200 protein-coding genes, 6 pseudogenes and 3 riboswitches (1 of these 209 cut by a window edge) are annotated in these 230,686 nt (G+C 44.5%); of the genes and pseudogenes, 35 read left to right on the top strand and 171 right to left on the bottom strand.

Annotation, left to right across the window (positions count from 1 at the left end; translation table 11 throughout):
- The 4 genes from DXC01_RS01025 to DXC01_RS01010 form a co-directional block, all read right to left on the bottom strand.
- Window positions 1-802, bottom strand: the 5' portion of a protein-coding gene (locus tag DXC01_RS01025; RefSeq protein WP_118698029.1) for a carbohydrate ABC transporter permease. 86 nt of this gene lie to the left of the window's left edge; the window shows 802 of its 888 coding nt (coding positions 1-802); its start codon is at window positions 800-802; the stop codon falls past the left edge of the window.
- Window positions 803-818: 16 nt separating this feature from the next.
- Window positions 819-2,099, bottom strand: coding sequence for an ABC transporter substrate-binding protein (locus DXC01_RS01020; protein WP_022213843.1), 1,281 nt, complete (start codon window positions 2,097-2,099; stop codon window positions 819-821).
- 221 nt (window positions 2,100-2,320) lie between these two features.
- The gene (locus DXC01_RS01015; RefSeq protein ID WP_118698028.1) at window positions 2,321-3,328 is read right to left on the bottom strand and encodes a LacI family DNA-binding transcriptional regulator; all 1,008 of its coding nucleotides are present in this window, start codon (window positions 3,326-3,328) and stop codon (window positions 2,321-2,323) included.
- Window positions 3,329-3,415: 87 nt separating this feature from the next.
- Window positions 3,416-4,648, bottom strand: a complete 1,233-nt coding sequence (locus tag DXC01_RS01010; RefSeq protein ID WP_118698027.1) for an MYG1 family protein — start codon at window positions 4,646-4,648, stop codon at window positions 3,416-3,418.
- A 770-nt stretch (window positions 4,649-5,418) separates the two neighbouring features.
- On the opposite strand from DXC01_RS01010, the gene DXC01_RS01005 reads away from it, so the two are divergent.
- Window positions 5,419-6,312, top strand: coding sequence for a hypothetical protein (locus tag DXC01_RS01005; RefSeq protein ID WP_243111523.1), 894 nt, complete (start codon window positions 5,419-5,421; stop codon window positions 6,310-6,312).
- Here DXC01_RS01005 and DXC01_RS01000 read toward each other — a convergent pair.
- The 5 genes and pseudogenes from DXC01_RS01000 to DXC01_RS00980 all read right to left on the bottom strand — a co-directional run bounded on the left by DXC01_RS01000 (window position 6,258) and on the right by DXC01_RS00980 (window position 11,098).
- Entirely contained in the window at window positions 6,258-6,806 is a 549-nt protein-coding gene (locus tag DXC01_RS01000; protein ID WP_118698026.1) for a DUF2318 domain-containing protein, read from the bottom strand. The genes DXC01_RS01005 and DXC01_RS01000 overlap by 55 nt on opposite strands.
- Window positions 6,807-6,816: 10 nt before the next feature.
- Entirely contained in the window at window positions 6,817-8,157 is a 1,341-nt protein-coding gene (locus DXC01_RS00995; RefSeq protein WP_118698025.1) for an urease accessory protein UreH domain-containing protein, read from the bottom strand.
- A gap of 72 nt (window positions 8,158-8,229) precedes the next feature.
- A pseudogene (locus tag DXC01_RS00990) lies at window positions 8,230-8,301 on the bottom strand (IS200/IS605 family transposase); the annotation flags it as partial.
- 644 nt (window positions 8,302-8,945) lie between these two features.
- Complete coding sequence (gene rsmH / locus DXC01_RS00985; protein WP_022213346.1) at window positions 8,946-10,001, bottom strand: 16S rRNA (cytosine(1402)-N(4))-methyltransferase RsmH; 1,056 nt, start codon at window positions 9,999-10,001, stop codon at window positions 8,946-8,948.
- 182 nt (window positions 10,002-10,183) lie between these two features.
- On the bottom strand, window positions 10,184-11,098 hold the full coding sequence (locus tag DXC01_RS00980; RefSeq protein ID WP_022213345.1) for an alpha/beta hydrolase: 915 nt from the start codon (window positions 11,096-11,098) through the stop codon (window positions 10,184-10,186).
- A gap of 386 nt (window positions 11,099-11,484) precedes the next feature.
- On the opposite strand from DXC01_RS00980, the gene DXC01_RS00975 reads away from it, so the two are divergent.
- The 3 genes from DXC01_RS00975 (at window position 11,485) to DXC01_RS00965 (ending at window position 13,827) form a co-directional block, all read left to right on the top strand.
- Window positions 11,485-12,045, top strand: coding sequence for an ECF transporter S component (locus DXC01_RS00975; protein WP_022213344.1), 561 nt, complete (start codon window positions 11,485-11,487; stop codon window positions 12,043-12,045).
- Between the two features lie 24 nt (window positions 12,046-12,069).
- The gene (locus DXC01_RS00970) at window positions 12,070-13,200 is read left to right on the top strand and encodes a pyridoxal-phosphate-dependent aminotransferase family protein (RefSeq protein WP_118698024.1); all 1,131 of its coding nucleotides are present in this window, start codon (window positions 12,070-12,072) and stop codon (window positions 13,198-13,200) included.
- A 102-nt stretch (window positions 13,201-13,302) separates the two neighbouring features.
- The gene (locus DXC01_RS00965; protein ID WP_118698023.1) at window positions 13,303-13,827 is read left to right on the top strand and encodes an ECF transporter S component; all 525 of its coding nucleotides are present in this window, start codon (window positions 13,303-13,305) and stop codon (window positions 13,825-13,827) included.
- A 279-nt stretch (window positions 13,828-14,106) separates the two neighbouring features.
- On the opposite strand, the gene DXC01_RS00960 is transcribed toward DXC01_RS00965, so the two are convergent.
- From DXC01_RS00960 to DXC01_RS00945, 5 genes are all read right to left on the bottom strand, one after another.
- Window positions 14,107-14,727: a peptidase C39 gene (locus tag DXC01_RS00960; RefSeq protein ID WP_118698022.1), complete on the bottom strand. Its 621-nt coding sequence runs from the start codon at window positions 14,725-14,727 to the stop codon at window positions 14,107-14,109.
- Window positions 14,728-14,970: 243 nt separating this feature from the next.
- The gene (locus DXC01_RS00955) at window positions 14,971-15,306 is read right to left on the bottom strand and encodes an FGGY-family carbohydrate kinase (protein WP_118698021.1); all 336 of its coding nucleotides are present in this window, start codon (window positions 15,304-15,306) and stop codon (window positions 14,971-14,973) included.
- Window positions 15,307-15,351: 45 nt separating this feature from the next.
- Window positions 15,352-15,492: a hypothetical protein gene (locus tag DXC01_RS20070; RefSeq protein ID WP_158583602.1), complete on the bottom strand. Its 141-nt coding sequence runs from the start codon at window positions 15,490-15,492 to the stop codon at window positions 15,352-15,354.
- Between the two features lie 222 nt (window positions 15,493-15,714).
- Entirely contained in the window at window positions 15,715-16,254 is a 540-nt protein-coding gene (locus DXC01_RS00950; RefSeq protein ID WP_022213338.1) for a TIGR00730 family Rossman fold protein, read from the bottom strand.
- A gap of 3 nt (window positions 16,255-16,257) precedes the next feature.
- Entirely contained in the window at window positions 16,258-16,539 is a 282-nt protein-coding gene (locus DXC01_RS00945; RefSeq protein ID WP_022213337.1) for a hypothetical protein, read from the bottom strand.
- A gap of 329 nt (window positions 16,540-16,868) precedes the next feature.
- On the opposite strand from DXC01_RS00945, the pseudogene DXC01_RS00935 reads away from it, so the two are divergent.
- Window positions 16,869-17,102: pseudogene (locus DXC01_RS00935) on the top strand ([citrate (pro-3S)-lyase] ligase); the annotation flags it as partial.
- Between the two features lie 660 nt (window positions 17,103-17,762).
- Here DXC01_RS00935 and DXC01_RS00920 read toward each other — a convergent pair.
- The gene (locus DXC01_RS00920; protein WP_118698018.1) at window positions 17,763-18,356 is read right to left on the bottom strand and encodes a 50S ribosomal protein L25; all 594 of its coding nucleotides are present in this window, start codon (window positions 18,354-18,356) and stop codon (window positions 17,763-17,765) included.
- 292 nt (window positions 18,357-18,648) lie between these two features.
- On the opposite strand from DXC01_RS00920, the gene DXC01_RS00915 reads away from it, so the two are divergent.
- Window positions 18,649-19,965: an MATE family efflux transporter gene (locus DXC01_RS00915; RefSeq protein ID WP_118698017.1), complete on the top strand. Its 1,317-nt coding sequence runs from the start codon at window positions 18,649-18,651 to the stop codon at window positions 19,963-19,965.
- Between the two features lie 245 nt (window positions 19,966-20,210).
- Here the strand turns inward: DXC01_RS00915 and DXC01_RS00910 are convergent, their stop codons facing one another.
- Both DXC01_RS00910 and DXC01_RS00905 read right to left on the bottom strand, forming a co-directional pair.
- On the bottom strand, window positions 20,211-21,665 hold the full coding sequence (locus tag DXC01_RS00910; protein ID WP_022214206.1) for a uracil-xanthine permease family protein: 1,455 nt from the start codon (window positions 21,663-21,665) through the stop codon (window positions 20,211-20,213).
- A gap of 214 nt (window positions 21,666-21,879) precedes the next feature.
- On the bottom strand, window positions 21,880-23,049 hold the full coding sequence (locus DXC01_RS00905; RefSeq protein ID WP_118698016.1) for a cation diffusion facilitator family transporter: 1,170 nt from the start codon (window positions 23,047-23,049) through the stop codon (window positions 21,880-21,882).
- Between the two features lie 162 nt (window positions 23,050-23,211).
- On the opposite strand from DXC01_RS00905, the gene DXC01_RS00900 reads away from it, so the two are divergent.
- Window positions 23,212-23,988 (top strand): NYN domain-containing protein, encoded by a 777-nt coding sequence (locus DXC01_RS00900; protein ID WP_022214208.1) that lies wholly within the window; start codon window positions 23,212-23,214, stop codon window positions 23,986-23,988.
- Here the strand turns inward: DXC01_RS00900 and DXC01_RS00895 are convergent, their stop codons facing one another.
- The 13 genes from DXC01_RS00895 to DXC01_RS00835 all read right to left on the bottom strand — a co-directional run bounded on the left by DXC01_RS00895 (window position 23,989) and on the right by DXC01_RS00835 (window position 37,384).
- Window positions 23,989-24,447: a threonine/serine exporter family protein gene (locus tag DXC01_RS00895; protein ID WP_118698015.1), complete on the bottom strand. Its 459-nt coding sequence runs from the start codon at window positions 24,445-24,447 to the stop codon at window positions 23,989-23,991.
- Window positions 24,444-25,208: a threonine/serine exporter family protein gene (locus DXC01_RS00890; protein ID WP_118698167.1), complete on the bottom strand. Its 765-nt coding sequence runs from the start codon at window positions 25,206-25,208 to the stop codon at window positions 24,444-24,446. Before DXC01_RS00890 ends, DXC01_RS00895 begins: the two co-directional genes overlap by 4 nt.
- Window positions 25,209-25,316: 108 nt before the next feature.
- On the bottom strand, window positions 25,317-26,951 hold the full coding sequence (hcp, locus tag DXC01_RS00885; protein ID WP_118698014.1) for a hydroxylamine reductase: 1,635 nt from the start codon (window positions 26,949-26,951) through the stop codon (window positions 25,317-25,319).
- A gap of 162 nt (window positions 26,952-27,113) precedes the next feature.
- On the bottom strand, window positions 27,114-27,854 hold the full coding sequence (gene truA, locus DXC01_RS00880) for a tRNA pseudouridine(38-40) synthase TruA (protein WP_118698013.1): 741 nt from the start codon (window positions 27,852-27,854) through the stop codon (window positions 27,114-27,116).
- Window positions 27,855-27,858: 4 nt separating this feature from the next.
- Window positions 27,859-28,662, bottom strand: a complete 804-nt coding sequence (locus tag DXC01_RS00875; RefSeq protein WP_022214220.1) for an energy-coupling factor transporter transmembrane component T family protein — start codon at window positions 28,660-28,662, stop codon at window positions 27,859-27,861.
- On the bottom strand, window positions 28,655-29,542 hold the full coding sequence (locus tag DXC01_RS00870) for an energy-coupling factor transporter ATPase (protein ID WP_022214221.1): 888 nt from the start codon (window positions 29,540-29,542) through the stop codon (window positions 28,655-28,657). Before DXC01_RS00870 ends, DXC01_RS00875 begins: the two co-directional genes overlap by 8 nt.
- Complete coding sequence (locus DXC01_RS00865) at window positions 29,533-30,378, bottom strand: energy-coupling factor transporter ATPase (protein WP_022214222.1); 846 nt, start codon at window positions 30,376-30,378, stop codon at window positions 29,533-29,535. The genes DXC01_RS00870 and DXC01_RS00865 overlap by 10 nt, the downstream gene beginning before the upstream one ends.
- Window positions 30,379-30,392: 14 nt before the next feature.
- Window positions 30,393-30,998, bottom strand: a complete 606-nt coding sequence (yihA, locus tag DXC01_RS00860) for a ribosome biogenesis GTP-binding protein YihA/YsxC (RefSeq protein ID WP_022214223.1) — start codon at window positions 30,996-30,998, stop codon at window positions 30,393-30,395.
- A 10-nt stretch (window positions 30,999-31,008) separates the two neighbouring features.
- Window positions 31,009-33,324, bottom strand: coding sequence for an endopeptidase La (lon, locus tag DXC01_RS00855; protein ID WP_022214224.1), 2,316 nt, complete (start codon window positions 33,322-33,324; stop codon window positions 31,009-31,011).
- Window positions 33,325-33,342: 18 nt separating this feature from the next.
- Window positions 33,343-34,647 carry an ATP-dependent Clp protease ATP-binding subunit ClpX gene (gene clpX / locus DXC01_RS00850; protein ID WP_022214225.1) on the bottom strand — a complete coding sequence of 435 codons (1,305 nt, stop codon included), beginning with the start codon at window positions 34,645-34,647 and terminating at the stop codon, window positions 33,343-33,345.
- Window positions 34,648-34,721: 74 nt separating this feature from the next.
- Window positions 34,722-35,303, bottom strand: a complete 582-nt coding sequence (gene clpP / locus DXC01_RS00845) for an ATP-dependent Clp endopeptidase proteolytic subunit ClpP (RefSeq protein ID WP_022214226.1) — start codon at window positions 35,301-35,303, stop codon at window positions 34,722-34,724.
- A gap of 46 nt (window positions 35,304-35,349) precedes the next feature.
- Window positions 35,350-36,636, bottom strand: a complete 1,287-nt coding sequence (tig, locus tag DXC01_RS00840) for a trigger factor (protein WP_118698012.1) — start codon at window positions 36,634-36,636, stop codon at window positions 35,350-35,352.
- A gap of 190 nt (window positions 36,637-36,826) precedes the next feature.
- A complete protein-coding gene (locus DXC01_RS00835) occupies window positions 36,827-37,384 on the bottom strand; it encodes a DJ-1 family glyoxalase III (protein WP_022214228.1) in 558 nt (185 codons plus the stop codon).
- A gap of 138 nt (window positions 37,385-37,522) precedes the next feature.
- Here DXC01_RS00835 and DXC01_RS00830 point away from each other — a divergent pair, with 138 nt between their 5' ends.
- Window positions 37,523-37,978: a CYTH domain-containing protein gene (locus tag DXC01_RS00830; protein ID WP_022214229.1), complete on the top strand. Its 456-nt coding sequence runs from the start codon at window positions 37,523-37,525 to the stop codon at window positions 37,976-37,978.
- On the opposite strand, the gene DXC01_RS00825 is transcribed toward DXC01_RS00830, so the two are convergent.
- The 4 genes from DXC01_RS00825 to rfbD all read right to left on the bottom strand — a co-directional run bounded on the left by DXC01_RS00825 (window position 37,975) and on the right by rfbD (window position 42,510).
- Complete coding sequence (locus tag DXC01_RS00825) at window positions 37,975-38,424, bottom strand: phosphate-starvation-inducible PsiE family protein (RefSeq protein WP_022214230.1); 450 nt, start codon at window positions 38,422-38,424, stop codon at window positions 37,975-37,977. The two genes, DXC01_RS00830 and DXC01_RS00825, sit on opposite strands and share 4 nt — an antisense overlap.
- A 238-nt stretch (window positions 38,425-38,662) precedes the next feature.
- Window positions 38,663-40,219 carry an ABC-F family ATP-binding cassette domain-containing protein gene (locus DXC01_RS00820; RefSeq protein WP_118698011.1) on the bottom strand — a complete coding sequence of 519 codons (1,557 nt, stop codon included), beginning with the start codon at window positions 40,217-40,219 and terminating at the stop codon, window positions 38,663-38,665.
- 139 nt (window positions 40,220-40,358) lie between these two features.
- Window positions 40,359-41,657 (bottom strand): dicarboxylate/amino acid:cation symporter, encoded by a 1,299-nt coding sequence (locus DXC01_RS00815; RefSeq protein ID WP_118698010.1) that lies wholly within the window; start codon window positions 41,655-41,657, stop codon window positions 40,359-40,361.
- 1 nt (window position 41,658) lies between these two features.
- Window positions 41,659-42,510, bottom strand: coding sequence for a dTDP-4-dehydrorhamnose reductase (rfbD, locus tag DXC01_RS00810; RefSeq protein ID WP_022214233.1), 852 nt, complete (start codon window positions 42,508-42,510; stop codon window positions 41,659-41,661).
- Between the two features lie 275 nt (window positions 42,511-42,785).
- Here rfbD and DXC01_RS00805 point away from each other — a divergent pair, with 275 nt between their 5' ends.
- A complete protein-coding gene (locus DXC01_RS00805; protein ID WP_118698009.1) occupies window positions 42,786-43,127 on the top strand; it encodes a VOC family protein in 342 nt (113 codons plus the stop codon).
- 2 nt (window positions 43,128-43,129) lie between these two features.
- On the opposite strand, the gene DXC01_RS00800 is transcribed toward DXC01_RS00805, so the two are convergent.
- The 8 genes and pseudogenes from DXC01_RS00800 to rplM form a co-directional block, all read right to left on the bottom strand.
- Window positions 43,130-44,074, bottom strand: a complete 945-nt coding sequence (locus DXC01_RS00800; RefSeq protein WP_118698008.1) for an aldo/keto reductase — start codon at window positions 44,072-44,074, stop codon at window positions 43,130-43,132.
- 58 nt (window positions 44,075-44,132) lie between these two features.
- Window positions 44,133-45,113, bottom strand: a complete 981-nt coding sequence (locus DXC01_RS00795) for an N-acetylmuramoyl-L-alanine amidase (RefSeq protein ID WP_243111522.1) — start codon at window positions 45,111-45,113, stop codon at window positions 44,133-44,135.
- Window positions 45,114-45,202: 89 nt separating this feature from the next.
- The gene (locus DXC01_RS00790) at window positions 45,203-46,258 is read right to left on the bottom strand and encodes an FUSC family protein (protein WP_118698007.1); all 1,056 of its coding nucleotides are present in this window, start codon (window positions 46,256-46,258) and stop codon (window positions 45,203-45,205) included.
- 751 nt (window positions 46,259-47,009) lie between these two features.
- A complete protein-coding gene (locus tag DXC01_RS00785) occupies window positions 47,010-47,810 on the bottom strand; it encodes a hypothetical protein (RefSeq protein WP_022214239.1) in 801 nt (266 codons plus the stop codon).
- A gap of 140 nt (window positions 47,811-47,950) precedes the next feature.
- A pseudogene (locus DXC01_RS00780) lies at window positions 47,951-48,337 on the bottom strand (transposase); the annotation flags it as partial.
- Window positions 48,338-48,371: 34 nt separating this feature from the next.
- Window positions 48,372-48,878 (bottom strand): helix-turn-helix domain-containing protein, encoded by a 507-nt coding sequence (locus DXC01_RS00775; RefSeq protein ID WP_243111521.1) that lies wholly within the window; start codon window positions 48,876-48,878, stop codon window positions 48,372-48,374.
- Window positions 48,879-49,847: 969 nt separating this feature from the next.
- Window positions 49,848-50,240, bottom strand: coding sequence for a 30S ribosomal protein S9 (rpsI, locus tag DXC01_RS00770; RefSeq protein ID WP_005427589.1), 393 nt, complete (start codon window positions 50,238-50,240; stop codon window positions 49,848-49,850).
- Window positions 50,241-50,256: 16 nt separating this feature from the next.
- Window positions 50,257-50,685 carry a 50S ribosomal protein L13 gene (rplM, locus tag DXC01_RS00765; RefSeq protein WP_005427591.1) on the bottom strand — a complete coding sequence of 143 codons (429 nt, stop codon included), beginning with the start codon at window positions 50,683-50,685 and terminating at the stop codon, window positions 50,257-50,259.
- Window positions 50,686-51,015: 330 nt separating this feature from the next.
- Between rplM and DXC01_RS00760 the strand changes: the two genes are divergently transcribed.
- Together DXC01_RS00760 and DXC01_RS00755 are read left to right on the top strand one after the other, a co-directional pair.
- On the top strand, window positions 51,016-51,579 hold the full coding sequence (locus tag DXC01_RS00760) for a TetR/AcrR family transcriptional regulator (RefSeq protein ID WP_022214455.1): 564 nt from the start codon (window positions 51,016-51,018) through the stop codon (window positions 51,577-51,579).
- 119 nt (window positions 51,580-51,698) lie between these two features.
- The gene (locus DXC01_RS00755) at window positions 51,699-53,666 is read left to right on the top strand and encodes an oleate hydratase (RefSeq protein WP_022214456.1); all 1,968 of its coding nucleotides are present in this window, start codon (window positions 51,699-51,701) and stop codon (window positions 53,664-53,666) included.
- A 191-nt stretch (window positions 53,667-53,857) separates the two neighbouring features.
- On the opposite strand, the gene DXC01_RS00750 is transcribed toward DXC01_RS00755, so the two are convergent.
- The 17 genes and pseudogenes from DXC01_RS00750 to DXC01_RS00670 form a co-directional block, all read right to left on the bottom strand.
- On the bottom strand, window positions 53,858-54,580 hold the full coding sequence (locus DXC01_RS00750; RefSeq protein WP_118698005.1) for an FUSC family protein: 723 nt from the start codon (window positions 54,578-54,580) through the stop codon (window positions 53,858-53,860).
- Between the two features lie 18 nt (window positions 54,581-54,598).
- Window positions 54,599-54,748: pseudogene (locus DXC01_RS00745) on the bottom strand (glycine radical domain-containing protein); the annotation flags it as partial.
- 46 nt (window positions 54,749-54,794) lie between these two features.
- Window positions 54,795-55,325 (bottom strand): EutP/PduV family microcompartment system protein, encoded by a 531-nt coding sequence (locus DXC01_RS00740; protein WP_118253181.1) that lies wholly within the window; start codon window positions 55,323-55,325, stop codon window positions 54,795-54,797.
- An 18-nt stretch (window positions 55,326-55,343) separates the two neighbouring features.
- Window positions 55,344-55,775 (bottom strand): BMC domain-containing protein, encoded by a 432-nt coding sequence (locus DXC01_RS00735; protein WP_022214460.1) that lies wholly within the window; start codon window positions 55,773-55,775, stop codon window positions 55,344-55,346.
- Between the two features lie 10 nt (window positions 55,776-55,785).
- The gene (locus tag DXC01_RS00730) at window positions 55,786-56,151 is read right to left on the bottom strand and encodes a BMC domain-containing protein (protein WP_022214461.1); all 366 of its coding nucleotides are present in this window, start codon (window positions 56,149-56,151) and stop codon (window positions 55,786-55,788) included.
- 248 nt (window positions 56,152-56,399) lie between these two features.
- Window positions 56,400-57,191, bottom strand: coding sequence for an urease accessory protein UreD (locus DXC01_RS00725; protein WP_022214462.1), 792 nt, complete (start codon window positions 57,189-57,191; stop codon window positions 56,400-56,402).
- A gap of 3 nt (window positions 57,192-57,194) precedes the next feature.
- Window positions 57,195-57,803 (bottom strand): urease accessory protein UreG, encoded by a 609-nt coding sequence (ureG, locus tag DXC01_RS00720; protein ID WP_022214463.1) that lies wholly within the window; start codon window positions 57,801-57,803, stop codon window positions 57,195-57,197.
- Window positions 57,804-57,892: 89 nt separating this feature from the next.
- Window positions 57,893-58,588, bottom strand: coding sequence for an urease accessory protein UreF (locus DXC01_RS00715; protein ID WP_118253178.1), 696 nt, complete (start codon window positions 58,586-58,588; stop codon window positions 57,893-57,895).
- Between the two features lie 11 nt (window positions 58,589-58,599).
- Window positions 58,600-59,079 (bottom strand): urease accessory protein UreE, encoded by a 480-nt coding sequence (locus DXC01_RS00710; protein ID WP_118698004.1) that lies wholly within the window; start codon window positions 59,077-59,079, stop codon window positions 58,600-58,602.
- A 29-nt stretch (window positions 59,080-59,108) separates the two neighbouring features.
- Complete coding sequence (locus DXC01_RS00705) at window positions 59,109-59,615, bottom strand: AmiS/UreI family transporter (RefSeq protein ID WP_022214466.1); 507 nt, start codon at window positions 59,613-59,615, stop codon at window positions 59,109-59,111.
- 22 nt (window positions 59,616-59,637) lie between these two features.
- Entirely contained in the window at window positions 59,638-61,359 is a 1,722-nt protein-coding gene (gene ureB / locus DXC01_RS00700) for an urease subunit beta (protein ID WP_118698003.1), read from the bottom strand.
- Between the two features lie 35 nt (window positions 61,360-61,394).
- Complete coding sequence (gene ureB / locus DXC01_RS00695; RefSeq protein WP_022214468.1) at window positions 61,395-61,763, bottom strand: urease subunit beta; 369 nt, start codon at window positions 61,761-61,763, stop codon at window positions 61,395-61,397.
- A gap of 12 nt (window positions 61,764-61,775) precedes the next feature.
- Window positions 61,776-62,078 carry an urease subunit gamma gene (gene ureA / locus DXC01_RS00690; RefSeq protein ID WP_022214469.1) on the bottom strand — a complete coding sequence of 101 codons (303 nt, stop codon included), beginning with the start codon at window positions 62,076-62,078 and terminating at the stop codon, window positions 61,776-61,778.
- 195 nt (window positions 62,079-62,273) lie between these two features.
- The gene (gene trpS, locus DXC01_RS00685) at window positions 62,274-63,344 is read right to left on the bottom strand and encodes a tryptophan--tRNA ligase (protein ID WP_022214470.1); all 1,071 of its coding nucleotides are present in this window, start codon (window positions 63,342-63,344) and stop codon (window positions 62,274-62,276) included.
- The gene (locus tag DXC01_RS00680) at window positions 63,341-64,858 is read right to left on the bottom strand and encodes a citrate/2-methylcitrate synthase (RefSeq protein WP_022214471.1); all 1,518 of its coding nucleotides are present in this window, start codon (window positions 64,856-64,858) and stop codon (window positions 63,341-63,343) included. The genes trpS and DXC01_RS00680 overlap by 4 nt, the downstream gene beginning before the upstream one ends.
- Before the next feature lie 193 nt (window positions 64,859-65,051).
- Window positions 65,052-65,309 carry an AlbA family DNA-binding domain-containing protein gene (locus DXC01_RS21170; protein ID WP_118698165.1) on the bottom strand — a complete coding sequence of 86 codons (258 nt, stop codon included), beginning with the start codon at window positions 65,307-65,309 and terminating at the stop codon, window positions 65,052-65,054.
- 3 nt (window positions 65,310-65,312) lie between these two features.
- Entirely contained in the window at window positions 65,313-65,666 is a 354-nt protein-coding gene (locus DXC01_RS00670; protein ID WP_022214472.1) for an arsenate reductase family protein, read from the bottom strand.
- 221 nt (window positions 65,667-65,887) lie between these two features.
- On the opposite strand from DXC01_RS00670, the gene DXC01_RS00665 reads away from it, so the two are divergent.
- Genes DXC01_RS00665 through DXC01_RS00655 form a run of 3 tightly spaced genes read left to right on the top strand, consistent with a single transcriptional unit; the run spans window position 65,888 to window position 67,653 of the window.
- Window positions 65,888-66,421, top strand: coding sequence for a DUF3877 family protein (locus DXC01_RS00665; protein ID WP_118698002.1), 534 nt, complete (start codon window positions 65,888-65,890; stop codon window positions 66,419-66,421).
- Between the two features lie 14 nt (window positions 66,422-66,435).
- On the top strand, window positions 66,436-67,410 hold the full coding sequence (gene bsh / locus DXC01_RS00660; RefSeq protein ID WP_118253168.1) for a choloylglycine hydrolase: 975 nt from the start codon (window positions 66,436-66,438) through the stop codon (window positions 67,408-67,410).
- Between the two features lie 18 nt (window positions 67,411-67,428).
- Entirely contained in the window at window positions 67,429-67,653 is a 225-nt protein-coding gene (locus DXC01_RS00655; RefSeq protein WP_118253164.1) for a hypothetical protein, read from the top strand.
- 20 nt (window positions 67,654-67,673) lie between these two features.
- Here DXC01_RS00655 and DXC01_RS00650 read toward each other — a convergent pair whose 3' ends face one another.
- Window positions 67,674-68,657: an AraC family transcriptional regulator gene (locus tag DXC01_RS00650; protein ID WP_022214476.1), complete on the bottom strand. Its 984-nt coding sequence runs from the start codon at window positions 68,655-68,657 to the stop codon at window positions 67,674-67,676.
- Window positions 68,658-68,849: 192 nt separating this feature from the next.
- Window positions 68,850-69,398, bottom strand: coding sequence for a substrate-binding domain-containing protein (locus tag DXC01_RS00645; protein ID WP_022214477.1), 549 nt, complete (start codon window positions 69,396-69,398; stop codon window positions 68,850-68,852).
- A 241-nt stretch (window positions 69,399-69,639) separates the two neighbouring features.
- On the opposite strand from DXC01_RS00645, the gene DXC01_RS20470 reads away from it, so the two are divergent.
- Genes DXC01_RS20470 through DXC01_RS00635 form a run of 4 tightly spaced genes read left to right on the top strand, consistent with a single transcriptional unit; the run spans window position 69,640 to window position 71,514 of the window.
- Complete coding sequence (locus tag DXC01_RS20470; RefSeq protein WP_022214478.1) at window positions 69,640-69,852, top strand: response regulator; 213 nt, start codon at window positions 69,640-69,642, stop codon at window positions 69,850-69,852.
- On the top strand, window positions 69,800-70,420 hold the full coding sequence (locus DXC01_RS20465; RefSeq protein WP_243002472.1) for a hypothetical protein: 621 nt from the start codon (window positions 69,800-69,802) through the stop codon (window positions 70,418-70,420). The genes DXC01_RS20470 and DXC01_RS20465 overlap by 53 nt, the downstream gene beginning before the upstream one ends.
- Entirely contained in the window at window positions 70,368-71,105 is a 738-nt protein-coding gene (locus tag DXC01_RS20460) for a sensor histidine kinase (RefSeq protein WP_243002471.1), read from the top strand. The genes DXC01_RS20465 and DXC01_RS20460 overlap by 53 nt, the downstream gene beginning before the upstream one ends.
- Window positions 71,106-71,130: 25 nt before the next feature.
- The gene (locus tag DXC01_RS00635; RefSeq protein WP_022214481.1) at window positions 71,131-71,514 is read left to right on the top strand and encodes a DUF3783 domain-containing protein; all 384 of its coding nucleotides are present in this window, start codon (window positions 71,131-71,133) and stop codon (window positions 71,512-71,514) included.
- A gap of 84 nt (window positions 71,515-71,598) precedes the next feature.
- Here the strand turns inward: DXC01_RS00635 and DXC01_RS00630 are convergent, their stop codons facing one another.
- The 13 genes from DXC01_RS00630 to DXC01_RS00570 all read right to left on the bottom strand — a co-directional run bounded on the left by DXC01_RS00630 (window position 71,599) and on the right by DXC01_RS00570 (window position 87,570).
- Window positions 71,599-73,017 (bottom strand): arabinose isomerase, encoded by a 1,419-nt coding sequence (locus tag DXC01_RS00630; protein ID WP_118698001.1) that lies wholly within the window; start codon window positions 73,015-73,017, stop codon window positions 71,599-71,601.
- Window positions 73,018-73,122: 105 nt separating this feature from the next.
- A complete protein-coding gene (rhaB, locus tag DXC01_RS00625; RefSeq protein WP_022214483.1) occupies window positions 73,123-74,526 on the bottom strand; it encodes a rhamnulokinase in 1,404 nt (467 codons plus the stop codon).
- Window positions 74,527-74,687: 161 nt separating this feature from the next.
- Window positions 74,688-75,383, bottom strand: a complete 696-nt coding sequence (locus DXC01_RS00620) for an L-ribulose-5-phosphate 4-epimerase (RefSeq protein WP_022214484.1) — start codon at window positions 75,381-75,383, stop codon at window positions 74,688-74,690.
- Between the two features lie 19 nt (window positions 75,384-75,402).
- Window positions 75,403-76,248 (bottom strand): L-ribulose-5-phosphate 3-epimerase, encoded by an 846-nt coding sequence (locus tag DXC01_RS00615; protein ID WP_022214485.1) that lies wholly within the window; start codon window positions 76,246-76,248, stop codon window positions 75,403-75,405.
- Between the two features lie 19 nt (window positions 76,249-76,267).
- Window positions 76,268-77,782, bottom strand: a complete 1,515-nt coding sequence (locus DXC01_RS00610) for an FGGY-family carbohydrate kinase (protein ID WP_022214486.1) — start codon at window positions 77,780-77,782, stop codon at window positions 76,268-76,270.
- 30 nt (window positions 77,783-77,812) lie between these two features.
- Window positions 77,813-79,207: a DUF4340 domain-containing protein gene (locus tag DXC01_RS00605; protein WP_158583601.1), complete on the bottom strand. Its 1,395-nt coding sequence runs from the start codon at window positions 79,205-79,207 to the stop codon at window positions 77,813-77,815.
- Window positions 79,207-80,643 (bottom strand): GldG family protein, encoded by a 1,437-nt coding sequence (locus DXC01_RS00600; protein WP_022214488.1) that lies wholly within the window; start codon window positions 80,641-80,643, stop codon window positions 79,207-79,209. The genes DXC01_RS00605 and DXC01_RS00600 overlap by 1 nt, the downstream gene beginning before the upstream one ends.
- Window positions 80,644-80,654: 11 nt before the next feature.
- Window positions 80,655-81,518: an ABC transporter permease gene (locus tag DXC01_RS00595; RefSeq protein ID WP_118254209.1), complete on the bottom strand. Its 864-nt coding sequence runs from the start codon at window positions 81,516-81,518 to the stop codon at window positions 80,655-80,657.
- A complete protein-coding gene (locus DXC01_RS00590; RefSeq protein WP_022214489.1) occupies window positions 81,515-82,456 on the bottom strand; it encodes an ABC transporter ATP-binding protein in 942 nt (313 codons plus the stop codon). Before DXC01_RS00590 ends, DXC01_RS00595 begins: the two co-directional genes overlap by 4 nt.
- Window positions 82,457-82,617: 161 nt before the next feature.
- Window positions 82,618-83,760 carry a substrate-binding domain-containing protein gene (locus tag DXC01_RS00585; protein WP_022214490.1) on the bottom strand — a complete coding sequence of 381 codons (1,143 nt, stop codon included), beginning with the start codon at window positions 83,758-83,760 and terminating at the stop codon, window positions 82,618-82,620.
- A 71-nt stretch (window positions 83,761-83,831) separates the two neighbouring features.
- A complete protein-coding gene (locus DXC01_RS00580) occupies window positions 83,832-85,079 on the bottom strand; it encodes an ABC transporter permease subunit (protein WP_022214491.1) in 1,248 nt (415 codons plus the stop codon).
- Window positions 85,079-86,065: an ABC transporter permease gene (locus DXC01_RS00575; RefSeq protein ID WP_022214492.1), complete on the bottom strand. Its 987-nt coding sequence runs from the start codon at window positions 86,063-86,065 to the stop codon at window positions 85,079-85,081. The genes DXC01_RS00580 and DXC01_RS00575 overlap by 1 nt, the downstream gene beginning before the upstream one ends.
- Window positions 86,065-87,570, bottom strand: a complete 1,506-nt coding sequence (locus DXC01_RS00570) for a sugar ABC transporter ATP-binding protein (RefSeq protein ID WP_022214493.1) — start codon at window positions 87,568-87,570, stop codon at window positions 86,065-86,067. Before DXC01_RS00570 ends, DXC01_RS00575 begins: the two co-directional genes overlap by 1 nt.
- 376 nt (window positions 87,571-87,946) lie before the next feature.
- Between DXC01_RS00570 and DXC01_RS00565 the strand changes: the two genes are divergently transcribed.
- Complete coding sequence (locus tag DXC01_RS00565) at window positions 87,947-88,813, top strand: helix-turn-helix transcriptional regulator (protein WP_118254207.1); 867 nt, start codon at window positions 87,947-87,949, stop codon at window positions 88,811-88,813.
- 130 nt (window positions 88,814-88,943) lie between these two features.
- Here the strand turns inward: DXC01_RS00565 and DXC01_RS00560 are convergent, their stop codons facing one another.
- The 13 genes from DXC01_RS00560 to DXC01_RS00495 all read right to left on the bottom strand — a co-directional run bounded on the left by DXC01_RS00560 (window position 88,944) and on the right by DXC01_RS00495 (window position 105,366).
- Entirely contained in the window at window positions 88,944-90,059 is a 1,116-nt protein-coding gene (locus tag DXC01_RS00560) for a substrate-binding domain-containing protein (protein WP_022214495.1), read from the bottom strand.
- Window positions 90,060-90,179: 120 nt separating this feature from the next.
- Window positions 90,180-91,160 carry an ABC transporter permease gene (locus tag DXC01_RS00555; RefSeq protein ID WP_118251980.1) on the bottom strand — a complete coding sequence of 327 codons (981 nt, stop codon included), beginning with the start codon at window positions 91,158-91,160 and terminating at the stop codon, window positions 90,180-90,182.
- Between the two features lie 11 nt (window positions 91,161-91,171).
- The gene (locus DXC01_RS00550; RefSeq protein ID WP_118251981.1) at window positions 91,172-92,686 is read right to left on the bottom strand and encodes a sugar ABC transporter ATP-binding protein; all 1,515 of its coding nucleotides are present in this window, start codon (window positions 92,684-92,686) and stop codon (window positions 91,172-91,174) included.
- Window positions 92,687-92,706: 20 nt separating this feature from the next.
- Window positions 92,707-93,684, bottom strand: coding sequence for an ABC transporter permease (locus tag DXC01_RS00545; protein WP_118251982.1), 978 nt, complete (start codon window positions 93,682-93,684; stop codon window positions 92,707-92,709).
- A gap of 158 nt (window positions 93,685-93,842) precedes the next feature.
- The gene (locus DXC01_RS00540) at window positions 93,843-94,835 is read right to left on the bottom strand and encodes a substrate-binding domain-containing protein (protein ID WP_022214540.1); all 993 of its coding nucleotides are present in this window, start codon (window positions 94,833-94,835) and stop codon (window positions 93,843-93,845) included.
- A complete protein-coding gene (locus DXC01_RS00535; RefSeq protein WP_022214541.1) occupies window positions 94,832-96,619 on the bottom strand; it encodes a cache domain-containing sensor histidine kinase in 1,788 nt (595 codons plus the stop codon). The genes DXC01_RS00540 and DXC01_RS00535 overlap by 4 nt, the downstream gene beginning before the upstream one ends.
- Entirely contained in the window at window positions 96,616-98,235 is a 1,620-nt protein-coding gene (locus DXC01_RS00530) for a response regulator (protein ID WP_118698163.1), read from the bottom strand. The genes DXC01_RS00535 and DXC01_RS00530 overlap by 4 nt, the downstream gene beginning before the upstream one ends.
- A gap of 283 nt (window positions 98,236-98,518) precedes the next feature.
- Complete coding sequence (locus DXC01_RS00520) at window positions 98,519-99,520, bottom strand: aldo/keto reductase (RefSeq protein WP_022214543.1); 1,002 nt, start codon at window positions 99,518-99,520, stop codon at window positions 98,519-98,521.
- A 34-nt stretch (window positions 99,521-99,554) separates the two neighbouring features.
- Window positions 99,555-100,484 carry a 1-phosphofructokinase gene (gene pfkB, locus DXC01_RS00515; RefSeq protein ID WP_118697999.1) on the bottom strand — a complete coding sequence of 310 codons (930 nt, stop codon included), beginning with the start codon at window positions 100,482-100,484 and terminating at the stop codon, window positions 99,555-99,557.
- Window positions 100,485-101,537: a galactitol-1-phosphate 5-dehydrogenase gene (locus DXC01_RS00510; protein WP_118697998.1), complete on the bottom strand. Its 1,053-nt coding sequence runs from the start codon at window positions 101,535-101,537 to the stop codon at window positions 100,485-100,487.
- A gap of 314 nt (window positions 101,538-101,851) precedes the next feature.
- Window positions 101,852-103,366, bottom strand: a complete 1,515-nt coding sequence (gene xylB / locus DXC01_RS00505) for a xylulokinase (RefSeq protein WP_118698162.1) — start codon at window positions 103,364-103,366, stop codon at window positions 101,852-101,854.
- Window positions 103,367-103,479: 113 nt separating this feature from the next.
- Window positions 103,480-104,490, bottom strand: a complete 1,011-nt coding sequence (locus DXC01_RS00500) for a LacI family DNA-binding transcriptional regulator (protein WP_118697997.1) — start codon at window positions 104,488-104,490, stop codon at window positions 103,480-103,482.
- Window positions 104,491-104,514: 24 nt separating this feature from the next.
- The gene (locus DXC01_RS00495; protein WP_118251987.1) at window positions 104,515-105,366 is read right to left on the bottom strand and encodes a class II fructose-bisphosphate aldolase; all 852 of its coding nucleotides are present in this window, start codon (window positions 105,364-105,366) and stop codon (window positions 104,515-104,517) included.
- Window positions 105,367-105,671: 305 nt separating this feature from the next.
- On the opposite strand from DXC01_RS00495, the gene DXC01_RS00490 reads away from it, so the two are divergent.
- From DXC01_RS00490 to DXC01_RS00475, 4 genes are all read left to right on the top strand, one after another.
- Window positions 105,672-106,115, top strand: coding sequence for an RbsD/FucU family protein (locus DXC01_RS00490; protein ID WP_022214549.1), 444 nt, complete (start codon window positions 105,672-105,674; stop codon window positions 106,113-106,115).
- Between the two features lie 183 nt (window positions 106,116-106,298).
- Complete coding sequence (locus tag DXC01_RS00485; protein ID WP_022214550.1) at window positions 106,299-106,940, top strand: C1 family peptidase; 642 nt, start codon at window positions 106,299-106,301, stop codon at window positions 106,938-106,940.
- The gene (locus DXC01_RS00480) at window positions 106,937-107,290 is read left to right on the top strand and encodes a hypothetical protein (protein ID WP_118251988.1); all 354 of its coding nucleotides are present in this window, start codon (window positions 106,937-106,939) and stop codon (window positions 107,288-107,290) included. Before DXC01_RS00485 ends, DXC01_RS00480 begins: the two co-directional genes overlap by 4 nt.
- The gene (locus DXC01_RS00475) at window positions 107,256-108,590 is read left to right on the top strand and encodes a lectin like domain-containing protein (protein ID WP_118697996.1); all 1,335 of its coding nucleotides are present in this window, start codon (window positions 107,256-107,258) and stop codon (window positions 108,588-108,590) included. Before DXC01_RS00480 ends, DXC01_RS00475 begins: the two co-directional genes overlap by 35 nt.
- A gap of 142 nt (window positions 108,591-108,732) precedes the next feature.
- Here the strand turns inward: DXC01_RS00475 and DXC01_RS20955 are convergent, their stop codons facing one another.
- From DXC01_RS20955 to DXC01_RS00430, 10 genes are all read right to left on the bottom strand, one after another.
- On the bottom strand, window positions 108,733-109,179 hold the full coding sequence (locus tag DXC01_RS20955; RefSeq protein WP_319638492.1) for a hypothetical protein: 447 nt from the start codon (window positions 109,177-109,179) through the stop codon (window positions 108,733-108,735).
- 125 nt (window positions 109,180-109,304) lie between these two features.
- Entirely contained in the window at window positions 109,305-109,460 is a 156-nt protein-coding gene (locus tag DXC01_RS20950; protein WP_330427615.1) for a hypothetical protein, read from the bottom strand.
- Entirely contained in the window at window positions 109,457-109,600 is a 144-nt protein-coding gene (locus DXC01_RS20945) for a hypothetical protein (protein WP_330427614.1), read from the bottom strand. The genes DXC01_RS20950 and DXC01_RS20945 overlap by 4 nt, the downstream gene beginning before the upstream one ends.
- A gap of 291 nt (window positions 109,601-109,891) precedes the next feature.
- Window positions 109,892-121,447, bottom strand: a complete 11,556-nt coding sequence (locus DXC01_RS00465) for a hypothetical protein (protein WP_118697995.1) — start codon at window positions 121,445-121,447, stop codon at window positions 109,892-109,894.
- Between the two features lie 75 nt (window positions 121,448-121,522).
- Window positions 121,523-122,485, bottom strand: a complete 963-nt coding sequence (locus DXC01_RS00460) for a hypothetical protein (RefSeq protein WP_118697994.1) — start codon at window positions 122,483-122,485, stop codon at window positions 121,523-121,525.
- Window positions 122,486-122,510: 25 nt separating this feature from the next.
- Window positions 122,511-123,227: a hypothetical protein gene (locus tag DXC01_RS00455; protein ID WP_118697993.1), complete on the bottom strand. Its 717-nt coding sequence runs from the start codon at window positions 123,225-123,227 to the stop codon at window positions 122,511-122,513.
- Between the two features lie 34 nt (window positions 123,228-123,261).
- A complete protein-coding gene (locus DXC01_RS00450) occupies window positions 123,262-124,341 on the bottom strand; it encodes a hypothetical protein (RefSeq protein WP_147399621.1) in 1,080 nt (359 codons plus the stop codon).
- Between the two features lie 465 nt (window positions 124,342-124,806).
- Window positions 124,807-126,258, bottom strand: coding sequence for a transposase (locus DXC01_RS00440; protein ID WP_118251995.1), 1,452 nt, complete (start codon window positions 126,256-126,258; stop codon window positions 124,807-124,809).
- A 101-nt stretch (window positions 126,259-126,359) separates the two neighbouring features.
- On the bottom strand, window positions 126,360-127,184 hold the full coding sequence (locus DXC01_RS00435; protein ID WP_330427613.1) for a hypothetical protein: 825 nt from the start codon (window positions 127,182-127,184) through the stop codon (window positions 126,360-126,362).
- Between the two features lie 49 nt (window positions 127,185-127,233).
- The gene (locus DXC01_RS00430; RefSeq protein WP_118251997.1) at window positions 127,234-128,127 is read right to left on the bottom strand and encodes a hypothetical protein; all 894 of its coding nucleotides are present in this window, start codon (window positions 128,125-128,127) and stop codon (window positions 127,234-127,236) included.
- A 188-nt stretch (window positions 128,128-128,315) separates the two neighbouring features.
- Here DXC01_RS00430 and DXC01_RS00425 point away from each other — a divergent pair, with 188 nt between their 5' ends.
- Window positions 128,316-129,251 carry a leucine-rich repeat protein gene (locus tag DXC01_RS00425; protein ID WP_118697991.1) on the top strand — a complete coding sequence of 312 codons (936 nt, stop codon included), beginning with the start codon at window positions 128,316-128,318 and terminating at the stop codon, window positions 129,249-129,251.
- Here DXC01_RS00425 and DXC01_RS20455 read toward each other — a convergent pair whose 3' ends face one another.
- The 14 genes from DXC01_RS20455 to DXC01_RS00355 all read right to left on the bottom strand — a co-directional run bounded on the left by DXC01_RS20455 (window position 129,252) and on the right by DXC01_RS00355 (window position 147,966).
- The gene (locus DXC01_RS20455) at window positions 129,252-131,978 is read right to left on the bottom strand and encodes a hybrid sensor histidine kinase/response regulator (RefSeq protein ID WP_243111519.1); all 2,727 of its coding nucleotides are present in this window, start codon (window positions 131,976-131,978) and stop codon (window positions 129,252-129,254) included. It lies immediately after the preceding gene.
- Window positions 131,979-132,260: 282 nt separating this feature from the next.
- Window positions 132,261-132,632, bottom strand: coding sequence for a glycine betaine ABC transporter substrate-binding protein (locus tag DXC01_RS00415; RefSeq protein ID WP_118697990.1), 372 nt, complete (start codon window positions 132,630-132,632; stop codon window positions 132,261-132,263).
- Between the two features lie 106 nt (window positions 132,633-132,738).
- Window positions 132,739-135,945: a hybrid sensor histidine kinase/response regulator gene (locus tag DXC01_RS00410; RefSeq protein WP_118697989.1), complete on the bottom strand. Its 3,207-nt coding sequence runs from the start codon at window positions 135,943-135,945 to the stop codon at window positions 132,739-132,741.
- 228 nt (window positions 135,946-136,173) lie between these two features.
- A riboswitch (cyclic di-GMP riboswitch) is annotated at window positions 136,174-136,264 on the bottom strand.
- Window positions 136,256-136,516: a hypothetical protein gene (locus DXC01_RS00405; protein WP_147399620.1), complete on the bottom strand. Its 261-nt coding sequence runs from the start codon at window positions 136,514-136,516 to the stop codon at window positions 136,256-136,258. Its footprint overlaps the riboswitch before it by 9 nt.
- 56 nt (window positions 136,517-136,572) lie before the next feature.
- Window positions 136,573-137,244 (bottom strand): DUF4956 domain-containing protein, encoded by a 672-nt coding sequence (locus DXC01_RS00400; protein ID WP_118252001.1) that lies wholly within the window; start codon window positions 137,242-137,244, stop codon window positions 136,573-136,575.
- Window positions 137,241-137,990 carry a polyphosphate polymerase domain-containing protein gene (locus DXC01_RS00395; protein ID WP_118697987.1) on the bottom strand — a complete coding sequence of 250 codons (750 nt, stop codon included), beginning with the start codon at window positions 137,988-137,990 and terminating at the stop codon, window positions 137,241-137,243. The genes DXC01_RS00400 and DXC01_RS00395 overlap by 4 nt, the downstream gene beginning before the upstream one ends.
- Window positions 137,980-139,758, bottom strand: coding sequence for a CotH kinase family protein (locus DXC01_RS00390; protein WP_243111518.1), 1,779 nt, complete (start codon window positions 139,756-139,758; stop codon window positions 137,980-137,982). Before DXC01_RS00390 ends, DXC01_RS00395 begins: the two co-directional genes overlap by 11 nt.
- Complete coding sequence (pelG, locus tag DXC01_RS00385; protein WP_118697986.1) at window positions 139,745-141,214, bottom strand: exopolysaccharide Pel transporter PelG; 1,470 nt, start codon at window positions 141,212-141,214, stop codon at window positions 139,745-139,747. The genes DXC01_RS00390 and pelG overlap by 14 nt, the downstream gene beginning before the upstream one ends.
- Entirely contained in the window at window positions 141,195-142,619 is a 1,425-nt protein-coding gene (pelF, locus tag DXC01_RS00380) for a GT4 family glycosyltransferase PelF (RefSeq protein ID WP_118697985.1), read from the bottom strand. Before pelF ends, pelG begins: the two co-directional genes overlap by 20 nt.
- A gap of 39 nt (window positions 142,620-142,658) precedes the next feature.
- The gene (locus DXC01_RS00375; RefSeq protein WP_243002338.1) at window positions 142,659-144,503 is read right to left on the bottom strand and encodes a DUF2194 domain-containing protein; all 1,845 of its coding nucleotides are present in this window, start codon (window positions 144,501-144,503) and stop codon (window positions 142,659-142,661) included.
- Entirely contained in the window at window positions 144,491-145,384 is an 894-nt protein-coding gene (locus DXC01_RS00370) for a hypothetical protein (protein WP_118697984.1), read from the bottom strand. Before DXC01_RS00370 ends, DXC01_RS00375 begins: the two co-directional genes overlap by 13 nt.
- Window positions 145,381-147,492, bottom strand: coding sequence for an NAD(P)-dependent oxidoreductase (locus DXC01_RS00365; protein WP_118697983.1), 2,112 nt, complete (start codon window positions 147,490-147,492; stop codon window positions 145,381-145,383). The genes DXC01_RS00370 and DXC01_RS00365 overlap by 4 nt, the downstream gene beginning before the upstream one ends.
- Window positions 147,493-147,544: 52 nt before the next feature.
- A complete protein-coding gene (locus tag DXC01_RS00360) occupies window positions 147,545-147,772 on the bottom strand; it encodes a GGDEF domain-containing protein (protein WP_158583600.1) in 228 nt (75 codons plus the stop codon).
- Window positions 147,769-147,966, bottom strand: coding sequence for a hypothetical protein (locus DXC01_RS00355; RefSeq protein ID WP_147399619.1), 198 nt, complete (start codon window positions 147,964-147,966; stop codon window positions 147,769-147,771). Before DXC01_RS00355 ends, DXC01_RS00360 begins: the two co-directional genes overlap by 4 nt.
- A 148-nt stretch (window positions 147,967-148,114) precedes the next feature.
- On the opposite strand from DXC01_RS00355, the pseudogene DXC01_RS00350 reads away from it, so the two are divergent.
- Window positions 148,115-148,487: pseudogene (locus DXC01_RS00350) on the top strand (IS1634 family transposase); the annotation flags it as partial.
- 390 nt (window positions 148,488-148,877) lie between these two features.
- Here the strand turns inward: DXC01_RS00350 and DXC01_RS00345 are convergent.
- The 15 genes from DXC01_RS00345 to DXC01_RS00275 form a co-directional block, all read right to left on the bottom strand.
- Entirely contained in the window at window positions 148,878-149,852 is a 975-nt protein-coding gene (locus DXC01_RS00345; protein ID WP_118697980.1) for a hypothetical protein, read from the bottom strand.
- 119 nt (window positions 149,853-149,971) lie between these two features.
- Entirely contained in the window at window positions 149,972-150,850 is an 879-nt protein-coding gene (locus DXC01_RS00340; RefSeq protein ID WP_118697979.1) for a hypothetical protein, read from the bottom strand.
- Window positions 150,851-151,059: 209 nt separating this feature from the next.
- Window positions 151,060-152,067: a hypothetical protein gene (locus tag DXC01_RS00335; protein ID WP_118697978.1), complete on the bottom strand. Its 1,008-nt coding sequence runs from the start codon at window positions 152,065-152,067 to the stop codon at window positions 151,060-151,062.
- Window positions 152,064-152,747 (bottom strand): PilZ domain-containing protein, encoded by a 684-nt coding sequence (locus DXC01_RS00330; protein ID WP_118697977.1) that lies wholly within the window; start codon window positions 152,745-152,747, stop codon window positions 152,064-152,066. Before DXC01_RS00330 ends, DXC01_RS00335 begins: the two co-directional genes overlap by 4 nt.
- A gap of 27 nt (window positions 152,748-152,774) precedes the next feature.
- Window positions 152,775-153,407 carry a signal peptidase I gene (locus DXC01_RS00325; RefSeq protein ID WP_118697976.1) on the bottom strand — a complete coding sequence of 211 codons (633 nt, stop codon included), beginning with the start codon at window positions 153,405-153,407 and terminating at the stop codon, window positions 152,775-152,777.
- Window positions 153,404-155,146: a DUF2357 domain-containing protein gene (locus DXC01_RS00320; RefSeq protein ID WP_118697975.1), complete on the bottom strand. Its 1,743-nt coding sequence runs from the start codon at window positions 155,144-155,146 to the stop codon at window positions 153,404-153,406. Before DXC01_RS00320 ends, DXC01_RS00325 begins: the two co-directional genes overlap by 4 nt.
- 21 nt (window positions 155,147-155,167) lie before the next feature.
- Window positions 155,168-156,823: a hypothetical protein gene (locus DXC01_RS00315; RefSeq protein WP_118252014.1), complete on the bottom strand. Its 1,656-nt coding sequence runs from the start codon at window positions 156,821-156,823 to the stop codon at window positions 155,168-155,170.
- Window positions 156,820-157,632 carry a signal peptidase I gene (locus DXC01_RS00310; RefSeq protein ID WP_118697974.1) on the bottom strand — a complete coding sequence of 271 codons (813 nt, stop codon included), beginning with the start codon at window positions 157,630-157,632 and terminating at the stop codon, window positions 156,820-156,822. The genes DXC01_RS00315 and DXC01_RS00310 overlap by 4 nt, the downstream gene beginning before the upstream one ends.
- A 21-nt stretch (window positions 157,633-157,653) precedes the next feature.
- Window positions 157,654-158,436 carry a hypothetical protein gene (locus DXC01_RS00305; RefSeq protein ID WP_118697973.1) on the bottom strand — a complete coding sequence of 261 codons (783 nt, stop codon included), beginning with the start codon at window positions 158,434-158,436 and terminating at the stop codon, window positions 157,654-157,656.
- 2 nt (window positions 158,437-158,438) lie between these two features.
- The gene (locus DXC01_RS00300; RefSeq protein ID WP_118697972.1) at window positions 158,439-159,299 is read right to left on the bottom strand and encodes a hypothetical protein; all 861 of its coding nucleotides are present in this window, start codon (window positions 159,297-159,299) and stop codon (window positions 158,439-158,441) included.
- Window positions 159,296-160,165 carry a hypothetical protein gene (locus DXC01_RS00295; protein ID WP_118697971.1) on the bottom strand — a complete coding sequence of 290 codons (870 nt, stop codon included), beginning with the start codon at window positions 160,163-160,165 and terminating at the stop codon, window positions 159,296-159,298. The genes DXC01_RS00300 and DXC01_RS00295 overlap by 4 nt, the downstream gene beginning before the upstream one ends.
- Window positions 160,166-160,183: 18 nt before the next feature.
- Window positions 160,184-161,089 (bottom strand): hypothetical protein, encoded by a 906-nt coding sequence (locus DXC01_RS00290; protein ID WP_147399618.1) that lies wholly within the window; start codon window positions 161,087-161,089, stop codon window positions 160,184-160,186.
- A gap of 200 nt (window positions 161,090-161,289) precedes the next feature.
- On the bottom strand, window positions 161,290-164,178 hold the full coding sequence (locus DXC01_RS00285) for an Ig-like domain-containing protein (RefSeq protein ID WP_158583599.1): 2,889 nt from the start codon (window positions 164,176-164,178) through the stop codon (window positions 161,290-161,292).
- Between the two features lie 201 nt (window positions 164,179-164,379).
- Entirely contained in the window at window positions 164,380-165,489 is a 1,110-nt protein-coding gene (locus DXC01_RS00280; protein WP_118697968.1) for a hypothetical protein, read from the bottom strand.
- A gap of 213 nt (window positions 165,490-165,702) precedes the next feature.
- Window positions 165,703-167,499: an L-fucose isomerase gene (locus tag DXC01_RS00275; protein ID WP_118252022.1), complete on the bottom strand. Its 1,797-nt coding sequence runs from the start codon at window positions 167,497-167,499 to the stop codon at window positions 165,703-165,705.
- Window positions 167,500-167,713: 214 nt separating this feature from the next.
- On the opposite strand from DXC01_RS00275, the gene DXC01_RS00270 reads away from it, so the two are divergent.
- Window positions 167,714-168,562, top strand: a complete 849-nt coding sequence (locus tag DXC01_RS00270) for an AraC family transcriptional regulator (protein ID WP_118697967.1) — start codon at window positions 167,714-167,716, stop codon at window positions 168,560-168,562.
- 56 nt (window positions 168,563-168,618) lie between these two features.
- Here the strand turns inward: DXC01_RS00270 and recQ are convergent, their stop codons facing one another.
- The 18 genes from recQ to DXC01_RS00180 all read right to left on the bottom strand — a co-directional run bounded on the left by recQ (window position 168,619) and on the right by DXC01_RS00180 (window position 185,832).
- Window positions 168,619-170,457, bottom strand: a complete 1,839-nt coding sequence (gene recQ, locus DXC01_RS00265; protein WP_118697966.1) for a DNA helicase RecQ — start codon at window positions 170,455-170,457, stop codon at window positions 168,619-168,621.
- A 28-nt stretch (window positions 170,458-170,485) separates the two neighbouring features.
- The gene (locus tag DXC01_RS00260; protein ID WP_118697965.1) at window positions 170,486-171,181 is read right to left on the bottom strand and encodes a hypothetical protein; all 696 of its coding nucleotides are present in this window, start codon (window positions 171,179-171,181) and stop codon (window positions 170,486-170,488) included.
- Between the two features lie 98 nt (window positions 171,182-171,279).
- Complete coding sequence (locus tag DXC01_RS00255; RefSeq protein ID WP_118697964.1) at window positions 171,280-172,323, bottom strand: cob(I)yrinic acid a,c-diamide adenosyltransferase; 1,044 nt, start codon at window positions 172,321-172,323, stop codon at window positions 171,280-171,282.
- 27 nt (window positions 172,324-172,350) lie between these two features.
- Window positions 172,351-173,502 carry a 1-propanol dehydrogenase PduQ gene (locus tag DXC01_RS00250; RefSeq protein ID WP_022215775.1) on the bottom strand — a complete coding sequence of 384 codons (1,152 nt, stop codon included), beginning with the start codon at window positions 173,500-173,502 and terminating at the stop codon, window positions 172,351-172,353.
- A 16-nt stretch (window positions 173,503-173,518) separates the two neighbouring features.
- Window positions 173,519-174,292, bottom strand: a complete 774-nt coding sequence (locus DXC01_RS00245) for a DeoR/GlpR family DNA-binding transcription regulator (RefSeq protein ID WP_022215774.1) — start codon at window positions 174,290-174,292, stop codon at window positions 173,519-173,521.
- A 32-nt stretch (window positions 174,293-174,324) separates the two neighbouring features.
- Entirely contained in the window at window positions 174,325-174,873 is a 549-nt protein-coding gene (locus DXC01_RS00240) for a BMC domain-containing protein (RefSeq protein ID WP_022215773.1), read from the bottom strand.
- A 16-nt stretch (window positions 174,874-174,889) separates the two neighbouring features.
- Window positions 174,890-176,218 carry a 4Fe-4S dicluster domain-containing protein gene (locus DXC01_RS00235; RefSeq protein ID WP_022215772.1) on the bottom strand — a complete coding sequence of 443 codons (1,329 nt, stop codon included), beginning with the start codon at window positions 176,216-176,218 and terminating at the stop codon, window positions 174,890-174,892.
- Window positions 176,219-176,222: 4 nt separating this feature from the next.
- Window positions 176,223-176,489, bottom strand: a complete 267-nt coding sequence (locus DXC01_RS00230) for a EutN/CcmL family microcompartment protein (protein ID WP_118252025.1) — start codon at window positions 176,487-176,489, stop codon at window positions 176,223-176,225.
- Between the two features lie 76 nt (window positions 176,490-176,565).
- Window positions 176,566-177,177, bottom strand: coding sequence for a phosphate propanoyltransferase (pduL, locus tag DXC01_RS00225; RefSeq protein WP_420314324.1), 612 nt, complete (start codon window positions 177,175-177,177; stop codon window positions 176,566-176,568).
- 70 nt (window positions 177,178-177,247) lie between these two features.
- Window positions 177,248-177,526 (bottom strand): BMC domain-containing protein, encoded by a 279-nt coding sequence (locus DXC01_RS00220; RefSeq protein ID WP_118252026.1) that lies wholly within the window; start codon window positions 177,524-177,526, stop codon window positions 177,248-177,250.
- A gap of 180 nt (window positions 177,527-177,706) precedes the next feature.
- Entirely contained in the window at window positions 177,707-178,018 is a 312-nt protein-coding gene (locus DXC01_RS00215) for a BMC domain-containing protein (RefSeq protein ID WP_022215768.1), read from the bottom strand.
- Window positions 178,019-178,060: 42 nt separating this feature from the next.
- Window positions 178,061-178,336 carry a propanediol utilization microcompartment protein PduA gene (pduA, locus tag DXC01_RS00210; RefSeq protein WP_022215767.1) on the bottom strand — a complete coding sequence of 92 codons (276 nt, stop codon included), beginning with the start codon at window positions 178,334-178,336 and terminating at the stop codon, window positions 178,061-178,063.
- A 58-nt stretch (window positions 178,337-178,394) separates the two neighbouring features.
- Entirely contained in the window at window positions 178,395-178,709 is a 315-nt protein-coding gene (locus DXC01_RS00205; RefSeq protein ID WP_005427726.1) for a BMC domain-containing protein, read from the bottom strand.
- A gap of 23 nt (window positions 178,710-178,732) precedes the next feature.
- Window positions 178,733-179,974, bottom strand: a complete 1,242-nt coding sequence (locus DXC01_RS00200; RefSeq protein ID WP_022215766.1) for a zinc-dependent alcohol dehydrogenase — start codon at window positions 179,972-179,974, stop codon at window positions 178,733-178,735.
- A gap of 18 nt (window positions 179,975-179,992) precedes the next feature.
- A complete protein-coding gene (locus tag DXC01_RS00195; protein ID WP_118252027.1) occupies window positions 179,993-181,381 on the bottom strand; it encodes an aldehyde dehydrogenase family protein in 1,389 nt (462 codons plus the stop codon).
- A 43-nt stretch (window positions 181,382-181,424) separates the two neighbouring features.
- Entirely contained in the window at window positions 181,425-182,300 is an 876-nt protein-coding gene (locus DXC01_RS00190; protein WP_118697962.1) for a class II aldolase/adducin family protein, read from the bottom strand.
- A gap of 208 nt (window positions 182,301-182,508) precedes the next feature.
- On the bottom strand, window positions 182,509-183,300 hold the full coding sequence (locus tag DXC01_RS00185) for a glycyl-radical enzyme activating protein (protein ID WP_022215763.1): 792 nt from the start codon (window positions 183,298-183,300) through the stop codon (window positions 182,509-182,511).
- Between the two features lie 12 nt (window positions 183,301-183,312).
- Entirely contained in the window at window positions 183,313-185,832 is a 2,520-nt protein-coding gene (locus DXC01_RS00180; protein WP_118698158.1) for a glycyl radical protein, read from the bottom strand.
- A gap of 335 nt (window positions 185,833-186,167) precedes the next feature.
- Here DXC01_RS00180 and DXC01_RS00175 point away from each other — a divergent pair, with 335 nt between their 5' ends.
- On the top strand, window positions 186,168-186,881 hold the full coding sequence (locus DXC01_RS00175) for a phosphatase (RefSeq protein ID WP_118697960.1): 714 nt from the start codon (window positions 186,168-186,170) through the stop codon (window positions 186,879-186,881).
- A 122-nt stretch (window positions 186,882-187,003) separates the two neighbouring features.
- On the opposite strand, the gene DXC01_RS00170 is transcribed toward DXC01_RS00175, so the two are convergent.
- Window positions 187,004-187,285: a cysteine-rich small domain-containing protein gene (locus DXC01_RS00170; RefSeq protein WP_022215760.1), complete on the bottom strand. Its 282-nt coding sequence runs from the start codon at window positions 187,283-187,285 to the stop codon at window positions 187,004-187,006.
- A gap of 366 nt (window positions 187,286-187,651) precedes the next feature.
- Window positions 187,652-187,843, bottom strand: a riboswitch (cobalamin riboswitch).
- A 208-nt stretch (window positions 187,844-188,051) separates the two neighbouring features.
- Here DXC01_RS00170 and nudC point away from each other — a divergent pair.
- From nudC to DXC01_RS00150, 4 genes are all read left to right on the top strand, one after another.
- Window positions 188,052-188,900 carry an NAD(+) diphosphatase gene (gene nudC, locus DXC01_RS00165; protein WP_022215759.1) on the top strand — a complete coding sequence of 283 codons (849 nt, stop codon included), beginning with the start codon at window positions 188,052-188,054 and terminating at the stop codon, window positions 188,898-188,900.
- A gap of 311 nt (window positions 188,901-189,211) precedes the next feature.
- Window positions 189,212-190,333 carry a glycerate kinase family protein gene (locus DXC01_RS00160; RefSeq protein ID WP_118697959.1) on the top strand — a complete coding sequence of 374 codons (1,122 nt, stop codon included), beginning with the start codon at window positions 189,212-189,214 and terminating at the stop codon, window positions 190,331-190,333.
- 146 nt (window positions 190,334-190,479) lie between these two features.
- Window positions 190,480-190,860, top strand: coding sequence for a diguanylate cyclase domain-containing protein (locus DXC01_RS00155; RefSeq protein ID WP_158583598.1), 381 nt, complete (start codon window positions 190,480-190,482; stop codon window positions 190,858-190,860).
- Window positions 190,857-191,933, top strand: a complete 1,077-nt coding sequence (locus DXC01_RS00150) for a CdaR family transcriptional regulator (protein WP_118697957.1) — start codon at window positions 190,857-190,859, stop codon at window positions 191,931-191,933. The genes DXC01_RS00155 and DXC01_RS00150 overlap by 4 nt, the downstream gene beginning before the upstream one ends.
- A 5-nt stretch (window positions 191,934-191,938) precedes the next feature.
- Here the strand turns inward: DXC01_RS00150 and DXC01_RS00145 are convergent, their stop codons facing one another.
- The 4 genes from DXC01_RS00145 to DXC01_RS00130 all read right to left on the bottom strand — a co-directional run bounded on the left by DXC01_RS00145 (window position 191,939) and on the right by DXC01_RS00130 (window position 197,706).
- Window positions 191,939-194,362 carry a glycoside hydrolase family 3 protein gene (locus DXC01_RS00145; RefSeq protein ID WP_118697956.1) on the bottom strand — a complete coding sequence of 808 codons (2,424 nt, stop codon included), beginning with the start codon at window positions 194,360-194,362 and terminating at the stop codon, window positions 191,939-191,941.
- A gap of 119 nt (window positions 194,363-194,481) precedes the next feature.
- On the bottom strand, window positions 194,482-195,327 hold the full coding sequence (locus DXC01_RS00140; RefSeq protein ID WP_118697955.1) for a carbohydrate ABC transporter permease: 846 nt from the start codon (window positions 195,325-195,327) through the stop codon (window positions 194,482-194,484).
- Window positions 195,324-196,286 carry a carbohydrate ABC transporter permease gene (locus DXC01_RS00135; protein ID WP_022215751.1) on the bottom strand — a complete coding sequence of 321 codons (963 nt, stop codon included), beginning with the start codon at window positions 196,284-196,286 and terminating at the stop codon, window positions 195,324-195,326. Before DXC01_RS00135 ends, DXC01_RS00140 begins: the two co-directional genes overlap by 4 nt.
- Before the next feature lie 58 nt (window positions 196,287-196,344).
- Window positions 196,345-197,706 carry an ABC transporter substrate-binding protein gene (locus DXC01_RS00130; RefSeq protein WP_118697954.1) on the bottom strand — a complete coding sequence of 454 codons (1,362 nt, stop codon included), beginning with the start codon at window positions 197,704-197,706 and terminating at the stop codon, window positions 196,345-196,347.
- Between the two features lie 153 nt (window positions 197,707-197,859).
- Between DXC01_RS00130 and DXC01_RS00125 the strand changes: the two genes are divergently transcribed.
- A complete protein-coding gene (locus DXC01_RS00125; RefSeq protein ID WP_022215749.1) occupies window positions 197,860-198,600 on the top strand; it encodes a helix-turn-helix domain-containing protein in 741 nt (246 codons plus the stop codon).
- 93 nt (window positions 198,601-198,693) lie between these two features.
- Here the strand turns inward: DXC01_RS00125 and DXC01_RS00120 are convergent, their stop codons facing one another.
- The 8 genes from DXC01_RS00120 to DXC01_RS00085 all read right to left on the bottom strand — a co-directional run bounded on the left by DXC01_RS00120 (window position 198,694) and on the right by DXC01_RS00085 (window position 209,838).
- Window positions 198,694-201,393: a GH36-type glycosyl hydrolase domain-containing protein gene (locus DXC01_RS00120; protein WP_118697953.1), complete on the bottom strand. Its 2,700-nt coding sequence runs from the start codon at window positions 201,391-201,393 to the stop codon at window positions 198,694-198,696.
- 12 nt (window positions 201,394-201,405) lie between these two features.
- Entirely contained in the window at window positions 201,406-203,820 is a 2,415-nt protein-coding gene (locus tag DXC01_RS00115) for a GH36-type glycosyl hydrolase domain-containing protein (RefSeq protein WP_118252038.1), read from the bottom strand.
- A gap of 299 nt (window positions 203,821-204,119) precedes the next feature.
- On the bottom strand, window positions 204,120-205,427 hold the full coding sequence (locus DXC01_RS00110; protein WP_118252039.1) for a glycoside hydrolase family 32 protein: 1,308 nt from the start codon (window positions 205,425-205,427) through the stop codon (window positions 204,120-204,122).
- Window positions 205,428-205,444: 17 nt separating this feature from the next.
- On the bottom strand, window positions 205,445-205,681 hold the full coding sequence (locus DXC01_RS00105) for an HPr family phosphocarrier protein (RefSeq protein ID WP_022215745.1): 237 nt from the start codon (window positions 205,679-205,681) through the stop codon (window positions 205,445-205,447).
- Window positions 205,682-205,692: 11 nt separating this feature from the next.
- A complete protein-coding gene (locus tag DXC01_RS00100; RefSeq protein WP_022215744.1) occupies window positions 205,693-206,787 on the bottom strand; it encodes an ABC transporter ATP-binding protein in 1,095 nt (364 codons plus the stop codon).
- Window positions 206,788-206,793: 6 nt separating this feature from the next.
- The gene (locus DXC01_RS00095; protein WP_022215743.1) at window positions 206,794-207,645 is read right to left on the bottom strand and encodes a carbohydrate ABC transporter permease; all 852 of its coding nucleotides are present in this window, start codon (window positions 207,643-207,645) and stop codon (window positions 206,794-206,796) included.
- Window positions 207,617-208,516: a carbohydrate ABC transporter permease gene (locus DXC01_RS00090; RefSeq protein ID WP_118697952.1), complete on the bottom strand. Its 900-nt coding sequence runs from the start codon at window positions 208,514-208,516 to the stop codon at window positions 207,617-207,619. The genes DXC01_RS00095 and DXC01_RS00090 overlap by 29 nt, the downstream gene beginning before the upstream one ends.
- The gene (locus DXC01_RS00085; protein ID WP_118697951.1) at window positions 208,516-209,838 is read right to left on the bottom strand and encodes an ABC transporter substrate-binding protein; all 1,323 of its coding nucleotides are present in this window, start codon (window positions 209,836-209,838) and stop codon (window positions 208,516-208,518) included. The genes DXC01_RS00090 and DXC01_RS00085 overlap by 1 nt, the downstream gene beginning before the upstream one ends.
- Window positions 209,839-210,115: 277 nt before the next feature.
- On the opposite strand from DXC01_RS00085, the gene DXC01_RS00080 reads away from it, so the two are divergent.
- Window positions 210,116-211,156, top strand: a complete 1,041-nt coding sequence (locus DXC01_RS00080; RefSeq protein ID WP_118697950.1) for a LacI family DNA-binding transcriptional regulator — start codon at window positions 210,116-210,118, stop codon at window positions 211,154-211,156.
- Window positions 211,157-211,211: 55 nt separating this feature from the next.
- Here the strand turns inward: DXC01_RS00080 and yiaK are convergent, their stop codons facing one another.
- From yiaK to garD, 5 genes are all read right to left on the bottom strand, one after another.
- Window positions 211,212-212,219 carry a 3-dehydro-L-gulonate 2-dehydrogenase gene (gene yiaK, locus DXC01_RS00075; RefSeq protein WP_118697949.1) on the bottom strand — a complete coding sequence of 336 codons (1,008 nt, stop codon included), beginning with the start codon at window positions 212,217-212,219 and terminating at the stop codon, window positions 211,212-211,214.
- Window positions 212,220-212,261: 42 nt separating this feature from the next.
- Window positions 212,262-213,152, bottom strand: a complete 891-nt coding sequence (locus tag DXC01_RS00070) for a dihydrodipicolinate synthase family protein (RefSeq protein ID WP_022215738.1) — start codon at window positions 213,150-213,152, stop codon at window positions 212,262-212,264.
- Window positions 213,153-213,230: 78 nt separating this feature from the next.
- On the bottom strand, window positions 213,231-214,628 hold the full coding sequence (locus DXC01_RS00065; RefSeq protein WP_022215737.1) for a GntP family permease: 1,398 nt from the start codon (window positions 214,626-214,628) through the stop codon (window positions 213,231-213,233).
- 73 nt (window positions 214,629-214,701) lie between these two features.
- Window positions 214,702-216,030: an enolase C-terminal domain-like protein gene (locus tag DXC01_RS00060; protein WP_118697948.1), complete on the bottom strand. Its 1,329-nt coding sequence runs from the start codon at window positions 216,028-216,030 to the stop codon at window positions 214,702-214,704.
- Between the two features lie 325 nt (window positions 216,031-216,355).
- Window positions 216,356-217,864, bottom strand: a complete 1,509-nt coding sequence (gene garD, locus DXC01_RS00055; protein ID WP_118252047.1) for a galactarate dehydratase — start codon at window positions 217,862-217,864, stop codon at window positions 216,356-216,358.
- 152 nt (window positions 217,865-218,016) lie between these two features.
- On the opposite strand from garD, the gene DXC01_RS00050 reads away from it, so the two are divergent.
- Window positions 218,017-218,946: a LysR family transcriptional regulator gene (locus DXC01_RS00050; protein ID WP_022215734.1), complete on the top strand. Its 930-nt coding sequence runs from the start codon at window positions 218,017-218,019 to the stop codon at window positions 218,944-218,946.
- Between the two features lie 316 nt (window positions 218,947-219,262).
- Here DXC01_RS00050 and DXC01_RS00045 read toward each other — a convergent pair whose 3' ends face one another.
- The 7 genes from DXC01_RS00045 to DXC01_RS00015 all read right to left on the bottom strand — a co-directional run bounded on the left by DXC01_RS00045 (window position 219,263) and on the right by DXC01_RS00015 (window position 228,210).
- Window positions 219,263-220,372 carry an FAD-dependent oxidoreductase gene (locus DXC01_RS00045; protein WP_118697947.1) on the bottom strand — a complete coding sequence of 370 codons (1,110 nt, stop codon included), beginning with the start codon at window positions 220,370-220,372 and terminating at the stop codon, window positions 219,263-219,265.
- Between the two features lie 12 nt (window positions 220,373-220,384).
- On the bottom strand, window positions 220,385-222,301 hold the full coding sequence (locus DXC01_RS00040; RefSeq protein WP_118697946.1) for a sigma 54-interacting transcriptional regulator: 1,917 nt from the start codon (window positions 222,299-222,301) through the stop codon (window positions 220,385-220,387).
- Between the two features lie 104 nt (window positions 222,302-222,405).
- Window positions 222,406-223,293, bottom strand: a complete 888-nt coding sequence (garR, locus tag DXC01_RS00035) for a 2-hydroxy-3-oxopropionate reductase (RefSeq protein ID WP_022215731.1) — start codon at window positions 223,291-223,293, stop codon at window positions 222,406-222,408.
- 342 nt (window positions 223,294-223,635) lie between these two features.
- The gene (locus DXC01_RS00030; RefSeq protein ID WP_118697945.1) at window positions 223,636-224,877 is read right to left on the bottom strand and encodes a hypothetical protein; all 1,242 of its coding nucleotides are present in this window, start codon (window positions 224,875-224,877) and stop codon (window positions 223,636-223,638) included.
- An 18-nt stretch (window positions 224,878-224,895) separates the two neighbouring features.
- Window positions 224,896-225,867: an ABC transporter ATP-binding protein gene (locus DXC01_RS00025; RefSeq protein ID WP_022215729.1), complete on the bottom strand. Its 972-nt coding sequence runs from the start codon at window positions 225,865-225,867 to the stop codon at window positions 224,896-224,898.
- The gene (locus tag DXC01_RS00020; protein ID WP_022215728.1) at window positions 225,860-226,645 is read right to left on the bottom strand and encodes an ABC transporter ATP-binding protein; all 786 of its coding nucleotides are present in this window, start codon (window positions 226,643-226,645) and stop codon (window positions 225,860-225,862) included. The genes DXC01_RS00025 and DXC01_RS00020 overlap by 8 nt, the downstream gene beginning before the upstream one ends.
- Window positions 226,646-226,662: 17 nt before the next feature.
- Window positions 226,663-228,210, bottom strand: coding sequence for an ABC transporter substrate-binding protein (locus tag DXC01_RS00015; RefSeq protein WP_022215727.1), 1,548 nt, complete (start codon window positions 228,208-228,210; stop codon window positions 226,663-226,665).
- A gap of 2 nt (window positions 228,211-228,212) precedes the next feature.
- On the opposite strand from DXC01_RS00015, the pseudogene DXC01_RS21400 reads away from it, so the two are divergent.
- Window positions 228,213-228,418, top strand: a pseudogene (locus DXC01_RS21400) (hypothetical protein).
- On the opposite strand, the gene nikC reads toward DXC01_RS21400, so the two are convergent.
- On the bottom strand, window positions 228,415-229,239 hold the full coding sequence (gene nikC, locus DXC01_RS00010) for a nickel transporter permease (protein WP_118697944.1): 825 nt from the start codon (window positions 229,237-229,239) through the stop codon (window positions 228,415-228,417). The pseudogene DXC01_RS21400 and the gene nikC sit on opposite strands and share 4 nt — an antisense overlap.
- 1 nt (window position 229,240) lies before the next feature.
- Window positions 229,241-230,179: a nickel ABC transporter permease gene (gene nikB, locus DXC01_RS00005; protein WP_022215725.1), complete on the bottom strand. Its 939-nt coding sequence runs from the start codon at window positions 230,177-230,179 to the stop codon at window positions 229,241-229,243.
- Window positions 230,180-230,381: 202 nt separating this feature from the next.
- A riboswitch (cobalamin riboswitch) is annotated at window positions 230,382-230,588 on the bottom strand.
- Between the last annotated feature and the right edge of the window lie 98 nt (window positions 230,589-230,686).

Here is a 230,686-nt window from a genome sequence, read left to right as displayed (position 1 = left end):
TGGCTGACTGGTAAGCAAACTGACCGCCGCCGAAGCCTTTCTTATAAATAAGTACTGCGATAGAAGTTGTACTGGTTCCCGGTCCACCTTCTGTCATCGCCATGATCTGGTCGTAAACCATCAGGTATCCTTTTGCAGAAAGTACCATGTTGATGGTAAAGGATGGTGCCAGAAGCGGGAAGGTGATCTTGGTAAATCTGCGGAAGCCGGTTGCTCCGTCGAGGTCTGCTGCTTCGTACACATCCGTATCAATAGACTGCAGGCCTGCGATATAGATCAGGGTGTTGAATGCACATCCGGTCCATACAGCAACGGCGATGATTCCCCATATCGCATGATTGGTACCAAGGATGTTTACGCTTAATGCCTGGATCCCGAGGCTCTTTCCGAGCTGTGGGATCAGGTTTGCAAAAATATAGTTAAAAATAAATCCAACGATCAGGCTTCCAAGCATATATGGAAGAAAGTAAAAAGCTTTGATCGTGTTTTTGAATTTGATCTTCGCATTCAGTGCACACGCAAGGATCAGACTGATCACATTTACAAGGATCGTTGCGATCACTGCAAACTTGAAAGTGAACAGGTATGCATTTCCTGTATCTGCATCTGAGAACATGTGCAGATAGTTGCGCAGACCAACAAAGTTCCAGTCTCCATATCCTTTCCAGTCCGTAAAGCTGTACAAAACGCCTCTCAGGAACGGGATCGTATGGAAGATAAAGAATAATATTGCAAGGATTCCTACATAAATGTAATAAACTTTATTAACAGCAGGTCTTTTGCGGGCTGTTTTTTTCTTCATGGGATCATCTCCTCACTTAATCTACATTAGCGATGTCGTATTTTTCATCACACTGTTTCAGGAACTGGTCCATATTTTCCTGATTGTCCATTCCATTGGAATAGTTCAGGCACATTTCAGAAATAAGTGCGGAAAGATCAAATCCTGACGGATAGTAGTGATCCGGAAAGTTTGCTACTTTGCCGTTGGCGATATCTTCTTTGACACCAGCAACTGTTTCATTGTTCTGCTCTACACCTTTGATAGCGGAGAATGCGAACTGATCGTCGATATAGGTCTGTGCGTTTTCCGGCTCCATCATGAAGGAAACGAATTCTTTTGCCATATCTTCGTTTGCGCTGTCTTTGCATACGCCAAGAAGTACGTCAACACCTGATGTTACATAGTTTTTGGATTCATCATTGGATGCCGGAAGTGCAAACATGTTGACATTCAGATCTGCATTAGCACTCTTGTACTGATTGATCGCCCAGTTTCCGTTGATGATCATGACTGAATCACCGTTTGCAAAAGCTTTGTTTCCATCGTCATAAGTCAGACCCATGAAGTCATCCTGTGCATAGTCAAGGAGTGTCAGATATTTTTCTACGATCTCTTCGTGAGTTCCCACGAATGTTGTTTTGCCTTCTTTACGGTCGTCTGTGAATCCTTCCGGCTGAAGATCAGGTGCCATGCTGTTCCATGGGCAGAGGCTTGTCCATGCATCTTTGTAAGTCATAAGAAGCGGCTGCTCTCCTGCATCTTTGATCTGGTCAAGTACGTCAATGAACTCATCCCATGTCTTTGGAATTTCAAGCCCGAGTTCTTCAAATTTGTCTACGTTATAGATGACACCAGATGCGTTTGTTGCGTATGGAACGCCGTATGCTTTTTCTTCTTTGTCTTTGTTTACGTCATAAACCATCTGCATATAAGAATCCTGGATGTTGGAGATGTAATCCTGATCACTTAAGTCAACCAGCATTCCTGCACTCTCTACTTCTGTATAGTTGTTGTCTCCACCCATCATTACGATGTCAGGCATATCGTTCTTTGCCATTCTTGTCTTTAATACAGTTCCTGCATCTGCCGGAGCTGTGATCTTGATCGTCACGTCCTCATGTGTTTCATTGAATTTATCTACAAGCTGCTGAAGAACGTCTTTGTTTTCTGCTTTACTGGAAAACAGTTCCAGCTCTGTTTTTCCACCCTTTGCAGAAGAATCCCCGTCGGAAGATCCGCCGCATCCAGTTACAGTGAGCATACCTGCCATTAAGGCACCAACCATTAATACGCTGATAATTTTTTTATTTTTCATCTTTTCTTTCCTCCATGATGTTTGTTTACAAGTATGAAGGCTGCGCAGCACCAGAAGTTTACGAAACATTACCCCGGACACGTCTGTCCTGTTCCCTTTTGGTGAGTTTATCATAACCCCACTGCCTCTATAAAATCAATAGGTTTCTCGCGAAACTTAAATTGTAGACAAAGTTTAGCTTCTGTTTTTATGCACTTTGAACAAAAAAAAGAAGGACTCTGTCATTCTTTGACAGAATCCCTTTTGACCAGATAGACCGGACTTTTTACATTTAGTTCTTTCAGGTTTTCTCCCTGGATCAGTTTCATTAGACGTATCAGTGCCAGATGTGCTTTTTGCTGGATATCCTGATGAACTGTTGTCAGCTTCGGCCGGACCATGCTTGCATATATACTGTCATCGTAACCCGTGATGGAAATCTGATCTGGAACACTGATCCCCTCATCAAAAAAGAAGTTCATCGCCTCGATCGCGTCATAATCTGAGGAAAAAGCCAGTGCTTTTGCTTCAAGGAAACGTGGAAGGAGTTCTCTGTATTTCCGAAGACGTGGATTTTTGTCACCCGGGACGACGATATACCGGGAACGGCTGCAGAATTTCCCTTGCTTCTCCATCGCCTGTTTGAAGCCCATCCAGCGGTAATAATCGCTGTCCTGATCGGTTTCTGCGATGAACAGGGCTTTCTCATAGCCGCGGGAATAGAGGTATTCCCCGATCTGATAACCGCCGGAGTAATCGTCTACACCAACATTCTGGAAGGTGTAGGCTCCCTTGGGGTAGGCATCGATCAGGATCATTTTTTTGTTCAGCTTGCGGGAAAGTCTGCGGTACTGATCTTTGTCATAACCGAGGATGATGAGACCTTCTACGTTCCATTTGGAAGCAATGTCCACTACATTCTGGATGTTTTCTCCGCCGATGAGCATGACGTAGTAGCCTTTTTCTTCGGTTTCCTTCTGGATAGTTCCGATCAGTTCGCCTACGAACGGGTCCTGAAGGGACTGCATGCCGTGCGTGTAGGCAAAACCTAAAACTACTCCGATGATCCTGGAACCGTGACCGGAAAGCATCACGGAGCCCATGTGTGGGACATAGTTCTGTTCTTTGAGGATTGCCGTTATTTTATCAATGGTTGCCTGGGAAACCCTTTTGGTTTTGCCGTTGATGACATTTGATACGGTGGTGCGGCTGACGCCTGCCATTTCCGCGATGTCCTGAAGACGGATCATATATTGTTCAGCCTCCTTTTGTTTCGTATGTTTTAATCTGTTTTGGTATATTTTAGTGTGTGTTGCGGCGTTATAGATGTTATTCGTTTATGAACCTGATGGAATTCTGACAAGAAGCTTCTGTCCGTCTTTTTCTGCTGCTGTGAGAACCGGGATGTGTTTCTTTCGGAGTGCATGTACGATCGGGTATGCTGCGAAGAGATTTTCTCCGACGAAAACAGCTTCCGGCTTGTATTTGAGGATTTTTCTGACCTGATCTTTGATCCGGACTTTCCATTCCTGTTTCTCCATGGACACTTCGGCGTAGATTCCCTGGATTTCCAGTTCCGGAAGGGCTGGGAAATCTATGTGGATGATCTCTGCTGCCTGTAATTTAGGGAGCTGGTGGAGAAGTTCGTCGTATTCTGCTGCTCCACCAAAGCTTACGATTACAGGTTTCTCGTGAAACTGTTCCATACTGAGCTTACATGCCTGTACTGCATCTGCAAGTTCACCGGTAGTCATAAGAAAACCGCCTTTATGGCAGAAATTTGCTGTTTTGAGACCGGTTGCTGCCTTGAGTTCTTCGTTTTCGAGACCGAGCCATTCTGGCGGGAAACTGCATTTGTAATTCATAGAGTATTCTTTTTTCTGAGGCTGAATGCAGTAGCCACCTCTGTTAGATGGAAAGATCACGAAGGCAATCTGTGTCTCGGAGAGGAATTTCTGGCAGGGAACAAATTCCGGGAGGGTGAGGATTCTTGCGTCATCTCTGTGCTTTTCTCTGTCGTGAAACGCCTGCTGATGTCTGGCATAGATTTCTTCTACTCGTTTGTCGGCACGTTCGTTGCCTCTGTATCGTTCGAATTTATTTTCCAGAATCATCCCGGCAACGCTGACTGCCTGAAAAAAAGCTTCGTCGTTACCACCCTCAGCATCCCAGGTCGGGTTGAAGTTTCCGATCAGAATTGCAAGTTCGTTCTTCTCACCGGTATTATCGTTGTTATCAAGCGGCTGCACGAAAGCTTCATCGAATTTCTGCGCCAGTTCTTCGCCAAGGATCTCCGGTCCAAGCTCCTCCCACAGAAGTCCAAATGCTGCATATGGGACGCCATTTTCACGGATCCTGCTGTCTTTCTGGTGGTGATCATATTTTCCTCTGCCGATATCAAAAACAATCCCGTCGAAGTCATCCGGCACGCGGTTGCCGCGTAGGATCGTGATCTCAGGGTTCAAATATAATAACAGCGCAGATGAAAAAACGTCATCTGCGTGGAATTTGCCACTGTGGGTGAATGCGGTGGCGGATTGGGTGCGGATTTTATTTAGTAGATCATTCATGTTGTGTGGTGCTCCTCTTATTTTGTAAATAATGCGTCAAATACCTATTTTATATCCACAGATATACATTTTTCGTATATCTCTGAAGAATAATTGACGCTCACTCTTGTTGCACATTTTGTTCTATGACATAATGGTTATGTTGTCCAACCGATACCCGGCAACGGGAGGAGGTGAACTGCATGGATACTGTAATCTCGTTTCTTGTCTCCTGTACGGCAAGCATATTTGCCTACTATGTTTGCAAATGGCTAGACGGAGACAAATAGGGCAACTCTAACCTAGTGGTTTTCCTGTCCACTATAAAAAGCAAGAAGAAGCCCCCAGTATTGGTGCTACTGAGGGCTTCATTCTTTTTGTCCGCATGGACTTGTAATCTCTTTGCCTACTGGCATTATAGCATATGCACTTCTCATTTGCAATATACTTTTTCACACCATCTCCACATACCTTCCCCCTGGTTACTGTTCAAGGGTATGCATAGCCCATTGTAAAAAGTGACGAAATTTATTTTTTGTTTTGTGGATAACCAGTTCCAGCAGGAAAAATTATGTTTATAGTCTTTCCTGCTGTTTCTTTTTTGAAGAGTTATCCACCGGATTTTATCTTACACAGTACATTTTTTTATAGCCTTACCATATAGTCCTTATTTTTCAAGATACAAAATACCTGCTTATCCGCAGTCATATTGACGAAAGGACAATTCCTGGAAATTCGCTTTTTTCCCATGTTTCTGCTATACTTCTCTATAAGAAAGAGAGGGCTGCCTTATGGACATTGATTTAAAAGAAGAGATCAGAAAACAGGATGAGCTTCTTGCCGAATATCTCAGAGTGATTGAGATCCAGAAAGGACTAATCCAGGAACAGAAAAAAATGGAAAAACGTGCACTGGATGCTGAAAAACAGCGGGATGATGCACTGGATAAAGCAAAAGGGATCCGTCTGCAGTATTATGAAACAGCTGCTGAACTGGAAGAAGAACGGGGGAAAAACCTGAAACTGCGTGCACAGATCAATCGTGACTATGAAAACTCCGCTATTCCTTCCTCTAAGTCGATCAAACGGAAAAAGATCGCAAACAGCAGGGAAAAAACAGGACGGAAACCGGGCGGTCAGCCGGGGCATCCCGGCCACCGCAGAAAAAAACAGGAACCCACACAGCCGGTCATCCTTCTTCCTGCACCTGAAAAAGTCCTGGAAGACAGTGATTTCAAAAAGACCGGAAGAACAATCATAAAACAGATGGCAGGATTCCAGGTGTACCTAAATATAAGGGAATATCATGCAGATGTTTACTATAACACGAAGACAGGCGAACGGGTGCACGCTGCATTTCCAGCCGGAGTTGTAGATGAAGTGAATTATGATGGGAGTATCCGGGCATTCCTGTTCCTTTTGAACAATGACTGCTGTGTTTCCATTGACAAGAGCAGGAGGTTCCTGTCAGACCTGACAGGCGGGAAACTGAATATCTCCAAGGGGATGGTAAGTAAGCCCAGCAGGGAGTTTGCTTTAAAAACTGTGCCTGAACGCAGGACTGCCTGTGCAGATATGCTGCTTTCCCCCGTCATGCCCTTGAACAGTAACCGCCAGTTAGCAAGTAGTATCTATTTTCTTTTCCAGTTTGCAAAAATATCCGAGGATTCTTTCAGGAACTCATAGGAAATCTGTATTTCATCCTCTGTTGCTGTTTTATCATCATCCAGGATCGGATATGGATTGCATCCTCCTGCTGTTTCTCCGACCTGATCCATCGCAAAAGAATTACCGCAGTTCTGGCAGACCAGTTTGTCTCCTTCCTGCTTGTAGTAGCCATTGCCCGAATCATAACAAATCTGGCAGGTATTGAATGCAGTACGAACGATTTCTTCTGCATCTTTTACCGCGATCACTTCCATCTCTGTTCCGTCCACTTCGATTGGATAAAATGCTGCATCTTCAGATAAGTCATCTGTTTTAATGGTCAGACTGTCGCCTTTTTCTATTTTGGTTGTTTCTTTTTTATCTTCTTTATCGTCGGTTGCTTTTGATGCTTTTTTCTCTGTTGTCTTTGTTGTGCTGGAAGCTGCTGCCATTACATTTTCTACCTTTCCATACGCTGTCGCTGTTGTCATTAACATGGCTGCCATTGCTGCTGTTATCATAAATCTTTTCATTGTTTCTTCCTCAACTTTCTACATAAATCTTTCCTGTGATCATCCCCATCCAGCAAGTGTAAGTGTAAGTACCTGCTTTTTCTGGTGTGAATTCGATTACATTTTCGCCCTCATCAAAAGCATATTCTATTCCCAGATCCTGCTGGATGATTTTATAATTGCATCCGTTGACACTTCCATCCGGGGCCTCGACAGTCCACTTTACAGGCTCGCCTGCCTTGACCGTAATGTCCGGATAGCTCCTGCCAGACTGTAAGGTACTGGTGATGTACTGTGTCTCATCTGTATTTTTCTTATCAACGTCTGTATTTTCTGCCATAAGTGTGCCTGTAACTTTACTGTTCAGACCTGATAATGTACCGCCCTGCACCATCATAGAGAGGCCCATGACCACTACCAGAATTGCGCCGGCTTTCAGAACCTGCCTTGTGAATCGTTTTCCAAGCATGGATACTGCGGAACCGAATCCAAGCATCAGTGGAACAGTTCCCAGGCTGAAACAGAGCATGGACAAAGCTCCCGCCAGCGGATTTCCAGATACCAGGGCAACAACCTGCATGGACTGCAGCGGCCCGCACGGCATGAGACCATTACAGAGCCCGATGAAAAATGGAGTTCTGGGTTTTTTGCCTGATTTTTGTTTTGTTTTTTTATTGAAGTTCGGAATGTGTACCGCCAACCTTCTAAGTCCCGGAAAAATCCCAAGCATATTTACACCCATGACTACCATGATAATCCCTGCGAATAATTTAAGTATTCCCTGAAAAAGTGTAGATGTCTGTAAACTACTGCCGATTCCTGCCAAAGCTCCGACTGCTCCAAGCACGCCGCCGATCACTGTATAGGAAACCACACGTCCGATGTTATATTCCAGAGTATTACGGAACATGACCTTTGAGATTTCTGTCGACGTATCTTTCTGTAGTGTCTGCGACAAGTTGATTCCGCCGCACATAGCAATACAATGAACGGAAGTGATCAGTCCGATCACAAACAACATCCCATACCCCATCTCGCTATCCGCCAGAGAATTCGGCACAAGCCGGTTCAGAATCCCGCATCTCTGCAGCAGGAAAAACAGCACCACAATGATCATGATTTCCCGCACAGCCTTCAGGATGACTTTCTTTTTGGAAGTATTCTGTGCCGATGCCTCGTAGCCTAAGTCACCTATCATTGTTATGATCTGATCCAGTGAGACCATCTCCGGGTCATAGGAAAATTCTGCCGTACCGGTTTCATAACTGACAGAAACTTCTGTGATTCCACTTCGACTATTTAATGCTGATGCTATTCTGGTTTGACAGTTAATACAGGTCATGCCATTGATGTATAGTTTCTCGTGTTTCATAATTTGTTTCCTTTCTGCTGCTGCATTACTGTCATCTTTATTTGCAATAACGCCTCAATTTGAATAAACTTCTCTTAATTTTGGTGCAAAAACAATATGATACTTACAATTCCATTTTGTATGTGATAAACTATTACTATTCATATGGATACCTCCTCTGTTAAATAATGCGGTTGGCGAACCTATCATTATTATAATACTGTAAGCTGAAGCAACTTCAACCACCAGCACAGCAAGTGGTTTATTTGTTTTTCAAAGTTTCGTTTTTCGGATCACGAAAAACTCCACAATGCAAAATCGGGCTTTGCCCTAACAAACAAAAGACTGTCACAATAGATCTTAGTTCTACTGTAACAGTCTTATTTAACATACTTTTATGATATGTTTATTGTAATAATTATTCACTTCGCTGTCAATGCTTTTGAAAAGCATTTCACAGAATCTTCATTTTTCCCGTATACATTTCCCATACAAATGGCCTATTCCCACGAAAGTATAAATCAAACCATCCTTTTTTCGTATCTCAGATGACTCTTTTCTCTCTAACTTTCAATTAGACCATCCTTTTCAAGCTAATTTTATGGCTCAAATTTCAATTACTATATATTAAGTCATCTAATTAACTGAATTGCAGATGACCAAATTCAAACTTACTATCTCACAGGTCATTTTGAGTCCTATTTTGAGATGACTTCACCTGTACTTATTTCTTAGAAGGTCATTTTGAAATCATTTTGGGGATAGTCTGATCACAACTTTCTATCTGGCAGACCATTCCTCTGTCTTCTTTATTCTGCTTTTATTGCCCAGCGCATCTTTGTGGAGCGGGCGCGGCCATTCTGGGCGCATTCCTGGGCGGATGGACGGATGACATCTTTGGCGTAGTCGGAATAGATTCCTGCTTTGTATCCGGCTTTGAGGGCTTTCTTGACCAGTTTGTCCTCGCCGGAGTGGAAAGTCAGGATTGCCACGCGTCCGCCTGGTTTGAGGGCATCTGGAAGTTTTTCCATGAATTCGTAGAGAACTTCAAATTCACGATTCACATCGATCCGCAATGCCTGAAAAACTCGCTGGCAGGTCTTCCGGATGGTATCTTTCTTTTCTTTTTCCGGAAGGAAATCCAAAGTCTTCTCTATGATCTCGCGTAATTTCGTCGTAGTATCCACACGTTTTCCCTTGCGGATCTCATCGGTGATGGCTTTTGCGATTTCTTCGCAGTACGGCTCGTCGGAATTCTCATACAGCATTCCAGCAAGCTCGTCACGGCTGATCTTGTCCAGCCGCTCGGCTGCGCTGATTCCTTTTTCCTGATTCAGTCGAAGATCCAACGGTCCGTCTGCACGGAAGGAAAAGCCGCGCTTCGGGTTGTCGATCTGCATGGAAGATACACCAAGGTCAGCAAGAATGAAGTCAAACCCTCCTGCTTCCTTTGCAATCTCATCAATCGTGCAGAAATTCTGAAGCTTCACTGTCAGGATATCCTCACCGAAGCCCTGGTCAGCAAGACGTTTGCGGGTTTTTGCTGATTCTTCCGGATCTACGTCCGTCGCGTACATATGTCCTTCTCCATGCAGGCACTCCATCATTGCTTTTGTATGACCGCCATATCCAAGTGTCGCATCAAATCCGGTCTCACCTGGCTGGATCTTGAGGAAATCAAGGATTTCGTTTACCATGATCGAAATGTGCATTCCCGCAGGTGTGTTTCCTTTGCTGATGACATGCTCGATCGTGTCTTTGTATTTCTCTGGATTCAGTTCTTTATACTTCTCCTCGAATTTGCGTGGATATTTTCCTTTGTATCGTACTCTTCGTTTGTGTGGTGTCTGTGTTTCCTGTCCCATATCGTTCTCCCTGTCTTTGTATTTTTATTGAAGATTACATTTTTTCTTTTATAAATTTTGTTACTGTTCACTCCGTTCACAGCAACTTGGACAAAATGCATTCCAACTCACCTTCGATGGCAGCGTTTTGCCCCGTATGTCCCGGGATTTTGTCATCTTCATGACAAACACCTCAGGGAATATTACCTGTCTACAGTTATAAACTTTTCTACTATATCAAGTGCTGTCTCACTCATAAAGCCGCCCCATCCATGTCCGGCATTCTTAAATTTGACAAATTCCACTTCCTTATCCATTCGTTTCAATGCCTCATATAAAATGCAGGACTGATTAAACGGAACCAGCGGGTCGCTGCCGCCATGCATAATAAGGATTGGCGGTGTCTTACGATTGCGGCGCAGATGTACCACGGGATTTGCCGGGTAAGCATCCTCTGGATGATCGTGAAGTGCTTTTCCACCGATCAATACTCCTGACGGACTGTCTGCGGAATCATGATCGATCGCAGACGGATACTGTGACGCTGCCACAAGATCGGTCGGTCCGAACCAGTCTATGATACAATCTACTTCGGTTGTTGTCTGCGGATATTTTTCCGGAAGATATTCTGCATCTCCGGTAATTCCTGCCATCAGGGCAGTATGCGCTCCGCTGGAATCACCCCAGAGTGCCACCTTACTCGCATCAATCCCATAATGAGCTCCATTCATCCGCAGGAAACGAATGGCTGCTTTGGTGTCTATTACCTGAGCCGGAAACGGTGCAAGCTCACTTTCTCTGTGCTCCACGATCGCCACGGCATATCCTCTTTCACACATCCGCACCAGTGTCGGAAGGCTCTGAAACAATTTCTGCTTATGCCAGGAAGATCCCTGCACATATACGATCAGCGGCCACTTCAGATCCTGTCCGTAGACCAGCGGTGTCATGATCTGAAGGTGAAGTTTCTTTCCGCTGTGCTCTGCATATTCTACATCCGGATAAAGTTCTGTGCAGTATCCGAAGGTGTCCTTTACTTCTATTTCTTTCACTCCCTCCGGAAGTTCCTCACTTTCCGGGAATCGCATTTTTTCCATCGGGGACAGTATTTTTTTCACGTTTTTCCTCCCGTATGTCTATTCTTATTTATACATTATTTCATATTTCTGATTTTAGATTATCATACCATGTCGTCCTGCTCATCACAACTATAAATCTACTGACCAGCAGTGTCCCCCAATGACCTCAAAATAATCAACGTCAAATTATGCCACCAAATTTTCAGGTCAAAAGTGCCCCGTAGAAGAGCAAGTATAGAGCAGGTCCACAAACTGTCCCCTTATTTTTTCTTTAAATTGCCTCTTTATTCATGTACAGTTCTGTTGTAAAGTATACCCAATTAAAAAACATAGGAAAAAGGAAGGTTAAGTAAGTTTCCGTTACTGAGAAAAACTATACAGTAACACTTCAAGTACTCTTACCTTCCGGGAAAGGAACAATTATCATGGCAAACACAAATGTACAGACAGCAGCAAACGACAGGGAGTTTACTTCTTCCGTTCAGTTTCTTACTGTAACAGCAATCTTTGTAGCACTTACTTACATCTTTACAGCATTCATCAACGTTCGTCTTCCGATCGCAGCAAACGGAGGACTCATCCATCTCGGCAACGTTCCGCTGTTCATCGGCGCGATCATCTTTGGCAAGAAGACCGGTGCGATCGCTGGCGGTGTTGGAATGGGACTGTTTGACCTGCTTTCCGGATGGACTTTATGGGCCCCATTTACTTTCGTAATCGTTGCTCTGATGGGATTCACTGTAGGAAAACTTACTGAAGACGAAAAACACCAGAACTTCAAATGGTATGTGATTGCAATCGCAGCAGCCTGTGTGATCAAAGTTGTTGGATACTACATCGCAGAAGTTGTTATTTACGGAAACCCGTTCTCACCTGTTACTTCTATTCCTGGAAACCTGGTACAGATCGGTGTTGCAGCAGTCATCACACTTATCGTGATTGCACCACTGAATGTTGCCGCTAAAAGAACAGGTTTAAAAAAATAATAAAAAGAAAAAGGACTTGATCTTATGTATAAAATTATGACACCGGGTCCGACGCAGGTTGCCGAAAACGTGCGTCTCGCCCGCAGCAGAGAATGTACAAACCCTGATCTCGATGAGAGCTTTGTAGAATTTTACAAAGAAACCTGTGAAGAGATCAGCCGCCTTCTCCACACCGACAACGAAACTCTTATCCTCGGCGGAGAGGGAATCCTCGGTCTGGAGGCTGCCTGTGCTTCCATGACGGAACCTGGTGACCGTGTCCTCGTACTGGATAACGGTATCTATGGCAGGGGATTTGCTGATTTCGTTTCCATGTACGGCGGATGTCCGGAACTCTATTCCAGAGATTACCGCGAAACTCTCGATGTGCAGGAACTTGAAGCTTTCCTCAAAGAACATCACGATTACAAATATGCAACCGTTGTCCACGGCGACACACCAAGTGGTATGCTGAATGATGTTTCCGCAATCTGTCCGCTTCTCAAGAAATATGGCATCATGACTGTTGTCGATTCCGTATCTGCATCCTTCGGTGAGCCGATGCGCATCTCCGACTGGCAGATTGACATCATGTGCGGCGGTTCCCAGAAGGTCGTCTCCGCACCTCCAGGACTTACTTTCGTAGTCATCAGTGACGATGCAAAGAAAGCCATGACAGAGCGCAAGACACCGATTGCGTCTTTCTATGCAAACCTGACCACTTTTGCACATTATTATGAAGAAAAGTGGTTCCCGTACACCATGCCGATCAGTGATATCTACGGACTTCGCGCAGCGATCGACAATATCGCCGCTGACCCGGATATCCTCGCACGACACGAAAAGATCGCTGAGGCTTCCCGCAAGGCGATCACCGAAGCTGGACTTTCCCTTTATCTTAAGAGTGGATTTTCCAGTACAGTGACTGTATTTGAAGTACCGGAAGGAACTACTGCAGCCGCCATTCTCGATGGTATCAAAAAAGATTACAATATCATGCTTGCAGGTTCTTTTGATGTACTTGCAGGCAAAGTCATCCGCATTGGACATATGGGAAATAATGCTGATTTTTACAATGTCCGTGAGGTTTTTGCCGCATTGGACGGAACTCTTGCCAAACTCGGTGTTCCGCTTAAAGCAAGCATGGAGGAAATTTTCTGCGACAGCATGAAATAAAGAGCATCTGAAACACGGATATTGATAGAAACAATATGAAATTAGAGATTCTGTTTTACAAAATGTTCTGTAAAGAACTGAAAGAAAAGAGGCACTTTTACTATGAATAACAACCTGAAAAAATTAATCCTCGCTGCTTTATTTGCAGCACTTTCCTGTGTGGCAACCATGTCCATCCGTATCCCAACTCCGGGAACAGGCGGATACATCCATCCGGGTGATGCCATCGTCATCCTTTCCGGTGTGATCCTTGGACCTGTATGGGGATTTTTTGCAGGCGGCATTGGTTCTACACTTTCTGACCTGATCGGCGGATATTTCGTTTATGTACCGATCACTTTCGTGATCAAAGGACTGGTTGCACTGGTTGCCGGACATCTGTATCAGAAAATCGGCAAAACTCAGAAGAGCCGTTACGTTGCAGTCGTTCTCGGCGGTGTTGCAGACATCATCCTTGTTGCAGGTGGATATTTCGTATGTGAATACTTCATCTACGGTGCAGGTGCTGCTGCCAGCATCCCGGCAAACATCATCCAGGGTATCGGCGGACTTGTTATTTCCTGCATCCTCTATCCGATCCTGATCTCCATCCCGAATGTACGTCAGATGACTGTTGCGACACGGTAAAAATGCAAATTTCGGCATCGAAAAAGCATTATTTGTATGAATCGATGCTGATAATCCAATTAAATGGCTGTATTGTGCATCGGGAAATCGAGGTTAACGTATAATCGATGCCAGTCATTTAATATAGCATATGCAACAGGCATCGAGGAACAGATTTCTCATCTGTCTCGATGCCTGTTAACAATTAACTTAAACTTTATCTACTATTTTGTGGATTTTAGTTCCATGCTTTGATGCTCTTGGCATCTTCATGGAATTGAAATCCTTTTTATATTGCGATCAGATAAAGTACTCGATGACTTCCTCCGGTACGGTTCTGGTCTTTTCGTTATAGATGAGGACTGCTTCCCGCTCTTCCAATGGACCGAGGGAATAGATTTCTTTATTTTCCTGGTTAAAGTATTTGAATGGAACAATACGGTTGTAAGCTCTTGGATGATCTTTGTCAATCAGTATGTCTTTCTGCTCATAGGGTTCATCCCAGTAATACGGATCAAAAAGAAGGATATTTCCATTCTCCACTCCGGTCATCAGGACATAGTGCTCTTCGTCCAGATACAGACGGACAACTGCCACGCCGCCGTGGTTCAGTGCATGATTGATGCGGCTCTCCTCATTTATGTACACGCTTCGTCCAGACAGGTATTCACTGCTCACGGACATGATTCCAAGCTCTCCGTACTCATTTAGCCAGTTGCTCAGGAACATCATCGCGGCTCTGGATGTTCCCCTTTTCCCCGGGATACCTTCCTTGCTGTGGCAGTCCAGGCAGTAGAGCATGGTATTTCGGATCGCCTCCGGCGGGATTTCCTCCCGTTCAAATAAATAGGCGATCGCATTCATCATGGATGTCGGCCCGCAATCGTATTCAGATAACTGGTAATGTAATGGATTTTTCATAATAAAATCCCTCTCTTCGGTAAAGTTTCAATGCAACCAGTTTATACCAAACCGCTGCTTTTGTAAACCGATGAGAGTGATGATTGTGTTGCTGTTCACTTTATTCACAGCAACTTGGTCAAACTGCATTCCAAATCACCTTCGGTGATAGCATTTTGCCCCGTATGTCTCGGGATTTTGCCATATATATGGCAAAACACCTCGCGGGATATTACCCGTAAACAGTATAATAATTTTACACTATCACTTCGCTTTTCCGTTGCTTCCTGCGACCATGATCTTCTGCATGACGTATTTCTTAACTTCTTCATCGATTGCAATAGCAGACCAGCTCTGTCCGTCAATGCCGATTCCTGCGATATCATCCGGTGAAACACCGCTGGAACTGATCACTGTCCAGATAGCCTTGCACACAGCCTCCCACCATTCATCCGGATTCTGTTCTGCCCAGCCCGGGTGTGGGTAGTACACCGGATAACCTTCTGAAACTGTCGCTTCTACTTTGCCGTCTTTTCCAAATAACGCAACTTTACATGCACTTGTTCCTATATCAATCCCCAATAAATACTGTTTCGTCATGAGCTTTTTCTCCTTCTCTGGTCATAGATCCTTTTTTCTGTTTCTTTACGGAATATACGTTAAAAACTGGATCTTGCGGAAAGATGAATCACTCAGGAAACATTCGTGTGCGTGCTCCTGTTCATAGAGGATTTTGCCAAGAAGGGCATTGCGTTCTTCATCGACGGCAATCTGCTTCTGTACCACATCTTCTCTGGCGGCATCAGGGTTATAATTGACCAGACTCAGGAGAAAAACGCGCCGGTCGCTCTCGGTCCGCTAGGAGATCTGGAATTCCTCTGCCAGCTCTGTGAGGCTTATTTCCTGTTCTGTTTTGCTCAATTTCCGGATCATGGAAACAATTCTTTTGTTCATACGATGTTCTTCCTGTGATTTTTTTATTTACATGGTTTTCTTTCTATGGAGCAGTTATTTATAGTTTTCTATGTATGCCAGGATCTGCTCCGGATCGTCCATGAATGCACAAAGTTCCATATTGGAAGCATCCATAAATTTCTCGTCTGCGGTATGCTGAAGAAGTGCCTTCATTCCATCGTAATAGCCATTGATATTGTAAAGGACGATCGGACGGTCCAGCCTGTGCAGACTTTTGAGTGTCAGGATCTCAAAAAACTCTTCATAAGTTCCGATCCCGCCTGGTGTTACGATCGTTGCGTCTGAACGTTCCTCAAGGAGTTTCTTGCGCTCGCGCATGGTTTCTGTAAAAATAAATTCGCTGCAGTTCTCATAGAGAACTCCCGGCTTGTCGAAGAAACGTGGAGCAATGCCGAGAATATAACCGTCTTCGGAATCAACGCCTCTGGCTGCTGCTCCCATCATTCCGGTCGCTCCGCCGCCAAACACAAGGCCATGCCCCCGCTTTGCCATCATTTTGCCAAGTTCTTCTGTTTTTTCATAATAGATCTGCTCCAGTTCTGCGCTGGAGGCTCCATAGATGCATATGTTCATAATTTACTCCAATCCTGCGAAAAATAACTCGTAAAAATCATCCTCACCTTCCAGCATCGGAGAATTTTCCCCGCCGCCATTGGTGCTTCTGCGCATGGTGGCATAAAATTCTTCTCCGGCGGTGATGAGGTCCATGTCATAGATCTCGTAGCCCAGTTCACGGCATTTCTGGCAGAATGCGCTGAGCGGCTGTGCATCCTTACGTGTTTCCAGAAGCTCTGCCCGAAGGTTTTCGTCGCGGCGGGCTTTGCTTTTTAGTTCGTCTAGCATTTCTGTAATTTCCATGATGTTTCCTCCTTTGATCAATGGATGTGCCACAGCACTTCCTTTATATGCAATACAAATGCGAAATGCAGACATACACCAGCGTATATGTCTGCACTACTTTTCTGATTCTGCGGTGTTGTCTGAATATAAGATACCACATCTTCCTTATGTAATTCAATAACTTTCAGAACGACACACATCCCGTATAAGTAATCGGTGTTACTGTTCACAGCAACTATATCCTCATTCCATTTACGAATTGCTTTTTTCTTTACATCTTTCGGCGGCTGTTATAAGATTAATATAGTATTTATGCCGCGGTGGAAGGCGGCGGAATGGAGAGTTTTATGTCCGATTATTTTATAACACAAATCACCGCATCAGATAAGCGCGGCAACCGTCTGGTAGACGAACTACTTACGTCGGAAGGAATCCGAAGGGATGGGAATCTTGATTATACCTGTGGGATGTATGATGATGAAATGAATCTGATCGCAACAGGAAGCTGTTTTGGAAATACGCTTCGGTGTATGGCGGTCAGCCATGAACACCAGGGCGAGGGACTGATGAATTCGATTGTCAGGCGCAGGAGTGTGCGCGGGCGCGGAGGCATACGGTTGCGGAGATGCAGGATAGAATAGAGGAAATTCTGGGGAATTCCCAGAATCCCGTCAATTTATATTGACATTTTTTAGCAGGGCAAATGCCCTGGGGGCTTTTGTTTATATTGGGATATAAGAAAACCGTCAAGGGACTTGGCCAGTCCCCTGACAACCCCTGGGTTGGGTGTTTGACGGAAATTTTGTCTTGTGTAGTGCCCTTTGAAAAATTCTCCTGGTGTTTCAGGTCGGAAGGCTTTCGTATGAATGGAGCTCAGGCTTGCGCTGGTGCTCCTTGAGTCTTAGTTTTCTTAAGCTATAGATTTCGTGACATAAAAATAACAGGATATCTTCTCTTTCGCATGGAGAAGATATCCTGTTATTTTATCATACTACTAGCCCGTCGACGCCACGCCTTCGGCGTGCTCGCGGGAAGTACAGCTATTACCAACTCAAGTTGCCGCGCCTTTCGCGCCAGCGAAACAGCCCTACACAGTTGGCGTCAACACTGTTCTGTCTTGATGAGCCAAGCGTGACCAAAAAGGGGGTGTCTGAGGGGGACATTCGACCTTCGCAACTATGAGATCGCCCCCCCCTCAGGGTTTTCAGCTGCCAAACTGGCGGGCGTTTGGGCAGTCCCCATTACGCTTCTTCTGTTTCTTCCTCAGGTGTTACAGTCTCCGGAACAGCTCCGTTGTGGACAGTTACAACGGTCAATACAACAGCTTCCGGATCATCTTTGATATCGATGTCTTTATCTTTTGCAAGGCTCAGATCCTTGACACGGATGGTATCGCCAACTTTGAGTCCAGCTACATCTACTTCTACTTTGTCAACCAGTGCTGACGGATAAGCTCTGTAGTTCACCTCTTCCATGTTCTCCTGGAGAACACCCTCTGCTACTTTATCGTGGTTTACGATCACGATCTCAGCAACAGAATGTACTTTTTCATTGCTTACCAGTGCCTGGAAATCAATCTCATCTACTCTGCCTGCCAGTGGGTTGAAGTCAACCTCTTTGATCAGTGCGTCGTATGTCTGACCTTCTACATCCAGCATAACCTGGCTTCCTTTGTGGTCAGTCTTTAACAGTTTGTCAACCTCGGTCTTCAGCATTTTTACTGGAATGGAACCTTCGATCTCACGACCAAATACATTACCTGTAACGTATCCTTCTCTTCTCAGTCTTTTTGCCTTAACGTCCATGCTTCTTTTTTCAGCTTTTAAAGTATTCATTTGTCTTTTCCTCCAAAAATCTGATGCTTAGCAGCCTTCAACTTTGTTTTGTGAAAGGAGGTTTTGTTAAGTTCTGTTTACTTTTTACGGTTAGAAGTATAGCACTGAGTGCCAAAACAGATTAACCAAATATTATTTTATTTAGTTCTTATTTTTGTTAATATTTTAAAGTTGTATACACGGGCATGAATTCTCTGACTTTTTTATTACTAATATCGAACTTCCGTCTATGGAAGTCTGTTTTTTAACATGCTATAATATATAAAAATTTATTAGGATGAGGTAACTAAAAATGTATCATGACTTGACCGAGGGGAAAATCTCCCGCTCACTGCTGCTGTTTGCGCTACCTATGATGGCCGGCAATCTTCTGCAGCAGTTCTATAATATTGCGGATACGCTGATCGTCGGGCGTGTGCTTGGAAGCAATGCGCTGGCGGCGGTGGGATCTGCTTATACTCTGATGACTTTTCTGACTTCTATCTTTCTGGGACTCAGTATGGGATCGGGGGCTCTTTTTTCTATTTATAAGGGAAAAAACGATCAGGATTCTCTGCGCAATGCGATCGTACATGCTTTTGCACTGATCATGGCTGTCACAGTGCTTTTGAATGTCCTGGTGTACATAGGAATTGATCCGATCCTGCATTTCCTGCGTGTACCTGACGAGGTATGGGATGGCATGAAAGCTTATCTGCTTGTGATATTTGCGGGTATCATTGCCACTTCACTGTACAATTACTTTTCCTGTCTGCTCCGTGCACTTGGGAATTCCACGATTCCGCTGGTATTTCTTGCGGTCTCTGCTGTCCTGAATATCGGACTGGATCTTTTGTTCGTGGCTGTACTCCCATGGGGTATCCGTGGTGCCGCACTGGCAACGGTGATCGCACAGTATGTTTCAGGCATCGGCATTACGCTCTATGTACTGCTGAAATGCCGTGATCTGCTTCCTTCCAGAGAGGATCTACAATTCAACCGCCAGATCCTTGGTGAGATTGGAAATCTGTCTTCTATGACCTGCGTCCAGCAGTCTGTCATGAACTTTGGTATCCTGATGGTGCAGGGACTGGTAAATAGCTTCGGACCGGTCATTATGGCTGCTTTTGCTGCTGCTGTCAAAATTGATACGTTTGCGTATCTTCCGGTACAGGATTTCGGCAATGCATATTCTACCTTTATCGCACAGAATTACGGTGCAGGCAAAAAAGATCGAATCCGCAAGGGAACAAGGGAATCATTCCTGATCAGTTTTCTTTTCTGTATTGTGATCTCGGCGGTGGTATGTATTTTTGCCGCACCGCTGATGCGGATCTTTGTCAGTGCGAAGGAAACTGCAGTTATTGCTTCCGGTGTGCGTTATCTCCGGATCGAGGGGGCTTTTTACTGCGGAATCGGCTGTCTGTTTTTGCTGTATGGTTACTATCGTGCAGTCAAGAAACCGGGCATGTCCGTCATCCTGACTGTGATATCTCTCGGAACACGTGTAGCTCTGGCGTATATCCTGTCTGCATATATCGGAGAAACCGGCATCTGGATGGCGATCCCGATCGGATGGGTGTTTGCCGATATTACCGGCCTCGCTTATATGAAATTTCAAGAAAAATAGTCACCTCTGGCAACTCCATACAGATACAAAAACAAAAGAGCGCAGTTCCCGTTAAAGACACGTGTAAACCCTGTATTCTGATTTCACGGTACTGTAATTACTGGAAAAATCGCTTCAGACACGAAGCTTCTAAGACTGCCCCTGCAGGCATCAGAACTACTTTTATACTATCATTCCTACATATACAACAGGCAGGAATGAGTTTTTTCCACTCGTCCCTGCCTGTTATCATTCTCTTATTTTACTTACTTTTCTTTCGCTTTTTTATCTGCCAGAATCTCCTCTGCCATTTCCACCTCTGTTTTTTCATCCTTCGGAAGAACGATATTCAGGATGATTGCGAATAACGCTGCCGGAACAATACCGGAGCCGCCGAAGATCAGGTTGATGCTCTCCGGAAGCTGTGCAAGAACTGCGGAGTTGGAACCGAGCCCGTATCCAACGCCAAGCGCAACCGAAACGATCGTTACATTTCTCGGTGATATAGGCCATTTGGTAATAAGCTGGATTCCGCTGACTACGATGGAGGAAAACATCATGACAGCAGCTCCTCCCAGAACGCTCTGCGGCATGATAGAGATCAGTGCTGCAAGTTTCGGAAACAGTCCGCATGCGATCAGGAAGATTCCACCGATTCCAATGCTGTAACGGTTTACGACTTTGTTCATTGCGACCAGGCCTACATTCTGGCTGAAAGATGTGTTCGGAAGGACACCTAACAAAGCTGCGAAAGAAGATCCCAGTCCGTCACACATAACACCACCGGAAAGTTCTTTGTCCGTAGCCTCTCTTCCAAGGCCACCCTCTGTGATACCGGAAATATCACCTACTGTTTCTACTGCTGTAACTACAAACATAATACAGATCGGAACGATTGCCTTCGCGTCAAATACCCATTTGACCGGCATAATCTTCGGAACTGCAAACCAGGATGCGTCTGCCACCTTGCTCCAGTTCACTACCCAGGCCTTTGTTGCCTCTACTGTGGCACCCGTTTCATCCACATAGGTAAATGTTGTCGGAAGGATCATTGCCATGATCGATACCAGGATATATCCGGCAATAATACCGATCAGAATAGAGGAAAAACTGGTAAATCCTTTTGTTCCATGTTTCAGTGCAATGATCACGACCAAAACAAAAGTACCTACAAACAGATTTTCCAGAGAGCCATAATCTGCTGCTGAACTTCCGCCTCCGAAAGATCCGATACCAACAGAGATCAGTGAAAGTCCAATAGACAGTACCACTGTACCGGTAACAACTGCAGGGAAAAATTTGCGGAGTGGTTTCAGAAATCCACCAAGTACTGTTTCAAACAGACCTCCTATAAAACATGCCGCCAGGACTGCTCCATATCCTGCAACCCCACTTCCCATTGTAATCGCAACACTTCTGCAGACACCGATGAAACCGGAACTCGTTCCCATGACGATTGGTAGTTTTCCGCCGATCGGTCCGATCGTGTATACCTGGATCAGTGTTACGATTCCTGCAACCAGCATGGCATTCTGAAGGAGTGCCACCTGAATACTGCTTCCTGATTCAATGCCGCACACTCCTGTAATGATCAGAAGTGGAGTCAGGTTGCCGACAAACATTGCAAGTACATGCTGCAGTCCAAGTGGAATCGCCAGTTTCAGCGGGGGCTTTCCATCAAGATCATATGGCGTTGCCACGTTTTTTTCTTTTGTTTCCATATTCTTTCCTCTCTTTCTCTTTTTACCGAGCCAAATAAAAAAGGAAACAGCAGGTATTTTCGCCTTCGAAGTCATCTGCTATTTCCTTTATACATGCAGCTTGTGCACAAAATTTTCTCTCGATGCGTTTATTATAACAATTTTTTTGTATCTGTCAATTTCTTTTTGCAGGTATTTTCTTTGTACTTGATTTTGTACATTTATCTTTCCGTACTTAATAATACTCATGATCGATCTGTATCACCGCAAAATATTTACTTCCCGGCAGGCCATGTACCTGTTCTTTCAGACGGTTCATGATCTCATTGTCGGTCAGGGAAGTTTTTCTCGGCACTTCCACATCGAAGATCAGGTTGGTTCTGGTCGTCCCCTTGACCATACGGAAGTCGTGCATGCTGAAGGCTTCATCCAGAGACTGTACCATCGCCTCCACCTTCGCCTTCATTTCCAGAACTTCCTTATCGTCTGTCACGATCGGGTCCATGTGGATCGTTGCGGAACAGTTCAGCTTTTCCTGAAGTTCATGTTCGATATGGTCGATCTGCTCGTGGATGTCCTGGATATCCCCATCCACAGCAACCTCCGCGTGGAGCGAGATCATTCTTCGTCCCGGACCATAATCATGGACGATCAGATCGTGCACCCCATAGACCAGTGAATGTCCCAGAACAATCTCCCGGATCTCATCAATAAACTCCTTCTTCGGCGGCTGTCCAATAAGAAGGTCTATGGTTTCTTTCAGTGTAGAACCACCTGTATAAACGATAAAGATCCCGACCAGGATACCAAACCATCCATCCAGGATCAGTCCTGTATATTTACTGATCACGGTTGCGATCAGAACCAGTGTCGTCGCAACAGTATCGCTCAAACTGTCCACTGATGTCGCTTTCATCGCTGCACTGTCAAGCTTTTTGCTCAGGGAACGATTGTAATAAAACATATAGACTTTCACAAGGATTGACGCAAGCAGGATTCCCAAGACCAATGCACTGCTCTCGATCAGTTCCGGATCACGCAGTTTCCCGAACGATGACCTGATCAGCTCAAATCCCATAACCAGGATCGCAACAGAGACCAGCAGCCCCGAAATATACTCCATCCTTCCATGTCCAAACGGATGCTCCGGGTCCGGTGCCTGACCGGAAAGCCGGAATCCGATCAATGTGATGATCGATGAACCCGCATCGGACAGATTGTTAAATGCATCCGCCGTGATCGCGATCGATCCGCTGAGCGTTCCTGCGATCCATTTTCCAAGAAACAGCAGGATATTCAGTCCGATTCCCACTGCCCCGCTCAAAACTCCATATGCCTGACGGACCGCCGGTGAATCATAATTCCGCCTGTCCTTAATAAAAAGTGATGCCAAAAACGTGATCATTCCTATTCCTCCCAAAATTTTACACGTGAATCAACAGCATTCTCTCGATAATAGCACACTCCTATGCAAAAATCCAGAATAATTTGTAATCAATCTGGAAAATTTTTTCTGAAAATGATATAGTTTTATTAATGATGCTTTTTATCAAGGAGAAAAAATCGAATGAAAAATCTTAAAAATATAGCAATGCTCATAGATGCCGACAACACCCAGCTGTCCAAGCTGGAATCTGTCATACAGGAAATCTCTGCCAACGGCCGTATCGTCGTGAAGCGCGCGTACGGCAACTGGCGCAAAGGTTCCCTTAAGAACTGGGAGAATGAACTGAAACGCCTCGCGATCAAGGCAGAACAGCAATTTGACTACGTTGCGGGCAAAAACGCCACCGACATGGCTCTCGTGATCGACACTCTCGATCTTCTGCACAGCGGGATCTATGATGCATTTGTCATCGTTGCCAGTGACAGTGATTACACGCCTCTTGCGATCAAACTCCACGAATCCGGAGTCTATGTCATGGGCGTCGGAGAGAAGAAAACACCGGAGCCGTTCCGAAATGCCTGCGATGAATTTGTTTATCTCGAAAATCTGAGCAAAGACCCAGATACTCCGGAGCATCAGCCTGCCCCGGTTTCTTCCAGAAAGACGAGAAACAGCAGACGCAGCCAGGAAAGTGCAGAAGAACGCCGCAAAGCAAAAGAATTAAAGGAAATCCACAAACTGCTCCACATCGCCTGGGACAAGTACCAGGATGACGACCGTTATGTCAATGTCAGCTCTGCAGGCCAGTATATCAAGCGTGCAAAGCCGGATTTCGATGCCCGCACCTACGGTTTCCTCAAACTGCCGGATCTGATCGAAGCTTATCCAAATAAATATGCAATGAAACGTTACCCCGGCAAAGGAACGGTAACGATCATTGCATACAAATGTATTTGATTATTTAATTCTGTTTGTTCTGAGAACATAATATCTTCGGAAAATTGATAAGATCGTCCACACGATACAGATCCCACCCGCGATGGACAATGCATACTGAAGTGTCAGACTGCCATAGTGTGACACTTCTTCTGTATTTCCCTGCACTGCTGCACTCATCGTGTAGTACAGCGTACTTCCCGGAATCAGCGGCACAACTGACGGAATCAAAAACAGCGGGACCGGAGCTCTCTTTCTGGCTGCAAGAAAATCCGCATAGACTGCTGCCAGTGCAGAAGCCGCCAGACCGGAAATAAAAATCTGACCGTTACTGAAATACATCACCAGCAGATAACCTCCCCAGCAGACAACACCTCCCAGAGATGCCGATACCCACAATGACTGTCTCAGCCGGAACAGCATGGCAAATCCCAGAGAACCGACAAACGCCATAACCAACTGCAATATCACATCTTTCATACTCTCACCATCCAAATCGCTGCCATAAATCCACAGGCAAGGGCTCCCGCCCACAGAATACTCTCGATCAGTCGCATCAGTCCGGAGATCGTATCTCCCATCAGCATGTCTCTGATGGAGTTTGTCGCCGGAATTCCCGGGATCAGAAGCATGATATCCCCGATCATGATCTTGTCCATGTTCAAAACCGGCAGGACTTTGACCGTCAGGCAGATCACCGTTCCCACAACAAAAGAACAGAACAGGTTAAACATGATCGTATTTGCAAAAAGTTTCGTCGCTTTTTGCTGTATAAAGCAGATCAGGACAGCCACCAGTGCCGCCACAACTCCATCTGCAAATGTCCCGCCAAAAAACACAGCAAAACTGCCTGCTGCCAGGATACTTCCCATATAAAGATCCCATCGTCCCCTCGGCTCTGCGATCTCCTGAAGCCGCCGCTGAAACTGGTCCAGCGGAATGGGGTTGATACAGCAGTTCCTGCTGAGTGCATTGAGCTGTTCCAGTGCAGTAAAATCCGTACTGCCCGTATAATTCACTCTTCTGGTGTGTGTAAGCAGTTCCCCGTCTGTTCTTTCCATTGTGATCACAATGCTCGATGTGATCACGAATACGTTCATTTTGGCAGCGCCATATGCACGCCCGATCCTCTGCAATGTATCTTCTACACGGTTGATCTCCGCCCCCGAAGCCAGTAGCATCTCTCCCATATCCAGAAGCAGATGCAAAAGCCGGTTCTCGTCGTATTTTGCCGTTTCCATCTTCATTCCATCCCTGATCTACGATATTATATACCATCAGCAGACAAAAATATCCACTGCACACATTATCTAACATATGCAGTGGATTTGCAATCTGTTTTTATTTTATCAGCCGATCAAATCGTTCATATCCTCCTCCACAGAACGGATTCCGGCGATTCCGAAATTATCCACAAGGATCTTCGCAACATTCGGGGAAAGGAAGGCCGGAAGGGTTGGTCCGAGGTGGATATTTTTGACTCCGAGGGAAAGAAGTGCCAGGAGCACGATCACGGCTTTCTGCTCATACCAGGCGATATTGTATACGATCGGAAGTTCATTGATATCTTCCAGCTCAAAGATTTCCTTGAGTTTCAGGGCAATGACTGCCAGGGAATAGGAATCGTTGCACTGTCCTGCATCAAGGACTCTCGGGATTCCGTTGATATCGCCAAGGTTCAGTTTGTTATACTTGTATTTCGCACAGCCTGCGGTCAGGATCACCGTATCTTTCGGCAGGGCTTTTGCAAAATCTGTGTAGTAATTTCTTGTATTTGCACGTCCGTCACAACCTGCCATCACGACAAATTTGCGGATCGCGCCGGACTTGACTGCTTCCACGATCTGATCTGCCAGTGCAAATACCTGTGCGTGTGCAAAACCTCCGATGATCTCGCCGCTCTCAATCTCCTGCGGCGGTGCACATTTTTTCGCATGTTCGATCACCGCGGAAAAATCTTTTTCTTCGCCTTCTGCACCTGGGATATGTTTACATCCCGGATATCTCACTGCACCGGTTGTATAAACGCGGTCTTTGTAGCTGTCCTTCGGTGGAACGATGCAGTTTGTTGTCATCACGATCGGGCCGTGGAAACTCTCAAACTCTTCTTTCTGTTTCCACCATGCATTTCCGTAATTTCCTACAAAATTCGGATATTTTTTGAATGCAGGATAATAATGCGCAGGGAGCATTTCTGAATGTGTGTAGACATCCACGCCCGTTCCCTGTGTCTGCTCCAGAAGCATTTCCAGATCACGGAGATCATGTCCGGAGATCAGAATTCCCGGATTATTCCTGACACCGATATTTACTTTGGTGATCTCCGGATTTCCGTAAGTTTCTGTATTTGCCTTATCGAGCAGAGCCATCACCTGAACGCCGTACTTGCCAGTTTCCAGCGTAAGGGCTGTAAGGTCTTCGGCTGTAAGTGAATCGTCCAGCGTTGCGGCAAGTGCTCTCTGCAGAAATGCATCCAGTTCCTCGTCATTATGCAGCAGCGCAAACGCATGCTTTTCATAGGCGGCAAGACCTTTTAATCCATAAGTGATAAGTTCCCGCAAACTTCGGATGTCCTCATTTTCTGTGGAAAGGATTCCAACTTCAGCCGCTTTTTTGTCAAACTCTGTCTCTGTACCATTCCAGACGGCCGCCTGTGGAAGCTGCTCTCTATTCGCCGTTTCTGTAAGTAACTTTTCCTTTATATCCAGAGTTTCTCTGATACGTTCTACGATAGTTTCTCTGTCAAAATTTACATTTGTAATTGTTGTAAAAAGATTCATCACGACGAGATGATTAATCATGTCATCGATCTCTTTTCCTTCGTTACGAAGTTCTGTCGTGATCGCGCAAAGCCCCTTTGTCACATAGATCAGAAGATCCTGCATTGCAGCAACTTCCGGTTTCTTTCCACAGACGCCGGATTTCGTACATCCTGTGCAGCCTGCTGTTTCCTGACACTGAAAACAAAACATTTTATTTTCCATGGTATGACCCTCCTTGTAGTCGATATATACATTTTCTTCACAAATCAAGGATAATATACCTGCCGCCACAAATATGTGGTTATAACCACGTAAATATAAAATTATACAAAAGAAAAAGACGGATATTTAAAACCGTCTTTTTTCTATCCATAACTTTTATTTTCAATCAAAAAACTGAATCCCCATCAGCGTCAGTCCATGTGCCGGGGCTGTCGGTCCGGATACAGATCTGTCGCAGGCCTCAAGGATCTTTTTGACTCGTTCCGGTGGATACTGTCCGTTTCCAACCTGAATCAGTGTTCCTGCGATGATACGCACCATATTGTAGAGGAATCCCTCTCCTCTGACCTGGATCGTGACGATATCTCCGTCTCTCCAGATATCAATCCCTGTCAGTGTGCGGACTGTTGATTTGACTTGCGCTCCTGTTCCACAGAAGCTGGCAAAATCATGCCGTCCGATCAGATAGGAAGTTGCCTCTCGCATCTTGTCCACATCCAGTTTGTAGTGGTAGAAATAAGAGTACAGCCTCTCTGTCGGCACCGGGAATTTCCTGTTGAGGATGCGGTATTCGTAAGTTTTCTCACTGTCGCAGTAACGTGGGTGAAAATCCGGATCCACTTCCTCGGACAGCTGAATCCTGATATCGTCCGGAAGACGCTGATTCAGCGCATAGGAGATCTTTTCGCCCGGAATACGTGTGTTGGTGTCAAAAACTGCCACATTTCCAAGTGCATGCACACCGGCATCCGTACGGCTTGCGCCCATGATCTCGATCTTCTCTCCGAGAAGTTCTGTGAGTGTATCGTTCAGAACACCCTGGATCGTGACTCCGTTCGGCTGGATCTGCCAGCCACTGTAATTCGTTCCATCATATGCAACTACAAGTCCAATTCGCTTCATCTTATCACCATCCCATCACGCGGAATCCAATCGCAACGGCAAGGTACACGAACAATACCAGATATGCGACGTGGTCCCTCTTTGCATAGTGAAGTGGCTTCATCTGTGTACGATGATCGCCTCCATGGTAACATCTTGCTTCCATCGCCATTGCCAGATCATTGGCACGGCGGAATGCTGAGATAAACAGCGGGACAAGAAGTGGAACCATGTTTTTGACCTTCTGGATCATGTTTCCATTCTCGAAGTCGGCGCCTCTGGCGATCTGCGCTTTCATGATCTTGTCCGTTTCTTCCAGAAGGATCGGGATAAAACGTAGCGCGATCGACATCATCATTGCGATCTCATGTACCGGAACGTGGATCTTGTTCAACGGACGCAGGCTTTTTTCCAGACCATCAGTGAGCTGATTTGGTGTTGTTGTCAGCGTCATAAGTGAAGATCCGATCACCAGATAGATCAGTCGGATTGCCATGCGGACTGCCATGGAGATTCCTTCTTTGGTGATGGTGAAGATTCCGATCTTCCAGAGCACTTCACCCGGTGTCAGAAGGATATTGAACACCATCGTGATCAGAAGGATCATGAAGATCGCTTTGAGTCCCTTAAAGATAAACTTCACCGGAACCTGAGAGATCGTAATCATCCCTGCCAGGAATAACGTTGCAACGGCATATCCTGCCACGCTGTGGAACAGGAATACGGAAATAATGAAGATCAGCGTTCCAAATAACTTGGTTCTCGGGTCCATTCTGTGGATCACAGATTTCGCCGGATAGTACTGACCGATCGTAATATCTCTAATCATTCTGAGCTCCTCCTTTCAGTAAAGGGGAGTTCATTTTCCGAAGAGCATTCAGGATATCCTGCTTCGCCTCTTCTACCGTTGTATCAGAAGGGTCGACATTGAGTCCTTTTTCCTTAAGGGCATGCATGATATAGGTGATCTGCGGGGCAGCCAGTCCCATCGGTTCCATCTCTTTGTAATGAGCAAAAACCTTCTTTGGTGTGTCATCAAAGGCGATCTGTCCATGATTGACCACGATCAGACGCTCCGCATATTTGGCTACATCTTCCATGCTATGAGAAACCAGCACAATGGTAATCCCACGAACTTTGTGAAGTTCTGCGATTTGATCAAGGATCTCATCTCTTCCCTTCGGATCAAGACCTGCGGTCGGCTCATCCAGAATCAGGATCTTCGGGTTCATTGCAAGTACACCTGCAATGGCCACTCGCTTCTTCTGACCACCAGAAAGTTCAAATGGTGATTTGTCAAAGTTTTCTTCTTTGAAGCCTACATGATGAAGTGCCTTGCGTGCTTCTTCCTCAGCCTGTTCTCTGGTCATTCCCTGGTTCATCGGTCCAAAACACACATCTGAAAGCACATCGCTCTCAAACAACTGATGTTCCGGATACTGAAAGACCAGTCCTACTTCACTGCGAAGTTTCCTGCGGTCGTATTTCTCCGCCCAGACATCCTCTCCATTGTAGGAAACGGTTCCTGATGTCGGCTGGATCAGTGCATTAAAATGCTGGATCAGTGTAGACTTTCCGCTTCCGGTGTGTCCGATCACACCGATAAACTGTCCGTCCGGGATTTCCAGATTGATATCCTTAAGTGCGTGGATCTGATAGGAAGTTCCCGGGCTGTATGTGTATGTTACGTTTTTTAATTCTATTGACATAAGGCATTTACCAGCTCTTCCGTAGTAAGGATTCCATCCGGAATGTCTACTCCGGACTGTTTGAGTTCATGCGCCAGCAGAGTTACCTGCGGTACATCAAGACGGTATTTCTTGAGAGTTTCCACCTGGGAAAAAATTTCCCGCGGAGTTCCCTCCATAACTACATGACCGCCATCCATAACGATGACATGGTCTGCATCGATCACTTCTTCCATGTAATGCGTGATCAGAACTACCGTAACATTTTCCTGCTTATTCAGCTGATGAACAGCTGCGAGTACTTCCTTACGGCCGTTCGGGTCCAGCATGGCTGTCGGCTCATCCAGGACAATGCATTTCGGACGCATCGCCATGACTCCTGCGATAGCAACTCGCTGCTTCTGACCTCCGGAAAGTTTATTCGGAGAGTGATGTCTGTACGCTGTCATGCCGGTCTTCTCAAGACTTTCGTTGACACGCTTCCAGATATCCTCGGTCGGAACTCCCATGTTTTCGGGCCCGAATCCGACATCCTCCTCCACAACAGTTCCGATGATCTGGTTATCCGGATTCTGGAATACCATTCCTGCCTTCTGACGCACCTTCCATAATTCCGGCTCCTCAGAAGTATTGATCCCGTCGATCCAGATTGTTCCATCGGACGGCAGAAGGAGTGCATTGATGTGTTTGGCAAAGGTAGACTTACCGGAACCATTATGTCCCAGGATCGCTACAAACTGTCCTTCCTTGATATCAATATCCACACCATCCACAGCTCTCTGTGTTTCCTGAACGTTGCCGTCCTCATCATATTTCAAGTAATCGAATGCAAGTTTTACTGCTTTGATGATTCCCATCTCTTATAGTCCTTTCAGGCTTCTTCTGCAGGTGTCTGACCGGTCAGAGAATCGATCAGTTCCCATATTTCATCTCTTCCCTGCTTTGTTTCTGCGGAATACGGAATGATCTTCGTTCCCTTGGTAAGCTTAAGTTCTTCACGGATAACTTTGAGACATTTCTGAACCTGGCTTCTCTTGATCTTGTCAAGCTTGGTCGCTATGATGATCGGTTCATATCCATTGTGCAGGATCCATTCATACATCTGGCAGTCATTCGCAGATGGTTTGTGGCGGATATCGATAAGAAGGAACACTGCCTTGAGATCCTTGGAAGTATGCAGATAACGCTCGATCATCTTTCCCCATTTTTCTTTCTCGGCAGGTGTGATCTTGGCATATCCATATCCCGGAAGATCCACCAGAAACATCTCGTCATTGATCTTATAAAAGTTGATCGTCTGTGTCTTACCCGGCTGGGCACTGGTGCGTGCCAGTGCCTTGCGGTTCATAAGACCATTGATCAGAGAAGATTTTCCTACATTTGATTTTCCTGCAAAAGCTACCTCCGGCATCCCTGTATCAGGAAGTGTGCTGGTAACTCCGCAGACAATATCCAAAACTGCATTTTTAATAATCATAAATTCCTCTTTATTTCACCAGTGCTTCGTGAAGCACTTCCTTCATATTATCTACATAGGAAATTTTGAGGCCGTCCAGGATCTCTGCATCGATCTCCTGAATATCCTGCTTATTTTCCCTCGGAACAAGTACCTGTTTGATACGGGCGTATTTCGCTGCAAGAAGTTTCTCCTTGAGACCGCCGATCGGCAGAACCCTGCCGCGGAGAGTGATCTCTCCTGTCATGGCTACATCTGCGCGCACTTCCTTACCAATGATCGCAGAAAGCATCGCTGTCGCCATGGTGATACCCGCAGACGGACCATCCTTCGGGACAGCTCCCTCCGGGATATGTACGTGAATGTCATTTTCCTGGAAAAATTCCGGTTTAATATCGTACTGGTCTGCAACAGAACGGATATAAGAAATACCAGCCATTGCGGATTCCTTCATGACATCTCCAAGCTGACCGGTCAGTACCAGTTCACCCTTGCCAGGCATGACATTTACCTCGATCTGAAGTGTATCGCCGCCAACCTGTGTCCAGGCAAGTCCTCTTGCGATTCCTACTTCGTCCTTCTTATTTGCCATCAGATAACTGTATGTGGATTTGCCGAGGAATTTGTCAAGATTCTTCGTATTGACAACAACTTTGTCCGCACCGTTCTCCATGAGTTCACGGGCTGCTTTACGGCAGATCTGACCGATCTTGCGCTCAAGTCCTCGTACTCCTGCCTCTCTGGTGTAGAGAGTGATCATTTTGCGAAGTGCGGCCGGCTGTATGGTCAACTTACCTTTCGGGATACCATTTACTTCAAGCTGCTTCGGGATCAGATGTTCCTTCGCGATATGTTCCTTCTCATTCTCGGTATAGCCTGAGATCTCGATCACTTCCATACGGTCCAGAAGCGGCCTCGGGATTCCCTGGATATCATTTGCAGTCGCAATAAAAAGTACCTCGGAGAGATCCTGCGGAACCTCTACATAATGGTCATTGAAGTGGCTGTTCTGCTCCGGATCCAGAACTTCAAGCAGTGCAGAGGAAGTATCTCCCTTGTAATCGCTGCTTGTCTTGTCGATCTCGTCAAGGAGCATCAGAGGATTGCTGACGCCCGCCTGCTGCAAGGCAACAGTGATGCGTCCCGGCATTGCCCCTACATAAGTCTTACGATGTCCACGGATCTCAGCTTCGTCACGAACGCCGCCAAGACAGATACGGACATATTTCTTGTGAAGTGCCTCTGCCACAGAATGGGCAATGGAGGTCTTACCAGTTCCAGGAGGTCCCACAAGACAGAGAATCGGACTCTTGCCGCCGGAAGTCAGTTTACGCACGGAAAGAAATTCCATGATACGCTCCTTGACTTCTTTGAGGCCGTAATGTCCCTCCTCCAGGATCTTCCATGCTTCGGCAAGATCCATGGAATCCTCGGATTTCTTATCCCACGGAAGATCCAGCAGTGTTTCGATATAGGTGCTAAGCACGCTGCTCTCAGCTGCACTGCTGTTCATGCTCTTGAAACGGTCGATCTCCTTGCTGATCTTATCCTTGACTTCTTTTGAAGCCTGGAGTTTCTCAAGTTTCTCGCGGTATTCCTGTGCTGTGTCAGCAGTGTTGTCCTCTCCAAGCTCTTCACGGATCAGTTTGAGCTGTTCTCTCAGAATATATTCTCTCTGGTTCTTGTCTACGCGGGCTTTGAGTTTGTGCTGGAGATCATGTCCGATCTGAAGCACTTCGATCTCATTGTTCAGGATCGCTGCAAGAACTTCATACTGTTCTTCCAGTGTCACTGCCTCCAGGATCTTCTGCTGATTCTGGTAGGTGATCTGGATGTTCACAGATACCTGTGAGATCAGTTCTTCCAGATTCTGGATGTTCATGATCTTGGCAGCAAGATCTTTGCTGATCCTGCCGCTCTCGATACAGTATCTCTGAAACAGTTCACGGATGCTTCTGTACATTGCCTCTCTCAGAGACTTCGCATAATGGGCTCCATCTGCCTCAAATCCTGCGGTCTCTGCCATGAGGAATGGTTCCTCCTGTTCCAGTCCGATGAGTTCTGCGCGTTCCACGCCCTCGACCAGAACACGGAGCAGATCATGTGGTAATTTAACTACCTGTTTGATATATGCAACTGTACCAACCTTGTACAGATCTGTGATTCCCGGTGTTTCCATTTCCGGATCTTTCTGTGTGACCAGAAAGATCTTCTCATCCTGAAGCATGGCAGCTTCAATTGCCTTCATAGAGCGTTCTCTGCTTACATCAAAATGAACGATCATATCCGGCAGGATCGTCGTTCCTCGAAGTGCGATCGCAGGAAGAATGCTAATTGGCTGTTTCATGTTTCTTCAGTCCCTTCTTTAGGCCGTTTCCGGCTTGCCTTTCTTTCTTGAACGGGAAGTTTTCTTAAGCTCCGGTGCCGGTGCTTCGCCATGGATGACTTCCGGCTCTGCTGTTCCTTCTACGGCATCCTTTGTGAGAATGCATTTCTGGATCGTCTTGTCAGAAGGTGTGCGGTACATAAGATCCATAAGAGATTTCTCCATGATAGATCTGAGTCCTCTGGCTCCTGTCTTACGTTCCAGAGATTTACGTGCAACTGCTTCCAGTGCTTCATCCTGGAATTCCAGTTCTACGCCGTCCAGCTCAAACAGCTTGTGATACTGTCTGGTCAGTGCGTTCTTTGGCTCCTTGAGGATACGGATCAGTGCTTCCTCATCCAGTCCGTCAAGAGTTACAACGATCGGAACTCGTCCGATGAATTCCGGGATAAGACCAAATTTGACAAAATCTTCCGGCATGACATCCTTGAGGATCTCACCGATGTTTCTCTCTTTCTTGACCTCTACTTCTGCACCAAAACCGATAGACTTCGTGTTCTGTCTTGCCTCGATTGCTTTCTCGATCCCGTCAAAAGCACCGCCGCAGATAAACAGGATATTTGTCGTATCGATCTGAAGGAATTCCTGATGTGGGTGCTTACGACCTCCCTGCGGCGGTACGTTTGCAACGGTTCCCTCGAGGATCTTCAGAAGTGCCTGCTGAACGCCCTCACCGGATACATCACGGGTGATGGATGCGTTTTCGGATTTTCTGGTGATCTTGTCGATCTCATCAATATAGATGATTCCGTACTGTGCACGTTCAATGTCATAGTCTGCTGCCTGGATCAGTTTCAGAAGGATATTCTCCACATCCTCACCGACATAACCGGCCTCTGTCAGTGTTGTAGCGTCTGCAATAGCAAACGGCACATTCAGAAGACGGGCAAGTGTCTGTGCAAGCAGAGTTTTACCGGAACCGGTCGGTCCAAGCATCAGGATGTTGCTCTTCTGTAATTCCACATCCAGGTTTCTGGATGCTGTGATTCTCTTGTAATGGTTATAGACAGCTACGGAAAGTGCTTTCTTTGCCTCATCCTGTCCAATAACGTAGTCATCCAGAATCTTATGAATCTCTTCTGGCTTTAACAGATTGATGTCTGTATCATAGATATCTTCCTGGTCGTAATCTCCCAGTTCCTCTTCCATAATCTCTGAGCAGATACCTATACACTCATCACAAATAAAAACTCCCTCCGGACCTGCGATCAGCTTGCGGACCTGGTCTTCAGATTTGTGACAAAAAGAGCATCTGACTTTTCCATCTCTTATTTTTTCTGCCATAGATAGTTCTCGTTTCCTTTCCGTTTGTTATGTCACAAAAGGAACCCCCTGAAAAGAGGTTCCTTTTGTCTGCTTTATTTATGCTCGACAACACCATCGATCAGTCCGTATGCCTTTGCTTCTTCAGCAGTCATATAATTGTCGCGGTCTGTGTCTTTTTCCACTACTTCATAAGGCTGTCCTGTGTTTTCTGCCAGGATCTCATTCAGTGTACGCTTGGTCTGTGCGATATGGTCTGCAACGATCTGGATCTCGGTTGCCTGACCCTGTGCACCGCCTGACGGCTGATGGATCATAATGGTAGAATGCGGCAGGGCAAATCTCTTACCCTTGGTTCCTCCTGCCAGAAGGAAAGCTCCCATGCTGGCTGCCATTCCAAGACAAATGGTAGATACATCACATTTGATGTACTTCATTGTGTCGTAGATCGCCATACCAGCGGTTACAGATCCTCCCGGACTGTTGATATATAATTGAATGTCTTTACCAGGATCCTCTGCTTCGAGGAACAGAAGCTGTGCCACGATAATGCTGGCACTTACATCATTTACTTCTTCTCCAAGAAAGATGATACGGTCTTTCAGAAGACGGGAGTAAATGTCGTAACTTCTTTCGCCTCTGCTTGTCTGCTCAATGACATAAGGTACTAAACTCATATAATATGCCTCCATTCGTCGCCTGACTGTGGATCATAATGTCTGCTTAGGCTTCTTTTGCCTCGTCAGCTACGAGAGTTACGGCTTTCTGTACAGCCATATCTTTCTTCATCTGCTCTAATTCGCGGTCGCCAAGCAGTTCTTTGATCTTGTCAGCTTCCATCTTGTATGCTTCAGCCATTTTGCTGATCTCTTCGTCAACTTCTTCCTGAGTCGGCTGAATGTTTTCAACTTCTGCGATCTTCTCAAGAACCAGTCTTGTCTGGATTCTCTTGAGAGCCTGTGGTTTCATTTCTTCCTGCATCTTCTCAGCTGTCATTCCTGTGAACTGGAAGTACTGCTCCATGGTAAGTCCCTGAGACTGCATTCTTCTTGCGAAGTCATCCAGCATCTGACGTGTCTGAGTAGCTACCATTGCATCCGGAATCTCCATCTCTGCGTTCTCGATTGCTTTGTCTACTGCTGCGTTTTCTTTTGCTGCACGAGCTTCTTTTTCTTTCTTTTCTGTCAGGTTCTTCTTGATGTCTTCTTTGTACTCTGCAAGAGTATCGAACTCAGAAGCGTCCTGTGCAAAATCATCATCCAGTTCCGGAAGTTCTTTTGCTTCTACTTTCTTAACGTCACACTGGAATACAGCTTCTTTGCCAGCCAGTTCTTTTGCCTGGTATTCTTCCGGGAATGTAACCTTAACTTCTACGTGGTCTCCGGCTTTAGATCCAACGAGCTGATCTTCGAATCCCGGGATGAAAGATCCGGAACCAAGTGTCAGCGGGTAGTCTGTTCCTTTGCCGCCTTCGAATGCTTCACCGTCAACAAATCCTTCGAAGTCGATTGTTGTGATGTCGCCATTCTCTGCTCCACGGTCTTCTACTGTAACTGTTCTGGAGTTTTTCTCCTGCTCTTTCTTCAGTTCAGCTTCAACGTCCTCGTCTGTTACTTCTGTCTCAGACTTCGGAACCTCTACTCCTTTGTACTCACCAAGAGTAACTTCCGGTTTAACAGCTACTTCTGCTGTGAAGATGAAAGTTTTTCCTGGCTCAGCCTGTGTTACAGCGATCTCCGGCTGGGATACGATCTCAAGCTCGCACTCCTCAACTGCTTTGCTGTAGTGCTCCGGGATCAGAGCGTTTGCAGCGTCCTCAAGGAAGATTCCCTTGCCGTACATCTGCTCGATCATTTTTCTTGGTGCTTTTCCTTTACGGAATCCTGGAAGAGAGATTCTTCCTTTTGCTTTCTGGTATGCAGCCTGCATAGCTTTCTCTAAATCTTCAGCGGAAACCTCGATTGTAAGTTTCGCCATGTTCTTTTCCAGTTTTTCAACCTGTAAACTCATGTTTTTTGTTCCTCCTTAATTTTCAGATATAAGCTCTGAATATTCTATCTATTGCTTATCCCTGTCTGCGGATAATGCGTACAGGTAGCTGTATCCCGATATCAAGAGATACAATTACAGTCATTATCGTAGTATAGCACAACAGGTATAAAAACGCCAGTATTTTTTGTAGAAAACTCCTGTTTTTGCCTTATTTCCGGGAATATACTACGGATTCTGCGATCTCATCCGCCTTTTCTTCACCGAGAAGCTGTCCGATCAGGCTTAATGCGAAGTCCACAGCGGTTCCAAGTCCGCGGCTGGTCGTCACATTGCCATCAACTACAACACTCTCATAAGACGGCTCTGCGCCGGTAAGCCCCTCCATGCAGGACGGATATGCAGTTGCCTTTCTTCCTTCAAGGAATCCAAGAGATGCCAGAACAGTCGGTGCCGCACAGATTGCCGCTACTTTACCGCTCTTTCCGTAGAAATCTCTCAGAAGGTCACAGAGCGGCTGATACTCTCCCAGATACTTCGTTCCCGGCATTCCTCCCGGAAGGACGAGCATGTCTGCATCTGAAAAATCAGTTCCCGTAAATACTCTGTCGGTCTTCATCATGATCCCATGGGATGTTGTGATCTCATTGCTCTCTTTGATGGAAACAGTTTCTATGTCGATTCCTGCACGGCGCATCAGGTCTACTACGGTCAGGCCTTCGATATCTTCAAATCCGTCTGCAAGAAAAATATAAACTTTTTTGCTCATAAAAAACCTCCCTGTTTCGTATCTGTTTTATTTTTCCCATTTGTTTAGTATAGCATTTATCAGGAAAAAGGGATATACTAAATCTACGAAATCTAATGAATTTTTTCCCTGTAATTCAGAATGCAAAGGAGTATGCACATGGAAATCGAAAGAAAATTCCTCATAAAAAAAGAACAGCTTCCAAAAGATCTCGCAAACTGTTCTTTCCATAAAATCGAGCAGGGTTATCTCTGCACGGATCCTGTCGTCCGCATCCGCAGGCAGGATGATGAATATTATCTGACTTATAAATCAAAAGGACTCCTGTCCAGAGAGGAATACAATCTCCCTCTGACCCAGGAATCCTATGAGCATCTCAAGCCAAAAGCCGACGGCATCGTCATCTCCAAGACCCGTTATCTGATCCCGGAAAAGGATGGCCTGACGATCGAACTTGATGTCTTCCACGAAGACTATGATGGACTTCTTCTTGCCGAAGTTGAATTCGAATCCGAAGAACAGGCAAATACCTATATTCCTCCGGAATGGTTCGGAGAAGATGTCACTTATTCTTCTGCTTATCACAACAGCACTTTAAGCAAAGGCAGAAATTAAACCTCGTGTTTTTCTTCCTTACATTTCTTAAACGGTGAATGTGACATGTCGCTGTCCTCTGTCATCAGGAACTTCCTGATTGCAAAGAGGACGGCGATGGCAATGACTCCGATCAGTGTCTGTGTTGGTGCCATATGCTCAACAACCATCTGTCTGGCTGTTGCAAACATCAGCACTTCTACAACTGTCTGCGCGGAGTGGCGGCAGAGCATCTTTACAAACTCCACACCTACGACCAGCGACAGGGCGTTTGCCAGAAACTTTGTAAAAAAGTCAATATCCATGTCCATAAGCGAAGTCTCTGTGATCGCATAGATCAGCCGGATGCCAGCCAGCGCGATCACGATCAGAATGACGATAGAAAGCACGATTTCTGTATAGCGGGCAACATTGTAGATTCCCTCGTTGAAGTGCTTACGTATCTTGTGATTTACCTCCTTGTGCATAAACCCTCCCTAAACTGAAGCCCTGTTATTTACTGCTTCTTTAGCTTATCATGGGGAGATATGCGCTGTCATGTCCTTTTATCCGTACATTTATTTTTTCTTTTAGTTTGCCGAATCCAAACATAGTTCCCCTCCCAGTTTTAAATCAAAGAAAATTAATAAAAAATGTGATCGTAAGGCTGTTGATAAAGTCTGCAAACAATTTTGATTTTTTTGCCTTTCACAATATTTTCTCCATTTAGAATACCTTGGTAGTCCACTTGCTCATATCCCAGACTTCATTTACCACATCCTGGTAAAACTCCGGTTCATGGCAGATCAGAAGGATACTTCCTCTGTACTCTTTGAGGGCACTCTTTAATGCCTCTTTGGCATCTACGTCCAGATGGTTGGTCGGCTCATCGAGAAGTAGGACATTGGTATCGCGGTTTACAAGTTTACAGAGACGGACTTTTGCCTGCTCACCACCGCTTAAGACACGGACCTGACTCTCGATATGCTTCGTTGTAAGACCGCATTTTGCAAGAGCTGAACGGATTTCATACTGTGTGTAGGACGGAAATTCCTGCCATAATTCTTCGATACAGGTCGTCTTATTGTCACCCTTTACTTCCTGCTCGAAATATCCAAGCTGGAGGTTTTCTCCTCGCTCGCAGTTTCCCTTGAGGGACGGGATCAGTCCAAGGATGCTCTTGAGCAGGGTTGTTTTGCCGATTCCGTTTGTTCCGACCAGTGCGATCTTCTGTCCTCGTTCCATCGTGAAGTTCAGTGGTTTGGAAAGTGGCTCATCATAACCGATCACGAGGTCATGTGTTTCAAAAAGCATTTTGCCCGGTGTGCGTCCATAACGGAAATGGAACTCCGGCTTTGGTTTCTCTGCTGTCAGCTCGATCACATCCATCTTGTCCAGTTTCTTCTGACGGGACATTGCCATGTTTCTGGTTGACACACGGGCTTTGTTTCTCGCAACGAAGTCCTTGAGTTCGCTGATCTCCTGCTGCTGGCGGCGGTAAGCTGCCTCAAGCTGTGCTTTCTTCACTGCGTAGACTTCCTGGAAATGATCGTAATCACCCACATAGCGGTTCAGCTCCTGATTTTCCATATGGTAGATGATATTGACTACATCATTCAGGAATGGGATATCATGAGAGATCAGTATAAAAGCATTCTCGTAATCAAGAAGATAACGTTTGAGCCATGCGATATGTTCTTCATCGAGATAGTTGGTCGGTTCGTCAAGAAGCAGGATGTCCGGTTTCTCCAGAAGGAGTTTGCCGAGAAGCACCTTCGTTCTCTGACCGCCGCTTAAGTCTGTTACATCGCGGTCAAGTCCCAGATCCAGAAGCCCCAGTGCTCTTGCAACTTCTTCTACCTTGGAATCAATGACATAAAAATCATGCAGAGTCAGCTCGTCCTGGATCGTTCCCAGTTCTTCCATCAGTGTGTTCATCTCTTCTTCGTCTGCGCTCCCCAGAAGATCGCAGATCTCATTCATCCGCTGTTCTTTCTGAAGCAGCGGGTCAAAAGCAGATTTCAGCACTTCCTGGATCGTCATGCCTTTTTCGAGGACGGCGTGCTGGTCAAGGTAGCCTGCGTGGACGTTTTTTGCCCATTCTACCTTGCCTTCATCCGGCATCAGTTTCCCTGTGACAATGCTCATGAAAGTAGACTTGCCTTCTCCGTTCGCTCCAACAAGTCCGATATGTTCTCCTTTAAGAAGTCTAAAAGAAACATCTGAAAAAATAGCTCTGTCGCCAAAGCCATGTGTCAGATGCTCAACGTTTAATATGCTCATAAATTTCTCCTTTTTGTAATGATGGTTTTATTATATCTGACATCTGAAAGGGATTTCAACCTGTTTTGCATATATGGACAAAAAAACGACCGTACACATAATGTGTACAGCCGTTTCTTTTAAGATTGATATTTGGAAATCAGTCTGTTTCGTTGAATACTGATTTGTCGAGAGCGCCGTTCTGGTGTGCGACGATCGTTGTGCAGACAGCGTCACCTGTGATGTTGACTGCTGTTCTTGTCATATCGAGGATACGGTCGATACCCATGATCAGACCGATTGCCTCTACCGGAAGTCCAACAGAGTTGAATACCATGGTCAGGGTTACAAGACCGACACTCGGTACACCTGCGGTACCTACGGAAGCAAGTGTCGCTGTTCCGATAACGGTCACGTAATCCATCGGGCTTAAATGGATGCCAAATGCCTGTGCCGCAAAAACTACTGCAACACCCTGCATGATGGAAGTACCATCCATGTTGATGGTCGCACCAAGCGGAATGGTGAAGGAAGAAATCTTCTTGGATACACCAACCTTCTTGGAAAGGGTATCAATAGACATCGGAATGGTCGCATTGGATGTAGCGGTTGAGAATGCGAATGCCATAACCGGGAAAAATTTCTTGATGAAACGTATCGGGTTCAGACCTGTAAAAATCTTGAGCAGGATCTGATATACACCGAAGCACTGGATCGCCAGGGCAAGCAGTACGCCGATCATATACTTCGCCAGCGGAATGAATGCGCTGAAGCCGATGTTTGCAAAAGTACGGCTGATCAGGCAGAAAACTCCGATCGGCGCAAGGCTCATGATCATCATGGTCATTTCCATCATAATGTCATTGAACTGGCTGAAAAAGTTTGCTACTGTCTCTGCACGCTCTCCCATCTTTGCAAGGATCACACCGACGATCAGGGCAAATACGATAACCTGAAGCATGGTTCCGCTTGCCAGAGAATTGATCGGGTTGTCCGGAATGATGTTGAGGATCGTATCCGTAAGGGAAGTTGCCTCCATGGTTTCCACAGACGCTGCTGAACTCTGGATTGCGCTCATATCAAGTCCGACACCTGGATTAATCAGGTTTCCGATGCCAAGTGCAACGCAAACTGCCAGTGCAGTGGTTGCAAGATAAAAAGCCAGGGTTCTCACACCTACGGTTCCGAGTTTCTTGGTATCCCCGATCGCCATGCTTCCGCAGACCAGAGAGCAGAATACCAGCGGTACAACAAGCATCTTCATCAGACGGATGAATCCCTGTCCGATGACATAAAGGATACCTTCAATAATTACATCTTTCTTAAAGCTGCTGTCCGGAACCAGATAGCAGAGAATGATACCAAGGATCGCACCTGCGATCAGGGCGATGAAAATCTTGGTTGTCAGACCGATTGCTTTTTTGTTCGGAGTTTTTGCTTTTGTGTTTTTTTCTTTCATCTTAGTCCTCCGTTCTTTCATCCATGTATTCTTTCAGAGATTCTTTCCAGTCTGGCATATCATACACCTCAATGATACGAAGGATAAAATTGTCCAGAACTGCATATGGCGGTCTGACAGAAGAAAGATCTGACTGCTCTGTCGGAACAGATTTCAGTTCGATATTCTTGCCGGCAAGCCGTAAGATCTCCTGTGCGAATTCATAACGGTTGCAGACGCCGCTGCAGGTCACATGATAAGTTCCATATTCATTTGTGCTGATCAGATACAGGATCATTCTTGCAAGATCCTTCGCGCTGGTCGGAGAACCGAACTGGTCAGATGCAACGGAAAGAGATTTTCCGGTCTCTGCTGCCTCCAGAACACGGTTTACAAAGTTGCGTCCACCCTGTCCGTATACCCAGTTACTGCGGATGATAAAGTGCTTGTGAGTAAATTCTTTGACGTAATACTCGCCGGCTCTCTTAGATCTGCCGTAAACAGTCAGCGGATTGGTGTCATCAAATTCTGTGTAAGGTTTCTTGCTCTGTCCGTCAAATACATCATCTGTGGAAAGCTGAACGATCTTGGAACCACATTTGCGGGCAACAATGCTTAAGTTTCTTGCGCCAAGGGCATTGACACGGTATGCATGTTCCGGATTTTTTTCGCACTCATCGGTATCTGTAATACCGGTACAGTTAATGATCACATCCGGACGGTTGACGGTACCAAAGTTGATCACTTCATCCGTATCGGTGATGTCCAGTTCATCAAGGTCTGTGTTCAGAGCCTCGATCTCCATCGGGTCAAGTACATCATTCAATGCACGGCCGATCTGTCCACTTGCACCCGCAATCCATACTTTTAACATCTCTACTACCTCCTCAAAATAAAATACGGCACCGATTCAGATCAAATCAGCGCCGTTTCAATCTATGTCGTTAAATATTTTAACAATTTTGTATATTTATGTCAAGGAAAAGTGCATGTTGTCTGTTGTTTTTGCATACTTATGCGGTTTTTATATTGTATTTTTTCAAATAATGCTGAGATAATTTCCAAGAGCAGTTGCATCTGTTCGGAAGTTCTTATATGCTAAAAGAAACAGCCCCGTCGGGGCTCTAACTTAATCAAGGAGGATTTTTTATGGCAAAGATCGACCATGCCGCGATTCGTACAAGTTCCTACGAAGACGCCCAGAAATTTTTTGAAGATGTATTTGATATGCATATATGGAGAGAAATCGGAGAAAAGCCATCTCGCAAATGCTGGTTCCGCGAGGGTATCCAGCTCTGCGAGATGGAAAATATCAATATCACTGCCGAAAACGGCTATGATCATATTTCTATCGCCGTTGATTCTGTAGAAGAAACAATGGAAAAGATCAAAGCTTATCCTGTGACTCCGATCAACGATCACTGGTTCTCTCTTCCTGATGGAACGAAGATCGAACTGAAACTTCTGGAAAACTGGAAAGTGAACGACTGATATTATTTCAGCAGACCTTCGACAACTTTTTCCAGTTCATCACGGATCTTGATGTGCTGTGGACAGACTTCTTCGCATTTGCCGCATTTGACACATTCTGTTGCGGATTTTCTGCCGTGGCCGCCTACGAGCCAGTTTTCCTGGTGGAGTGCCTGCGGTTTGCTTCCGTACAGAGTCAGATAGTTCATTGCCGTGAAAGAACCGGAAATTCCGATCTCCTTCGGACAGACTTTTGCACAGTAGTTGCAGGTTGTACATGGGATCAGCGGGATCTTCTTTAATTCTTCCTGCGCTTTGTCGAGGGTTTCTTTTTCTTTCTCGGAAAGTCCGTCAAATGTCTTCATGTAGGAAAGGTTGTCCTGCATCTGTTCTACGTTGCTCATTCCGGAAAGTACTGTGATCACACCTTCCAGGTTTGCCGCAAAACGAACTGCCCAGGATGCCGGGGAGGCGTCTGGTTCTGTGTCTTTGAGGATCTTTTCTACGCTTTTCGGCGGGGTTGCAAGCATACCGCCCTTGACTGGTTCCATGATGATGACCGGTTTGCCGTGCTTACGTGCAACCTCATAGCATGCTCTTGACTGGACTGCCGGGTTTTCCCAGTCTGCGTAGTTGATCTGGAGCTGGACGAATTCCATCTCAGGGTGTGCAGTCAGGATCGCTTCCAGTTCTTCCGGTGTGGAGTGGAAGGAGAAGCCTACATGTTTGATCAGACCCTGGACCTTTTTCTCCTGGACCCAGCTCCAGAGATCAAAGTTATCAAAATACTGTGTTCTCATCTCGCCGAGATTGTGCAGCAGATAAAAGTCAAAATATCCTGCTCCTGTCTGTTTCAGGGATGTTTCAAACTGTGCTGTCGCATCTTCTCTTGTCTTGCAGTTGATCCATGCTGTGTTCTTGGTCTGTTCTACATCGATGGTGTCGTCATCCAGCTTCGGAAGACGCATCAGACCGAATCCAAGTTTCTTGATTTCTTCGCCTAAATATGCCGTGTATTTTCTCCTCTCAACTTATAAAAAATTTTTTTATGCCATCAGCCATTCCTTTGACCATTTTTTGCTGGTAGGATGGTCGCTGCATCATTCTGTCTTCTGACGGATTCGACATATATCCAAGTTCAATCAGTGTTGTCGGGACTTTGCTCCAGTTATTTCCACTCATGCTGTCTGTTTCCCATATATATTCTTTCCTGCATCCGGTTGCCTTCACATAAGAATTCAGCACTGCTTTTGAAAGTGCATAGCTTTTCCTGTACATGCTTCTGGAAACGTAACGGTTCCTGGAGGTTACGCAAATTGTCATCGCGCCATTTACCGATGAATAATCCACTCCATTTGCATGAATTCTCAGATATGCATCTGCTTTTGCTCTGTTTGCAACTCCTGCTCTCTGTGCACAGCTTATTCTGGTTTTGTTGTCATTTCGGGTCATAATCACACGACATCCCTGTGCTATCAGTGCTGTACGAAGTTTTTTGGCTATATTTAATGTAAGCTGATATTCTCCAATTCCTGTAGCAACTCCTTCTGTGCCGGAACTGCATTTCGCTTTTCTTTCGCTTGAGCCCGGTCCCAATGGTTCATATCCACTCATCTGGACTCCGGAATGTCCCGGATCAAGAACAACTACAGGTACCCATACTCCATTGCTATTGATCTTTCTTCCCTGAATTGTGGTGTTTCTTCTCATTTTTCCGCTTCTTTTATCGAAATAGCGATAATGATTTTTTGTGTACACCCATCCTTTCAGCTGAACCCCCTGGTAATTAAAACAATAATAGTCATTTCCGATTTTTGACATGCCTTTCAGCATTCTGCCATTCTGGTAATAGTATCTCTTCCCGGAAACAGTTTTCCATCCGGTATACCTGCCGGCAGCCTGTACAGTCTGAGGCAAGATACCACCCTGCATCCCTGTTTCGCTCAAAATCCAACCAAGCAAAAGCAGGCACAGCAATATACTTATAGTTTTTTTTACTTTTTTCAAATCTTTCCTCCCTCCATAAAAAAACTGCTTTCTGTTCGTTTCATTAAATATTATATTTCGAACAGAAAGCAGATGCAATCTATATTTAATTATGCGATACTCTTTTCCATATGTTTGCGTTCAAACAGTCTGTCGATTACTTTGTTACATAGGATCGTATATATTGCTCCGAATACATTGGCACCGATACGAAGTGCTACTGCTGCCGGCATGCCGAACAGTCCTGCTGCGATGGATAATGCTCCGAAAGTATTGAATGCAGTCTGCCAGGCATATCCTGCTGAATAGCCTACGCCAATTCCACCGATCATGCCGATATACGGATACATGGATTTCGGAAGGATCAGGTATAATACGATGAATAAAGCACATCCTACAATGTTGAACATTCCTCGTTTTCCTGCGCGTCCCATGCAGTCTTCGGTAAATGGAAGACATACAGACATGCAGGCAATTCCTGCCCACATTGCTCTCGGAAGTCCCAGAAGGTTCATGAAAAGCATTGCGCTGGAAACGATAAGTGTCAGTTTGAGATACCATCTTCCGCGCGCAGAATTCAGGTCGAATTCACGGAAAAGATCCAGGAATGTTCTTCTATATGGACGGTTCTTTTGATTCTTATAGAAGATAAACATGCAGAGCAGCATTCCAACGGCGAGTCCTTCTACTCTCTTTATGTATTCTGCTCCGGTCACATCGTACCCCAGCAGGAGAAGGTATCCCAGGACAAATGTAGAATGATTATACATGATCACGTTGTGGCATCCCAGGATCATCAGAAGCATGATACAAATGATATTCACGGCAAATGCCGGTACTGCGGAGACTGAATTCGCGATCCTTGGTCCGGCCATCAAAATCCCGTAAATCCCTGCAATGCAAAACAGCCCATGTGTCGTCCGTATCCCGAAATCTGCCTGTCTGAGCACCAGCACCGCCAGAAGAACGGTCACGCCAACCACGCTGTTGTTACTGCCGGTAAGCTTACTGTACAAAGACACAACCGCCACACAGAATGCCATCACGAGGTATACCTTGAAATTGTAGATCAGAATGTGTCGTCTTTTTTCCTTTGGATCTGTGGTGTTTTTGATCAACTGCTTCGAGCCCACAGAACTCAGCTGCAGTTCCTGATAAAAAGTCATAAGTTCTCGCTCCTTTTTTACAAAGTGTAAAGAACTATACCGCAAATCTGGCTGGAGGTCAAGTGGTATTTTGGGGAATTTGACGTTTTCCTATGGCATATTTTTCACTTTATCGAGCCACATGCAGACCTGTCTGGATCTGTAAACCCGACACTGACTTACTCAGCTTTAGACCATCTAAGCTACGGGCATTTTAGACTTGTACAGTACCTGCTTCCTATCAGACTATCTACTTTCGGAGCCTCCTTTGACTTGCCTGATACTTGCTCGCCATCGGACCATCTGATTTCGGAGCTGGTTTTGACTTGCCTACTACTTGCTCCCCATCTGACCATCTGATTTCAAAGCTGGTTTTGACTTGCCTGATACTTGCTCTCCATCAGACCATATAATTTCGGAGCTGGTTTTGACTTGTCTACTACTTACTCTCTACCAGACCATATAACTTACCGGGATTTTGTTGACTTTGTATGGACTTGCTATTGCTATAGTCATCCTCAATCACAATTTTTGTGGACTTCCACTGTACTTACTTATCTGCTGGTCATTTCTCGCCTCAGTTTCTGTTGGTCTGCCCTGTATTTACTCTTATACAAGTCATTACAGCTATATTGATTCGTAGATCCTACCATTACTTTTCTACTGGTAATCTTTATCCTGAATTTCAGTTAACCTAAGCCATCAATTTTTTCCAAACTGTTTACAAGGTAATATAAGCCAACACTAAAGGCACACCTTTCTATCTTTCATGCTATAGTAGATACTCTCTTGCAAGCTTCTCTACAATTTTCATGTCCAATCCATCCTGTAGCGTTTCAAATGTCAGGACTAACCTTTGCCCTGGAAAGATTCCATTTTTTTCGTATGTTTCAATCTTCTTGATCGCTTTTCTTGCATACTCAGGATCATCCATTCTTCCATCATGCTCCCAGTATATCTCTTCTCCTGTCTTTGGAGATAAAAATGTAAAGTCGGGATAGACTATTCCAAATCTTTTCAATATTACTGGATGCTCATATTTATACGGAATTCCTGTATGATAAAAATAATCTGCCAGGATTTTTTCTGACTTCGAACGCACACGTTCTCCCTTTGCTGTTGTTATGACTGGAATATTTTCAGCAAATGTCTTGCCTTTATATTCTTCCTTTTCCCACTCGCTTAAACGTTGTTCCCATGTTGGTTGTATCGGTTTGATCAACTTCTGTCTCTCGGGATGTTCTTTCGTGTATAATACGTCAATTTCATTGTCATCATAATCTTTCAATATTCTTCGAAGCTGTTCCAGACGTTTCTTTACCAGGCTGCGCAATTTGTTGTTATATGTATTTTGCGCCAGTTGAACAGGAAGTTCTTTGTTAGTCTTTGGAATATAGGTGTCATATTTCTTACCATTTCCACTTGGAATATGATGAAAGTAACGGACTTTATTTTTGTCCATCGAGATTCGTAAAGTACCTTCCAACACTTCTTCCTCTGAATCACCTATCCCGTTCAGAATGTCTTTTAAAAACCTTTCTTCCTCTAATAATTTTTGTCTTAAACCATTCATATATTACATCTCCTTTTCTTTTATTTGTGATTTAGGAACATTAGAGAATGGTATTGGGAATCATTTAATAGAAATATTCTTCGCAGTATGACTCATTTATTTACTCTTAGAATTTAAATCAACTATAGCAATCCACTAAATTATTGCACATAATCACACGAATGAAACCACCCTATGCAGTCCTTTGGACGAATTGTTAAAAATCCTTTTGAAATAGCTGAGGGTAATTCCGATGCAATCCGTATCTTTTCTTTCCTTAAAAATGCTTTGAGTTTTGACCACATCTTTTCAATCGGATCCAGATCCGGACTATACGGGGGCAAATACAGATAGGTTACTTTTGAGCTGTCCAGTAGCTGTTTCACCGCTTTTGCATGATGGGAACGCATATTATCCATAACGATAATGTCTGCTTCTGAAAGCGTCGGCAGCAACTTTGTTTTCAGGTATTCTGCAAACCGCTCTGCAGTAGTTCCTCCCTGATAGACTGTATAGGCACAGTCTCCATTCAGACGTATGGAAGAAGGAACGGTTGTATTGCAGGGCGTGTTGAGTGGAGTTTTATCTACTGCTCTCCGGTTTTTCTATGCTCTGGCATAATGTCGCGTCATATTGATGTTTACTCCGCTTTCGTCCAGAAAGACCAGATGATTTATGTCTCTCTCCGACATATGTTTTTTCCAGTTTCTGCGTTTTTCCCTGACATCGGGGACGCTCCTGCTCTGAGGCATGAAGAGATTTTTTCTTGTAAGAATACCCGAGTTTAATAACTGCCTTGCGGACTGTTTCATTACAAACATGCAGACCAAGTGTATCAATGATTTCATCAATTGTGATATCTGGTTCCTGCCGAACCACCCAGTCAATGTTTTGGATATCTTCCGGTGTCAGGGCATGTTTACGCCCTCTCTGTGATGTCCTTGTTTTTACAGAACCTGTTTCACACATTTGTTTTTCCAGGCGGTAAACAGTACTGGTATTCACAGAAAAACACTCTGCGATTTCTTTTGCATTGTGCGTTTTATTCCAAGCTTCAATAAGTAGTTTGCGTGTTTCATCATGTAACATAATAATCACCTCTTGACTCTATCACAGACCTGTTGTCAAGAGTGTGCAGTATTTTTTTGGAGTGCTATAATCAAAATTCTTTGTTGACATCTGTTCCGTTTGCTAAATACTTGCTGATATTCCAACCACATGTTTTCAGGAAATACCTTAACTGGCTCAACACTTGTAAATCTTTATACCATCTAATTTGTGTGTATGTGTTAACTTGCTCCCCTTAGGTCATTCAATTTCAGAGCCGGCTTTGACTTGTCTGATACTTGCTCTCCCTCAGGCCACCTAATTTCAGCGCCGGCTTTGACTTGTCTGATACTTGCTCTCCCTCGGGTCACCTAATTTCAGCGCCGGCTTTGACCTGTCTGATACTTGCTCTCCCTCAGGCCACCTAATTTCAGCGCCGGCTTTGACCTGTCTGATACTTGCTCTCCCTCAGATCATCTGATTTCAGAGCAGGCTTTGACTTGTCTAGTACTTGCCCTCCCTCGGACCATACAACTTGCCAGAATTTTGTTGACTTTGTATGGACTTGCTATTGCTATAGTCATTCTCAATCACAATTTTTGTGGACTTTCACTGTACTTTCTTACCTGTTAGTCATTTCTCGACTCAATTTCCGTTGGTCTGTTCTGTATTTACTCTTATCCGAGCCATTGTATCTCCTTTGATTCGTAGACCCGCCCTATATTCTACCCGGTTCAGGTCATTGCACATATGTTGATTCGTAGACCTGCTCTTCCCTTTTCCCTGTCTGGGTCATTCAAATTCCATAGGCTTATAAATCAGGTCTCGGTTGTCTTAAATTCACTGGTTAATAATAGGATTCTTTCAATCATCAGCGGTAATATTTCTCTGATGATCAACTGTTAGATTCTTCTGAAATTAGAAATAATAGATATGTCTTTTAGAAAAACCCCGGAACCAAAGATTCCGGGGTTGGATATGCATCTGTATTCGAAAAAGTTTCGCTCCAGATTATCGTTTAGAGAACTGCGGTGCTCTACGAGCTGCTTTGAGACCGTATTTCTTACGTTCTTTCATACGTGGGTCACGTGTAAGGAATCCAGCAGCTTTGAGAACTGGTCTGTATTCTGCGTCTGCCTCAAGAAGGGCTCTTGCAACACCATGTCTGATGGCACCAGCCTGTCCTGTGTATCCGCCACCTTTAACGTTAACGAGAACGTCAAATTTGCCTTCTGTTTCTGTTGCAGCCAGTGGCTGACGAACGATAACTTTCAGAGTCTCTAATCCGAAGTATTCGTCGATGTCTCTTTTATTGATTGTGATTTTGCCTGTACCAGGTGTAAGGTAAACTCTTGCGATTGATTTCTTTCTTCTTCCTGTTCCGTAGAATTTTGCGCTAGCCAATGTCTCCTACCTCCTATTAAAATGTTAAGGTTTCCGGTTTCTGAGCTTCATGTTTGTGCTCTGGTCCGGCATAAACGAAAAGTTTCTTGTACATGGTTCTTCCCAGAGGTCCTTTTGGAAGCATACCTTTAACTGCCAGCTCGATAACCTTCTCCGGTTTCTTAGCCATCATTTCTTTTAATGTGGTTTCTTTCATTCCACCAACATAGTCGGAGTGATGATAGTAGATCTTCTGGTCCATTTTCTTACCAGTTACTTTAACTTTGTCAGCGTTAACGATGATAACGTAATCACCTGTATCAACGTGTGGTGTGAACTGTGGTTTGTTCTTTCCTCTTAATACGCTAGCAACACCAGATGCCAGACGGCCCAGTGTACAGCCTTCAGCGTCAACTACATACCATTTTCTTTCGATTTTATCTGGATTAGCCATATAAGTCTGCATGGTTTTACCTCCTGTTATTTATCAACGATAGTTTGTTTAATCACGAATTGTCGTGATATCATATATAATTCCTGGTGATCAGTGCAAATAACATATACTGCGGAAATGTCCGAAACCGCTGATAAAAACACCTTCGCCGGGGCTTTGGCTCAGGAGTCATCGCACTACGTCACATTGGGTAATTCTACTATAACCCCTTCCATATGTCAACAGTTTTTTCCCAGTTTTTCGATATTTTTTTCCAATAAAAAAATGTTTCCTCGCATCGTGCTTGTAGTGCCCCTGATTTACGGATATAATAAGAAGAAAAGGAAAACGGAGGAACAGCTTTTGTCCAACATGACCAAACGGGCTCTGGAAGAATCGCTCAAGCGTCTTCTTCTCAAAAAGCCTCTGACAAAGATCACGATCAACGACCTCACCACTGACTGCGGGATCAGCAGAATGACTTTTTATTATCATTTCAAGGATATCTATGACCTGGTGGAATGGGTCTGCCTCGAAGAATCCACACGTGCACTCCAGGGTAAAAAGACATCGGGCGACTGGCAGGAAGGACTTCTGCAGATTTTTGAGGCAGTCTACGAAAACAAAGCTTTCATTATGAATGCCTACAGTTCCCTGCACCGTGAACAGATTGAAAACTTCCTCTTCCGCCTGACCCACGATCTGATCATGGGTGTTGTCGAGGAACAGTCCATCGGGACATCCATCACTCAGGCGCAGAAAAATTTTATCGCTGATTTCTATAAGTACAGTTTTGTCGGCATCATGCTCGACTGGATCTGCCAGGGAATGAAATCCGACTACGCTTCTATCTGCCAGAATATGTGCACCACCCTTCATGGAAATATCTCAAATTCCATCAAAAACTTTACAAAATCGACAAAGTGATAAGATTTTACTCATTTCGCCTCTTTTGTAAATTGAAAAACCTGCAAAATGGCAATACTATAGGAGACAGAAGCAGAGAAATACACATCATCATAAACAAATGAAAGGTGGTTTTTTATATGTCTAAAAAAGGATTAAAACTTGGTATCGCACTTGCAGCAGGAGCCGGAGCAGCCGCAATGCTCGCAAAAAACTCTCAGGAAAATAAAGAGATCAAAGCTACAAAAGCAAAGAAAGCCGAAGCTGCCAGATCTGACTACCGCAATACAGAACGCGGCAAATACGAAAAGAACAGCAAAGGCATCTACTATACAAATGGTAACTACGAAGCATTCGCCCGCCCGGAGAAACCGGAAGGCGTAGATGACAAACACGCTTACATCGTTGGAAGTGGTCTGGCATCTCTCGCTGCTGCCTGCTTCCTTGTTCGTGACGCACAGATGCCTGGTTCCCACATCCATATCCTCGAAGCCATGGACATTGCCGGTGGTGCCTGCGATGGTATCTTTGATCCGACACGCGGCTACATCATGAGAGGCGGTCGTGAAATGGAAAACCACTTCGAATGCCTCTGGGATCTGTTCCGCAGCATTCCTTCCATTGAAACACCTGGTGTTTCTGTTCTGGACGAATATTACTGGCTGAACAAACATGATCCGAACTACTCTCTCTGCCGTGCAACTGTAAACCGTGGCGAAGATGCTCATACAGACGGCAAATTCAACCTCAGCCAGAAGGGCTGCATGGAGATCATGAAACTCTTCATGACAAAGGACGAAGACCTCTACGATAAGACCATCGAGGATGTTTTCGACGATGAAGTATTTAATTCCACCTTCTGGCTGTACTGGAGAACCATGTTCGCATTCGAAAACTGGCACAGTGCCCTGGAGATGAAGCTTTACTTCCAGCGTTTCATCCACCACATTGCAGGACTTCCGGATTTCAGTGCCCTGAAATTCACCAAATACAACCAGTACGAATCCCTGATCCTTCCAATGCAGAAATATCTGGAGGAAGCAGGTGTTGACTTCCAGTTCAACACAGAAGTTACCAACGTGATCTTTGAATTCAAGGATGACAAGAAGATCGCATCTGCGATCGAATGCAAGGTAAATGGCGTAGAAAAAGGCATCGTCCTTACTGAAAACGACCTCGTATTCGTCACAAACGGAAGCTGTACAGAAGGTACGATCTATGGTGATCAGAACCATGCACCGAACGGCGACGCGGAAGTTCGTACAAGCGGCTGCTGGTCCCTCTGGAAAAATATCGCAGCGCAGGATCCATCTTTCGGACATCCAGAAAAATTCTGCTCCGATATCAGCAAGACCAACTGGGAATCTGCAACTGTCACAACTCTGGATGACAAGATCATTCCTTATATCACGGACATCTGCAAACGTGATCCACGTACCGGCAAGGTTGTTACAGGCGGTATCGTAAGCTGCCAGGATTCCAAGTGGCTTTTAAGCTGGACTATCAACCGTCAGGGACAGTTCAAGGATCAGGACAAAGATAAGGTCTGCGTATGGGTTTACGGTCTGTTTACAGACGTACCTGGCGACTATGTCAAGAAACCGATGAAAGACTGTACCGGTAAAGAGATCACCGAAGAATGGCTGTACCATCTTGGTGTTCCGGAAGACCAGATCGAAGACCTCGCAGAAAACAGTGCGGTATGTGTACCGACCATGATGCCATATATCACCGCATTCTTCATGCCGAGAACCAAAGGCGACCGCCCGGACGTTATCCCGGATGGCTGTGTAAACTTCGCATTCCTCGGCCAGTTCGCAGATACTCCGCGTGATACCGTATTCACCACAGAATACTCTGTCAGAACCGCTATGGAAGCTGTTTACGGACTCCTCGGCGTTGACCGTGGCGTACCGGAAGTATGGGGAAGCGTTTACGATATCCGTGAACTCTTAAGCAGCAGCGTGAAGCTGATGGACGGCAAATCCCCGCTGGAGATTGACATCCCGGGTGCAAACCTTATCCTGAAACCAGTACTTCATTTCATCAAGGGAACCGTGATCGAGAAAGTATTGAGAGATTATGATGTGCTGAAAGATGGTATGTGATTTTTATAATGAAATAAAAAATGTGCAATGTTTCTATAATATGTGCTACTGCATGCAAGAATCAACTGTGATATCTTAATGTTGCACACATATTCAGTGAAAGCCTGGAATGGGTCATACCGACCCGTTCCAGGCTTTTCTACGCCAAAAGAGCACCTGCTGTCCGGGACAGTCAAATGCTCTTTTTGGTGTTACTTTCGTCTATCTTTTATTTTAGAGATTATAGTGGAGAAATTTTCATCTTCCGCTCCGAAATTTTCACGCTCTTTTTTTCGGGATGTGCGGTTTTTGTTTATGTAAGATTTAAAGGCATCTTTTGTTTCAGCCCAGAAGGTCAGTAAAGAAACACCTTTTTCTCTGTCGTGCTTTGAGGGAAACAGCACATACAAAAGAAGTGCGATCAGCACACCTCCTCCTGTATCAAGGATGCGGGCGATTGTGTATGGGAGTACCCGCTCCGTACCAACTGTGTAGATCACGACAAAGTAAATAACACTTCCAGGCTGAATCGCTGAGTCTGCACCCAGTGCAAAATTACACCAGATCACAAGACACAGACCGGAAACAAGCCATATCCAATCAGGGATCCCAAAGGGCTGACTGGTATACAATTCATAAAAAGGAATCACCAGAAGACCGCCAACCAGAGTGCCAATCACCCGGTTGATTCCGTTGTGGAAGCCTTCTTCAAACTGGCTTCCAACCGCGTAAACTGCACCGATCAGTGCAAAACACGGATTTCTTTTGCTTAGGAGGTATTCATAAACTACGGCGGTGATCAATACTGCCAGAGCAGTACGCCACATCCTCGCCCGGATCCGGGGAGATTTGAAATTCCTGAGTGGCGTAAGCTGCCATTTGTCAGGCACCTGTGCTCTGTCCAGCATTTCCTGCGATCCAAATCCAAATGCCATAACAATATCAGTCCCTTATTACAGTCTCTTATGGCAGGTACGTGCGATAACGTCAAGCTGCTGTTTCTTTGTCAGGGAAATGAACTTAACAGCGTATCCGGAAACACGGATGGTAAAGTTCTGATATTCTTCTTTTTCCGGATGTTCCATTGCGTCGATCAGTTTCTTCATAAGTAATTTATCTTTTTAATTATATATACGACTCTCGCATTTATCACCGAATGCTCTCCGGATACTCCACGCCCTCCGGAAGTGGCTGCCATTCGTTCAGGCCAAGGCTCTGCTTGAACTTCGCCTGCTCCAAGGTGAGTTTCGGAAGGTCGTCCTTGAGGTAATCCATCAGTTCTGAGATTCCTTCTCTCGTTACGTTGTTGACCTCGAAGATCCGCTCGCAGCCCATATTCTCCATCCACTGGCGGACCATTGGAAGGTTCGCATAGGGGGAGTCTACTTTCGTGATAATGCCGATTAGCGGACGAAGGAGAAAGTTCCTGCTTCCGTCGCTGAACAGGTTAAACGGCTCGTTTGCTGCCTGCACAATCGCGATCACGTCTGCCTCGAAGGAAAAACATGCCAGACCGACACTGAAATGCTTGGATTCTGCATATTCTCCCGGGGAATCGATCGTATCATCATTTGAATTTGTATACTGGGTTTTGTGATAATGGAGTTCCTCACCCTTCAGTGCCTGGGTCAGAGAGGTCTTGCCTGCTTCACTTCGCCCCATCAAAAAAACTTTCTTCATTATTTATCCTGTCCTGTTTCAGCTTTTGTGAATCTCACATACGTTAAAGTTCAGCTCATCGCGGAAAAATCTGACGACTTCCTCGATCGCAGTCAGCACCTGTGATAAACCGCCGAGTATGATCAGCGCACCGCTGAACCTGTCCATAAAACCAACCTCAACATCGGCTGCCTTGACTGCAACATCTGTCGCAACTACGATCGCTTCCCATGGTGTGATACGGATGATGCCGATGGACTCTCCTGTATGATCCTCGCCCTCATGTACGCCAATATGAAGTGCCAGATTCTGATACACCGATGGATCTGAAGGTGTAAAAACATGGGCAAAATCGATGGATTTACCAGGAACCCGTACACGTGTCATACGGAGTTTCTTTCCCTTCAGATGCTCATAATCATCATTAAACAGCTTCTCGAGAAGTTCTTCTCTCGTTATTCGTTCTTCCATGTCCTACGTCCTATCTCTTGGTGATCTTGCAGACTACGTATCCCAGAGTGTCACGGAAATAATCGACAACCTCTGTCATCGCGGACATAACGTCTGAAATCTCTCCTGTAATGATCATGGTTCCTGTAAAACGGTCTGCAAATCCAAGATAGACATTGCCGCTCTTGACTGCGATATCGGATGCGATGACTGCAGATTCTGACGGAGTCATGTTCATGATCCCGATCGCGGATGAACGGTAGTCCACCTGCGGGTTCAGTCCGAGTTTCTGATATATGATCGGAGCCGGGCCGCCCATTACATGTGCAAAGGTAATCTCCTTACCTGCTACAGTCTCCTGCACGATTCTGATCTGATCTCTATGTTCATCTGCCATTAATAGCTCCTCACTTTCACTATGTATATTAGTGCCAAATACTCTCTATCTAATATTACTAATTGTACTATTTTGTATACATAATGTCAAGGCGATTTTCCTTCAAGTCAGCAAAAAACAACTATTTTGCAAAAAGGAATCCACACAAAACAACATTTTGTTTTTTCTATCGGATTTAAAATGCACAAAAAAACAACTGCTCCGGATCTGCTCCAAAACAGTTGCTTTTTTGAATATAAATATAGTTTTCAATCCATGCTCTGGATCTTTTCTGATATCTTAAGAAGGGGCTCTGAGCCTCTTCCAAGGATACGCACAGCCGCATCGCCGCTTGCGATCCTTGTCACACCGCCTTCAATCTCCGGTGTTTCATCGAGGAGTTCTCTCACTTCACTCATCCAGGATTCTGATTTCTCAATGTTAAAAAACACCAGATTCAGAAGATGTGTAAATCCTTCGTACATCCCGGTTCCGCTCATTTCAAAGAGCTTCGGGTCATACCGGGTATTGTCAAGATAAATGAGATTCCCCTCTTCTCTGACTGCCACATGGTTATGGTAAAAACGATAGGCAAACGCCTCACCGCAGGCAGCTCTTCCACAGGAAAGGATCTCCTGGAACAGAAGCCGGGAAGTTTTTTCTTTCAGCTCGATCTCCAGATGATTCTCAAAGGCAGAATCTTTGAACGGGATGGTTGGAAGCGGTGCATATTTGAGGTACGCATCCGGCTCCACGACGATCCTGGTCTCCCGCCGCGCCATGCCCTCTTTCATTTTGTGGATCTTCTCATATGCCTGTGACAAATATTCCAGGCTGGTTCCCGGATTTACATGGATGTCAAATTTCTGCACATCCCCTTCCATGATGCCAGCCGATGCAGAAAGCACCATCACCTGCATAAAATCTTCCCGAAGATAAAATGGAAGCATCACCTTGAAAGGCGCTGTAAAAAACACATCACTCAGCACGGCTTTTCCATCTCTCAGTTCTGTTTCCAGTCTTACCTCCGATGTCTTTCCAAATTTATTTTCTGTCGTCACGCTTTAACATCCTTCCAGAAGTACATTTTTCTTGATCCAGTCGATCACGGCATCTGTGCCGTCCAGTCCGCGGATATTTGTAAAAAGGAACGGTCTCTCGCCGCGCATTTTCTTTGAGTCTCTTTCCATAACAGAAAGGTCCGCACCGACATACGGAGCCAGGTCGATCTTGTTGATGACGAGAAGATCTGACTTGGTGATTCCAGGTCCGCCTTTTCGCGGGATCTTGTCGCCCTCTGCCACATCAATGACGAAGATCGTCGCATCTACGAGTTCCGGGCTGAAAGTTGCGGAAAGGTTGTCACCGCCGCTCTCGATGAACAGAAGCTGAATATCAGGGAATTTTTCCATCATCTCTTCTACTGCTTCCAGGTTCATGGAAGCGTCTTCACGGATTGCGGTGTGCGGGCAGCCGCCGGTCTCTACGCCTGTGATCCGCTCGCGTGGAAGAACAGAGTTTTTGCTCAGGAATTCTGCATCTTCCTTTGTATAGATATCATTGGTGATAACACCAATGCTGTATTCAGAAGCCATCTGTCTTGTAAGACATTCGATCAGGGCAGTCTTGCCGGAACCAACCGGTCCTGCCACGCCAATTTTTACGTATGACATTGTTCCTCATCCTCTCATTATTTTCTCATAATCATTCAAAATCCTTATCGTGCAAGCACGAACGGCTTTTTGAACTTTTCTCCCTGGTATCAGGACATGTAAATCCTCGAATACAGTCCTTCATGCTGCATACACCGAAGGTCAAATCCCGGGCCGGAAAGTCCGAGCCATTCTTCCCCGAGCTCTTTCACTTCCCTGGTCAGTTTCTGGAGAAGCGGGTAGCACCCACTCAAAAGTTTCTGCCCGGAAGACTGGCTTAACGGAATCGTTTTTACACAGTTTGTGACCATTGCAGAGGTCTGCGCATACAGAAAATGTTCCAGTGCCTCTTCTCTGGTGATCCCTGCCGCCCCGCAGAAAACACCGTATGCCACTGCATGATGCACGCTTTTTCCTTTCCGTGCCTCTCTGTATTCCTCAAAAACACGGTTCTCGCGTGGAATCTCAAGCGCCGACAGAGTTTTGATAAAACGTGAACCCAGTTTCCGGCTTGCTTCTCTTGTTTCGCGCGGGATTTTTCCGGCTTCCATGATCTCTTCCAGACGGGAGATTGCCGTCAGATCTCCACTGACCGCGTACTCCCAGCCAAGTCTCACTGCCAGAAATTCATTATACAAAAAATTATATTCGAGCCGCTTGTGGATAAATTCTTCTGCACTGTCCTCATCATGAACAATTCCCTTCTGGATATAAGTTTCCAGCCCGTAGGAGTGGGAATATCCACCAATCGGAAACAGTGCATCATTTACCTGTAGCAGAAAAAATTTCGCTGTTCCTTCTGTCATAGACGTACCTCCTAGTGGGTATGGGAATGTACGGAAGCAGAAATCCTTCTGTCAAAATCCAGTTTGGATTCTTTTACCTCTGTGGAAACACCGTGGAGTTTGTCCAGCATTACCCGCATCGGTTCGTTATATGGTGTGATGAAAGTTCCCTCTTTCGCACCCCAGAACAGTGGTGCATGACGGTTTCCGATTTCGTAGCACACCTTTGCCACCATATGTGGATGATGTTCGTCGACAGTGACTACGATCACCTCGCAGGGAGGGATGTTTACCGCATACACGGTATCACCCTCCACTGCGAGAACATCATCCTGATTCAGCCCTCTGGTCAGCACAGAGTCATCCAGGCGGATGCCGAGTTCTGTGCCTCCCTGACTTGTTTTTCTGTGAAGTTTTTTGAATGCTTCATCCCAGTGGATGTCCACGTAATCCACCTTTTTTCCGGAGAACACTCCGTCTGTCAGTTTTCCCAGAATTTTTTCACAAATCATTGTATGTCCCTCCTCGCGGAATTACCTTTTTACCACTTTCCGATCAGCATCAGCACGCCAGGGATCCAGGCGGTCACGATGCCCTCAAATACCTGCAGGGCCGGCACAAACTTGCCGAGTTTTTTGCCCATGATGTCCTCAACGAAGGATGTTCCCCAGAGGATCGCCCAGAGATACCAGATCGCAGCCCAGCGGATGTCCGGCTGGATACCAAGAGCTGTACTTCCGGTAAAACCTTCCAGTGTTCCAAATACCACTGCGTTGATCGCTACAAATGTGGAAAACCATGCGAACGGAATGCCGCTCAGTTTAAAAATATTGTTGACTGCCACAAATAAATAAGTGAAGCAGAACAGAAGTCCTGTTCCTGCTGCATAATAATTTCCCTGCACAAGATTTACAAAGTTGATGAACAGAGAAAGTCCTCCGGTAAAAATATTCATCACTGCGAGGGATTTTCCATCTACTTTATAAAAGTTGCAGATACCGTTGTTGATCAGGACAATTCCTACAAATAATAAACAAACACCTAACATTTATGCCCTCCTCAGAAAGTCATCAGAACAGATTGTATAACTGTGTCAGCGGAAGTTTTTTCGCCGGTTTGGATGTGATGCTGACTCCGTCGGCTTTTACTTCGTATGTTTCCGGATCTACCGTGATCTCCGGTGTTTTGTCGTTAAATACCATGTCTTTCTTTCCGATGTTTCGGCAGTTTTCTACAGGCACGACATTTTTTTCCAGACCGTATTTCTCTTTGATATTTTCTTCCATGGCTGCCTTGGATACGAAGGTCAGGCAGGATGCGTATTTTGCTTTTCCATGTGCTGCAAACATCGGCTGGTAGAATACCGGCTGTGTGGTCGGAATGGAGGCGTTGGCATCACCCATCTTGGATGCGATGATCATACCGCCTTTGATAACCATATCCGGTTTTGCTCCGAAGAATGCCGGGTTCCAGAGAACGAGATCAGCAAATTTTCCTGGCTCCACAGATCCTACATACTTGGAAATACCGTGTGTGATTGCCGGGTTGATGGTATATTTGGAAACATATCGTTTTACACGGAAGTTGTCGTTTCCGTGACCTTCATCTTCTGGAAGCGGTCCTCTCTCGCCTTTCATCTTGCTTGCTGTCTGCCAGGTACGGGTGATGACCTCACCGATACGTCCCATTGCCTGGGAATCGGAGCTCATCATGCTGAACACACCCATATCGTGAAGGACATCCTCTGCTGCGATCGTTTCCGGACGGATACGGGAATCTGCAAAAGCGACATCTTCCGGGATCTTTTTGTCCAGATGGTGGCATACCATCAGCATGTCCAGATGCTCATCCAGAGTATTTACAGTGAATGGCATGGTCGGGTTTGTGGAAGAAGGAAGGATGTTCGGGGTTGCTGCTGCTTTGATGATGTCCGGTGCATGTCCGCCGCCGGCACCTTCTGTATGGTATGTATGGATGGTTCTTCCTCCGATGGCATTGATGGTATCTTCTACGCATCCGCCTTCGTTCAGGGTATCTGTATGGATGGCAACCTGTACATCATATTCATCTGCCACATTCAGACAATGGTCGATGACTGCCGGAGTTGCCCCCCAGTCCTCATGGATCTTGAGACCCATCGCACCTGCTTTGACCTGCTCGATCAGAGGTTTCTCATCGGAGCAGTTTCCTTTTCCGAGGAAACCTAAGTTCATCGGATATTCCTCTGCTGCCTTGAGCATCATTTCCATGTTCCATGGTCCTGGTGTACAGGTCGTTGCGTTTGTTCCGTCTGCCGGGCCAGTTCCGCCGCCGATCATGGTTGTCACGCCGGAGTACAGCGCACAGTCGATCTGCTGCGGGCAGATGAAGTGGATATGCGTATCAATACCGCCTGCTGTCACGATCATTCCCTCGCCTGCAAGAGCCTCGGTGGAAGCACCTACGGTCATGCCCGGTGTCACACCGTCCATCACGCTTGGGTTTCCTGCTTTACCGATTCTTTTGATCTTGCCATCCTTGATTCCGATATCGGCTTTGATGATTCCTGTGCTGTCTACGATCAGGGCGTTTGTGATAACAAGATCCAGATCACCGTCTGCGCTTGTTGTCTTAACGGACTGTCCCATACCATCACGGATCGTCTTGCCGCCGCCGAATTTAATTTCATCACCATAAGTGGTGTAGTCTTTTTCTACCTCAATGATCAGATCTGTATCTGCCAGACGTACTTTATCTCCAGTTGTCGGGCCGTACATCATTGCATATTTTTCACCGGAAATTTTTACACTCATGAATCTGTTTCCTCCTTTTTTCTGTCAGAATCTACTTACTCTTTTGGCATGAAGCCTTTGGTGCGGGCGTTATTAAGAGCTGCTTCTTTGTTGACTTCTGAAATCTGCGCGCAGGTCAGGTCGTTCAGACCGAAGACTCTCTTTGTTCCGCCTATCGCGGTAAGCTGGACTTCTTTTTCTTCACCTGGTTCAAAGCGGACAGAAGTTCCGGAAGGGATGTCCAGATGAAAACCATATGCTTTTTCTCTGTCGAATTTAAGGTAACGGTTTACCTCAAAAAAATGGAAATGTGAGCCAACCTGGATCGGACGGTCGCCGGTGTTTGCCACTTTGACTGTGACGGTAGGTTTGCCCTCGTTTAATGTAATCTCTCTGTCCAATGGAATGATTTCGCCAATTTTCATAGTTGTCCTCCTTTACTGAATCGGATTGTGTACTGTTACAAGTTTGGTTCCATCTGGAAATGTTGCCTCTACCTGTACTTCATGTACCATGTCTGCGACACCGTCCATAACGTCGTCTTTTGTCAGCATTTTGGTACCGAGCTGCATCAGTTCGACTACTTCTTTGCCGTCTCTTGCAAGTTCAAGAAGTTCTGAGCTGATATAGGCAACTGCTTCCACATAATTCAGTTTCACGCCTCGTTCCTTCCGCTCTTTTGCCAGATTTCCTGCCATATGGAGCATAAGCTTTTCCTGTTCCTTTGGATTTAAACGCATTACATTTCCTCCTTTATGGGTATTTAGAAAATAAAAAAAGCAAACGAAAAAGTCTCCTAGACTTCTTCGTCTGCTTAGTTCCTCTCGGAATATGCGGTATTATAGCATTGATTTTCGACAATTGTCAATACTATTTTTTATTGTTGGTCATACCACTTGCAGTTGTGATTATTACATATAGCCGTTGCAGGCTGATCATTTCTGATACATATCAGACTGGTCGCTGTCAAAGTAGTTGATCCTCATGGATGCTTTGACGTCATTCAGGGTCTCGGCTGCTTTGGCTTCCGCTACCCTGCTGCCTTCTCTGAGGATATCCATAACATCCGGGATGCGCTGCTCCCATTCTTTTCTTCTTGCACGGATCGGTGAAAGTTCTGCCTGCATAACGTTGTTCAGGAATTTCTTAACCTTGACATCGCCAAGACCGCCTCTGCGGTAGTGATCCTCGAGCTCTTCGAGGTTCTGGTATTCCGGCAGGAATTCCGGGAAATACTCATCCTTGCAGAATGCTTCCAGGTAGATGAATACCGGATTGCCCTCTACGCGGCCTGGGTCCTGTACACGGAGATGATTCGGGTCTGTGAACATGGACATGATCTTTTTCTTGACATCTGCTTCTTCGTCAGAGAGGTAGATGCAGTTGCCAAGGGACTTGCTCATTTTGGCCTTGCCATCGATACCTGGCAGACGTAAGCATGCCTTGTTGGACGGCAGAACGATCTTAGGATCGGTCAAAGTCTCACCGTATACGGTATTGAATTTGTGCACGATCTCCTTGCACTGCTCGATCATCGGCATCTGGTCCTCGCCAACCGGCACATGTGTTGCACGGAAAGCAGTGATATCTGCTGCCTGGCTGATCGGATAACAGAAAAATCCAACCGGGATGCTTGCTTCGAAGTTACGCATCTGGATCTCGGATTTAACGGTAGGGTTACGCTGCACACGTGCAACAGTAACAAGGTTCATATAATAAAATGTCAGTTCTGTCAGTTCCGGTACCATAGACTGGATAAAGATCGTGGACTTCGCCGGGTCGATACCGCATGCGAGGTAATCCAGTGCAACCTGGATGATGTTCTGACGTACTTTCTCCGGATGCTCGGCGTTGTCTGTCAGTGCCTGTGCATCTGCGATCATGATATAAACTTCATCGTAATCACCGGAATTCTGGAGTTTGACACGCTCCTTCAGTGATCCTACATAATGTCCTACATGAAGTCTTCCGGTAGGACGGTCACCTGTTAAAATAACCTGTTTCATTTATTCTTCTTCTCCTCAGGGCACTTCTTCGAATCCTGCGGTGCCTCTTTTTCTATAGTTTCTGCCTTTTCTTCCGGCTGTCCTGCTTCTTCCTTTTCTAATTCTCTCAGTACTTCCTCGCAGCCTTCCTCCGGCGCTCTCTCGTCAAACGGAACAAAGCTTGCATGATGTCCCACATATTTGTATGCCGGACGGATGATCTTGCTTGCGTTGAGGATCTCTTCAAGACGATGCGCGCTCCATCCCGGGATACGTGCGATCGCGAAAATCGGCGTAAACAGCTCTTTCGGGATTCCAAGCATAGTATATACGAAACCGCTGTAAAAGTCTACGTTTGCGCAGACATTTTTGAAAAGTCTTCTCTGTTCCATGACCAGTCTTCCGGCAAGGCGTTCTACGAGTTCGTAGAGGGCAAATTCCTTCATCATGCCCTTCTCCATTGCGAGGTCTTTGGCGAAGCGTTTCAAGATGACTTCACGTGGGTCAGAAAGGGTATAAACGGCGTGTCCCATACCGTAGATCAGACCGCTGTGGTCGAAGACTTCTTTGTTGAGGATCTTGCGGAGATAGCTTTCCACTTCTTTCTCATCGGTCCAGTCTTTGACGTTTGCCTTGATATCCTCGAACATGTTCTGGACTTTGAGGTTTGCACCACCATGACGAGGTCCCTTGAGGGAACCGATGGATGCTGCAACGGAAGAATAGGTGTCTGTTCCTGATGAGGTAACTACGTGTGTGGTGAATGTAGAGTTGTTACCACCGCCGTGCTCTGCATGAAGGATCAGTGCGATGTCGAGAACCTTTGCTTCCAGTTCTGTGTATTTGCCGTCCGGACGGAGCATCAGAAGGATGTTTTCTGCGAGGGAAAGGTCCTTCTGTGGGTTGCGGATGAACAGGGTCTCATCTTTACGGAAATGTCTGTAGGAATGATAGGAATATACTGCGATCAGAGGCAGTTTCGCGATCATTTCGATACTCTGACGGAGAACGTTTTCTGCGGAGTTGTCCTCTGGTTTGGAGTCGTAGGTGTACAGAGTGAGGATGCATCTCTGCATTGCGTTCATGATATCGCCGTTGGAAGCTTTCATGACAACGTCACGGACAAAACGACCGGACAGGGTCTCGAAGTTTGCCATAATGTTTTTGAAAACTTCCATGTCCTTGTCGGATGGAAGTCTGCCGAACAGAAGGAGGTAAATGGTTTCCTCAAAACCGAATTTACGTCCTTTGAGGCCGTCTACGATATCGTTTACATTATATCCCTGATAGTACAGTCTGCCGTGTGCAGGGATCTTGCGCCCGTTGATCAGGTCGTAACCTGTAACATCGGAAATCTCGGTAAGTCCTGTCAGGACACCTTTACCTGCGGAGTCACGAAGACCTCTCTTTACATCGTATTCTACATAGAGATTTGGGTTGATCCGATGGCCATTCATCAGTTCTTCCCCAAGAAGCTCCATACTGTCTTTCAGAGTGCCCATCTCGTCAAGATTTAACATTTCATGATCTGCCATTTATTCTCTCTCCTTCATCTGTGTATTTCTTGTACTGGTATGATAATAAAAATTTTCTATTATTCAATGGTCTGTTATAATACATATTCGTGCTTTACCAGACTAAATTGTAATTTATTTTACACGAATGCACGCAAAAATACAATAGATAAATGGAGAAAACTTTCGTGGAGGAAAATTTTACAGTAAAAAATCATCCGTCAGTATGTGGGCCGCTATAAAATACTTCAATCCGCGGAATATATCTGGGTGTGATCATGTTGCAATACTGAAAAATCTCCTGCTGTACAGAATCCAGCGTATTTCGTGGAAGACCTTTGAGCGGGAGTATGGGAATCCCTTCTTCGGCCTGAATCCCTATGACAAGATAACCACCATTTACATTAGGAAAGTCATTCGCAAATGCACAGATCGTGTGGATAATATCGTTGGGGTTCCAGCATTCTTTAATCCTTCACCCCCGTATCTTCTCCTCCCACTCCTTCTCGCGGAAACCGGTCAGGACGAAGTCTTCGCCAATTACGAGGGGGCGTTTGACCAGCATGCCGTCGGTAGCGAGGAGTCTGAGCTGTTCGTCTTCGGTCATCTCTGGAAGCTTATCCTTGAGGTTCATCTGCTTGTAGAGCATGCCGCTGGTGTTGAAGAACTTCTTGAGCGGCAGTCCGCTTTTTCCGTACCATTCCTTTAATTCCTCGTAAGTAGGATTCTCATCCACGATCGCGCGTTCCTCAAAAAAGATTTTATGCTCCTCCAGCCATTTGAGGGCTTTCTGACAGGTGCTGCATTTTCGGTATACCAATACTAACATAATGATGTTCCTCCTCTTTATAGAGATATTAAGTCTCTTTTGTTCTATGATACCTTACCGCCACTGTACTGTCAACGAGCAGTTTTTGTAAGGTTTTGTCGAAAAACAGCTGATGTGAAATGGTTGTTTTTTGTAACTATTTTCTTCTGCCGGTCTGGTAATCTCGGTGAGAATCTGGTACAATATGTTGCAGTGAATTAACTTGTTTAGGAGGTCCCATCATGGGTTATAATAAACTTGAAAGAAATTTAATCGACATCATCAAAGAAGAGCAGGCGAAGCTTGGATTTTTTAGGGAGGATATCCGTCTGTACTATCCGCTTTCTTCTCTGAATCACTTCTTTGATGCTGCTGACACTGCTGATGAGATGCAGGCACGTCTTGAAGTGCTTCCTGCTTCTATTACAGACAAACTCGGAGACATTGAGGTTTCCCACAAGGGCGACCGCTTCTGTTTCCATATTCCACAGCAGGGCACTGTCTATGTGCATAATAACACTGCCGGAAATGAATTTATCAAGGAGCTTGTCAATCTGGTCGGCAGACATGGCTGTACCATGGATGAAATCCTGGATCTGTTCCATACTCATTCTGATAATGTCATTACAGAAGAAATGGACAACGGGGAATTCGACCGCCTGATCCGCTTTGGAGACAAACCAGACGACACTTATTACTATTGTTTCAAAGACGAAGGATGCCACATCATCTACCACCGCTTCCTTCCAGAAGACTACGCTGATTTCGATTTCTGATAAGGAGATTTTTTATGTGTACTGCTGCCACTTACAAAACCAGAGATTTTTATTTCGGAAGGACTCTCGATTATGAGTTTTCCTACGGCGACCAGATCACGATCGCGCCGCGGAATTACCCTTTTCATTTCCGTCATGCAGGAGTGATCGATACGCACTTTGCGATCATCGGCATGGCACATGTTGCTGAGAATTACCCGCTGTATTACGATGCCATCAACGAGAAAGGGCTCGGCATGGCAGGACTGAATTTCGTCGGAAACGCCGCCTATGCAGACGTAAAGCCAGGGCTTGACAACATTGCACAGTTTGAATTCATCCCGTGGATTCTCAGCCAGTGCGCTTCCGTCGCAGAAGTCCGCACACTTCTGGCCAGAATGAACCTGGTAAACACACCGTTCAGCAAACAGTTTCCACTGGCACAGCTCCACTGGATCATCTCCGACAAGGAGGAATCCATCACCGTGGAATCCATGTCCGACGGGCTTCATATCTACGACAATCCGGTGGGTGTCCTCACCAACAATCCACCATTTCCACAGCAGATGTTCCAGTTAAACAACTACATGCATCTGTCGCCGAAACAGCCTGCCAATACTTTTGCTGACGATCTGGCACTTTCCGCCTACAGCCGCGGCATGGGGGCACTCGGACTTCCGGGCGACCTTTCTTCTGCTTCCCGCTTTGTCCGAGTCGCCTTTACCAGAATGAACGCAAGATCCGGCGATTCCGAACTGGAAAGCGTCAGCCAGTTTTTCCATATCCTTGGCTCCGTTGACCAGCAGAGAGGCTGCTGTGAAGTTGCAGACGGCAAATATGAGCTCACACTCTACACATCCTGCTGCAATGCCACCAAGGGCATCTACTACTACACCACTTACGAAAATCATCAGATCACCGCAGTTGACATGAAACGGGAAAATCTGGACAGCCGGACACTTATCTGTTATCCTGTCATTCAGGGCGAAAAGATCCATTTTCAGAATTAATTGAACAGGAGGAACCATATGAATTTCGGAGGCTTATTTCAGTTAAAAAATTCCTGGGCTGCTTTTACCAGAAATCATCCCAAATTTCCTAAATTTCTTCAGACCGCAGGTGCTGCGATCACACCAGATACCATCATCGAGATCAAAGTGACCACACCGACCGGCAAAAAGATCGAAACCAATCTCAAAGTCAGACAGTCCGACATTGAACTTGTCAAAAACCTCGCCAACAGCGCGAAATAAAAAAAGTGAAAAGATATGGTCTACAGCCGTACCTTTTCACTTTTTTTATTTGCCACGCGAAACGCCCGTGGCGTCATATTATAACGTTCTTTAAATACCCGGTGAAAATAACTTCCATTCTCGTAGCCGACCGCCGCGATCACATCACTGATTGGCAGGTCCGTCTCACACATCAGCTCTGCCGCCTTGCTCAGACGCTTGCGCTGGAGCAGTTCTTTGAAGTTAAAACCGGTGTTTTTCCTGATCATCTTACTCAGTACATGCATCGGAAGATGAAGCTGTTCGCAGAGTTCTGTCAGGGTCGCCGTCCTGTACTGCTGCTCGATATAATCCAGTGTCGTCATGGAGATCATATTTTCATACTGGTTCGGAAGCCGCATTTCCGCATACTGCACCGATTCCAGAAGATATAGAAAGATAAGCCCCATCGTCGTCTGATTGATCCGATTCTGATCGCCCTTGCCTGTCACCAGTGAGTAGATCATATTTTCCAGAAGATTCTGGATCTGCAGCACTTCTGCCACCTTGAAATGAAGGTATTCGCCGCGCTCATCATCCTGCCGGAGCACATTTACCAGAAAATCCGCCAGCACATTGTTATTCCCCGCCATCGTATAAGCCACATCAAAAAACTCCGGAAGGATCATGAAATTGATCGCGATATCTTCTTCTCCCGCCGGCAGGATCTCATGCCTTGTAAACTGGTTCAGAAAAAGCAGTTCTCCCTGGCGGAGCACCACTTCCTTGCCGCCAATGATATTGGTAAGCTGTCCCTGACAGACATAAAGCACCTCGATAAAGTTATGGCGGTGCGACGGAAAATGCACGAACCGCGTATGTGTCCTGACCGCGATCAGCTTGCCCTCGCTGAGCATCTTGGCACTGTCCACGGTAAAATCCTTACCAGAGGTGTACAGATCCTTATCTACCTCCGCGACTCCGTCCAGGATCCGCTGTTCTTCCTCTGTGATTTTTCTTAAATGGTCCAATAAAGCCTGCTGCATATGGTATCTTCCTGCTTTCTGATCGTTACTTTTGCTGTTCCCTGCTTTTTTATATTCTAACACGTAACTTATGACGATTGCAATATCTCCCGGCTCCCGTACAACGCAGACAGGGCGAAGCCTTACGGTTCCGCCCTGTCCTTTAAGGATTTATCATATTCAGAAAAACTTTAGCTTCTCCAAACGCGCTGATTAGTACAGTTTAGCGTAGTCAGCTACGTTGTCTGGTGTAAACTGAAGTGGCTCACCAAGAACGATTTCTGTTCCTTCGTCATCAGCTGTTGTGATTGTGAATTCACCCATGTCGCCAGCTGTGAATGTTTCGTCAACTGCACCAGTGATGTCACCTTTTACAAGTGCCATTGTTGCATATGCGGAAAGTTTTCCAAGACCTTCCATATCCCACAGATAGAAGTATGGGCAGGAATGTGCATCGTCATCACCTGTGTACTCAACCATTTCGGACGGAAGTCCAAGACCTGTCAGTTTGCAGGAAGATTCGTTGTCCTGAAGGTATTTAGCTGCTGCAGCGATACCAACTGTTGTAGGTGCGCAGATAACTTTCAGATCTGGGTAGTTCTGAAGAAGAGCTGCTGTCTGGTCTGTAGATTTACCAGCACCGTTTTCACCCATAAGTGCGTGAACTTCGCCAGATTTTAACTGGAACTGTACATTGTTCAGTGCCTTAACGCCCGGGAAAATCTTCGTTATGCCTTTAAGTTCAAGAACATATTCAGACACGGCTCTTTCCTCCCTTTTCTTTAAATCTGTATTTATTGTAGCATTGGTTATTTTTTTAGGAAACGGGAAAATATTTTGAATCAGGGTAAAATATTTTCCACTTATCTGCATAAAACATCTTTCATTTTTTCTCGTAATCTTGTATAAAATATGCTAAACTGTTTTGTGGATCGTTTTCATATGGAAACAATCTTATCATAATAAACAATTTTCTTTTTTTACAAATACCAAGGAGAATATTATGAAACTACTGATTGTTGATGACGAAGAACTTACCCGTACCGGTGTGATCTCTTCGATTGACTGGGCTTCCCTTGGAATCAGCGAGGTGCTTCAGGCAGACGACGGTGTGCATGGTCTGGAAACTGCACAGCTTCACAGGCCGGAGATCATATTATGCGATGTCCGCATGCCGCGCATGGACGGAATCACTATGCTGGAAAATTCTTCCTGATACCGTCCCGATCTTTATGAGCGGATACTCTGACAAGGAATATCTCAAAGCTGCGATCAAGCTGAAAGCCGTCAATTACATCGAGAAGCCTTTCCGGCTCTCTGAGATCGAGGATGCCATCCGTGAGGCAAGGGATCTCTATATCCGAAAAGTCAATTCCCGCCATGGAGAGACGCTTCATTCCATGGAAACCGCATCACGGCTTGCCCTGCAGCTTACTCTTCCATATTCACAGGATAACTCTGTGATCCGTCAGCTTTCTGATGAACTGCAGTTTACAATGAATTCTTCTACTTTTTTTACTGCTTTTATTGTAAAGACCAAATTATTTCTGGAAGCTTCCACGCCATCCATGGCTGATCTGTTTCAAAAGTTCCAGGATTTTCTGAATCCTTACCATATTACCTGCGTCTATCTCGAAAAGAAGTTTCAATATATGGTGTATTTTCTTTTTTCACAGACTCCGCCTTCCCGCCAGATCCTGACTCATGCCGGAAGTTTTCTGATGGAACACTTTGCGGAATTCGGAAGATATTCCATGGCCCGCGGAGACACTGTCGAATATTGATCAGAATGCCGCATCCGCTCTGCTGGAAAAGCTTCTCCAAAGTTTTTCCAACAACTGCAAATTTCTTCAGAATCCGGTCAAAGATCTGTACTACAAGCTTTTTCTCTGTCTGGAGGATGCACGTCATCAGCAGAAAATTCCAGGTTCCGGCAATCCGGAAACTGTTGCGGAAACAATCGACAGATGTTTTACCTTCGGTGAACTTCACCAGACTCTTGTTGATAAAACAGAAGATTTTTTTAAGAAAGTTTCTGACTGTTCTCAGGAAAACCCTACTATTTTTCTGATCAGGGAATATATCAGCAAAAATTATATGAATGAAACTCTGTCTGTCAAAGATATCAGCAGTCACGTATTCCTGTCCACATCTTATGTATGTACTTTCTTTAAGAACAAAACTGGAACAATCGTCCTGACCGGATGGATCGAAGACACCTCCATTGTGCTTCTGATCTCAGATGACGGTGTCGGCATTCCTTCTGAGAAGCTTTCTGCTATTCTCTCCGGAAACGGGAACAGTACTTCCGGCGGCACTAACATTGCCGTTTATAACACGCATCGGCGACTTCAGATCCTCTATGGTCCTGATTATGGGCTGACCTATTCCAGCACTCCCGGAAGCGGTACGGAAGTGGAAATCCGGATTCCTGCGATCCGAAAGAGTGCCACAGAACATTCTAATTAATACTTTTTAAGAAAGGGATTTTTCTATGAAAACAGATGCTATGATTTTAATGTATAATTTCAAAGAAGATGAAAGAACACGGCAGATCCTACGTTATCTTAATATCGCAGGTATTTCCTGCAAAACAGTTTCTGTAACAGATTATCTGCATCCTCTTGGATATCTGTTCGGACTTCCTGGTTTTTCTCCTTCTCCACAGTTCAACCTGGGCGGGAATTTTACAGATGAGATGCTTGTCATGCATAATTTTTCGCAGGAACAACAGACAGATTTTCTGGGATTTTTCCACAGGAACGGGCTGGCTCCGGTGGATCTGAAAGCAGTGCTTACACCGGTTACGCAGCACTGGAGTTCGTTGAAGCTTCATGGAGAGTTGTCGAAGGAGCATACGTTGATGCACAAAAAATGATTTAAAAAAAGAGAGGCTGTACATCTGCACAGTCTCTCTCTTTTTTTGAATATGAATATGTGTTTCAAATATAGATGGTTTTTGTTATCTTGTTACGATATCAACCGGAATGTTGAAGATTTTTGCAACCTTCAGGATCGTGTCGATATGTCTTCCTGTAGCAGCTGCCATATGATGTGTCGGGCCTGCTTCGCTCCAGCGGTTTACAAACTCTCTTGCACCACAGGTGAAACGTGTTCTCATGTTGGTATCACCAAAGGAAAGGATCGGTCCTTCTTCGTTTACGCCTTCAGCAACAACGAATTTGAAGTGTCCGTCAGCATCCTGTGTGATCGCAAGATAGGTAACCGGACCTGTGTATGGATAGAACTGTGTCAGATATCCGCCGCCTGTTTTGCCGTGGAATACCGGTACGATCTTCATGGTAGGTTTCTTATCAGAGATATCAGCATCTCCGCTTCCGGAATGTCCGATGATGCAGATATCATCGTTGAAGTCGATGGAGTACATCTCAGAAAGCTGGCCTGTACCGGAAATGGTCTTGAGAATGCTCATTGCCATAGCAACCTTCATGTCACCTTCAACAGCGCATGCTGTACCCTGTTTGATCAACATGGAGAAGGCCGGGATCAGCATACTGTCAAGGACACCTGCCTTGCCCTGTGCAAATCCGTCATAATGGGAAGCAACCATGCTGAGATGTTCGTCTTTTACCCATTTCTCGAATGCAACAACGTATTTTGCCATATCCCATACTTTTTCGATTGTGCCGCCGTCCTCAATATCAAAAGTATCAAGAATATCCTGTGCTTTTGCACGGATTGCTTCTTCATCTGTGATATCATCAGCGATCGCCCACATTTTTTCCCAGTCAAACTGTTTGGTGTACAGGAACATTCTGTTGTACAGGTTTGTCTCATCGATGTAAAGGTCCATCATACCCGGATAAGGTCTTCCGATCTGAGCGATATTGGTATCGCGGAATCTTCTTCTTACCTGTGCAGCCTTGCACCAGTCTTCGATCTCTGCCTGAACAGCCGGATCTCCACCCTCAACTACACCTGTAATAACAGCATGTCTCTTGCCTGCTCTTTCCAGATCGGCAACTGCTTCACCTACAGCACCGCAGGCATATCCTTCACCAAGCCATGCAGCGATATCTGTGTGATCATAATCCAGTGCTTTGAGCTTCTGAACGTTCACAAGAACAACCGGAACATCAAGATCACGGATTGCAGGGAGCATATTGTAGGATGTCGCATAAGTCAGCATCTGAAGAAATACGATATCAACGTCTGCAGCACGGAATTTATCTCCGGCTTCCATAGACTGCTCTTTTGTTGTTACCATTCCTCCATCGATGATCTCTACTGTATCAGGGATTGTTTTTTTGAATGCCTCATACTGAGCTTCAAACTCAGGTACCAGTGACGGGAACTGAGGCAGGTATGCTCCTAAAGCAATAGAAAATACGCCGACTCTTGCTTTTGTGTTTACTAACATAATAAAACCTCCAATTTATTTTATTAATGTATATACTCACCTTATTCCAGGTGCATATAGCTCAATAACAGGATGATTGGGTAAAAAGTCTCCAGCTATAATCTCTCAGGCTTTGAAAATCTTGATTCCGAAAGACTCATGAATGGTTGTACGAGCCTCTTCAACAGATTTAAATTCGCCTTCCTTGATCATCTGTGCAGTGATATTTCCGATCGCAGTTGCTTCTCCAGGACCTGCATGAACTTCTTTACCTGTTGCCTTTGCTGTAAGTTCATTCAGATATCCCGCATTGGAACCACCACCAACTACATGGATACGGCTGTAAGTTCTTCCTGTAAGTTCTTCCAGTTCTTTTGCTGCTTTTGCATAGCACTCAGCAAGACTGGTGTAAATAACAGTTGCAATCTCACCCATTGTCTCCGGAACCTGCTGTCCTGTTCTGCGGCAGTAGTCCTTTACTTCTTCTGTCATATTTTCCGGAGAAAGGAAACACTCGTCATTTGCATCTACTCTGGATGGAAAATCCTTTGCTTCTTCTGCCATAGCACAGATCTCTGCAAAACTGTACTTGTCATTTACTTCATGACGAACAGACTGGATCATCCACAGACCCATGATGTTCTTGATATAACGGAAGCGTCCCGCATATCCACCCTCGTTTGTGAAGTTCAGTTCGCAGCTCTTTGGTGAACAGTCCGGAGTTTTTCTTTCGATTCCCATCAGGGACCATGTTCCGGAACTGATATAGATAAAATCATCATCGTTTGCCGGTACTGCAAGGACTGCGGATCCTGTATCATGTGTTGCCGGTGCGACAACTTCTACGTCAAAGCCGACTTCTTTCTGAAGTTCTTCTGTCAGATGTCCTACACTTGTGCCAGGCATGATCAGTTTCTGGAAAATTCTTCTCGGATATCCCAGTTTGTCGATGATCTCATAATCCCAGTCTTTTGTCTGTGCATTTACCATCTGGCCTGTTGTAGCCTCTGTGTACTCACAGGTCTTCTGTCCTGTCAGAAGGAAGTGGAAGTAATCCGGTACATGAAGAAGAGTTTCTGCCTGCTCCAGATATTCCGGATGTTTTGTCTTAACTGCCATCAGCTGGTATATCGTATTGTAAATAGCTTTCTGGATACCTGTTCTTGCATACAGTTCTTCAACCGGAATTAACTTGTAAACTTCCTCATCCATTCCCTCTGTACGATGGTCACGGTATCCAACTGTGTTACCAAGTACCTTGTCATCTTTATCAAGAAGAACGAAGTCAACACCCCAGGTATCAACGCCCATGCTTACCGGAATCTTGCCAATCTCTTTACATTTCTTGAGACCTGCAACGATTTCTTTGAAAATACGGTCAAATTCCCAGCAGAGTTCTCCATCCTTCTTGACCATACCATTCTCAAAACGATGAATCTCCTCTAGCTCCATTCTGCCATTCTCCATGTGTCCAAGGATCAGACGTCCACTGGATGCTCCCATGTCTACTGCTGCGTAATACTTAGTCATTGTAAAAACCTCCTAAATGTTTTTCTTTTATACAGCAAATTTCTTTGTGCAAACTGCTGTATATCCCTTCTCGTTTTCTTCTTAATAATAACATAATACAACAAGGTTCTTCAAGCGTGAAGAACCTTGTTTGTTTAAAAAAGTGTCTTTATTTGCAATTGTTATTTTACAATCTGCCCGTAATAAGCGTTTGCGCCGTGTTTTCTGTAATAATGTTTATCCTGAAGTTCCTGTGGTGCCGGTTTTACCTGCGGATTGATAAGTTCACAGCGAGATGCCATTTTGGCAACTTCCTCAAGTACAACTGCATTATGTACTGCCTCATGAGCATCTTTGCCCCAGGTGAATGGTCCGTGGTTTTTGCAGAGTACTGCAGGAACTGCCTCGTAATCTTTGTCCTTAAAGTAATCAGCGATCAGCACTCCTGTATTTTTCTCATATGCCTCGTCGATTTCTTCTTTTGTGAGGTTTCGCACACAAGGTACTTCTCCATAGATGTAGTCTGCATGTGTGGTTCCATAGCATGGAATGCCTCTTCCTGCCTGTGCCCAGCTTGTTGCCCAGGAAGAATGTGTATGTACGATTCCACCGATGTTCGGAAATGCATTGTACAGTACAACATGTGTTGCGGTGTCAGAGGACGGATTGTATTCGCCTTCTACTTTGTTTCCCTGAAGGTCAACAACAACCATATCTTCTGGTTTGAGCTTATCGTAATCCACACCGCTTGGTTTAATTACAAAAAGTCCTTTCTCACGGTCGATGCCACTGACATTTCCCCAGGTGAATGTCACCAGCCCATATTTCGGCAGGTCCATATTTGCTTTGTAAACTTCTTCTTTTAATTTTTCTAACATGGTTTTTTCCTCCTGAATTTTATTTCTGAGCATCCAGTATCGGACACATCATTTTTACTGCATCATTAAGATCTTTTTTCCATTCCGGATTTCCTGTGTACCAGAATTCCGTCACAAATCTGCGTACTCCCAGATCCCAGGCCTTCTTTATTGCCGCCTCAAAATCCACATGTCCGGTTCCATACGGAATTTCTCTGAATTTTCCAGGGACAGTTTCCTTAAGATGAAGAGAAGTCAGATTTCCTCTGCCCAGTTCCATATCCTCCAGTACATCTGACTTGTAAAGAACCGCTGCATTGGTGAGATTTCCAATATCCGGATAGACTTTAAGATAATTGGAGCCACACAGTGTTACATATTTCATGGCTTTCTCAACCGTATTCATAAATTCATTTTCCATCGTCTCAAGTCCGATGAGCACGCCGGTCTTTTCTGCCAGTCTTGCAGCCTTTCTCAGATTTTCAAGAAATCTGTGTTTTGTCTCCAGTGTTGATTCCTCATAATAGACATCATATCCCGGGATCATCACAACACGGATTCCAAGATCATCTGCCAGCTGAAGTGATTTTTCCAGGATCGCCATTCCTCTTGCACAGCATGCTTCGTCACTGCTTCCGATCGCATATTTGGTAAGTGCACTGACACACATTGTCCGGATCGGAATTCCGGTCTCATACATGGTTTTTACAAGTTCCAGGCGTGATTCTCTGTCCATATCCAGCCGGGCGATTTTTTCTTCTGTTGCATCAATACTGATTTCAACATAATCATAGCCTGCTGCCTTTGCCGCCTCCAGTCGTTCTTTCCATGTCAGCGTACCCGGCATTGCCTTTTCATACAGTCCAAGCTCATATGCCTTACTCATTCTGTGGTTTCTCCTTTTCCTAGTTTCTGAAATACTTCCACGCACCATTCAGTCCGTCGATCACCGCACGGTATGCCGCATATTTTTCTTTGTAGATATCTGCATATTCCGGTCTTGGCTGTATTGTCTTGGTGATCTTCACTGTACGTCTCATTGCATCCTGATAATCTTTGTAAATTCCCGCTGCAATGCCGGCTGCCATCGCTGCACCCTGTGCACCGAGTTCCTTATCCTCGATCACATCGATCGGAAGCTGAAGCGCGTCTGCAAAAATCTGTACCCATACATCTGAATTTGCAGCGCCTCCGGAAAGTCGTACACTCTTCGGACGTTCACGGTTTCTCAGCAGTTTGTTGACATGGGTCACATGGGAGAAAACAATTCCCTCATAAACTGCACGAAGCATATGTTTCTTATTATGGTAAGCAGTCAGGCCTACAAAGGTTCCCTTTGCCAGTGGATCTTCGTTGGAGCCGTTCAGGAATGGAAGGAAGATGATATTGTTGTCCTGCGGCTCGATAGAAGCTACCCACTCATTGGTGATATCGTATACGGAGCCTCCGTTTTCTTTCGCTTCTGCTTTTTCATAACTCATAAGATTGCGGATGAACCACTCCATATTTCCGGCAGATGTCGGGCTGCTCTCCTCGATCAGATAATATCCCGGCATACAGAACAGAGAATTCAGTGCAACTGTGCCGTTTGTCACAGGTTCTTTCGAAATATACTCGTTGATACTCCAGGTTCCGGCCACCATACACATCTGTTCTTCATCAGAAAGTCCGGATGCGATTCCGCATGCGTTGATATCAAACATACCTGCAGCTACCGGGATTCCCTCCGGAAGACCGGTCTTCTCACCCGCTTCCTTTGTCACATGTCCACAGATATCGGCAGCGTTGCGAAGCGGTGGAAGCTTGTCGTAGCATTCTTCCAGACCAAAAAGCTTCATCAGTTCACGGTCATGTTCGTGTGTGATCATATTGACAAGATTTGATCCGGAACAGTCTGTGTATTCACTGTATGCCTCTCCTGTCAGCATGTAACGGATATAATCTTTTACTGCAAAGATATACTGTGTTCTCTCAATGACTTCCGGCATATTTTCTTTGAACCACGCCAGGATGCTTACCGGCTGTACTGCCAGAATATCCTGCAGGGTTTTTTCATAAACTTTTTTGTCGGTGCCATCCTCATGCCATCTTTTGACCTGTGCCCAGGCTCTTGTATCCGTAGAAATGATTCCGTTATAGGAAGGCTTTCCATCATAGCCTACCATGTACAGACCTTTTCCATGTCCTGAGAAAGAAACCCCTGCAATGTCCTTTGGATCGATATTGCTCTTCTCGATCGCATTGCGTACAGCCTGTGCATTTACCTCCCAGAGTTCATCCATATCCCTTTCTGTATAACCTGGCTTCGGAGTGATCGTCACAGTCGGTACACTGGCCACAGAAATCTGCTTTCCGTCTTCATCAAAGAGCGCTGCCTTTGAAAAAGTACCCCCATTGTCAATCCCCATTAAGTATTTCATGCCATACCTCCTCTTTTTATATATGATTTTTTATTTTAATTCTTCCAGAAGTCTGTCCAGCTTCTCTGTCATTGTCTTTACATACAGTTTATTTGTATGTGCTGCCTTTGTGCCATCCTCATAGATGACCGTGTAGAAATTCTGGTCTTCTTCATAATATGTAATTTCTTTCTTTGAACCATCCGTCAGTGTATATACAAGCTTCAAAGCCTCATCCCCGTTTTCTTCCGGTACACTCTCCAGACGTTCCTGGGCGGTCACACTGACACATGCATAGTAGAAATCTGTAAATAATTTTTCATCCACTTCCTGCTCATCCACAAGCCATTTTACTGACTCCAGACCACCCTTTGTCGTCTGTGTTTCTTTTCTGAGCACATGCGTTGCACCATCTCTTGTAACTTCAAGTTTATCAAGATCCCCAATCGAAACAAAGCTGTATGTCAGACTCCAGTAAGAAGCCGCACTGGATTTCAGAAGGTCTGTCAGATACTCTCCACGAATCGTATGAATCTCCGGAAGTTCATTCAGCCTTGCATAATAGTTGCCGTTTTCATCCTCATCGCCTACGGAGAGTTCAAACTCTTTTGCTTCTTCTCCGTCTTTGTATTTTACGGTGAGTACCATCTGCGGATCGTCCAATCCATATTTTACATAATCGGAACAATTGTATTCAAGATCCTGATACCAGATAATATTGGACACATTATCCTGGACCATGCCGACCAGATTCAGGTTTGCAAGCTGGCTTTCTCCCTCTTCATCCTCCACCGTACACTGGTCATCCCCTGTCATGATAAGGACATAAGAATCTTCTTCCTTGTCCACATCAAACTCTGTCATCGTTTCCGGTTTTACCTTCGGGAAGTCCGTATAGGCTGCAAAATCCTGCAGCTTACCTGCGAAATCCGAGTCAAAGGCAGTTTTTGTCATATAAACCTTATCTGATTTTTCTTCTGTCTGGAAGTACAGTTCATGCGTGGACGTATTCTTATCTCCGATATACAAATCCTTCTCTGTTCCGTCAGAAAGTGATATCTGAATCGTATTTGCCGGTTCTTCCAGTCCGAACTGCGCCAGATCCCCCCTTGCGTCCAGCTCTCTGGTACAGCTCACAGAAGAAATATCTGCAAGCAGCTTCTGGATCTTATTTTCATTCATCTGAAATACAGAGTCATCCGGACAGATCCAGGTGTCATTCTTTTTTTCAAAGGTCAGTATCCCGTCGTCACCGCTGAAAGAAATACTGCTCACTTCATCCGTGTCTGTCTCAAACACAACAGATGCCGCAGCCTCTTCCTGCTCTTTCTGGCTCTCTGCCTCTTTTTGTTTATCTGAGTAACGCAGAAGAAACAGATAGGCCAGTCCTGCAAGGATGACCAGGATCAGTGCAATGACCAGTTTTTTTATTTTTTTTCCATCCATCAGCGTTTTCTCCTTGATGCCCAGACTGCCAGTCCTGCAATAATAAACAGAAGTGGAAGTGTAAATACACAGATCGCTGTCCATATATTTGCTGCCCGGTCTGTCAGTGTCAGATATTTGACCTGAAGGCTCTTGGTCTGTACTGCCGCTGAAGTTTTTTCTCCATTGCAAAGGTAATTTACAGTTCCGCCGAGAAGCTGTGCATTGCTTCCGGATACAGCCTGATTATAATTGGATTCCAGCAAATATCCTGTACTGTAATAGACGATCTCCGTATCAGCCTCATCATCGTTGTTCGTATCTTCCTGGATCAGCATACCGATCGTAAACGGACCGCTCTTATCTCCCTTTTCCTTCTCAGAGGTTGTCATGTTTTCCACATCTTCTTTGCTGTAGGATGCATCAGAAGTCGTCAGAAGCGGCTGATAGGTGATGGAATCTCTGTGTGAATCCGAAGTAAGGATTCCCTGGCTCATCGGTGCCAGAACAGAACCATTGCCATATACATTTTCGGTAATTGCCGAATAACTGATATCCGGAACCAAACAATACTGATAAGACATATATTTATCAGAGTCGCCTTCCAGGATGATTCCTTTTTCTCTTTCAACTCCATAATTTGCGAGGATGGAGTCAAAATTCGGCATATCCTCTACGGTATAATTTGAGAAGATGATCGCTTTACCTCCGTCTTCCAGATAGTCAATGATCTTCTGTGCTTCTTCCTCAGAATAATCTACTGTCGGCGTATTGATAAGAATTGCATCTGCATCCTCCGGAACCTTATCTGTAGTCATCAGATTCAGCGTCAGTGGATTTACATTATCCTTGGAAATCACATCTCCAAATGCACTTCCAAGTGCTGTCTCTCCATTTCCGCTTAAGATATACAGATTCGGGATGTCTTTGGCTGTCACATAATCTACAGCACTTGTTATCATTCCCTCGCCGTCAAATCCGGTCTTTACATAACTGTAAGTATTATAGTTCATGCTCTCCACATACATGGAATCCGCATTCACTACTTTACTCACATCACCGCTGACTGCGATCACACTGTTATTTGCAACATCTTCCTGGGTATATTTGGAAGTAAATCCCGGATACAGAGCCGGATCGATCTGCTCTACTTTAATGTGGGAGGATGCAGACTCATAACGGTCCAGAAGCTTCTGGATCGTGTCGTCTTCTTTTCCGCCTTCACAGATATAATAAAGCTCCACATCCTGATCCAGGTTTTTGAGTATTCCTGTCGTAATATCGGTCAGGGTATACAGTTTTTCGTTGCTGAAATCAAACTGGGTTACTTTGACCGGAAGATGATTCACGATCAGATTCACTATGATCAGTCCTGCCAGAAGCAGTACGGTAAGCAAAATACTGTAAGAACCGTTTATCAGAATTTTGCTGTTCTGTTTGTTGTCTTTATTCTTCATGTCCCTACCTCCTAGTTCCAGCGTCTTTTTGCAATCGTCTGAACTGTCAGGAACAAAAAGAAAACAATAACAGATACATAGTACACGATCGCGGATATATCCAGAATGCCGTCAAAGAAATTTGTCAGCCTTCCATTCATATAAAATACAGACAGAACCTTGCGGAAGCTTCCTTCCAGAAGAGATGCCTTTGCAAAATAAACCACCTGGAGTGCCACCTCAAGAAGCACGCCTGCTCCGATCACAACCTTGAGATTTCCGATCATATTATAGACCAGGGCCATCACAAGAACAATCACTACAGTAAATGCACTCACAGATGCGATTGCAGTATTAGGAACCATTTTGCCGATCGTGTTCATCAGATAGCAGACCAACAGAGTTCCGAATGTCATAACCGCTGAAATCACCGGATTTTCTGTGACTGATGAGAAAAATACTCCGATTGCAATATTGGCACAGCCGAGGAGATAGAATCCAAGGATTGAAAAATATGCTGCCGGAAGGTTTACTGTTCCAAACATAGTAAGAATCAGCGGATAAATGCAGATGATCAGCATCGGAATGGTGAACAGAACTACAACTGCCAGATATTTACCGATCACAATGTCTTTTACTGTCATTGGCAATGTAAGTAATAACTGGTCTGTTTTCTGTTTTTTCTCCTCTGCCAGAACACGCATTGTCAGGATTGGAACAAATACCAGAAAAATAAACTGAACATTCTGGAGTACCAGTTCAAATCTTGGCGAAGCAAGATTCAGATTCTGATATGCAAAATATAGGCTTACGACTGCCAGCATAAATGCAACAAACACATATCCGATCATTGAGATCCGATAACTTCTTAATTCTTTTCTACATACAGCGATCATGCTCTTCCCTCCTCAGTAATTTCAAGAAAGATGTCTTCCAGCGACATTCCTGCCCTGCTGATCTCAAGAAGCGGGATTCCTGCCTCTGCAAAACGGAAGAATAACTGTTTTCTGTAATCCGCCTGATCCTGTACTTTCAGCTGGAACCTGTATGTCTCAGCTTCTTCTGCTTCTTTCATATCAGCGATACTGAGTGCCGGGAATTCACGCAGGATATTCTGGATCTTCTCCAGTTCTCCCTGTGCACTCAGACACAGGATATCCTGTCCCTTAAACAGTTTTTCCAGATTTTCTGTACTGTCACTCACTACCAGATGTCCCTTGTTGATAATAACCACATGGTCACACACTGCCCCAATCTCAGAAAGAATATGCGAGCTTATCAAAACGGTGTGATCTTCTCCCAGCTGCTTTATCAGTGTGCGGATCTCTATGATCTGCTTCGGATCCAGTCCGACGGTAGGCTCATCAAGAATAATGATATCCGGATTTCCAATCAGTGTCTGTGCAATTCCGACTCTCTGCTTATATCCTTTGGAAAGATTTTTGATCAGCCGATCCTTCATATTGGTGATCATCACTTTTTCCATGACATCTCCTATCATGGACTTTCGTTCTGATTTCGGCACGCCCTTGAGATCTGCCACTGTGAACAGATACTCCCAGACTGTCATGTCCATATACAACGGGGGAATTTCCGGAAGATATCCAATATGCTTCTTGGCCTCTTCTGCCTCTTTAAAAATATCATGTCCTTCAATAATGACTTCCCCTGATGTCGCGGCAATGTAGCCGGTCATTATATTCATTGTAGTTGATTTTCCGGCACCATTTGGTCCTAACAGCCCATAAATTTTTCCTTTTTCAAGTGAAAAACTGATGTCCTGTACGGCAAAATGATCTCCGTATTTCTTTGTAAGATTTCTAACTTCAATCAAGATATTCCCTCCTGTTGATCAAACTCTTCCCCAATTATAATACATTATCAGAAAATATGCCACTGTCGTCCCTGATATGTATGAAAGAAAAGGCGTCCGCCCGCGGGCGAACGCCTTTGTTATCGCATTTCTAATTTATTTAAACAGAACTGCAATACAGATTAAAGTTTGTCAACCCACTCTGCCATGTTGTCTTTGTAGAATACATAAGGCTGACCTGTGAGAACGCCTGTGCCACCATCGCCATTGTCTTCAGCGGTGAATGTCTCAGCTTCATATTCGCCCCAAGCTTCCATATCAACAGTTGATCCTGCGGATCCGTCAAATCCATCGTTCTGAACTGCCATCTGGATAGCTGCTGTAGAAGCTCCAAGATGAGATACATCCCACAGCATCATGTATGGGCAAACAAATGAGAACTCATCATCATCTGCTGTAGCCGGCATATAGTTCTTCATTTCTGAAGGAAGTCCAAGACCTGTCAGTTTGATATCAGATTTAGCCTGTGTAAGAACTTCACCTGCTGCTGCGATACCAACTGTTGTTGGGGAGATGATTGCATCTACATTGTTTTCAGCCAGGAATGCCTGAGCCTGTGTAGTAGATTTTGTTGCTTCGTCATCACCATATTTCTTGTTGAGTTCCGGGCTCACTTTGCCTTTGTAGATGTCTTTCTGAAGTTCCTTCTCCATAACTGCGATCCAGCCATTCTGTACAGGTGTATCGATACCAGCGGAAAGAACACCAAGTCTGATCTCGTCTCCGTCGTAATCAGCGAGAGCTGCCTCTACAGTTTTTTCCATTGTTACGTCTTCCGGATCATAAGCTACGCCAAGAACCTGAAGAACTGCTGCGCGAACCTGCATAGCTCCGATATCTTCTGTGGATGCCTGATTGTTGTGAGTTACACGATAATCAGCAGATGCAGAAGAGTCAACGGATACGATCGGAACACCCTTTTCCTGAGCTTTTGCAAATACTTCATCAAATCCTGTATCACCATTTGTAGAAATGGAGATGGATTTGCATCCCTGAGTAATTGCTTCGTCAATGAGCTGTACCTGAGCTGCTACAGTTGTCTCAGCCGGTGATTTCTCTGTGCAGTTTTCCCCAACCTGCTCCATATAAGATGAGAAACCTTCATACATGATAACACCAAATGCGTTACCTACGGATTTGAACATAAATACGTGAGAACCAGATACATCTGATGTGTTACCAGCTGCTGAAACTGCTGCCGGAGCTGCCAAGGCCATTGTTGTTGCAAGGCCCATAGCCATTGCCTTTTTGAGATTTTTCTTCATGAAACACTTCCTCCTTTTTTTATATATATAAACATCTTTGTGTTTATATTTCGTAGTTCAGACAGGTAAGATTATTTGAAACGCTCTTTTGCTTTCTTTGCGTTTTCCTGCTGTTCTGCCCACCACTGAGCAGATTTCTCTTTACATTCTTTCTGAGCTGCTTCGATCTTCTTATTGAGTTTCTCGATCTGAGCTGCCTTGTCAGATGCATTGCCTTTTTCAAGTTCTTTGATCTGTTTCTTCATATCTTTAACAGCAGCTGCTGTTCTGTCATTGATTGCTTCAATGTTCTTATTGTTATGATAGAACAGTCTCAGTTTGATATCTTTGATCATCTGTTTGTTGATCGTGGAGATCAGGATCGTTACGATAAGGATAACACCGATAACGATTTTCTTTGTGTTCGGGTCGATACCCATAAGTCCCAGTGCATATGTAAGGAAAGCCATGATAAAGGTTGCAATGATAGGTCCCCACATTTTACCTTTACCACCATTGGTAGAAACACCACCTAATACCGCACAGGCGATCGCAGTCATTTCATATCCTGTACCCATGGAAGAGGAAAGACCTCCACCCATACGTCCGATAAAGAAGATAGAACCGATACCTGCCATGAATCCCATGAGGATAAATACCTGCATTTTGACTTTCTTAACACTGATACCTGAATAATTTGCACATGTCGGGTTGTTACCAACAATGTAAACTTTACGTCCAAATGGTGACTTGTGAAGAACAAAGATGAAGATAGCACCCATGATAAGGAAAAGCACCATACTCAGCGGAATGATTCCACCAATGTTCATCCATCCGATCTTGTTGTACCACTTCGGGAAATTCTTCAGAGAATTCTCACCCAGAACGATTTCCACAATACCTCTGAATAACATGGATGTAGAAATTGTAGTGATAACCGCCGGCATTTCAAGGAAAGCAACACAGAATCCATTGAATGCTCCACAGAGCATACAAACAATGATTCCGACGATAACACAGATGAGTGACGGAAGTCCTTTATCCATCAGAAGTCCTGTTACCATTCCACCCAGGATCATCTGTGCTGCTACTGATACGTCAATGTCACCCAGCAGAAGGATGAATACCATACCAAGTACAAGCGGAGAAACATCCAGACCTGCATTGATCATTGACTGAACTGTACCGTGGGTAAAATAAAGATCCGGTTTTATAACCGCCAACAGTACATTAATTAAAACCATGATATATACAAGAATCATTTCCCATTTGACAAGGAATTTCTTTAATACAAATCCTTCCTTGACACTGAGGTCTCTGTCGTAATTACTTCCTGGCATTAGATCAACGCACTCCTTTCTTTGAGAGCCTGTCTCTTAGCAGACTGCTCGGTAAAGTAGTTAATTGCAACGGCAACAATGATAATTCCGCCCTGGAGTGATTTCTGCCATACACTCATACCAGGAATCATACTAATGAAATATGTGATCACAGACATGATAAGTGCACCGATTGCCACACCATCCATACGTCCTTTACCACCGGTGATAGATACTCCACCGAGAACGCAGATTGCGATCGCAGTCATTTCAAAACCGTCTGCCATTCCATAATAACCAATTGCATAGTTTGCAGTATAAAGCATACCTGCCAGACCTGTCACTGCACCACAGATCACGAAAGAATAAAATGTTACCTTTGGTTCTTTGATACCTGCAACTGCTGCAGATTCACGAGATGTACCGATTGCATAGATTCTTCTTCCTGCGGAAGTATATCCAAGGAACAGTCCTGCTACAACCAGCAGAATGATCGTGATCCAGAGGATGATCGGCAGTCCTAAGAACTGTCCGATTGCAAACGTACGATATCCGTTCAGTTCTTCGTACTGTGCAGCGAACCACCACTGTCCGCCGGAAACTACAAACGCAAGACCACGGAAGATGTACATCGTACCCAGGGTACAGATCATCGGAACCATGTGAAGGTATCCAACCAGGAAACCATTCAGTGCACCACAGAGTGCGCCGAGAACAATTGCAAATAATACCCATACGATTCCAGGGATTCCCGGATGGCTGCATGCAAGAGTGGTACAGGAAATACCAACAAATGCAAGCTGGGAAGCGATGGAAATATCAATACCGCCTGTAAGAATAACCATCATCTCAGCAATCGCAAGGAGTGCATAGATTGTATTGTTCTGAAGCATACTTACCAGAGATGTGGAAGTAAACATACCCGGTGTAAGGAAACGGGCGATCACCAGCAAAATGATCAGAACTGCGATCAATCCGGTATTTCTGGATTTTAATAAATTTTTCATTATTTATGCCCCTCTCTTTCTTTCAGAGATGCTTCAAGCAGCATTTCCTGGGTTACAGTTTCCATATCGCCAAACTCACCTGTCACACGACCGCTCTTCATTACAACGACTCTGTCTGCAACACCAAGAACCTCCGGCATTTCAGAAGAAACCATAATGATTCCGTATCCTTTGCATGCCAGACTGTTCATAATCTCATAAATAGAATATTTTGCACCAACGTCGATACCCTTTGTAGGCTCGTCCATGATCAGAACCTTCTGATCGGAACTCAGCATCTTGGCAACAACGACTTTCTGCTGATTACCACCTGACAGAGATGACGGCGGTGCTGTAATATCGTTTGCTTTCAATTGGATCTTCTTGCACAGGGCAATCGCATTTTCCATTTCTTTATCTACATCCATCTGTCCGCCCTTTACAAACTGCTTCATGGAAGCGGAAGATACGTTCTGATAAATAGGAAGTTCATTTACAAGACCCTGGGTCTGTCTGTTCTCCGGAAGAAGTCCGATTCCAAGATTAAGAGCATCGATCGGACTCTTGATATCTACTTTCTTTCCTTCCAGACGGATCTCACCGCTGTCCGGATGCATGATACCATAAATTGTCTGACATACCTCAGTACGTCCTGCTCCTACCAGACCTGTCAGTGCAAGGATCTCACCTTTACGTACATTGAAGGAAATATTCTTGAAATATCCTTCTTTGCTGATATTATCAACCTCAAGTACCACATCACCGATCTTGGCTGTTTTCTCAGGATACATGGAATTCAGTTCACGACCAACCATTGCCTTTACAAGATCTGCATTTGTGATCTTGTCAACATCCCAGGAACCAACATATGTAGAATCACGGAATACGGTAACACGGGTAGCCAGCTCATACATATCTTCAAATCTGTGAGTAATGAAGATAATGGAAACTCCCTTGTCTCTCAGATCTTTCGCAATGCGATATAACTGAAGACATTCATTTCTTGTAAGCGAAGCTGTCGGCTCATCCATGATCAGGATTCTTGCATCACAGGAAAGTGCTTTTGCGATCTCAACCAGCTGCTGCTCTGCAACAGATAAGTTGCCCATCGGTTTGTTTACATCGATCTCTGCACTTAAAGGCTGAATCAGTTCTTTCGCACGCTGTCTCATTGTCTTCCAGTCATAGAAGCCAAATTTATTCTTAATTTCCCGTCCCATAAAAATATTCTCTGTAACAGTCAGATCAGGGAACGCCGTTACATGCTGATAAATAGCAGCAATTCCAAGTTTCGCTGAGTCTGTAGTGTTTCTTAATGTTACCTGCTCACCATCCAGCAGCATGATTCCGCTGTCCGGCTGATGTACACCGGTAATGACCTTAATAAAAGTTGATTTACCAGCTCCGTTTTCTCCCATCAGAGCATGAATCTCGCCTCTTTTTAACTGAAAGTGAACTCCATTCAGAGCTTTAACTCCACCAAATGTTTTTACTACATCTTTCAGTTCCAAGATATACTCACTCATTTTGTGTCTTACTCCTCCCTTTCCTTCGTTGTGATTGAACTGCGTTGCGTTCTTTATGTATCTGATTTTATACAAATCATAGAGTTTTTCAATATATAAAATTGCTTTACGGGTATCAAAAATTGCGTTTTTGGCACTTTTTTATATTTTACAACAAAAAAGCATCTTATCTTTTAACAATCTTCACATCAGTTTCATCTACCTGTCAGTTTTTGTTTATCTATATTGCCAATGACAGTTTTTACATAAATTTTCTCCTTTATTTTGGTTCTTTGTACACTTTTTTTTCTTCTATATTATTGGTATAATAAAAAGCATTACCAGTTACGGTTCCCTTGTGCGCAGTAACTGACTATCATTTCTTGCGGAGGTTTTTATGCGACTGCCAAAACATCTTATGCCCACCGACTATTTTTCGGTCATACCCAAAACAGATGTCCAGATCACAGCCCTTCCCTTCTATATAAAGGAAGTCGGATACTGCAATGACCGTAAATTTATCCGTGGTGCCTGCAACAACTATTCAGACTACTTATTCGTCTACTCCCTGTGTACCATGAAGTTCAAAAAAAACGATGAGAAACATCCTGTTCATTCCCATGATATCATTGTATCTGCCTGCAATACACCGTTGACATTCTCTCTTCCTATTTCTTATGGAAAGACACGACGTGAATACCTGTATTTTATCATCGGTGGATCCCACGCACAGCAGTTTTACAATTATATCAGACGGCATGACTGTACGTTTCATTTCAACAAGCTTCATCACATGCTGGATCTCTTTCTTGAGATCCTTGAGATCGACTATAAATCAGACCCTATGTCAGCACAGATGCATGCCAGTTCTGTAGTGCATCAGATCTACCTGGAACTGTACATTCTCTCCCAGAATATTCTGAACGCCAAAAAGCAGACTCCTGTTCAGGACAGTGCCGTAAACACAGCACTTAAGTATATCCAGACGCATTATCAGAGTGATCTGAGTATCGATGCAGTCTGCAACAGCGTCAGCTTCTCAAAATATTACTTCTGCAAGCTGTTTAAGGAACATATGGGAATCTCAATCCACCAGTATGTCACGGAATTCCGTATTAATAAGTCCAAGGAACTTCTGAGTTATTCCAAGCTCTCAATCTCTGCAATCGCAGCTTCTGTCGGCTTCAAAAGCCCACTTACCTATACGCGAAACTTCGAGAAGCTGGAGCATATGACACCTTCGGAATACAGGGAATTATACTAAGTCTTTCATCATGGTACTTTTCCCAGAAAATCCGACAGATTTACAGAAAAAAGACATAAAAAAGAAACCCCGGAAAATCCGGGGTTTCTTTTTATGTCTTCAGAACACTGCTTCAAAAGCTGTATTCAGATTAGTCATAAAGGTTCGGAGCGATCTCTTCGTCGTCCATGTTTGTGGAATCATACCAGTATCCATCTGTAGGAACGTCTTCAAGTTCTTCTCCGTTTGCTGCTGCTGTCAGAGCGTAGATTGCATAGTATCCCATCATCAGAGGAGACTGTGTAACTGCTCCGAGGAATGTTCCGTCCTGAACTGCTGCTTTGATGATAGAACCAGCGTCGAAACCAACACCGATAACATCGCCGTTTGCTGCGTCAGAACCAAGAACGTTCAGGTTTGCGTTAGCTGCAAGAACACCTTCTGCTGCTGTCTGGTTGGAACCGAAGATAGCGATGCAGTTTTCTTTGGAAAGGATAGCCTGTGCTTCATTGGAGCAAAGCTCTACAGTTGTCTGTGCCGGAACTGCAACCTGGATAACAACGTCTGCATCTGCTTCTGTTGCATCAGCGCCTTTTGCTGCGTTTACATAGAATTCGTTTCCTGCAACTGCTACTGTTTTGCCGTCAGCCTGAAGAAGTTCAATCATTTTGTCGATGAATCCGCCGCCACGCTGCTGAATGTTCTGAGCTGTAGCATCCTGGTTAACTTCACCGATAACAACCTGTCCGTCTGCATTAGCTACTACGTCTTTGATCGCATCGTACATATGAGTTGCTGCTTCTGCACCAGCCTGTGCGTTGTCTGTGCAGACTTCACATACTACAGATCCTTCCGGAGCATCTGCGATACCTGTATCAAATGTTACAACCGGGATTCCTTTGTCAGCACATGTCTGCAGTGCATCCAGAACAGAAGATGTATCGCATGCTGCAATACCGATTCCTTTCGGGTTGGAAGCGATTGCTGTGTTGATCATGTTAACCTGGTCAGCGATATCGGACTCACTGTTCGGTCCCTGTGGTGTGTAAGTAACACCAAGTTCTTCAGCAGCTTTCTTCATACCTTCCTGAGCTGCATCCCAGTAGGTAGACTGGAAAGATTTAACCATCATCGGGAATTCATATGCTTCGTTTGCTTTCAGATCTTTGAACTGATCCGGGAGATCAGCTGCCATAACTGTTGACATAGACATTCCTGCTACCATTGCTGCACAGATGCTTAATGCTACCACTTTCTTGAAATTCATAACTTACTTCCTCCTTATAAATTATTATATAGTTTTTTTTATTATGATACGTCAGTAGGAATTAGTCTGACGCCCCACATACTTAGTTTGGATAAAGAAAAACTGCAAAGCAGTTTTTCTTTACATAGCTGCTTTTTTCTTTTCTTTGATGATATCGATCAGGACTGCTACGATAAGAACAAGACCTGTGATGATCTGCTGCCAGTTTGCCTGAAGTCCGACATATGGAAGACCGGTCTTCAGAAGCATGATAACGAAGATACCAACAAATGTACCAATTACGGAACCGTAACCACCGGTTGCTGCAACACCACCGACGAATACACCGCCGATCGCATCCATCTCAAGTCCGGCACCGGTACCAGGCTGTACAGTAGGTGTAACTGCTGCATAAGCGATAGCTGCAAGACCTACAAACAGACCACATACTACATATACCATTACATGGTAAAATTTAACGTTGATTCCTGAAAGAGCTGCTGCTTCTTTGTTAGATCCGATCGCGATAGTATAACGTCCGAATTTTGTATGGTTCAGAACGAATTCCATCAGGATAACCAGAAGTACCATCCACAGGAAACCAATTGGATAACGAGAAGCACTTCTTCCTGTACCAACAGTAATCTTGAAGATTGTATGGAACCATCCACCGTCCTGGGTAAGTGCCGGCCACGGTGTTGCGCTGCAGAGAGAACCTGCACCACGGGTGATCATACAGGTACAAAGAGTTGCAAGGAATGGCGGCAGGTTCATGATTCCGATCAGAACACCATTCAGTGCTCCAACGAGGATACCAAGTACCAGACAGAGCAGCATAGCTGCTGCAACCGGCCATCCGTGGCTTCTTACCATTGTTCCAGCGATCAATGCGTAACAAACCATACCAGTTCCGATTGACAGGTCTACACCTCCAGTGATAAGTGGGAAGGTAACACCGATTGCCATCAGAAGATCATAGTAGGAGAAATCGAGCATACTCAAAAGAGTTGTATACTGTCTGAACTCCTTACTCATTATGGAGAATACCGCACTGAGTGCGATAATAACCAGCAAAACAATAAATCTCTGATCACTTAAAATACTTTTTTTCTTCTTAGTCATGACTTTCCTCCTTAATCGATATTCCTTGTAGCCTTATCCATGATGTGTTCCTGTGTTGCTTCAGAAATATCAATATCTCCTGTCACTTTACCTTCGCACATGATGATGATACGGTCACTCATTCGGAGAATCTCTGTCATTTCAGAAGAAATCATAATGATGGATTTGCCTTCTGCTGCCAGTTTACTCATTAACTTGTAGATTTCGTTCTTGGCACCAACGTCGATACCTCTGGTCGGCTCATCGAAGATCAGGATGTCACTGTCTCTGGTCAGCCATTTGGCGATTACGACTTTCTGCTGGTTACCACCGGAAAGGTTTACAACCAGCTGATCACCACTCGGTGTCTTGGTAGCAAGTTCTTTGATGTATTTCTCACTGACTTTTTTCTCTTTTGCTTTGTTGATGAAGATTCCGTTTGTGAATTCTTCCATTGTAGCCAGTGTTGTGTTTTCGTTTACAGATTTCTGTACAACAACACCATATCTTCTTCTGTCCTCTGACAGATAACCGATACCATATTTAACAGCATCCTGCGGTGTATTGATTGTTACTTCACGAAGCTTTCCGGTCTGCTTGTCCATAATGGAAATCTTACCGCTCTGCTTCGGATCTGCTCCAAACAGTGCTCTCGCTGTCTCAGTACGTCCTGCACCCATCAGTCCGGAGAATCCAAGAATCTCACCTTTTCTCAGTTCGAAGCTTACATCCTGAACCATCTTTCCTGCATTCAGATGCTCTACCTTAAGAACAACCGGTGCATCCGGAGCAACCATACTGTGTTCCTTAGGATCTTCGTAAATAACACGACCAACCATCATGTTGATGATGTCTTCTTTTGTACTGTCTTTTGTGATCAGAGTTCCTACATAGCCGCCATCTCGCATGACAGTTACACGGTCTGTGATCATCTTGATCTCATCCATACGGTGTGAGATATATACGATACCGTAATTCTTCTCGCGAAGATCACGGATGATTACGAACAGGTCAGCAATTTCTTTCTCGGTAAGAGCTGCTGACGGCTCATCAAAGATGATAACCTCTGCTTTGTGAGAGATTGCTTTGGCGATCTCACACATCTGCTGTTTACCAACAGTTAAGTTGCTCATCTTTTCTCTTGGATCGATCTCGATGTTCAGATCCTGGAATAATTTCTTGGAGTCTTCGATCATCTTCTTGTCGTCTACACGGATTCCCTTCTTCGGCTCACGTCCGATGAAGATATTCTGTGCAACAGTAAGGTCTCCGACCATGTTTAATTCCTGATGTACGATTACGATACCGGCATCCTGTGCTTCACGGGTATTATGGAAAGCAACTTCCTGACCCTTGTATGTGATAGAACCGGAATCCTTCTGATAAATACCGGTAAGAACCTTCATCAGTGTTGATTTACCGGCACCGTTCTCTCCCATAAGTGCATGTACTTCACCGCGTCTCACTTCAAAGTTAACGTGATCCAGGGCATGAACTCCAGGAAAGGACTTATCAATATCCTTCATTGTTAAGATAACGTCACCCATTGTTTCATCCTCCCTTTCGATCAGTTCTTTCTACGTCTTGCAGAAACATCGGCATATACAGCTACGATTACGATGATACCTGTGATGATCATCTGCTGTCCTTTACCAAGGCCAAATGCCATGATTCCCTGCTGAAGAAGAGAGATAATAAATACACCGATCACAGTACCACCGATGGAAGCAAGTCCACCAACCATGGATGTACCACCCATTACACAACCAGCAATTGCTTCGTTGTTGTACTGATCGCCATAACCTGGCTGAACGGTTGTATATGTAGCTACAAAGAACAGTGCTGCGATTCCTACCAGGAATCCACAGATCACATAAGCAAGCATGTTCCATTTCTTGGTATTAACACCGGAAAGACGAACCGCTTCTGTGTTGGAACCAAGGCAGAGGATATAACGTCCAGGTTTTGTGTTGTAAAGAACAATGCCACACACAACTGCCATTACCAGGAAGATCACCAGACCTACCGGGAAACCTTTGTAAGATACAATGTTACGGAACCATCCGTTTGTCGGGTCACTGCTCAGCGGCCAGCTTACAGACTGTGTCTTGGTGAAGACTGAAGCAATACCTTTGGCGATGTTCATGGATGCCATGGATACGATAAATGCCGGAACTGACAGGTAAGATACCAGCCATCCATTAAAGATACCAAATGCAAGACCGATGAGTACACAGATCACCATTGCTGCTGCACAAGGAACACCATAAGATGTCATGCAGTAACCAGATACCAGTGCACAACAGAACATTACCGGTCCGATGGAGAAATCGATTCCTCCGGTTGCGATTACAAATGTAACGCCCAGTGATAAGAAGCCCAGGAAGTATACATAGTTTAAAGTAGATTTGACACTGTCTCCAACAGGGAACTTACTTCCCAGAACTACTTTAAAGACTACGAACATGAGAACAAGAATACAGACAAGCAGTATTCTGTTCAGGCCGAGCTTTTTCACGATTGGATTTTGTTTGAGCTTTTCCAATTTTTCACCCTCCTTAAAAGTTTACACATATCTCGCGTTTTCTATATAATACCGTTAATTCTGCACAATTGTAATGGAAAATCTTCCAAAAAAAGGTTAAATATTTACGGTTCGTACATAAATATTTAACCTTTTTTATAGATTATTTACTATTTTTCTCAGGAAAGCCTGAGTGTATTAAACGGAAACAGCAGTTTCTCTATTTCACTGGAATACATATTTTCCGGGGTTACCAGTTCACATCCGGAGTTTACATCCTTTTCGTATTTTTTGCCGCGGAGCATGAGAACCGTTTCCTTGACTCCCATATATCCCATCTTAAAAGCCTTCTGTACGACCAGTCCCTTAAAGACTCCGTTCTCCATAAGCTGAACTGCCTCCTGGGAACTGTCCACACCGACTACCTGGATCCGGTCTTTTGCACCGGCCGCCTTGACAGCTCTGGCTGCACCGACAGAAGAATATTCATTCATTCCCGCGATCATCTTGAGATTCGGATATTTTTTCATCAGCTCAACAGTGAGCTGGCGTGACTTCTCGTACTGCGAATCACAGTACACCACTTCCACGATATTGTCTGCCAGTTTTCCGAGACCTTTGCGGAATCCCTCTTCTCTCTCGACGGCAGTAGATACGCCTTTGACATGTGCCACAACCGCGATCTGATCCTCCGGGCCGAGAAGTGTTGCCGCAAATTTCCCAAGCTTTTCTCCCGCTTCCAGATTGTCTGTAGCTACCGTCAGATCCTGTATTGCTTCTTTTGTGTAGGAATCAATAAAGCCGATCCTGATTCCGTCTTCTTTTGCTTCTTTCAGAAGGGCATCCGATTCTGTGAAACTGGACGGTGAAAAAAGAATCGCATCCGGTTTCTTTTCTATTGCCTCCTTCAGAAGTTCATTCTGACGCTCTACGTCATTTTCTTCGGAAGGCGCAAGGATACCGATCTCTGCATTGTATTCTTTGGCTGCCATTTTTGCTCCGAGGATCAGGGATTTCCAGAAATCATTTGTCCCGTCGACAACTTTTGGGATGTAGATCAGAGAAAGCTTCCTCTCCTCGATTATTTTGTGTCTGTACCAGACTGCTCCCCCCAGCCCTCCTATCAGACAGACTACGAGACAGACACTCAGCCATTTTTTATGTTTTTTCATCGTACTGCCTCCTGTCTGCCCGGAATCGTGATCGTTGCTGTGGTTCCTTCGCCTTTTTTGCTCTCATAGGTAATTCCATAGTCATCGCCATAGTAAAGCTTCAGACGTTTCTGCACATTGTAAACACCCACACCGTTCGAATGGTAGTTGACCTTGTGCCTGTCATAAATATGGGCCAGCGTTTCCTCATCCATTCCCACTCCGTCATCGATCACCTGAAGAACCGCATTTCCGTCTTTCATGAATCCCTTTATAATAAGAAGTCCTTTACTCTCTTTGTACTTCAGTCCATGATAAATCGCATTCTCAATGATCGGCTGAAGAACCAGCTTGATCAGTGGGATATGTAATATAGAAGGCTCTACCTCAATCTGAAATTCCAGTTTGTCTTTGTAACGCATTTTCTGAATGGTAAGATAGCCTCGGGCATATTCCACTTCATTTGCGATCGGAACTACTTCATCCTCATTGCTGATACTCTGTCTCAGAAGGCGGGCCAGAGATGCCGTCATCAGCACAACTTCTTCGTTTTTCTTTCCTTCTGCCATCCATATGATAGAATCCAGTGTATTGTACAGAAAATGCGGATTGATCTGTGACTGCAGTGCTTTGAGCTCACTTTTTCGCTTCTGTTCCTGCTCATAGACGTTCTGTTCCATCAGTTCCTGAATACGGTGTGTCATCACATCAAAGGATTTGGTCAGACTTCCTATCTCATTATCGGAGTCTACTACAACATCCGAAATGCTGAAGTCTCCCTCCTGAACCTTCTCCATAGAATCGCGGAGTTTCTGAATCGGAAGCGTGATACTCCGTGCCATAAATCTGGAAAAAAGAAGAGAGACAATCACCAGCAGCACTGCCATAAGCACATAAATACTCTGGGCCTGCCGGCTCTTGCTCAGAAGTTCCCGGACACTGGTACAGTCCACGACCGTCCATCCGGTCTTGTCTGATCTGGAAATGGAGTACAGCTTTCCATCCTTGCCGGTTCCTGTCAGAACTGTATCATCTTCTGTGTCCATGATCAGATTGATATTTTCTGTCTGCAGTTCATTGTAAAGCTGCTGCTGCTGTGGATGATAGACAATATTTCCTCTGGCATCCAGAATAAATGCATATCCCTTGGTTCCCACTGTACTCTGATCACACAGTCCGCTGATCGCGCTGTAGTTCAGATCGATAAAAAAGACGCCTTCTTTCTCACCACTGCCTCCACGGTCACGGATTCCACGGCTCAGAGTGATCACCCACGGCCGCTCTCCGCTGATGATATGCTGCACATGAGAAGAGGTGAGCATCGGTCCTTCCGGACTGTCAAGTGCCTGTGTATACCATTCCTGCGTGTTCAGATCCAGATCTCTGTTCACTGATTTTCTTCCATTATTGATCAGCATCCTGCCGTTTTTGCTGATGATCCCGACGTTTCGGATGTCACTCCGGCTGTCCAGGATCGTCTCAAACTGATTCAGAATACGGTATCTCGCCTCATTGTCGATCTCATCATCAAAAAGATAATCCTGTACATCCTGACTGCTGGAGATCAGATATGCAATATTTTCCATGTAGTCTATGTAGGAATCAATGTTCTGGTTCATCTGTTTGATGATCGTGTGCGTATATTCCGAAGAATTCTCAAAAATAGACGTATTGGTAAATCGCATGGAAACACCGGTCACAATCACAACCGCACAGAGAACCAGAAAAGCAACCGTTGCAAAAATAACGCTCTGAATGCTTTTGAACTTTCCTACGACTACAGTTGCAAGTCCTTTTTTGTTCATTTACGCTTCTCCCTTGCATATTCTGTCGGCGTGCATCCTGTCATCTTTTTGAATGAGATTCCGAAATAATGTGCATCGGCAAATCCGACTCTCTCTGCGATCTCATAGTTTTTCATGGTCGTATTTTCCAGAAGTTCCTTTGCCTTCTCCATTCTGGTGCGGATCAGAACCTCTGTAAAAGTTTCTCCCGTCACTTCTTTGAATATGGTGCTGAAATAACTGGTGCTGATATTAAGATAAGAACAGATATCATTCAGACTCAGGTTCGGATCCATATAATTTTTCTGAATATAATCCAGTGCCATTCTTGCCTGGCGCTCACCGCTGGATGTATTCAGTTCTGTCAGGGCATCATAAACCTGTAAAATATATTCTTTTACGATTTTGCATGCCTGTTCAAAAGATTTCTGCGCCGTTACCTGACAGAGCAGATCTTTTCTTTCGTCGCGGATTCTGGAGATATCGGAAGAAACTTCCTCTCCTGCCACATCCACGACACGGATCACCTGCTGAAGATACATGCAGGCGCGGCTCTTCTCTGCAAATGACTGTTTCACCTGTTCTTCGATGGACTGAAATTCTGCTTCCATTTCTTCTTTTTTGCCGGATTTGAGAAATTCTTTCAGTCTGTCCAGAGATTTTCGAAGATCGATATCCTGTACCGGATGTATTTCCTCCATATCGATCAGAAGGCTTCCCCCCAGAAGATACCGATACTGCAGGGCCTGTACCGCCACATCATGAGAACCGCTGAGTTCTTCCAGAGTCTTTACCCATTTGCCGATTGCCATGGATACTTCTGTTCCCATGACCTTTCTGATCTCTGTCTGAATCTCATGGCAGATTTCCTTGATTCTTCCGTTAAAATTGCGGCTCCATTTTTCCTGAAAAAGCACGCATACACGGTTGTTTCCTTCCTGATAAACAATTCCTGCATTCTCACGGTTCACAATCTCATCGCTGATGTTAAAAAGGACAAATGCCATCAGCGCACTTTCCTGGCGTTTCTCCATATCCAGCTGATACATACCTGAATAAAGATCTATATCAAAAACTGCCACGCGGTATCCACACCCGGAAAGTGTGATTCCCATTTCTTCCAGTTTGTCCAGGCTTTTCTGGATATCTATGGTGCAGTTTACAAGAGCCTCCAGTGTCTTGGATCGTATCACCTGTGCATTTTCGCGATAGTTCTCGGAGGTTTTGGTCAGTGATTCCATTTTGGCTTTTTCTTTGCGAGTCTGTTCTACTTTTTCTTTCATTTTCTGAATTACGCCAGTAAGTTCCATCGCCGTCACCGGTTTGAGCAGATATTCGCTGACTCCGTACTGAATTGCCTTCTTGGCATACTCAAACTCTCCAAAACCGCTGAATACTACGATCACAATATCCGGGTAGTTGTCATGCAGGAAATGGCTTAATTCCATTCCGTCCATATAAGGCATGAGGATATCTGTCAGGACAATATCTACAGGGTGTTCCTGTACAAATTCTGCCGCCTGTTTTCCATTCTCACAGTCACCTACCAGTTCGCAGTCCATACTTTGCCAGTCGATGTTTTCTTTTATTGCATCCCTGACGAGAATCTCGTCATCTACCAGTAGTATCCGATACATTTTTGTCCCCCATTTGTATTTTGTCTGTTTACGTTCCTGTTTACCCAGCATTTTATTGTACCATAAAATAAAAAGTTTTTGAAGTAGGGAGTTTCTGGAATTGTGGGGATGTGTGTGGTGGAGGTGACGGAAGGAAGGAGGGGTGCAAAGCACGCCCGTCCCCACACCAAAGCCGCGTGGCCAAGCAGGGGGAGTCTGAGGGGGAGCTTCGGCCTTCGCAGACTTCGAGATGCTCCCCCTCAGGGTTTTCATATTTTGCAAAATCAAAGGGGATCCAAGGGGATTATTTAACTATGAATCCCTCTTCATCCCACAAATCATGCCAGTCCTTCGCGCCTTCCCACAAAAATACCTGTCCTTTGACAAGTCGGTTTCCTTTTTCGAGGGTTGCGATCTTTGCCATTTCTTCTTCGGTCAGTGGATCTTCTGTGACGCATTTCAGGTTGCTTGCATAGTTATGTACAGAGAATGGAATAGAGATCTCACCTCTCTGGTGTGCCCATTTCAGTGCGATCAGTGCCGGATGTACGCCGTGTGCTTTGGCGATTTCCTGCATTTCCGGTGTCTGCATGTCAGCTACGTCTTCCGGGCAGATATCTCTTTCCGGTCTTCTTGGGGATCCAAGTGGCATATAGCCTACCGGCTGGATGTTATGTGCTACCAGGTAATCGTACTGTTCCTGCTGCTGGAAGCATGGATGCAGTTCCAGTTCACATGCTGCCGGTTTGATCTTCATTAACGGAAGAACTGCTTCCAGTTTCGGAATTGTCATGTTGGAAATACCGATGTAGCGGATCTTGCCTTTTTCTACAAGTTCTTCACACTGGCGGTAAGTATCCATAAATTCTTCCACACTGAACGGTCTGGAATCCGGATTTCTGGAATCTACATCACAGAATGGTGCATGATAGTTCGGGAACGGCCAGTGAATGAAGTACAGATCCACATAGTCGCACTGCAGATCCTGAATGCTCTTTGTGCAGGCCTCTTCTACTTTTCTGTGCATGTCATTCCATACTTTTGTCATGATGAAGAGGTCTTTTCTCTCTACTACGCCTTCATCCATTGCTGCTTTGAAAACTTCTCCGATCTGATGTTCATTTCCATAGCATGCTGCGCAGTCAAACATGCGGTATCCGCTGCGGATCGCACCTGCAACTGCTGCGGATACATCTTCTGCACTTACTCTGTCAGAACCAAAGGTTCCCATTCCCATGCACGGAACTTCTTCTCCTGACGGAAGTGTTACTTTCGGCACGATTGCCGGATCGATAAATTCTGCCATTTTTGTTTCCTCCTGATTTTGATTATATAGTTTTCTACAGTCTCTCAATTTTGATCTGTGGAAAAAGTTTCTCCATATCTTCCATTACAAAGAACCCTGTCTCCTCACGCATTGCTGCTGCCGCTGAGATTGCGCTGGCTCTTCTTAAAGTTTCTTCCAGAGAAAGTCCCTCGCTTAAGCCCAATGCAAATCCTGCGATCATAGAATCACCGCATCCGACTGTATTTACAGCATCGATCTTCGGAACGATTGCACGGAAAATTCCTTCCTCTCCAACTGCCAGGGAACCGTCTGCTCCCAGAGAGACCGCTACAATCTCCACACCTTTTGCATGAACTGCTTTTGCTGCGTCGATGATATCCTGAATATCGTCACAGTGTTTTCCTGTCAGCATACGAATCTCATCAATGTTCGGTTTGATCAGTGTCGGGCAGGCTTCGATTCCCATTTCCAGTAATTTGCCACTGGTATCGAGAATAACCGGTTTTCCTGCTTCCTTTGCAATTCTGACCAGTCGCTGATAGGCAGTTCCGTCAAGACCTTTTGGCACACTTCCTGACATGGAAACCACATCTGCGTCTTTGACCAGTTCTTTGAATTTCTTTTCGAAACCGGTAAAATCTTCCTCTGTCAGAGTAAATCCCGGCTCCAGGAATTCTGTCTGAACATGATTGACTTCATCCCAGATATTGATGCAGGATCTGCTCTCTGCATCTACATGATAAAACTCGCCTTTGATTCCAAACGGTTTGAGAGCGTCTTCGATATAATTTCCCGCGTGACCGCCTACAAATCCGGTAGCTACAACTTCTGCTCCGTAAATGGAGGCCGGTTTGGATACATTGAGACCTTTGCCTCCGGGAACGTAAGAACATTCCCGGACGCGGTTTACTTCGCCTACTTTATAATCATCTACTACATATCGTTTGTCGATCGCAGCATTTAATGTCACTGTCAGTATCATTTATTCTTCCTCGTTTGATAAAAGAATTTTGCCTTTTACAAGTCCCGGTGTCTTGAATAACTGGAACGCTTCCTGGGCCTGGCTCATCGGAATTTTTTTGTAGATGAAGCCCGGATCAAATTTCAGCTGACCGGTTGCAAAGTAATGTGCGGTCAGATCCCATTCACGTCCCGGGAACGGTGCGCTGTAGGACATCCAGGAACCTGTCAGTTTGAATTCTTTACGGTTCATGTTCTCCCACTGTGCCGGTGTAAAGGTCAGATTTTCGTGAGGTGTTCCGATGAAGCATACGTGTGCTTTGTTTGCAGCCAGTTCGAATGCCATATGCATGGTCGGAACCTGTCCTGCTGTCTCAAATACGAATCCGTATCCTTTGCCGCCTGTGATCGCCATTGCTTTTTCCATGTAGCCTTCTTCTTTTGTATTGATGACTTCGTCTGCACCGAGACGTTTTGCAAGGTCAAGACGTTCATCACTGATGTCGAATACGACTACTTTCTTGGAACCGAAGATCTTGGTCCACTGCATGGTGAACATTCCTACAGTACCGCCGCCGAGGATTGCTACGTATTCGCCGCCGTGATAGTCGTTCTGGAATACACCGTGGATCGCTACGGTTGCAGGCTCGAACATTGCGCCCTGTTCGTAGGAAACGCTCTTGTCAAATGGAACTGCATTCTGCTCTGGAACTACTACGTAGTCTGCGTTGCTTCCCTGCTGTCTGGAACCGATGAAGCTGTAGTGTTTGCAGAGAGAGAAGTTTCCCTGCTGGCAGTCGTCGCATTTCATGCATGGGAGGAGTGGTGCGCCGGATACGCGGTCGCCTACTTTAACCTTGGTTACGCCTTCGCCGACTTCTACTACGTCGCCGGAGAATTCGTGGCCGAGGACTATAGGATAAAAATGAACACCGTTGTTCAATACTCGCGGGATGTCGGAGCCGCAGATGCCGGAGTATCTGACGCGGATCTTCACTGTGCCTTTGGATACCTGTGGTTCTTCAACTTCCTGATACTGTACGTCTTCGTTTGCTACTACTACTGCTGCTTTCATAATGTGGTTTTGCTCCTTTCGTCAAAGGGGAGAAACGTACCGCTGTGGCCGCGGTGGGCTGTATCCGAGGGGGCGAGCGCGTCGCCCCCTCGGGCACCCCCTGCGCTTTTTCCTGAAACATGAGCTACGTTATTGATAGTTCTATGTTTTGGTGGGGGTGTTCTCTCCTGGTTATTTATGTTGGTAGAGTGTCCTGTGTGGGGACATACTGTCGAATGTTGTATATTATGATGTTCCTGTGAGGAACGTTGTCCTTAAGGGAACAATATTGCTGGTTATTATATAAATCTGTATCCTCAAGTGGATACAAACTCTTAGTGTTTGATCATCAGGTGGGCCAGGGATTTGTAGAGATCCAGGTAGGTTTGGTAGGTCTGGTCGTAAACTGTTTTGTTGTCCGGATCTGGCTCGTGGTGACGTGTTTCTTTTACGGTCAGGGTTACGGCTTCGTCGTAGTCTTTGTAGAGGCCTGTTCCTACTCCGGCCAGGAGGGCTGCTCCCAGGGTTGTGGCTGTGTCGGAGGCTGGGACTACGATTGGTTTGCCTGTGATGTCTGCCTTGATCTGGGTCCAGAGGTGGGAATTGGCGGAGCCGCCCATGGCTCTGAGGACTTCAACTTTGGCTCCGGCTTCTTCGGCAATTTCTAGGTTGTGTCTGAGGGAAAGGGCTACGCCTTCCATGCAGGCACGGACCATGTGACCTTTGGTTTTGGCGAAGTCAAGGCCGTAGAAGACACCTTTGGCGTATGGATTCCAGATCGGAGAACGTTCGCCGGACATGTATGGGAGGAAGACCATTCCGTCACAGCCTGGAGATACTTTTTCGGCGATCTCGTTTAGCTGATTCAGGGAAGATTCTCCTGTCTGTTCTTTCATCATTCGTTCGTAGTCTGCGAATTCGTGTTCGAACCAGCGCATGACTCCGCCGCCTCCGGTGGTTCCTCCCTGGAGAAGCCATTTGTCCGGGATGACGTGGTAGCCGAGGATCAGTCTTGGATCGGCTTTGTATTCGTCCATGCAGATGCTCATTCCGCCTGCCTGTCCGCCCTGTTCCTGGGTTTCGCCCGGGTGGATGACTCCTGCACCGAGGGTTCCGCACGCTGCATCGAGACCTCCGGCTACAACCGGTGTGCCTTCTGCAAGTCCGCACTCCTGTGCAGCTTTGGCAGTAACCGTGCCGACTACGTGGTCACAGTTGCAGATCTCCGGCAGAAAGTCCACCGGAATTCCAAGAAGTTCACACATTTCTTCATCCCAGCAGGCTTTTTTCATATCGAAACAGTGAAGTCCATATCCCTGAGACACATCCTGTGTGATGGCATCTGTCAGTTTGAAGGCGATATAGCTGTTGGACTGAAGGACCTTGTAGATGTTTTTGTAAACTTCCGGAAGATTTTCTTTATACCAGATGATTTTGGCTGTCGTATAAGATGGCTGGAGAGAATTTCCTGCCACTTCAAAAATCCTGTCTGCACCAATCTCCTCATTCAGCCGGTCACAGATTACCTGTGCTCTGGTATCCATCCAGATCGGTGTGTTGGTAAGAACTTTTCCTTCTCTGTCGATGGCGATGGCTGACCAGCTCTGTCCGTCAATACCGACTCCCGCGATCTCCTCCGGTGCGATTCCGGCTTTGTAAATCGTTTCTTTTGTTGCTTTACAGACTGCGCTCCACCATTCTTCCGGATTCTGTTCTGCCCAGCCTTCCTGTGGATAATATACCGGATAGTCACCATTTGCTGCTGCCAGAACCTTCCCCTCTCTGTCAAACACAGCAACCTTGCACGCACTTGTTCCGATATCAATACCAAGTAAATATGATTTTGTCATTTCTGCTGCTCCCATTTCTCCGGAAAATCCGGATACCTTCTTAATTTTCGTTTCAGAATCAAAAATACCTTTGTCTCTGTCTGAATATCTGCAGGATTTTCAGCCCTGACATCTTACTTTATAATCCCTACGGATTTTCCTTCGATGATCTCCGTCTGAAATTTCTCTGTAAAAAATTCTGCCGGTTCTTTCGCTCCATTTTCAAGATGCTCCAGCATGATTCTGGCCACCTCTTTTGCGATCTCGTCTGTAGGCTGCGATACGATCGTCAGCTTCGGACTGCAGGCCCTTGCAAACTGAAGATTATCAAATCCGATCAAAGAAAGCTGCTCCGGAATCCTGATTCCCAGTTCATTTATCCCGATCATGGCACCCATGGTCATTTCATAGTTCGTCACAAGCACGGCTGTCATATCCGGATTTCTCTGAACCAGTTCTTCCAGCCCGCGGACGCCGCCCTGAATTGTATAATCCCCATGAAAGATCAGGGATTCTCTAACCGGAATCCCGACCTCGTTCAAAGCCTTGCAGTATCCTGCCAGACGCTCCTGTGCAGTAAAAATCCCCTCCGGTCCACCGATGATTCCGATATTCCTGTGTCCCTTCTGTATAAAACACTGCACTGCATCCTCTGCGGCTCTTTTGTTATCAACCAGCACACTGTCGCAGGAAATCCCCTGAATCTTACGGTCGATCAGAACAATCGGTTTCCCTGTCTTCTGAAACTTTTTCAGATGGTTTCCTTCCTCATCCACCGGCATATTGATGATTCCATCCACACGCCTGCGGACAAGAAAATCCACCGCCTCCCGCTCCAGTTCCCTGTCGGTACGGCAGTCACATACGATTGTCGCATAACCGTGACTCCGCAGAATGTCCTCCATTCCCGTGATGATCTCGGCGCAGAACGTATTGTTCAGTTCCGGAATCACAACGCCGATGGTTTTGGTCGCATTGGTCTTCAGTCCTCTGGCAACCTCATTGACTTCATAGTGAAGCTCCTCAATGGCTTCTTCAATCTTTATTCTGTTTTTTTCCCTGACATTCCCGCCATTAAAATAAGAAGAAATCGTAGCCAGACCAAGACCTGTCCGTCTGGCAATATCTTTCATCGTCGCTGCCATTCTGACTCACTGCCTTTTCGTTACTTATTCTGCTTTGCCGTCACATCCGCAGACTTTCATTCTTGCCATAACAAGTTCTTTGACTGCCTGGATTGCTGTTTTGCCATATGCTTTCGGATCAATGGTATCCGGTTTTTCTGCAAGAAGTTCTTTGACTGCTTTGGAGTATGCTGCACGAAGCTCTGTTGCAAAGTTTACCTTGCAGATACCACGTTTTACACAGTCCATAACATCCTCATCACTGAGACCGGATGCTCCGTGGAGAACCAGCGGGATGTCAACAACTTCACGGATCTCGCTGAGACGTTCTTTGTCCAGAACCGGTGTACCTACATAGAATCCGTGTGCAGTTCCGATTGCAACTGCAAGAGAAGTAACACCTGTACGCTCTACGAATTCTTTTGCTTCCTGCGGATCTGTGTTGGTGTCTGCCTCTGCTTCAAGATCATCTTCCTTGCCGCCGACTTTGCCAAGCTCTGCCTCACATGGGATGTTCAGCGCTTTTGCCACATCTGCCACACGCTTTGTCTCTGCAATGTTTGCTTCAAAATCCAGCTTGGAGCCGTCGATCATAACAGAAGTATATCCAGCATGCATTGCCTGCATAGCCAGTTCAAAGCTGCTGCCGTGATCCAGATGAAGGCATACCGGAACAGATGCTTTGGCAGCCTCAGCTGCAACGATTGCTGCATAAGTCTCTACCGTGCCATATTTGACTGTGGATGGAGTTGTCTGGATCATTACCGGTGCTTTCAGTTCTTCTGCAGCCTGGATGATTGCTTTGACCATCTCCATATTCTCTGCATTAAAAGCTCCTACTGCGTATCCGCCTTCCTGTGCCTTTAACAGCATTTCTTTTGATGTTACAAGTGACATGATGTTTTCCTCCTCATCATTATATGTATGATATTTTTATAGTAACTTCATAACCGTTCAGTATCCTCACAGCTATATAAATGCCTGTTACTGCAAAACCGAAACGTTTCCGTTTGACTTCATCATACCTCTGTAACGGCTTTCTGTCAACCGTAAAATATTCATCTTTTACAGGAGAATATTCCCTTGTCAAACCATTCAAATGCAGGTAAATTTTAAGATAGTGATAAAAAGAAGCGTCCCTGTCTGCTCATGCAGATCCGGACACCCTATTTTTTTTATAGAAATGAACGGAGGGCACAGATATGTTAAAAGGAATTCCTGAAATCTTATCACCAGAATTATTAAAGGTATTATGCGAAATGGGACACAGCGACCGTCTTGTAATCGCAGACGGCAACTTCCCGGTTGAATCCATGGGCAAGAATGCGATCACCATCCGCTGCGACGGACACGGTGTACCGGAAATTCTGGAAGCTATTCTCAAAGTTTTCCCGCTGGATACTTATGTAGAGCATCCTGTAAACCTTATGGAAGTTATGCCTGGTGACGATGTAGAAACCCCGATCTGGGATACCTACAAAGAAATCATCCGCAAATACGATGACAGAGGAGACGCAGTTGTAGGAAACATCGAGCGTTTTGCATTCTATGACGAAGCCAAAACAGCTTACTGCATCATCTCCACAAGTGAAAAAGCTCTGTATGCAAACGTTATGCTGCAGAAAGGTGTTGTCATCAACAATTAATCATCGGCCATCTTTTCTTCTGAAATGCTCCGGACTTTATTGTCCGGGGCATTTTTTCATGTTATGATAATTATATGCAAGTCCCCACATTGCTCTTCGCAACCCTGTAGGGGACTTACTTGATTCGTTAAAAAATGCAGTCAGGCACTTTCCTGATCTGTCAAGTTAACAGGAGGATTTTTAATGAGGAAAAAAACACCCCGATTCCTGCGCAGTCTTTCTGTGATTCTCTCTGCCGCTGTTCTGGCAGGAAGTTTCACTCCTGCCGTTCAGACTGTTTCTGCACAGTCCACTGATATTGACTTTATTTCTTCTGACGAAGAGGTGACTTCTTCGGATACAGACATCAGTCTGGAAGATATAGACGAAAACACAGACGCTTCTGCTGAAGCAGCGCCTGACACAGACATCCCGGATATTTCACAGGATTCCTCTGGCACTTCCATTGAAAACGAATCCCCTGCTTCCTCTCAGACAGAAGATGAGGATACGTTCACATCCGGAGATTCCGACGAAACAGCCGAAAACCTGGATTACATTCTCGGCCGTCCTATGACAGAAGAGGAACGACAGGCACAGCTCGCGCCGATGCAGACTTTGACCACCTTTACCCCAGAAGAAGAGGTAAACAGTGATTTTTCGGTCTCTCTCTGCGATATTTTTCCTGAAAGTTACGATTCCAGAGAACAGAACCTCATAACTTCCGTCAAAAACCAGAACCCTTTTGGCATCTGCTGGGCTTTCAGTCTGCTCTCCACAGCGGAAACACCCCAGATGACCATTTTATCCACCAGACCAATTATCATAACGGTGGAAATGGCATGATCGCTTCCTTTTTCCTGAGTACCTGGTCCGGCATGGCTACAGAAGATCAGGTTCCGCTTCCCACGGACAACTCTCACATCCGCGACCTTTCTTCTTCCATGATCCCGGACAGCAGCCTTGCCTATGATACTTCTGTCTATCTTGAAGATGCTGTTTTTTCCGCTTATGACGCAGACAGAGTCAAACTCCTGATTTCAGAGTACGGTTCTGTTTCCACCATGATCTATATGGATAATTCCGGAAAATACTACTGCCCTGACACCGCCGCCTCCTGCTATCCTTTTGACGGTGTGGTTAATCATGCAGTTACTCTTATTGGGTGGGACGACAATTACAAAAAAGAAAAATGACGGAGTCACTGCCAGCACCGCCAGCCTTAATCTCCCGGCCGGTTACTCTGTTGCCAATATTTTTACCGCAAAAGCCGGAAATGGAAGCTATGAAGAACTCGGTGAGATCGTAACCGCTTCCAAAAACGATTATACATCCTACCAGATTCAGGTCTACACAGATCTGAAAAATCCATCCAATCCGGTCAGCGGAACACCTGCCTATGCAGAGCCTTTTGAATACACACAGGCACTCGCCGGAATTGATACCATCCCCCTTCCGGAACCGGTTCTGCTTGCCCCGGGTTCTCAGTATTCCGTTGTCATCACCGTGACCGGAAACCCGGTTTCCTACTATGTGGAAAAATCTCAAGACCTCGGCTGGATCACCGTTTCTGCCGACACCAGCCCGAACCAGAGCTTTTATTCCAGAAATGGATCTTCCTGGATTGATGTTGGGAAGCTTGCAGATCCGTATTGCTTTTCGATTAAGGCGCATACGAAGACTGTAACTTTTGTTCCGACTGTTTCTCCGACACCAACCGTTACTGTAACTCCGACTGCTACTCCAAAACCGACCGCCACTCCGAAACCGACCGCCACTCCGAAACCGCGTACCTACCAGGTAAAATATGTCAAAAATACCCGGCTCAGTGTAGGAAGTCTTCCTTATGATAAGACCAAATACACTTCCGGACGAAATGTCAAAGTTCAGAAAGCACCTTACTGCACTTCCCGTTTCTTCACCGGCTGGAATACCAGAGCCGATGGAAAAGGTACACGTTACTTACCGGGACAGACCTTTAAGATCAAACAGAACATCACTTTGTACGCACAATGGAGCCTGAGTTATACAGCTTCTTCTCTGATCTACCGTGTAACCGGCAGGCAGACCGTCACCTGCTATGGAACTTCCAACAGTCGCCTTGGCAAGGCTGTCATACCACTCACCATCAAATATGCAGGCGTCACCTACAAGGTAACTTCTGTATGGAGCAAGGCCTTTGCCAACAAGAAGAATCTTTCCAGCGTTGTGATCGGACATAATGTTTCTGCCATCGGAAGCCAGGCTTTCTATAACTGCAAAAATCTGAAAGCCGTCACGATCGGTACCGGACTGACACGCATCGGTTCCCAGGCATTCCGGAATGTAAAAGCAAAATGCGTCATCACAATCAAAAGCCAAAAACTCAAAGCCGTTTCATCCAAAATTGACCAGGGCGTAAAGCAAATGACCGTCCGCGTCCCGAAGGCAAAGTATTCTGCTTATAATCGGCTTCTGCGTAAGAAATCAAAAAGCGTTATTATTAAGAAATTTTAACAGCAAACCTCCCCGTTCAGGAATACTGCCATTTACGGCAGATCCGAAGCGGGGAGGTTTTAGTTGAGATATTGGTTTAAGATTCGGTTGTAGCTCAGCCATGTGGGACGGGAAGTGAACCACACCCCGTCCCGGCTGATATTCATTTTTGAAGCAATGCGATCTGTTTTTTCAGTTCTTCAATAATGTGTTCTTTTTCTTTCATCTTTTCGTCCTTTTCCAATATCATTTTCTGCATCTCGCTGTCCTTCTTCTTCAACTGTTCTTGCTGTCCCACTATCATTTCCTTCTGCTCGTCTATCGTCTCCTGCATTTCATCTACCATATATCTCACAGTATTACGATTCATGATTCTCAGTTCTTCCGAAAATATCCCCATAACATCCTCCACATTCCGGCATATGTAATACACATGCTCATACATCTCCCTGAATTCCGGGTAAGTATTAATCAGTTCTATGATCTTCTCCGGTTCATCCATACCCAGAAATGTCAGCCATCCGTCCATTTTGTTCTTGATACCTTTATTTTCTACATTTTCTTTAAAGATGTCAAGAGGAATAAAAATATATTTTTGCAGTAAATCCATCTCCAATCCTGTATCTGACTGCTGCGTAAAGGTATGAATATAATTATCCGCATATTTCTGAAAAACTACCGGGCTTTTTTGTACTGGCGGAGCAACAGATCTGAGGAATAACACGCACACCGCTCTCACGGAAAGGCATATCCAATCTTCTGTACCTCTACATTGCAGTATGTCCCATCCTCAAAACGTACCAGGATATCCATGATCAGCAGTGACTGCTCGTCCGCAAGCCTGGTGGAATCTCCCAGCAGTACATCTACAATTTTCACTTTTCGATTCAACAGAAATCCAGAAATTCCTGTCTCTGCGCCTCCCTCCAGCTGTAAAATTTTTCTGTAAGTTTCACGGTCGCATCAATTTCTCTCAAAATTTCTTCCCTGCTTCTGAGCATGGGAAAATACTGCTGAAGTTTTGTTTGCATAAGCAGGCTTCCTTTCGTTTGGGCAATTTTAATAGATTTTTGCTTTGTTGGATTTCTGTTTCAGAACTGAAACATATAAGAATGCCCTGACGGGCTTAGAATTTAAGATATAATCAGTGTAGCACGATATGTACTTATACAGCAAGAAAAATCATTCGACAGACTTAACCAAAACCCTCCCCGTTTCCGGGACTGTCATGTTGTGACAGTCCCGGAAACGGGGAGGGTTTGTTAAATGTCCCGCATGGAATCAACCACGCGTGACAGGGAAAATGCCAGAAAACACCATCCCTACTGGAGAAATTCGGGTTTAATCTTTGCAAGAGTATAGATGATGTTATCGTCCTGTTGTGTGCCGCTCACTACAGTAGTTGCACTGCTTCCTAAAACTTCGGCCTGAAGAAAGACCTTGTAATTAGAATACATATGACTCTTGTCTTCGACATTGTCTATTTTTACTTTGAGCCGAATTGCCTGTGTTAAAATGTTTCCATTAAAGACAGAATCAGTCCTTACATTATCATCTTTCCAGTACGTCTCCTTTGGAACAGTCCATGACCAGCTTCCTGCTTCTCCATTTGTTCCAACAGTATATTCAACGGTACCAGAATCCTTTGATTTCAGTTCCACATCCAGATAATCCTTCGCATCTGCCAGCGCATTCTGATATTCTTCCAGTGATCCAGATGTATTCTTTGGCATCAAACTTAATGTAAATCTGATACCTCTGGAATTTTGCAGTTCTTTGTCTAGGTCCTTCATTGCTGACAAATCATAAACAGCTGTCGTATCTATCAGTGAACTTTCCTGAGAAGCATCCAGATACTGAAGATCCAATAAGTTGATACCCAGCTGGCTGATCTGGTCTGCTTCATAAGTAAGTTTTGCGCCTACCGGAGCATCCCTGTAATATGCAGTCCGCGTACCTGGTGCCAAAGCACGGTTTGTACTGTACGTAATACTCTGTTTTTCTGTGGAAAGCTGTGAGGAATATGTCAGCTTTGTAAAGTCTGTCGGTAAACTCTTGCCATCTTCAATCTTTGACTCCGGAATCGCATTCAGACCCGACGTTGGAATATTTACATCCATCTTAAGTTCCACATAAAAAGTACTACTACCAGCAGTTCCCTTTACCCGATCACGCACTCCCTGAAGACTGATTGCATTCTCAATCGTACCATCTGTTGATAACGGTAATTCCATAGTTCCGTTATTTGAAACCCACGCATATTCCGTAGCTGACGTTTCTCCTGAAGCTACACTCCATGAACCATTTGTATATTGATAGTATACTCTGGAAGTTCCGCTTCCTGTATAAACATAGAACTTTGCAGTTCCGGATGATCCACTTGGGAACTGTTGACCCAGAGTCTTTCCATTTACCGTATTTTGTATGCCACCCACGAACCTCTGATATAATTCATCATATGAGTTATACGTCTGTGTATTTGGAAACATGATTGTATCCACCACATCTACCTTCATAGTCGAGTCCGAAGCTGATATTTTCTTTGCCAGATCAGTTATATTTTCTTCTTTTACACTGTGCGTATATCCGCTTGAAATAACGTATGTACTTGCAGTACCTCCATGATCATCCTCCGTCCAATTACCTTTTTTTTTCGTTCGGTAGTTAATATTGTGAGGAATTTTGTCTGTTACTTCTGTCTGTATAGAGCCATTCAGCAGTCCACTGTTCGTACCTTTTGGAACGGTAACCACAAGATAATATTCCTCTGAAACCGCGCTCTTTGTTCCGGTTTTTAAACTGCTGTCCGCAACTTTAATGTTATATCCTCCGGTTTCTGTTCCCTGTGCCAGTCTGTAATAAGAATATGTTCCGTCTTGGTTCTTGATCTTAACTGTTGGTTTCGGATATTTTCTTCCATCAGAAACTTCTATATCTTCTGGTTTTCCATTCTGATCCACTTTTATAAACGTGCCATTCTCTGACGATTCTGCAACAGCTCCCATCAGTTCTCCAATACTTGGTGCCTGGTACGCTGTTCTATCTGAAGCCCTGAATTCACTCATTGCAATTTTATTCGCCTCAGCGACTGTAAGACTTGAGTTATCCGGAACTCTATAATAATATACCTTACCATTTGTACAATCCACCAGAGATAACTGTGTCCCTGCTGGAAGCTTTACATCTGTTCCCTGAGAAAATACGATCTTCTTATCCAATGATTCGGTTACGTCACCACCACCGTTAATGTAACTCTGCCAGCCATAATCTGTAAATGTTTCTTTCTCACTGTTATATGTGTATTTCAGATAAGCTGTGATCGAACTTCCGAAACTTTCCAGGACATGCCTTTCCAGACTTTCATATGTACTGCTTTGGAAGTTTGTTCCATAACTTAATGTCGCTGAAAAATCCAGCTCCAGCATACGGCGAACAACAACCGGAACCATCACATTATATTTGTGGACTGTTCCATTTATATCTGTTTCTGTAAATGTCACCATCAGAAGAGTAAAACGATCCCGTGTATTATCATATTCTGAACTGGTATTGAAGCTGAGTGCTCCGGTACTGTTTCTGGATATTCGAAGTGAAGAAGTTTCCGATGGCTTTCTTATAAATTTTCTGCTTGTCGTATCATAGCTGTATACATCTGCTCTTGCTGTAACATGTGCATTCTCGGAAGTGTTTAATGCATTCGCCCTTGAGAATCCTCCATTTGTAACAATATCCAGATATTTTGAAATTTCTGTCGCATCGTTTCCTGTAATCTGCAGTACCGGAAAATCAGAGTTCGCTTTTGTTGACTGATTCGCATTGTATGTAGAAATCATCTTACTGAATTCAAATGTAGTTATACCTGTATCCGCGTATTTGTACAGACCGGCATTTGCTGAACCAGTATTATTATAGTCGTTGTAAATTTCTTCAGCCTTTACTGTAAAATTCGATCCGTTTGTTTTCCAGGACGCCCCGTCTCCATAAAGGTAAAACTGTTTTGCCGGAGTCGTAGCAGTTCCTTTTGTTGAAACATATGCTGTACTTTTTGGGCTTGTCACCACATATGGTTTCACAGGTGTTTCTGCCGTATCTGTATCATTCGTTTTTTCAGGAATTGCCAGCAGTTTATCTGTTTTTCCATCTCCAACAGACTGTGCACCCAATGCTGCACCAGAATAATCAGCAAAGGCTATATAACTTTTGTTCTTTATTGTATTTGCAACACTTGAGTCATTGTTGATTACACCGTACAACTGTGTTACGGAATTCTTTTTCCCAGCATTTTCATAATATGCCTCTGCGTTCTGAATACTCAGACCTGCTACCGATATTGCTCCCGTTTTGCTGTCAACAAGACCGATTACCATACCAACTTTATTTGACTGAGTACAATGAATACTTGTATTGTTCAATAATAAATTTGACGCCGTCAGATTTCCTCGAATATCGCCAGTAAAACCTCCCGCAGTTGTATCGTTTGTAGTACCCTGAATTTCAGAATCTTCTACTGCACAGTCAAACAAATACAGTGTATCCAGATTCGCCGCCCAGTCTACATCTCCCAGCATGCCGCCACATCCCCATTTGTTGGAAATCATTTTCATGTTGCTGACTTCACACTGTTTCATTTGGATTTTTTTATTAGGAGCAGTAGATAATCCAATCATACCGCCTGCGGTTTCTTCTCCGGTTATTTCATACTTTTGATCTTCAGTTCCATTTACCACACAATTCTGTAACTTTACCGTTACTGCGGTATTTCCTACTACTCCTCCTGACTTTCCGCCTGTTATGGAAGTTTTCTGTACCTCGCAGTCACTGATTGTGACCTCAGCCCCCTGAATTCGCCCCACAATTCCGCCATCGCCGCCGCTAGTACTTTCGACGCCTCTCAAATCGCTAACATTTATGGCAATAGTATCTGCCCGGCAATTCTGAAATTCACATGAATCATCAGTCCTCCCATTTGCCCTTCCTACAAGACCACCGGCATAGCCGGTTCTTGATTTCACAGATATAATTCCATTCGGTTCCGCATCGCTTCCTTTCACCACCGCTTTACGGATCTGATATCCCTTATTATCAATTTTTCCAATAAAGCCGCCGGCACACTCACCTGCCTCACTCGTAACTCCCTGCATCACAGCTTCATCCGTGTTCTCATCCGTATTGATTTTTATCTGTGTCCTTATATATCCAAAAGTGCCTCCGGCATATGTAGTTGTATTGTCAGCTTTCCCAATCTTTGAACTCCGTCCGACAACGTAGTTTTGCTGTGTTATGTTCAGGGAGCTGATAACACTGGTCTTATCCTGGCTGTCCACATATCCCACAAAACCACCGGCGGAATTCGCAGCTTCAACCACAATATTGTTATACTGGGAATTTGTTATCTGTACTCCCACAGAAGTCCTGTTGTTCATCGTTGGTTCTAACAGGCAGGCAATATTCTTGCTTGCTGTATAGCCGACAGGTTTTGTCGTCGGAGCTGATTTTCCAGAACTGCCAAGCAGTCCTCCTGCATCAACAGATCCCTTTATGTGCATATTCCGAACAGTTACCTGATCAAATTTAATATTTGCCGTACTGGTACTTTCACTGGCAGAAATACTGGCAGTCGTACCGGCAAAGCCACCTACTCCCACATTGCTCTTATAGGTATTCCAATCATCAGAAGGACTCTCTATTTCCTCGCCCTCAGCGGTGTAATATTTCAATGCCACTCCGCCAGATACCGTTCCAGTTGAATTACTTCCCTGAAGTGTCAGATTGCTGATGGTTGTCGTCTTTCCAGGTCTAAGTAAATTAAATACTCCACCGATGGATGCAGAATGGAAATCGTCATCCGCGTATTCTTTTACAGTTGTATCCAGAATCAGAGCACTTCCACTTCCATCCATACTCGCTAATTCCGGTACAATGCCTTTTGCATCAGAAACCGTCGCATTCACAATCGCATTCGAAACATATCTTGCAGCAATTCCCTGATACCCACTTCCATAAGCAGTCATGTCATAATTTCCCTGTTGCAGATTAATAGTTGCAGATGCACTGCAGATCTTAAAGCTGTCTTCATTTCCATACTTGCTGAGCAGATATGGCAGATTCGTTGTTCCAGGTATGCTCTGGTCATCTGATTTTGCCAAGTTCTCATCCCCATCGGTTCCTGTTTTTCCAATGTGACTGTAGGATGCCTTCCTTACCTTTCCATACTTACCACCAAACTGAAACTCGTATGTTCCTGCCGTCTTGTTTCCACCATTTGTCTGTGTACTGTAAGCGTTGCTGCTTCCACCAGACACAGCACCACTGTTGACAGCTGCTGACAAAAGCAACAGTCCCTGTGCGTCTTTTACAGTCGTAGTTGTTCCCGTTGTACTGATCGTTGTACTGATACTTCCTGTATTATCTGTATCAAGCTGGTTGATCTTATAATTCTTGTCTGTATTATCAAGCACAATGCCAGATTCATTGAACGCAAATCCATCCAGTACACGTCCTACATACGGATTGACATACATGCTCTTTTTCGCACTGGCATCCACAGAAACCGCATCACCTGAAAGCATTGTATCAGTCAGTCCTGTCTTTGCAGATGTACCGTTTCCCATTCCGCGGAAGATCACACCTCCACCGCAGACAGAACCAACATAACCGCCTACTGGGATCAGATGTTTCTTCGTTCCTGTGACAGTCAGCCAACTATCCACCATTGTTATCGACACATTGTCAATAATGTTATCCCCGCCAAGGACACAGCCAATCACACCGCCAAAACATGCATTCTGATAATAATCTGAGGTTTTCGTTCCATCATACGTCAGGGTCTTTCCAGTTCCCTCATAAGAAACTGTCAGATTTTTTACTACACTACCATAACTGTACGGAATCAGACCATTTCCTGTAGTGGCACCTTCCAGTACCAGCTTAGTGCCACTTTCATTTGTACTGGTAAGCACACCACGGAACGGCCATGTATCATTTGAACCAAAGCCTCCGAAGTTCGTCAGACTCATCTGATATGTGCCATCGTTCTGCTTTGTTCCTACAATATCATAATATGCGTTCAGCATATACTGCAGGATTACTTCATTCTCCAGTGGTTCTGCGTCCGGCACTTCTTCCCATACCGACGCATTCTGCGTTCTTATATTCCGTACCTGCTTCCACTGTGAGCCATTAAACTGATACGTTACATCATATGTGCTATCATTCTGTCCTGTACAGAAAGCGTTCTGATTACTGGTGATCGTAACTCTCCAGTCCTTACGTGCCATACCAGTCGACAGATATTCTGAGATGATCATCATCTGACCTTCTGTCGTGATATTATACGGATGTCCGTAAGTTCCACATCCTTTTACTATGTCTGCAACTCGCTGGTTAACTTTTATTTCATGTGCCAGCTGGGTTTCATTATATCCTGCACACACATATGGAAGATATCCGGAAAAATCCACACTATTCTTATTCGTGCCATCTTTTATGATTCCATCATCCGTTCCATGCAGTTTTTCATCATAATACCAATTCTGCAGATTTGTGTACTCTGAGGAAGCAGATATTTCCTTTCCATAGGTCACATTTCTATGTTTATAACTGCCGTTCTCTCTGTCATCTGCCTGATAAAAGTTGTAAGTTGCAACAGAAGAAGAACCATTATGTTTAAATGATTCTAATAAAGTGGCATGTGTAAAGATTCCTCCCTCTCCGACGGCATGATCCGGAAGAGAAATATTCAGGAAAGACAGATTAATCTGTACTCCATCCGCAGATCCCACGTTTCCGATCAGACTGGAAGCTACCGCGTTTTTGGACTCATAACTATTCGTTATTCCATTCACAGTCAGTGTTGTATAATTTCCAATTGTATTAATCAGAAGCGGTGCATAATCTGCTCTACAATTCGTAACCTTCAGATTTTCAAAACAAATATCATCTATCGTTACCTCAGCTTCACACGTTGCATTCTCTTTCTTGTTTCCACGTACATTTCCTGCAAATAACACACCCGAACCACTGTTGTTATTTACTTTTCCAACACTTCCTGAAAAAGTAACATCGCTAACATTCACTGTCATTTTAGCATCAGAATCATTTAAATGATTCAAAAACAGCCCACAGTGCATCGTGTAATGCTGTGTACGTGATGCATCGCTGTCTGCCGCAGTAGACTTATTGGTTTTACTGTTTTCAAATCCTTCAATTTCCTCATTGTGAAATTTTATAATGGCATTCTGCACTGTAATGTTACTATCCAGATCAATCGGATAATAACTGTACTTCTTCATATCCAACGTAATCTTTTCTGATGCACCACCGATTGTAGTACTGTTCGTTATATCTGAAATGTTGTACTTATTACCCTCTTTGTTGAAAAAATAGCTGATATTCGTCCATGTATAACGGTATACACTCCACAGAAGAAGTTCTTCCGAAGTATCTATATACTCATCACCATTCTTACTGTCTTTGTTTGCCTTATCGATGCACCTCTTCAAATCATAATAGTAACGACTACATCCATTTGTCTGATGATGCTGTCCATATGCGGTCCGGTTTATATAAGTCGTGCATTCTTCTGCATCTACACCAACCCAATTATCTGCTCCACTCGCCTTGGTCGCAATAGAAACAACCCCGTTTTCACCATTTTTTGTAATTGAATCTGCCGATGCAGCTGTATAAGCTACAAATTCATCAAATGCACCAGAAGTGGTTACATTGATATCTACCCCAGAACCAATTCTATACGCAAAGTTAGTTCCATCATCCCAATACTTTGTCGTATTCAGATACAGTGCCCCAAGCTCTGTGTTCGTGCTATCTATTTTTTCTGTTCCTTTTTCTCCGCGGCACACCAGCAATCCAACATTTTTGCCTGCCTGAATCTTCAGATTTTGCATATCAATTCCATAAGAACGGATTTCCCAGATTCCACTGGAACGATATGCCAGCCCCCCTACATTCTCTGCCTTCGGAGCATTGATCTCAGCACTTTGCACCGTCAGCTTGGTATCCGTTCCATCATTATTGTCATTTTCTCCCATGAAATAAACGCCAACATGACTCCAGATACTGCCAAACAGTCCTCCACACATCTTTGTCGCATTTGGAGCATCTATCTTAAATCTATCAAATGTCACATTTTTTATTTCCATCCAATGATTTGCATCTCGTGTACTGTTCGCATTTTTAATAATTCCAACAAGACCACCTACATAGGCATACTCCTTTGCATCACTGGTGATTCTACCGCCGACTGTCAGGCTCTTACATCTCAGCTTGAATGTTCTGCTATCAACTCGTCCGATCACTCCACCGGCAAATACTCTTGTCTCAGCTGCTTCTGCCACATTTTGAATTGTAATCGTCGAAGAACCTTGAGTCTTATTGTCCAAAGTCAGATTTCCAGTCGCAGTTCCAAAAAATCCGCCAACAGATACACTATTGCTGCCGTTTGGGGCGTCTGCCAAAATTGTTTCCTGTACAATGATGCCCTGGGTAATCGCATAAGCAGTATCAACCCCATCAGCTTCCGCAGCAATACCTCCAGCCTCTATTGCGTTTCCTGCGTTACTCACATGAATCTTCCCTGCAAGAACAAGATTATTGAATCCTCCACTTGCAGATGACTGGACCTTCGCAAAAAGCCCCTGGCACTTGTGAAAATCTCCATAAGCATATACTTTTCCGCAACCTTCTGCTCCCTCACCAGCAGCCTGAGCATTTTGATAGCCAAATGTTTCACCAATTCCAAGAGTCAGTGTATGTTTATCAGTTCCACCAGAAAAAGTCCCTGTGTATACAGTTTCATCTCCCGCGTCACGACTCAGTCCGGTTATTCCTGTACCACTTAAATCTATATCTGCTGTAAGTGTGATGTTTTTTGCATAAAGATTTATCCAGTTAGAATTTGTAATACTGGAATCTGCACTGAAATATCCTCTGGAATTCATCGCTATAGACAATAATGCGAAATCGTCCGCAGAAGAAAGGCTGATAGCATCACTCCAATTCTCAGTCTTGCCCAATTTGACCTGATGCTCTTTGGTTATCGTAATCAAATTGCTGCTGAGTTCGGTTGTTGAAGTATTGTCTGCATTCAGGCGAATAATCTGTCCGTAATTTCCGATGTCGTTCACTGCCGAACTGTAGCTGGTAAAATTACTTCGCTTATATGTCCATCCCTTTCCATTTCCATCCCCTGTTGCATAGATCAGTCCACAGTTATTATATCTTACTATCTGTGCTACCTGATATCTTCCCTGAAATTTCACATCTGTAAGATCTGTAATTCCTGATAATTCCAGTACACTCCCCTGACCGGCATATCCTAAAATACCAGCACCTTCCCACAGGCTTCTGTCACTTCCATTCGTCGATACAGTTACATCCTCTGCCTTGAGGATACTTTTTTTAGTCAAATAGGCTGTAATCCCTCCAAAATATTCACCTGCATGCGGAAGTGATATCGTCACCTCCACATTTTTTACTTCAAGATAAGTAGCCTTACTTTCTGTGTCATCACCCGTTCTTCCAATCAATCCACCGTGATACCTTGGTCTATCAGAACCCGAAGTAAAATTAGAGGTAACCTTAAAATTCTGAATCAGTAATGTACTTTCTTTTGCAGATGTCGTCAGCTGTCCTGCTATGGCTCCATATCCTTCTGCGTTTCCACCTTTTTCTTTATAGGTTGACCGAAATTGAAATTTATTATTTTCCTCACTGTTTCCGATTGTGTATTGAATTGCTCCCTGCAGATTCAAAATGCCAAAATATCCACCGGCATTTCCTCCACCAAGTCTTCGACTACCATGCACGAATACCGTTGGTGCATTAATTACCACCTTATCCGGCAATGTCTGATCATTTTCGACAACCTCCTTATTTAGTGTATAATTTCCGATAAATCCACCAGCCTGTGCACCACTCTTGCTTCCACCTACAGATGGTTCAGCTACTGTAACATTCCCATTCAGATTCTCTGAAGTAACGTTATCTACTTTGCCGGATACACCACCAGCCGCAGTACCTCCTTCAATCGTCATAGAAGTAAGTGTAATTGCAGCAGTACCATCTGTTTGAAGCTTTGTATCGAACGCCATGGTTCCTGCCAGTCCACCGGCTGCCCCTGCACTGGAGCTAACTGTTGTCGACTCAAAATTAACTGCCGCACCGGCAGATGTTATGATTTTGGCACCATTATTCGCTTTGGCACCCTCATTCGCCATTACTCCAGTCAGGCCACCGGCATTCGCAGATCCTTCAATTGTTACAGTATTACTAAAGCTAAGATTCTGTTTTATATTGATCACTGCGTTATCACTCAGTTTGCCTGCCAGGCCACCGGCATTTCCGGCAGTTGCAGTCACTGTCACATTATCAAATCTAAGAGTTGTTTCTATGTCAAGCTCTGTTCCGTTTTCCATCACACCAACAACACCACCGGCACTTCCTGCCGTTGATGTGATACTTACCTTATTCTCTGTCGAACCATTTGGATACGTATAACCATCCTGAATGCAAATTGTTCCACTGCTCAGAGTGTTACAGATCAAACCTGTATTTCCAGTCGCAGAAGTTGCGTTGATATTAGTTCCATAAGTAATACCTGATCTAATATTTAATGTATGTCCTGCAACTCCCTGTACTGTTCCAAGCAGACTTCCCATCGTTGCTGAAGAAGCACCATTCACTTTGACCGGCAATACATGTGATGTCGAACCATCTGACATTGTATCAAACTGATATACCTCCGCCATCATCGGCATCGAACCATCCCCACACCAGGTAATCGTCAGGCTCGCATTACCATACATCCCAACCGTTGCAATTGATGACAGGCCTCCAAAAAAGCTATGATCTACTCTCAAGGTCGCAGGAGCTGTTCCTGAAATCTTTCCCTGGAAAGGATTCGTTGCATCACCAATTCCCTGATATGAGTATTCCTGCTGCGTAATAAATATTTCTGATGTCTCAAGTGCCTCTCCTGCCCCCTCAGAATCTTCATTTGCAGAGGCTGCAGATGAAGATTCTGTAATGTTCTGTTCATCTGCAGTATCTTCCAGCTCTGCTTCTGTTACATTCTGAATCTCTGTATCTGTCTCTTCGCCATTATTCTGTATTTCCACCGACTCTGTGCTCTCGGTCTCGGCAACAGCCTCCTGCAGATTCTCTTCATCATTTACTGCAGCCACAGTCGTTCCATTCATATGGTCTGAAATGTCTGTATTTGCTTTTATGTTCGCTTTTGCAGTAACATCCCAGTCACCGGAGTTGTTAAACAATACAGTAATATTCTGTACTTCGCTCTGATCACAGTTTGAAAGCAAAATCAAATCTGTCGCATCAAAGAGTGTCATCGTCTTTGTATTTGCATCATAATGTTTGAGCTGTGCCAGATGCAGCTTTCCGGTGACAGCTGCCTGTACTGTCGGTACCTCTTTCTCCTGCACATCAGCCACAGAATCCGTCCCTGACTGTGTTCCATCAGAAAACATGTCCTCTTCTTCTGAAACAGATATCTCTGATTGGTCGATATCAGAAGTATCCTCACTGTTGTCTGTATCGTCTTCTGTAATTTCCACATCTGTATCGAAAAAATCTGTATCGTCTTCTGTCTCTGCAGACTCACTGGTACCCTCTTCTGATGCTGTTGCAGCTTCTGTATTTTCTGTCATCCCTACAGATACAGTGTTTTCTGATTCTCCTGCTGCAGCATTTTCCGATTCTGCTGACAATGCCGTTTCTGTTGTATTTTTATCTTCCTGACTTTCTACGCTGGCACTGATTTTCACTATGCCTGTCGGCATTACATATACTGTTAAATTCATTGCCACAAATGCTGCCAGAACCTGTTTGTATTTTTTCACGAATCTCACTCCTCCAGAATTAAGATCTGCTATCTGATCTTCCGTCAGATATCTGTCATCAAATCTGATTTTGTGTTACTGCGTTATCTGTGTTGCAGTAAAACTGATATTGCTGTTCATTCCACTCCAGGTAGCCGGAATGGTAGATGTATTTTTGTAAAATGAAATCAGATAATCACCTTCTCCTTTTGTCTGATCCATCTTCATTGTAATCTGTTTCCACTCAGAATGAGTTATACCTGATGAGGGCGTTAAATTATTAGTACTCAGGAAAAACTGATCTATTTCCAAAACATCAGGATTCCACTCAAGTACCGCAGTTGCCTCACCACTTGAAATAGAAATTTCATAATTAAATCCATCATAGTCAGTCGGATTTGCGTTTGTATCGTAAACAAATTTCCCCTCTGAACTGAATGTAGCCGTTGCCGTTCCAACGCACGGTGAAATCACTGCTGCCAGTTTCTGCCCATTCGTTACAGACAGATTGCGTGGAACCGCAGTCACTGTAATTTTCACCTGATCCAGATCACTGACTGGGAAGTGTATATTAAACTTATGAGATCTGGCTGTACGGCCCGTCAGAGTCAGATCTTTTACCTGAAATTTTGTTCCACTGCCACTAACGGTTCCCGCATCCGTGCTTATACTATATCCATTTTCTCCACCGCCGCTGAATGAAATGGTCAGATCATACGTAATATCTCTCTGACTTATCAGGTTTGTATTTCCATCTGTGTAGTTATACACATAATTATATATATCCAGCTCAACGTCTAATCGCTCTGAGTTTTTGTTGTCTTCCCCAAATGAAACAATTCTTGTCGCATATGAACTCTCTGCAGCATTAGAAGCACAACTCTGCAGATAATTTGAAGTAAAACGTACCGTTTCATTATCTCTGTTTCGTGCCACACCACGCTGAAAAGCCTGACTGGTGTATGCTGCAAAACTGCCTCCTGCAACTGCAAGCAAACCGATCAGGCAAATAACTGCCAGCACTGTTCTTTTCCATTTTGGTCTGTCTGTAAATCTCATTCTCTAACCTCTTACCCTGCTTTATTTATGCAGTTTGTGCCAGAATATAGAAAATATCTGTTTCTTTTGTTGTTTCTGTCCAAGTTACCTCGCAAACATAATAGGTACGGTGATTCTGAACACCATCAATCATCACCTGATTCTCCACTGTGCTTTTATCCGCATTCAGGGGCTGACTGGTCAGCCAGTACAAGGGTTCTGCATGCTTCTGGACACTCTGGTAATCTCCGTAATTGTTATTATGTTTAGATGTATTGGCATATTTATAATCCTTTTCATGGTCAAGGTTTATATACGTGCCCTCGATTGGATTTGCAGCGTTGTAACTGTACGTATATCCACTGTCGGTTACACTGTCGGTTCCATTCGAAGAAACCGGATACAGCTTAAATGTCAGACCTTTAAGGTTCGTTGTATGTGCAATTTCCAGCTTAAATTTATCTGCTGCACTCTGCACACAGATTACTCTCCGCACCGTCACGGTATTGCCATTTTTGTCTGCAGCTGTATAATTCAGATCCAACGATGTCAGTTCTGAGCCATTCGGTCCCAGGATTGTTATGTTTGATGGTTCTTTTATTGGCATCAGCGTTGCCATATCTGTCTTATTAAAAAACCATGCAAATGAAAATCCCACAAGCAATACTGCAACAACCACAAGTGCTGCGATCGAATAGTATAATTTTTTTCTGTTCACTGTTTTTTTCGTTTGTTTATCCTGCATTTCTATTTCTTCACTCATTTATTCATTCCCTGTATCTGACTGTTCTGATCTGCTAGTCTGCCGGATCCACCTGAATCTGCACATAGACATATCTTGCATTTTTGCCAATATACTCATCTGCCTGATTATAATAGTTACTGCAAGTATTTAATGTATCATCATTCATTTGGTTGTTTATATCAGCGGTAATTCGTGTATCATCTGTTGCTGCTACATCGTAAAAAAGTTTACTGCTGTTTACATTCTTCTGCTTATTTATAAAATCATTCAGGTTTGAATATTCGCTCTGCTCTACTACATTCGTAAACAGATCGCCCTGTGTACTTCTGTCCGTATAAATATAATTACGGAAATACTGAGGCCATTTCCAGTATAAAGTCACCTTATATGGCATGTCCTTTGTAAATGTTGCGGAGTTATCTGTTTCTGAACCCGGAGCATTCAATTTTAATTCCTCCTCATCCCCAATCCAGCCATAATAGCCTTTTTCATTATCCAAATGTCTAAAAAAGAGGATATGTCCATTAAGAAGACGCTGGATTTTGTCATTATCTAACTCTATTGCTTTTCCGCTGTTATCTTCTGTATAGCCTTTCAGATTTAACTTAACTGCAGCCGATGTAAGTCCGCTTTTCTTCGGTATCAGATAAAATTCCAGTTTCCCGCCTGCTCCTGGTACCAGACTTTCCTGCCCGTTAAGATACCATGCCAGACCACTTGTACCTACATGAAATTCCGGATTATTTCCATTCAGATCTTTTTCTAATGTTTCTTCAGTTCCCGTATATATATCTATATATTTTTCGTACTTTTGACTTGATGTTCCCGCTGAAAGAATATTTTTATTATTTTCCTTCAATTTATCTATTTCGACCTTCTGCCTTGATCCTATACTTGCCAGTTCAAACGGTACTGTGTTCTCCGCAGAAATCTGCGTCCCTGTCATGGTAACACGGTTATTTGCCACAAACCAGGCAATACAGACTGCGACAATTGCAAGCAGTGCTGTAAATGCAAATCTGAGGCTACGCTTCGCGTTTTTCTTTTCTTCCTGTATGCGTTCCTGCAGTTCTTCCGGCGACAGATTCTCCAGTTCATCTGGAATCTGATCTGTTTTATTTCCATCTGCCATCGGTACACCTCCATATTTATCATCAAAATTTCTTCTTATGTAATGTATACTCTGTTTTATGGTATCATAGCAGAATTTCAATTTCAATAAAAACTCTTTTTATCATGAATTATAACATATTTTTTTCGACATTGTGTGGCTGTATTGTGATTTTTTTGACCAACATCAAAAGTCGCGGCCTGCACTTCCGCCTGCCACGACTTTTGATAGAAAACTTTATTGCATTCCCTCGTGAACGCCACTCTCATATTTCTCTTCCAGTTCATCTTTGAATAACTCTCTTAATGCATCACACACAACGACATCTCTCCTCTTTCTTACTGTAAGAATAGCATATTGCAGAACTCGGTTCAATGGGATTCTGGGGACGGTGTTTTCGGCTCGTTTGATGTCCCAGTGGTTTCTGGTTTAGGATATCGACAGATTCACAGTCAGATGATGATTTGTAAAGAGTTCCCTATCGGTTCATTTATTTCCAGCATGCACCTTCGCATACACTTCATTTATTGCCTCGATATAGCAATTATAGGATGAATGCCTGTCCGTATCCTGTCTGGAAAGATGCATGTTTTTTTTGACCAGATAAGTTTCCCTAACCTTCATCCAATGGGCAGGCTTCAGAAATTTTTCCTTGGAATTCAGATCTTTTATTGATATTCCCTGTTCCCAACAGTACTGATCTGATCTTGTGTTTCCTGTTTTCTTATGGATCAATCGATACCAATTCCCACAATCATCTTCTCTTACAATACAAAGATCAATGCGAAATGGCGTCTTATTTCCCTTCTCCAACTGTACTTTTTTTGTCGTAATAACTGATGTGGAATCATCGCATGTTTTCCAGTCATTCCTGACCAATATTTCATTGAAGGATTCTATGATTGTAGTTTTTAATTGCCTTGGATCATTCCATATATCAATATTTTGCGCCTCTTCAATCCACAAATTAAAGTCATAATCTATCGCTTCTCGTTCATTCTGTGTTACAAGCCCTCTTTTTTTACTGCCCGCCACAGCCATCCGTGCCTGTATCCCACGGCCTTTAAGATTTTGCACCAGTTGATTGACCATGCCGGCACAGATACGATAGGATTCTTTCAGATAGACTTTGTCTGTTACAAACTTATACATAATATTCTCCTTTCGAATCCCACGCCTTCCAGATAGCTTCGTTGCTAAATCGTTATAATATAACAAAATTCCGGTAAGTCTGCTAAGCTGGCGGACAGAAATACCGGAATGTTTTAATAACTGCAGGTATTGATTTCTTGTAAAAAGGTCAAGACGCTGAAAGTCCGAGGGGGAATTGCAAGATGTTTTTGCCTGAATTATCCTGAGAGCATCCACATCAGAAAGATGTACAGAAGAATGATGCTCCATGCATTTTTCGTCTGAATTACTATTGAGATAGTTCATGCATTCCACATGACTTTGAAACAAACTAAGAATTTTGTCGATATCTATAAAAGAAGCCTCCAAATCCGCATACGCATGGTAACTACTCCAGAAATATGTACCTGGTATCGTTTCCAATCCTGCGTGAAGTGGGTTTTGATGAATATATCGAAATATCGTTTTGAGGTGTCCCAGGTCATTTACCGGTTCACTTTTATATCGATCCTGAAACAGATTTCCTATGCGTTGATACCTCTGGTTGTACCATCTGACAAATTTTACTTCTATTTTCTGCATTATCATGCCGGGCTCTGTACTTGTATGCCCAATCAATAGATGTATATGATTATTCATAAGACAATAGGCATATACTCTGAAATTACAAATGTCTTTATAATAACGCAAAATGCTGATAAATTGCTGATAATCATATTCGTCTTCGAAAATAATCTGCTGATTAACACCTCTCAAAATGATATGGTTAATATTGAGAGCACTCTTTTTTCTGGCTTGTCTTGGCATAAATTGCTCCTTTCACAAATCACTGGGGGGGACGGAGTTTTCCGGTTCAATTAGTGTCACTTATGGATACATCAAAAACTCCCTCCCCTATGATTGCCTGATTAGATTAGCATGTTCCTGACAGCTTTTACTTTATCTACAGAAACATGAAATACTTCTGCAATCTCTTCCATAGAGTATTTTCCTAAATCCAGCATTGACTTTATTCCTGTTTCAATTCCAGTTTTAAATCCAGCTTCTACTCCAGATTCAAATTCTGCTTTGCGAAGTTTCTTTTCTTCCTCTTCCTTGTCATATTCAAATATGCTCATAGCAATAACCTCCGCTCGATTTTTCCTTAGAAATTCGACAAGAATTCCCTCATGGATGCATTCGTTTACAGCACGTTCCACGGCTACATCCAACTTCATTTCTTTTGTGTAATTTCGTACTTTTGCCACATACTGTGCATACTCCTTTAGTATCAGGCATTGTTCCATCAGTTCCTCGTTGTGCCCTTCATTGATATTTAAAGTGAGTACTTTTAATTCCAGATTTGGTGTCTCCGTCAGGTTCTCATATGCATCTAACAGCAAATCCTCCCACCTGTCTTCTGGTCGTTCTGTCCCATTATAGAATACAAAAAAATTGGGGGGGTGGTATCTTCTGTAAGGTTGAAGAATATAATAGTACCTCCTGTTTTTGCAGGAGTCCAAAAATGTAGTATGTTGTTTCTGCCACCAGGTCAAACTCCTGCTTTTGATTTTTGTTGGGTTTAAAAGCATGAATTTCTGAAATGATTTTAGAAAAAAACAAATAGACGGCATAGATGCCTGGAATAAAAAGAAATATACTTTGGGTTTATGGTAGCATTCTTTCTCTTCTGATTCAAGGTATTTTAAAATATTTTTCCATATTACCACCGTGGGAAGTGCATTATAACTCACATTGATTCAAAAAACACTGTAACACCAAACGAGTCGGAAAACTCCGTCCCTAGTGGTTTCTTCTAACTTCACCAATTGATAATCCCAGAATTTCCGCAATCTCATCAAGCGTATATTTACCCGTACTGTACATATACTGTATAATTTCTTTTTTTCCAGCTTCCCTGCCGGCCTCAAATTCTGCTTTGCGAAGTTTCTTTTCTTCCTCTTCCTTGTCATATTCGAATATACTCATTGCTATTACCTCCGACTTGTTTTTCCGAAGAAATTCTGTAAGAATATTATTCTGAATACAGTCATTCACTGCCTGTTCCACTGCAACATCTAATTCAGTCTCTCGAGCGTACTCCCTCACCTTTGCCACATATTGTGCATATTCTCTCAAAATCTGGCACTGCTCCATAAGCTCACCATTGTGACCTTCATTAATATTCAGTGTGAGTACTTTCAATTCCAGGTTCGGCTCACCCGACAGGTTTTGATATGCTTCTGAAAGATAATTTATCCAACTGTCTTCCTTCTTTTCTGTCCCATTATAAAATACAATAAAATTCGGTGCAGGAATTTTCTGAATCACTGAAGAATACAATGATCTGTGGTTTACAAACTTTTGGTATTCTGCTGATATGTAAAACAAATCTCTCAACGGCATATTAGGAGTATAGGTTGACTGATGTTCATACAAAAACAGTCCTGTATCTACAATAAATGCCAAGTCATTTTTCATTCCCATGTAGATAGCGTTTTCCAATGTTACAATTTCCAGCGCCGCTTCATCTTCATACGCACTTCCATTTACAGCATTATAAAGTGACAATAAATTCTTTCTGTCAGAAAACAGCATTCGAAATACAGTATCCTTATACTTTCTGTTTGCTGTCAGATTTTTTCTTACATTACAATTCTTCTTTACAGCAATTTTTCGATTCTTTCTTCTTGTCATAGATATACCTCCTGTTTTTTGCAGGAGTCAAAAAATGTACTGTTTCTTATCACTTCAAACTCCTGCTTTTATTTTGATCGGAATTTAAAAGCATGGATTTCTGAAATGTTTTTAGAAAAAATAAATAGACGGCAAAATGCCCTGAAAGTTTAAGAAATATGCTTTGATTTTATATTATCATTCTTTCTATGCGAGTTCAAGAAATTATTGACAGCGCAGGTTTTCAGATTAGCGTAACAAAGGTTCCTACGGTTACGCCAACGCTGACCGTTACGGTGACTCCGACTGTTTCTCCGATGCCTACTGTTACTGCAACTCCAGTTCCGACTGTTTCTCCGACACCAACCGTTACTGTAACTCCGACTGCTACTCCAAAACCGACCGCCACTCCGAAACCGACCGCCACTCCGAAACCGCGTACCTACCAGGTAAAATATGTCAAAAATACCCGGCTCAGTGTAGGAAGTCTTCCTTATGATAAGACCAAATACACTTCCGGACGAAATGTCAAAGTTCAGAAAGCACCTTACTGCACTTCCCGTTTCTTCACCGGCTGGAATACCAGAGCCGATGGAAAAGGTACACGTTACTTACCGGGACAGACCTTTAAGATCAAACAGAACATCACTTTGTACGCACAATGGAGCCTGAGTTATACAGCTTCTTCTCTGATCTACCGTGTAACCGGCAGGCAGACCGTCACCTGTTACGGAACTTCCAACAGCCGCCTGAACAGAGTAGTCATTCCTCTTACCATCAAATGCACAGGCGTTACCTACAAAGTAATTTCTGTATGGACCAAAGCTTTTACCGGAAAGAAAAACCTTACCAGTGTCGTGATCGGAAATAATGTCACAACGATCGGAAGCCAGGCTTTCTATAACTGCAAAAATCTGAAAGCCGTCACGATCGGTACCGGACTGACACGCATCGGTTCCCAGGCATTCCGGAATGTAAAAGCAAAATGCGTCATCACAATCAAAAGCACCCGCCTTACCACCGTTTCCTCTAAAATCGATCAGGGTGTAAAAAAGATGACCGTCCGCGTTCCAAAAGCAAAATATTCAGCCTATAACCGCCTGCTGCGAAAACACTCCAGAACAGTCCTTGTGAAACGATTCTGATCAGTCCACCATCTGTGGCTGAACCAGTTTTGCCACTGCCCGAAGTACAAGTTCCGTATTCAGCGGCTTCGCAATGTGTTCGTTCATCCCAGCTTCTTTTGACCTTATTTTATCTTCCGTAAAAGCATTTGCAGTCATTGCAATGATGGGAATTGTTCTGGCATCTTTTCTGTTCAATCTGCGGATTCTTTCGGTTGCTTCATAACCATCCATCTCCGGCATCATGACATCCATCAGGATCGCATCGAAGCAGCCTTCCGCAGATTTTTCAAAAATTTCAAGGGCTTCCCGGCCATTCCATGCCTTTGTCACAACCGCCCCCGCATTCTGTGTGATAAATTCCACGATTTCCATATTCAGTTCATTGTCCTCAACCAGAAGGATATTCATCCCGGCAATGGAACATACAGATTTCTTTGCTTTCTGTTCTGCCTCTCTTTTTTCCGCATCAATTTTGAACGGTATCGTGATCACAAATGTAGTCCCCTTGTCCTTCTCACTCTCAAAAGTAATATCTCCGCCCATTCTTTTTACAAGCGCCATCGTAATCGACATTCCAAGTCCCGTACTGCCATATTTGCTGTAACCGCCGACCCTCTCCTGCGTGAACGGTTCAAAAAGATGTTCCTGGAATTCCCGGCTCATGCCAATTCCCGTATCTCTGCAGGTAAATTCGAACACTGCAGTATCACCCTCTGTAGAAATCTCTCTGCATCTCAGCATAATCTTGCCATGCTCCTTATTATACTTGACTGCGTTACTTATAAAATTCATCATGATACGTTTTACATAAACCGGACTGCCGATCAGATTCCAGTGGGCAACTCCAATGTTGTCCTGGGTGATTTCTATTTTTCGTTCCTCCGCCATTTTTTCGATTACTTCAAGAACGCTTTGTGCTATATCATGAAGGTTAAATGGAACCTCCTCCAGCATAATCTCACCGGATTCCAGTTTTCCCATATCAAGAACCTCATTGATCAGCTCCAGCAGAAGGTGAGAGGCATCCCTGATCTTTTCTCTGCATTCTGCCAGTTTATTTATATCATTATGGTAATAATCCGCGACCTCGAGCATCCCGCAGATTCCATTGATCGGTGTGCGGATATCATGACTCATTCTCCTGAGGAAATTTGTCTTGGCTTCACTGGCACGCTCTGCAGTATCCAGTGCTTCTTTCAGAAGCTTCTGCTGTCGGATTTCAGCCTCCACAACATCATCTACATTCAGGAATCCCAGCACAATGATCCCTGAATCCTCGTTTCTGATAACGCGGAACTGATAATAATGAATCTCATCTCCGTTTTTTACCCGGTAGTTGCCCTTGTACTCTTCTTTTTTCCTGATCCTCTTACGCACATTGCGAAGCCTCAGTACTTCATGCAGCATATCGCGGTCATCCGGATGCACCCGCTCTTCAATGTATTTTGCAAGAAACTTCTTATAAGAATAGCTGCCGTCCTCTTTCTTCTTCAGTCCATCTTCATTTCCCTCTTCCTCTTTGATGATCGAGAGCGTTTTTTCTCGGAGATTCAGAAGATATACATCCCTGTAATTACTGCTGAGTGTACGGACAATACTGACCTGCGTCTCATATTGCTCCTGTGACCGGGTAATATCCACTCCATACAAAAGTCCCTCCAGATGATTATTCGACGGATTTATCAAAAGCCGTACCACGTACTTTGAAATACGTGCAATATTGTCATCATAATAGCATCTCGAAATTCTCGTTATCTCCACCTGTCCCGCATTGTAGTTCTCAAGCATGGAGTTTCGACAGAAAGCATCAATGAAATCCTGTCTGTCCTGCTCCTTCGGAATATACTGTGCCGTATCCCGGACAAACGCATCAATCGTACAATCCGACTTCAGTGTATCCACGATCGCAGATGTTCCACCGGTTTTGAGTATCTTATCATCCGTGATATCCAGATGAAAATATCCCGCAGCATGAGAAATGGAACCAATCAGGGAATTCAGTTGATTTTCATATATTTTGCGTGCATTTACATCATTATCCTCGCATGCGGCAGCGATTACAAAATCCTGCTCATCCTCCGTTTCACCGTTTCTGGTAACCAGAAGATAATAATAATGCGTCTCTTCTCCTGCACTCCTGAAATGCACCCTGAAGCTCGATGAATTTGTAAGTTTCTGTTCCAGATAATCCAGTTCCATTTTTTTCAGGACGTAGCTGCGGTCATCCGGATGGATATAGCGGGTAAGATATTCCCTCACTGTATCATAATCCGCATTATCTTTCACAATACTGTTGTCCGGATCATTTGTAAATTCAGAGCGGTAAACAGAAATTGTTTTCTGCTGACGGTTGACAGAATAAACTGCCACATAGTCCGAAGCAAGCCGATTGACTGCCCCCAGAAGACGTAGAGATTTCTCTCCTGTAGGAATCGCACTTGACAGTCTCTCTCCCTCTGCAACGGTACTGAAAACCAGTGCATGCCCTCTGCTGCCGTCCGGAAGGATGGTATCCACCGCATCCACAGTCTCGTAAATATGACGAATGGGATCCAGATACGTCTTTGGACCACAGATTCCATTGACCACCGGACACGGCGGACATGGTGCATCCAGTCCCATCAGTGCTTTGTAACATTTCATTCCCATCTGAAGGCTCGGATAGATTTCCTTCGCTGTCTCGTTAAACCCAATAATATTGTAATCCCCGTCAATACTGTAATATCCTGATGAATGTGTCCCCATAACCTTCCCTTTCCTGTTCCATTCTATTTCGTAACTGTTCAGCACCCTCACAGTCACGAGTCAAAATGCCTCGCGGGATACTGCTTTCTGAATAGTTACCTAACTGTTTAATACATCGAACTGCATAAACAGTATTATCAATAAGAGTATATCATTTTTTGAAGCAATTGGAAATCTGTTTATTTGTTGTGGGAAATATAAAAATTTATTACTAATAACCAGATGTTTAGCACAACTGAAGCATATGATATCATTTGTTATAGAATTTGATCAGGAATGCTCTTAGTTATAAAGTCGCGGCAGGTATCTTCGCATCTCATATACCCGCCACGACTTTGGATAAAAATTTAACGCATATATATGTTCTTCCAGTTTCGGAAAATCTTCATAAAGGTCTGCACGGAGCAGATATACACCATTGTATTCCGGGAAGAAGTGCAGATCATCCTCCAGAGTCACCAGTCCAAACCGCTTATTCAGCCCGTCTGTGGAATACACGACAGTCACATCCATATTTCCGGCATTGATCCCGACATACTTTAATCCGCGGTCGATTGTGTTATTCTGTCTGAAATCCAACCCGTATGTAGAAACAAAAGATTTACTCCGGAATTCACTCGCTGATAATGACAATTGCCACAATGTATTGTCCATAATCAAACATGCTATTCATTCAGTAGAGATTATGGCTGAAATTAATTAACTACGAGGCAGACTGTACGTCTGCCTCTTTTCTTTCCTATATACACCTGGAAATGAATTACAGCCAGTTTTCCAGAACATCATTCAGCTTATTCATATCCAATGGTTTCGCGATATGTCCATTCATGCCTGTGTTCTTGGCCAGCTGTACATCTTCTGCAAAAGCATTGGCAGTCATGGCAACAATAGGCAGTTTTCCCTTTTCACCCGGAAGGCTCCTGATTGCTGCAGTTGCCTCATAACCATTCATGACAGGCATTTGGATATCCATAAAAACAAGATCATACAATCCTTCCGGAGAAGCTTCCACTTTTTCAACTGCGATTTTTCCATTTTCTGCTGTTTCCACTTCTGCCCCTGTCATCTGCAAAATTTCACCAGCAATTTCTCTGTTCAACTCATTATCCTCAACCAGCAGAATCCTTTTTCCCGTGTAGTCTGATTCTGACAGCTTCTCCAAATAATTTCTCGCTGTTTTTTCTTTTCTTCCTGAAGTAAACTGCCGCAGTGTAGCCGTCAGCCGGGAACGGAACAGCGGTTTTGCAATAAAAGCATCTATGCCCGCCGCCTTTGCTTCTTCTTCAATCTCGCTGAATTCATAAGATGTCAGTACAATAATGGTGATTTCTTTACCTATCCGTTTCCGGATCTGTCTGGCTGTCTCTATGCCATCCATTTCCGGCATCTTCCAGTCCAGGATAACAGCAAAATAATCATTTTTTAGCTCATGACGTGCATAACAACGTTCAACAGCTTTCCTGCCAGAAAGAACCCATTCACCTGTAATACCGATTTCTTTCAGTGTGGCAACTGTACTTTCACAACATGTCTTATCATCATCCACAACCAGAACAGGCAGATTCATCAGATTTCTGTCCTGTTCTTTTTCTTTTTCCTGAAGTTCCAGATAAATTGTTACTGTAATTTTAGTTCCCTTATGTAAGGTGCTTTCCACTTTAATATTACCATTCATCAGGTTCACAATATTTCTGCTGATTGCCATTCCAAGACCTGTTCCCTGAACTCTGGTTGTCCGATGGTCATCTGCGCGGCTGAAAGGATCAAACATGATTTTCTGGAATTCCGGTGACATACCGATTCCATTATCCTCAATCGTAAATTCATAGCATCCAAGTTCCGAAAATCCATTTGGCTTTTCCTCTATGGAAAAAGTAATATTCCCACCATCCGGTGTATACTTGATCGCATTACTCATCAGATTCACAAATACCTGCTGGATTCTCAGGCTATCACCACAGACACTCTCATGTTCAATGTGATTAATGTGTATATCTAAATTGTGTTTATGTTCATCAATCACCGGTTTTGTGAGTGTTATAAGATTATCCACCAGATCTGGCAGATTGAAATCCTCCTGTGCCAGCGTCATTTTTCCACTTTCAATACGTGCCATATCCAGCACTTCATTAATCAGCCCCAGCAAATGACGGCTTGATTTTGTAATTTTGCTGAGACACTCAATGACTCTGTCCTGACTCTCAATATTTGCTCCTGCGATTGCCGTCAGACCCACAATGGCATTCATCGGCGTCCGGATATCATGGGACATATTGGAAAGGAATTCTGTTTTCGCACGATTTGCATTTTCTGCGGATCGGTAAGCCTCTTTCAGTGCTTGACGGGATTCAATCTCTGCTTTCTTCTCCTGTGTCACGTCCATGGATGCCATCAATACTTTTATCAGTTTTCCATTCTCCCATTCCATAGGAATATAAGAAGCGATTTTATAAGTCTTTTCATCCAGGCTGCAGTACTCAAACTTATAAATATCATTTTCACTTTTCAGATTTTTCCGGATATTTTCCGGGGCTGTCAGAACATCAATAGTTTCCAATGGTTCCAGTGTCTTATATTTTTCAAGAACCTGTATCTGAAAATCATGATAGAATCCCAAAGGTTTATATATCATCTGTCCATTCAGGTTGTAGAATTCATATCTGTCATTTTCCAGATCACAGACAACAAAACGGTCAACCAGACGCACAATGCTCTGGATCAGCTGCTCCATGGAAGCATTGTCCGCTGCCATCTGCAGATGCCGTGCGCTCTCCACCTTTGCCTCTGTAATATCCCGCAGGAAAATCATGGCATATTCTGAATCCTCTATCTCTCCACGTATGATCACATTACGGACCCATCGTTCTTCACCATTCAGAGTGATGCGGCACTCCAAAGCCAGTTCTGTTTCCAGACCCTTCAGCTTTTCTGCAACATAACCACGGTCATAAAAAGCGGATACCGCCTTCTTATCTGTCTCCACAACATAGGAATCCACAAAATGACGGATCAGTTCATCCCATGTATGACTCTGTTCAAAGACTGTCATCAGGGACGGTTCAACCTTAAAGGTATCAAAAGTATTCGCTTCCAGATTCACATAATACTCGCACAGGTCTGCTTTCGTAAAAGCCCTGTGGAAAGCAGCAGATTTTTGTGCCTGCATGGCCTCTTTTTTCTCTGCATCAATATTAATAAAAATCCCGGCAATCCTGCTGGCAGAACCATCCAGCCGGCGTATCACTTCTGCCGATGCCCGAAACCACTGGTATTGATTATCCTTCATTCTCATACGATACTCTACCTGGTATTTTATCTGGTTCGTCTTATCCTTAATTGCCGCCTGAAGCTGCACCATTACTCTTTCTTTATCCTGTGGATGCAGAAGGTCTGACCAGGATTCCAGTTTATTCGGAAAGTCCAGAGTGTCATGATAGCCAAGCATTTTTCGGAATTCATGACTCCAGTTTGCATTCACAATCTCACTGTTTTCGTCACAGTCAAAATACCAGAAGCCGGAATAGATAGCCTCATTGAGCAGTGCCAAATTTACATGATCCCAGTTGACCTGTACGGACATAACCCAGATCTGTCTGCCTGCTTCATCTGTCGCATCCTCTTTATAAAGCCGTACATTATTCACGGTACCGTCCGCAGTAAGGATCTGTGCTTCCCCTGCTCCGTGAAGCTGCGAAAAACGGTCTCGATTCATTATATCTTCCCCATTATAAAAGAAGTTTTTCAATGAGCCTTTTGTCTGTTTCATGAAAGTATCGAATGTATATCCTGTACTATGCAACAGCAGATTATTCACAGACAAAATAGACAGGTTTTGGTCATAAGATCCTGTCATTATACCTACCCCGCCATTATTTTCCAGTGTTTTCTGTACGGCCTGTAACATGGCCTGTGTCTGCCCCGTTACATTCTCACCTAATGAATATATTTTGTCTTCATAATTTTTCATTTTATAAAAATCCTCTCTCCGTCTTATGCCTTCTTCATCCTGCTTTTATCTGTATACAGAGAACCTGTCCCTGCCAGTTTTCTTACCCATTTGGGCATACAAAAAAGAACACATGCCAAAATATGCCAGTGTCCCTACTACATTTCTTCAAAATCACACATCCGTATAGTATAAAAGTTATCGAAATCTCTTCCGTTTTCACATCTTTTCTATATATGATATGGAAACAGTGGCAACCGGCTGACCTGGTCAAACTTTTTGACTTTAGCCCCTTCTGGTTTTGCGTCCCTGCCTTTCAGCAGGTTTGCCTTTAAATAATTTCTATTTTTATCAAAAACAAAATACCATAAAGTTTTTCATACGTCAATATTGCTGGATAGAAAATCTGTGTATTTTGCGTATGCCAGCCTGCATTGTCAGTTATCGATCGGCTCGCCAAACCACTCACCATAAAATTATTTATTACAATTTCACTGGCTGCAAGATGTGGAACCTTTACACCATCTCCTTTTCCACAAAATAAGAGCCTTGCCGAAGCAAGGCTCTTACTAAGCGTTTTTCTTCGATTCAAAGAATCTATTCGGCTTGTGATTACCGCATAAATCAACCAGTTATAATCTTTTCATTTTATCCGTGATACTCTCCATTATACTGGATCAATGTAATATCTTCTACATTTGTGATCTTCCGGATCCTCTCTGTGAAATCGAGATCATTCTGCCGACAGAATACCTCAACTGCCATCTCTGTTTTCTCCCCACGCATCGTCTTTGACTTTATGAAATATTTCATTTTTCCAAAGTTGCGGATAATTTCATCACCTGCCTCATCTCCCTGATAATGAATCACTGCGATATAGATCCTGCCCTTCTGCTGCTTATGATAGAACAAAAAGATCATTGCGATCATTACAACTGCCGCGATCAGAGCCAGCACATACATTCCTGCTCCGGTTGTGATTCCTGTAGTGATCGCCCAGAAAAGATATAGCAGATCCATCGGATCTTTCACCGCTGTACGGAAACGAACGATAGACAACGCTCCGACCATACCAAGTGAGATCACAATGTTCGTACTGATCGCCAGAGTAACCATACAGGTAAGAAGCGTCATTCCGACCAAAGTAACCGCAAAGCTTCTGGAAAAGATTACCCCTACATAAAATTTGCTGTAAACCATATAGATCACCGCTCCAAGAAGCAATGCAATGATCAGCGAAATTGCCATCTTCGGTGCATTAAAGCTGTCAAATACGCCGGATTCCAGCACCGACTTCTTAATCATATCTTGTATACTCATAATAGTTTTCTCTCCTGTGTTTCATTCCAATATTCAAACCCATGCAAATACTGCGATTTTTCATAACAGAGTACATATTTTGATACTGCTGTGAATTCTTGTGCATTTGGTGGAAGCAAGTCACGCACGATCTGTGGAAGCATCTCTGTGAATTTCACTTCCATAACCAGTTTCCCCGGTTCAAGCACCGGAAGTGTCGGAAGGGACGGATCAAAGATGTCATAACTTCCGACCGCAGCCCTCACATCACTGTCAAATGTAATCCTGACTGTCCCCTCATCCATGATCCACGGTACACGGTCATAGTCAACGATCGTGCGTGGACGCATGAGATTGCTGACACATTCCACATAAAATTCTCTGCACAATGAATACGGACTGCTTAACAAAAATTTATAATCTCCATCAAGGATCTTATAGAATTCTTCCTTTGTCAGCGGAGCACTTTCTTTATAAATATAACTTCCGAATTTCTTCTTCCGCTCCAGCTTGATCGAACGGTCACTACAATCATAAATACGGATCCTGTATTTTTTTCGCATCAGGACACCAGATTCCTTTTCCGCATAAGCGCTGTTGAAATAATCTTCAAAATAGAGGCTGCGGATCATATAACCATTTCCCTTTGCATTTGGATCCTTTTTCAGCAAATGCTTCATCCTCAGCTCCAGCAATTCTTTCTCACTGGTACTGATCAGATATTTCCATTCATTACGGAAGCGTTCTTTTGATAAATCATTCCTCATAAATATCTTCCTCAACGTTTTGTCCGCCTGTAATGTAGAAACATTTCATACCATAATTCTTTCCAGCGTCTGTTACATAATAATCAAAAGCATCCTGCGTCTGTCCAGATGTATTTGTCGCACGGATACGCACAAAATACTGACCATCTGCCGGAACTGTAGTCTCCGCTTCCGGAATTTGAATATTATCCTGACGAAATACAATCTCATTAAACTTATAATCTTTTGCCAGTTCAACTGTGTAAGTGATCGTCTCTGCATCAAAGTCATACGATGCGTCCCAGTTGAACTTCAAAATATTTCCCTCGATCACCGGTTTTCCGATATAAAACGGCATTGGCTTTTCCAGGCTCTCCTTATAAAGTTTATAATTTTGTTCTACCTCTGAAGGGATTGCCGATGCAATTGTTTCATACTTCGCTTCAGTCAACGGTGCATACATCTGGTCCGGCATCTGATTTAAATACTTCTGAGTAACTGTACGATATTCCTCTATCATACTACTGATCCGATCCACACTGAGATAGGATCTCAGATCCTGGATCGCCGCGTCAAGTTCCTCACGGAAATCCTCGGACTGCAGACATCTTTGAAAAAGAACATTTCCCCAGTAATTGCTGACTCCACATTCCCAACTTTCCTGATCGAAACGATTCTGAATGTTGTATTCGGTTCTCATGAAAGAGCCGTCATTATCCCACGCAATCAGATACCATGTGTCCGAATTCTGTGGACTATATAAATATGTATTACGATTCTGTGTATCTACATTTCCGGTCAGTATCTGATACGCCATCCAGTACGTCAGATTTTCTCTGTCAAAATATTGATCCAGGATATCCGCAATCGGTTGAGAAATATCATTCAGATCTGTCAGCATTTGAATCAGTTTCGTATGATCTGAATTTCCTTTGATCTCCAGGAGCTTTTCAAAGGCTTTCTGGTCATAGGTCGGATCGTCTTCTTTTTTTATTACATCTTCATAGCGGAAAAACTCAAACGAATTAATTTTGTACAACTGTCCTTTCGAATCCATTCCATGGTTCTTCATTCCTGTCTTGTTCAGCTGTTCCACCTGTGTGTACAATCCATAGTCCTGGAATTCTGAGCTGTCCCCCTCGGTAAGATCTCTTACATATAAATGTACGAACTGAGTTCTAAGAGACATCAGCTGCGGTATCCCTTTCAGAAGATCGTAGGACAGCTTATTACGGAAACGCATTCCCTCTGTCTGATGTTTATTCAGATTGATTGTGCGCTGTCCACGCCAGGTTCCTTTGTTCTTCTTCAGCTCAATCTTGTAGTTTTTCTGTGCATTACGGCTTGATGTCTGTCCTCTGATCTGCACAGTAGCATTCGGCACATTTTCACCATATCCAACCTCCCCTCTCTGCGGACCTGACTCATCACCAACCTGAAGAAGCGCCGCTGTCTGGTAACGGTCTACTCCCATCTTGTCATAATCATAGGCCGAATAACTGTTGATCTCCTTCCAGGTGTGATCCGTTCCCTCTGAAGAATTTCCGCGGGAAACGGTGAGATACATCGTCACAACACTCGTCTCGTCATCATTTTCATAGAGACTATCCTTATCCCTGAGGTGAACGTCGTTGATATCCTGTGTCTCTGCCTTTTTTATCTCTTCCTGTTGTTCTGTCTGTTTCTTTGAAGTATCCCCTGTGTTCTCCGGGGTGGTACATCCCGTCAGGCAACAGGACATTCCTAATAAAAGGGCACATCCCAACGCAAGTAATTTATATTTTTTCAAGCTTATCTCCCCTCTCTATTTTCTCTTCCAAAAAGCATCCAAGCCGTGTGAAGAAACCTGTTTTATCCTCTGCTACGATCGGCTGTACACTCAAAATATAATACGGTAGTTTTTTTATAAAATATCCAAGACGCAGTGTACAGATCAAAAAGAACACTGCACTTCCCAGTAAAAATCCAAACCCATAATACACCTGTGGGAAGAATAAAGACACACAGGTAAATGTCGTCGTACACGCGGCGAACATTCCTGTTGCAAATAATGCTCCCTTGTAATCTGTAAAATAAAGTAAGATCAACATCATTGTGTTAGCAATTGCATAGAGTCCATAGCCGACACAGAGTGTACGGAAATATCCTTCCATAAGATCATTAAATCCAAGCGGAAGATATGTCAGAAGCAGCTGTCCGATCGAAATCGCCAGTGCCGTTGTAAGTAGCTGCTTTAACGCCGTATATTTCAGCTCCATGTTTAAAACCTTTCTCATCTCATTTCCCGCCTGCAGGATATCCTTGATTTCTCCCTTGTCATTAAACAAACTATAATAATTCCGATATTTCGGATAGAAATTCACTTCCACAGATACAACGAAATTAACGGTTGTAATAAGAATCGTCAAATAGGCGATCATCGCAGGTACATCATGATACGGTGCACCATAAAATAATCCCTGAACATGTACACGGATCGGTCCGCACCACATGATAACAAGATGTGCAAATAGTCCGATGTTCGTGAACAAGCCTGTAAACGCAAGCGGAAGGAACTGATCCACCCAGCGTAAAAAGAAAAATGCACTGATCTCTCTCTGCGGAAAATAACGGTACAACAGCGTCACATCCCAAAGCAGCATAATTCCATAACCGATCGTAACTGCGATCATCAACGCCTCTACATGTGGAATCCCAATCAGGATCAATAGGAATCCGACCAACAATGATACCGCTACCGCTGTAATAAATGAAATAAGAATCCCTTTGTAATCCTTGATCGCTGTCAGATAACTCATCGCATTCCAGGTGACGATCAATTCTCCGAAAAACTCCAGGCACAAAAACTGATCGATCAGATTGATTCCTGAAAACAGAAGAAAAATCCCATACATGATTCCGCCGACTAAAAGCAGGATCGCTGTTGAACCCCAGAAAGAAGAAAGCACCGCCTCGTGGCGTTCTTCATACAGCATATCCGCAATATATCTCGTCACGACCATAGAGAAGAAACTGGTCACGGTCAACGAAGCGAGAAGTGTATAAGTAATCATACAGTTCAGAAGTTCCCGGTTATGTCTCGTCGCACCGGTATAATCGCAGATAAAAGCGATTCCTACCAACAGCACGATACCGAGCAACATCGGACCTGTACAGATCACTCCTGCATACCCATACGCTTTTGCCGTCGCTGCAAGTCCGCGCTTCTGGAATAATTTTTTTAACTCAAATCCGATTCCGGCCATCTGCCTCTTCCACCTCCTGATACATCTTCCGGTACTTTTCAATCATTTCTTCTTTTCGATAATATGCTTTCACTCGTTTCTGTGCATTCTCCCCCATGCGGAGTCTCCGAGTTCTGGAAGCGCACATCTGATCCATTGCCTGCGCGAGCCCCTCTCGATACATCGGTGGAACACAATATCCTGCTGTTCCGTATCGATCCTCCTCGTTACCATTCAGAAGCTCCCTGCAGCATCCTACATCTGTAGTCACACAAGGCCGCCTTGCAGCAAATGATTCTAAAACAGACAGCGGCTGTCCTTCCGATATACTCGTCAAAATTGTAAAATCCAGCTTCTCCATATAAGAGATGATATCCACTCGTCCTGTAAAGATCACATTTTCCAGATGAAGCTGATCGACCAGCGCATAACACTCCTGCGCATACTCCTCATCATCGACGCCTCCCATAATGTGGAGACGCACATGTTCTCTTGTCGTGCAAAGCTCATAAAACGCATAGATCATCGTCTTGATATCCTTGATCGGTGCCAGACGCACGATCGCACCGATGTCAACCCATCCGTCTTCCTCTTTCAATGGAATAGGGGAAAGCCTTTCATAGTTGATTCCGTTCTCAACGACACGACATTTCTCCTTGTCACATCCCATCTGGATCTGTGCATGCATGGCATTGGTAAATAATGCTGAGACTAGAAACGCTCTCGTATAAATAATATCCGACAGCATATAGAAGAAAGAAATCCACTGCTTTTTAAATGCCGGCTGTACCCATTTTGCACGAATGATCTCTTCTTCACGCTCTCTTGTGTATATTCCATGCTCTGTCAGCAGCACTTTCTTCTTATAGACATACCCGCCCAGGCATGCAAGAAGTCCGCCATATCCTGTACAGATTGCATGATAGACATCTGCCTTGGGCACTTCACTTCCCATTAGATAAAAGACCGGAAGCAGCATAGAACGCATTGTGTGAAATGCATCCGCAAACGGAGTATATGGATAATCTTTTATACAGCACTCCGTCAATATATTCAGGAATTCCTCACTTCTTAAAAAAGACATAGGATTCAGCTTCTGGTCATGATAGAGCCGAAACAAGATTTCCCAATTCGGGCGTCTACACAGCATCAGCTCTTTCAGGCTGTTCGTCTCTTCCTCTGTAAAGGCATGAAGCATTTTTCCTGAATCCTTCAGCCGCAAGGCGTCATCCAGAAAGACCTCGTGAACTTCTACAACATTTTTCGGAAGCTCGTAGACAAATTTCCCTTTATCCTTCGCATTTGCCCCAATCACCCACAGAACAAACTCATGCTCTTTCATTTCATTGATATACTGGTGCATCCAGGTGGATACACCTCCAAATATGTAGGGATAACACCCCTCCAATATGAGACAGATTCTCACAATTAACTCCTTATCTGTCGCGTGTTACCGCTTTGTATTTCAATCTTCTAATTTCTCGATAGTTACTGTTGGTTCCTTTGCCTGAAGCAGATAGAGATTTCCTGTCAGATGTGTAAGTTTTCCTCCCGAAACTTCACCCGGTGTTCCTTCATTGATCCTCACCATAAAATATGCTTCATCATAGAAGTTTTTAAGCTTCAATTCTATAGACTGCTCTGTCACTGTCTTTGTAAATGTAACCGCTCCATAACGCTGAATCGCACCGGATAGTTCCGAACCGGTGAGTTGTCTCAAGGACGGTGCCGAATCCACCAGCCAGTCCATATATTCAGCGAGGTTGCTCTTCATCTTTTCCCAGCCAAGCGCTGCACCGCGGTCTTCGTCCAGAAGATCATCCGGATGAATAAAATGACTGTTCACAAAATGCATATTTAATTCCGACAGTGCCGCCATCTTCATATAATCATCGATAATTGCACCGGAGATGATACGCGGCTGTTCTACAATCCCATCCTTTGCAACTTCAAATTCCTGCACATACGCAAACTCACCGGTGAAATAATTACTGGCGATCGTCCGGATCTCCGGGAAATCTTTCGCGAGCATCTCTCTTCCTTCTGCTGACAATACATTGGACGGCGGTACATAGACTGACATTGATACACTGGGAAATGTATCCTCTCCAAAATGGATCAATTCTTTTACAGCCTTTTTCATGGCCGCCTCATTTTTCCATGTATCATACGGAAGCACGTCACCATAATCCACATTTGAAAGACTCAACGGCTGATGATTGTATCCATGATACCCGAGTTCTCCACCTTGATGAAGCAGCATATTTCCAAAATACTGAAAACGTCTGGTATCCTTCTGTTTCTTAATCGTTCCATCCGTCGCATCCTCATAATTTTCAATAATCACACCGGTATAGCGAATGTTGTGATCGGATGCAAGCTCCTGCATATCCGGCCACCACACATCCATATAGAAATCACTAATGCTCATTCCATAGTCCCGCTTCACATAAGTAGCATCTCCCTCCGGAACCGGTGATGGAAAGTCATCCAGATAAAATGCTGATCCATTGATCACCGGATAAACCCCCACATCAGTAAGGAGACTGTAGGAAGCCGCATAGAATCCACGCACCGCTTTCTCATACAGTCCAAAGTTGTCTACTACAAACTTCCCTTTTCCATATTGGTTTTCCCAGATCAGCGGCGCTCCCTTTTCATCTCTGATTCTCGCATATACCTGTGCTTTTTCGCTCAACTCGACCGCCCAGGCAGCATCATACGGATCTGTGATCGTATAAGCCTGTCCCCCGCCAAGCATAAATTCCGGTTCAAAATAAATACTGTCTACAAGTGTATTGTCATATCCGGAAGAAATGATTCCAAGCTTCTGCTCAATCACTGATGAATACGCTGTTTTCTGAAGTGTCAGGGCAAAAAGTACATTCCCACCCTCTGACACCCAATCACACAGTTCCATAAGATTCTCTTTCAACGGACTTACATCACTCAGTAATACAACAACCGTTTCATAAGCATGATAATCTGGAATAGAGGATGCACTCTGCAGGTCTACCACATCTGTTCCCACCTTCATATCTTTAAAAATTTGTTGAAACTGCTCCCATGCAGCCACACTCGCCTCATCTTCACTGTTACGAAGTACCAGACAGGTCTTCGGCAGTGATTTCGCAGCCATCTGTTCCGTAACCACTTCTTCCTGACTGAGATATGCGACTTTTCTGTCTTTTTCAGTATATTGAATTCCACTTCGTTCAGCAAAAAGGACGACCGCGATCATCAGAAATACACCCAGGATCACCAACATACTTTTAAACGGAAATGTTTTCAATGATTTTAATCCAGCCAAAAAGCCAATACCTCCTTACTCTTAGACGACAGATAGATCTGCTCCTCTTTCATCTGTCTTAAACACTGCTGCAACTCCGCTCCCTTTTTTCGTTCTGCCAGATACCGGATCTTCAAAATCCAGAACTCCTCTTTCCGATGCCATTTCTGATCCATCAGCCCTAGAATCTCTTTCGCCTGAACATAATCTCCTGTTTTCATCAGATTTTGGAACAGACGCACACATGTGGAGAGCGTCGTTTTCACCTTCAGCTTTTGTCTTAAAAGACGGATATAACGTTCCCTCTGTTCTCTCTCCATCTGGGCTTCCAGAATCCCCTGATTCAGATACTCTTCCATAAAATCACAGTACTGCTCCAGGATCTCCGGATCGTCCGGTGATGCCGCATACAGCTTCTCCATCTTCTGCAAACGAAAATCATATTCCTTGGAAAGTTCAACCATGGCTGTGATCGCATAATGGACAACCTCTACATCTTCATTCATGCGGGCCTGTTTCAGAAGATCCATATATTCTTCCGGATCATCATTTAACACATCCATGATCAGTTCACGGCGCACTCTCGGTTCGTTAATCAAAAGTGCTTCCTCTAACGGAACGATCTTTTTGTCCGTATCCGAAACTGCCTGAAAAATATTTTTATAAATCTCTTCATTTACACGAAGCTTTTCCACTCCCGGTTCTATCCTATTGTCTCTTCTGGTCAGCATTTGCAAATGCAAAAGCAGCACGCACACTGTTCCCCAGAAAGGAACGAAGATCACAAGTGCCATCAGATATTTTTTCACCTTCAGCAGATGTGTCTTTATCCCCAGCCAGACCAGCACACAGCAGACAATATGTAACAGGATCAGGAATACTCCAAGCACTGTCTGAATCATAATTTTTCTCCTGTATTTGCATTCTCCACGGTATTGATCTCATGACAGACGAAGCCGTCATTTTCCAGTCTTGCAAGAATGATCGGCAAGGAACTTCTGTCCGTCTGTGAAAGAATGAGGAAGAGCTCTCCTTTTTCAGAAATCCCCCTGACATCATTTTCACGGACCGAAGCCTGTAGCGCTGTGTCTGCCTCTTCCAGTGTCATCTTCGGATACTCCAGCTTCAAAAGCACATAGGATGCCCGATTCTCCTCCCTCATAGAATGGAAGGAATACAGCCGTTCTTCAAAATACTCCTGCTTCAATATACGTGTACCCTGCACGTACTGCCTGTTCTTGATTGCCTCCTGATATTCCAGTGCGCGCAAAAGTGCTGTTTCTACCAGACCGCAGAGAATCTGGAACAGATTCAGATAATAGAGGGAAAGCTGTTCATTTCCCACTTCCTGAATGAAAATCAGCATCACAAGCTCTCCATCCTTGTGAATCCCGTTCATATACATCGGATAGCCGTCCAGGAAATTCCGGTTTACCCACACCTTTCCGGATACAATCGTCTCTTTCGCTTCCAGATAATCATCCAGACAAATGGATTTTTTCAACACATCTGTCATTCCCTGGGATGCGATCTCAAGACGTCCATAGCTCTGATTCTTTCCAACTGAATAAATCGCAAATGTATGATTCTCAAGAACTGATTCCATCACATGCAGAGTTTCAATAAAAAGCTCCTGCGGAAGAATGATATCCAGTTTTTTCGTAATATCAAAAATCTTACCAAAGCTGTCACGGCTTCCCAGAATCTGCTTCTTGTACTGCCGTTTATCAGAAAGCGTCTCCTGATACATTTCTCTCATAAACAGGAATTTATCCAGGATCAGTTTATTCTCCTCTTTCATGAATTGAATATTATCTCTGTTTTTCAGTCGGATGTAACCACAGATCGCGCCGACTGCAAAATAGAAGATAAACGGAATCCAGTTCGAAGGTTCGTAGAAAAGTGTCGTCCAGCCGATCCCGGTTTTCGTATATGCTGCCAGCAATGAAAGTGTTTCCAGCCCCGCTGCAGCAAGCCCGTAATTAATGCCGTACAGACTGCTGAACAGCACGATGTAAACAAGTCTCAGATCGATCATCTGAAACTGCACCTGATTTCCCGCCACCCGGTTCAGTGCTTCAAAAACAAAAAATGTGAGCAGCAATTCCGCGATTCTCACGATTTTATCATGTGCTTTCAAAAAAGTTTTTACTACATCGATCTTCCGTGTCTTATGGTTCGTTTTCTCACAATAATCCTCATAAATTTCTGTGAGATCCTCCAAAAGGGAAATCTTCGGAAACCAGCCGTATTCATTTCTCAGAACGTGGTCATCAGATATCCCATCCTGGATCAGCACATCTGACAAATAGGTAATGTTTGCAGCCGGAAACATCTGTGCCAGTCTCTCCCCGAACTGTTGAAAAGTAAAATGAAATACCTGCGGAACCTGAAGACAGGCGCTCCCCTCTCCCCAGTTATCAAAAATCTTGTATAATAAATCCCCAAGATCACTCAAAGCAAGAAAATGCATCTCCTGTGCCGGTGCTTCTTCAAATGTAATCTGCTTCTTATTGATCACAGTTGAGAACAGCTTGAAAAAATAATCCTCCTCATAAGTACCGGAATAAAGATACGGCACACGCAGGATCTTGACAGCGATCTGATGCAGATCGCCGTATTGCCTGCAGAACTCTTCTGCCGAGCGGACCATCAGCGTCTTTCCTGTTGTATCTTTATATAAACTATCCGGTCCTGTAATATACAGAAGCCTGGAATTCAGATTCCCCTTATAGTAATGTAATAGCTTGCGTAAAGTCTCAATCTCACCCTCCATCGTCCCATGAAATGTAAGATAATTAGAAAAATAAATCACTCCCTCAAATTCATACGTCTTGAAAATGTCTTTGAATTCTTCCTCCGTCTTCGGCATCGGGTATACCGATAAGCTCTTATTGCGATTTGACTTTTGTTCAATCTCTCCAAGAAGAAGGATCTGACACTCAGGGAAAGCCTCCTCGATAAATTCTGTTGTAATATATCCGATATTTCCGGTCACCAGTAATTTCATACGTCACCTCGTAATCATATATTGCACATTTCTATCATTTCCAACCTATCATTTATGCCGAAGATGTATTTTCTTTTATCCTCTTTTTGTCTTTATACATCTTCTCGTCAGCACAATGGATCAGCTCCGGCAGATTCTTTTTCTCTGCATCTGTCCAGGCGTATCCCATTGCAACAGAGATAGGAATGTCACTTTGTTCATCGGCAAATTCAATCTCCGCTCTGACTTGCCTTATGATTTCTTCCGTTTCTTCGGCTGTCTTGTTTTTCAGAATAATCACGAACTCATCACCGCCGATTCTGTAACACTGACCGTTCTGTTTCCAAGACCGGTCATCGTATCCATATAGGCCATTCTTGCATAGATCTCGACATTGGCATTCTCCTGAACCTGCTCATACATTACGATACAGGCTGCATTGATCAAAAATGCGATAACTGCCGAATCATTTCTTATTATACCATAGGCTCTCATTTTGAGTTTATTTTTTTCAAAAAAAGGGGATGTAAAAAAACTCGATTGAGTTTTTTCGCATCTCCCTTTTTGTACCTGTTGTGTATAAATGACTGAAATCATGCGCAAAGAAAGCGCACTTCCCCTCCCCCATAAATCCTGCGTTGGCAAGAAAGCCAAAAACGAGATTCGGAAAATGGCAGACAAAGCCTCCAACTATGCTACTCACAAAGCCATGACAAGAGAGGAATTAGGGGATTCCACGAAATGCGTGAAGATCATCAGCAAAGATAAGGACGGGGAAAAGATAAAACCTGTGGTAGAGATTGATAAAGAAAAAATCAACGAGGACCTGAATTATGCCGGATACAGCCTCATGGTCACCTCTGAACTGGATATGGAACCACTTCAAGTCTACCAAACCTACCATTGTTTATGGAAGATTGAAGAATCCTTCCGCATTACAAAGTCTTATTTGGATGCACGTCCGGTTTATGTGCAAAAAAAAGGAACAATCTATGGGCATTTTTTAATTTATGTAAGGCTTTGTGATCTTCCGGCATTAGCGCTATACTTTCCATACAATTTATCAGTGTCCGCAGTGCTGGATTTTCGTCCACAATTTTCATTGCTTTCACCTGGAGTTCACGATATTCTGGGTGATTCTTTTTCAGATACTTAGTCACCCATTTCTCCGCCGATTCCCATAGTGTACTTTGCTCCCACATGATATCCTGCTTCTTTCGCATATTGCATTTCTCCCTTCTGAAGTTCTCTTTTCAGTTACATGACTATACCAGAAGTCGGGGAAATAGCAATTCATCAGATGTACCGAAAATGCGTGGAGGAGATTGGGGATAGTAGACAATATGGGGATGTTGGGGTAAAAGAAAGGTCATGGCTTGTGCCATGGCCTTTCTAAAAGAACATATTTAATTTCCGCTTGCAACTCCGGCAAATTTTACTGTCACATCATAAGTAGACGGATCATCTTCAACAGATTTTCCGTTGACACAATCAGCGTCTGTTCCTTCCATCCAGATATACACATGAACGGCAATTCCATCATATCCTACATTTGTTGCAATTGCTTCTGAATTGGTCGGAATCGTAAAGTTCTCGCCATCCTTTGTTGCAGCCCAGTTTTTTGCACCAGTTATCCTTTGATCGGTATAATATCCGGTGTAAACATATGGATATGTAACTGTATCAAGTTTCGGCTTTCCGTTTACCTTCTGAATACTTGTCCATCCGGCCTTGGCAGTGCTGTCATTACCTTCGCCTGTTTCATTATCTTTTGCGTACACGATACGGAGCGTTTCTTCTCCAACAGGAGTTTTTCCGTCTGTCGCGACTGCCTGCGTAGTGATCGCAACACGCATGGAATCTGTAACCGTCTTGGAACCGTCCCCACCCTTTGCTGTAATTGTGACAGGAGCACCATCGCTAGCATCCAGATATACATCCGCCGTACCAGTCTCTGTAATCGTATAAACGATATAATCACTTTTTATAAATGCAAAATAATCCTTATCATAATTGCCCGGTATGGCATTTGCTCCTGTTGCAAAAGCTGGCTCAGAATAGTCGGTGACAAGACCTTGATTATTGAAGCTCTGACACACATACCAATTTTTCAGATCATCCGTAGAGGCCGGACTTAAAGTTGCTCCTTTGGAAGTTGCTTCCAGAGATTTCTGTTCTCCACCATGCTGTGCACCTTTTGACAATTCACCAATCTGAAGAATAAATCCATTGGTTGTAGCACTGATGGTAGATGTCGTTCCCTCTACTTTGTTGTTTGTCACAAACCAGGCATAAGTCGCTGATGATAATGCAACCGCGGTAACTACTACAGACAGACCTGCTGCTGCCAATTCCCTTTTTAATTGTTGTATATTCTTCATATTCTCACTCCTGACAGATAAAACATTTCAAAAAACAGAAGCCAGAAGATTCTGTTTTTTGAAATGTCCCCCACGCCACAACCGTGGGGACATATCTAATAATTAACGCAAATTATGTATTATGCGCCTGTTACATCGTTGTTGGTATTGACATCTTTATTATCTGTATTAACCGGAGTAGCTGTAAATGTGATTGTTACGCCACAACCTGTTAAGTCAGCAAGCTGATCTGTGTAAACATCATCGTCAGCACCATCATAATATACAAAAACATCAACTTTTCCGGATGTTTTTGCTGCAATTGCTGAATCAATTACACTATCAGAGTTATTCTTGGCAACACCCTGTCCGCTTATGGTCTGTGGATCAACATCAGTGCTAGTATATGTTTTAACCCAACCTGCTGTTTCATTGTTACCTTTCTGCCATACAACCCAACCATCTTCGCCTACAACCAGAACACGCATAGCATCCTCCAATTTAGAACCCTGAGTTGCATTAATCTGAACAGCAGAAACTTTTAAATCTTTGAAGGAACCAGCCTTATCATCACTTGTTCCGATGTAGAAAGTCTGCTGAATTGCGTATTTACCACTAACAGCTTCTGAAGCTTTTCCGTCTGTTCCGACTGTAAAACGTGAGCTAGCTAATTCAGTGGATGCATTTTTAGCAGAAGCATATGCAGATTCAAATTTTGCCTCTGTTCCACCAGTTATTGTACCAACAACCTGTGACGGATATAATTTAGTTTCTCCGGCAGGCTCAGTTAATGTTTTTGTTGTTCCTGAAGCAGCTGTTACAGTGACACTGTCAATTTTCAGGAATGGTGCATTTGACTGTGCACTGATATTTGTGGTTGTACCTTTAACCGTATTGTTACTTACAAACCAAGCATATGTACTTGATCCGAGCGCTACAGCGGCAACGCATACCATGGCAACAGCTGCTGCCATCTGTTTTTTCAGCGCTTTTACGCTGTTGTTTTTTGTTTCGTTCATGTCATTCTCTCCTTCGTACAGTTTTGGGAATTTCCTGCAGTTAGAATTCTTTTTTGTATTTAGATCAAACTCCCACCGGGCCCGGTTAGGAGAGTTTCCCTCTACCGTTTCCGGTGAGGCTTTCAGCTAACTACAAAATCGCTTCCCTGCCACGGGAATTCCCTCTGTAATATATATAATCGGTGGTTGTGGCGCCGGTTATAACGTTTTTATTTATTTCTTCTGGTCTTCCAGGTAACTTCCTTATCTGTGTAATAGCTGTCATTTGGAGCTTCATTACCGGCTGCATTGATCGGCTTGTCTCCGTTAAGGGTATCTTTGATATCCTGTATAAACTTCGACAGAAGACTGGTGTCATCGTCGAAGTCTGTGTCGATGTGCATGCTCATCTCCACACTGCCTCCGATAATAGAGTCTACACATTCCGAATCATCACCCTCCATCCAGATGACAATGGTATATTTATCAACATTTCCTACAAGGAAGCTATCTTCCTTATACTCGCATACGACATCGTCTGACAAGAAATTTGTGCAGTCTTTCTCAGGTTTTCCATCTTTTGCCGGTTCTGCATAGATCATTTTGTCTCCGTTTCGCCATACTGCGATACGGACAGCGTTCTCGGCTCCCTTGGAACAGGAATCCAGAGTGATCCTGGCCTTATAACTCAGGTCGATCTTTCCTGCATTTCTGACAAAATATGTATATGCCATATAGTTTTTACCATTGTGTGCACCTTCATGATCGTCCAGGTCATCTGGAAGATCTTCGATCGAAATATTCGTGGCATCTTTGACCATGGCTGCGGTAAGTCTCGCAGTTGCACCCTTGAAATCACCATTGTCAGCAATGCTGATACCTCTTCTGTACATTTCCAGACGGTCAAGGTTAATCGTGAAGTTACCCATTTTTTCCTGCATAAATGCGGCAGCAAACAAAACGCCGACTGTAACAAGCATTGCAAGCAGCGCAAGGCTCAGTTTATCCAGTCGGAGCAGAGCCGCACCGATCTGGCGCCGTTTCCTGTGAGGCCGGTACATACTGACGATCTTTTCCGGATCGACATCTCCGCCCTCCTGCTCCATCAGGGCTTCCAGTTCCTCAATTCGGATGATCTGGTCCGTCTTTGATTTTTTCTTTTTGAAAAAATGTCGTTTGTTCTTTTTTTCTGCCTTGTTTTCGAGCTTTTTTATCTTTTTTTCGGTTTTCTTTTTCACAGTTTATACCTTTTCTTTACATATGCCACGTAATCCTGCATATCCTGACATTCCTGCCGGTCTGCAAATCTTAACTGGATACCTGCTACGAAGCGGAACGGGCTGCCTTTCGGCATTTCCCTCGTCCAGCAGATGACTCCCACGACTTCTCTGGCAGGCTGTCCTTCGGCTGCCGTTCCAAGTCTTGGAAGGGTGAAGATACAGGACTCTCCTACTTCAAACCAACGGTTCATGTATACCGCAAGACCGTTGTTGGAGATATCCATGGTCTGTCCTTTTTCCTTATCCACTTCTCCCTCGGAATTCAGTTCCCAGGTATCCTGCATATAGGTAATCGGAAGCTCAACTTTCATACGGACATCCATACGTTTGATGAACTGTCTCTGTTCTGCCACACGTCTGACTTTGAGATAATGTCGGATTCCTTCTTTTACAACATCATCCACGTATCCGGCAAGAATGTTGCTTTCCTCTCCTTCGGTATATTTAAACAATAATTTCTGGCTTTCATCCGGCACAAGCCTCTTGCCGTCCACCATAGGTGCAGACACCAGAAATGCTGATTCATCTAATGCTTTGTTAAATGTGCAGAGCATATTGAACTGAGGCTCCTGCCCTACCGGTACGTCAAATGCAAGCTGCATTTTGGTACCTTTCTTCAGTTGTATACTTCCTGCCATGTTATTTTCCTCCTAATAAATCCTGTTTTATTGTTCTTTATCTGAAGAATTTTCTTTTTCTTTCTGTCTTTTTTCCTGGATCTCACGGATTGCTTCTCTGACCGCTGCCTCTTCCTCATCTTTGGCAATCTTACCTGCCAGTCTGATAGTCCGAACCAGATTACTGATGAGGATCACTGCGAGTGGTATGAGGATCACTGGTATGAAAACAAGCGGATTCGCTACCAGACGTGCGAGTTTTCCAAGTGCCAGGGACGACGCGACTACCTTTCCGATCAGAGCCTCGGAATCGGTTCCGTACTGGTCAGGGATATTGTTCGCATCTCCCTGTGTTGTGTATTTCCATTCCGTTCCATCCTCCTCTATTGCTATGACTCTGTGCGTATTTACAGCACCATCCAGCGCCGGGTCTGCGGAATAAAAGGAAATAACATCTCCGACCTGGATCTGTGACGGATCGGTTTTCTTTACAAGGATCAGGGTGTCTGTATCATAAGAAGGCCGCATACTTCCTGTCGTGATACGAAAGACCGTATACCCTCCAAGATTCGGAGCCTCCCCCTGTTTTGTAAAGACTACCAGGCACAGAACCACGACTGCCGCCGCAATGATCATTACGGAAATAATATTTATCAATGTCAGGAAAAATTTCTTTATCATGAGTTGCTGTCATCCTCGTCTGTGTTTTTGCGGTCACGGCGTTCCTGTAAACGCTTTACAATATAATGGGAAAGGCTGGCAGACTTTGCTTTTTGCAGGGCTTTCTGCATCGCTGCCTCGGCTTCTTCCTGCTTGCGTCTGGCTTCTTCGATCGCTTTGGCTGCCTCGCGCTGTGCTGCGGCAACGGCTGCCCGTGATTCTTTCTTTGATCTCGCTGCCGCGTCTGCTGCTTCTTTTCGGATCCTGTCGATTTCTTCTGATGCAGCTTTCTGTTTCTTTTCTTTTTCTTTGCGGGAGTTTTTTGCATCCTTTTCTGCTTTTTCTGCACGATCCAGTGCTGCTGTCAGCTCCCGTTCTTTCTCTTTTCGCACAGTGTCAAGTATCGTCTGGAGATTCTCGACAGAACGCTTTGCCTCTGCCTGCGCAATCTCTATTGAATTTTTCGCCTCAATATCTACTGCTGCCATCGCAGCTTCTGTTTCCTGGCGGACTTTCTGTTCGTTGTGGAGTTGTTCTTCCAGTTCTGCCCGCTCCTGCTCCATCTGCATTCTGGTCTGCTCCAGGAATTCCATCTGCTGGTTCAGGGAGTCCATCTGAAATTCCAGTTCTGAGAGGGAACGTTCCAGTTCTTCTCTTCGATTCGTTTCTTCTTCCAGTTTCGCCTCTGCATCCAGCTGCGCCTGTGTGACTTCCTCTACAAACACCTGTCGGATCTCAACATCCGGAATGTTTCTGTCCTCTACGATCTGTTCCTTGATCTCTTTGACAAATTTCGGCTTAACAGGTTCCCGCTTCTCTTTGGCAAGCTCTGTCACATTTCTCTGGTCAGATTCCAGAAGACTCTTGAATACGGTGTAATTTGTGATAAAGTTGATGTACATCTGCAGGAGATATTCTTCATCGAACTGTAACGCAGAATCCTGCTCCTCAATGGTATATCCTACTTCGTCATAGCTTTCAATGAACTGCCAGAGTCTGTAACAGGTGCGGTAATCCGGATCTTTCATCATAAGGTTGGTTCTCTGGATCGGGCTTCGCACCTTGGCACAGCCGTTCATGATATCGCAGAAAGAACTTGTCCGCAAAGTCCTTGACAGTCTTCGTACACGGTCGATCCTTTTGAAGAGGTCCATATGGTCGGTGTCGTTTTCGACATAGCTCTGGCGGTTTTTGATCGTCATTTCTACCCTATAGGAAATTTCTTCGTAAGCATCATCGATCTTACTCTCCATGCTCATGACGTTGCAGGTTTCGTCTCCTGTTGACCAGAAGATTACATCCGTTCGTTTGTCAACGAATGCAAAAAGCCGCTGAATCAGATGGTATACGAAACGGTTTTCATACAGATCATAGCTTTCTTCGGTCGTGACATTGAGGATCCTGGTCGGCTGGATCTCTCCTGCTGCATTTTCTGTGATGAACTGCGTATGCTGGCTTAAGTGCCGCACACTGTCAGCCGTAATCTTCTTGGCAAGTGCCACCGGTACTACTTCTTCTGAGGTGGCAATAAAACGACGTGGTTTATCCACAATGTTAAAAATAGCTTCGATTCCTTCCTCTACTACGGTGAGCCATTGCTCATCGATCACTTTGTGGAGAATCCTTTTTTTCTGCTCGAGGGTATTGTCACCTGCCTGAACCATCTCAAACAGATATTGGAAGTACCGGTCATCCTCAAGAGCCTCGCCAACCTGATTCGTATATTTCTCATATAAATCACTGATTGTTGTTTCTGCCATCGTTTTATCCCCTTACTGCGATTAATACAAATTCTGGATTCTTCTCAGATATGACTTGCTGTCTTCCATCTCTGCTTTTCCAAATGTTTTGTCAATGTAGTTGATCAGACCTGTGATCTCATCTCTTACAAAGGTAACGTTCATACTTTCAAATTTCTTGAGTACTTTACGTGCAATGATGTAGTCCATACCGCCAAGTTCTGTGCCACCGCAGGCAACATAGACCGGGATAAAGTCGTACATCTGCTTCATAATACGGTTTCCGAAAGAAAGCTTGAACCTGGTAACCAGGTAATTGTCCATCTTCTGCAGCTTCTCCAGGGATTCCTCGCTGATCGGATGTTCTGTTTTTGCTTTCTGGAACAGGTACTGAAGATGCTCTGCTGTGATATCGCAGCGAGGCTGAAGTTCACATTCAAAAGCATCTGCTCTTTCATTCAGCTCAATCGGCATAGCACGGTCATAAACCTTATCCGTGATCGTAAAGGTGGAGTCATCGTTGTTCGCGGTTCCGACAAACCAGGTAGCGGTGCTTACATGGATCTTGCCGCCTTCCATTTTGACAGGATCTCCCTCCCATGCCGTCGGCACAAGGTCAAGTACCCACTCATCCTCGTTCGGCATTTCCAGTACGGAAAGCATCTCTGCAAAATAATACTCGATACGTGCAAGGTTCATCTCGTCGAGTACGATCAGAGTCGGGTCCGGACGATAATTTGCCTCATACAGTGCACGGAGAAATTCTGTCTCATTAAATCTCTTTGAAAATTCGTTAAAATAACCAAGGATCTCTGTACGGTCACGATAGGACGGCTGTACAGATACGATCGTTGCCGGGTTTTCCATATATCGGCTGAAGGAATATGGAAGACTTGTTTTACCGGTACCGGAAATACCTTCGAGGATCAGAAGCTTACTTGCTGCCATACCTGCAACAAATCGCCGGATGATCTCAGGTGTATAATACAGTTTCATCTGGCTTGCGGCAAAAAGTCTGTAGCCCTCTACGAATTCTTCCAGTGTGATATCATTGTTATACTGCGGATACTGGAAAGCTGCATATTTCTGATCGACAAGTGTAAGTTTCGGGAAACGGTGTTCTACGGTTTCTCCCGGGTCAGAAGAAACTACTGCACGTACAACAGGTGCTTTCTTCGGATCGTCAGTTCCCGAGATGATCGCAGCAGCTCCTGCTTTTGCTGCCGCTCCCTGTACAGCCTTGCCTGGATCAGTAACGTTTCCAACACTTGGAATCACATCATCAGTCAGTGCAGAAGCTCCCATATATGGAATTCTCTCTGTGCCTCCCATGGCATTTACCTTGAGGGCAAGGATGCTGTTCTTCTCTTCCATCAGATCCAGCACCTGCTTGTTCAGTCTTCCGATTTCTCTGTACAATGCCGCATTGTCTGATTTGTCAGCCTTTAACTGGTAATTCAGAATCGCCCTGCGGATCAGAAGCAGAATGATCACGATCGGAATTGCCGCAAGAAGGATCATTAGCAGAACCGAAAGAACTTTGCCTACAATGCTCAGCGTCGGGAAGTAAGTTTTGAAAATCACAAAATATTCAAACCAGCCGGTAACGAACACTTTGGCAAAAGCCACCAGCCAGGTTACGATGTTGTAAACGACCTGTGAAAGAACCTCAAATGCAAACTTCAGGAATTCGCTCAAGACTCTGTACCCTCCTCTTTGGTCTGGTCATCGCCGGAATCGCTCTGACCCTGCTGTTTTCTGGCATCTGCAAGTTCTTTTTCTGCTTTGGCACGGATCGCTTCTGCTTCTTCACGCATTTTTCTTGCTTCTTCCAGTGCTGCTTTGGCTGCTTCTGCCTCATTCTGAGCTTCAGAAGGTTCCGGTCTCTGTGCTGCTGCTTTCTGTGCGGCCTCTTCCTGTGCGATTGCTGTTTCTCTGGCAGTCTCTACTGCAACTGCTTTTTTGAGGCGGATAGCGATCATGATCAGATTGTAAACCTGATAGATAAAGAACAAAAGCATCGGAAGTACGATCACGATCAAAAATCCCATGCTGCTGGAAAGGAAATCCATGACTTTTCCTGCCTTTGGCAGATCTCCGACATATTTACCTACAATATCACCATCGGAAATGATATGTGTATCTGCTATACCATTGTTGTTATCACCGAGTGTTGTATAGCTTCTTGCGTCTCCAACTGTATCGATTTTCTGGATACGGTGGGTATTCAGTGCATATTCGTTATCAATGATCGTATGGAAACAGATGATATCGCCTTCTTTGAGGGTGGATGTGTCACATTTTTTGATAAAGATCAGGTCTCCTGCACTGAATGTCGGTGCCATGGAATCTGATTTTACGACAAGCGGGGTATACCCCAGAAGGCTTGATACATTCTGATTGTCTCTTGTTGCTATTGTTGTGAAGGCATACAGCGCGGCTACCAGTATTACCAGCCACAGCAATACGCTGATCACAATTGTTCCCGTTTTCTTTAATGCTTTCATAGTTTCTTCTCCCTGGTTATTTTATTTATTTTGATCATCTGTTTTATCCCCGGTAAATCTCAGCCGGATTGAATAATCAGATCCTCTCAGTTCATCTGTACACGCCTCATCAGTTCCTTCCATCCAGATATGGACTGTTACTGCTTTGTCCACTCCTTCTTTCAGAGAAAACATGGCATTGTCTTCGTTTATGTGCATTGTGGAAGCTTCCGGAAGCCCGAATGTCTTTGCTGTACTTTCTGTGCTGCTTGCGCTTCCCATGCCCGGATCGTAATTCCATATCGTTCCGTCTGCGGAAAAAGCAATTCGCATGGATTCCGGCAGTGCTGCATTCTCTGACATGACCAGCGTTCCATCCTCTGCACCGGAGCTGCTGTTGGCACTTGTAAGGTGGACGACCATATCCTTGGCTGCCATAAAATGAAGCGTAAATTCAAGATATGCTCCGCTGGTGTTTTCGACTGTTGTGCCATTCTCATAGGTAAAAGTCTCATAATCGGTTGTTGTCACCGGTTCCAGCGGGGTTGTTTCCATGGAAAATCCCTTTTCCTGCTGGATCCTTGCCGCGATCTGCTCAAACGAAAGAGTCTTTACATACTGGTCGATCGTGCTGTGCGGATCAAGATCCATTCTCAGATCGGCATCTGTCACGATATCCAAACTCATGGTCTTTACTTTTGCCCTGTCCGCAATGGAAAACCAGGCTACCGTGGCTGCTGTAACTGCGACCAGCGCCAGCAGAACCAGCAAAACTGATGTATACAGCCTGCTTCGGACTGTTTTGTTGTTTTCTTTTTTGTTCATGCTCATGCCCCTTCCTGGCTAAGCACGCCATAAAATCCAAGCTGCAGGTCTACCGTACTGTACTGTATACTGTTGGAACAGTCCGGGTCGCAGCCTTCCAGATAAAAATAAATATCTACGGTATATATTTTGTTAAGCTGCATTGTCAGAAGCGCATTCTGCGGAACATCTACAGAATCGTCTGAAAAACTGATGGTATATCCATCTGCCAATACAGACGGGTCGGAAGCCGCCCGTACTGTCCCGTTTGTGTATGACAGTACCTGATTGTTCCCAAGTGTCTGCCCGTTAATGACTGTATTGTATGTCTGCTGACCTGATGCATTCTGACTTTCACTCAACTTAAAAATCACTTCTGAAGAATAATTCTCGTCAAATACAAGCCCAAGTCTTGCCGCATTCAGCATCTGACCGGATACTTTCTGTCCCAGAATGCCATCGCTCTGGTCCAGATACAGCTTCATCGTACTTCCATCGTCCATTCCTTCGCCAACCGCACGGATATAAACCCGTCCGTGGTAATAATATTCTTCATTCTGGACTCTTTCGAAAGAAGATGCCATTCCGGAATCTGTAAACGGTGAATAAACAAAGTTCTGAAGGTCATTTGTCGAAACCGGAATCAGATACTCTGCATCAGTCTTATTGACCTGCGTAATGGATGCCGGCTGTGAATCCCGAAAACTGCTGCCTCCTGTGCTGCTGAGCTGCAGTTCCAGATTTTCTTCATCGGTTCTTGCTGTTACAGTGTTGGTCGAAACTGCCCTGTTGGAAGTAAACCATGCATAAGTGAAAAATACCACTACAAACAAAATTAAAATGATTGTTACTGTCAGGAACCATGTCCTGAAACTACGCTTCATGGCTGTTCTCCCTTCTCACTTTCTTCCAGATCAACACCTGCAAAAGCAAGCTGTATCTCAGAATCTCTGTTCTGTACCGGGTTGGAACACTGTTCATCACAGCCCTCCAGATACAGCCAGTATTCTACGGAAGCCACTTCATCTGCATTTAACTGCACCAGAATCTGGCTTCCATCTTTGTATTCATTTTCGGCCTCGCCATTCTCTGCCATATAGGCTGTGATGTCCTGTGCCGGGTCATCTGCATAAGAAGCCTGTCCATTATCAGAAACAGAGGAAACAACTGTTGAGCTTCGTGGAACAGTCAGTACAGACTGTGCACCTGATGTGCTGCCCATTTCATCCAGTCTCCAGATAAAGGTACTGGTTCCCTCATGTGATGTGATTTTCATTCCAAGTCTCATTGCTGCCAGTGCCTGCGCATCGCTTCCAAGGCTCAGTTTCTCTCTGTCAAAATATACCTTACATGGTGCATTCTGGCATTGCAGATAAACCGTTCCATGCACTGCATCCTGATCTACTCTGCTGTCTGCATTGCTGTAAAGTACTGCAATTCCATTCTTGTTCTGAGCAGTCGATCTGTAAAAATGTTCCAGATTTTCTGTTGAAAGTGGTTTCAGTGAATCCGGATTTCCATTCAGAACCAGATCGCAGGTCTTGTCAAAAGGACCGCTCTCACTTGTCGATATCAGTAAAACGGTATCACCCTTACTCACAGTTCCTGCCATTGGAGTAACATTGGTGGAATTGATTCCTGTAAGTGTAAACCAGGCATATGTAGTACCGGTTGCTGCTGCCAGAAGAAGCAGAATCCACAGCACAGCTTTTGAAAATGATTTTTTTAACTGATCAACTTCTGTATTCAAAGCCTTGCCTCCTTATTTTCAGGATTCTTTTACGACTCCTGCAAAAGACACAGAAAGGTTCTTAAGTGTCTGGCTGCAAAGATTTCTGGTACAGTCCTCGTCACAGCCTTCCAGCCAGATATAGAGATCGATCTGTACCGGATCTCCTGCGGAACCATTCTTTCCGGTTGTTGTACATAATTTCAGTGAGCCTGACTTCAGACTGACAGTTCCTGTATTTTTGTCATATGTACAATAAGCCGCTGAGGTATATGGCGTAAAGGAGACGGTTGTTCCGTCTGTTTTGGTGCAGTCCAGTACATCTCCTTCCTTACCTGTTGCTGTATTGTATTCTGCCTCGGGGTTTTTCTTATCGCTGATTGCAAAAATATATTCTGCTTCTGTCGGCTGGTTCCTGCCTGCTTTGTGTACTACAAAACCTGCACGGATCGCGGAAGAAATCGGATTCTTCTCATCGCTATCCTCAAAGCCGATATCCGCAATATAAATATCGGTTGACTCCCCGTTGCTTTTAAGAAAAAGGCTTGTCTTGTAATAATCAGTATATGCACCCTTTCCAAACAGATTTGCCACCAGATTGGACTGGTTCTCGGTTCCATTGGTAAAGCCAAGTACTTTCTGGAAACCGCCGCTGATTCTGTTGGTAGAAACCGGATTCAGCTGTCCGGAAAAGCTGTCCAGGACTGCGGCTGAACCATAGGTGCCATTATATGAATTGCTGATCTGCAGGTTTACGCCTGCGCCTGCTGCCATACGGACTTTTGTTGTATGGCGGCTGGTATTATATATATACCAGGCATATGTTGCTGATGCGGCTGCAAGCAATGCGATAAGCAGCGCAACTGTGCCTGTTCTTAATTTGCCTTTGAGCTGTTTTTTGTCTGATTTATTTACCTGTTCCATAACATTGGAAATTATGGACACCTCCCCTTCTTTCTACATGATAATCCCATTTATACACTATAATAGCACATTGATTTCCATTCAGCAATGCGTCAAGGCTACAGATTTTCGCATTTGTAGCAACAAAATTGAAAATTTTATTTGTTTTCCCGTATAAGAGAAAGAAAGACCTGAGTTCCACTGCTGAACAGAACTCAGGTCTTTCTTTATTTTTTATTTGATTAATTAACTATTACTTTACATCTGACAGATTTTCTGCCGGATGTAACGGTGATTGTTGCTGTGCCTTTACTTCTGGCAGTGATCTGTCCTTTACTGTTTACAATGGCTATTTTGGTATTACTGGATTTATAAGTGATTTTTTCTCCGCTGGTCAGTGGCTGAAGGACCGGTTTGAGTGTTGCTTTTTGATTTCTTTTTAGTTTCAGAGAAGTGGCAACGCCTGTGATCTTCGTGGTTTTTACAGTTGTTTTCTGTACTGTCACAGTGATATTCTTCTTCAGTCCGCTTCTCAGTGCTATGGTTATTATGGCCTTTCCACTTCTGGTTCCTGCCTGGATCGTGCAGGTTCCGTTGCTTCTTCCGTAAACTTTTGCAATATTCGTATTGCTGGATTTCCAGGATACGATGGAATCTCCTTTTGCAAGTCCTGAAACTCTCAGAAGTGTTGTTTTCTGGCTGGTTTTCAGGAGGATGCTGCTTATGTTTACTTTTATGGATGGTTTCAGTTTATTTCCGTAATTTCTTGTCTCTGTTTTGCCACAGGTGCTGCATTTGTGGGTCTGTTTTGCCGGTGCCAGGGCAGTAGCCGCTGTTGTCGTTTTCCATGTTGTAAATTTATGTGCCACAACCGATACTTCCTGGTTCCTGGTTTTTCCGCATACCGTACAGGTAAATGTTTTTGTACCTTTCTTTGTACAGGTGCTTGCTGTTGTGATCTTTCCTTCATCCCAGGTGTGGTCTTTGAGTGGGGTCTCTTTCTGTTCTTTGAGGATCTTTCCACATACGGAGCAATGGCTTCCTTCTGTCTTTCCTGCTTTTGTACAGGTTGACTCTACAGCTGCGTCCTTGACTTCTTTATGCTCTGACAGTGGGATTTCTTCTGTTTTTGTTGCTCCGCATGCACTGCAGGTGTAGGTTTTTTCTCCTTTCCGGGTGCAGGTTGCTTCTTTTGTGATCTTTCCTTCATCCCAGGTGTGTGTATGTTCAACCTCAAGGGTCTTTGTGGCTCTGCAGACGTAAATTCTGCTCTGACTTGAGGAACTGTAGTACACAGAAATATATTCTCCTGCATCGTCCAGCGTCACACCCGATTTCTTATATATGTGTGTTGCAGAATATACCGACGCATCCGATGCTTCCTTGTCAAATTCCGGTGATTCTGAGGAATCGTATTTCTTTACTGCGGAATAGGTTCCGTCTTCTTTTGCGGTAAGTTTATAGATCTGGCTGGTGTCTGTAGAAATATTGGTTCTGTATACCCCCAGTTCGATGTTTTCTCCCTCCTTGACCTTCTGCGGAGAAATATACAGCGTATTATAGGAATCATAGTAATCATCCGAGATTTTGTACGGAACCTTAACTTCATCCAGCAGATGATTTTTGTCGGTTATGTTTTCCGGAAGTCCGGATGGATCTGCAGAGTTTACAAAGCATTTATCTGCTTCATTTATTTCCCATTCTCCTTTTACAGATACTCTGATCTTCTTTCCGGATTCTGCTGTTGCCCATACCTGTTTCGGCAGAATTGCTGCAACTTTTTTGATGCTTTCTATGTTATCCATCGTCTTATAAATAACATATTCTCTGGCATCTGCCGTCACACTCGTCACATAAGATGGCATTTCCTCTGTGATGTCCGCAAATCTGGTTGTATAACTGATCTGTGCCTCTGAACCTGTTGCTGCATCCTGAAGTCCCGTAATCTGCACCCGATAGCCGTCTGTATATCTGGAACCAGAATAATCAGAAGGCTGTACCATGTCGATCTCGACTCCTGATACTCTCAGTTTCCCGTTCTCCTTCGTGCATTCATAGGAATTTCCGGTGTTAAGGTTTGTGATCACTGCGGTTACTTTCGTGGAATCCGCAATTTTCAGTGTGTTTTTATTTATTCGTACGGACCAGGCACTTGAAGACGGTGACACCAGCCGGGACGGCATATATCCTGGTGCCGGAAACGCACTGAACGGCAGGTCTGAAGTATTTCCAGATGCTACATCTGCTCCGATTGCAATGCCTCCGGAGAATCCGTACTGAACATCTGACAGAGAAGCTTCGATCAATGCATATCTGTGTCCTGTTGTATCCCATGACTGGGATCTGAGAGAATATCCCTCGTTCATCCAGCCTGTGATAGCTCCCTGAGGAGTATATCCTCTCGCAAGAATGTTATGTCTGCACGGAGCGCCTGCATTCCACATCTCGTCACTCATATCAGCCGGCTTGCTGGAATCACTCACCCAATGGCTGAATTCAAAATTACGAACGAGAGCCTGCACCTGAAGAGAATCCGAATGTGTGGAACTATTCTTCAGTGAATTCAGACCTGACAGCCAGCGATAGAAATTTGTCATTGCTGTCATCGCTGTATGTGTATCCTGGGTCAGCACTCCTGCCGCATATGGCGCGGAAGTAGAGCACGGTTCCTGATACCATGTGGAACTGTCTGAATTTGAATAAGTTGCTCCGGCATATCTTGCCTTTGCATATTCATCAGCAACCTCTTTTAAGGTTCTGCTTTTGAACGGTTCCATTTCGTCTGCATCGTATACGATTGTGTCCCCGGAAGAAAAAAGTTCTCCTACGCCATCTGAAAATAAGCTTTCTTCTTCACTGACAGGTGATTCTTCGGTTTCTGTATTTGTTTCCTCCACGCCCGCTTCTGTGTCCTCTTCGGTCACTTCCACCTGTTCTTCATCATCTTCGGTTTCTGAGATTTCTGATTCTCCATCCCAGGCCACATCCGCTTCAGGAGTTTCTGATTCATCCGCTTCATCCATCTGCGTAAATTCATCTTCCCAGGTTACATCTTCTGCATAAACAACAATTCCTGCCTGTGATACAGTCAATGTAACTGCCAGCAAAATCCCTATTATTTTTTTCTTCATTTTCACCCCTCCTGATGTTCTTTTTATCATTTTATCGTATTTTTTTATTTTCGTAAATTTAATGACAGATTTTTTTATTTTCGACAACTTTCACAATCCCGATTTTTCACATTTGTAAAAATTTACGATAAATTTTTACATAAAAAGTATCCAACCAGAAAGTTTCTGATTGAGTGCCTGCCATTATACCTGGATAAATTTTCAGTTTCGTTTCATGAAATGATAAATTATAACTCCGACTGCTGCAAGTACCGCAATTCCAGCAATCCAGAGGAGGGGATTCTGGCTTTTGGAAGATTTGCTGGTGGTTACAGTCTGGCCTGAAGTCTGAACATCGTCCTTCTCTGGCTGTCCGGTGGTCTCTGGATCTGGTGCATCGGTTGACTCTGGGCTCTCTGTCGATGCCGGTGTATTTGTTGGCTCCGGAGTTTCCGTCGGTGCTGATGTCTCTGTCGGTACCGGTGTGTCGGTTGCCTCTGGTATATCAGTCACTTCCTGTGCTTCCGTTGGTGTAACTGAATCTGCTGCTCCTGTTACGGACGGTACTGCTGTCACCTGTGGATTCTCTGTCGTTGAAGGTGCTGTCGATGGTGTGGCAGTATTTTCGGAAATTGCTGCCGCTGTGCCGGAATTTTCCGGTACCGGTGTCATATCCAGCAATTCTGTCCCGTCAGAGTTCTCATAAGTACCATGTTCCTTCGCCCATTCTTCTGTCTTCTCAAGATCTACCCAGCCTTCCTGGTCGTCGATCGTTGTAACACCCCAGTGACTTCCATCGACAAGTTCTGCATCCTCTGTGATATGAAAAGTCTCTCCATTCTGGATATCACGAACTCCTGGAACTTCACCGTATTTGATTCCCGGACCCTGATAGAGTTTCTGACTTCCGTCCTCAGAGTAAGCTTTGACATCGTAATCTGCATTGTAATCCACATTGTCACTTCCTGCGATATACAGTTCGGAATCTATTGCTTCCTTGCGGGACTGTGCCGGCTTACAGTCATCGAGCGGCACGTATCCATGCATGCCATGGTATTCTGTATAGCCCCAGGTTCTGTTATTCTCCTTATCCTCTGTCTCGCCCTCGATATGTAAGGCTGTACCGTTCGGGATCTGACTGTCATTCAGCTTCGAAGAACTCAGATCCGGCAGAGAATATATGTCGATCCCTCCCGCTTTAGATTCTACGATCATGTAATAATCTGTCGTATAATCAGGATTTTGCTTCTCCTGCTGTACATCTGCCATAACATTTACGCTCATCAGGAATCCCATCAGAACGACCAGAAAACTCTTTATTATCTTTTTCATTTTATCTTCTCCTGTATGGTTTGGCTTTATCCACAAATTCTGTTTCTATCATACCATAGTGAAGTTCTAATGATAATCCTTTTTATCATAAAAAATGGGAATTTTTTCGACTTTTACAGGAAACTCTGTGGATAAAAAGGGACATCCCCGAAGAAATCCTCGGGGATGTCGTTTAATCATGGCATTTGATTAAAATCAGTTTAACAGTTTAATTTATTTATACAGAGGTCCGTAGTTCTTGCAAGCACGGAAGTCTGCACCTTCTTTATCCATTCCGAATGCATTCCATGCTGCCGGACGATAGATATCTTTTTCCGGAACGTTGTGCATGGATACCGGAATACGAAGCATTGAGCACATTGTGATCAGGTCAGCTCCGATATGTCCATAGGAGATAGCACCGTGGTTAGCTCCCCAGTTATTCATTACATCATAAGCTGTCTTGAACGGTCCTTCTTTGCCATCGCATCTTGGTGCGAACCATGTACATGGCCATGTGTAGTCTGTACGTTTCCAAAGTTTGTCAGATACTTCTTCCGGAAGGGCTACTGTCCATCCTTCTGCGATCTGCAGAACCGGTCCAAGTCCTTTAACAAGGTTCAGACGGATCATTGTTGCAGGCATCTGAGCTTTTGTTTCATAACGGCTGGAGTATCCGCCTCCACGGAAGTATCCGTTGTCAGCCATACACCATTCTGTGTTATCCATGATTGCTTTCTGGTCTTCTTCTGTGATATCCCACCACTGTTTCATAACAGCATTGCCGTTTTCGTCTTTTGCTTCGCCGTTAGCGTCAAGGCAGGCAGCACCGGAGTTGATCAGGTGAAGGAATCCGCCAGCTTCTTTGGCAACACCTTCAAGGTCATATCCTGTAGCTTTCTTAACTGCCTCAGGGCTCCAGTATGTACGAACGTCAGCAAAGATCTGAGCTCTGTTTGTAAGGAGTTTCATGAACATCATTCCAAGACCGTTGAGAACGTCGTTCTCTGTAGCAAGGATATACGGCTCACGAGCTCCGTTCCAGTCAAATGAAGTATTCAGCATTGCTTCTGCGAAGTCACCGTTCGGATAGAAGTCTGTCCACTGTCTCTGTCCCTGGAAACCAGCTGCCAGAGCGTTGTGTCCGATTGCTTCTTCAGAGAATGCAGGATCAAGGTTATCGCAGCCGTTCATCAGCTCTTTGATGATAACTGCCATCTTAACTACGAATTCAAACTGCTCTTCTTTCTTTTCTGGAGAGAACTGCAGTTCTTCCGGGTTCTTGTCCCAGCCGATCTTACATGTTTCTTTAGCCCATTTGAGAGCTTTTTCAAATTCTGCATGATCATAGATACCTTCTGTCATACGACGGATGATTTCTACCTCATCAACGGATTCAACACGCATTCCAAGATAGGATTCGATGAAATCGGAATCAATGATAGATCCGCCGATACCCATTGTAACGGAACCGATCTGCAGATAGGATTTTCCTCTCATGGAAGCTGCTGCAACTGCTGCACGTCCAAATCTGAGTAATTTTTCTTTAACGTCTTCCGGGATAGATGTATCATCAGCTTCCTGAACATCATGTCCATAGATACCGAATGCCGGAAGTCCCTTCTGTGCATGTGTAGCAAGAACGGATGCAAGATAAACTGCTCCAGGTCTCTCTGTTCCGTTGAATCCCCATACAGCTTTGATTGTCTGCGGATCCATATCCATTGTCTCTGCACCATAGCACCAGCAAGGTGTAACTGTAACTGTGATATCAACGCCTTCTTTGCGGAATTTATCAGCACATGCTGCACTCTCACCTACACGTCCGATTGTTGTATCAGCGATAACAACCTTAACCGGCTCACCGTTGGAATATTTTAAATTTTCTTCAAAAAGCTTTGCAGCGGACTTAGCCATGTTCATTGTCTGCTCTTCAAGAGATCCTCTTACGTCCAGGGCTCCTCTACGTCCATCAATTGTTGGTCTGATACCGATAACCGGATAGCTGCCTACTAATCTGCTCTTTGCCATGCTAAATTACCTCCATTATAAGTAATTGTCTATTGGGAGTTTCTGACAACAACTGTGAACAGTCCACAAAAAGCTCCCTTGTTTTCTATACTTCATAGTATACAATTGCCAAGGCATAATTACTTGTGTTATAATAGCAAAAAGTAGTACAATATTCACTTTTTTGACTGTGAATATGATTTTTTTGAAAAAAACATATAAGGAGGAGATTTTTTTGCACGATCTGGACCGTAACGAAGACCGCCTGAGGGGAACTTATGAATTCCCGTTTGAATTCCATCATATAGAACCCAGCCATCCCCGCTATGTCATGTCCTATCACTGGCATGTCGAATATGAGATCATACGCATCCTGAAGGGTTCTCTCTCTGTCACTTTAGACGAAAAAAGCTTCACAGCAACAGCGGGAGATATCATTTTTATACACAGCGGCATCCTGCACAGCGGGATTCCCGAGGATTGTGTGTATCAGTGTATTGTTTTTGACGGAAATACTTTTCTGAAATATAATTCTGTCTGTTCAACCTATATGCAGAAAATTATTCATCAGGAAATCCTTATTTATCATCATTTCACCCCGGCATCTGAAGAAATCTGTGCCACTGTGAACAGTATTTTTGATGCTCTCTGGATGCGGCCATCCGGATATGAAATGACCGTTATTGGACAATTTTACCACTTTTTCGGTATTGTTTTTGGCAATCATTACTACCTGGAAAGCGTTACCAGAACGCGGCGTGATTACAAGCGTATCCTGCAGCTGAAACAGGTACTTGACTTTATCGAACACAACTATGCCTCCCCCCTTACTCTTCAGCAGCTTTCCTCTTCCGTATCCATGTCGCCGAAGTATTTCTGCAGATTTTTCTCTGAGATGACACATCAGACGCCGATGGATTATCTGAACCATCAGAGGATCGAGCAGGCGTGTTATCAGTTGTCGACTACGGATGATTCGATCACGGAGATCGCTTATCGGAATGGGTTCAATGATCTGAGCTACTTTATTCGAACATTCAAGAAGTACAAGGGGATGACGCCTGGGAAATATAAGCGTTCCTAACTCTATCTCATGATGTAACAAAACTCAGGGCACATAATAACCCTGAGTTTTACATTTTATATGAGTTCTTTTATCCTGATTTCGAATTCTTTGCCGTACTTCTCATATTTATGTTCTCCAACTCCCGTTACCTGGAGCATTCTTTCCTTATCTACTGGCTTCAGGATACACATGTGGATCAGTGTCTTGTCTGAAAATACCATATACGGCGGGATCTTCTCCCGGCGGGCGATCTCGGTGCGGAGTTCACGGAGTTTCTGGAAAAGCGGCTGGTCTTCTTCGGTGAGTCCGCTGACCGGTGCTTTGCGTTTCCGGGATAGCTTTTCTTTTGGTTTCTTTTCCTGTTCTTTTGGAAGTTTCATCTGTATCGTACTGTCCTGCGCCAAAAGTTCACCGATCCGCGGGCCAAACTTCACGATCGTATAGCCGTCGTCTGAGAGCCGCAGGTAATCCTGCACCAGAAGTTCGTTGAAGATCTGGCGCAGACGATAGGCCGGGACTTTGGAGAGTTTTCCATAGGAAGGATTTTCTTCCATATGGTATTGTCGGATCTTGGCAGTATTTGCGCCGTGCAAGGTGTCCAGGATCACATTCACACCGTATCTCTGATGACTGCTGTTGATGCACTCCGCGATTGCTTTTGCCTCTTCGGTGACATCTTTTTCTTCGAATTCTGTCAGGCAGTTGGAACAGTTTCCGCAGTAGGCTGCACCGTATTCTCCGAAATATCTCAGAATATAGGACCGCAGACAGTCATGTGTGAAGCAGTAAAAAGTCATCTGCCGCAGTCGCTCTTCATCGCGCTGCATGACCAGTTCCTGTGTAGCATCATCCAGTTCCTCATTGTCCTGATTATTTTCAATGAAAAAGCGATTTGTGATTACATCCTGTCCACTGTACAGAAGGATGCATTTTGACGGCTCTCCGTCACGTCCTGCCCTTCCTGCCTCCTGGTAATAACTTTCCATGTTTTTCGGCATATTGTAGTGGATGACGTAGCGGACATCCGGCTTATCGATTCCCATTCCGAACGCATTTGTCGCCACCATGATCGGACTGCGGTCATAGATAAAATCATCCTGATTGATGCGTCGTTCTTCATCGGAAAGTCCGGCATGATAACGCGTCGCGCGGAATCCGTCCCGGATCAGTTTCCCACAGACTTCTTCCACCAGTTTTCTGGTCAGGCAGTAGATGATCCCGCTCTCGTCCGGGTGCTGCTCTATGTAATTCTTCACTTCTGCGTATTTATCTTTCGGTGATTCTACCTGAAAAAAGAGATTGCTCCTGTCAAATCCAGTAGTCACGACATAAGGTGTCTTAAGCATAAGGATATTCTGGATATCATCCCTGACTTCTTTCGTTGCAGTCGCCGTAAATGCTGCCACGACCGGGCGCTTCGGAAGTTTCTCAATAAATTCTGTGATCTTGAGATAACTTGGCCGGAAATCCTGTCCCCACTGTGAAACGCAGTGTGCCTCATCCACAGCAACCATCGCGATATCTGCATTCACCGCAAATGAAAGGAACGAATCTGTCAGAAGCCGCTCCGGTGCCACGTAGATGATCGGATATCTTCCCTCTACTGCCAGTGACAAAGCCTTGTAATACTGTCCCTGCGTCAGTGAACTGTTGAGATATGCCGCGTGGACACCCGCCTCATTCAACGCCCGCACCTGATCTTTCATGAGAGAGATCAGCGGGGAAATGACCAGCGTGATCCCCGGAAAGATCAATGCCGGGATCTGATAGCACAAAGATTTCCCTGCACCTGTCGGCATCACGCCAAGCACATCCCTGCCGGAAAGCAGTTCGTCAATCACCTGTTCCTGTCCTTCACGGAAGGTATCATATCCAAAATATCTTTTTAAAATGTCGTACTTCTCGTCTGTCATCCAAAACCTGCTTTCCTGAATATTTTATTTAATAACGAACGCTCGCCTCGCGATATTCGTCATTTCTGTCAATGTAGTAAGTTGCTCTGTTTTTTCCTATTGTAAATACATACATTGGGTATTTATTTTTGAGCGTTTTGAGAATCTTCTTTCCTGTTCCGTTCGGATTGCATCTCATAATATACGCTGTTCTGTAGCGATTGGAGTATCGCACGTAATAGATCTTACCTCCAATATATTTGATATCAGAGAAGTATCCCAGGCCAATGTATGTTGATTTTCTGGTCGCAACATTATAAATATACAGCTTTGTGGGTGAGTTGTCATCTGGGATCTGTCTGTACCCGTATGCATAGTTTCCACGCATTGCCTGCAGATAAAGGCTTCCATTCTCCAGTTTAAATCCGCTCTTTCCAATTGTATAACTGTAAGTTCTGATGCGTGTATTATACTTATAACTGAAGTACAGTTTATTGCCATACGTTCCCACATATTCGAGACGGTTTTCATTGGCAAATCCTGTAGCAGCCACAACCTTTTTGCCGGATGATGTTTTCTGGTAGAGGCGGCTCCTCATCTGATATTTCCTGTTAAATTCAATGGAAAGATAGTAAGTGCGGCCTTTGCCGCGAATTGTAGTATAATTGATGTTATCTGCCTGCACCGGAACTGCCATCAGCACCAGTAATATAGACACCAGTAATGCAATCCCAATTTTTTTCATAAATAGCTCCTCCTTTTCTTTTCATAAACACAATAAAGAATCTGTCTCATTTAAAGTGAAAACAGATTCTTTATCTTATGTAAAATACTTTATGATATTCATAATACTTCATTCAAAACAGATAGTGCATACTCTGCCAGGCTGTGATCCTCCTCACCGGTTCCTCCGCTGATTCCCAGGCCTCCGATGATCGTATCTCCAACCTTAAGTGGTACACCGCCGCCAAAGATCACGATCCTGCCGCCATCCATCTTGTCTACGCCGTAAAAAGTTCCTCCCGGCTGTGCCAGGATACTGAGTTCCTTCGTAGACATCTTGACTGCGACTGCTGTGTAGGCTTTCTTGGTGGCTACATCAAAACTTACAAGGAATGCTCCATCCATGACATGGACTGCGATCGGATTTCCATCCGGACCGCAGACCGCGATCACCGCTTTCTTGCCACGACGCGCTGCTTCCTGTTCGATTTTGTCTATCAGGCGCTTTGCGCTGTCCAGAGTGATCCGTCCCTGGATTCCCATTCGTTTGAGAACTTCCTGGATCACTGCCTCGCTTGTCGCCGGAGTCTGTACTGCTGCCACTGGTTCTGTCTCTTTTCCACCGGAAGGTCTGCTTTCTTCCTGGTTTTGTACCGGCTGCTCTGTGGTTTCTGTATATCTGGCCATGATATACAGATAATCACTCAGACGGTTCATGTATTTCTTTGCGCCGTTGTCTGCTCCGAATTTCACACTGACAGCTGCCAGATCACGCTCCGCTCTCCTTGCAACTGCCCTTGCGATATCCAGTTCTGCTGACAGACGGCTGCTGCCCGGAAGGATATTTTCTTCCTTCGGGCAGCTGAACAGGCCATCCAGACGATCGATCTCGTCTTCAAGCTGTCCTGTCTGATCATCTTCTGTCCTGAACTCTCTGTTAAAAGGATCTGCCACGCCTGATACGATCATATTCAGATTCTTCTGGATATCCTCAAGAAAGTGGATATCCTCAGCTTTATCCATCATGGTCTTGATAAGTCCAAGATGACTGGTCAGCTCATCAATCGTTCCTACCAGTTGAATACGGTCATCTGACTTGGAGACATTTTTTGTACGGACAAGGTTCGTAGTCCCCTTGTCACCGTTTGTTGTATAAATGCTCATCTCGGCATCTCCCATGTCATTTTTGATTTAGAAGGACCAAAGTTTGGTGTAGATCTTGATGATATCTTCTTTGGTCGGTGTTCGTGGGTTCGTTGGTGTGCAGGCATCCGCAAGTGCCGCCTCAGCCATCTTATCCACTGCTGCAAAATATGCATCTGGAGTGATGGTACCAAGCTCCTGGATAGTCATCGGAATATTCATTTCCTTCTGCATGAACTGGATCCAGTTCACAAGAGAACGTACACTCATAACCTGGTTGTAATTGCTCAGTCCCAGGATGTGTGCAACTAACGCATATCGTTCTACTGCAGGAAGATATGTCTTCTGGCTTCTGCTTCTCTTGTTGATGTTCGCATTGAATTCCACAATGTGAGGAAGGAGCATCGCGTTTGCTCTTCCGTGAGGAATATGGAACATCGCACCAAGCTGATGGGCCATGCTGTGTGTGATACCAAGTCCCGCTGTGTTAAAGGAAAGTCCTGCCAGACAGGAGGCCACGTGCATCTTCTGTCTTGCGTGCATATCACTTCCGTCGAGATATGCTCTGAGGAGGAATACTCCGCAGATTTCCATTGCTTTCTCTGCGAGTGCTGCTGAGAATTCGTTATGTCCGGTACTTACATAGGATTCCAGTGCATGTGTGAACACATCCATTCCTGTATCTGCTGTAATCGCCGGAGGTACGCTCTTAACAAGCTCTGCATCCAGAATCGCTTCATCAGCTGTCAGGCTGTCAGAAACCAGTGGGTATTTAACTTTTGCTTCGGTATCATTTACAACTGCAAAAGAAGTTACTTCTGATCCTGTTCCACTTGTGGTCGGAATTGCGATCAGTCCAACCTCGCCGTAATGGTTGATCTTCAGGGCAAACTCACGGATTGCCTTGGAAGAGTCAATTGCAGAACCACCGCCAACTGCGATGATTGCTTCCGGCTGATAGCTCAGGAATTTCTTAACTCCGTCTGCGATTTTGTCGACCGGTGCATCCGGTACAACGTTATGGAAAATATCATATTCCTTACCAGCTTTTTCCAGAGGTCTGGTAATCAGATCAATCATTTTGCTCTGCACTACAAATGGGTCTGTAATGATCAGAACTCTTTTGTATGGAATGTTCTCAAGACGTTCCAGTGCATTCTCTCCAAAATGAATCGCTGTTTTCATTTCAAAGGTCTTCATATCTGTTGCTCCCTTTCTATGGCTGCATGTCAGGATAGAGACATTTTACGCCTGCATCTTTGAAATAACCCATCCATTTGTCTGATGGTTTCCTGTCCGTTACAACCACATCTACATCCCGCAGTTTTCCTGCTACAGAAAAAGCGGTCTGATCAAATTTTGTGCTGTCTACAACCAGAATCTTCTCACGCCCTGATGCGATCATGGCTTTTTTTGTTGTGCCAAAGGATTCCTTTGATTCCATGATTCCCCACTCATGATCCAGTGCCTTGCAGGAGATAATGACCTTGTCTACATAATAGGACCGGATCGACTCCTCTGTTCTGGAGCCCAGGAATGCAAGATATCCTTCTTTCATGACACCTCCGGTTGAAATAATATTCCAGCCGGATACGTCAGAAAGTTCAAGAAGAATCTCCATGGAATTTGTGATTACAGTGAGACGCTCTTTCTCCTTAAGTGCTTTTGCTACAAAGACAGCTGTGGTACTTGCATCAAGAAAAATGTGGTCTCCCTCCTGCACCAGAGAGGCGGCAATCTCCGCCATTTTTTGTTTTCCGCTTACGTTCTGGTTTTTGCGGATATTGAAGGGCAAATCGATACTTACATCCTCGTTTATGACTGCACCGCCATAGCTTTTGATAGCAAGCCCTTCCTTTTCGAGCTTGTCAAGATCGCGGCGGATCGTTTCTTCTGAAACTTCGTAGAGCTGACTGAGTTCGCTTACTACGACCTTCTTTTCTGTCTGAAGTTTCTCCAGAATTAAATTCCGTCTTTCTAATGCCAGCATTTACTTTGCCCCCTTTTGAGAACATTTATTTTTTATAAAAGAGAATCCATCATTCGTTTATCCGGATGTGCAATGACAGATGAATCCAGGTACATACCTTTTTCTGCCACGAATTCTTTTGCTTTCTCGATGGAAGCTTCTACTGCTGAAACTTCTCCTGTAAGAAGCATGTAGGATTTTCCACACATACCTTTTGCGATACGAAGTTCGATAACGTCTACGATCGCAGTCTTGGCTGCCTGGTCTGCTGCTTCGATAATGGAAGCGGCATCATATGTCTCCAGAATTCCCAGAGCACTGATTCCTTCTACCTGTGTTGTTCCATACATTGCCGGGAAAAGGGATTCGTGCGGGTTACCAAGTACAAAGCTGTCGATACATTTGTCCTCATATGTGGTTACTGCTGCGTCAACAGCGGCTTTTACTGCACTTAAATCGCCTGTGATAATTGCAATATATTTTCCCGGACATACGGTCTGTGCCTCGACGATCTCTACATCAGAGGTCTTTACCATGGTATCTGCTGCTGTGATACCTGTGGCAGTCGTTTTAAATTCAATCATTCCGATTGCTTTACTCATGTTCTGCACGTCCTTTCTACTTTGCTGCGATTATGATATGGCGATCTGTTACTTCAGTTACTCTTCCTGAGATACTTGCATGGATGCTTACGCTTAATCCGTCAGCATGCTGCGCGATCATCTGTCCCTTTGTTACTGTGTCGCCTGTTTTCACAATTGCCTGTGCCGGTGCTCCGATATGCTGGCTCAGAAGGATCTTAACCTTGGATACCGGAACTACGTTCTCGTCCATCGGTGCGTCCTTGTCGTATTTTGTCAGTCCTAAACGGGCCATCAGACGTTCTTCCGGAACCTTGCGATATTCTCTTGAAGGTTTAACCGGTACCGGCTGAACTCCCTGAGGAGGTCTGATACCTGCTTTACGAAGTCCGCCCTTCATGTCTGCAAGAAGTGATCTTGGTGCAAGACTCTGCGGGCAGGCATACATTTCGCATACACCGCAGGAACTGCAGAATGCGGAATTGATGTATGGATTTACATCTCTGAAATCTCCGGCAGATGCTGCTCTCATAAAGCGTGCCGGGTCGATCGGGTGTCCGAGGTTATGTCTCGGGCAAAGGTCTGTACAGGTATTACACTGGCAGCAAATAGATGCTGCACGTTTTAAGTCGATTGCTGAAGTTCTTCTTTTCTTCATGACGATCTGATGATCGTGTGGAAGAACGAGAACTGCGTTTGTTGTTTTGGTCACCGGATCTGATCCGTTGCCAATGCGTCCCATCATCGGTCCGCCTACAAAATAAACAGGATCTTTTGTGGTAATGTCACCAGCCTGTGCTACTACTTCATCCAGTGTACAGCCCAGCGGAACCTTGACTGTTACAGGATGACCGACTTCTGCTACTACAGACACGTATTTCTCTGTTACAGGCTTCTGTGATGTCACTGCCTGATATACATTGTAGATCGTCTCTACGTTGAATACAATGACGCCCTGCTCAATCGGCAGTCCGCCAGGTCTGCAAACACGTCCTGTAGCTTCATAGATCAGCACAACTTCATCGCCCATCGGATACACTTCATCAAGAAGATGGATCTTCAGGCCAGGGAATTCCTCAATGTGCTGCTGCAGTGCCTTGATCGTCTGAACATAGGATTTCTTGATTCCGATGATTGCCTGTGAAGCACCAACGGTTTCCATAACCATATGGAAAGTTTTCATGATCTCATATGCATGTTTTTCAAGTAACTGTCTGTGAAGTTTCAGCAATGGTTCACATTCTGCACAGTTCATAAGAATTGTGTCCGCCTTGTCAGTAAGCTTGGCGTATGTCGGGAAACCGGCTCCACCAGCGCCTACGACGCCACTGTCCTGTATAATTTTCTGTAAATCTTTGATTTCCATGGCGTTACTCCAATCCTGCACCATCATCGATGATTCCGACGATTGCGGCATCGATCGGTGCTGTTTCTTCACCGCAGCCAATCCTTGCTGCGCTTCCTTGTGCCACCAATACATATTCCCCGATTCCTGCGCCGATGATATCGATCGCAACGATCTGGGATAAGTCAGTTTTCATATGATGCACCGGCTCCACAATCATGAATTTCTGTCCTATTAACTTGTCACTCTTCCGCGTGGAAACCACGCTTCCAACTACTTTACCTACTATCATGTGTGTGCCTCCGCATTATTATATAATCCCCTAATGCCGGTGGCATACGCCACCGGCTGATCCAGGAGATTCGTATTTACTTTATGATGGTAACTGTATTGCCTGTGGCAATCTTTGCTGCATTCGCTTCATCTGTATCAATGTGCATTTCCAGTGTAAAGCTGTCGTCTACACGGATCGCAACATGATTGAAAATAGTTCCGCGCTCGTTATCTGCCTTGACAGAAACGATATCACCGTTCTTGACACCGGCTGCCTGTGCATCCTTAGGAGACATATGGATGTGACGCATAGCCACGATACATCCCTCTTTGAGATAGATGGCGCCCTTCGGTCCAACGATCGCGATCGGTGCGCTTCCTGCAATGTCACCGGACATACGTACCGGAACATTCATTCCAAGTTTGATGGCATCTGTTGCTGATACCTCAACCTGTGTTGCACTGCGGACCGGTCCGAGTACACGGACGTTCTCGATCGCACGGAGTTTCAGACCAATAATCGTAACAGTTTCGTTTGATGCGAACTGTCCGCCCATCAGATCTTTCTTCTTGGTGAGCTGATATCCAGGTCCGAATAATGTCTCTACGTGCTCTTGTGTCAGGTGAACGTGTCTTGCGGAAACTCCGATCGGAACCATGAAGCCATTGCTTTTTTCTTCTGACTGATTGATGGCATCAATGACCATCTTTGTGATCAGTTCGATATTCTTTGATTCCAAGATTACACCTGCTTTCTTCCGTTTTCAGGATCTTTGGTTATTTGATTGACGGAAGGATTTTTTCTACGTCTGTGTGTGGTCTCGGGATTACGTGTGTAGCAACGAGTTCTCCAAGTCTGGATGCTGCTGCGCTTCCGCTCTCTACTGCAGATTTAACAGCTCCTACGTCTCCACGTACCATAACTGTTACCAGTCCGGATCCGATCTTCTCTGTTCCTACAAGTGCAACGTTAGCTGCTTTGCACATCTGGTCTGCTGCTTCGATAGCTGCTGTAAGTCCTCTGGTTTCTACCATTCCTAATGCTTCCTGTGTCATGATCATATCCTCCTTATGGATAAATAAAAATTAATTCTGGTTACTGTTCACTTCGTTCACAGCAACTTGGTCAAAATGCATTCCAAATCACCTACGGTGATAGCATTTTGCCCTGCATGTCTCGGGATTTTGCCATATTCATGGCAAAACACCTCGCGGGATATTCCCTATAAACAGTAACTAATTGTCTGCTACTTCCTGTGTTTTCTTCTTCCATCGGCTCGCACTCAGCTCTACGAGTTTGACGATCTCCTCGTGCGGCCGTGCGATCACTGCATAACTTGCCGGTTTCTTAATCGCGCCTGCAACAGCGGCTTCAACTGCTTCGTTCACCGCTGATACATCGCCCTGTATGATAAGAGTTACCAGTCGTCCGCCCAGCTTACGTTCCCATGACGCCAGCTCAACGTCTGCAGTTTTGCACATAATGTCGAGCGCGTTGATTGCGGCAACAACACCTGTGATCTCAATAAAACCATATGCTTTATTCATGAGCGAACTCCTTTTGACTGATCTGTATGTATTCTGCTAAGATCAGATCTTTGGAAGAATTTTTTCTACGTCTGTGTGTGGTCTCGGGATTACGTGAGTAGCTACCAGCTCTCCAAGTCTGGATGCTGCTGCGCTTCCGCTCTCTACTGCTGCTTTGACAGCTCCTACATCACCACGTACCATAACTGTTACCAGTCCGGATCCGATCTTCTCAGTTCCTACCAGTGCAACTTCTGCTGCCTTTGTCATTGCATCGGCTGCCTCGATTGCAGCTGTCAGTCCTCTGGTCTCTACCATTCCTAAAGCTTCCTGTGCCATGATTTCTTCCTCCTGAATCATCTGTTTAATTAATTACTGTACCAGGATCTAAGCTGCGTCAGCTTTTATCCAGGGCGCTGATTTTCAGCATCTTGACCGTATCCTCTGTCGGATTCGGTATTACGTAGTGCTGCACTACACCAGTTCTCCGGTTTGCTTCTGCCATTCCTGCTTCCACAGCTGCGGTAACATCCTCAACGCTTCCACGGAATTTGATGCATACCAGAAGCGGTACTGGCAGGCTGTCAGCATTTGCAGGTTTGTTCTTGTCGAACACCTCCAGGCGGACATTGGCTGCCTTGCAACCTGCATCTGCCGCTACAAAGGCTGTTGCCAGCCCAAATACTTCCAAAATTCCTACAGCTTCTGCCATTTTGCTTCTCCTTTATTTCCGGATTATTTATTAATGATCGCGATCTTAAGACCTGTCATTGCAAGGTTTGTCTGATGTGCCTCATTGATCTGCTCAAGCGGGAATCTGTCTGTGATAAGATCAGACATCGGAAGTCCGATTGCTTTTGCTCTCTTGAGGAAATCAAATGTTGTTGCATAATCTCTCAGTGTGTATACCCAGGAACCAACCAGGTTGATTTCTTTGGAACACAGATCGAAGTGCGGGTTGATTGTTGCATCTCCACCATTGATGAAGAAACCAAGCTCGCAAAGTCCACCGCCGTTGCGGATGAATTTGTAGATGTTTGCATGAGCGTGCGGGTTTCCTGTACACTGGAATGCAAAATCTGCAAGATGTCCGCCCTGAGCTTCTTTAACAGCTTCTGTAAGAGCTTCAATGCCTTTGTACTGTGTAAAGTCAACGGATACTTCAGCACCCATCTTCTTAGCGAAATCAAGACGTTTTGCATTTCCGTCTACTGCACAGATGTTTTCGATACCCATGGTACGAAGGATAGCGATACAGATAAGACCGATCGGTCCACATCCCTGAACAACAACTCTTGAGTTGAATTTAAGGATTCCTGTTGTTTTTGCTCTTTCTACTGCATGGATAAGTACTGCACATGGCTCGATCAGGATACGGGAATCCAGATCCAGATCACTTACGTTGAAGAATGTAGATCCAAAAGATCCTCCTCTGATCAGGATGTAATCAGAGAACCATCCGTTAAGATGTACATCATCATCCGGAAGAAGTCCGTATACATCTGCTCCACCAACATTTTTCTTGTTGAGGTCGAACATTGTGATTTCCGGATCATCCTTGAAGATCATACATGTAACAACTTTATCGCCGACTTTAACTGGTTTTCCAGCTGTATCAACTTTAACGTTTTTACCCATTTTTACGATCTCACCAGTTCCCTCATGTCCAAGAGCTACAGGGATCAGACCGAATGGGTCTCTCTTGAATTCGTGTGCGTCAGTTCCGCAGATACCACATCCTTCTACTTTAACAAGGATATCGTCATCTCCAACTTCCGGCATCGGGAATTCTTTGATTTCATAGTGTTCCAGAGCTGTCAGCATTGCAACATGAGCTGTTTTCGGGATTACCGGATCAGCTGTCGGTGCTGCCGGAGCCTGAGCTGCCGGTGCTGCTGTCTGAGCCGGTGCATTTCCGGTCATTCCGGAAAGAACCTGTTTTACGATTTCTTCAATATTTACGTTATTCATATCCATTTTAATATTTCCTCCTGATCAGCGAATGCAAAGGCTGTCTGACATTACGCAGCGTCTTCTCTTGGTAAAGGTGCTTGCACTTGTAAGACCTTCTCCTGTACGGCTTGCGATTGTGAATGTACAGTAACCTTCTCCACCGAATCCAAGTGCAGAATAGGACGGGCCGTTCTTAACAAGGATTGCTGTGTCGATTGCTTTCGCATATTTGGTAATGTTATCAACATTCTTGGAATGGATGTGTGCTGAGTGACGGTTGCCATGTTCAAGCCATACAGCCTGTTCTACAGCATCATCAAAATCTTTGGCTCTTACAATACCAAGGATTGGCATCATAAGCTCTGTTGTGATAAGCGGATGTTCCTTCGGTCCTTCGAAGATGATGCAGCGGATATTTGCCGGTGCGTTTACTCCGATCATGGAAAGAAGGGTCTTTGCATCACGACCTACACATTTACGGTTCAGTTTACCGCCTGCCAGAACAACTTCTGTTAATTTGTCCTGTTCTTCTTTGGAAGCCAGGTAGCAGTCGTTTTCTGTCAGCATGTAGTGCATCAGTTCATCTACTACAGAAGATACTGCAACAACTTCCTTCTCTGCGATACATGGAAGGTTGTTATCAAATGTACATCCGTTTACGATGTCCTGTGCCGCCTTACGGATATCAGCTGTTTCATCAACAACTGCCGGCGGGTTTCCTGCTCCGGCTCCGATTCCTCTCTTACCGGAAGAAAGAACTGCGGTTACAACGCCAGGGCCGCCTGTTGCTGCGATCAGCGGGATATCTTTATGTTTCATCATGATATTGCTTGTTTCAAGGGTAGGCTTCTCAACTGTTACTGCAATGTTGTCCGGTCCGCCTGCTTCAAGAGAAGCTTCGTTTACCAGGTTGATTGCAAAGATAGAAGTCTTGATAGCAGCCGGATGCGGGTTGAATACTACTGTATTTCCGCCAGCCAGCATACCGATTGTATTGCAGAGTACTGTTTCACTTGGGTTGGTACATGGTGTGATCGCACCGATTACACCGAATGGTCCCATTTCGATCAGTGTCAGTCCTCTGTCTCCTGACCATGCAGTTGTTGTGATGTCCTCTGTACCAGGTGTCTTGTCTGCTACCAGATGATGTTTGAGGATTTTGTCTCCCACATTACCCATTCCGGTTTCGTCAACGCCCATACGAGCCATAACTTCTGCATTTTCTTTGATTTTTTTACGGATGCAGGTGATGATTTTTTCTCTCTGATCCATGGACATTTTCTTAACGATCAGTTCTGCTTTCTTGGCAGCTTCGATCGCATCGTTCATTTCTTTGAAAACGCCATGTTTTCCTGTCGGAGCATCTGCAATCTGCATTTTTGCCATTACTTCCTGTACAATATCCTGTACCATGCTCTCACTAATTGGCATGAGATTGTTCCTCCTTAATGTCTACCGGTTATCTGACCGTAAATTATTTCAGGCCAAGCTGTGCCATAACCTGTTTTGTGATGTTTGCAACCAGTTCTGCATCTGCGTTAGCCGGTGCTGCTGCCGGTGCTTCTGCTGCCGGTGCTGCTCCACCAACGAAATCATACTGATATCCCGGGAACTGTTTGTATTCTTCGTTGTGGCATGCTCCACCGCAGTTGTGGCAGTTTACGCCATCTTTGTTCTGGCAGAGGTTTGCAGGATGTTTACCAGGCATACCGAATTTACGACGGATCTCATACAGTTTCTTGATGTTTTCTTTGTCGAATTCCTTCGGTCCGCCAAGGAGTTTGCTCTGATACAGAAGCTGTGCGTAGAATTCTACGGATTCCATCTTCATGTATGCAGCGTTCAGGTCTGTGCTCCATGTAAGAGCTCCGTGGTTCTCAAGAAGAACTGCGTCGAAGTATGGCAGATATTTCTCAAGGTTGTCCGGAATCTCCATTGTGGAAGGTGTACCGTACTCAGCGATCGGAACGCATCCAAGAGCGATAACAGCTTCTGGCATGATCGGCTGTGTAAGCGGGATACCAGCGATAGCGAAGGATGTTGCATAGATCGGATGAGCATGTACAACAGATCCTACGTCTGGTCTCTTCTGATATACTCTCATGTGCATTTTAATCTCAGAAGATGGTTTGAATCCCGGGTTAGCCTGGATTACGTTACCCTGAGCATCTACTTTACAGATGAACTCTGGTGTCATGAATCCTTTGGATACACCTGTTGGTGTGCAGAGGAATTCGTTGTCGTTCAGTTTTACGGAAATGTTTCCGTCGTTTGCTGCAACCATGTTACGGTTGTAGATACGTCTTCCGATGTCACAGATTTGTTTTTTGATTTCAAATTCGTTTACCATGCTTATTTTCCTCCTAAAGCAGTGTGGTTTGCCGTACCCTGGAGGCGATTAGGATAACCCTCAGGGCATAGCTTGGGTTTTGTTTTATTTCTAAGAAGATTTTACTCCTCATAACCTGGATTGTCAAGAAATTATCGTTGTTTTATGTTGTTTTTATTGTTTCTTGAATGTTGTTTTTGTTGTTTTTCGCAACATAACTTTATTGTCCTCAGCCGCCGATCTGAACGTGCAGGGAGCTTACTGCCTCTGCCGCTCTCTTGAGGGTATTCATCTCCTCTGCGGTCGGTGGAAGGATGCCATCCATCAGATATTCTCTGCCAAGTCCGGTGTACTTATCCTGTCCGAGACGGTGATACGGAAGCAGGTGAAGCTGCTCTACTCCGGGCAGGGTATTCGCAAAGGATGCGATTCCCTGGATCTCCTCTACCGTCGCATTGAACGTCGGAATAACCGGAACTCGGATGATCAGCTTGCATTTGCCGGAAAGTGCAACCTTACGGGCATTTTCCATCATCAGATCATTCGGGCGACCAGTGAATTCCTTATGTTTTGCCGGATTGGTATGCTTCATATCCATCAGATACAGATCAAGATATGGAAGGATTTCCTCGATCACCTCAAACGGTGCACATGCCATGCTCTCCAGGGCGGTGTTGATTCCCCGCTCCTTGGCAGCTCTGAGAAGGTCTCTCGCGAACTCCGGCTGGCAGAGGCTCTCACCTCCGGAGAGGGTCAGGCCGCCGCCGGAACGCCGGTAGTACGGGCGATCCTGTTCAACCACCTGGATCATCTCTTCTACTGTAACATCTCTGCCGATCACCTTGTCCTCACCGAGGACTTTCATGGTCTGGATCTTGTATTCCTGTGATTCCGGATTACAGCACCAGCGGCAGCGGAGCACGCAGCCCTTCAGAAAGACGATCGTACGGATCCCCGGGCCATCGTGGATCGAATATCTCTGGATATCAAAAATACGACCTTTTGTCTGTAAATAATCCATAATATCTTCCTTTTAGAAGCCCTGCTCTGTTCTTCTGATTATATCATCCTGAAGAGAACGGGAAAGTGTTGTAAACAGTGCACTGTAGCCTGCAACACGTACAACCAGATGAGAATATTTCTCCGGATGTTTCTGCGCGTCGAGAAGAGTCTCACGGTCAACAACGTTGAACTGCATATGCATTCCCTTCTGATCAAAGAAGGTCTGGATCAGGGAAACAAACTTCTCCAGTCCTTCCCTTCCTGCCAGTGCTGACGGATGGAATTTCTGGTTGAACAGTGTTCCGTTGGATACGATGAAGTGATCCAGTCTGGAAACGGAAGTTGCTGCCGCTGTCGGTCCCTTGACATCCTTGCCTGCGGATGGAGAAACGCCATCTGCAACCGGTGTATGTGCATAACGGCCATCCGGTGTTGCACCTGTCTGTCCACCAAGCGGTACGTTTGCTGATACCGGATAAAGACCTGCCTGATACTGTCCTCCACGTGGATTGTGGTATTTCTGCATCGGGCGTGTGTATGTATAAGCTACGTCTCTTGCAAAATAGTCAACATCGTCGATCGCATTTCCGTATTTCGGAACTTCGTCGATCATGTGATGGATCTCTGTGAATCTGCGAAGCTGCTCCTCTGTAGGTTTCAGTCTCATGACTGTTGTAAGGACTGCTTTGGCTGTGTCTTCTGTGACATTCATGCCGCCGTCCTGCATTCCCTTGAGGATCATCTCGGAGATATCTTTGACTGACTGCTCATCAAGTCCTTTGTCATAGTTCCATGCAAGAGCTTCTTTGTATTCTTCCATGGAAACTTTCTTGTCTTCGTATACAAGTTTGCGGATCGCATACAGGGAATCTGCCATATTTGCGATACCGAAGCCCTGCGGTCCTGTGAAGTTGTAGATCGCGCCGCCTTCCTGAACGGAAAGTCCTCTGCTGATGCAGTCATCTACCATACAGGATTCAAATGGAAGCGGTACACGTTCTGCGTGTGCAACGTCGATCGCATTATCTGCATTTACAAGAAGGGAAATACAGTATTCCATCTGTTTCTTGTATGCGTCATAAAATTCCTCGAAGGTTGTCATCTTGGTGACATCGCCTGTCTGGATACCAACAAGCTCGCCCTTGTCCATACCATTGGAGAATACGAGTTCCAGCGGGCGGCACATATTGAAGAATGCTGCGTCATGCCATCCATCTGTCTTGCCGGCTTTCTGCGGTTCTACACATCCGATGATGTTGTATTCTCTGGCATCTGCAAGAGTCAGTCCTCTGTTCAGAAGTGCCGGGATGATAACTTCATCATTATAGTAGGCCGGAAGTCCGATACCTGTTCTTGTAAGCTCGGCTGCCTTGATCAGCAGTTCGTGCGGGGAGCCATTCCATACACGAATGGAAAGGGAAGGCATCGGCAGGTGTACATGCATAGATGCAAGGATACACATAACAGAAAGGTCATTGGTAACATCATTTCCGTCCTTGTCCTGACCACCGACGATCAGGTTCTGGAAAAGGCTGTATCCTGCAAATCCCTCTGCAGAAGCTGCATCACGGACTTTGTTGAGGTCATTCAGTTTGACCCAGATACAGTCAAGAAGTTCCTGTGCGGATTCTCTGGTGATGATGCCCTTGTCAAGATCTGCCTTATAATAAGGATACATATACTGGTCAAAACGTCCAGGGGAAATGGAATGTCCGCTGGATTCAACCTGAAGGAGCTGCTGTACAAACCAGAAGGACTGGCATGCTTCATAGAAGCTTGTTGCTCCATTTGCCGGAACACGGCTGCAGTTCTGTGAGATCTGCAGAAGTTCCTGTTTACGTACAGGATCGGTACACTCTGCTGCCATCTGGGACGCAAGCTCTGCATAACGCTCTGCGTATTCGATGACTGCCTGGCAGGAAAGGATGACTGCCTTAAGAAAATGTGATTTCTTGACGTAATTGCCGTCTCCAACCTGACATCTGTCGAGTTCTGCCTGTGCTTTGTCGATGATTCCCTTGTAACCGATTGCAAGAACTTCTTCATATTTAACAGTTACATGTCCGACACCGTTGTAAAAATAGTTGCCTGGTGTAAAAATATTGTGTTCGATTGCTCTGATTGCTTCCGGCGCCATGTAGGAGGTTGCAAGTTCGCTGGAGGTTTTGCCCTTCCAGTATTTATGTACTTCTCTTAACTCCTGCTTGGTCTCCTCAGCAATGTAAAACGGGTCTGCGCTCCTCGTTTCAACCGTATCCAGTTCATCCTCCAGCCACTGGTAGGAAAATTCCGGGAAAGTCTGACATCCTCGCGGTGCGATCGTGCTGCTTCCAACAATCAGTTCGTTGTCACGGATGATGATCGGGATATTACGGAGAATGTGGGCAAAAGCTTCTGCACGTCTGGTGATCGTAGGCTGTCCCTCTGTGGCCTTGTACGATTCTGTGATAAGCTTCGCCCTTGCAGATTCGATAACCGGCATGTGGGCATAAAGTGCCTCAACCAGTTTCGGAATTCTGGATGACTTTGGAATATCTGTGGTATTAAACATCTCCACGTCTCCTTTCTTATGGTGTCTCAAACGCCATATCTCATATGTATCAGCGGACATGCCACTGGCACCTCTTAAGGCGCTATGACGCCACGATTCATATAGAACCATTATACTCTACACGCTCCTGCATGTCAACGAAATCCAACAGTATTTATCGGTTTTTTGTGCGGGTTTTGTTGTGGTTTTTGTTTGTTTTGTGTTGGTTTTTATTTGGAATTTGATTTTTGAGTTGACTTTTGGATTTTAGACTGCCATACTGAGATCAGTATAGTTTCTGTTACTGTAATTGGATCTGACAGTAACGATTTTTTCCGATCGGAGGAGGAACAAACATGTATCTTTCTGATGTACATACACATTCCATCGCAAGCGGGCACGGAACGACCTGTACCGTTTCTGATATGGCAAAAGCGGCTTCAAAGAAGGGGCTTAAACTGCTCGGGATCACAGACCATGGACCTGGCACACTTGCCGCGGGAACTTCTTCTTATTTCAGAAGTCTTTCTTATTCTCCCAAGAAACGCTTTGAGATTGAATTATTGTTTGGAGTTGAACTGAATATCCTTGATGTTGATGGACATGTAGATTTAAGTGATAAACTTCTTGACAAACTGGATTACGCGATTGCGAGCATGCACGCGCAAAATTATAAGAGTGGTTCTGTAAAAGAAAATACAAGTGCTTACCTGAACGCTATGAAGCATCCCTGCGTCAAAATCCTCGGACATTGCGATAATCCGCATTTTCCAGCAGATTATGAGACACTTGCAGTCGCAGCAAAAGAATTCGGAGTGATCTTTGAAATCAACGAAGCCTCCCTCGCCCCCTACGGCTACCGAGGAGACACCCGAACCAACAACCGCGAGATCCTGCGCTGCTGCCGCAAGTACAACATCCCGATCGTCCTCTCCAGCGACAGCCACGGCACAGAACACATCGGAGACTTCACCTGCGCCGCCGAATTCGTGCATGAAGAAATGTTCCCGGAGGAACTGATCTTGAATAATCAGATTCCAAGGTTGAAAATGATATTAGAAGAGAGATAATGAGTCTCCCACACACCGGTCCCTAATCTGCCGCCCTACGGGCGGCGTTCAGGGACCACACCCCGGTGAGCGAATGTCATCCGTACAGGAGGTGTTTCTCCGTAGGCGTCCCCATTCCTCATCTACCCCATCTTCTTCATCAACTCCACCAACTCCGCATACTTCCCAGTCACATACCCATAATTCTTCCTCTTATGCGGCAGCTGACAATCCGTGCAGTCCTTAAATCCCTTATCCGTAAACTTAAAATTCCCGCCACATTTATCACCCAGTGCATACAACGGGCAATAACAAAACAGACAATTAAAGTTCTCCGGGTCTGCCCCTTTATGGCATGGAAAATATTCACACTCCTTATTGCTGAAATAGGAATAATGTTTCCCTTCCCAATACGGTTTCTCCATAATATTCACCTCCATCCCCTTTTCATCCTATTATATCCTATAAGAAAATATAAAAAAAGCAGCTATGACCAATGTCATGCTGTCATTCAAACATTCTTATAGAGGATTTGCGATGCTGCTCCGGGGTAGACAATGAATCCGTTCAAATATGCGGAGGGAACGAATGCATCCGAAGCAGTATCGCCTGCCATTTAATCATACCCTTAATGGGTTACCATGCTCTGCGGCGGCCACCGCAATTACAAGCATGAGGTATAATTCATACGAACAGGCGAATTCCATAAAAAAATGCCTGCTTCCAATAAGCAGACAACACTCTGGGACTGCGGATATCCCTAAGTTGGTTGTTACACTTTACACGGAAGTTTAACCTCGCCATACAAAGCAGGTTTCCTGACTTCAGGATCATCGCTTGCCTTCCCCTTCTCATACTATGTACAATGGGATAATGAAGGTTCGCTCCTCTGTTACAGTGACCGGATCGCTCAGGACTCTCACCTGATTCCCTCTTCTGACTGCTACGCGGACACAGCCAGCACTTCATATGTTCAATATGGAATTATACTGACATTATAATAGCATACCCTTTGGTCATTGTCAATAGTATCTGATACTTTTTTCACAAATTCATAAGTAAAAAGTTATAATCTCTTTTCACACCCGTTTTTTCTCTGTGTTGCATTTTTTCTGCGTGTGTCCTATACTGAATTATATTTTCCGGTCCTGCATGACCACTACGTAGTTATCACCAAAAGGAGGATTTTTTATGATTCAGGATATCGCACCGCATACTTATCACAATGAATATAAACCAGTCACACCGGATGGCAACAGCATCATTCTCGCTTACGAAAATGGAAAGTGTTTCTTCCATAAAAAAGAAGATGACGTTTCCATCTCTCTTCCACGTTTTCGCGAACTGGAAGGAAATGTAAGCGATCTGTACGAAAATTATATCTATCTTTTTTCCATTGATCAGGAACGTTTTTATCTGATCCCGGGACTTGATACATCCCTGCTGCCGGGCTATGAATTCCATGAAACAAGAGAGCTTCGTTATGTCCAGCCACAGTATCTTGCTTTCGCCACAGTCACTGGATATCAGCTCTGGTTCTGGTACAAAAATCGGCGTTTCTGCGGATGCTGTGGAAAACCAATGAAGCATGACACAAAAGAGCGTATGATGTACTGCCCTTCCTGCGGCCGTCGGGAATACCCGGTACTTATGCCGGCTGTCATCGTCGGCATCACAAACGGTGACAAGATCATTTGTTCCAAATATGAAGGCCGGAGTTTTAAACAATATGCTCTGATCGCCGGATTTGCAGAAATTGGGGAAACCATTGAAGAGACCGTCCAGCGTGAGGTCATGGAAGAGGTCGGCCTTAAAGTCAAAAATCTTCGTTATTACAAGAGCCAGCCATGGTCCTTCTCCGGCACTTTACTTTTCGGATTTTTCTGTGATGTAGACGGAGAGGATACTCTCACGGTGGATCACGAAGAGCTTTCCATAGCACAGTGGTTTGAGCGTGATCAAATTATCGGTCAGGACAACAACAGCAGTCTTACTAACGAGATGATGATGGTATTTGCTGCTGGAAAAGAACCCAAATAAAGAATAGACAAACGTGGTATCTGTTTTTACAAGCAGGCACCACGTTCAGACTATCGCATTATACTCATCATGCAGATCTGCACTTTACAATTCTTTTATCCGCTTCATTTCAAATATTTTGTTATATAGTATATATATTTCGTAAATTTATCTTTATTTTTCAGTATCAAAGACATATCTTTTTCATCCCGCACATGCTATAGTAACATCATCAAAGCTGTTCAGTTCCTCCAATCACCTTACACATTTGCGTTTACTGCCTGAGCAGCTTTTTCAAAAAAACATTCACATTACCAACAGGGGGTTTTGTTATGAAAGTTGTAGTTGCTGTTGATTCATTTAAAGGAAGCATGACTTCCATGGAAGCCGGCATGGCTGTCAAAGCCGGCGTTCTTGCCGCACATAAAGATGCAGAAGTGATCGTCAAACCACTGGCTGACGGCGGCGAGGGAACTACGGATGCCCTGATCGAAGGGCTGAATGGAGAACGTGTCGATGTCACAGTTACCGGACCTTATCATGAACCGGTCAACGCATATTATGGTTATCTCAAGGACACCAACACTGCTGTCATGGAGATGGCTTCTGCCGCCGGGATCACGATCTCCGAGCAGAAAGATCCTATGATCGCTACCACTTACGGTGTCGGTGAAATGATCCTTCACGCCATCAACAAGGGAATCCGCAATTTCATCATCGGAATCGGCGGCAGTGCTACCAATGACGGTGGGATCGGAATGCTTAAGGCTCTTGGATTTACTTTCCTTGACAAAGACGGTCAGGACACCGGCGAAGGCGGACAGGCTCTTGCCAAAGTGGCTTCCGTCAGACTTTCCGACAATGCTGAGCTTCTCTCCCAGTGTAATTTCAAGATCGCATGTGATGTCACAAACCCGCTCTGCGGCTTCCAGGGTGCCACTTACATCTATGGTCCGCAGAAAGGCGTTACTTCCGAAATGCTTCCGGTCCTCGATGCCGGAATGGAAAACTATGCAAAAGTCACCTCACAGACCATCGGAAAAGACAACATGAACGCATCCGGTGCAGGTGCCGCAGGCGGACTTGGTTTTGCATTCTTAAGCTACTTAAACGGAGAACTGACTCCTGGCATCCAGCTTATCCTGAATGCTGTCCATCTTGAGGACGAAATGAAAAACGCCGATGTTGTCGTAACCGGTGAGGGTCGTCTGGATCATCAGACCGCCATGGGAAAAGCTCCTGTAGGCGTCGCAAAACTCGGCAAAAAATATGGTGCAAAAACCGTCGCTTTTGCAGGAAGCGTCACAAAAGAAGCCGTTGCCTGCAACGAAGCCGGTATTGATGCATTTTTCCCGATCATCCGTGGAATCTCCACCCTCAGTGAAGCCATGGATCCGGCTACTGCCAAAGCCAATATGGCTGCAGCGGTGGAACAGGTATTCCGTCTGCTTTAACTTTGTCCCTTTTCTCCCTTTGCCCGCTGGTCCCTCTCCCGTATGCCAGCGGGCTTTTTTGCGTATAAAACTGGTATTTTGGCGGCTGATTCGTTATAATATGAAGAACGGGTTTTTTACTATATAAAATAATGGGGTATTTTATCATGAAAAAAATAGCACTTATCACAGACGGCTGGAAACGTTACGTTACCTATGCCTGGGTAGAGGGATACCGCCGCTTTGCTTCCGTTCTCCGGCAGAACTGTCCTGTCGGTTCCATATGTATGCGCTATGGTGGCGACGAGTTTGTATGTGTCGTTCCTGATCTTGACATAAGAAAGCTTCATCAACTGGAACAAAATATCCAGCACGCTCTGGCTGAATTTTCTTCTGCCAGTCATTTCTCGTTTCCAATTGAAGCAAGCATTGGCAGTGTCATCGCTGACGATCCTGTATTCTCTCTCAATGACTATATCAATCTCGCCGACCAGAAAATGTACCAGACTAAAAAAGCCCACAAAGCAGCACGAGGAGCAACACCATGACACCTTACATCACCAGAGCACTCGCACAGCAGATCGTAGATACCGTCCGGGATCTGTGCGGACAGAACGTGAATTTCATTGACTGTTCCGGGACGATTTTTGCCAGCACAGATGCGACACGCATCGGGACCTTTCATGAAATCGGACAGCAGACGGCCGAGCGCGGTACTGTGATCGAAGTTCGGGAAAATGACCGCTTTACCGGCACACAGCAGGGTGTCAATCTTCCTGTCTACCATAATCACAAGATGATCGCCGTCATCGGTATCACCGGAAATCCCGATGAAGTACGCAAATATGCCAAACTGGCTGAACGGATCACCCGGCTTTTGATCCGTGAGAAGGAACTGGACGCTTTTAACCGCACAGAATCTGACAAAAAAAGCTATATCCTGCGCGGGCTGATCGACCATGAGGATATCCACCCGGATTATCTCAGAGAAAATCTAACCCGGTGGAACATCAGTGAAAAAAAGTCCTGGCAGCTTCTTCGCCTGAAAATCCATTCTGACAATGGACCTGCACTCTCCGCTTCTCTGGACACTGCCATCTCCCGGCTTTTTCAGAAGCTTGACAATCAGCTTTTTACTTTTGTGTACCCGGATGAGTATCTTGCTGTCATCGAAGACAAGGTTTTCCACCGGCAAAGACAAATTCTGCTGGATTTCGCACAGAAATATGCAGGCACTCTGTGCATAGCTGTGGGAAACCCGTCCTCAATCCATGAAATCGCAGATTCTGCTTTTTCTGCCGAGATTGCACTGAAATCCATGCCTGCCGGATCTAACTATGCAGAGGCTTCCTCTCTGGATCTGGAACTGATCCTCGCCTCCATAAATTCCCGTAACAAAAAAGCCTTCCTGGAGAAAACCCTCGATAAGCTTTCTCCGGAAGACCTTGAATTACTTCGTATTTACTTTTCCTGTGACATGTCCCTCAAAAAGACCTGCGAGGAAACGTATCTGCATAAGAATACGATCCAGTATCGGCTCAATCATATCCATAAGAAATGCGGATACAACCCGCGGGAGTTTCAGGATGCTGTGCGGCTGTATCTGGCACTGAAGATGTAACAATTCTATGCCAGCTGACTGATCAGTTTAAGAATCCTGCCTGCAGAGGAACGGATTTCTTCTTCTGTAAGATCTCCGTTTCTGTATGCTTCGCGAATACTCTCGGCATCTTCTGCATTTCCAGGCATGATAATGTCATTTCCTGCCGCAGCACATTTCCATGCAACACTTCCATCTTCCGGTACGGTTGTATTCCAGTCGGACATGATAACTCCATCAAATCCCCACTCTTTCCGGGCAATTCTGGTACACAGATCTTTGCTGTTCGCCGCATGCACTCCATTGACAAGATTGTAAGAAGACATGATTGCTGCCGGCTGTCCCTCTTTCACTGCAATTTCAAATCCACGAAGATAAATTTCTCTGAGCGTCCTCTCTGAAATCTTTACATCCACCCCCATACGGTTATCTTCCTGATTATTGCATGCAAAATGCTTAATTGTAACGCCGCATCCCTTATGGCACTGCACACCTTTTGTTACAGATGCTGCCAGCGTTCCTGAGAGGAACGGATCTTCTGAATAATACTCAAAATTTCGTCCACAAAGAGGATTTCTGTGGATATTCAGACCCGGTGCCAGCCACAGATTGACGTGAAATGCTTCCATCTCAAGTGCAACCGCTTCTCCAAATCTCTGCATCAGATCTCTGTTCCAGGTCTGAGCCATTACAGTTCCTACCGGGAATGCAGTGCAGTACTGATAATACTGGTCAGCACCCTCATGCTCTTCTCTGTCTACCAGGAAGCCATTCTCCAGTGCCCCCAGTACACCGATTCCATAAACGGTATCTGTTGCCCTGTCCACTTCATAGTGCTGCTGCAATCGAATACCTGCCGGTCCGTCTGCCATGATCAGCGATGGAACACCATACTTGTCAAGAAGTCCTTCTGTTGTCTCACCTGCGGTTCCCGGAACGCGGATTCCTGCTGCCCCCAGAGTACTTGTTGTTTCTGCAATATTTCCGTAGAGAAGAGGAATCAGATCTTCTGCCATCTGTTCCGTGGCATAAGCTGATCTGTATATTTTTTTCTCTTCTGGATGCGGTGTAAAAACAATACAATGACTGTTATCTGCCGTTGTTTTTCTGCATTCGTACGTTTTCCACAGTTCTTCTTCTATCTCTGCTGTGTTTTCCAGGACACAGGTATCCTCCAACGATACACTTTGCTCTACTTTCACAGTGCTGCTGTATTCGAGAGATACAGAACTGTTTCCGGTCCAGATACCATAGTTTCCTTTTTCTACGATCCACTGATGTTTTTCCTCAGAAAAATATGCCAGTTCTTTCTGTCCAACTGTGATCTTCAATGTTTCAGCTTCTCCCGGCTGCAAAAGCTTTGTTTTTGCATACCCAACGAGACGGCGATATTCTTTCTTTACCTCTGTCTGAGGAAGAGATGCATAAATCTGCACAACTTCTTTTCCTGCATAAGTATCTCCGATATTAGTAACTTTCATTTCAACTGTAAGTTCTTTCTCCGAAGTCTCAATCCCTTTGAATTCTATTTTAAACTCTGTATAGGACAGTCCGAATCCAAACGGAAACAGTGGCTTTTTGCCAAAGCTGTCAAAATAACGGTATCCGACAAAAATCCCTTCTTTGTACTCTTCGGTATCCAGATTTCCATTCAGATAACTGTAATCCTCTGCAAAAGGGCAGTCTTCATATCTTCTCGCCCAGGTTGTCGTCAGTTTCGCACTTGGTACACAGTTTCCCAGCAGGATGTCTGCAACCGCATATCCACTCTCCTGCCCCGGCTGGGAAATATTAAGGATTGCCTTTATGTTCTCTGTATTTTCCAGAATGTCAGTCAGTTCGATCGGACCACCCGCATTCAGAAGCAGGATGACCGGAATCTTTTTTTCATTCAGGAAAAAAAGATCTGCTGCTTCTCTTTCACTCAGATAATAGTCTCCTTTTACCCTGCGGCGGTCTTTACCCTCTCCGGAAATACGGCTGAGCACATACACAGCTGCTTTTGCATCTGCGATATCCTTTGCTTCAACAGCCCGTCCTTCCGGAAGAATAAAAGGGTTGCTTGCGTATGCATCAAATGGATTATCTACGTGCTTTGCATCCTCAAGGATTTTTTCTTTCCAGACATTTCGTGCGTTTTTATAACGTTCTTCATAATCCTCCAGCCAGTCCTCGCTGGTAATAGTCACACCTGCTTCTTTCATTCCCTGATAAATGGAAATATTTTCTCTGTTATTTACATCACCGGAACCAATTCCGCCTTTAATAGTCTTTTCTGCCCCACTTCCAAGCAGTGCAATAGCTGAAGCTGTGGAAAGAGGAAGTACTCCTTCGTTTTTCAGAAGTACAATACCTTCCACCGCCGCTTCTCTTGCCAGAGTCCGGTGTCTGATTTCAAGTTCAGACAGACTCTGATCCATACTTCCACTGTGTCCCCATACATCTTTCATATATAATCCTCCTGCTAACGTTTGAATTTATTTTATACAACAAAAGAACGACAGCATTCTTTATCCTTTATACAAGAATATCCTGCTGCGTTCTTCTGACTGATGATAACTTTTATTTTTTACTCTTTTACGCCACCCAGCGTAACACCTGCGATGATATATTTTGACAGAAGCAGATAAACAATAATGATCGGTACGATAGCAACAGTGATCATCATGTAAATCTTACCCATATCAAAGTTCATGTAATCAGCACCTCGTAATGTTGCAATCAGGATCGGAACCGTCATCTTGTTCTTGGACTGGATAACCAATGCCGGTACGAAGTAGTTGTTCCATGATCCAACAAAGGTAAAGATTGCCTGAACTGCGATCGCCGGTTTCATGATTGGAAGTACAATACGGTTGAATGTATGGAACTCTCCAGATCCGTCAATTCTGGCAGCTTCCACCAGTGACAGCGGAAGAGAAGATTGTAAATAACTGTACATAAAGTAAAATACTGCCGGTGAAGCAATGGACGGAATAATCAGCGGAAGAAGTGAATCATACATTCCCATCTTTGTGATCAATCTCAGGAATCCCATTGCAGTTACCTGTGTCGGCATAACAAGGATTGCCATGATGAAAGTAAAAGCAACTTTCTTTCCCTTGAAATCATAAGCATAAATGCCATATGCAGTCAGGGAAGAAAAGTATGTACATAATGCTGCAGAGCATCCGGACACGATCACACTGTTAATGATTCCTCTGAACATTGGAAAGCTTCCATCATTTGCCACACTTCTCAGGTTATCCAGAAAATGTTTACCCGGAATGATAGAAAAGCCTTTCTGCAGTTCTGCATGTGAATGCGTTGCATTGATAAGCAGAATCGCAAAGAAAAACAGACACATAAAAGATAAGAGAATGAGTACAATATGTGCGAAAATGCTCATCACACGTTTTCCTGAATTTGTTTTCATGATCTTGCTCTTCTCCTTTCTTCTTTTGCACGTTTCTTAGCTGCCTTTTTTGAACCATCTGGATCGTTGTCATTGGTCATTCTGTAAACAAAGAAGCAGAGGATACCACTGATGATGAACAGGTAAACAGATAATGCACCTGCCATTCCATAATTCTTGCTCTTCAGATGACTGTTCAGGAACATGATCAGTGTCATGGATGTTCTGTCCGGGTTACCCTGTCCGTTTGTCAGGATCTGAGGAACATCAAACATCTGAAGACCACCGATGATAGATGTGATCAGTGTGTATGCAAGGATCGGACGGATCATTGGCAGTGTAATATAGAAAAATCTCTGAATTCCATTGCATCCATCCAGATCAGCAGCCTCATAGACCTCCACACTTACACCCATAACTGCCGCCATCAGCATGATCGTTGTATTTCCAAACCACATCATAAAGTTCATAAATCCGATCAGTCCTCTTGTTCCCAGAACAGAACCCAGGAAATCAATCGGTGCTTTCAGAACACCCAGAGACAGCAGAATAGAGTTGACCGGACCATTGGTAGAGAACATCGTAAAGAATAATAAGGCAAATGCAGACGCCATGATCAGGTTCGGCAGATAAATAACTACTTTAAAGAACTGTTTGCCGTGGATCTTCATTCGAAGATCTGTAAACCAGCAGGCAAGTACAAGTGCAACCACGATCTGCGGAACAAAACCGATCAGCCACAGGATCAATGTGTTTTTTCCATACAGGAACATATCTGATTTCAAAAGACTGATGTAGTTTTTCATGCCGACAAAATTCGGACCTACTACCTTGATACCCGAACGATAATATTCGAAAAAGCTGTATCTTACAGTATCGATCAAAGGAATAAGAGAAAATATCAGATACGCGATAAAAAATGGAAGAATAAATAACAAGCCCCATTTTCCGTAATCAATATTTTTTTTCTTTTTTTTCATAAATGCCTTTCCTTTCCAATAAACAGCAGGGCACTCTGTACCCTGCTGATCTGATCATTTATTCCGGCCACTGTACTTCTGTGATTTCCGGATAACGTTCCATGATTGCTGTTTCAAAGTTTGATTTTGCTTTGTCAAACTCAACATTTCCCTGGAAATAATCGCTGAAAGCATTCTGGAGCAGTTCTACACAGCCCTGATCATAAGGGGAAAGCGGGGCAATTTTGATGTTTTCTGCAACCGGTGCAAAATATTCAAATGGATTCTGTCCACCGAGGAAATCAGAAGCGAATGCATCGTCAGAAGCAGCCTCCTGCATACCGGATTTTGTATTTGTAAAGTCAGCATAGTCCTGGGAAATCTTTAACAGGTTGTCTTTGTTTCCAGTCAGAGCAAGGATAATATCTTTTGCATGTTCCGTGTTGTCTGTTCCTGTTGCTACATGGATATAAGATCCGCCCCAGTTGTATTCCTGCGGTGGGTTTGTAACAGCCCAGGCACCGTCTTCGCCATCCCAGTTTGGTTTCAGGGTAAAGTCAATTCCCCATGCCGGGAACAGGAATGCGAATACTTTGGAGTCAGAGCTCATAGCTTTGTTCCAGTCATCGTTCCACTGACCTTTTACAGTTTTGTTCAGATATCCTGCATCCAGCCATTCTTTTGAATCACTTATCCAATCCATGATCTTCTGGTCAACTTTGATCGTTGTGCTTCCCGGCTCTACCCATGAATTTTCGATGCTGTTTCCATACAGACGGAATGTATCTGCATAAGAAGCAAATGTGTAGTATCCTTTTGCTTTCAGTTCTTCTGCTGTTGCTTTTGTTGTATCCCAGTCCTTTAATTTCTCGCCTACTGCTTTCGGATCATCTGTTCCAAATACATCTTTTGCGATGTCACGACGATATACCAGAGTTCCCGGGCAACACTGCCATGTAGAACCTCTCTGTACTCCATCAGTGTCAGATGCTGTTGTTTTTGTAAAATCATACTGATCTGCAAGATCTTTGTCAGGATCAATTCCGAGGTCTTTAAGCGGAATTGCCACATCTGCATCTTTGTCTGTATATTTATTTACATAGTCTGTCTCTGACAGGAAAATATCTACTTTGTCATCGTCTGCCGCATCCGCCTGGTTCATCAATGCTTCATCCAGTTTTTGCTGGTAAACGCCATCCTGATTCGGGTTAATGACCCAGTGGATCTCTGTTCCATCTTTCAGTGTTGTAACTGTTCCATCCTTTGATGTAGATTCTACTTCCGGATATACAGCTTCCAATCTCTGACGAAATTCATCATTCCAGGAATAAATATTGATCACTTTTCCTTCTCCGGAATCCGCACTTACTACAGTTGCTGCTGAGAGTGTTCCTGCAACAACTGCTGCTGTCAGGATTACAGATACAAATTTTCTTTTCATTAAAAATTCCTCCTTGTTCAAAGCATTTTTCACTGTTTTCTCTTTGATGATGATACTATATCATTTTTGACATTCAAAATATATTATTAATCTTAACAAAATGTCAGATTCATGTCATAATATAAAAAATCAACACATTAAGGAGTGATATTTATGGCAATTTCAAAAGACTGGTACCACACTGAAATGAAAAACGATGATATGGAGATCCTGCACCGTTCTCCCTCCGTAGAATACTCTTTTTATAATGCAGTCCGAAGCGGAGACATGGAGACTGTCACTGCAAACTGCAAAAACGATTCCTTTCTTCATCTCGAAGGAACTGGTGTCCTTTCAAGAAATCCTCTGACCAATATCAAATATCATTTTGTGGTAACTACCGCCATGCTGACCCGTTATTGCATTGACGGAGGACTGGAACCGGAGCAGGCCTATCGCCTCAGCGACTTCTATATCTTAAAAATGGATTCCTGCACTTCAGTCCGTGAAGTTGCAGACCTCCACCATATTATGGCAAAAGATTTTACCGGAAAAATGCTTCTTCAGAAAAAAAGTTCTGTTCTGTCCAAACCTGTCATTGAATGCATCAACTATATCTACAGTCACATAAAAGAAAGAATCACCATTCAGGATCTGGCTGAACATACAGGGCTGTCCTGCAATTATCTTTCCCGTATATTCAAGCAGAATCTTGGTGTATCGATCAGTGACTACATCCGTGAACAGAAAATAGAAAAAGCCACTCATCTTCTCAGATATTCTGATCAGTCTATCGTGGATATTGCGGCGTATCTTTCCTTTTCCTCACAGAGTCACTTTATACAGATTTTTGAAGGCTATACAGGACTGACACCAAAGAAATACCGCGACAAATACTACAAATCCATGTGGTAGACCAGCAGACATGCCTCTGTCTCTCTCCGGCATTGAGAAAAACAGAAAACAACCCGGCATTATGTCATTTTGCTACATAATGTCGGGTTGTTTTTATTGTAATACTATAGTAATATTATGTGTCTCATCTGAAGACAACTGTTCAATCGTCTCTTTTTTCATGCAGGCACTTCCGCCTGCTCTTTTTTCTATTTCTTTTTCGTCACAGTACGCCTGAACAATCTGATATTCTCCATACTCCTTTTTGTCTGGATTGGAAATGTGAACCTCAAATTTCTTTCCTGCAAATTCCAGATAGAGTGATGCATTTCCTTCTTTATCAAACTGTTCTGCCATAAGTGCTGGTGCGATCACAAGATTGCCAATCTCTCCTCTTACTCCAAAAGCTTCTGTGATCATGGTCAGCATATACCAGCTTGCTGCACCGGTAAGATATGCATACAGCCCTCTTCCATCACTGTCAAAATATTCAGGAAGACCTGGATACATATAGCTGCTTTCAAAGTTCATTGCCGCATGAAGAAGTGTATTGAGCACTTTATATCCTTCTTTTACAAATCCCTGACTGTACAGAGCATTTGCATACATGACTGCCATGTGAGAGAAAACAGCTCCGTTTTCTTTTTCACCATAGGCAAAGCCGAACATCCTGCCGAGATCAAATTTCTCTTCTCTGAAATTTGTATTCAGTCGATAACCGCCTGCTTTCTCATCGAACAGATATTTATCTGCACTTCTGCTGATCGCGGCAGTCTGCTCTTTTGTTGCAGTTCCGCTCATGATCGCGAATACCTGGCTGGTCAGCATCATGCGTACACGATCTTTTTCGCAGCACTCTACCGGATTCTTGTGGTCATCATAATAACCATTGAACCATCCGTCTCCACCATCTGTGATCCATTCATTCTTTCGGATATTTTCCATCATCCATTCTGCTTTTTCACGCAGATTTCTGACTATCTCATCAATTCTGACAATCACTGTGTCGCCGCTGATGTTGTGTGCACACTTTTTGGTGTAAGAACCCAGCAGTTCTCTTTTTTTGTCTGCATTCTCATATAGATCTCTTCCACAGGAAAACAGACATTCCATTTCACTGGCAATCTCAACCCGGTTAATTCCGCTTATGCGTTCCAGGTTTTCCAGGCAGTCTGCAATGTTATTCATATTTCCTGCATAGGCACAGGTAAACGCCACACTCTCACCATTGTCCCACGCCATATCCATGGCATCGTTCCAGTCGGCTCCATGGAGTTTCATTTCATTATGCTCACCCACATCATAAAAAGCAGTTAAATTCTGCAGAAGAATATGCTCCAGAATTGTTCCGAAATAAATATCTCCGCTCTCTACTTTCTGCTGTTTTCCGTAAGCTGTATTCCATTCTTCATCGTGTGTTGTTCCTCTTCCTGACTGAAGATCTTTGAAATATGGAACTTTTTCAAACAGAATATTCATATCACCGGTCTGGTCGATATACAGCTTCGTCGTTCCAAACGGCCAGAATGCATGATCCATCCAGACACGGGCAATATTATTTCTGTCCGCGATAAATTCTCCCTGTTTATTTCCAATAATCGTGGCATTTGTTCCGTCAATGCGGACACCGCCATAGTTGGCAACAATCATCTGACGCACTACAGCCGGATTCATGATCAGGAGTGCAAGACAGTCCTGCCAGAGATCTCTCCATCCCCGTCCGCCTTTTCCATAGTCGTGGTATGGGAGAAAAGAACAGCCATAGATTCTTCGCAGTAGCGGCTGAAAGCTGATCCATTTCATATAGTTATCAGCATCTGCATCACCGGTTTCATAAGATACATTTACTTTTTTCTGCCAGTAGGATTTCACCTCTTCAAGAACGTTCTCCACCTGTTCTTCTGTCCTGTATTTTGCGACAGTTTTGGCAATACTCTCTTTCTTCTCTGTCAGTCCTGCCAGTATGATAAAACCTGCTGTTTCCTGCGGCTTTAGCTCAACATCCGCAAAGCGGATGCCTCCCATTGCCTCTTTTCCCTCAGCTCTGCTTCCTGCCTTTCTGCCTAGCTTGTTCTCTCTTACTGCTTCTGGATTCAGATAGGTACCGCCCTCTCCTATAAACTCCTGCACAGTAGGATAAAACGCCTCCGGCGCATCGCCTTTTTCTGAATATCCATATACAAAATAGGTGGTATGATTCTTCTGATGACCTCTTTCATCAAAAGACAGAACCGGTGTGACTTCCACACCATATTCTGTTGTATTGATTCTGTGAAGAAGCGATGTCACATGACGATGATCTCGAATATTGTCCGCGCTTCTTCCATAAAGTGGTATTGCAGCGATCGGAGTTATTTTTGTCACTTCTTCAGATATATTTTTTATTCTGACCAGTTCAATCTCTGCTGCTCCGTCCACATCAACAAAAGAAGTGATTTCTGACTGAAGACCATATTTTGCAGAAGTTCTGGTCACTTTCTGCCACATAAAACCGGCTTCCAGAATGCTTTTATCCTGAGCTTCTGTAAATTTCTGTAATTCCTGCTCTGCTGAAATTCCCGTTGCAGACCAGCATCCCTTACCTTCTATACGACACCAGAAATTTCTGGTACTGCGATTATTGTGAAGATTTTCAATACTTACCGGTTCCAAAAGAAAATGGTTCTGATCTGTCTTGCTGTCTCCTCCAAGGTTCGGAGTGATACTGGATTTCAGTCCCCCATCACCCGCCAGCGGAAAATACAGACCACTGTAGTTTTCCGGACTCTGAATGGTAAACGTTCCTTTTTTATCCTGAAATTTTATATATTTCATGCTGTCTCCTTTTTATGACATGAACAGTTCTACTTCTGTAATCTCTGTAAGCTTTTCCTGAGGAATATAATTTTCTCCCAGTTCTTCTCCATTGACGATCATCTTCTTGAAACCAGATTCCACGTGTCCCGGATTATGGACTGTAATATGAAGTTTACATCCGCGGAAATCTTTATCAATTTCAAATTTATCCCATTCTTTCGGAACAGATGGTGCAATTCGCAGTCCGCCAAAGTCAGGACGCATACCAAGGATACCTTCTACACACCCTACCATAACGGTAGATGCTGTTCCTGTCAGCCAGTGTACATGAGAGCGTCCGAAATTCGGGCTTGCTTTTCCCTCTGTAAACTGTCCATAGCAGTATGGTTCCAGCCTTCGGATCTCTGCCCTGTCATTCTGTGCCGCAGGCGCATTTTCCATAAAGTAGCCAAAAGCTCTCTCTCCATGTCCTCTCAGAGCTTCTGCAAGAATGATCCATCCCTGTGACTGTGAGAAAATCCCTGCATTTTCCTTGGTTCCTGCATTATAGATCACAGCCAGTGCACCCTCGAATGCATGAGCATGATATGGAGGATCCATCAGGATTGCTCCATATTCTGTATTCAGTCTCTTATAAACCATATCCAGTGCAAGATCTGCCTGTGCATCGTCTGCAAGACCGCTGATCACCGCCCAGCTCTGCGGATTCAGCCACATATTCGCTTCCGGATCTGTGCGCTTTCCAATCACAGCTCCATCTTCTGTAAATCCACGGATAAAGCGGTCTTCATTCCAGCAGAGATCCTGGATCAGTTTTCCAAGTTTCTTCTGACTTTCGTTAAGATATTCAATATATTCTTTATCCTCTTTGTATTCTGCAAATTCTCTGAGAATCGTCATTGCGTAATAATACTGCAGTGCTACAAAAGTTGATTCTCCATCTTTTCCAAGTCTGAGACAGTCATTCCAGTCTGCATAAAGACCTGCCGGCATTCCATGTTTTCCAAGATGATTTTCAGAAAATGCAATTGCACGTTTCAGATGTTCATATACGGTTGCCTCACCTTTGTTTGCAAACGGAATCACTTCATCCATGAATGCCACATTGCCTGTTTCTGAAACATATTTATAGACTGTAGGGAAAAGCCACAGCGCATCATCTGCACGATAAGCCGGATGTCCTGTTTCCTGTACATAGGAAGCATCGTCCGGAGTATCTTCATGTCCCGGGTTATGTGTAAATTTTACAAGCGGAAGTCCACCGCCGTTATCCACCTGTGCTGAAAGCATGAATCGAATTTTTTCCACCGCCATCTCCGGTGCCAGATGAATCACTCCCTGAATATCCTGAACTGTATCGCGATATCCATATCCATTGCGGAGTCCACAGTAGGTAAAAGAAGCTGCCCGTGACCAGATAAAGGTCATAAAACAGTTGTATGCATTCCATGTATTGATCATGGTATTAAATTCCGGACTTGGGGTTCTGATCTGGAAGTGAGAAAGCTGACCATGCCAGTATTCGATCAGTTCTTCCAGTTCTCTTTTACATACATCCTGGCAGTTTTTGTAATGCTCCACGATCTCGCCCGCTTCTGCATCACCTTTCATTCCAACAAGAAAAGTGATTTCTTTTGTTTCCCCCGGAGCAAGGCTTAAAACTGTTGAAAGTGCTCCACAGCTATTCTCATTATAATTTCCCTTATTGCTGAGTTTTCCCGTGATCACGCCCTCTGGATTGTTATATCCGTGATATCTTCCGAGAAAGCTTTCTTTGTCTCCGCACCAGGAATTCACGTCAGCTCCTGCCAGTCCGAAGAATCTGTTAAATACATTTTTGTTATCAATGTTTTCACCTTCTTCCAGACGATCCAGGTTTGCGTGGATCATCTGACGTACACGGTTCCCTCTGAAAACCGTCTGTGTGATATACTGAGAATACTGAAGATTTACCTGATCCTGTTCATAGTTACTGTTGTTGGTAAATTCCGCATATCCTGTTACTGTAAGTTCACGTTTTTTCTCAGAATAGTTTGTTACTGCCAGACTCCATACTTCATAAGACCGCTCCAACGGCACATAATATCTTACTTCTGAGTGAATTTCACTGTAATCTGCCATCATTTTTGTGTATGCTGTCCCATGATGACATTCACTTTTGTACGTCTCCAGATCTTTGCCTACCGGCTGCCAGGATGCAGACCAGTAATCTTTACTTTCATTATCGCGAAGGTAAATATACCGTCCCGGCTGATCAAACTGATTGAAAATATATCTCAGGATTCTTCCATTTGCTCCAGATTTTGCAAAACTGTATCCTCCTGCATTATTTGAAACGATTGCCCCATACTCTGGTGAGCCAAGATAGTTTACCCACGGTGCCGGTGTATCCGGACGTGTGATCACATATTCCTTTTTTGCTTCATCAAAATATCCATATCTCATATCTCTCATCTCCTGTTCCAGCTATTCTTCGCCTGATTTTTCTTACACTATACCCTATATCATATTTTGAATATACAAAATACAAGCTGAAAATATCAGATTCGTGACATAAAATGGGGATGGAGAAAAATGTTCTTTTCTCCATCCCCATCAGTTTCAAGCCATAGCTTCTGTCAGATTTTTATTATCATGAGTAACTTCTCTGATGCCTGCTTTCCCGTTTTTGTTGAAATTGAAAATAAGCATATATTCCTTTTTCAGATGATAATACTCAAGAATTTCTTCATGACCGGAGTTCTTTATTTTTCCAGAGTTTCTATTCTCATTTTTACATCTGTCTCTATTTCTTTGCCCAGATCATACACGGTATTGGAAATTACCGCTTCACCGTCATTTACAAAGACTTCAATCAGGTTCGGGTTTACATATACTTCAAGCTCAAATCCTTCTTTTAATTCAGGTGTTGTAAACTGTACTCTGTGATTCGTAAATTTTCTGTAGAGGCTGCTTCTGTCAGTACAAATCCTGCTGCCTTCTCTGTAAATAATGTATCCGCCAATGTTTACCTTTTCACCATCTTTCAGAGAAAATCTTACACGATATCCGCTTTCATCTGCTTCATACGGTGCGGAGATTTCTCTTGTATATGCTGCCTGAATATTCGGATGGACACGAAAATAAATGTGATTCTCTTTCGCTTCTACAACTCTTGGAATACACATCATTCCCTGCCATTTCCCATCCACCGGCTCCGGCATGCGAAGCCACGCAGTCAGGATTCTTCTTCCCTCCTCATCGAGGGTGCTCTGTGGTGCATAAAGATCCATTCCATAGTCCATAAGCTGGTACTCATCCGGAAGTTCCATCTGACATGTTTTCTCATCAAATTTCACCTGCATACAGACCGCCTGTGCATCATCTGCTTTTCCGTCTTTCAGAAATCCCATTGGTGAAAAGATTACTATCTGTTTTCCGTCCACTTCAAAGTAATCCGGGCATTCCCACATCCAGCCAAATTTCTCTTTGGTAACAGAGTTTTTATATTTCCAGGATTCGCCATCTTTTGAAGTAAAGAACAGAAGTCTTCCCTGCTTATCTTCAATTGTGCTTCCAAGCATCATATACCATCTGTCGCCATTTTTCCAGACCTTCGGATCTCGGGTATGTCTCGCATCACCGGTTTTTGCATCATGGATGACCGGAAGAACTGTTTTCTTATCCCCAATGTTATCAAAATCAAATCCATTCTCAGAAGTGATCATCAGCTGTGCGGATACAAACTGCTCATCTACACAGTGATTGATATTCTCAGGATTTTCAACCAGATAATTTACTCCGGTAAAATACAGCTGCATCTTCCCATCATTTTCAACAGCTGTTCCAGAAAAACACCCACTTCTGTCATCTGTTTTACTTGGATACAACGCTATTCCCTGATTTTCCCAGCTTACAAGATCTTTGCTGACAACATGACCCCAGTGCATTCTTCCCCACTGCGGTGCATAAGGAAAGCACTGATAGAACAAATGATACAGACCTTTGAAATAAATAAAACCATTCGGGTCATTCATCCAGCAGTCTTTTGGTTTTACATATATTTTCTGCATTTTCTGTACTCACTTTCTCATTCTTCTGCATATTTTCGGACTACCTGCAGGGCTTTTTCTGCTTCGGCTCCCTGTGCATGAATTCTTACATTGACCGGTTTGGACAGATCTGTACTGAAAATTCCCATGATAGATTTTGCATCGATCACGTATCTTCCGGAAACAATATCCACGTCGCATTCCAGATGACTCACTTCATTCACAAAATTTTTGACTCTCTCAATCGTACCCAAAAATATCCTGATTTCTTCCATTACTGTCACTCCTATAAATAATTTACCTCAGTTTCCTTATCAAAGAAATGAATTTTGGACGGCATGAATACAAACTCAATTTCATCTCCGACCTGGCTGATCTCATACTTTGAAACTCTCGCAACTGCCTGGCAGCCTCCAAACTGGAAATACAGGTTATTTTCATTTCCCATAACTTCCGTATCTGTGATCACAGCTCTCATTTTATTTTCTTTATATAATTCCAGATTCTGTGCATCCATCTTGAGATCCTCACCACGGATTCCAAGTGTCATTTCACCTTCTCTGCCGTTCAGTTTATTGATGATAGCTTCCGGAAGTGTAAGTTTATTTCCGTCCTTAAATGTAACTTCCTTTCCTTTTACTGTCACGTCAAAGAAGTTCATCTGCGGAGATCCGATAAATCCAGCTACAAATTTATTTACCGGATGATCATAAAGCTCCATTGGTTTTCCAACCTGCTGGATCACGCCCTCTTTCATGATGACGATACGATCTGCCATTGTCATTGCCTCAACCTGATCATGTGTAACATAAATTGTAGTTGCTCCCATCTCACGATGAAGTCTGCTGATCTCTGTTCTCATACTGACACGGAGTTTCGCATCCAGGTTGGAAAGAGGCTCATCCATCAGGAATACTTTCTGATTTTTTACGATGGCACGACCAAGTGCAACCCTCTGTCTCTGTCCACCGGAAAGATTCTTCGGTTTTCTGTAACGAAATTCCTGCAGTCCCAGAATATCAATCGCCCAGTCTACTTTTTTCTTGATCTGATCTGCCGGCATTTTCATATTCTTCAGACCATATCCGATATTTTTCTCTACTGTCATATGCGGGTACAGTGCGTAGTTCTGGAATACCATTGCAATACCTCGGTCTCTCGGAGCAGTTTCGTTTACTTTTTTTCCATCAATATACAGATCACCTTCTGTAATCTCCTCAAATCCGGCTACCATGCGAAGTGTTGTTGATTTTCCACATCCAGATGGTCCGACAAATGCAATAAATTCTTTTTCATTGATTTCCAGGTTGAAATCACTTACGGAGTTCTTATCTGCTCCTGCATATTTTTTTCCGATATGTTTAAATTCTATAAAACTCATAATTCATTAACCCTCCTTGGAACCGGTTGAAGTTACACCTTCTACAATCTGTTTTGAGAACAGTGCATAAATGATAATAACAGGAATTGTGATCAGGGTGATCACTGCAAGTGTCTGACCCATTGTTGTATTGTCATTGGATGTGATTGAGTTCAGACCGATCTGTGCGGTCAGAAGATCACTGGATGTGAATACAAGTGACGGCCAGAGATAATCATTCCATACTCCGAGGAATGTAAAAACACTTACTGTTGCAACAACTGTCTTTGACATCGGCAGCACCATTGTGAAGAAGTATTTTACCGGGCTGCAGAAATCAAGCTGAGCTGCCTCGTAAACGTCATCCGGAAGGCTTACAAACACCTGACGGAAAAGGAAAATATTAAATGGATTCACGATCATTGGAAGTACATATCCGATAACTGTATTCAGAAGACCTGCTTTTGCAATGATCAGAAAGTGAATCGTGATAACTGTTTCTGTTGGTACGATCAGAAGCATCATAATGATCAGAAGCCACTGGTCACGAAATGGAAAATTAATCTTTGCCAGTGCATAACCGGCAAGCCCGTTGACGATCACGCCGAGTACGATCAAAAGTGCCGCATATCCTAAAGTATTAAGCATATAACGGAGGAAATTGGTGTCCGTAAGAATCGTAATATAGTTTTCAAAATAATTTCCGTTTAAAGCAGGCGGAATAAATGCTGCCACAGAATTCATATCCGCTGTGATCGCTGCATCCGGTTTAAAAGAGTTTGCAAGCATCCAGATTACCGGAAACAGGAAGAATATGGAGAGCAGCAGAAGAAAAACTGCCAGAACCCAGTTAAATGTTTTTTGCTTTTTTGTTAACATGTTTTTTCTCCTCCTTTCCCTTAGTCAGTACATTCTGTATGATAGTCAGTACAACAACAAAGACTGTAAAGACAATTGCCATGGTAGATGCAAGTCCCATCTCCCAGTTCATTGTACCAGTTTCATAAATATCATATACCAAAGTGTAGGTTGAATGGTCCGGACCACCGCCGGTCATTACCATCGGCTGTACTAACATACGGAACGCGCCAATTGTAACTGTGATAAATACGAATATACAGAGTGGCTTCAGTTCCGGAAGTGTGATATCCCTGAATTTCTGCCATGCACTTGCGTGATCCATTTCTGCTGCTTCATAAAGTGCAGGATTGATATTCTGGAGTCCTCCAAGGAAGATGATCATCTGATATCCTACGCCCTGCCATACACTCATGATCGCGATGGACGGAAGTGCCTGTTTCGCACTGTGGATAAATGGCTGTGCACTGATTCCGAAGTGTGCAAGCAGTGTGTTTAAGATTCCCTCCGGGCTGTAGATGTCCATCCAGAGTGTGGATACAACTGCCAGAGACATTACGACCGGAATAAAAAACGCTACTTTGAAGTATTTCTTGCAGTGTGTGACTTTGTTGATTGCCAGTGCAAGAAGCAATGCTCCGATACACTGACACGGAACAATGATGAGCACGAATTTCACTGTATTAAAGAATGATTTTACAAACAGCTCATCTTTAAAAATATTGATGTAGTTTTCCAGGCCTACAAAATGTGTCATATCCGGATTCAGTGCAAAGTAATCGGTAAAACTGAACACCAGTGTCAACACCATCGGCAGAAATAAAAACAGCGTAAGAAGTACCAGCGCCGGGCCAAAGAAAGCCATTCCTAAGATTGATTCTTTTTTCTTCATTATTCTCTCGTATAACGTTCCAGTTTCGCGTTAATCCTTTCTACAGATTTATCCAGTTCTGTCTGTGCATCCTTGCCGCCAAGTCCGACACTTTCAAGTGCCTGCTGGAAGGATGTACTTACCTGTGGATATACAGGAGTTTTTGGTCTTGGGTGTCCGTATTTACTCAACTGCTCGTACAGTGCTTTGTAATTTTCGTCTGTCTGGAATATATCGATCTGATCAAATGCCTTATATGTTGATGGGAGTGATTTTGCTTCATTCCAGATTCTGACACCACTTTCCACACCACTCATCCATTTGACCAGCTCTGTTGCTCCCTCAATATTATCTGTCGCAGAAGAAGCCGCAAATGCCCAGGATCCTGTCGGTGTATATCTCTCTCCATCCCAGTCATCTCCTACTACATAAGGTGCCACACCGAGGTTCACATCCGGGTAGTTTTCATATATGGTATTAACCTCCCATGCGCCGTCAAATTTGAAGGCTGCTCTTCCACTCTCAAACAGATTCTCGATCGGAGCTTCGGACATGTATTTATTCTCTACGATCTGATGGAAATAGTTCATGACTTCCACATTTTTCTCTGAGTTAAAATATCCATCCACAGTCAGTCCGTCTTCACTTACCAGATTTCCTCCATTTGCCCAGATAAACGGTGCATAATAATAAATACTTGCTTCACCTACCGGGAAAGTCATATCAATCGGATATCCCTTCTTCTCATCCATTATTGGCTTCAGTTTTGCCAGAATATCCATAAATTCCGTTCTTGTCCATGGATGGTCGGCATCCGGCACTTCAATCCCGGCCTCCTCAAGAATATCTTTATTGTAATAAAGGCCTACACTGGATTCCATGACTCCAAGTGCATAGAGCTTGTCATCATAAGTTCCCTGCTCCAGAATGGATTCCAGATACTCGCCCCTCTCCTCCTCTGTCAGGTCTGCCAGAGGTTGGATGATACCGTTCTCTGCATATGCAGCAACATTCGGTCCGTCCAGTGTAAGAACATCCGGAAGTCCTCCTGACAGTACAGAAGAATTTACTTTGTCAGAATATCCGCCGCCGCTGTCATTTCGCGGAATAAATTCAATATCTGCAAAATATTTACCATCATATTTCTCGTTAAAGCTGTCTACAGATTCCCTGTAAACCTGTCCTTCCGGAGTATCCTCAATACTGTGTACCCATATAGAAAGATACTGTTCGCCCTCATCGTATCCTGCCACATCGCCAGGCTTTACTTCCTTTTTCTGGCATCCCGTCATACTGACTGCCATTGCCAGACCGGCAAGAAGAATCAGTTTTGTTTTTTTCATGTTCTCCTCCTTTTCCTTTCTGCTGTTTGTGTAACCGGTAAAGTAACCGGTTACTTTATAAATTGATAATATCATCAGAATACGATTTCGTCAAGTATTCTCTTATTTTTTCATTGATATATACAAATTCTGTATTTTTCCTTTGTTGATTTTTTACAAAACCGGTTACTTAACCACTTCTGTATTGCTTGTCCTTGTTATAAACCACAATTTCTGTTATACTCTTAAGCAGTATAATACTATTCAGTTTTTTTATTGAAAGGACTCTTCTGTTATTATGGGGAAAAAAAATATAACTTTCAGCGATATTGCAAAATATACCGGTTTTTCCAAAACAACGATTTCCAGATATTTCAATAATCCGGACTCTCTTACCCTGGAAAACCAGCAGATCATTGCGGATGCTCTTGAGAAATTAAACTATAAAGAAAATAAAGTTGCGAGGATCCTCGCAAACGGAAAAACAGAATTTATCGGGGTTATCATCCCAAACCTCTATATGCACTACTATTCTGAAGTTCTGAACCAGATATTAAAAACTTACGAAACTTTTGGCTACAAGTTTCTTGTATTCACAGGAGATGACCAGGAGACAAATGAGCGAAAATATATCCAGGAGCTCCTTTCCTACAAGATTGAAGGAATGATCATTCTCAGTCATACGATACCATCCCGTGAACTCGCCTCCTATAATATTCCTATCGTAACAATCGAAAGAGAAGATCAGTATGTCAGCAGTGTCAATACAGACAACTACATGGGCGGGGTGCAGGCAACCAGTCTTTTGGCAAAAATCGGAGCTGATGTACTCATTCATATTAACGCAGAGTTTTCTTCGCAGATTCCATCCTACGGACGTATCAAAGGATTTACTGATATCTGTAAAGAATACAAAATCCCACATGAACTGATCCTTACCGATACAGGACACAGTTATGAAGAAACGTCCCAGATTCTCAAGAACCTGATTGAGGATATTGATATCAGATATACCGGCAAAACCAAGGGAATCTTTCTTCCAAACGATACTTTTGCCAATATCGTACTTCATCATCTGATCCGGCGATACGGAAAGCTTCCTGATGATTATAAGCTCATCGGTTTTGATGACTCTCCTGTCTCAAGAGAGGCCATCGTTCCGATCAGTACGGTTGGACAGCAGATCGACAAGATTGCCGCTGCCGCTATGGAAATCCTGAACGTTCAGATCAAAGAAAGCCACAAAAGGAAACCTGCACTTTCTTCCGAACCAGTCCACCAGATCATTCCACCGGTATTGATTCATCGCGAAACAACGCTTCCTGTAAAAACACCCTGATATGTTCAAAACTCCGGTCACAAATTTCTTCATGACCGGAGTTTTATTGTGCTATTTATAATTCACATATCTTTTTCCATATTTCCTCGTTGACCGGGATTCCGTTCTTCAGATTTTCCCTGCGTCGGATGAGTGTTCCCTGTCCTGGATATCGGACGGTATGTCCTTCTTTTTCCGGAATGGAAGCCTGGATATCTTTCAGTGTCTCGTTTAAGATTTCCTGTGCTTTGTCTGGATCCTGATTCAGGACTTCCGGGCGGATCGCGATGAATACCTGCGTCAGGCCGTATTCCGATTCGCATTCCTGTCCTACTTTTGTCACAGTTCTTCCGAGTGTGAGTATCCCGCCGATCAGATCCAGTACGATCGAGAGGCCAGAACCTTTCCAGTAGCCGATCGGGACAACTCTTCTTGTTTTTTCGATGGCTGCCGGGTCGCAGGTCAGGCTACCTTTCTCATCGTAACCACCCGGATAAGGAAGTTTTTCTCCATTCTGCCTGCATACAGAAAGCTTGCCGTAAGAATACTGTGCCATCGCAGTATCAACAACAACATGCTCTCCATTCTGATCCGGAACAGCCAGAACGAATGGATTATTTCCGATCCTTCCATCAATGGCTCCCCATGCCGGCATGTTTGGACAGGTATTTGTCCAGCAGATTCCGATACATCCTGCTTCCGCTGCCTGCCATCCGTAGGCACCGCCGCGCATCCAGTGATTGGTATTGGACATCGCCACCATACCGATCCCAAGCTGTGCCGCCAGTTCTACCGCACGCTGCATTGCCATTTTTGCATTGAGATTTCCCATTCCCAGATGGCCGTCCCATCGTTCCACGGCACCAAAGCCGGTGATTTTTTCCGGCACTGCATTTACGTCAATGTAGCCTTTCTGAATATAATCGATCACTCTTGGAAAACGCTGGTAACCATGAGAATACACTCCATCTAAAGAAGAATCGGCGAAATTCTTCGCCGATTCCTCTGCACGTTTCTCATCGAAACCATATTTCACAAGAATGCTCTGTAATTTTTCTTTCATTTCTTCGTAGAAAACTCGCATTTTACATTCCTGCCTTTTTATTTATCTGGAGATTTTATATCATCAAACAAGCTTCATGTCAACCAGAACCTGATGAAGTTTCTCCTTCTCTTCTGGTGTCAGCTCGCCGATCGGTGCCAGGCACTTGCCAACCGGGATGCCCTGCTGTACAAGCCCTTCCTTAATAACAGCCGGGAAAGTACCCATACCGCATGCGATACGGAGCGGTGCCAGTTCAAACTGTGCATCCAAAGATCCCTTGAGATCACCTTCCATAAATTTGTCGTAGATATCAGCTGCGATACGTGGAGCTACGTTTGCACAGGATGCGATCGCGCCTGTTGCTCCATAGCAGAGAGCTGCATGGATCAGAGTGTCTCTTCCCATCAGTACATGGAAATTGTCGTTATCTCTTGTCAGACGGATGTACTCTGCTGCATTTGTCATATCACCGGTGCTGTCTTTGACTGCAACGATATTGTCGATCTCAGCAAGTTTAGCAACAGTTGCCGGTGTAATGGTTACATTTGTTTTTGGTTTGTTGTTGTAAAGGATGATCGGAAGTGAAGTGCTTTCTGCGATTTCCTTATAGTAAGCGTACAGTTCGTCCTGTGTCTGGGATACAAACATTGGTGTCAGTACGGAAACTGCATCCACGCCAACTTCTTCGCAGATCTTTACCAGACGGATAACGCCTCTTGTTGTGATATGGTTTGCACCGCCGTAAACCGGAACACGACCTCTTGTCTCATCTTTGACTGTTTCAAGGATCTTGCGATAGGTATCGTCATCGAATGCGTAAAACTCTCCGGTCGTTCCCAGTGGAAACAGACCATGCACGCCGTTGTCGATCAGATGATTGACCATCTGACGCAGTACTGGATAGTTTACTTCTCCGTCATCTGTAAGTGGTGTGATGATTGGTGGAATAATTCCTCTTGGTACAAATCCCATTGTTTTTTCCTCCTCGTTGTTGCTATATTTTTTGGATTGAATGATCTTGTTATATGTTTTAATTTTTGTTCATTGATTTTAGATAAAGAACTGTGCGATAAGCAGTTCCAGTACACCAACGCCCGACATGATCATCGATACGGCCGTCTTGCATCGAACCTGGTCTTTCAGTTCTGTCAGTCCGAACATTCCGTTGAATACCCAGAATCCACTGTCATTGAAGTAGGAAAATGAAATCGCACCTACGCAGCAGGAAAGGGACATAAGAAGCGGGCTGATGCTTAAAACACTCATAAGTGGTGCTGTCAGGGATGCTGCTGTTGTGATTGCAACGGTTGCAGATCCGAGAGCGATCCTCATAAGTGCTGCAATGATGAACGGGATCAGAACTGCCGGAAGTGCCCAGGATGTAACCATTTCACCAAGTGCAGTACCGATACCGCTTACTTTTACAACGTTTCCAAGAGATCCGCCGGCACCTGTGATCAGCATGATGATACCGGTATCTTTGATAGCGTCATCCATCATCTTGAGAACAGCTTTGTTATCTTCCTTCGGAACAAGTCCGTAGATTGCAAGAAGTGTACCGATTCCAAGTGCTACGATCGGAGAACCAAGGAAATCAACTACGCTGTTGCTGATACCAACAAAACCAAGTACAGTTTTGAGAAGGATCAGGATGATCGGGATGAAGATCGGTGCCACAGATACCCAGAAGCCCGGAAGCTGTTTTGCATCCATCATTGCATTGAGTTCATCCATGGATTTGATGTATTCCTGTTTGAATTCTTTTCTGTCAAATCCACCTTCATCGTTCGGAACCTGATAGATTTTCTTTCCGATCCATTTTGTGTAAAAAACTACTACGATCAGCATCGGAATGGAGATCAGTGCACCACCGATGATCATCTGGCCTACATCGACATTGAACATTCCGGCTGCGGTCAGCGGACCAGGTGTCGGAGGTACCAGACAGTGTGTCAGCTGAAGACCAACTGCCAGTGAAAGTGCAAGTCCAACTACAGATTTACCAGTTACTTTGGACATTGCCTTGCAAAGAGGTGCAAAAATTACGATCGCGGAGTCTGCAAATACCGGAATGGAAATGAACCATCCTGTGATCGCCAGTGCCCATTCTTCGTTTTTCTGACCGATCAGTTTGATAAAGCTGTATGCCATTTTTTCGGCAGCTCCGGATTTCTCCAGGATACCGCCCATCATAACGCCAAGACCGATGATGATACCGGTGCTCTTTAATGTGCTTCCAAATCCTTCCTGAATGGCTGTGATCAGACCAGTCTGAGTTGTGCCGTCAGCGAGGGTAATATCTGAGATCGGCATTCCGCCGATGATTCCTGTGATCATGGCTGCGATCAGAAGGGCCATGAAGGAATGTACTTTTGTTTTCATTACCAGGACGATCATTACGATGATTCCTAATGCCAGTCCTAATAACATTCTTGTTGATTCAGACATGTTTTTTCCTCATACTCTTTCCATATATTCATTCACTAAAGTTTTTAAGGTAACCTATTTTGCTGATAAAATCTTATCTTACGAGACACGGACGCTTGTTATCGAATTTCCATCCCGGGATCAGATACTGCATGCCTTTTGCATCGTCACGTGCTCCCAGACAGTTGTCCATGTAAAGTTTGTGTGCTTTGAAAACCTGTTCGCGGTCAACTTCGATTCCAAGTCCACCTTTTTTCGGAAGATCAATGCATCCGTCAACGATTTTCATCGGCTGTTTTGTGAGACGCTCGCGTCCTTCCTGCCAGATCCAGTGTGTGTCGATTCCGTTCATCTTTCCTGGGATTGCTGCTGCACACTGTACGACCATTGCAAGGCTGACATCGAAGTGATTATTGGAATGACATCCCCACATCATGCCGAAATCGTTGCACATCTGACCTACTCGAACGGAACCGTTCATAGTCCAGAAATGCGGGTCTGCAAGCGGAATATCTACGCTCTGCAGGGACAGGCAGTGATGCATCTGGCGCCAGTCTGTGTTGATCATGTTGGTTGCTGTCGGCATTCCGGAGAGCTGTCTGAACTCTGCCATAACTTCACGTCCGGAGAATCCGTTTTCTGCGCCGCATGGGTCTTCACAGTAAGCAAGACATTCTTTGAGCTGTGGAGCAATCTCCAGTGCTTCTTTGAGGCTCCAGCAGCCGTTCGGATCGAGATCAACTCTTGCATCCGGGAATGCTTTTTTGATCGCCTGAACTGCTTTGAGTTCTTCCTTCGGTGCAAGTACGCCGCCTTTAAGCTTGAAATCTACGAAGCCGTATTTTTCATGGGTCGCTTTTGCAAGTGCTACGATTGCTTCTGGTGTAAGGGCTTCTTCGTGACGGAGACGGTACCAGTCGCATTCTGCATCTGGTTCTTCTTCGTACGGAAGATCTGTTTTTTTGCGGTCTCCAATGTAGAAGAGGTAGCTTAAGAACTGTACTCTTTCTCTCTGAATTCCATCACCCATCAGAGCTGCTGCCGGCACATCAAGGAATTTTCCGAGAAGGTCAAGCAGAGGTGCTTCGATCGCTGTTACTACATGTACTCCGGTACGAAGGTCGAATGTCTGTAAGCCACGCACGTCATCTTTGATATTTTCATCCAGCCATTTACGAACCTTGTTGAGCGTCTGTTTGTAATCTGCAATGCTTGTTCCGATCACCAGGTCTTTTACCTGCTCAAGTGCATTTGTGATCTTCTCTCCTCCCGGAACTTCTCCAACACCTTCTACTCCGTTGGAATCTGTCAGGATCACGATGTTTCTTGTAAAGTAAGGTGCATGTGCGCCGGAAAGGTTTAATTCCATACAGTCATGTCCGGCTACCGGGAAAACTTCCATTTTTTCTACAACAGGTATCATTTTTCTTCCTCCTAGAATATTCGAAATCATTGCGGCCTCAATGTTTTTCTTTGTTTGTTTTGTATGTATTTTATTATATACATTCTGGCTTTTTGTTCAATTCGCAGAATACCCAAGAAGGTTCTTGTGATTTTTATGGTTTCGTTAATGTTGCAGGTTTTGAAATAATATGTTTCATTTTAATCGCATTTTATTTCATGCATTGCGTAAAATGCATGTTTTTTGACGATTTAGGGTAAAAAAAAAGCGGGTCGCTTGATATTTACAATTTCAACTGCATACACATGCAGGCATGAGATGCAGTTGAAATTTTGAAACCTGGATATCAGGTGATCGGTGCCGGGTTGAAGATGCAGAGGTCGTTGTGGAGTTTGTATTTCTCTGCGAAGGACTGATCCTTGCCGCTTGCAACTGCGATGATCTTGTTGAACAGCTGGGTTCCGATTTCCTGGATCGTTGCTTCGCCTGTTGCGATCGGACCGGCGTTGACATCGATCAGATCCTGCCACATGGCTTTCATTTCATTTCTTGAACAGACTTTGATGACCGGAGCTGCTGCGAGTCCATATGGAGTTCCGCGGCCTGTCATAAATACCTGCAGAGTGATTCCTGATGCAAGCTGGCATGGACCGCAGACGATATCGCTTGCCGGTGTCGCTGCATAGATAAGACCGTGTTTGGTTGGTTTTTCTGCCGGGGAAAGTACTTCCACGATCGGTGAGCTTCCTGATTTTGCAATGGAGCCCATGGCTTTTTCTACGATGTTGCAGAGTCCGCCTTTTTTGTTTCCCGGGGTCGGGTTAGCGCTTCTGTCTACGTTTCCTTCTGCAAGGTAATGATCGTACCAGCGCATTTCTGCTGCAAGTTTGTCTCTTACTTCTGCGCTGACGCAGCGTTCTGCAAGGTAATGTACTCCGTCACGTACTTCTGTTACTTCGGAGAACATAACGGTTGCGCCGCCTTTTACCAGCATGTCTGCCGCATATCCTGCGGATGGGTTTGCAGTCACGCCGGAGAATGCATCGCTTCCACCGCACTGCATACCGATGCAGAGTTTGGATAATGGAAGTGTTTCTCGTTTTCTTTCATTGAGGATCGCGAGTTTTTTGTCTGCCATTTTCATGAGGGCGTCAACCATGGCATCGAAGCCTTTCTGTTCCTGGAGAATAATGACATTTTCAGGTGTAATATCGGCTTCATCGAGGAGCATCTGTACAGTGAATTTCTCACAGCCAAGTCCGACTACCATGAGCTGTCCGCCGAAGTTTGGATGTTTGGCGAGATTTCTGAGTGCACGGATCGGAACTTTTGCCTCAGGTGCGTTGATGGCAACGCCGCAGCCGTATGCGTGGTTGATCGGGACGATGTCGTCTACGTTTGGATATTTTGGAAGAAGTTCTTCTTTCATTTTCTTTACTGCGACATTCAGTACTCCTGTTACGCACTGTACGGTGGTGCTGATCCCGAGGATGTTTCTGGTTCCTGCGTAGCCGCCGTCTGGATTTGCATATCCTTCGAAGGTAGTTACCGGCGGTTCAGGCAGGTCTGTGACGATGTTTTTGCCGAACTCCATGTCATCTACGGATGGCGGGGTTGGGAGTTCGAGCATGAATTCGTTGATCCAATCGCCGCGTTTGATCGGGTTCATGGCGTATCCGAGGATCACGCCGTAGCGGATGACCGGGCTTCCTTTTGGAATGTCAGCCAGTGCGACTTTGTGTGCCTGCGGGATGTCCTGGTTGATGTGGATGCCTTCCACTTCTGATCCTGCGCTCAGTGGCTGAACAGCGATGGCTACGTTGTCAGACTGGTTTATTTTTACTAGCAGTGACATTTTGGATTCCTCCTTTGCTTTGTTGAGGTTATTATAACGCAGGAGGTTGTATAAGTAAAATTCATTGTAATTATAGTTCTCTTAATTTTTCTAATTTACATATTGGAATGTGGAGGGAATTGGGGTAGAATGGAGGTAAGGAGGTACCCACAATGGATTTACGTCAAATACAATATATTGTAGCAATCGCGGAAGAAAACAACATCACCCGTGCAGCGGAAAAGCTTTATATCACGCAGTCTGCGCTTAACCAGCAGCTTCTTAAACTTGAGAAGGAACTCGGTGTGCAGCTTTTTCATCGTTCGCGGACGGACTGGCATCCTACGGAAGCTGGGGAGATTTATCTGAAGGCTGCACGGGAAATGCTGTTGCTTAAGAAGGATACTTATCACAGGATCCATGATCTCGCGAAGATCCAGCAGGGGGAGCTCAGTGTTGGCTTTACGCCTGGGCGTGGGATCGCCATGTTTTCTAATGTGTATCCGAAATTTCACCGCCTGCATCCTAATATCCAGGTCACTCCACGGGAACTCAGTGTCCAGAAACAGCAGGAACTCCTGATATCCGGTGAGTTGGATCTGGGATTCGTGACACTTGTTCCGGAACAGCAGAAACCTGCTCTGAGTTATATTCCTTTAGCTTCCGAGGATATTTTTGCTGCCGTTCCGATCCGCCATCCGATCGCCACACCACCGGAGGAAGGATGGACAAATGCTGTTCCTGTTCGCGAGGGTGAGATTTCCGAACTGAACCTTTACGCGCTACGCGAGGAACCTTTTGTCCTCACGTACAAAGAATCCACGCTTCGCGACCTGACCGACCACATCTTCGAATCTGCCAGTTTCAAGCCTCATGTACTCTTTGAGACCTCCAGCAATGCAACCATCACCACTATGGTCGGGGCTGAAATGTGCTGTGGCATCATTCCTGCTTTTTATGCCCGTGGACACGAGGACAAGATCCGATTCTTCACTCTCCCTGGCAAGCCCTCCTGGAACATCATGGCATGTCACCACAAAAAACGTTATCTCAGCAAAGCAGCCAGAGATTTCATATCCCTGGCTGAAGAATTCTGGAGTTAAATTTTACAGATTGTACATTTTGTTCTGATTTTGTGTTATAATAATGTTGCTGCCGCTCCTCCAGCAGAAAGGAGGTGTATCTCTTGGATGATTTTTTCACCACACTTCTTGTCACCGTGTTAGCAAATGTAATTAGCTATTACATATGCAAATGGCTGAGCGGTAGACAATAGGTAGCAACAGCCTAAACGGAATAGCTCACCGTAACGAGCAAGAAAACCCCCAGAGCGGCAACTCTGGGGGTTTTCGTTTTGCCTCTTGGAATTTCACCACATTCCTTAGCTATTATTTATTATATGTCTTTCCCTGGTAAAAGTCAACTTTCTTTTTCCATATACGCGATCATCGCCACGGCCGCTTTCTTTGCCTGTTCTACGGCATGGACGACGGTTTTGGAGCCGTGTACGACATCTCCTGCGGCGAAGACGCCTTCTCTGGTGGTCATTTCGTTTTCGTCTACGATGAGGAGACCTTTGTCGGAGCCTTCCAGTCCTACTGTTGTGCGGATCAGGCGGTTTCTTGGTCCCTGGCTGATGGCGATGATCGTGGAATCTGCTTCCACCTGGTCTTCGCCTTCCTCGTATCCGACGACTTTATTATTCTCATCAATGACCGAAGTCTTGAATACCGGGCCGGTTTCCGTGATGCGCTCGATTGCTTTTCCAAAGACAAACTGTGCGCCATCCAGCTCTGCATACGCCATTTCATGCGAGTTCGCCGCTACATGCGTTCCGCGGGCGTACAATGTCACCTGCAGTGCACCGTTTCGAAGAGCTGTCCGCGCAACGTCCATTGCCGCATTTCCCATTCCAATAATGGCGACTTTTTCTCCCAGATCATATGCTGCCGGATTTTCCAGATAGTCAATGCCGAAATGCACATTCGCCAGACATTCCCCCGGAATCCCCAGGTTTCGTGCTTTCCACACTCCTGTTCCAACAAACACGCTTGCATATCCGTCGCGGAAAAGATCATCGATCGTCAGAACTGTTCCGATCGCAGTATGCGGACGGATGCGGATACCCATCGCAAGGATCTGCTTTTCCAGACGATCCAGGATAGATTTCGGCAGACGGAATTCCGGGATTCCGTAACGTGTGATACCGCCGATCTTGTCCTGCTGCTCAAAGATCGTCACCTTATACCCATGCTGTGCCAGAATGATCGCCACCGTCAATCCTGCCGGACCTGCCCCGATCACTGCCACCGGTTTTTTCTTTTCTTCTGGAATCTGAAGTTTCATTCGATCCAGATAAGTGTCCGAAATATAGTTCTCAATACTGGAAAAATGCACCGGATTGCCTTTCTTTCCAAGTACACAGTGACCGGCACACTGCTGCTCATGGTCACACACGATCGAGCAGATCACAGACATCGGATTATTCTGAAACAGCTCCGCCCCCGCATCCATGATATGGATCGCCATAGCGTTTCCTCCTTACGTCAGATCATATTTATTTATCACGCCATATTTTTTCATTCGTCTCCACAACGTCGTTGTGCTGATTCCAAGCTCCTTCGCCACTGCAGAACGGTTTCCCTGGTGTTTTTCCAGAAGTTCCGTCAGACGCGCGGCCTCCGGGTGCTGATAGATCACTGTTGTGCCATCTTCCGAAATTCTTTCTTTTACAGGATACAATGTGTCCAGAAGAAAATATACATAGTCACTGGTGATCGTCTTCTTGGGTGAAGTCAGAAAAAGTCTTTCACAAAACGACTCCAGTTGAATTTCATTCCCCTGCCATCCAAATCCGGCAAGTGCCTCCATCGCATCCTCTGCGATTTTTGGAAATCTTGCATATCTTTTTGTAAATCTTACCCTGCAGTCCTCCACGATCGCACGGATATCCTGCGGGCGCTTCCGAAGCGGAGGAATCTCCACCGTAAGGCTGTTCAGGAGATAATAAAGATCCTGCCGGAATCTGCCCTGCTCTACATACTGGTAAAGATCTGCTCCCGTTATCGCTATGATACGGTTATCCAGCGTCTGGCTTCGCTCCAGGTCATTCTGGATCAGGGAATCATACCGTATCGCACGGTACAGACGATACTGGCACAGAAGTGAAAGTTTTTCTATTTCAGAGATTACGATCGTTCCATGATCGCTGATCGCAAGTGCCCCTTTTTTCATGCTCTCGTCTTCTGCATCCGGGTTTCCAAAAAGCCTGTCCACCTGCATCTGTTCTGTCATACCGCTGCAATTCACTGCAACAAAAGGCCCCGCTTTATAGGAACTGTTGTTGTGGATGCACTGTGCCAGTTTTTCCTTATCTGTTCCGTCTTCTCCACAGATCAGCACAGGATTCTTTGACAGGGCGTACATTTTGGAAAGTTCCACGCAGTATTCCATTTCTTTACCAGTGATCCTGATATCAGAAAAATGAGCATGCGCCACGTAGCCCTTCAGGTAATAGGAATGCAGCTCATCTGCATCATTTTTTCGGACAGAAGCATTTCGATAGAGTGAAATGATCGCGCCACGAATCTTGTTTTCATACTGGATCGGCGCTGCCGTGAGCATCATCGGAACACCAGCCACATAGACCGAGGTCATAAATGAATCTCTTTTTCCGCTCAGAACGTCATCGATATACCGTTGTTCCAGTTCCGGGATCACTTTTTCCAAGGCAGTTCCTTCAAGCTGAGAAGCTTTTTTGTGAAAAAGTTCTTCTCCTGCACGGTTTACGATCATGATCTCTTTGTTTTCATCAATTTCCAGAATCCCGTTGTAGGAATTATCCAGCACTGTCTCAAACTGTGCGGTAAAATTTTTCTCTGCCTCCGCAGTCAGGATCATCTTTTTTGCCACGCCGATAGCGGAACGGATCGACTCCTCTGTGGAATCGATGAACTGCGCCGGAATGCCTTTCTGTGCCGCCAGTGCATTGACGGTATCGCCGCCGAGCAGGACATCTGCGCCTTCCTGTATCGCAAGGTCTACTTTTTCTGCTGCCTGCTCAATGGCTGTGATGTCATAAAATTTCAGCCGGATATCAAAAAGCTCATCTGCATAAGTTGTATCGCTGAACATGTTTTTGAAACCGATCAGTGCGATCTGCGGGCACTTTTTGTCCGGGACTTTTTTCTTGGCGCTGGCGATCATAAGACCGATTTCCTGGCCTGTAAGTGTCAGTTCTGCAACAGGAATATTTGTGTACTGGCGGATAAAAGCTGCCTGCACGCCTCGGGCAAGAACCACCTCCGCGCCCTGCTCTACGGCCTGTCTTGCTTCATAGACAGAGTCGGAAGTCTTGATCACTTTGAGGATGTCGATATCCAGTTCGTCCTCCCGGATTACATTTCTTGCCTGTTCCAGCATATATTCCTTTGGAAGTAAAATCGCTATTTTTGACATAAAAGGTCCTCCATTCCACTCAAAAAAGCCCCGGCAGGCTCATGGCAACCTGTCGAGGCTTTCTTTACGGTTAGCAAAAGTCTTACCTTATTATATACCGGATTTTAGTCTCTTGTAACTGTTACATTACCAATTTTTTCGTAGAATTTTACAATGCTGGAATGATCTTCTTTTTCGTGTCCGTCTGCTTTGAGTGCCTGCATGATCTCCATAAGTTCTCCTGTCAGCGGAAGCGGTGCGCTTACGGCATGTCCTGCATTGAGGGCGTTGTTCAGGTCTTTGATGTGAAGTTCAATACGGAATCCCGGTTTGAAGTTTCTGTCCATCATCATAGGTGCTTTTGCATCGAGGACTGTAGATCCTGCAAGTCCGCCGCGGATTGCCTGGTATACAAGCTCCGGATCTGTTCCGGCTTTCTTTGCCAGGGTGAGGGCTTCAGATACTGCTGCAATGTTGACTGCAACGATGATCTGGTTTGCAAGTTTTGCAACGTTTCCTGATCCGATCGGTCCTACGTATACAACGGAACCAGCCATAGCCATCATCAGGTCATAGTATTTATCAAAAGTCTCTTTCTTTCCGCCAACCATTACAGAAATGGTTCCATCGATTGCTTTCGGTTCTCCACCGGAAACAGGTGCGTCCAACATGTCGATGCCTTTCTTTGCAAGCTCTGCGGAGATTGCTTTGCTCTCGGTAGGATCAATGGAGCTCATGTCGATCAGGACACTTCCTTCTTTGCCGCCCTCGATGATTCCGCCTTCGCCAAGTGCAACTTCTCTTACCTGTGGGGAGTTCGGGAGCATGGTGATGATCACATCTGCTTCTTCTGCAACTTCACGTCCGCATGTTACAGTTTTGGCTCCGAGTGCTTCCATTTCTTTGAGGGTTTCTTTATTATGTGTGGTTACAACCATTTCGTAACCTGCTTTCATGAGGTTTTTGCACATCGGTTTTCCCATGATTCCAAGACCAATAAATCCAACTTTCATTGTTATTTCCTCCTGATTCTTCTACAATATTGATTTCGTTGTTTCTTTACGTATCTTTCAACTGTCCTTATTGTAGCCGACTTCATTTGAAAATTCCATTGACAAAAGACTCAAAAAAATGGGGTGGTTTTTATGGTTTTATAAAAACGTTGCAAAAAATGAAAGGTTTGTTTCATTTTTTTGATATTTGCTTTCTATTTTTTCTTTTATTTTGTCTGGTAGACTAAGAAGACCGCAGAGGAGGCTGGCGGTTTTCTCTGCTCCCAAGCAAATAAATCCCACGAATTTAAGGGATAAAAAAAGGAATGGAGCCAAAAAACTCCATCCCTTTTACCCAATTTTTTAATTGGAAAAAATTCTCTCCTTCACACTCTCCACATCAGACGCTTCCGTCAACTCCTTAAAGCCCTGCGGATCCGCATCCACATCAAACTGCCCGATGACCTGCATAAGGTCATCACAACTATACGCATTCTCATAAATCCCCGTCGCATACCCATACAGTTCAACATATTCTTCCTCAGACTTCGCAGTCCAGAGATTCTGGTACAGGCGTACTGCCTCACCGTTTTCCCGGACTACATCCGGAGTTCCGGTGATCGCGTTGTAGATCATTGCGAAGGCCGGGCCTGCCATGGAAGCGTATTTGCCGCGTACATAGTCGATCGGTGCATTTCCAAAAGAATCTTTTTCTTTGAAGATTTCAAAATTCTGCTCAGAAAAGCTGTCGATCGCGCCGACCATGATGTTGCTGTCCTGATCTTTTTCCTTATCGGAGATCTTGTCCAGATAGGCAGATACATGGAACGCACTCATAAGCGTATCACAGGTGCCTTCCGCAAATGCGGTCTCCAGATTGTCAAGTCCCTCTCCACCCTCGGTATATCCCGGGCAGATCGTAACGTGTAAATTTCCGTCCTTGTCTGTGAGTTCGGTCACTTTATCTGTTGCAGAAAGTTTTTCTGCATCTTCATCAAGTACAAGTCCCGCTTTTTCTTCCAGAGTGTTCAGCATTCCCCAGGTTCTTACCTGATGAAGTCTGTTTCCAGAAGATGCACCGCCTGACATGAGCACGATGTTTCTGGCATCTTTATCCAGAAAAAACTCTGTCATGTCGCAGCCGGCCTGATAAACGGTCTCAAGATCCGGTCCGACGCTTCCCATGTACCATGGATTATCTTTGATGACCTCATAGTTCTCATCGCTTACCGTATTGGAACCCAGTGCATAGTAGATTTCCTCTTCTTCACAGGTTTTGATAACGTTTGTAAGCCCATCTGCATATCCGGCAAAAGAAATGATCCCCTCTGCACCTTCTGCTTTGGCTTCTTCAATAAATGTCTTTTCTTCCTCAGAATCTGCAATTTTTCCTGAAAAAATAAATTTTACAGGAAAACCTTCCTGGATGTAATCACGGTAATAGTCCGCAAACATTTCCATCTCCGCAGAGTCCGGATCATATACAACTACACCGATCGTATGAACATCTCCGTCTGAGTAGTCTTCCACATCGGCCCATACAGTGCTCTGAGTGCCGGCAATAAGTGCCGCACTCATCATCAGAGTGAGTATTCTTCTCTTCATCTACTTGCCTCCTTCTGTTTATTTTGTGATATTTTCTACATAAAAGCAGGCAACTTCATGACCCGGTGCAATTTCTTTTAATTCCGGCATTTCTTTTTTGCACTGTTCCGTACAGTGTTCACAGCGGTTCTGGAACGGGCAGCCTACCGGTACATCGAGCGGACTTGGTGCTTCGCTTTCAATGCTTTCAATCTTTTTGGCTGGATCCATATGAACAGAGAACTGTGCTCCGACAAGTGCTTTGGTATATGGATGTTCTGCATTTCCTGAAACATCTTCGCCCGGAATCGTTTCCACGATATGTCCCAGGTACATGACTGCGATCTGATGCGCGAAAGAACGGATCAGCGCCAGGTCATGGCAGATAAAGATCATGCAGATATTTTTTTCTTTCTGCAGACGTACCAGAAGCTCGATGACAGACTCCTGTACGGAAACATCCAGTGCAGAAGTTGCTTCATCACAGACCAGGATCTCCGGTTCCAGAGAAAGTGCTCTTGCGATACTGATCCTCTGACGCTGTCCACCACTCATGTTGTGCGGATAACGGTCTACAAACTCTTCCGGAAGTTCTACCATGCGGAGAAGTTCTCTTGCTTTTGCATCTCTTTCGTTTCTTTTGATCTTTTTGTAGTTCATCAGAGGCTCTGTCAGAATATCCCTGATCTTCATCTTCGGGTTAAAAGATGCCATCGGATCCTGGAAGACCATCTGAAGGTTCTGGCGGTTTTCCCAGGTTTCTTTCTTTGAAAGCCCTGTGATGTTTTTGCCGTGATAAAGAATCTCACCGCTGGTCGGTTTTTCCAGGAAAGTCACCATGCGGACAAATGTAGATTTACCGCATCCACTCTCTCCTACGATCCCGAGAGTCTTTCCTTTATACATGGTCAGGTTGATATCATTGCAGGCAGTCAGGGTTCTTCCGCGGGAAGCAGGGAACTGTTTTACAATATGCTTTGCCTGCATGACGATCTCATGATTTTCAGACATATCGTTTTCCCTCCATTTCCGGAACTGCATCAAGCAGTTTCTTTGTGTAATCGCTGGTCGGGTTATTCAGGACCTCTTCTCTGGTTCCGTGGTCTACCACCTTGCCGTGGTGCATAACGATCAGCTGATCTGCCATATAAGCTGCTACTCCGATATTATGTGTAACAATGATGATCCCTGTTCCGAAATCATCGCGGAGCTCCATCATCTGACGGACGATCTGTGCCTGTGTTGTTACGTCCAGAGCACTTGTCGGCTCATCTGCCAGAAGAAGTTCCGGGTTAAAAGTCATCGCCATAGCAATTCCGACACGCTGGCGCATACCTCCGGATAACTGATACGGATAACTGTTCATGATGTTTTCCGCATCCGGAAGTCTCATTTTGGAAAGCATGGTGACTGCTCTCTGCCAGGCATCTTTTTTTGCCATAGCCTCATGTGTACAAATATATTCTACATATTGGCTGCCAATCTTACGAATCGGGTTCAGGGTTCCGCCACAGTCCTGGAAGATCATTGACATCTTGCTGCCACGGATCTTTCTCCAGTCGCTTTTGGAATTTTTCAGAAGAGATTCCCCGTGAAAGAGGATATCTCCTGAAGTAACCTGTCCCGCTCCGGGGAGAGCCCCCAGAACGGCACGGATCACTGTGGTCTTACCGCTTCCGCTCTCACCTACAACACTGATGATCTCACCCTTTTTCATGGAAAGGTTAAAATGCTCGATCGTAGGATCATGATGTCCATACTGTACAGCCAGATCTTTAATTTCCAGCATTCTTACAGTCTCCTTTATTATTCAGCCATCTGCATGTCAGCAGTTACCCAGTAGTAATCCATTGGATACATTACAAGTCCTTCTACGCTTGCTTTGGAGATAAGGAATGTGTTTTCATATCCGAAGAATACAGTAGCTGCATCGTCCATGATCGCCTGCTGGATCTTTACAATCAGTTCTTTTCTTGCATCTGTATCGATTGTTTCTGCCAGCTCATCCAGCCATTTGTCTACATCTTCATTTGCATATCCTGCTGTGTTGTTTGCAGATGTGCTGTACCAGTTCTCACGAAGGTAGTTTTCCGGGTCACCTGTGTTTGCAACGAGTACGTTCCAGATCAGGAGATCGTACTGAGAGGAATCACGGCGGTCAAGAAGTGTCTCGTAAGATACGCAGTCAAGTTTGATGTTGATTCCGATCTCTTTGAGGCTTGCCTGTGCTGCCTGTGCATATACACCGAGTTCTGCACGGCTGTCATAGTATACAAAAGTAAGTTCTACCGGGTTTCCGTCCGGATCTTCTACATATCCGTCACCATCTACATCTTTGTATCCTGCATCTTCAAGAACCTGTTTTGCTCCATCCGGATCGTAAGCGTTCTCATCGTTCAGATCATCATAGCCATAATCCAGTGTCGGCGGTACCGGTGCTTTTCCTGGTGTTGCGCCGCCCTCAAGCAGAACGCTTGTGTAAGTTTCTTTGTCAAGTCCACGAAGAACTGCCTGACGAAGTGCCAGATCTCCGAGTGCTCCGTTCTGGTTCATGAATGCATAAGTAGAACGAAGGGATTCCAGGGACTGGATGTTGTAGTTGTCATTTCCGTCAAATTCAAAAACGTTCTCTGTCTTTAAGTTGTAAGCAACATCGATCTCACCGGACTGAAGAGCCATGGAACGTGTTGTCTGGTCGCCAATGATACGAAGAGTTACGCTGTCATTCGGAACATCTCCATCCCAGTAGTACTCGTTGCGTACAACAACGGTATCACCTGACGGGTCAAAAGACTGGAATGCATACGGTCCTGTACAAACTGGTCCTTCCATTGCGATGTTGGAGTTGTCAATGCTGGTGTCCATGATCAGGAACAGCGGGTCTGCCAGACATCCTGCCATGTTTGCGTTTGCTCTGTTCAGGTTGAATATGATGTTCTGTCCATCAACTTCAATGCTGTCAATATCAAAGAACTCCGGTACACGGTTTGACATTTCGATGGTACGCTCCAGAGATGCTTTTACAAGCTCTGGTGTCATATCGTTACCGTTTGAGAATTTAACGCCCTCACGAATCGTAAATGTCCATGTTTTTCCATCTTCACTGTTGGTCCACTCTGTTGCAAGACATGGTACCATGTTTCCTTCTTCATCAAACCTGGTAAGACCCTGGCCAACGCCGTAACGGGAGATAACCCAGCTGAAGTACTGCTCTGTCGGCTCCAGTGTATCAGCGAAGCTTGTTACACCGATCGTCATTGTTCCTGCTGCAAATACGGATGTTGGAACGAGTGCCATTGTCATGAGACCTGCAAGTGCTGCTGCACAGACTTTTTTTGCGATTCTGTTTTTCATATATTTTTCTCCTTTATTTTTCGGTAGTTTACGATACCTACGAATTGCTCCGTTACCAAGTAACTTTCGCAATTCTACCCTCTCTTCGCATATCGCGGGATTATCATCCCACTTTTATGCTCATATCGGGGCGGGTTCCAAGATTCTTCATCCACTTATGAGCAAGCTCATGTGGATTCAGCTCTTTTCACCCTGGTATCTGTGTTAGTCCTGTCTCGGGTCAAGAATATCACGGATACTGTCGCCGAGCATGTTAAATACGATTACTACGATTACGATGGCGATACCCGGTGCGATCATAAGCCACGGTGCTTTTGCCATATAAGTTCTTCCTTCATTCAGCATCAGTCCCCATTCCGGTGTCGGTGCCACGGCTCCGAATCCCAGGAAAGAAAGAGATGCAAGTTCAAGCATCATGGTTCCCATATCTGCCGCTGCTGTTACAGTCATGATCGTCAGCATGTTCGGGAGAATATGTTTCCATAAGATTTTGAATGTGCTTGTGCCGTTTACGATCGCGGCTTCCACATACAGATTACGTTTTACTTTCAAAACCATACTTCTTGCCAGACGTGCGTATTTTGTCCAGCTTACCGCTGTGATCGCGATAACTCCGTTACGAAGGCTTGGTCCGAGCATACCTGCAATTGCGATAGCCAGGATCATTCCCGGGAAAGAGATCATCATATCTGCGATTCGCATGATCACCTGATCGATCCAGCCGCCAAAATATCCGGCAATGATTCCAAGGAAAGTACCTACAACAAAAATCGTTGCCACAAGGATCAGGGTAGACACCAGTGAAGTTCTGGTACCATAGATCACACGGGAAAGAAGATCACGTCCGAGTTTATCAGCGCCAAGAGGGTATTCCGCACACGGGGCTTTGAGTGAATCGATCATCACTGCTTCCAGAGGATCCTTCGGTGCGATCCACGGGGCAAAAACTGCCACGCCTACAACAGCGAGAGCCAGAATAAAGAATAAGGTAAACTGTTTGTGAGCCAGGAAAAATTTCTGTTTCTTCAATTTACTTAACCTCCTTTATTCTTGGGTCCAGATAAGTATAGGACAGGTCAACGATGATATTGATGACCATGTACATGATCGCGATCATAAGTACGTATGCCTGTACCATCGGGTAGTCACGACAGGCGATCGCCTTGATCGCCATGCTTCCCATTCCAGGCCAGTTGTAAATGATCTCAACAACTGCTGTTCCTCCGAGCAGAGAGCCGAGGGAAAGACCAAGAAGTGTTACAATAGGAAGCATTGCGTTTGGAAGTACATGTCTCCAGAGGATCACGCTTTCTTTGATCCCTCTCATTCTGGCTCCAATGACATAATCCTGTCTGAGTTCTTCCAGCACTGCGTTTCGTACCTGTCTGGTATATTTTGCAGACATGGAAAGCGCCAGTGTCACAGACGGCAGGATCATTGCCTTGAAATCAGTCGTACCTCCTGCTACGTTGATCCAGCGAAGCTGCACTCCAAAGATGCTCAGAAGAATCAGGCCGATCCAGAAGCTCGGGATAGATACCCCGAAAAACGTGATTCCGCGGATCAGATAATCCGGCCACTTGTTCTGATATACCGCGGAGAGGATTCCGCATGGTATGGAGAACAGGATCATCAGAAGAAGCGCGAAGAGCGACATCTGAAGGGTCGGCCAAAAACATTTCATCAGTTTCTCAGTTACAGGAACTTTAAATGCATATGAAGTTCCCATGTCTCCGGTAAGTACTCCTTTTACCCAGGAACCGTACTGCACCAGAAACGGCTGGTCAAGGCCCAGTTCATGTCTCGTCTGTTCGAGAAGTTCCGGTGTCGGCAGGTTACCACACTCTGTCAGCATGATCTCCGCCGGGTCACCTGGTGAAAGGTAAGTAAGTCCAAATGTAAAGAAACTTACACCGATCAGAACGATCAGGATCTGCAGAAGCCTTTTTCCAAATTGTTTTTTTGACATTGTTTCTCCTTCCTACATTGTAGAGGTTTTGTTACTGTTTACTTCGTTCACAGTATCAGCGACTTTAACTGGATCAGATTCAATTTTAAAAATGGCAGGGGAAATACACCTTTGAATAAAAGCGCAGAAAAAAACATCCGTAAACAACATAATACGGACGTTTGCACAAAAAAAACAATGTTTCCTATCTACCGTAAGAATCATATCTGATCATCCATAAGCAGGTCTCCTGACTTAAGATCTTTGCTCCGAAACTCCTTCCCAGACTGGCGACTGCCACTCCAGTGGATTATGTTTCGCAACTCCCTATCACAGTGACGGGATCGTACCGGAATTCGACCGGTTTCCCTTTTAATCCGTGTATTTAAAATAAAAATATTTTACTGGAACTTATAGAGGCTAGTTCAAAACCAACAAATGTTATTTGATTTGCTTTTCAAGCATATATCTATAAATGAGCAAATTTGAAAAAATGCACAAAATTATCCTGCTAATTTCATAAATGCT

This window comes from Blautia sp. OM07-19, assembly GCF_003481595.1.
Lineage (GTDB): Bacteria > Bacillota > Clostridia > Lachnospirales > Lachnospiraceae > Blautia_A > Blautia_A intestinihominis.
The sequence above is the reverse complement of the archived record's forward strand: the minus strand, read 5'-3'. Positions and strand labels throughout refer to the sequence as shown.

Coding starts and splice junctions, on each gene's coding strand:
- DXC01_RS01020 (WP_022213843.1), bottom strand. CDS start 2,099: ATGAAAAATAAAAAAATTATCAGCGTATTAATGGTTGGTGCCTTAATG.
- DXC01_RS01015 (WP_118698028.1), bottom strand. CDS start 3,328: ATGATCCGTCTTCAGGACATCGCGGAAATGGCAGGCGTCAGCCGCACC.
- DXC01_RS01010 (WP_118698027.1), bottom strand. CDS start 4,648: ATGAATGATCTACTAAATAAAATCCGCACCCAATCCGCCACCGCATTC.
- DXC01_RS01005 (WP_243111523.1), top strand. CDS start 5,419: ATGGACATTGATTTAAAAGAAGAGATCAGAAAACAGGATGAGCTTCTT.
- DXC01_RS01000 (WP_118698026.1), bottom strand. CDS start 6,806: ATGAAAAGATTTATGATAACAGCAGCAATGGCAGCCATGTTAATGACA.
- DXC01_RS00995 (WP_118698025.1), bottom strand. CDS start 8,157: ATGAAACACGAGAAACTATACATCAATGGCATGACCTGTATTAACTGT.
- rsmH (WP_022213346.1), bottom strand. CDS start 10,001: ATGGGACAGGAAACACAGACACCACACAAACGAAGAGTACGATACAAA.
- DXC01_RS00975 (WP_022213344.1), top strand. CDS start 11,485: ATGGCAAACACAAATGTACAGACAGCAGCAAACGACAGGGAGTTTACT.
- DXC01_RS00970 (WP_118698024.1), top strand. CDS start 12,070: ATGTATAAAATTATGACACCGGGTCCGACGCAGGTTGCCGAAAACGTG.
- DXC01_RS00965 (WP_118698023.1), top strand. CDS start 13,303: ATGAATAACAACCTGAAAAAATTAATCCTCGCTGCTTTATTTGCAGCA.
- DXC01_RS00960 (WP_118698022.1), bottom strand. CDS start 14,727: ATGAAAAATCCATTACATTACCAGTTATCTGAATACGATTGCGGGCCG.
- DXC01_RS00955 (WP_118698021.1), bottom strand. CDS start 15,306: ATGACGAAACAGTATTTATTGGGGATTGATATAGGAACAAGTGCATGT.
- DXC01_RS00950 (WP_022213338.1), bottom strand. CDS start 16,254: ATGAACATATGCATCTATGGAGCCTCCAGCGCAGAACTGGAGCAGATC.
- DXC01_RS00945 (WP_022213337.1), bottom strand. CDS start 16,539: ATGGAAATTACAGAAATGCTAGACGAACTAAAAAGCAAAGCCCGCCGC.
- DXC01_RS00920 (WP_118698018.1), bottom strand. CDS start 18,356: ATGAATACTTTAAAAGCTGAAAAAAGAAGCATGGACGTTAAGGCAAAA.
- DXC01_RS00915 (WP_118698017.1), top strand. CDS start 18,649: ATGTATCATGACTTGACCGAGGGGAAAATCTCCCGCTCACTGCTGCTG.
- DXC01_RS00910 (WP_022214206.1), bottom strand. CDS start 21,665: ATGGAAACAAAAGAAAAAAACGTGGCAACGCCATATGATCTTGATGGA.
- DXC01_RS00905 (WP_118698016.1), bottom strand. CDS start 23,049: ATGATCACGTTTTTGGCATCACTTTTTATTAAGGACAGGCGGAATTAT.
- DXC01_RS00900 (WP_022214208.1), top strand. CDS start 23,212: ATGAAAAATCTTAAAAATATAGCAATGCTCATAGATGCCGACAACACC.
- DXC01_RS00895 (WP_118698015.1), bottom strand. CDS start 24,447: ATGAAAGATGTGATATTGCAGTTGGTTATGGCGTTTGTCGGTTCTCTG.
- DXC01_RS00890 (WP_118698167.1), bottom strand. CDS start 25,208: ATGGAAACGGCAAAATACGACGAGAACCGGCTTTTGCATCTGCTTCTG.
- hcp (WP_118698014.1), bottom strand. CDS start 26,951: ATGGAAAATAAAATGTTTTGTTTTCAGTGTCAGGAAACAGCAGGCTGC.
- truA (WP_118698013.1), bottom strand. CDS start 27,854: ATGAAGCGAATTGGACTTGTAGTTGCATATGATGGAACGAATTACAGT.
- DXC01_RS00875 (WP_022214220.1), bottom strand. CDS start 28,662: ATGATTAGAGATATTACGATCGGTCAGTACTATCCGGCGAAATCTGTG.
- DXC01_RS00870 (WP_022214221.1), bottom strand. CDS start 29,542: ATGTCAATAGAATTAAAAAACGTAACATACACATACAGCCCGGGAACT.
- DXC01_RS00865 (WP_022214222.1), bottom strand. CDS start 30,378: ATGGGAATCATCAAAGCAGTAAAACTTGCATTCGATTACTTGAAATAT.
- yihA (WP_022214223.1), bottom strand. CDS start 30,998: ATGATTATTAAAAATGCAGTTTTGGATATTGTCTGCGGAGTTACCAGC.
- lon (WP_022214224.1), bottom strand. CDS start 33,324: ATGAAACAGCCAATTAGCATTCTTCCTGCGATCGCACTTCGAGGAACG.
- clpX (WP_022214225.1), bottom strand. CDS start 34,647: ATGGCAGAAAAAATAAGAGATGGAAAAGTCAGATGCTCTTTTTGTCAC.
- clpP (WP_022214226.1), bottom strand. CDS start 35,303: ATGAGTTTAGTACCTTATGTCATTGAGCAGACAAGCAGAGGCGAAAGA.
- tig (WP_118698012.1), bottom strand. CDS start 36,636: ATGAGTTTACAGGTTGAAAAACTGGAAAAGAACATGGCGAAACTTACA.
- DXC01_RS00835 (WP_022214228.1), bottom strand. CDS start 37,384: ATGAGCAAAAAAGTTTATATTTTTCTTGCAGACGGATTTGAAGATATC.
- DXC01_RS00830 (WP_022214229.1), top strand. CDS start 37,523: ATGGAAATCGAAAGAAAATTCCTCATAAAAAAAGAACAGCTTCCAAAA.
- DXC01_RS00825 (WP_022214230.1), bottom strand. CDS start 38,424: ATGCACAAGGAGGTAAATCACAAGATACGTAAGCACTTCAACGAGGGA.
- DXC01_RS00820 (WP_118698011.1), bottom strand. CDS start 40,219: ATGAGCATATTAAACGTTGAGCATCTGACACATGGCTTTGGCGACAGA.
- DXC01_RS00815 (WP_118698010.1), bottom strand. CDS start 41,657: ATGAAAGAAAAAAACACAAAAGCAAAAACTCCGAACAAAAAAGCAATC.
- rfbD (WP_022214233.1), bottom strand. CDS start 42,510: ATGTTAAAAGTATGGATTGCGGGTGCAAGTGGACAGATCGGCCGTGCA.
- DXC01_RS00805 (WP_118698009.1), top strand. CDS start 42,786: ATGGCAAAGATCGACCATGCCGCGATTCGTACAAGTTCCTACGAAGAC.
- DXC01_RS00800 (WP_118698008.1), bottom strand. CDS start 44,074: ATGCGTCTTCCGAAGCTGGATGACGACACCATCGATGTAGAACAGACC.
- DXC01_RS00790 (WP_118698007.1), bottom strand. CDS start 46,258: ATGACTTTTTATCAGGAACTGCAGCTGAGTTCTGTGGGCTCGAAGCAG.
- DXC01_RS00785 (WP_022214239.1), bottom strand. CDS start 47,810: ATGAATGGTTTAAGACAAAAATTATTAGAGGAAGAAAGGTTTTTAAAA.
- DXC01_RS00775 (WP_243111521.1), bottom strand. CDS start 48,878: ATGTTACATGATGAAACACGCAAACTACTTATTGAAGCTTGGAATAAA.
- rplM (WP_005427591.1), bottom strand. CDS start 50,685: ATGCAGACTTATATGGCTAATCCAGATAAAATCGAAAGAAAATGGTAT.
- DXC01_RS00755 (WP_022214456.1), top strand. CDS start 51,699: ATGTCTAAAAAAGGATTAAAACTTGGTATCGCACTTGCAGCAGGAGCC.
- DXC01_RS00750 (WP_118698005.1), bottom strand. CDS start 54,580: ATGGCATTTGGATTTGGATCGCAGGAAATGCTGGACAGAGCACAGGTG.
- DXC01_RS00740 (WP_118253181.1), bottom strand. CDS start 55,325: ATGAAGAAAGTTTTTTTGATGGGGCGAAGTGAAGCAGGCAAGACCTCT.
- DXC01_RS00735 (WP_022214460.1), bottom strand. CDS start 55,775: ATGGAAGAACGAATAACGAGAGAAGAACTTCTCGAGAAGCTGTTTAAT.
- DXC01_RS00730 (WP_022214461.1), bottom strand. CDS start 56,151: ATGGCAGATGAACATAGAGATCAGATCAGAATCGTGCAGGAGACTGTA.
- ureG (WP_022214463.1), bottom strand. CDS start 57,803: ATGTCATACGTAAAAATTGGCGTGGCAGGACCGGTTGGTTCCGGCAAG.
- DXC01_RS00715 (WP_118253178.1), bottom strand. CDS start 58,588: ATGACAGAAGGAACAGCGAAATTTTTTCTGCTACAGGTAAATGATGCA.
- DXC01_RS00710 (WP_118698004.1), bottom strand. CDS start 59,079: ATGATTTGTGAAAAAATTCTGGGAAAACTGACAGACGGAGTGTTCTCC.
- DXC01_RS00705 (WP_022214466.1), bottom strand. CDS start 59,615: ATGTTAGGTGTTTGTTTATTATTTGTAGGAATTGTCCTGATCAACAAC.
- ureB (WP_118698003.1), bottom strand. CDS start 61,359: ATGAGTGTAAAAATTTCCGGTGAAAAATATGCAATGATGTACGGCCCG.
- ureB (WP_022214468.1), bottom strand. CDS start 61,763: ATGAAAATTGGCGAAATCATTCCATTGGACAGAGAGATTACATTAAAC.
- ureA (WP_022214469.1), bottom strand. CDS start 62,078: ATGCGTTTAAATCCAAAGGAACAGGAAAAGCTTATGCTCCATATGGCA.
- trpS (WP_022214470.1), bottom strand. CDS start 63,344: ATGAAACAGGTTATTTTAACAGGTGACCGTCCTACCGGAAGACTTCAT.
- DXC01_RS00680 (WP_022214471.1), bottom strand. CDS start 64,858: ATGGCAGATCATGAAATGTTAAATCTTGACGAGATGGGCACTCTGAAA.
- DXC01_RS00670 (WP_022214472.1), bottom strand. CDS start 65,666: ATGTTAGTATTGGTATACCGAAAATGCAGCACCTGTCAGAAAGCCCTC.
- DXC01_RS00665 (WP_118698002.1), top strand. CDS start 65,888: ATGGGTTATAATAAACTTGAAAGAAATTTAATCGACATCATCAAAGAA.
- bsh (WP_118253168.1), top strand. CDS start 66,436: ATGTGTACTGCTGCCACTTACAAAACCAGAGATTTTTATTTCGGAAGG.
- DXC01_RS00655 (WP_118253164.1), top strand. CDS start 67,429: ATGAATTTCGGAGGCTTATTTCAGTTAAAAAATTCCTGGGCTGCTTTT.
- DXC01_RS00650 (WP_022214476.1), bottom strand. CDS start 68,657: ATGCAGCAGGCTTTATTGGACCATTTAAGAAAAATCACAGAGGAAGAA.
- DXC01_RS20470 (WP_022214478.1), top strand. CDS start 69,640: ATGAAACTACTGATTGTTGATGACGAAGAACTTACCCGTACCGGTGTG.
- DXC01_RS20465 (WP_243002472.1), top strand. CDS start 69,800: ATGTCCGCATGCCGCGCATGGACGGAATCACTATGCTGGAAAATTCTT.
- DXC01_RS00635 (WP_022214481.1), top strand. CDS start 71,131: ATGAAAACAGATGCTATGATTTTAATGTATAATTTCAAAGAAGATGAA.
- DXC01_RS00630 (WP_118698001.1), bottom strand. CDS start 73,017: ATGTTAGTAAACACAAAAGCAAGAGTCGGCGTATTTTCTATTGCTTTA.
- rhaB (WP_022214483.1), bottom strand. CDS start 74,526: ATGACTAAGTATTACGCAGCAGTAGACATGGGAGCATCCAGTGGACGT.
- DXC01_RS00620 (WP_022214484.1), bottom strand. CDS start 75,383: ATGTTAGAAAAATTAAAAGAAGAAGTTTACAAAGCAAATATGGACCTG.
- DXC01_RS00615 (WP_022214485.1), bottom strand. CDS start 76,248: ATGAGTAAGGCATATGAGCTTGGACTGTATGAAAAGGCAATGCCGGGT.
- DXC01_RS00610 (WP_022214486.1), bottom strand. CDS start 77,782: ATGAAATACTTAATGGGGATTGACAATGGGGGTACTTTTTCAAAGGCA.
- DXC01_RS00605 (WP_158583601.1), bottom strand. CDS start 79,207: ATGGATGGAAAAAAAATAAAAAAACTGGTCATTGCACTGATCCTGGTC.
- DXC01_RS00600 (WP_022214488.1), bottom strand. CDS start 80,643: ATGAAGAATAAAGACAACAAACAGAACAGCAAAATTCTGATAAACGGT.
- DXC01_RS00595 (WP_118254209.1), bottom strand. CDS start 81,518: ATGATCGCTGTATGTAGAAAAGAATTAAGAAGTTATCGGATCTCAATG.
- DXC01_RS00585 (WP_022214490.1), bottom strand. CDS start 83,760: ATGAAGAAAAATCTCAAAAAGGCAATGGCTATGGGCCTTGCAACAACA.
- DXC01_RS00580 (WP_022214491.1), bottom strand. CDS start 85,079: ATGCCAGGAAGTAATTACGACAGAGACCTCAGTGTCAAGGAAGGATTT.
- DXC01_RS00575 (WP_022214492.1), bottom strand. CDS start 86,065: ATGAAAAATTTATTAAAATCCAGAAATACCGGATTGATCGCAGTTCTG.
- DXC01_RS00570 (WP_022214493.1), bottom strand. CDS start 87,570: ATGAGTGAGTATATCTTGGAACTGAAAGATGTAGTAAAAACATTTGGT.
- DXC01_RS00565 (WP_118254207.1), top strand. CDS start 87,947: ATGCGACTGCCAAAACATCTTATGCCCACCGACTATTTTTCGGTCATA.
- DXC01_RS00560 (WP_022214495.1), bottom strand. CDS start 90,059: ATGAATTTCAAGAAAGTGGTAGCATTAAGCATCTGTGCAGCAATGGTA.
- DXC01_RS00555 (WP_118251980.1), bottom strand. CDS start 91,160: ATGACTAAGAAGAAAAAAAGTATTTTAAGTGATCAGAGATTTATTGTT.
- DXC01_RS00550 (WP_118251981.1), bottom strand. CDS start 92,686: ATGGGTGACGTTATCTTAACAATGAAGGATATTGATAAGTCCTTTCCT.
- DXC01_RS00540 (WP_022214540.1), bottom strand. CDS start 94,835: ATGAAAAAACATAAAAAATGGCTGAGTGTCTGTCTCGTAGTCTGTCTG.
- DXC01_RS00535 (WP_022214541.1), bottom strand. CDS start 96,619: ATGAACAAAAAAGGACTTGCAACTGTAGTCGTAGGAAAGTTCAAAAGC.
- DXC01_RS00530 (WP_118698163.1), bottom strand. CDS start 98,235: ATGTATCGGATACTACTGGTAGATGACGAGATTCTCGTCAGGGATGCA.
- DXC01_RS00520 (WP_022214543.1), bottom strand. CDS start 99,520: ATGGCAGAATTTATCGATCCGGCAATCGTGCCGAAAGTAACACTTCCG.
- pfkB (WP_118697999.1), bottom strand. CDS start 100,484: ATGATACTGACAGTGACATTAAATGCTGCGATCGACAAACGATATGTA.
- DXC01_RS00510 (WP_118697998.1), bottom strand. CDS start 101,537: ATGAAAGCAGCAGTAGTAGTAGCAAACGAAGACGTACAGTATCAGGAA.
- xylB (WP_118698162.1), bottom strand. CDS start 103,366: ATGACAAAATCATATTTACTTGGTATTGATATCGGAACAAGTGCGTGC.
- DXC01_RS00500 (WP_118697997.1), bottom strand. CDS start 104,490: ATGGCAGCGACGATGAAAGATATTGCCAGACGGACAGGTCTTGGTCTG.
- DXC01_RS00495 (WP_118251987.1), bottom strand. CDS start 105,366: ATGTCACTTGTAACATCAAAAGAAATGCTGTTAAAGGCACAGGAAGGC.
- DXC01_RS00490 (WP_022214549.1), top strand. CDS start 105,672: ATGTTAAAAGGAATTCCTGAAATCTTATCACCAGAATTATTAAAGGTA.
- DXC01_RS00485 (WP_022214550.1), top strand. CDS start 106,299: ATGAGGAAAAAAACACCCCGATTCCTGCGCAGTCTTTCTGTGATTCTC.
- DXC01_RS00480 (WP_118251988.1), top strand. CDS start 106,937: ATGATCGCTTCCTTTTTCCTGAGTACCTGGTCCGGCATGGCTACAGAA.
- DXC01_RS20955 (WP_319638492.1), bottom strand. CDS start 109,179: ATGGATTTACTGCAAAAATATATTTTTATTCCTCTTGACATCTTTAAA.
- DXC01_RS20945 (WP_330427614.1), bottom strand. CDS start 109,600: ATGCAAACAAAACTTCAGCAGTATTTTCCCATGCTCAGAAGCAGGGAA.
- DXC01_RS00460 (WP_118697994.1), bottom strand. CDS start 122,485: ATGAGATTTACAGACAGACCAAAATGGAAAAGAACAGTGCTGGCAGTT.
- DXC01_RS00455 (WP_118697993.1), bottom strand. CDS start 123,227: ATGAGTGAAGAAATAGAAATGCAGGATAAACAAACGAAAAAAACAGTG.
- DXC01_RS00450 (WP_147399621.1), bottom strand. CDS start 124,341: ATGGCAGATGGAAATAAAACAGATCAGATTCCAGATGAACTGGAGAAT.
- DXC01_RS00440 (WP_118251995.1), bottom strand. CDS start 126,258: ATGCCAAGACAAGCCAGAAAAAAGAGTGCTCTCAATATTAACCATATC.
- DXC01_RS00430 (WP_118251997.1), bottom strand. CDS start 128,127: ATGACAAGAAGAAAGAATCGAAAAATTGCTGTAAAGAAGAATTGTAAT.
- DXC01_RS00425 (WP_118697991.1), top strand. CDS start 128,316: ATGCGAGTTCAAGAAATTATTGACAGCGCAGGTTTTCAGATTAGCGTA.
- DXC01_RS20455 (WP_243111519.1), bottom strand. CDS start 131,978: ATGGGGACACATTCATCAGGATATTACAGTATTGACGGGGATTACAAT.
- DXC01_RS00415 (WP_118697990.1), bottom strand. CDS start 132,632: ATGGACAATACATTGTGGCAATTGTCATTATCAGCGAGTGAATTCCGG.
- DXC01_RS00410 (WP_118697989.1), bottom strand. CDS start 135,945: ATGAAAAATTATGAAGACAAAATATATTCATTAGGTGAGAATGTAACG.
- DXC01_RS00400 (WP_118252001.1), bottom strand. CDS start 137,244: ATGAGTATACAAGATATGATTAAGAAGTCGGTGCTGGAATCCGGCGTA.
- DXC01_RS00395 (WP_118697987.1), bottom strand. CDS start 137,990: ATGAGGAATGATTTATCAAAAGAACGCTTCCGTAATGAATGGAAATAT.
- pelG (WP_118697986.1), bottom strand. CDS start 141,214: ATGGCCGGAATCGGATTTGAGTTAAAAAAATTATTCCAGAAGCGCGGA.
- DXC01_RS00370 (WP_118697984.1), bottom strand. CDS start 145,384: ATGATTCAGACAGTGCTTGGAGTATTCCTGATCCTGTTACATATTGTC.
- DXC01_RS00365 (WP_118697983.1), bottom strand. CDS start 147,492: ATGAAATTACTGGTGACCGGAAATATCGGATATATTACAACAGAATTT.
- DXC01_RS00355 (WP_147399619.1), bottom strand. CDS start 147,966: ATGAGAGCCTATGGTATAATAAGAAATGATTCGGCAGTTATCGCATTT.
- DXC01_RS00345 (WP_118697980.1), bottom strand. CDS start 149,852: ATGAAGAATATACAACAATTAAAAAGGGAATTGGCAGCAGCAGGTCTG.
- DXC01_RS00340 (WP_118697979.1), bottom strand. CDS start 150,850: ATGAACGAAACAAAAAACAACAGCGTAAAAGCGCTGAAAAAACAGATG.
- DXC01_RS00330 (WP_118697977.1), bottom strand. CDS start 152,747: ATGGCAGGAAGTATACAACTGAAGAAAGGTACCAAAATGCAGCTTGCA.
- DXC01_RS00325 (WP_118697976.1), bottom strand. CDS start 153,407: ATGATAAAGAAATTTTTCCTGACATTGATAAATATTATTTCCGTAATG.
- DXC01_RS00320 (WP_118697975.1), bottom strand. CDS start 155,146: ATGGCAGAAACAACAATCAGTGATTTATATGAGAAATATACGAATCAG.
- DXC01_RS00310 (WP_118697974.1), bottom strand. CDS start 157,632: ATGAAAGCATTAAAGAAAACGGGAACAATTGTGATCAGCGTATTGCTG.
- DXC01_RS00305 (WP_118697973.1), bottom strand. CDS start 158,436: ATGAACAAAAAAGAAAACAACAAAACAGTCCGAAGCAGGCTGTATACA.
- DXC01_RS00300 (WP_118697972.1), bottom strand. CDS start 159,299: ATGAAGCGTAGTTTCAGGACATGGTTCCTGACAGTAACAATCATTTTA.
- DXC01_RS00285 (WP_158583599.1), bottom strand. CDS start 164,178: ATGAAGAAAAAAATAATAGGGATTTTGCTGGCAGTTACATTGACTGTA.
- DXC01_RS00280 (WP_118697968.1), bottom strand. CDS start 165,489: ATGAAAAAGATAATAAAGAGTTTTCTGGTCGTTCTGATGGGATTCCTG.
- DXC01_RS00275 (WP_118252022.1), bottom strand. CDS start 167,499: ATGGCAAAGAGCAGATTAGTAGGCAGCTATCCGGTTATCGGTATCAGA.
- recQ (WP_118697966.1), bottom strand. CDS start 170,457: ATGACAGACGAGAAGTACGACATTTTAAAAAGATATTTTGGATATGAT.
- DXC01_RS00260 (WP_118697965.1), bottom strand. CDS start 171,181: ATGAAAAAAATTGGGATTGCATTACTGGTGTCTATATTACTGGTGCTG.
- DXC01_RS00255 (WP_118697964.1), bottom strand. CDS start 172,323: ATGAGCATTTATACAACAAACGGTGACAAGGGGACTACGAACCTTGTC.
- DXC01_RS00250 (WP_022215775.1), bottom strand. CDS start 173,502: ATGAAGACCTTTGAAATGAAAACAGCGATTCATTTTGGAGAGAATGCA.
- DXC01_RS00245 (WP_022215774.1), bottom strand. CDS start 174,292: ATGCTGGCATTAGAAAGACGGAATTTAATTCTGGAGAAACTTCAGACA.
- DXC01_RS00240 (WP_022215773.1), bottom strand. CDS start 174,873: ATGAGTAAAGCAATCGGAATGATTGAATTTAAAACGACTGCCACAGGT.
- DXC01_RS00235 (WP_022215772.1), bottom strand. CDS start 176,218: ATGGAAATCAAAGATTTACAGAAAATTATACAGGACAGTGGCGTCGTA.
- DXC01_RS00230 (WP_118252025.1), bottom strand. CDS start 176,489: ATGATAGTAGGTAAAGTAGTTGGAAGCGTGGTTTCCACGCGGAAGAGT.
- pduL (WP_420314324.1), bottom strand. CDS start 177,177: ATGGTCATTGATGCCATCAATCAGTCAGAAGAAAAAAGCAATGGCTTC.
- DXC01_RS00220 (WP_118252026.1), bottom strand. CDS start 177,526: ATGACACAGGAAGCATTAGGAATGGTAGAAACCAGAGGACTTACAGCA.
- DXC01_RS00215 (WP_022215768.1), bottom strand. CDS start 178,018: ATGAATAAAGCATATGGTTTTATTGAGATCACAGGTGTTGTTGCCGCA.
- pduA (WP_022215767.1), bottom strand. CDS start 178,336: ATGGCACAGGAAGCTTTAGGAATGGTAGAGACCAGAGGACTGACAGCT.
- DXC01_RS00205 (WP_005427726.1), bottom strand. CDS start 178,709: ATGGCAGAAGCTGTAGGAATTTTGGAAGTATTTGGGCTGGCAACAGCC.
- DXC01_RS00200 (WP_022215766.1), bottom strand. CDS start 179,974: ATGGATATGAATAACGTAAATATTGAAGAAATCGTAAAACAGGTTCTT.
- DXC01_RS00195 (WP_118252027.1), bottom strand. CDS start 181,381: ATGCCAATTAGTGAGAGCATGGTACAGGATATTGTACAGGAAGTAATG.
- DXC01_RS00190 (WP_118697962.1), bottom strand. CDS start 182,300: ATGGTAAACGAATTTGAAATCAAAAAACAAATCTGTGACATCGGAAGA.
- DXC01_RS00185 (WP_022215763.1), bottom strand. CDS start 183,300: ATGGATTATTTACAGACAAAAGGTCGTATTTTTGATATCCAGAGATAT.
- DXC01_RS00180 (WP_118698158.1), bottom strand. CDS start 185,832: ATGTTTAATACCACAGATATTCCAAAGTCATCCAGAATTCCGAAACTG.
- DXC01_RS00175 (WP_118697960.1), top strand. CDS start 186,168: ATGTATCTTTCTGATGTACATACACATTCCATCGCAAGCGGGCACGGA.
- DXC01_RS00170 (WP_022215760.1), bottom strand. CDS start 187,285: ATGGAGAAACCGTATTGGGAAGGGAAACATTATTCCTATTTCAGCAAT.
- nudC (WP_022215759.1), top strand. CDS start 188,052: ATGATTCAGGATATCGCACCGCATACTTATCACAATGAATATAAACCA.
- DXC01_RS00160 (WP_118697959.1), top strand. CDS start 189,212: ATGAAAGTTGTAGTTGCTGTTGATTCATTTAAAGGAAGCATGACTTCC.
- DXC01_RS00155 (WP_158583598.1), top strand. CDS start 190,480: ATGAAAAAAATAGCACTTATCACAGACGGCTGGAAACGTTACGTTACC.
- DXC01_RS00150 (WP_118697957.1), top strand. CDS start 190,857: ATGACACCTTACATCACCAGAGCACTCGCACAGCAGATCGTAGATACC.
- DXC01_RS00145 (WP_118697956.1), bottom strand. CDS start 194,362: ATGAAAGATGTATGGGGACACAGTGGAAGTATGGATCAGAGTCTGTCT.
- DXC01_RS00140 (WP_118697955.1), bottom strand. CDS start 195,327: ATGAAAACAAATTCAGGAAAACGTGTGATGAGCATTTTCGCACATATT.
- DXC01_RS00135 (WP_022215751.1), bottom strand. CDS start 196,286: ATGAAAAAAAAGAAAAAAAATATTGATTACGGAAAATGGGGCTTGTTA.
- DXC01_RS00130 (WP_118697954.1), bottom strand. CDS start 197,706: ATGAAAAGAAAATTTGTATCTGTAATCCTGACAGCAGCAGTTGTTGCA.
- DXC01_RS00125 (WP_022215749.1), top strand. CDS start 197,860: ATGGCAATTTCAAAAGACTGGTACCACACTGAAATGAAAAACGATGAT.
- DXC01_RS00120 (WP_118697953.1), bottom strand. CDS start 201,393: ATGAAATATATAAAATTTCAGGATAAAAAAGGAACGTTTACCATTCAG.
- DXC01_RS00115 (WP_118252038.1), bottom strand. CDS start 203,820: ATGAGATATGGATATTTTGATGAAGCAAAAAAGGAATATGTGATCACA.
- DXC01_RS00110 (WP_118252039.1), bottom strand. CDS start 205,427: ATGCAGAAAATATATGTAAAACCAAAAGACTGCTGGATGAATGACCCG.
- DXC01_RS00105 (WP_022215745.1), bottom strand. CDS start 205,681: ATGGAAGAAATCAGGATATTTTTGGGTACGATTGAGAGAGTCAAAAAT.
- DXC01_RS00100 (WP_022215744.1), bottom strand. CDS start 206,787: ATGAGTTTTATAGAATTTAAACATATCGGAAAAAAATATGCAGGAGCA.
- DXC01_RS00095 (WP_022215743.1), bottom strand. CDS start 207,645: ATGTTAACAAAAAAGCAAAAAACATTTAACTGGGTTCTGGCAGTTTTT.
- DXC01_RS00090 (WP_118697952.1), bottom strand. CDS start 208,516: ATGAAGAAAAAAGAATCAATCTTAGGAATGGCTTTCTTTGGCCCGGCG.
- DXC01_RS00085 (WP_118697951.1), bottom strand. CDS start 209,838: ATGAAAAAAACAAAACTGATTCTTCTTGCCGGTCTGGCAATGGCAGTC.
- DXC01_RS00080 (WP_118697950.1), top strand. CDS start 210,116: ATGGGGAAAAAAAATATAACTTTCAGCGATATTGCAAAATATACCGGT.
- yiaK (WP_118697949.1), bottom strand. CDS start 212,219: ATGCGAGTTTTCTACGAAGAAATGAAAGAAAAATTACAGAGCATTCTT.
- DXC01_RS00070 (WP_022215738.1), bottom strand. CDS start 213,152: ATGGGATTTGTACCAAGAGGAATTATTCCACCAATCATCACACCACTT.
- DXC01_RS00065 (WP_022215737.1), bottom strand. CDS start 214,628: ATGTCTGAATCAACAAGAATGTTATTAGGACTGGCATTAGGAATCATC.
- DXC01_RS00060 (WP_118697948.1), bottom strand. CDS start 216,030: ATGATACCTGTTGTAGAAAAAATGGAAGTTTTCCCGGTAGCCGGACAT.
- garD (WP_118252047.1), bottom strand. CDS start 217,864: ATGTCACTGCTAGTAAAAATAAACCAGTCTGACAACGTAGCCATCGCT.
- DXC01_RS00050 (WP_022215734.1), top strand. CDS start 218,017: ATGGATTTACGTCAAATACAATATATTGTAGCAATCGCGGAAGAAAAC.
- DXC01_RS00045 (WP_118697947.1), bottom strand. CDS start 220,372: ATGGCGATCCATATCATGGATGCGGGGGCGGAGCTGTTTCAGAATAAT.
- DXC01_RS00040 (WP_118697946.1), bottom strand. CDS start 222,301: ATGTCAAAAATAGCGATTTTACTTCCAAAGGAATATATGCTGGAACAG.
- garR (WP_022215731.1), bottom strand. CDS start 223,293: ATGAAAGTTGGATTTATTGGTCTTGGAATCATGGGAAAACCGATGTGC.
- DXC01_RS00030 (WP_118697945.1), bottom strand. CDS start 224,877: ATGAAGAGAAGAATACTCACTCTGATGATGAGTGCGGCACTTATTGCC.
- DXC01_RS00025 (WP_022215729.1), bottom strand. CDS start 225,867: ATGTCTGAAAATCATGAGATCGTCATGCAGGCAAAGCATATTGTAAAA.
- DXC01_RS00020 (WP_022215728.1), bottom strand. CDS start 226,645: ATGCTGGAAATTAAAGATCTGGCTGTACAGTATGGACATCATGATCCT.
- DXC01_RS00015 (WP_022215727.1), bottom strand. CDS start 228,210: ATGAAAAACAGAATCGCAAAAAAAGTCTGTGCAGCAGCACTTGCAGGT.
- nikB (WP_022215725.1), bottom strand. CDS start 230,179: ATGTCAAAAAAACAATTTGGAAAAAGGCTTCTGCAGATCCTGATCGTT.